At 68.8% G+C, this 228,646-nt stretch carries 209 protein-coding genes, 13 pseudogenes, 1 riboswitch and 1 other annotated feature (1 of these 224 running past the window's edge); of the genes and pseudogenes, 71 read left to right on the plus strand and 151 right to left on the minus strand.

Annotation, left to right across the window (positions count from 1 at the left end; genetic code table 11):
* Positions 1-142: 142 nt before the first annotated feature.
* Complete coding sequence (locus tag EJF31_RS15255) at positions 143-1,780, minus strand: hypothetical protein (RefSeq protein ID WP_125038002.1); 1,638 nt, start codon at positions 1,778-1,780, stop codon at positions 143-145.
* A 402-nt stretch (positions 1,781-2,182) separates the two neighbouring features.
* On the minus strand, positions 2,183-2,986 hold the full coding sequence (locus EJF31_RS15260; RefSeq protein ID WP_125038003.1) for a thioesterase family protein: 804 nt from the start codon (positions 2,984-2,986) through the stop codon (positions 2,183-2,185).
* A gap of 56 nt (positions 2,987-3,042) precedes the next feature.
* Here EJF31_RS15260 and EJF31_RS15265 point away from each other — a divergent pair, with 56 nt between their 5' ends.
* Positions 3,043-3,627 carry a hypothetical protein gene (locus tag EJF31_RS15265; protein ID WP_125038004.1) on the plus strand — a complete coding sequence of 195 codons (585 nt, stop codon included), beginning with the start codon at positions 3,043-3,045 and terminating at the stop codon, positions 3,625-3,627.
* Between the two features lie 22 nt (positions 3,628-3,649).
* On the plus strand, positions 3,650-4,015 hold the full coding sequence (locus EJF31_RS15270; protein WP_125038005.1) for a YidH family protein: 366 nt from the start codon (positions 3,650-3,652) through the stop codon (positions 4,013-4,015).
* Here the strand turns inward: EJF31_RS15270 and EJF31_RS15275 are convergent.
* The 3 genes from EJF31_RS15275 to EJF31_RS15285 form a co-directional block, all read right to left on the minus strand.
* Positions 4,002-5,000 carry an SGNH/GDSL hydrolase family protein gene (locus EJF31_RS15275; protein WP_125038006.1) on the minus strand — a complete coding sequence of 333 codons (999 nt, stop codon included), beginning with the start codon at positions 4,998-5,000 and terminating at the stop codon, positions 4,002-4,004. The genes EJF31_RS15270 and EJF31_RS15275 overlap by 14 nt on opposite strands.
* Before the next feature lie 223 nt (positions 5,001-5,223).
* On the minus strand, positions 5,224-6,894 hold the full coding sequence (locus EJF31_RS15280) for an FAD-binding dehydrogenase (RefSeq protein WP_307718982.1): 1,671 nt from the start codon (positions 6,892-6,894) through the stop codon (positions 5,224-5,226).
* Between the two features lie 21 nt (positions 6,895-6,915).
* Positions 6,916-9,489, minus strand: a complete 2,574-nt coding sequence (locus tag EJF31_RS15285) for a tetratricopeptide repeat protein (RefSeq protein ID WP_185736297.1) — start codon at positions 9,487-9,489, stop codon at positions 6,916-6,918.
* Between the two features lie 58 nt (positions 9,490-9,547).
* Between EJF31_RS15285 and EJF31_RS15290 the strand changes: the two genes are divergently transcribed.
* Entirely contained in the window at positions 9,548-12,079 is a 2,532-nt protein-coding gene (locus tag EJF31_RS15290; protein WP_125038009.1) for a response regulator, read from the plus strand.
* Between the two features lie 7 nt (positions 12,080-12,086).
* Here EJF31_RS15290 and EJF31_RS15295 read toward each other — a convergent pair whose 3' ends face one another.
* From EJF31_RS15295 to EJF31_RS15305, 3 genes are all read right to left on the minus strand, one after another.
* Positions 12,087-13,580, minus strand: coding sequence for a serine/threonine-protein kinase (locus EJF31_RS15295; protein WP_125038010.1), 1,494 nt, complete (start codon positions 13,578-13,580; stop codon positions 12,087-12,089).
* A 78-nt stretch (positions 13,581-13,658) separates the two neighbouring features.
* Entirely contained in the window at positions 13,659-14,705 is a 1,047-nt protein-coding gene (locus EJF31_RS15300) for an MBL fold metallo-hydrolase (protein WP_221767596.1), read from the minus strand.
* A 40-nt stretch (positions 14,706-14,745) separates the two neighbouring features.
* The gene (locus tag EJF31_RS15305; RefSeq protein ID WP_125038012.1) at positions 14,746-15,195 is read right to left on the minus strand and encodes an oxidoreductase; all 450 of its coding nucleotides are present in this window, start codon (positions 15,193-15,195) and stop codon (positions 14,746-14,748) included.
* 66 nt (positions 15,196-15,261) lie between these two features.
* Between EJF31_RS15305 and EJF31_RS15310 the strand changes: the two genes are divergently transcribed.
* Positions 15,262-15,522, plus strand: a complete 261-nt coding sequence (locus EJF31_RS15310; protein WP_125038013.1) for a GlsB/YeaQ/YmgE family stress response membrane protein — start codon at positions 15,262-15,264, stop codon at positions 15,520-15,522.
* 23 nt (positions 15,523-15,545) lie between these two features.
* Here the strand turns inward: EJF31_RS15310 and EJF31_RS15315 are convergent.
* A pseudogene (locus tag EJF31_RS15315) lies at positions 15,546-15,983 on the minus strand (DUF4240 domain-containing protein); the annotation flags it as partial.
* A gap of 266 nt (positions 15,984-16,249) precedes the next feature.
* On the opposite strand from EJF31_RS15315, the gene EJF31_RS15320 reads away from it, so the two are divergent.
* A complete protein-coding gene (locus tag EJF31_RS15320) occupies positions 16,250-16,636 on the plus strand; it encodes a VOC family protein (RefSeq protein ID WP_125038015.1) in 387 nt (128 codons plus the stop codon).
* A gap of 10 nt (positions 16,637-16,646) precedes the next feature.
* Here the strand turns inward: EJF31_RS15320 and EJF31_RS15325 are convergent, their stop codons facing one another.
* Positions 16,647-16,856, minus strand: coding sequence for a hypothetical protein (locus EJF31_RS15325; RefSeq protein ID WP_125038016.1), 210 nt, complete (start codon positions 16,854-16,856; stop codon positions 16,647-16,649).
* A gap of 159 nt (positions 16,857-17,015) precedes the next feature.
* On the opposite strand from EJF31_RS15325, the gene EJF31_RS15330 reads away from it, so the two are divergent.
* Positions 17,016-17,660 carry a dihydrofolate reductase family protein gene (locus EJF31_RS15330; RefSeq protein ID WP_125038017.1) on the plus strand — a complete coding sequence of 215 codons (645 nt, stop codon included), beginning with the start codon at positions 17,016-17,018 and terminating at the stop codon, positions 17,658-17,660.
* A gap of 19 nt (positions 17,661-17,679) precedes the next feature.
* On the opposite strand, the gene ptsP is transcribed toward EJF31_RS15330, so the two are convergent.
* The 5 genes and pseudogenes from ptsP to EJF31_RS15350 all read right to left on the minus strand — a co-directional run bounded on the left by ptsP (position 17,680) and on the right by EJF31_RS15350 (position 22,754).
* A complete protein-coding gene (gene ptsP / locus EJF31_RS15335) occupies positions 17,680-19,758 on the minus strand; it encodes a phosphoenolpyruvate--protein phosphotransferase (protein ID WP_260430932.1) in 2,079 nt (692 codons plus the stop codon).
* Positions 19,735-20,187 (minus strand): annotated as a pseudogene (dhaM, locus tag EJF31_RS22355) (dihydroxyacetone kinase phosphoryl donor subunit DhaM); the annotation flags it as partial. The gene ptsP and the pseudogene dhaM, both read right to left, overlap by 24 nt.
* 44 nt (positions 20,188-20,231) lie before the next feature.
* Positions 20,232-20,867, minus strand: a complete 636-nt coding sequence (gene dhaL, locus EJF31_RS15340) for a dihydroxyacetone kinase subunit DhaL (RefSeq protein WP_125038019.1) — start codon at positions 20,865-20,867, stop codon at positions 20,232-20,234.
* A 3-nt stretch (positions 20,868-20,870) separates the two neighbouring features.
* The gene (dhaK, locus tag EJF31_RS15345) at positions 20,871-21,872 is read right to left on the minus strand and encodes a dihydroxyacetone kinase subunit DhaK (protein ID WP_125038020.1); all 1,002 of its coding nucleotides are present in this window, start codon (positions 21,870-21,872) and stop codon (positions 20,871-20,873) included.
* Between the two features lie 48 nt (positions 21,873-21,920).
* Positions 21,921-22,754 (minus strand): MIP/aquaporin family protein, encoded by an 834-nt coding sequence (locus EJF31_RS15350; protein ID WP_260430895.1) that lies wholly within the window; start codon positions 22,752-22,754, stop codon positions 21,921-21,923.
* A 94-nt stretch (positions 22,755-22,848) separates the two neighbouring features.
* On the opposite strand from EJF31_RS15350, the gene EJF31_RS15355 reads away from it, so the two are divergent.
* Positions 22,849-23,619 carry an IclR family transcriptional regulator gene (locus tag EJF31_RS15355; protein WP_125038021.1) on the plus strand — a complete coding sequence of 257 codons (771 nt, stop codon included), beginning with the start codon at positions 22,849-22,851 and terminating at the stop codon, positions 23,617-23,619.
* A 398-nt stretch (positions 23,620-24,017) separates the two neighbouring features.
* On the opposite strand, the gene EJF31_RS21930 is transcribed toward EJF31_RS15355, so the two are convergent.
* The 10 genes from EJF31_RS21930 to mftA all read right to left on the minus strand — a co-directional run bounded on the left by EJF31_RS21930 (position 24,018) and on the right by mftA (position 33,231).
* Positions 24,018-24,461, minus strand: a complete 444-nt coding sequence (locus EJF31_RS21930; protein ID WP_185736299.1) for a hypothetical protein — start codon at positions 24,459-24,461, stop codon at positions 24,018-24,020.
* A 45-nt stretch (positions 24,462-24,506) separates the two neighbouring features.
* Positions 24,507-25,517, minus strand: coding sequence for a lipoyl synthase (gene lipA / locus EJF31_RS15365; protein WP_260430896.1), 1,011 nt, complete (start codon positions 25,515-25,517; stop codon positions 24,507-24,509).
* A 717-nt stretch (positions 25,518-26,234) separates the two neighbouring features.
* Positions 26,235-26,588 carry a hypothetical protein gene (locus EJF31_RS15375; RefSeq protein WP_125038022.1) on the minus strand — a complete coding sequence of 118 codons (354 nt, stop codon included), beginning with the start codon at positions 26,586-26,588 and terminating at the stop codon, positions 26,235-26,237.
* Between the two features lie 842 nt (positions 26,589-27,430).
* Positions 27,431-28,846 carry a mycofactocin biosynthesis glycosyltransferase MftF gene (mftF, locus tag EJF31_RS15380; protein ID WP_125038023.1) on the minus strand — a complete coding sequence of 472 codons (1,416 nt, stop codon included), beginning with the start codon at positions 28,844-28,846 and terminating at the stop codon, positions 27,431-27,433.
* Positions 28,843-29,619, minus strand: coding sequence for a mycofactocin-coupled SDR family oxidoreductase (locus EJF31_RS15385; protein WP_125038024.1), 777 nt, complete (start codon positions 29,617-29,619; stop codon positions 28,843-28,845). The genes mftF and EJF31_RS15385 overlap by 4 nt, the downstream gene beginning before the upstream one ends.
* A complete protein-coding gene (gene mftE / locus EJF31_RS15390) occupies positions 29,616-30,317 on the minus strand; it encodes a mycofactocin biosynthesis peptidyl-dipeptidase MftE (RefSeq protein ID WP_125038025.1) in 702 nt (233 codons plus the stop codon). The genes EJF31_RS15385 and mftE overlap by 4 nt, the downstream gene beginning before the upstream one ends.
* Positions 30,314-31,558 (minus strand): pre-mycofactocin synthase MftD, encoded by a 1,245-nt coding sequence (gene mftD / locus EJF31_RS15395; protein ID WP_125038026.1) that lies wholly within the window; start codon positions 31,556-31,558, stop codon positions 30,314-30,316. The genes mftE and mftD overlap by 4 nt, the downstream gene beginning before the upstream one ends.
* A gap of 65 nt (positions 31,559-31,623) precedes the next feature.
* Positions 31,624-32,826, minus strand: a complete 1,203-nt coding sequence (gene mftC / locus EJF31_RS15400) for a mycofactocin radical SAM maturase (RefSeq protein ID WP_125038027.1) — start codon at positions 32,824-32,826, stop codon at positions 31,624-31,626.
* Positions 32,823-33,125, minus strand: coding sequence for a mycofactocin biosynthesis chaperone MftB (mftB, locus tag EJF31_RS15405; RefSeq protein ID WP_125038028.1), 303 nt, complete (start codon positions 33,123-33,125; stop codon positions 32,823-32,825). The genes mftC and mftB overlap by 4 nt, the downstream gene beginning before the upstream one ends.
* Positions 33,126-33,129: 4 nt before the next feature.
* Positions 33,130-33,231: a mycofactocin precursor MftA gene (gene mftA / locus EJF31_RS15410; RefSeq protein ID WP_125038029.1), complete on the minus strand. Its 102-nt coding sequence runs from the start codon at positions 33,229-33,231 to the stop codon at positions 33,130-33,132.
* Positions 33,232-33,372: 141 nt separating this feature from the next.
* Here mftA and mftR point away from each other — a divergent pair, with 141 nt between their 5' ends.
* A complete protein-coding gene (gene mftR / locus EJF31_RS15415; protein ID WP_125038030.1) occupies positions 33,373-33,975 on the plus strand; it encodes a mycofactocin system transcriptional regulator in 603 nt (200 codons plus the stop codon).
* Positions 33,976-34,565: 590 nt separating this feature from the next.
* On the opposite strand, the gene pntB is transcribed toward mftR, so the two are convergent.
* From pntB to EJF31_RS15445, 6 genes are all read right to left on the minus strand, one after another.
* Entirely contained in the window at positions 34,566-36,035 is a 1,470-nt protein-coding gene (gene pntB / locus EJF31_RS15420) for a Re/Si-specific NAD(P)(+) transhydrogenase subunit beta (protein ID WP_125038031.1), read from the minus strand.
* 4 nt (positions 36,036-36,039) lie between these two features.
* Positions 36,040-37,563, minus strand: coding sequence for a Re/Si-specific NAD(P)(+) transhydrogenase subunit alpha (locus EJF31_RS15425; protein ID WP_125038032.1), 1,524 nt, complete (start codon positions 37,561-37,563; stop codon positions 36,040-36,042).
* Between the two features lie 726 nt (positions 37,564-38,289).
* Complete coding sequence (locus EJF31_RS22575) at positions 38,290-38,718, minus strand: Rieske 2Fe-2S domain-containing protein (RefSeq protein ID WP_125038033.1); 429 nt, start codon at positions 38,716-38,718, stop codon at positions 38,290-38,292.
* Positions 38,719-38,784: 66 nt separating this feature from the next.
* Positions 38,785-39,612 carry a fumarylacetoacetate hydrolase family protein gene (locus EJF31_RS15435; protein ID WP_185736300.1) on the minus strand — a complete coding sequence of 276 codons (828 nt, stop codon included), beginning with the start codon at positions 39,610-39,612 and terminating at the stop codon, positions 38,785-38,787.
* Between the two features lie 106 nt (positions 39,613-39,718).
* Entirely contained in the window at positions 39,719-40,753 is a 1,035-nt protein-coding gene (locus EJF31_RS15440) for a cupin domain-containing protein (RefSeq protein WP_125038035.1), read from the minus strand.
* A 524-nt stretch (positions 40,754-41,277) separates the two neighbouring features.
* Positions 41,278-42,111 (minus strand): mycofactocin-coupled SDR family oxidoreductase, encoded by an 834-nt coding sequence (locus EJF31_RS15445; protein ID WP_125038036.1) that lies wholly within the window; start codon positions 42,109-42,111, stop codon positions 41,278-41,280.
* A 227-nt stretch (positions 42,112-42,338) separates the two neighbouring features.
* Between EJF31_RS15445 and EJF31_RS15450 the strand changes: the two genes are divergently transcribed.
* On the plus strand, positions 42,339-43,814 hold the full coding sequence (locus EJF31_RS15450; protein WP_125038037.1) for an aldehyde dehydrogenase: 1,476 nt from the start codon (positions 42,339-42,341) through the stop codon (positions 43,812-43,814).
* Positions 43,815-44,536: 722 nt separating this feature from the next.
* Here EJF31_RS15450 and EJF31_RS15455 read toward each other — a convergent pair.
* The 10 genes from EJF31_RS15455 to EJF31_RS15500 all read right to left on the minus strand — a co-directional run bounded on the left by EJF31_RS15455 (position 44,537) and on the right by EJF31_RS15500 (position 57,296).
* Entirely contained in the window at positions 44,537-45,115 is a 579-nt protein-coding gene (locus EJF31_RS15455; RefSeq protein ID WP_125038038.1) for a nuclear transport factor 2 family protein, read from the minus strand.
* A 538-nt stretch (positions 45,116-45,653) separates the two neighbouring features.
* On the minus strand, positions 45,654-46,592 hold the full coding sequence (locus tag EJF31_RS15460) for an aldo/keto reductase (RefSeq protein WP_125038039.1): 939 nt from the start codon (positions 46,590-46,592) through the stop codon (positions 45,654-45,656).
* A 210-nt stretch (positions 46,593-46,802) separates the two neighbouring features.
* Complete coding sequence (locus EJF31_RS15465; RefSeq protein WP_185736301.1) at positions 46,803-48,329, minus strand: aldehyde dehydrogenase; 1,527 nt, start codon at positions 48,327-48,329, stop codon at positions 46,803-46,805.
* Positions 48,326-49,534, minus strand: a complete 1,209-nt coding sequence (locus EJF31_RS15470) for a CaiB/BaiF CoA-transferase family protein (protein ID WP_125038040.1) — start codon at positions 49,532-49,534, stop codon at positions 48,326-48,328. Before EJF31_RS15470 ends, EJF31_RS15465 begins: the two co-directional genes overlap by 4 nt.
* 18 nt (positions 49,535-49,552) lie before the next feature.
* Positions 49,553-51,346 (minus strand): thiamine pyrophosphate-binding protein, encoded by a 1,794-nt coding sequence (locus tag EJF31_RS15475; protein WP_125038041.1) that lies wholly within the window; start codon positions 51,344-51,346, stop codon positions 49,553-49,555.
* Between the two features lie 107 nt (positions 51,347-51,453).
* The gene (locus EJF31_RS15480; protein ID WP_125038042.1) at positions 51,454-52,227 is read right to left on the minus strand and encodes an enoyl-CoA hydratase/isomerase family protein; all 774 of its coding nucleotides are present in this window, start codon (positions 52,225-52,227) and stop codon (positions 51,454-51,456) included.
* Positions 52,228-52,249: 22 nt separating this feature from the next.
* Positions 52,250-53,149, minus strand: a complete 900-nt coding sequence (locus EJF31_RS15485) for a CoA ester lyase (protein ID WP_125038443.1) — start codon at positions 53,147-53,149, stop codon at positions 52,250-52,252.
* Between the two features lie 464 nt (positions 53,150-53,613).
* Complete coding sequence (locus tag EJF31_RS15490) at positions 53,614-54,402, minus strand: enoyl-CoA hydratase-related protein (protein ID WP_125038043.1); 789 nt, start codon at positions 54,400-54,402, stop codon at positions 53,614-53,616.
* Positions 54,402-55,688, minus strand: coding sequence for a crotonyl-CoA carboxylase/reductase (gene ccrA, locus EJF31_RS15495; protein WP_125038044.1), 1,287 nt, complete (start codon positions 55,686-55,688; stop codon positions 54,402-54,404). The genes EJF31_RS15490 and ccrA overlap by 1 nt, the downstream gene beginning before the upstream one ends.
* A 1,254-nt stretch (positions 55,689-56,942) precedes the next feature.
* The gene (locus EJF31_RS15500; protein WP_125038045.1) at positions 56,943-57,296 is read right to left on the minus strand and encodes a putative quinol monooxygenase; all 354 of its coding nucleotides are present in this window, start codon (positions 57,294-57,296) and stop codon (positions 56,943-56,945) included.
* 666 nt (positions 57,297-57,962) lie between these two features.
* Here EJF31_RS15500 and EJF31_RS15505 point away from each other — a divergent pair.
* The gene (locus EJF31_RS15505; RefSeq protein ID WP_260430934.1) at positions 57,963-59,153 is read left to right on the plus strand and encodes an NAD(P)/FAD-dependent oxidoreductase; all 1,191 of its coding nucleotides are present in this window, start codon (positions 57,963-57,965) and stop codon (positions 59,151-59,153) included.
* A gap of 253 nt (positions 59,154-59,406) precedes the next feature.
* Here EJF31_RS15505 and EJF31_RS15510 read toward each other — a convergent pair.
* From EJF31_RS15510 to EJF31_RS15540, 6 genes and pseudogenes are all read right to left on the minus strand, one after another.
* Positions 59,407-60,393 (minus strand): annotated as a pseudogene (locus tag EJF31_RS15510) (transposase).
* 260 nt (positions 60,394-60,653) lie between these two features.
* Positions 60,654-61,436 carry an SDR family NAD(P)-dependent oxidoreductase gene (locus EJF31_RS15515; protein WP_221767598.1) on the minus strand — a complete coding sequence of 261 codons (783 nt, stop codon included), beginning with the start codon at positions 61,434-61,436 and terminating at the stop codon, positions 60,654-60,656.
* Positions 61,437-61,489: 53 nt separating this feature from the next.
* Positions 61,490-61,715: pseudogene (locus EJF31_RS15520) on the minus strand (transposase); the annotation flags it as partial.
* 98 nt (positions 61,716-61,813) lie between these two features.
* Positions 61,814-62,755 (minus strand): aldo/keto reductase, encoded by a 942-nt coding sequence (locus EJF31_RS15525; RefSeq protein WP_185736303.1) that lies wholly within the window; start codon positions 62,753-62,755, stop codon positions 61,814-61,816.
* A gap of 479 nt (positions 62,756-63,234) precedes the next feature.
* Complete coding sequence (locus tag EJF31_RS22155) at positions 63,235-63,606, minus strand: hypothetical protein (RefSeq protein ID WP_221767599.1); 372 nt, start codon at positions 63,604-63,606, stop codon at positions 63,235-63,237.
* 509 nt (positions 63,607-64,115) lie between these two features.
* Entirely contained in the window at positions 64,116-64,718 is a 603-nt protein-coding gene (locus tag EJF31_RS15540; RefSeq protein ID WP_125038048.1) for a cupin domain-containing protein, read from the minus strand.
* 460 nt (positions 64,719-65,178) lie between these two features.
* Here EJF31_RS15540 and EJF31_RS21935 point away from each other — a divergent pair, with 460 nt between their 5' ends.
* The 3 genes and pseudogenes from EJF31_RS21935 to EJF31_RS15555 form a co-directional block, all read left to right on the plus strand.
* Positions 65,179-65,637 carry a nuclear transport factor 2 family protein gene (locus tag EJF31_RS21935; RefSeq protein ID WP_185736304.1) on the plus strand — a complete coding sequence of 153 codons (459 nt, stop codon included), beginning with the start codon at positions 65,179-65,181 and terminating at the stop codon, positions 65,635-65,637.
* Positions 65,638-65,742: 105 nt separating this feature from the next.
* A pseudogene (locus EJF31_RS15550) lies at positions 65,743-66,492 on the plus strand (helix-turn-helix domain-containing protein); the annotation flags it as partial.
* Positions 66,483-66,786, plus strand: a pseudogene (locus tag EJF31_RS15555) (IS3 family transposase); the annotation flags it as partial. The pseudogenes EJF31_RS15550 and EJF31_RS15555, both read left to right, overlap by 10 nt.
* 107 nt (positions 66,787-66,893) lie before the next feature.
* On the opposite strand, the gene EJF31_RS15560 reads toward EJF31_RS15555, so the two are convergent.
* From EJF31_RS15560 to EJF31_RS15585, 5 genes and pseudogenes are all read right to left on the minus strand, one after another.
* The gene (locus EJF31_RS15560) at positions 66,894-68,327 is read right to left on the minus strand and encodes an FAD-dependent oxidoreductase (protein WP_185736305.1); all 1,434 of its coding nucleotides are present in this window, start codon (positions 68,325-68,327) and stop codon (positions 66,894-66,896) included.
* A 307-nt stretch (positions 68,328-68,634) separates the two neighbouring features.
* Positions 68,635-69,828, minus strand: a complete 1,194-nt coding sequence (locus EJF31_RS15565) for a cytochrome P450 (protein ID WP_125038052.1) — start codon at positions 69,826-69,828, stop codon at positions 68,635-68,637.
* A gap of 312 nt (positions 69,829-70,140) precedes the next feature.
* Positions 70,141-70,576: pseudogene (locus EJF31_RS15570) on the minus strand (helix-turn-helix domain-containing protein); the annotation flags it as partial.
* Between the two features lie 353 nt (positions 70,577-70,929).
* Entirely contained in the window at positions 70,930-71,826 is an 897-nt protein-coding gene (locus tag EJF31_RS15580; protein ID WP_185736306.1) for a sugar phosphate isomerase/epimerase, read from the minus strand.
* Positions 71,827-72,145: 319 nt separating this feature from the next.
* Positions 72,146-72,493, minus strand: coding sequence for an ATP-binding protein (locus EJF31_RS15585; RefSeq protein ID WP_307718983.1), 348 nt, complete (start codon positions 72,491-72,493; stop codon positions 72,146-72,148).
* 57 nt (positions 72,494-72,550) lie between these two features.
* On the opposite strand from EJF31_RS15585, the gene EJF31_RS22580 reads away from it, so the two are divergent.
* Entirely contained in the window at positions 72,551-72,790 is a 240-nt protein-coding gene (locus EJF31_RS22580) for a leucine zipper domain-containing protein (RefSeq protein ID WP_373994731.1), read from the plus strand.
* 288 nt (positions 72,791-73,078) lie between these two features.
* Positions 73,079-73,330, plus strand: a complete 252-nt coding sequence (locus EJF31_RS15595; protein ID WP_125038055.1) for an integrase core domain-containing protein — start codon at positions 73,079-73,081, stop codon at positions 73,328-73,330.
* Here the strand turns inward: EJF31_RS15595 and EJF31_RS15600 are convergent.
* The 6 genes from EJF31_RS15600 to EJF31_RS22370 form a co-directional block, all read right to left on the minus strand.
* Positions 73,327-74,385, minus strand: coding sequence for a 3-isopropylmalate dehydrogenase (locus EJF31_RS15600; RefSeq protein ID WP_125038056.1), 1,059 nt, complete (start codon positions 74,383-74,385; stop codon positions 73,327-73,329). The genes EJF31_RS15595 and EJF31_RS15600 overlap by 4 nt on opposite strands.
* Before the next feature lie 452 nt (positions 74,386-74,837).
* Complete coding sequence (locus tag EJF31_RS15605; protein ID WP_125038057.1) at positions 74,838-75,164, minus strand: hypothetical protein; 327 nt, start codon at positions 75,162-75,164, stop codon at positions 74,838-74,840.
* 302 nt (positions 75,165-75,466) lie between these two features.
* Positions 75,467-76,507, minus strand: a complete 1,041-nt coding sequence (locus EJF31_RS15610; protein ID WP_185736308.1) for an ABC transporter permease — start codon at positions 76,505-76,507, stop codon at positions 75,467-75,469.
* Positions 76,497-78,032: a sugar ABC transporter ATP-binding protein gene (locus EJF31_RS15615; RefSeq protein WP_125038059.1), complete on the minus strand. Its 1,536-nt coding sequence runs from the start codon at positions 78,030-78,032 to the stop codon at positions 76,497-76,499. The genes EJF31_RS15610 and EJF31_RS15615 overlap by 11 nt, the downstream gene beginning before the upstream one ends.
* A gap of 46 nt (positions 78,033-78,078) precedes the next feature.
* Entirely contained in the window at positions 78,079-79,032 is a 954-nt protein-coding gene (locus EJF31_RS15620; protein ID WP_185736309.1) for a substrate-binding domain-containing protein, read from the minus strand.
* Positions 79,033-79,682: 650 nt separating this feature from the next.
* Positions 79,683-79,814, minus strand: coding sequence for a hypothetical protein (locus EJF31_RS22370; protein ID WP_260430898.1), 132 nt, complete (start codon positions 79,812-79,814; stop codon positions 79,683-79,685).
* A 618-nt stretch (positions 79,815-80,432) separates the two neighbouring features.
* Here EJF31_RS22370 and EJF31_RS22380 point away from each other — a divergent pair.
* Positions 80,433-80,815, plus strand: a pseudogene (locus tag EJF31_RS22380) (transposase); the annotation flags it as partial.
* A 309-nt stretch (positions 80,816-81,124) separates the two neighbouring features.
* On the opposite strand, the gene EJF31_RS15635 reads toward EJF31_RS22380, so the two are convergent.
* The 8 genes and pseudogenes from EJF31_RS15635 to EJF31_RS15670 all read right to left on the minus strand — a co-directional run bounded on the left by EJF31_RS15635 (position 81,125) and on the right by EJF31_RS15670 (position 88,267).
* The gene (locus tag EJF31_RS15635; RefSeq protein ID WP_125038062.1) at positions 81,125-81,934 is read right to left on the minus strand and encodes a mycofactocin-coupled SDR family oxidoreductase; all 810 of its coding nucleotides are present in this window, start codon (positions 81,932-81,934) and stop codon (positions 81,125-81,127) included.
* Between the two features lie 108 nt (positions 81,935-82,042).
* Positions 82,043-82,507 carry a nuclear transport factor 2 family protein gene (locus tag EJF31_RS15640; RefSeq protein ID WP_125038063.1) on the minus strand — a complete coding sequence of 155 codons (465 nt, stop codon included), beginning with the start codon at positions 82,505-82,507 and terminating at the stop codon, positions 82,043-82,045.
* 104 nt (positions 82,508-82,611) lie between these two features.
* Positions 82,612-83,472 carry an aldo/keto reductase gene (locus tag EJF31_RS15645; protein ID WP_125038064.1) on the minus strand — a complete coding sequence of 287 codons (861 nt, stop codon included), beginning with the start codon at positions 83,470-83,472 and terminating at the stop codon, positions 82,612-82,614.
* Complete coding sequence (locus tag EJF31_RS15650; RefSeq protein WP_125038065.1) at positions 83,463-83,810, minus strand: cytochrome P450; 348 nt, start codon at positions 83,808-83,810, stop codon at positions 83,463-83,465. Before EJF31_RS15650 ends, EJF31_RS15645 begins: the two co-directional genes overlap by 10 nt.
* Positions 83,811-83,877: 67 nt before the next feature.
* Positions 83,878-84,162 (minus strand): annotated as a pseudogene (locus tag EJF31_RS15655) (integrase core domain-containing protein); the annotation flags it as partial.
* A 327-nt stretch (positions 84,163-84,489) separates the two neighbouring features.
* Entirely contained in the window at positions 84,490-85,479 is a 990-nt protein-coding gene (locus EJF31_RS15660; protein ID WP_125038067.1) for an Ldh family oxidoreductase, read from the minus strand.
* Between the two features lie 42 nt (positions 85,480-85,521).
* Positions 85,522-86,997, minus strand: a complete 1,476-nt coding sequence (locus EJF31_RS15665; RefSeq protein WP_125038445.1) for an NAD-dependent succinate-semialdehyde dehydrogenase — start codon at positions 86,995-86,997, stop codon at positions 85,522-85,524.
* A 16-nt stretch (positions 86,998-87,013) separates the two neighbouring features.
* Entirely contained in the window at positions 87,014-88,267 is a 1,254-nt protein-coding gene (locus tag EJF31_RS15670) for an iron-containing alcohol dehydrogenase (RefSeq protein ID WP_307718979.1), read from the minus strand.
* Positions 88,268-88,975: 708 nt separating this feature from the next.
* Here EJF31_RS15670 and EJF31_RS15675 point away from each other — a divergent pair.
* The 3 genes and pseudogenes from EJF31_RS15675 to EJF31_RS22585 form a co-directional block, all read left to right on the plus strand.
* Positions 88,976-89,497 carry a MarR family winged helix-turn-helix transcriptional regulator gene (locus EJF31_RS15675; protein ID WP_125038069.1) on the plus strand — a complete coding sequence of 174 codons (522 nt, stop codon included), beginning with the start codon at positions 88,976-88,978 and terminating at the stop codon, positions 89,495-89,497.
* A 1,019-nt stretch (positions 89,498-90,516) separates the two neighbouring features.
* Entirely contained in the window at positions 90,517-90,846 is a 330-nt protein-coding gene (fdxA, locus tag EJF31_RS15680) for a ferredoxin (RefSeq protein WP_125038070.1), read from the plus strand.
* 71 nt (positions 90,847-90,917) lie between these two features.
* A pseudogene (locus EJF31_RS22585) lies at positions 90,918-91,964 on the plus strand (2-oxoacid:ferredoxin oxidoreductase subunit beta); the annotation flags it as partial.
* 16 nt (positions 91,965-91,980) lie between these two features.
* Here the strand turns inward: EJF31_RS22585 and EJF31_RS15690 are convergent.
* The 3 genes from EJF31_RS15690 to EJF31_RS15700 form a co-directional block, all read right to left on the minus strand.
* On the minus strand, positions 91,981-92,823 hold the full coding sequence (locus EJF31_RS15690) for an NADP-dependent oxidoreductase (protein WP_260430900.1): 843 nt from the start codon (positions 92,821-92,823) through the stop codon (positions 91,981-91,983).
* Between the two features lie 92 nt (positions 92,824-92,915).
* Positions 92,916-93,440, minus strand: a complete 525-nt coding sequence (locus EJF31_RS15695) for a DoxX family protein (protein WP_125038071.1) — start codon at positions 93,438-93,440, stop codon at positions 92,916-92,918.
* A 145-nt stretch (positions 93,441-93,585) separates the two neighbouring features.
* Positions 93,586-93,834, minus strand: coding sequence for a ferredoxin (locus EJF31_RS15700; RefSeq protein ID WP_260430901.1), 249 nt, complete (start codon positions 93,832-93,834; stop codon positions 93,586-93,588).
* A 1,383-nt stretch (positions 93,835-95,217) separates the two neighbouring features.
* Here EJF31_RS15700 and leuD point away from each other — a divergent pair.
* Positions 95,218-95,817 (plus strand): 3-isopropylmalate dehydratase small subunit, encoded by a 600-nt coding sequence (gene leuD, locus EJF31_RS15705; protein WP_125038072.1) that lies wholly within the window; start codon positions 95,218-95,220, stop codon positions 95,815-95,817.
* Between the two features lie 51 nt (positions 95,818-95,868).
* Here the strand turns inward: leuD and EJF31_RS15710 are convergent.
* From EJF31_RS15710 to EJF31_RS15730, 5 genes and pseudogenes are all read right to left on the minus strand, one after another.
* A pseudogene (locus EJF31_RS15710) lies at positions 95,869-96,247 on the minus strand (transposase); the annotation flags it as partial.
* 173 nt (positions 96,248-96,420) lie between these two features.
* A complete protein-coding gene (locus tag EJF31_RS15715; protein WP_125038073.1) occupies positions 96,421-97,362 on the minus strand; it encodes a hydroxymethylglutaryl-CoA lyase in 942 nt (313 codons plus the stop codon).
* On the minus strand, positions 97,359-98,663 hold the full coding sequence (locus EJF31_RS15720) for a CaiB/BaiF CoA-transferase family protein (protein WP_221767604.1): 1,305 nt from the start codon (positions 98,661-98,663) through the stop codon (positions 97,359-97,361). Before EJF31_RS15720 ends, EJF31_RS15715 begins: the two co-directional genes overlap by 4 nt.
* The gene (locus tag EJF31_RS15725) at positions 98,663-100,294 is read right to left on the minus strand and encodes a GMC family oxidoreductase (protein ID WP_185736312.1); all 1,632 of its coding nucleotides are present in this window, start codon (positions 100,292-100,294) and stop codon (positions 98,663-98,665) included. The genes EJF31_RS15720 and EJF31_RS15725 overlap by 1 nt, the downstream gene beginning before the upstream one ends.
* The gene (locus EJF31_RS15730) at positions 100,291-101,640 is read right to left on the minus strand and encodes an amidohydrolase family protein (protein WP_125038075.1); all 1,350 of its coding nucleotides are present in this window, start codon (positions 101,638-101,640) and stop codon (positions 100,291-100,293) included. The genes EJF31_RS15725 and EJF31_RS15730 overlap by 4 nt, the downstream gene beginning before the upstream one ends.
* A 144-nt stretch (positions 101,641-101,784) precedes the next feature.
* Here EJF31_RS15730 and EJF31_RS15735 point away from each other — a divergent pair, with 144 nt between their 5' ends.
* Genes EJF31_RS15735 through folE form a run of 4 tightly spaced genes read left to right on the plus strand, consistent with a single transcriptional unit; the run spans position 101,785 to position 105,892 of the window.
* Entirely contained in the window at positions 101,785-103,818 is a 2,034-nt protein-coding gene (locus EJF31_RS15735) for a 2-oxoacid:acceptor oxidoreductase subunit alpha (protein ID WP_125038076.1), read from the plus strand.
* The gene (locus EJF31_RS15740) at positions 103,818-104,114 is read left to right on the plus strand and encodes a ferredoxin family protein (RefSeq protein WP_125038077.1); all 297 of its coding nucleotides are present in this window, start codon (positions 103,818-103,820) and stop codon (positions 104,112-104,114) included. Before EJF31_RS15735 ends, EJF31_RS15740 begins: the two co-directional genes overlap by 1 nt.
* Positions 104,111-105,196: a 2-oxoacid:ferredoxin oxidoreductase subunit beta gene (locus EJF31_RS15745; protein WP_125038078.1), complete on the plus strand. Its 1,086-nt coding sequence runs from the start codon at positions 104,111-104,113 to the stop codon at positions 105,194-105,196. The genes EJF31_RS15740 and EJF31_RS15745 overlap by 4 nt, the downstream gene beginning before the upstream one ends.
* A gap of 18 nt (positions 105,197-105,214) precedes the next feature.
* The gene (folE, locus tag EJF31_RS15750; protein WP_125038079.1) at positions 105,215-105,892 is read left to right on the plus strand and encodes a GTP cyclohydrolase I FolE; all 678 of its coding nucleotides are present in this window, start codon (positions 105,215-105,217) and stop codon (positions 105,890-105,892) included.
* Positions 105,893-106,235: 343 nt separating this feature from the next.
* On the opposite strand, the pseudogene EJF31_RS15760 reads toward folE, so the two are convergent.
* A pseudogene (locus EJF31_RS15760) lies at positions 106,236-107,272 on the minus strand (IS3 family transposase); the annotation flags it as partial.
* Positions 107,106-107,237, minus strand: a sequence feature (AL1L pseudoknot). (Overlaps the previous pseudogene by 132 nt.)
* A 186-nt stretch (positions 107,273-107,458) precedes the next feature.
* On the opposite strand from EJF31_RS15760, the gene mobF (EJF31_RS22405) reads away from it, so the two are divergent.
* The 3 genes from mobF (EJF31_RS22405) (at position 107,459) to EJF31_RS15775 (ending at position 111,630) form a co-directional block, all read left to right on the plus strand.
* On the plus strand, positions 107,459-109,111 hold the full coding sequence (gene mobF, locus EJF31_RS22405; protein WP_260430936.1) for a MobF family relaxase: 1,653 nt from the start codon (positions 107,459-107,461) through the stop codon (positions 109,109-109,111).
* A gap of 582 nt (positions 109,112-109,693) precedes the next feature.
* The gene (locus EJF31_RS15770; RefSeq protein WP_221767605.1) at positions 109,694-110,149 is read left to right on the plus strand and encodes a carboxymuconolactone decarboxylase family protein; all 456 of its coding nucleotides are present in this window, start codon (positions 109,694-109,696) and stop codon (positions 110,147-110,149) included.
* Positions 110,146-111,630: an NAD-dependent succinate-semialdehyde dehydrogenase gene (locus tag EJF31_RS15775; RefSeq protein WP_260430902.1), complete on the plus strand. Its 1,485-nt coding sequence runs from the start codon at positions 110,146-110,148 to the stop codon at positions 111,628-111,630. The genes EJF31_RS15770 and EJF31_RS15775 overlap by 4 nt, the downstream gene beginning before the upstream one ends.
* Positions 111,631-111,656: 26 nt before the next feature.
* Here EJF31_RS15775 and EJF31_RS15780 read toward each other — a convergent pair whose 3' ends face one another.
* The 18 genes from EJF31_RS15780 to EJF31_RS15865 all read right to left on the minus strand — a co-directional run bounded on the left by EJF31_RS15780 (position 111,657) and on the right by EJF31_RS15865 (position 128,869).
* Positions 111,657-112,727, minus strand: a complete 1,071-nt coding sequence (locus EJF31_RS15780; RefSeq protein ID WP_125038082.1) for a LuxR C-terminal-related transcriptional regulator — start codon at positions 112,725-112,727, stop codon at positions 111,657-111,659.
* 16 nt (positions 112,728-112,743) lie between these two features.
* Positions 112,744-114,039, minus strand: coding sequence for an NAD(P)/FAD-dependent oxidoreductase (locus EJF31_RS15785; protein ID WP_185736315.1), 1,296 nt, complete (start codon positions 114,037-114,039; stop codon positions 112,744-112,746).
* Complete coding sequence (locus EJF31_RS15790) at positions 114,036-114,404, minus strand: cupin domain-containing protein (RefSeq protein ID WP_125038084.1); 369 nt, start codon at positions 114,402-114,404, stop codon at positions 114,036-114,038. Before EJF31_RS15790 ends, EJF31_RS15785 begins: the two co-directional genes overlap by 4 nt.
* A gap of 53 nt (positions 114,405-114,457) precedes the next feature.
* Complete coding sequence (locus EJF31_RS15795) at positions 114,458-115,909, minus strand: aldehyde dehydrogenase family protein (protein ID WP_260430903.1); 1,452 nt, start codon at positions 115,907-115,909, stop codon at positions 114,458-114,460.
* Between the two features lie 160 nt (positions 115,910-116,069).
* Positions 116,070-118,391 (minus strand): LuxR C-terminal-related transcriptional regulator, encoded by a 2,322-nt coding sequence (locus EJF31_RS15800; protein ID WP_185736316.1) that lies wholly within the window; start codon positions 118,389-118,391, stop codon positions 116,070-116,072.
* Positions 118,392-118,574: 183 nt separating this feature from the next.
* Positions 118,575-119,366: an SDR family NAD(P)-dependent oxidoreductase gene (locus tag EJF31_RS15805; protein ID WP_125038087.1), complete on the minus strand. Its 792-nt coding sequence runs from the start codon at positions 119,364-119,366 to the stop codon at positions 118,575-118,577.
* Entirely contained in the window at positions 119,363-119,683 is a 321-nt protein-coding gene (locus tag EJF31_RS22170) for a hypothetical protein (RefSeq protein ID WP_221767606.1), read from the minus strand. Before EJF31_RS22170 ends, EJF31_RS15805 begins: the two co-directional genes overlap by 4 nt.
* Positions 119,684-119,702: 19 nt before the next feature.
* Positions 119,703-120,215, minus strand: a complete 513-nt coding sequence (locus EJF31_RS15815) for a 3-phenylpropionate/cinnamic acid dioxygenase subunit beta (protein ID WP_221767607.1) — start codon at positions 120,213-120,215, stop codon at positions 119,703-119,705.
* 35 nt (positions 120,216-120,250) lie between these two features.
* The gene (locus EJF31_RS15820) at positions 120,251-121,630 is read right to left on the minus strand and encodes an aromatic ring-hydroxylating dioxygenase subunit alpha (protein WP_221767608.1); all 1,380 of its coding nucleotides are present in this window, start codon (positions 121,628-121,630) and stop codon (positions 120,251-120,253) included.
* Positions 121,572-122,618 (minus strand): dihydrodipicolinate synthase family protein, encoded by a 1,047-nt coding sequence (locus tag EJF31_RS15825; protein WP_125038090.1) that lies wholly within the window; start codon positions 122,616-122,618, stop codon positions 121,572-121,574. The genes EJF31_RS15820 and EJF31_RS15825 overlap by 59 nt, the downstream gene beginning before the upstream one ends.
* Positions 122,619-122,693: 75 nt before the next feature.
* Positions 122,694-123,536, minus strand: a complete 843-nt coding sequence (locus EJF31_RS15830; RefSeq protein WP_125038091.1) for a 2,3-dihydroxyphenylpropionate 1,2-dioxygenase — start codon at positions 123,534-123,536, stop codon at positions 122,694-122,696.
* On the minus strand, positions 123,533-123,784 hold the full coding sequence (locus tag EJF31_RS15835) for a hypothetical protein (RefSeq protein ID WP_125038092.1): 252 nt from the start codon (positions 123,782-123,784) through the stop codon (positions 123,533-123,535). The genes EJF31_RS15830 and EJF31_RS15835 overlap by 4 nt, the downstream gene beginning before the upstream one ends.
* A 57-nt stretch (positions 123,785-123,841) precedes the next feature.
* Positions 123,842-124,990, minus strand: coding sequence for a S9 family peptidase (locus tag EJF31_RS15840; protein WP_125038093.1), 1,149 nt, complete (start codon positions 124,988-124,990; stop codon positions 123,842-123,844).
* A 41-nt stretch (positions 124,991-125,031) separates the two neighbouring features.
* Complete coding sequence (locus EJF31_RS15845) at positions 125,032-126,252, minus strand: NAD(P)/FAD-dependent oxidoreductase (protein ID WP_125038094.1); 1,221 nt, start codon at positions 126,250-126,252, stop codon at positions 125,032-125,034.
* Complete coding sequence (locus tag EJF31_RS15850; RefSeq protein WP_125038095.1) at positions 126,249-126,455, minus strand: ferredoxin; 207 nt, start codon at positions 126,453-126,455, stop codon at positions 126,249-126,251. Before EJF31_RS15850 ends, EJF31_RS15845 begins: the two co-directional genes overlap by 4 nt.
* Positions 126,456-126,476: 21 nt before the next feature.
* A complete protein-coding gene (locus tag EJF31_RS15855; protein WP_221767609.1) occupies positions 126,477-127,535 on the minus strand; it encodes an amidohydrolase family protein in 1,059 nt (352 codons plus the stop codon).
* Positions 127,536-127,672: 137 nt separating this feature from the next.
* Entirely contained in the window at positions 127,673-128,257 is a 585-nt protein-coding gene (locus EJF31_RS15860) for an amino acid synthesis family protein (RefSeq protein WP_125038097.1), read from the minus strand.
* A 120-nt stretch (positions 128,258-128,377) separates the two neighbouring features.
* The gene (locus tag EJF31_RS15865; RefSeq protein ID WP_125038098.1) at positions 128,378-128,869 is read right to left on the minus strand and encodes a hypothetical protein; all 492 of its coding nucleotides are present in this window, start codon (positions 128,867-128,869) and stop codon (positions 128,378-128,380) included.
* A 337-nt stretch (positions 128,870-129,206) separates the two neighbouring features.
* Between EJF31_RS15865 and EJF31_RS15870 the strand changes: the two genes are divergently transcribed.
* The 3 genes from EJF31_RS15870 (at position 129,207) to mobF (EJF31_RS15880) (ending at position 134,782) form a co-directional block, all read left to right on the plus strand.
* Positions 129,207-130,667: an APC family permease gene (locus EJF31_RS15870; protein ID WP_125038099.1), complete on the plus strand. Its 1,461-nt coding sequence runs from the start codon at positions 129,207-129,209 to the stop codon at positions 130,665-130,667.
* A 72-nt stretch (positions 130,668-130,739) separates the two neighbouring features.
* On the plus strand, positions 130,740-130,982 hold the full coding sequence (locus EJF31_RS15875; RefSeq protein ID WP_125038100.1) for a hypothetical protein: 243 nt from the start codon (positions 130,740-130,742) through the stop codon (positions 130,980-130,982).
* A gap of 1,157 nt (positions 130,983-132,139) precedes the next feature.
* Positions 132,140-134,782, plus strand: a complete 2,643-nt coding sequence (mobF, locus tag EJF31_RS15880; RefSeq protein ID WP_260430904.1) for a MobF family relaxase — start codon at positions 132,140-132,142, stop codon at positions 134,780-134,782.
* 3 nt (positions 134,783-134,785) lie between these two features.
* Here mobF (EJF31_RS15880) and EJF31_RS15885 read toward each other — a convergent pair whose 3' ends face one another.
* Positions 134,786-135,400: a helix-turn-helix transcriptional regulator gene (locus tag EJF31_RS15885; RefSeq protein ID WP_185736317.1), complete on the minus strand. Its 615-nt coding sequence runs from the start codon at positions 135,398-135,400 to the stop codon at positions 134,786-134,788.
* A 110-nt stretch (positions 135,401-135,510) separates the two neighbouring features.
* Between EJF31_RS15885 and EJF31_RS15890 the strand changes: the two genes are divergently transcribed.
* Both EJF31_RS15890 and EJF31_RS15895 read left to right on the plus strand, forming a co-directional pair.
* Positions 135,511-135,753, plus strand: coding sequence for a helix-turn-helix domain-containing protein (locus EJF31_RS15890; protein ID WP_125038102.1), 243 nt, complete (start codon positions 135,511-135,513; stop codon positions 135,751-135,753).
* A gap of 60 nt (positions 135,754-135,813) precedes the next feature.
* Positions 135,814-137,031 carry a site-specific integrase gene (locus tag EJF31_RS15895; protein ID WP_260430905.1) on the plus strand — a complete coding sequence of 406 codons (1,218 nt, stop codon included), beginning with the start codon at positions 135,814-135,816 and terminating at the stop codon, positions 137,029-137,031.
* Here EJF31_RS15895 and EJF31_RS15900 read toward each other — a convergent pair.
* The 5 genes from EJF31_RS15900 to EJF31_RS15920 form a co-directional block, all read right to left on the minus strand.
* Positions 137,021-137,479 (minus strand): hypothetical protein, encoded by a 459-nt coding sequence (locus tag EJF31_RS15900; RefSeq protein ID WP_125038103.1) that lies wholly within the window; start codon positions 137,477-137,479, stop codon positions 137,021-137,023. The two genes, EJF31_RS15895 and EJF31_RS15900, sit on opposite strands and share 11 nt — an antisense overlap.
* Positions 137,479-138,144, minus strand: coding sequence for a hypothetical protein (locus EJF31_RS15905; protein ID WP_125038104.1), 666 nt, complete (start codon positions 138,142-138,144; stop codon positions 137,479-137,481). Before EJF31_RS15905 ends, EJF31_RS15900 begins: the two co-directional genes overlap by 1 nt.
* An 89-nt stretch (positions 138,145-138,233) precedes the next feature.
* Positions 138,234-138,908: a hypothetical protein gene (locus tag EJF31_RS15910; RefSeq protein ID WP_125038105.1), complete on the minus strand. Its 675-nt coding sequence runs from the start codon at positions 138,906-138,908 to the stop codon at positions 138,234-138,236.
* Between the two features lie 601 nt (positions 138,909-139,509).
* On the minus strand, positions 139,510-140,586 hold the full coding sequence (gene ychF / locus EJF31_RS15915; protein WP_125038106.1) for a redox-regulated ATPase YchF: 1,077 nt from the start codon (positions 140,584-140,586) through the stop codon (positions 139,510-139,512).
* Between the two features lie 45 nt (positions 140,587-140,631).
* Positions 140,632-140,958, minus strand: coding sequence for a TraR/DksA C4-type zinc finger protein (locus tag EJF31_RS15920; RefSeq protein WP_125038107.1), 327 nt, complete (start codon positions 140,956-140,958; stop codon positions 140,632-140,634).
* A 46-nt stretch (positions 140,959-141,004) separates the two neighbouring features.
* Between EJF31_RS15920 and EJF31_RS15925 the strand changes: the two genes are divergently transcribed.
* From EJF31_RS15925 to EJF31_RS15940, 4 genes are read left to right on the plus strand one after another with little or no spacing between them, the layout of a single operon-like run.
* Positions 141,005-142,216, plus strand: a complete 1,212-nt coding sequence (locus tag EJF31_RS15925) for a cysteine desulfurase-like protein (protein ID WP_125038108.1) — start codon at positions 141,005-141,007, stop codon at positions 142,214-142,216.
* A gap of 9 nt (positions 142,217-142,225) precedes the next feature.
* On the plus strand, positions 142,226-142,993 hold the full coding sequence (locus EJF31_RS15930) for an exodeoxyribonuclease III (RefSeq protein WP_125038109.1): 768 nt from the start codon (positions 142,226-142,228) through the stop codon (positions 142,991-142,993).
* 26 nt (positions 142,994-143,019) lie between these two features.
* The gene (locus tag EJF31_RS15935) at positions 143,020-144,159 is read left to right on the plus strand and encodes a DNA recombination protein RmuC (RefSeq protein WP_260430906.1); all 1,140 of its coding nucleotides are present in this window, start codon (positions 143,020-143,022) and stop codon (positions 144,157-144,159) included.
* A complete protein-coding gene (locus EJF31_RS15940) occupies positions 144,156-144,578 on the plus strand; it encodes a DUF6542 domain-containing protein (protein WP_125038111.1) in 423 nt (140 codons plus the stop codon). The genes EJF31_RS15935 and EJF31_RS15940 overlap by 4 nt, the downstream gene beginning before the upstream one ends.
* A gap of 3 nt (positions 144,579-144,581) precedes the next feature.
* Here EJF31_RS15940 and EJF31_RS15945 read toward each other — a convergent pair whose 3' ends face one another.
* On the minus strand, positions 144,582-145,202 hold the full coding sequence (locus EJF31_RS15945) for an L-threonylcarbamoyladenylate synthase (RefSeq protein WP_125038112.1): 621 nt from the start codon (positions 145,200-145,202) through the stop codon (positions 144,582-144,584).
* Between the two features lie 88 nt (positions 145,203-145,290).
* Here EJF31_RS15945 and EJF31_RS15950 point away from each other — a divergent pair, with 88 nt between their 5' ends.
* Positions 145,291-146,247, plus strand: a complete 957-nt coding sequence (locus EJF31_RS15950) for a glycosyltransferase family 2 protein (protein WP_125038113.1) — start codon at positions 145,291-145,293, stop codon at positions 146,245-146,247.
* A gap of 3 nt (positions 146,248-146,250) precedes the next feature.
* Here EJF31_RS15950 and EJF31_RS15955 read toward each other — a convergent pair whose 3' ends face one another.
* Positions 146,251-147,249 (minus strand): 4-hydroxy-3-methylbut-2-enyl diphosphate reductase, encoded by a 999-nt coding sequence (locus EJF31_RS15955; protein ID WP_125038114.1) that lies wholly within the window; start codon positions 147,247-147,249, stop codon positions 146,251-146,253.
* A 46-nt stretch (positions 147,250-147,295) separates the two neighbouring features.
* On the opposite strand from EJF31_RS15955, the gene xseA reads away from it, so the two are divergent.
* Complete coding sequence (xseA, locus tag EJF31_RS15960) at positions 147,296-148,522, plus strand: exodeoxyribonuclease VII large subunit (protein WP_125038115.1); 1,227 nt, start codon at positions 147,296-147,298, stop codon at positions 148,520-148,522.
* A complete protein-coding gene (locus tag EJF31_RS15965) occupies positions 148,522-148,743 on the plus strand; it encodes an exodeoxyribonuclease VII small subunit (protein WP_125038116.1) in 222 nt (73 codons plus the stop codon). Before xseA ends, EJF31_RS15965 begins: the two co-directional genes overlap by 1 nt.
* 1 nt (position 148,744) lies before the next feature.
* Here EJF31_RS15965 and EJF31_RS15970 read toward each other — a convergent pair whose 3' ends face one another.
* Entirely contained in the window at positions 148,745-149,311 is a 567-nt protein-coding gene (locus EJF31_RS15970; protein ID WP_125038117.1) for a DUF4245 family protein, read from the minus strand.
* Positions 149,312-149,345: 34 nt separating this feature from the next.
* Here EJF31_RS15970 and EJF31_RS15975 point away from each other — a divergent pair, with 34 nt between their 5' ends.
* Genes EJF31_RS15975 through glpX form a run of 6 tightly spaced genes read left to right on the plus strand, consistent with a single transcriptional unit; the run spans position 149,346 to position 154,603 of the window.
* On the plus strand, positions 149,346-150,596 hold the full coding sequence (locus tag EJF31_RS15975; RefSeq protein ID WP_125038118.1) for an SLC13 family permease: 1,251 nt from the start codon (positions 149,346-149,348) through the stop codon (positions 150,594-150,596).
* A 56-nt stretch (positions 150,597-150,652) separates the two neighbouring features.
* On the plus strand, positions 150,653-151,048 hold the full coding sequence (locus tag EJF31_RS15980; protein WP_125038119.1) for a molybdopterin-binding protein: 396 nt from the start codon (positions 150,653-150,655) through the stop codon (positions 151,046-151,048).
* Positions 151,045-151,791, plus strand: coding sequence for a molybdate ABC transporter substrate-binding protein (gene modA, locus EJF31_RS15985; protein WP_221767610.1), 747 nt, complete (start codon positions 151,045-151,047; stop codon positions 151,789-151,791). Before EJF31_RS15980 ends, modA begins: the two co-directional genes overlap by 4 nt.
* Positions 151,792-151,798: 7 nt before the next feature.
* Entirely contained in the window at positions 151,799-152,596 is a 798-nt protein-coding gene (locus tag EJF31_RS15990; protein WP_125038120.1) for an ABC transporter permease, read from the plus strand.
* Positions 152,578-153,570 (plus strand): ABC transporter ATP-binding protein, encoded by a 993-nt coding sequence (locus EJF31_RS15995; protein WP_260430907.1) that lies wholly within the window; start codon positions 152,578-152,580, stop codon positions 153,568-153,570. The genes EJF31_RS15990 and EJF31_RS15995 overlap by 19 nt, the downstream gene beginning before the upstream one ends.
* A 16-nt stretch (positions 153,571-153,586) precedes the next feature.
* Positions 153,587-154,603, plus strand: coding sequence for a class II fructose-bisphosphatase (gene glpX / locus EJF31_RS16000; RefSeq protein ID WP_125038121.1), 1,017 nt, complete (start codon positions 153,587-153,589; stop codon positions 154,601-154,603).
* Here the strand turns inward: glpX and EJF31_RS16005 are convergent.
* Positions 154,568-155,404: a triacylglycerol lipase gene (locus tag EJF31_RS16005; protein ID WP_125038122.1), complete on the minus strand. Its 837-nt coding sequence runs from the start codon at positions 155,402-155,404 to the stop codon at positions 154,568-154,570. The two genes, glpX and EJF31_RS16005, sit on opposite strands and share 36 nt — an antisense overlap.
* Positions 155,405-155,492: 88 nt before the next feature.
* Here EJF31_RS16005 and EJF31_RS16010 point away from each other — a divergent pair, with 88 nt between their 5' ends.
* Entirely contained in the window at positions 155,493-156,401 is a 909-nt protein-coding gene (locus tag EJF31_RS16010; protein ID WP_125038123.1) for an alpha/beta fold hydrolase, read from the plus strand.
* On the opposite strand, the gene EJF31_RS16015 is transcribed toward EJF31_RS16010, so the two are convergent.
* On the minus strand, positions 156,391-157,473 hold the full coding sequence (locus EJF31_RS16015) for an ABC transporter ATP-binding protein (RefSeq protein WP_125036853.1): 1,083 nt from the start codon (positions 157,471-157,473) through the stop codon (positions 156,391-156,393). The two genes, EJF31_RS16010 and EJF31_RS16015, sit on opposite strands and share 11 nt — an antisense overlap.
* Positions 157,474-157,603: 130 nt before the next feature.
* Positions 157,604-158,638 carry a LacI family DNA-binding transcriptional regulator gene (locus EJF31_RS16020; RefSeq protein ID WP_221767611.1) on the minus strand — a complete coding sequence of 345 codons (1,035 nt, stop codon included), beginning with the start codon at positions 158,636-158,638 and terminating at the stop codon, positions 157,604-157,606.
* Positions 158,639-158,805: 167 nt separating this feature from the next.
* On the opposite strand from EJF31_RS16020, the gene EJF31_RS16025 reads away from it, so the two are divergent.
* The 4 genes from EJF31_RS16025 to EJF31_RS16040 all read left to right on the plus strand — a co-directional run bounded on the left by EJF31_RS16025 (position 158,806) and on the right by EJF31_RS16040 (position 164,356).
* Positions 158,806-160,107: an ABC transporter substrate-binding protein gene (locus EJF31_RS16025; RefSeq protein WP_125038124.1), complete on the plus strand. Its 1,302-nt coding sequence runs from the start codon at positions 158,806-158,808 to the stop codon at positions 160,105-160,107.
* Between the two features lie 115 nt (positions 160,108-160,222).
* A complete protein-coding gene (locus EJF31_RS16030) occupies positions 160,223-161,206 on the plus strand; it encodes a carbohydrate ABC transporter permease (RefSeq protein ID WP_125038125.1) in 984 nt (327 codons plus the stop codon).
* The gene (locus EJF31_RS16035) at positions 161,203-162,120 is read left to right on the plus strand and encodes a carbohydrate ABC transporter permease (protein ID WP_125038126.1); all 918 of its coding nucleotides are present in this window, start codon (positions 161,203-161,205) and stop codon (positions 162,118-162,120) included. Before EJF31_RS16030 ends, EJF31_RS16035 begins: the two co-directional genes overlap by 4 nt.
* A gap of 103 nt (positions 162,121-162,223) precedes the next feature.
* Positions 162,224-164,356: an alpha-galactosidase gene (locus EJF31_RS16040; protein ID WP_125038127.1), complete on the plus strand. Its 2,133-nt coding sequence runs from the start codon at positions 162,224-162,226 to the stop codon at positions 164,354-164,356.
* On the opposite strand, the gene EJF31_RS16045 is transcribed toward EJF31_RS16040, so the two are convergent.
* From EJF31_RS16045 to thiE, 8 genes and pseudogenes are all read right to left on the minus strand, one after another.
* Complete coding sequence (locus EJF31_RS16045) at positions 164,350-164,985, minus strand: DUF1707 domain-containing protein (protein ID WP_125038128.1); 636 nt, start codon at positions 164,983-164,985, stop codon at positions 164,350-164,352. The two genes, EJF31_RS16040 and EJF31_RS16045, sit on opposite strands and share 7 nt — an antisense overlap.
* A 10-nt stretch (positions 164,986-164,995) precedes the next feature.
* A pseudogene (gene thiC / locus EJF31_RS16050) lies at positions 164,996-166,341 on the minus strand (phosphomethylpyrimidine synthase ThiC).
* Between the two features lie 317 nt (positions 166,342-166,658).
* The gene (thiD, locus tag EJF31_RS16055) at positions 166,659-167,450 is read right to left on the minus strand and encodes a bifunctional hydroxymethylpyrimidine kinase/phosphomethylpyrimidine kinase (protein ID WP_125038129.1); all 792 of its coding nucleotides are present in this window, start codon (positions 167,448-167,450) and stop codon (positions 166,659-166,661) included.
* Complete coding sequence (locus EJF31_RS16060; RefSeq protein ID WP_125038130.1) at positions 167,447-168,007, minus strand: thiamine phosphate synthase; 561 nt, start codon at positions 168,005-168,007, stop codon at positions 167,447-167,449. The genes thiD and EJF31_RS16060 overlap by 4 nt, the downstream gene beginning before the upstream one ends.
* Entirely contained in the window at positions 168,004-168,765 is a 762-nt protein-coding gene (locus EJF31_RS16065) for a thiazole synthase (protein ID WP_125038131.1), read from the minus strand. The genes EJF31_RS16060 and EJF31_RS16065 overlap by 4 nt, the downstream gene beginning before the upstream one ends.
* Positions 168,762-168,950, minus strand: coding sequence for a sulfur carrier protein ThiS (gene thiS, locus EJF31_RS16070; RefSeq protein ID WP_125038132.1), 189 nt, complete (start codon positions 168,948-168,950; stop codon positions 168,762-168,764). Before thiS ends, EJF31_RS16065 begins: the two co-directional genes overlap by 4 nt.
* Positions 168,947-169,966 (minus strand): FAD-dependent oxidoreductase, encoded by a 1,020-nt coding sequence (locus EJF31_RS16075; protein ID WP_125038133.1) that lies wholly within the window; start codon positions 169,964-169,966, stop codon positions 168,947-168,949. Before EJF31_RS16075 ends, thiS begins: the two co-directional genes overlap by 4 nt.
* Positions 169,966-170,559, minus strand: a complete 594-nt coding sequence (gene thiE / locus EJF31_RS16080) for a thiamine phosphate synthase (protein ID WP_125038134.1) — start codon at positions 170,557-170,559, stop codon at positions 169,966-169,968. The genes EJF31_RS16075 and thiE overlap by 1 nt, the downstream gene beginning before the upstream one ends.
* Positions 170,556-170,665, minus strand: a riboswitch (TPP riboswitch). Its footprint overlaps the gene before it by 4 nt.
* An 80-nt stretch (positions 170,666-170,745) precedes the next feature.
* On the opposite strand from thiE, the gene EJF31_RS16085 reads away from it, so the two are divergent.
* On the plus strand, positions 170,746-172,434 hold the full coding sequence (locus tag EJF31_RS16085) for a fumarate hydratase (protein ID WP_125038135.1): 1,689 nt from the start codon (positions 170,746-170,748) through the stop codon (positions 172,432-172,434).
* 53 nt (positions 172,435-172,487) lie between these two features.
* Entirely contained in the window at positions 172,488-173,159 is a 672-nt protein-coding gene (locus tag EJF31_RS16090) for a methyltransferase domain-containing protein (RefSeq protein ID WP_125038136.1), read from the plus strand.
* Between the two features lie 6 nt (positions 173,160-173,165).
* On the opposite strand, the gene EJF31_RS16095 is transcribed toward EJF31_RS16090, so the two are convergent.
* On the minus strand, positions 173,166-173,729 hold the full coding sequence (locus tag EJF31_RS16095) for a hypothetical protein (RefSeq protein WP_125038137.1): 564 nt from the start codon (positions 173,727-173,729) through the stop codon (positions 173,166-173,168).
* A 26-nt stretch (positions 173,730-173,755) separates the two neighbouring features.
* Between EJF31_RS16095 and EJF31_RS16100 the strand changes: the two genes are divergently transcribed.
* Entirely contained in the window at positions 173,756-175,138 is a 1,383-nt protein-coding gene (locus EJF31_RS16100) for an aspartate ammonia-lyase (protein WP_125038138.1), read from the plus strand.
* Positions 175,139-175,143: 5 nt separating this feature from the next.
* Positions 175,144-175,842 (plus strand): class I SAM-dependent methyltransferase, encoded by a 699-nt coding sequence (locus tag EJF31_RS16105; protein ID WP_125038456.1) that lies wholly within the window; start codon positions 175,144-175,146, stop codon positions 175,840-175,842.
* Between the two features lie 27 nt (positions 175,843-175,869).
* Here EJF31_RS16105 and EJF31_RS16110 read toward each other — a convergent pair whose 3' ends face one another.
* The 4 genes from EJF31_RS16110 to EJF31_RS16125 all read right to left on the minus strand — a co-directional run bounded on the left by EJF31_RS16110 (position 175,870) and on the right by EJF31_RS16125 (position 180,776).
* Entirely contained in the window at positions 175,870-177,195 is a 1,326-nt protein-coding gene (locus EJF31_RS16110; protein WP_125038139.1) for a hypothetical protein, read from the minus strand.
* Positions 177,196-177,415: 220 nt separating this feature from the next.
* Positions 177,416-178,087 (minus strand): lytic transglycosylase domain-containing protein, encoded by a 672-nt coding sequence (locus tag EJF31_RS16115; RefSeq protein WP_260430908.1) that lies wholly within the window; start codon positions 178,085-178,087, stop codon positions 177,416-177,418.
* Positions 178,088-178,367: 280 nt separating this feature from the next.
* Positions 178,368-179,711 (minus strand): PhoH family protein, encoded by a 1,344-nt coding sequence (locus tag EJF31_RS16120; protein ID WP_373994732.1) that lies wholly within the window; start codon positions 179,709-179,711, stop codon positions 178,368-178,370.
* 288 nt (positions 179,712-179,999) lie between these two features.
* Complete coding sequence (locus tag EJF31_RS16125) at positions 180,000-180,776, minus strand: isoprenyl transferase (RefSeq protein ID WP_125038142.1); 777 nt, start codon at positions 180,774-180,776, stop codon at positions 180,000-180,002.
* A gap of 105 nt (positions 180,777-180,881) precedes the next feature.
* Between EJF31_RS16125 and EJF31_RS16130 the strand changes: the two genes are divergently transcribed.
* Positions 180,882-181,604 carry a hemolysin III family protein gene (locus tag EJF31_RS16130; RefSeq protein WP_125038143.1) on the plus strand — a complete coding sequence of 241 codons (723 nt, stop codon included), beginning with the start codon at positions 180,882-180,884 and terminating at the stop codon, positions 181,602-181,604.
* Positions 181,605-181,625: 21 nt separating this feature from the next.
* On the opposite strand, the gene EJF31_RS16135 is transcribed toward EJF31_RS16130, so the two are convergent.
* Genes EJF31_RS16135 through EJF31_RS16165 form a run of 7 tightly spaced genes read right to left on the minus strand, consistent with a single transcriptional unit; the run spans position 181,626 to position 189,800 of the window.
* Positions 181,626-183,179, minus strand: a complete 1,554-nt coding sequence (locus EJF31_RS16135) for an aldehyde dehydrogenase family protein (RefSeq protein WP_125038144.1) — start codon at positions 183,177-183,179, stop codon at positions 181,626-181,628.
* Entirely contained in the window at positions 183,176-184,756 is a 1,581-nt protein-coding gene (locus EJF31_RS16140; RefSeq protein WP_125038145.1) for a GMC family oxidoreductase, read from the minus strand. The genes EJF31_RS16135 and EJF31_RS16140 overlap by 4 nt, the downstream gene beginning before the upstream one ends.
* Positions 184,757-184,765: 9 nt before the next feature.
* The gene (locus tag EJF31_RS16145; RefSeq protein ID WP_125038146.1) at positions 184,766-187,384 is read right to left on the minus strand and encodes an FtsX-like permease family protein; all 2,619 of its coding nucleotides are present in this window, start codon (positions 187,382-187,384) and stop codon (positions 184,766-184,768) included.
* Entirely contained in the window at positions 187,381-188,037 is a 657-nt protein-coding gene (locus EJF31_RS16150; protein ID WP_125038147.1) for an ABC transporter ATP-binding protein, read from the minus strand. Before EJF31_RS16150 ends, EJF31_RS16145 begins: the two co-directional genes overlap by 4 nt.
* The gene (locus EJF31_RS16155; protein WP_125038149.1) at positions 188,034-188,684 is read right to left on the minus strand and encodes an ABC transporter ATP-binding protein; all 651 of its coding nucleotides are present in this window, start codon (positions 188,682-188,684) and stop codon (positions 188,034-188,036) included. Before EJF31_RS16155 ends, EJF31_RS16150 begins: the two co-directional genes overlap by 4 nt.
* 4 nt (positions 188,685-188,688) lie before the next feature.
* A complete protein-coding gene (locus EJF31_RS16160) occupies positions 188,689-189,357 on the minus strand; it encodes a hypothetical protein (RefSeq protein ID WP_221767613.1) in 669 nt (222 codons plus the stop codon).
* Positions 189,354-189,800 (minus strand): hypothetical protein, encoded by a 447-nt coding sequence (locus EJF31_RS16165; RefSeq protein WP_125038151.1) that lies wholly within the window; start codon positions 189,798-189,800, stop codon positions 189,354-189,356. Before EJF31_RS16165 ends, EJF31_RS16160 begins: the two co-directional genes overlap by 4 nt.
* Positions 189,801-189,892: 92 nt before the next feature.
* On the opposite strand from EJF31_RS16165, the gene EJF31_RS16170 reads away from it, so the two are divergent.
* A complete protein-coding gene (locus EJF31_RS16170; protein ID WP_125038153.1) occupies positions 189,893-190,492 on the plus strand; it encodes a bifunctional 2-polyprenyl-6-hydroxyphenol methylase/3-demethylubiquinol 3-O-methyltransferase UbiG in 600 nt (199 codons plus the stop codon).
* Between the two features lie 3 nt (positions 190,493-190,495).
* On the opposite strand, the gene EJF31_RS16175 is transcribed toward EJF31_RS16170, so the two are convergent.
* The 6 genes from EJF31_RS16175 to mca form a co-directional block, all read right to left on the minus strand.
* Entirely contained in the window at positions 190,496-191,563 is a 1,068-nt protein-coding gene (locus EJF31_RS16175) for an endonuclease/exonuclease/phosphatase family protein (RefSeq protein ID WP_125038155.1), read from the minus strand.
* Between the two features lie 99 nt (positions 191,564-191,662).
* Entirely contained in the window at positions 191,663-192,574 is a 912-nt protein-coding gene (locus EJF31_RS16180) for an endonuclease/exonuclease/phosphatase family protein (protein WP_125038156.1), read from the minus strand.
* A 91-nt stretch (positions 192,575-192,665) separates the two neighbouring features.
* Positions 192,666-193,580 carry an endonuclease/exonuclease/phosphatase family protein gene (locus tag EJF31_RS16185; RefSeq protein WP_125038157.1) on the minus strand — a complete coding sequence of 305 codons (915 nt, stop codon included), beginning with the start codon at positions 193,578-193,580 and terminating at the stop codon, positions 192,666-192,668.
* An 86-nt stretch (positions 193,581-193,666) separates the two neighbouring features.
* Positions 193,667-193,897 carry a hypothetical protein gene (locus EJF31_RS16190; RefSeq protein ID WP_125038158.1) on the minus strand — a complete coding sequence of 77 codons (231 nt, stop codon included), beginning with the start codon at positions 193,895-193,897 and terminating at the stop codon, positions 193,667-193,669.
* Positions 193,898-193,938: 41 nt separating this feature from the next.
* A complete protein-coding gene (locus EJF31_RS16195; RefSeq protein WP_125038159.1) occupies positions 193,939-194,814 on the minus strand; it encodes an endonuclease/exonuclease/phosphatase family protein in 876 nt (291 codons plus the stop codon).
* 86 nt (positions 194,815-194,900) lie between these two features.
* Positions 194,901-195,794: a mycothiol conjugate amidase Mca gene (mca, locus tag EJF31_RS16200; RefSeq protein WP_125038161.1), complete on the minus strand. Its 894-nt coding sequence runs from the start codon at positions 195,792-195,794 to the stop codon at positions 194,901-194,903.
* A 29-nt stretch (positions 195,795-195,823) separates the two neighbouring features.
* On the opposite strand from mca, the gene EJF31_RS16205 reads away from it, so the two are divergent.
* Both EJF31_RS16205 and greA read left to right on the plus strand, forming a co-directional pair.
* Positions 195,824-196,225: a DUF4307 domain-containing protein gene (locus tag EJF31_RS16205; protein WP_125038162.1), complete on the plus strand. Its 402-nt coding sequence runs from the start codon at positions 195,824-195,826 to the stop codon at positions 196,223-196,225.
* Between the two features lie 192 nt (positions 196,226-196,417).
* Positions 196,418-196,927 carry a transcription elongation factor GreA gene (greA, locus tag EJF31_RS16210; RefSeq protein ID WP_125038164.1) on the plus strand — a complete coding sequence of 170 codons (510 nt, stop codon included), beginning with the start codon at positions 196,418-196,420 and terminating at the stop codon, positions 196,925-196,927.
* A gap of 3 nt (positions 196,928-196,930) precedes the next feature.
* On the opposite strand, the gene ilvA is transcribed toward greA, so the two are convergent.
* The 4 genes from ilvA to EJF31_RS16230 are packed head-to-tail and all read right to left on the minus strand — an operon-like array spanning position 196,931 to position 202,100.
* Complete coding sequence (gene ilvA, locus EJF31_RS16215) at positions 196,931-198,145, minus strand: threonine ammonia-lyase (RefSeq protein WP_125038165.1); 1,215 nt, start codon at positions 198,143-198,145, stop codon at positions 196,931-196,933.
* Entirely contained in the window at positions 198,138-199,511 is a 1,374-nt protein-coding gene (locus tag EJF31_RS16220; protein WP_260430909.1) for an AI-2E family transporter, read from the minus strand. The genes ilvA and EJF31_RS16220 overlap by 8 nt, the downstream gene beginning before the upstream one ends.
* Before the next feature lie 9 nt (positions 199,512-199,520).
* A complete protein-coding gene (locus tag EJF31_RS16225) occupies positions 199,521-200,933 on the minus strand; it encodes a glutamate mutase L (protein WP_125038167.1) in 1,413 nt (470 codons plus the stop codon).
* A gap of 3 nt (positions 200,934-200,936) precedes the next feature.
* A complete protein-coding gene (locus EJF31_RS16230; RefSeq protein ID WP_125038169.1) occupies positions 200,937-202,100 on the minus strand; it encodes a cystathionine gamma-synthase in 1,164 nt (387 codons plus the stop codon).
* A 121-nt stretch (positions 202,101-202,221) separates the two neighbouring features.
* On the opposite strand from EJF31_RS16230, the gene msrA reads away from it, so the two are divergent.
* The 3 genes from msrA (at position 202,222) to EJF31_RS16245 (ending at position 203,670) form a co-directional block, all read left to right on the plus strand.
* On the plus strand, positions 202,222-202,866 hold the full coding sequence (gene msrA, locus EJF31_RS16235) for a peptide-methionine (S)-S-oxide reductase MsrA (protein ID WP_125038460.1): 645 nt from the start codon (positions 202,222-202,224) through the stop codon (positions 202,864-202,866).
* 22 nt (positions 202,867-202,888) lie between these two features.
* Positions 202,889-203,206, plus strand: coding sequence for a hypothetical protein (locus EJF31_RS16240; protein ID WP_221767614.1), 318 nt, complete (start codon positions 202,889-202,891; stop codon positions 203,204-203,206).
* A 104-nt stretch (positions 203,207-203,310) separates the two neighbouring features.
* Complete coding sequence (locus EJF31_RS16245; RefSeq protein ID WP_125038171.1) at positions 203,311-203,670, plus strand: YciI family protein; 360 nt, start codon at positions 203,311-203,313, stop codon at positions 203,668-203,670.
* A 376-nt stretch (positions 203,671-204,046) separates the two neighbouring features.
* Here the strand turns inward: EJF31_RS16245 and EJF31_RS16250 are convergent, their stop codons facing one another.
* On the minus strand, positions 204,047-204,310 hold the full coding sequence (locus EJF31_RS16250; protein WP_125038173.1) for a hypothetical protein: 264 nt from the start codon (positions 204,308-204,310) through the stop codon (positions 204,047-204,049).
* Between the two features lie 291 nt (positions 204,311-204,601).
* Here EJF31_RS16250 and EJF31_RS16255 point away from each other — a divergent pair, with 291 nt between their 5' ends.
* Positions 204,602-205,234 (plus strand): RNA polymerase sigma factor, encoded by a 633-nt coding sequence (locus EJF31_RS16255; RefSeq protein WP_125038175.1) that lies wholly within the window; start codon positions 204,602-204,604, stop codon positions 205,232-205,234.
* Entirely contained in the window at positions 205,218-205,673 is a 456-nt protein-coding gene (locus EJF31_RS16260; protein ID WP_125038177.1) for a hypothetical protein, read from the plus strand. The genes EJF31_RS16255 and EJF31_RS16260 overlap by 17 nt, the downstream gene beginning before the upstream one ends.
* A gap of 13 nt (positions 205,674-205,686) precedes the next feature.
* On the opposite strand, the gene EJF31_RS16265 is transcribed toward EJF31_RS16260, so the two are convergent.
* The gene (locus EJF31_RS16265) at positions 205,687-206,991 is read right to left on the minus strand and encodes a S8/S53 family peptidase (protein ID WP_125038179.1); all 1,305 of its coding nucleotides are present in this window, start codon (positions 206,989-206,991) and stop codon (positions 205,687-205,689) included.
* An 86-nt stretch (positions 206,992-207,077) separates the two neighbouring features.
* Here EJF31_RS16265 and EJF31_RS16270 point away from each other — a divergent pair, with 86 nt between their 5' ends.
* On the plus strand, positions 207,078-209,663 hold the full coding sequence (locus EJF31_RS16270; protein WP_125038180.1) for a CHAT domain-containing protein: 2,586 nt from the start codon (positions 207,078-207,080) through the stop codon (positions 209,661-209,663).
* A gap of 73 nt (positions 209,664-209,736) precedes the next feature.
* Here the strand turns inward: EJF31_RS16270 and EJF31_RS16275 are convergent, their stop codons facing one another.
* Entirely contained in the window at positions 209,737-210,336 is a 600-nt protein-coding gene (locus tag EJF31_RS16275; protein ID WP_125038181.1) for a DUF664 domain-containing protein, read from the minus strand.
* 61 nt (positions 210,337-210,397) lie between these two features.
* On the opposite strand from EJF31_RS16275, the gene EJF31_RS16280 reads away from it, so the two are divergent.
* Together EJF31_RS16280 and EJF31_RS16285 are read left to right on the plus strand one after the other, a co-directional pair.
* Complete coding sequence (locus tag EJF31_RS16280; protein WP_125038182.1) at positions 210,398-211,357, plus strand: YafY family protein; 960 nt, start codon at positions 210,398-210,400, stop codon at positions 211,355-211,357.
* Positions 211,354-212,703 carry an AarF/ABC1/UbiB kinase family protein gene (locus tag EJF31_RS16285; protein ID WP_125038183.1) on the plus strand — a complete coding sequence of 450 codons (1,350 nt, stop codon included), beginning with the start codon at positions 211,354-211,356 and terminating at the stop codon, positions 212,701-212,703. Before EJF31_RS16280 ends, EJF31_RS16285 begins: the two co-directional genes overlap by 4 nt.
* 51 nt (positions 212,704-212,754) lie before the next feature.
* Here the strand turns inward: EJF31_RS16285 and EJF31_RS16290 are convergent, their stop codons facing one another.
* The 6 genes from EJF31_RS16290 to EJF31_RS16315 form a co-directional block, all read right to left on the minus strand.
* The gene (locus EJF31_RS16290) at positions 212,755-213,249 is read right to left on the minus strand and encodes a GNAT family N-acetyltransferase (RefSeq protein WP_125038184.1); all 495 of its coding nucleotides are present in this window, start codon (positions 213,247-213,249) and stop codon (positions 212,755-212,757) included.
* A complete protein-coding gene (locus EJF31_RS16295) occupies positions 213,246-213,776 on the minus strand; it encodes a DinB family protein (protein ID WP_260430910.1) in 531 nt (176 codons plus the stop codon). The genes EJF31_RS16290 and EJF31_RS16295 overlap by 4 nt, the downstream gene beginning before the upstream one ends.
* Before the next feature lie 24 nt (positions 213,777-213,800).
* Positions 213,801-214,538 (minus strand): VOC family protein, encoded by a 738-nt coding sequence (locus tag EJF31_RS16300; protein WP_125038185.1) that lies wholly within the window; start codon positions 214,536-214,538, stop codon positions 213,801-213,803.
* Positions 214,539-214,648: 110 nt separating this feature from the next.
* Positions 214,649-215,422 carry a TSUP family transporter gene (locus EJF31_RS16305; protein WP_125038186.1) on the minus strand — a complete coding sequence of 258 codons (774 nt, stop codon included), beginning with the start codon at positions 215,420-215,422 and terminating at the stop codon, positions 214,649-214,651.
* Positions 215,423-215,452: 30 nt separating this feature from the next.
* Positions 215,453-217,492: a VWA domain-containing protein gene (locus EJF31_RS16310; RefSeq protein ID WP_125038187.1), complete on the minus strand. Its 2,040-nt coding sequence runs from the start codon at positions 217,490-217,492 to the stop codon at positions 215,453-215,455.
* Positions 217,485-218,909 (minus strand): magnesium chelatase, encoded by a 1,425-nt coding sequence (locus EJF31_RS16315; protein WP_125038188.1) that lies wholly within the window; start codon positions 218,907-218,909, stop codon positions 217,485-217,487. Before EJF31_RS16315 ends, EJF31_RS16310 begins: the two co-directional genes overlap by 8 nt.
* 69 nt (positions 218,910-218,978) lie before the next feature.
* Between EJF31_RS16315 and EJF31_RS16320 the strand changes: the two genes are divergently transcribed.
* A complete protein-coding gene (locus tag EJF31_RS16320; protein WP_125038189.1) occupies positions 218,979-219,347 on the plus strand; it encodes a YchJ family protein in 369 nt (122 codons plus the stop codon).
* A 10-nt stretch (positions 219,348-219,357) separates the two neighbouring features.
* Here the strand turns inward: EJF31_RS16320 and EJF31_RS16325 are convergent, their stop codons facing one another.
* The gene (locus EJF31_RS16325; RefSeq protein WP_221767615.1) at positions 219,358-220,155 is read right to left on the minus strand and encodes a hypothetical protein; all 798 of its coding nucleotides are present in this window, start codon (positions 220,153-220,155) and stop codon (positions 219,358-219,360) included.
* Between the two features lie 94 nt (positions 220,156-220,249).
* Between EJF31_RS16325 and EJF31_RS16330 the strand changes: the two genes are divergently transcribed.
* Positions 220,250-220,696: an HPP family protein gene (locus EJF31_RS16330; RefSeq protein ID WP_125038190.1), complete on the plus strand. Its 447-nt coding sequence runs from the start codon at positions 220,250-220,252 to the stop codon at positions 220,694-220,696.
* Positions 220,697-220,720: 24 nt separating this feature from the next.
* On the opposite strand, the gene EJF31_RS16335 is transcribed toward EJF31_RS16330, so the two are convergent.
* A complete protein-coding gene (locus EJF31_RS16335; RefSeq protein WP_185736318.1) occupies positions 220,721-221,620 on the minus strand; it encodes a universal stress protein in 900 nt (299 codons plus the stop codon).
* 186 nt (positions 221,621-221,806) lie between these two features.
* Between EJF31_RS16335 and EJF31_RS16340 the strand changes: the two genes are divergently transcribed.
* Entirely contained in the window at positions 221,807-222,247 is a 441-nt protein-coding gene (locus tag EJF31_RS16340; RefSeq protein WP_125038192.1) for a pyridoxamine 5'-phosphate oxidase family protein, read from the plus strand.
* A 47-nt stretch (positions 222,248-222,294) separates the two neighbouring features.
* The gene (locus EJF31_RS16345) at positions 222,295-223,866 is read left to right on the plus strand and encodes a GAF domain-containing protein (RefSeq protein WP_185736319.1); all 1,572 of its coding nucleotides are present in this window, start codon (positions 222,295-222,297) and stop codon (positions 223,864-223,866) included.
* Positions 223,867-223,875: 9 nt separating this feature from the next.
* Here EJF31_RS16345 and EJF31_RS16350 read toward each other — a convergent pair whose 3' ends face one another.
* The 5 genes from EJF31_RS16350 to EJF31_RS16370 form a co-directional block, all read right to left on the minus strand.
* Positions 223,876-224,526, minus strand: a complete 651-nt coding sequence (locus EJF31_RS16350; protein WP_125038194.1) for a response regulator transcription factor — start codon at positions 224,524-224,526, stop codon at positions 223,876-223,878.
* A 33-nt stretch (positions 224,527-224,559) separates the two neighbouring features.
* Entirely contained in the window at positions 224,560-225,744 is a 1,185-nt protein-coding gene (locus EJF31_RS16355; RefSeq protein WP_125038195.1) for a lipid-transfer protein, read from the minus strand.
* Positions 225,741-226,178 carry a Zn-ribbon domain-containing OB-fold protein gene (locus tag EJF31_RS16360; RefSeq protein WP_125038196.1) on the minus strand — a complete coding sequence of 146 codons (438 nt, stop codon included), beginning with the start codon at positions 226,176-226,178 and terminating at the stop codon, positions 225,741-225,743. Before EJF31_RS16360 ends, EJF31_RS16355 begins: the two co-directional genes overlap by 4 nt.
* A gap of 63 nt (positions 226,179-226,241) precedes the next feature.
* The gene (locus EJF31_RS16365; RefSeq protein WP_125038197.1) at positions 226,242-226,598 is read right to left on the minus strand and encodes a hypothetical protein; all 357 of its coding nucleotides are present in this window, start codon (positions 226,596-226,598) and stop codon (positions 226,242-226,244) included.
* A 123-nt stretch (positions 226,599-226,721) separates the two neighbouring features.
* Positions 226,722-228,143 carry a cystathionine beta-synthase gene (locus EJF31_RS16370; protein ID WP_125038198.1) on the minus strand — a complete coding sequence of 474 codons (1,422 nt, stop codon included), beginning with the start codon at positions 228,141-228,143 and terminating at the stop codon, positions 226,722-226,724.
* A gap of 73 nt (positions 228,144-228,216) precedes the next feature.
* Here EJF31_RS16370 and EJF31_RS16375 point away from each other — a divergent pair, with 73 nt between their 5' ends.
* A protein-coding gene (locus tag EJF31_RS16375; protein WP_125038199.1) for an SGNH/GDSL hydrolase family protein crosses the window boundary here: on the plus strand, positions 228,217-228,646 show its beginning. It continues 617 nt past the right edge of the window; only the first 430 of its 1,047 coding nucleotides appear in the window; it begins with the start codon at positions 228,217-228,219; the stop codon falls past the right edge of the window.

Consider the following 228,646-nt stretch of genomic DNA (forward strand, 5'->3'; position numbering starts at 1 on the left):
CACGAGGGTCCTGCCAGACACAGGCGGTGCGGGCCATTCCCGCGCTGCGGCGAACAGAGAGCGGCCCGCACCGCGTCTGGGTGAGCCGGTCCCGGGACAGTCACTGCGACTGCCCCGGGACCCGCCGGTGAGTACTACGTGGTCACTTGACGGCGATGGTGGCCGTGCGACCCTTCAGGTTGGTGGCGGTCTCCGACACCTTGGCGAAGTAGTAGTTCTTCTTGCTGCCGTTCAGGTCGGCACGCTTGAAGATCACCTTGCCGTCGGCGCCGAGCACCTTCGACTTGACCTTCTTCGCCACGCCGTCCTTCACGCGGTAGAGCGACACCACGGCGTCCGCACCGGCGGAACCAGCGTTGACCGTGATCCGGTCGTAGCCGGCGATCGAGTCGCTCGCGGGCACGTGCACAGCCTTGATGGCCGGGTGGATGCCGACCGGCGGCGTCGGCGGGGTCGTCGCAGTCGGCTCGAGGTCGAACTCCTTGCCGGAGTCGACGGAGCCGGTGGCCGCGTCGACCTTGCTGATGGTGATGTCGTCGAGGAAGTACTCGCCGTTCATCTGGGTGGACGCGCCGGCACCGCCGACGATGAACGCAACGCCGCCGTCGACCTGGCTGGTGTCAGACGCGTCCTCGTTCTTGACGATGGTCGCGTCGGGGTGGGCCACGGCGTACTGGTCGAGCGTGATGCTCTGCTGCGCGTCGTCACCGTTGACGCCCCAGACGCCGGTGCCGGCGTGCCAGGTCTGCCAGGTGCTCTGCTCGACGGCCCCGTTGTTGGCCGGGTAGTAGAAGAGCGAGGCGTCCGTGGTGCCGTCGCCGTCGTTGTCGACGGAGAGGCGCAGGTAGGCCGGCTGCTGCGGGGTGTTGTTGCCGTTGTCGGCGCGCGAGTACGTCGAGTAGGTGATCGTGCGCAGGTCGCGGACCCGGGTGCCGTCGTACTGCTCGGTGCGGAACAGCTCGACGCGCCCAGCGTTGTCGGCAGTGCTCAGCGACATCTTCAGGCTGCCGTCGCCGACGGGCGGGGTGCCCGGCCCAGCGACGAACTGCTGGTCGGAGCTCAGGTAGTTCGCGTCGTCGTAGGCCTGACTCTGCCAGCCCTGCGCGTGGTCGGGGTCGACGGTGAGCTGCGTCGTGCCGCCGTCGGTCTCGGCGTTCGGGCCGAAGTCGAACAGCGTGTCCTGGCCGTTCTTGCCGACGATGACGCGGTCGACGAAGTACTCACCGCGGGTCATCGTGTTGGCGTCACCGGAGATCAGCGAGACCGCGCCGCCGTCGTGGCCGGCGTCGAACCGGTTGTTGGCGAGCACGGCGTTCGGGTGAGCCGCGGCGTAGGCCGCGAGGCTGATCTGACCGGCGCCGGAGTCACCGTCGACGTTCATCAGACCGTCGGTGACGTTCCAGTCCTGCCACACACCGTTGACGACGGTCCCGTTGTTGGCCGGGAAGAAGAAGAGGCTGGTGTCGGCGCCGCCGGTGCCGTCGCTGTCCACGGTGAGGCGCAGGTAGGTCGGCTGACGGTCGGCGCCGCCGGCCGTGCTGCGCGCGAACGTGGAGTACTCGAGCCGGGTGAGGTTGCCCAGGTTGACACCGTCGTAGAGGTCCGTGCGGTAGAGCTCGGTCTGCACCTCGAACTGGCCGACGGTCATCTGGTGGCTGCCGGTGCCGAACGGCGCGCGCTGCGGACCGGTGACGTCGGACTGCTCCGGGACGGTGTAGGCGCCGTTGGTGGTGTCCTCGTACGCCTGCGTGTACCAGTCGGCGCCGTGGCGGACGACCATGGAATCGGGGCTGGGAGTGCCGTCCGCGAAAGCGCCGGTCGCCCCGATCCCCACGATGAGCAATGAACCGACAGCAAGCATGCTGATGCGGGCCCCATGAGTGTTGAACATGTATTTCCCTCTGAGATGAGTGTGCGCACAGAAAAGACATCGGAGTCGCACCCGCACCCGATGACCCCGCGTTGAGAGTCCCCATCCCGCGGTCTAGACAAGACTAATGGGCTAGACCGCTGGCCCCGACCATATGCAGGCTATTTCCACGCGAAAGCCTCCCCCCACCGAAAAATCACCCCTTGGGGTGGAGGTTCGGCCAACGAAGTCCGAGGAATCCGGGGTCTCGGCAAGCTCGACCAGCGGATGTCCAAGCTCGACCAGCGGATGTCCAAGCTCGACCAGCGGATGTCAGCGGGGCTGGCGGGCCAGCTGCCTGCTCTGCGCGACGAGACGGCCGGCGGAGTCCCAGACCTCGCAGTCCTCCTCGAACATCCCACCGGCCATGTTGCGGGTGGCGTGGCGGACCTTGAGCCAGCCCGGGGCCGGCTTGGCACGGACGTGCGCGGTCAGCTCGAGGGTCGGGGCCCAGCCGGGCATGCCGAGGTCGAAGGTCACGGGCGGCAGGGCATCGACGATGGCGAGCAGCAGGATCGGGTCGGGGTCGCGGCCGTCGGCGAGGCGGAACCAGGCGCTCATCACGCCCTCGCCGCTGGGCTGGCCGACGGCCCAGCCGATGTTGGCGGGGTGGAAGCGGATGTCGAAGCGCTCCATGATCGGCGCCATCCGGCGTACGTCCTCGGGCGCGAGGGTGGTGGGGACGCAGTCGTCGGGGGCGGGCATGTCGGGCTCGACGGCGGTGGTGCGGACGTCGTCGGCGCCGAGGTCGAGGTCGCCGTACGTCGCGAGCGCGGTGATCCGCACGTCGTCGCCCTGGCGCAGGTCGGCGGCGGCGGTGGCGACGCTGCCGCCGTCACGACGTACGTCGATCGCCACCTGCGCGGGTCCGGGCCGCGACGCGGACAGGTAGTAGGCGCTGATCGACAGCGGGTCGGGCTTGCCGGGCAGCGCGGCGCGCAGGGCGTTGCCGAGGACGGCCAGCAGGTAGCCGCCGTTGACGCCGCCCCCGACCACCCAGCCAGAGCTGAGGTCGGCCGAGTACAACCCCTCGGACTCGCGGGTGACGTCGATGTGGCTGTCGAACTCGTGACCCATGACCGCGACCCTAGGGTGCTGGTTTGGGGACCGGAAGCGCTGGGGACATACGCCACATGCACTCGCGCCTCTCGGGCCTCGCGCTCGCCGTCACCCTTGCCGCCGCCACCCTGGCCGCGGGGTGTGAGTCCCACGACTCCAAGCCCGCACCGGCCGCGACGTCGACGTCGTCCGCCTCGTCCGACGCACGCGCCGCCCCCGCGGTCGAGCTCGCGGGCTCGGCCGGGGTCGGGACCTACTGCACGGCGCTGGGCAAGCGCGACGGCGACTACCTGTGGAGCGGCACCCAGTTCACCGCCCACGCCGACGCGACCCTCGAGAAGGCCGGTCCGGCCAACCTTGGCAACGTCCGGGTCGTCGGGACGTGGTTGGTGGAGGACTCGACCGACGACGGGGCGTTCGTGCCGTGGCCGCAGGGGCAGCGGTTCGTCGACAAGCACGGCCCTCGGATGCCGGACTCCGGTGCGTCGCTGGCGGCGGGAACGACGTACCGCCTGGTCGTGCGGCTGCGCCCGGACATCGGGCCGCTCCCCGGCGTGGTCAACGGCTTCGACGTCACCTGGTCGACCGAGGACGGCGGGGGCGCGACGCTCACCGACCCGTCCGTGCTGCAGTTCGAGCGGATCGACAAGGACTGCTGACCGCGGCCCCTACGCTGACTGCGTGACCGAACGCCATCCCCGCTGGGTCTACGACGCCGGGCAGGAGCCGGACCCGCGCTTCAGCCTCGCGAACGAGCGGACCTTTCTCGCCTGGATCCGTACGGCGCTCGCCGTGCTCGCCGGCGCGGTCGCCCTGCACTCGCTGGGCGTGCCGGAGTCCGACTGGCTGCGCACGACGGTGGTCGTGCTGCTGGTGCTGTTCGCCGGCGCGATGACCGCGTTGGCCTACCTGCGCTGGGCGCGGGTGGAGCGGGCGATGAGGACCCGGACGTCGCTGCCGTCGTTCGAGCTCGGGCTGGCGATGACCGGCGCGATCGTCCTCGTCTCGGTGCTGCTGGCGGTGGCGCTGGCCGTCAGTGGTTCCTGAGGTACTTCAGGATCACCGCGGCCTGCGCCCGGGCACCGGCCGCGTTGGGGTGCGCCGGGACGCCGACGGCCGGATCGTTGACGGAGGGGCCGTAGATCTCGCCGTAGCGCACCGTGGGCAGCTGGCAGAAGTCGTGGCCGAGCGTCGGCGTGAAGGTGTTGACGAACTCCGCGCCGCCCTCGGCCGCCGCCTGCTTGACCATCGCGTTGAGCTCGATGAACTTCGCGTGGATGTAGGCCATGTCCTCGTCGGTGGCCGGGACGGTCGGGTAGCAGCCGTGGTCGGGCACCAGCGAGAGGTAGTCGATCGCGAGGATCCGGGCCTTCGGCGAGATCCGGTGGATGGCCCGGAACGCCGCGACCAGCTTGGGCTCGCTCTCCTGGATCCGCTCGGAGAGCCGGTCGTGGCCGCCCGCGGTGTACTTCGCCTTGCAGCCGCCCAGCGGCGGCTCGGAGCCGATGATCGGCACCGGGTTGTCCGGCAGGCTCGGCACCGTGCCGTCGGGCAGCGGGTTGGCGACGGGGAGCGCGTTGAGGCAGTCCATGCCGGCGCCTGCGATGCCCGCGTCGTTGCCGCCGATGCCGACGGTGACCAGGTCGGTCTGCTTGGTCAGGCGGTTGAACTGGGGCGGGTTCTGGCCGCCGGCCGGGAGGTCCTGCGGCGCCGTGAAGTCGTCGGTCGTGGCCGAGCCGCAGGTCGCGTCCTTGATCGGCACACCCAGGGTCGCCGCGATGATCTTCGGGTAGTTGTGGTGCGACTGCGCGCAGTCGATCGGCGCGTAGGTGTCGTCGGGCGTGCCGTCGGAGTTGGCGAAGACGACGTCGGCGGACCAGGAGTCACCGAGGGCGACGTACTGCTTGTAGGCCGGGGCCCTGAGCGCCGTCGCGGCGCTGGTCGTGCGGGTCTGCGGCGCCGGCGCGGCGTGCGCGGGCACGAGCGGGAGTGACAGGGCGGCGACGGCGGCGACGGCCAGCAGCGACTTCATGGCGTGACAACGCTCGGGTGCGTGCGTTGGTTACGCGACAGCGCGCTCCACGGGAGCACGATGGTGGGCCCTGCAACCAGCCAGCAGCGCGACGAGCACGAGCAGCGCGACACCCGAGACCGGAAGCTCCAAGACCCACCACCCCCGTGCGCCAGATCGTGCTACTCCCGACGACCCGTTGTCAGCGGTCGTGATCGAGTCGTGACCTGGCGGGTCGCCCGGCTCACCCGCAGGCAGCCGCCGCAGCCCGACCGGCGGTCCGCCCGGAGAACAGGCAGCCACCGAGGAACGTGCCCTCGAGGGCGTTGTAGCCGTGCATGCCCCCGCCGCCGAAGCCGTTGACCTCGCCGGCGGCGTACAGGCCGGGGAGGGGCTCGCCGGAGGAGGTCAGGCAGCGCCCGGAGAGGTCGGTCTCGAGGCCGCCGAGGGTCTTGCGGGTCAGGATGTTGAGGCGTACGGCGATGAGCGGGCCGGCCTTGGGGTCCAGCATCTTGTGCGGCGTGGCCACCCGGATCAGCTTGTCGCCGCGGTAGTTGCGAGCGCCGTGCATGGCGGTGATCTGGGCGTCCTTGCCGTAGGGGTTGTCGATCTCGCGGTCGCGCTTCTCGATCAGCGAGCGCAGCGACTCCTCCGAGATCAGGCCCGGGTCCCCCACGCGGTTCATCCCGGCGACGAGCTCGGCGAGGGTGTCGGCGACGACGAAGTCCTCGCCGTGCTGCTTGAACGCCTCGATCGGCCCGGGCGCGCCGGGACGCACGCGGGAGAGCAGCAGCTTGATGTCCTTGCCGGTGATGTCGGGGTTCTGCTCGGAGCCCGACAGCGCGAACTCCTTCTCGATGATCTTCTGGGTCAGCACGAACCACGAGTAGTCGTGCCCCGTCGTGCGCAGGTGGGCGAGGGTGCCGAGGGTGTCGAAGCCCGGGAAGTAGGGCGCGGGCAGCCGCTTGCCGGTCGCGTCCAGCCACAGCGACGACGGCCCGGGCAGGATCCGGATGCCGTGGTTGTCCCAGATCGGGTCCCAGTTGCGCAGGCCCTCGACGTAGTGCCACATCCGGTCGGGGTTGATCACCCGGGCGCCGGCCGCCTCGGTGATGCCGATCATCCGGCCGTCGACGTGGGCGGGGACGCCCGCGACCATGGTCTTCGGCGGCGCGCCCAGCCGGGCCGGCCAGGACTTGCGGACCAGGTCGTGATTGCCGCCGATGCCGCCGCTGGTCACGATCACGGCCTGCCCGCGCAGCTCGAAGTCGTCGGTCTCGACCCGGCTGCTGGCCTTGCCGCGCTCGATGTCGGAGGGCTCCAGCACCCGACCGCGTACGCCGACCACCGCGCCCGACTCGACCACCAGCTCGTCGACGCGGTGCCGGAAGCAGAAGACGATCCGGCCGGCGTCGGCGTGCTCGCGGACCCGCCGCTCGAACGGCGCGACCACCCCGGGTCCGGTGCCCCAGGTCAGGTGGAACCGCGGGACGGAGTTGCCGTGGCCCTCGGCCCGGCCGTCGCCCCGCTCGGCCCAGCCCACGACGGGGAAGATCCGGTGCCCCATCTCGTGCAGCCAGGAGCGCTTCTCGCCGGCCGCGAAGTCGACGTACGCCTCGGCCCACTGGCGCGGCCAGTGGTCCTCGTCGCGGTCGAACTGCGCGCTGCCCATCCAGTCCTGGAGGGCGAGCTCGTGGGAGTCCTTGATGCCCATCCGGCGCTGCTCGGGGCTGTCGACGAGGAAGAGCCCGCCGAGGCTCCAGAAGGCCTGCCCACCGAGCGACTGCTCCGGCTCCTGGTCGAGCAGCAGCACGCTGCGACCCGCGTCGGCCGCCTCCGCGGCAGCGGTGAGGCCGGCGAGGCCGGCTCCGACGACGATGACATCGGCGCTCTTCATGGGAACAGGTTCTATCAGCGTTCGGGACCGCTCACGTCGTCACCCCGAGGTTGCCCGCATGGCGATCTCCAGCGCCGCGTCGATCGACTCGGACCGGCCGGCCCGGACGTAGAGGTCCCACATGCCGCCGAGCCGGTCGCGGCCCGCCGTCATCGGGCTGTGCGCCAGCCACCGGGCGAGCTCCTCGTCGGCGTCCCGCACGTCGTAGAGACGGGCGACGGCGGCCGTGTGCGCCCCCAGCACCAGCGCGGCGAGGTCGTCGATCGCGAGGGCCGCCAGCAGGCGGGCGTAACCGTCCAGCAGGTCGGCGGTCAGGATCTCCTCCCCCACCTGGCGGGCGAGCTCGACCAGCTCGCGGAGCAGGGTCCTGGCCTCCCCGACCCGACCGAGCTCGAGCAGCGGCTCGACCATGTCGAGCCGGGCCTCGAGCTCGGTGCGCTGGTCCCCGCGCTGCCGGGTCAGCGTCACGACCTCGGCGAGGCGCTCGAGGGCCTGCTCGGGCTCGCCGGCCCGCAGGTGCAGGTCCGCGCGACGGCCGAGCACCCACGAGAGCCGCAGCCGGTCGTCGGCGCGGCGGGCGAGCGCGATGCTCTCGTCCAGCAGTGCCCGACAGCGCTCGTGGTCGTCGGTGTGGAAGCGCTCCAAGAGGTGCAGCGCCTCGGCCGTCCCGCGGTCGTCGCCGAGGCGTCGGCTCATCTCCAGGGCGTGGGTCACCGTCCCTTCGTCGACGCCCATGCCCAGTGCACCGAGCACCGCGGCCAGGTCCGGGCTGTCCTCGTCGCCGGCCAGCTCGACGGCCCGGCGCAGCCACTCGTCCGGGTCCGGCTCGGGGTCGGGGAGCCGCCAGAGCTCGCGCAGCATCGCGGCCAGGTGGACGCCCAGCGCCGCCAGGTCCGGTGGCGGGGGCACCGCCGCGCCCGGCCGGAGCGTCCACGCGAGCGCCTCGCGGATGTTGGGGTAGTCGGTGCGGAGGTGGCAGCGGGCATCGACGTCGCCGGCGGTGTGCAGGCGGGCGGTGAGCCGCGCGACCAGCTCGGCGCAGTACGCCGCGTGCGCCCGGCGTACGTCGTCCTCCTCGCCCGAGTCGGCCAGCAGCTCGAGGGCCACGTCACGGACGGTGGCCAGCAGCACGACCCGGGGCTGGCGGTCGGTGTCCTCCCCGACCACGACGAGCGCCGCGTCGGCGAGCTCGGTGACCGCGTCGAGGGGGTCCTGCCCGTCGGCGGCGACGGCCTGCACCCCGTCGAAGCCGGTGCCCTCCACGAAGACCGCCAGCCTGCGGAACACCCGTTGCAAGTGGGGTTCGAGCAGGTCGTGGCTCCAGGCGATGGTGTCGCGGATCGTCCTGTGCCGGGCCGGCCGGTCTGCCGCGTGGTCGCCCAGCGCGGTCGAGCTGCGGAGCTGGGCCAGCAGCGCACCGGGGCTGAGCAGCCGGGTCCGGGCGGCGGCGAGCTCGACCGCCAGCGGCAACCCGTCGAGGCGCCGGCACAGCTCGACCACGTCGTCGACGTAGCGCTGGTCCAGGACCAGGTCGGGGCGGACCAGCCGCGCCTGCTGGAGGAACAGCTCGACCGCCTCCGGCCCGGGCAGCGGCTCGACCGAGCGGACCGACTCGCCGCGCAGGTGCAGCGGGCGCCGCGAGGTGACGACGACCACCAGGCCGCGGACGGCGTCGAGCAGGTCGGCCACGACCGCGTCGGCCGTCGCCAGGTGCTCGAGGTTGTCCAGGACCAGCACGAGGCGCTGGTCTCCGAGGTGGTCCAGGACGCTGCCGCGTCCGGCCGCGTCCGCGCCCAGGCCCAGCGCCTCGGCGACGGCGGTCCAGATCCGTGCCGGGTCGGTGACCGCGGCGCACGGCACGAAGTAGACCCCGCCGGGGAACGTGTCGCCGAGCGCGGCCGCGAGCGCGGTGGCGAGCCGGGTCTTCCCCGCACCCCCGAGGCCCGTCAGGGTGACCAGCCGCGCCCGTCCGGAGGACACGAGGTCGAGGAGATCGGCGAGCTCGCGGTCGCGGCCGACCAGCGGGGTCGTCTCGGCCGGGAGCCGGCTCACGGCACCGAGGCTCTTGAGCGGCGGGAAGGCGTCGTCGAGACCCGCCCCCGTGAGCTGGTGCAGGTGCTCGGGCGCCGCGAGGTCGCGGAAGCGGTGCCAGCCGAGGTCGGTGGTGCCGAGGCCGTCGGGCAGCGGACCGAGCAGCTGTCGGGTCACGTCGGTGAGGACGACCTGGCCGCCGTGGGCGGCCGCGGCCACGCGGGCGGCCCGGTGGACGTCGAGGCCGACGTAGGCGTCGGCGTGCCGCGCCGGGTCGCCGCTGTGGATGCCGATCCGGACCCGGACCACGGCCCCGCCCGGCCACTCGTGGGCCGCGAGCGCGCGCTGGCCCGCGGCCGCGGCGAGCACAGCGGAGCGGGCCGTCGCGAACACGACGTAGAAGCTGTCGCCCTCGGTGCCGAGCTCGGTGCCGCCGTAGGTCGCCCACGCCTCGCGGAGGATCCGGCGCTGGGCGTCCAGGACGTCGGCGTACGCCTCGCCGGCGCGGCTCAGCAGCGCGGTCGAGCCCTCGATGTCGGAGAACAGCAGCGACACCGTCCCGGAGGGCAGCTCGACGTCCATGCTGCATTGTGCGCGAGACATCCCCATCCGGGCCTCCCGCTGGGCCACAATGACCAGCATGGAGGTCGTGCAGCGGCGCTCACGGGCGTGGGTCGCCGCCCTGGCGCTGGCCTGCGTCGCGGTCCTCCTCGTCCACCTCGTCTCCCCGGTCGGACGGGTCGGCGACACGACGTACCTCGCCCTGATCTGCGGCGGGGCCGTCCTGGCCCTCGCGGGCTGGCGGCAGGCCACCGGGCCGCAGCGCCAGGTGGCCCTGCTCATCGCGGCCGGGCTCGCGTCGACGGCACTGGGTGACCTGATCTGGCTGAGCTACCAGTGGGCCGGGCTCGAGCCCAACGTGTCGCCGGCGGACCTGCCCTACCTCGCCAGCTACCTCGGGCTCGGCGGCGCGGTCTGCGTGGTGCTCGCCCGCAGCAACTGGCGCGGCCGCTTCGACGTCGACGCGGCCATCGACGCCCTGACCGTGGTGACGGTCAGCCTGCTCGTCTTCTGGAACTTCTCGATCGAGTCGATCGTCGCCGACGGCTCGGTGCCGGCGTACGTGCGCGTGGTGTGGGCGACCTACCCGGTCGCCGACGCCGTCGTGCTCGCGCTTGTGATCCGCGCGCTGCTCAACCGGCGCTCGCGCGAGCAGCTGGGTCTGTGGTTCGGGGTCGGCATCTACTGCTGGCTCGCCTCCGACCTCGGCTACCTCCTCCTCGACGCCACCCAGTGGCAGAACGCCCTGCTCGACGCGGGCTGGATGACCGGCTCGATGCTGATGGCACTGGGTGCCTGGCACCGGGCCGCTCCGCTCGAGCCGGTCCTGGACGACGACGAGCCGCTGGGTGCGACGCTCGGCCGGCTCGGCATCGCGATCCTGCCGCTGCTCGTCCCGCCCGGCCTGGAGCTGCTCGACCTCGCGCGGGGGCGGGACCCGAGCCCGGTCGAGACCTTCGTCGGGCTGGCCGTCCTGCTCGCCCTGGCCTTCGCCCGCACGGCGAGGCTGCTGCGGTCCGAGGCGCGGGCGCGGGCGGACGCGCGGGCGGGGCGCGACGCCGCGCTGGAGGGGTCGCGGGCCAAGTCGGCGTTCCTCGCCACGATGAGCCACGAGATCCGCACGCCCATGAACGGCGTGATCGGGCTGACCGGGCTGCTGCTCAACTCCGACCTCACGGCGCGCCAGCGGCAGTACGCCGAGGGCGTGCGCGGCGCCGGTGAGGCGCTGCTGATGATCATCAACGACATCCTCGACTTCTCGAAGGTCGAGTCCGGCCACCTCGACCTCGAGGAGATCGACTTCCCGCTCGTGAGCGTCGTCGAGGAAGCGGCCGAGCTGCTCGCCGAGACCGCCCAGCGCAAGGACCTCGAGCTGCTGGCGTGGTGCTCCCCCGAGCTCCCGCTGGCGCTGCGCGGCGACCCGGCCCGGCTGCGACAGGTGCTGCTCAACCTCACCTCCAACGCCGTGAAGTTCACCGAGTCCGGCGAGGTCGTGGTCCGTGCCCTGCTGGAGGACGAGTCCGACGAGGAGGTCGTGGTCCGCTTCGAGGTCAGCGACACCGGGGTCGGCATCGAGCCCGACCAGCAGGAGCGGCTGTTCGAGCCGTTCCTGCAGGCCGACTCCTCGACCACGCGCAAGTACGGCGGCACGGGGCTCGGGCTGGCCATCTCCCGCCAGCTCGTCGAGGCGATGGGGGGCCGGATCGGGGTCGACAGCGAGCCGGGCCGGGGCAGCACGTTCTGGGTGACCCTGCCGCTGCGCCGGGTGCTGGCGCCGTTGCCCGCGCCCCCGCACCACGCCGACGTGCTCTCCGGGATGCGGGTCCTGGTCGTCGACGACAACCAGACCAACCGGCTGATCCTCACCGAGCAGCTGACTGCGTGGGGCATGGCGCCCGACACCGCCCCCGACGGACCGACGGCACTCCGGCTGCTGCAGGGATCGACGTACGAGCTCGTGGTGCTGGACCTCTGCATGCCCGGCATGGACGGGCTCGAGCTGGCGCGCAGCGTCTCCGCCGACCCGGCGCTGGGCGGGCCGGCGATGGTGCTGCTGACGTCCGGGCCCGACGTGACGTCGGTGGAGGCGGGCGAGGTCGGGATCGCGGCCCGGCTCACCAAGCCGGTGCACCTCGCGCAGCTCCACGACGCGCTGCTCGAGGCGCTCAACGCCCCGCGCGCCGTGGCGGTGCCCGACACGCCCGTGGCGGCCGAGCCGGCGCCGGCCGCCTCGCTCGGGCGGGTGCTGGTCGTCGAGGACAGCGAGGTCAACCAGATGGTGGCGGAGGGGATCCTGCACCACCTCGGCTACGCCGTGACGCTCGCCGACGACGGACACTCCGCGCTGCGGCTGCTGGCGGACCAGACGTTCGACGTGGTGCTCATGGACTGCCAGATGCCCGGCATGGACGGCTACGAGGCGACCGGCGAGATCCGGCGGATCGAGGGCCCGGTCCGCCACACGCCGATCATCGCGATGACGGCCGGGGTGATCGACGGCGACCGCGAGCGGTGCCTGGCCGCGGGCATGGACGACTACGTGTCCAAGCCGGTCAGCCCGCGCGAGCTCGGCGACGCGCTCCAGCGTTGGGTGGCCGCGCCCCGGGCCTGAGGCCGGCTCACCCCACGACCTGGTCCCCGGAGATCAGGTAGCCGTCGCCGTCCCGCGCCAGCTCGATGCGGCGGGTCTCGGTCTGGGAGCTGCCATCCGTCGTGTAGGTGATCGTGGCGTCCACGGCGCCACCCGGGGCGGGGGCGACGTCGACCGAGACCTCGTCGATGGTGTCCCAGAAGCCCGCGTAGTCGCCGTACGACGTGCGGCTCTGGTAGTCGCGGGACAACATCGACCACCCGGCCTCCGTGTCGTCGGGCAGGACGCCGTAGTAGTCCTCGACGAAGCCGGTCCTGCTCCCCGAAGCCGGGGCCGGGGAAGGGGAAGAGGCGGAGGAGGTCTCGTGGCCCTGCGACAGGCTCGACGATGTTCCCGTGGACGTGCGCGTGGACGTGTCCGGGGACGTCGTGCCGGAGGATCCCGCCGTCGGCCCGCCAGCGGTGTCGCTGCCGTTGCCGTCGTTGAGCAGGAGGTAGCCGCCCCCGAGCGCCGCCACCAGCAGCAGGACGGCCAGGCCGACCAGCAGCGCACGGCGACTTCCCTGACTGTTCTGGCTGTCCTGGCCGGACGGCACGGGAGCCGGCGCGACGTACGCCTCCTGCGGTGTGGGGGTGGGATCGGGTGCGGGATCGGGAGCGGCCTCGGGCAGCACCGACGTCGCGGCGGCCACGGGGACCGAGGCACGGGTGCCACTGTCGTCGTGGTCGCGATGGATGCGGTGCAGCGCCTGGGCCACCTCGCTCATGGACCAGCGCGCGTCGGGGTCCGGGTCCAGCATCCGCTGGAGCGGGCCGGCGAGCGCCCCGGGGTCCTCGGCCGCTCGCACCTCGCCCGAGGTGATCTCGGTGAGCATGGCGAGGTGGTTGGCCTGCTCGGGGAAGGGTGGACGCCCCTCGACCGCGGCGTACAGCGTGGCGCCGAGCGCCCAGACGTCGTCGGCGGGCGTCGGCTCCAGCCCGCGGGCGAGCTGGGGCGAGAAGTACGCCGGGGTGCCGGACACCAGGCCCGAGTGGGTCAGGACCGCGTCGCCGGTCGTGCGGGAGATGCCGAAGTCGGAGATCTTCGCGTGGTCGTCATCGGTGACGAGGATGTTGCTGGGCTTCACGTCGCGGTGCACCGTGCCGCGGGCGTGCGCAGCGGCCAGACCGTCGGCCACCTGGGCGCCCAGGCCGGCGGCCCGTCCCGGCGCGAGGCGGCCGTCGGCCATGATCTGCGCGAGAGTGCGGCCGGGGACGTACTCCATCACCAGCCAGATGTGGTCCCCCTCCTCGATCACGTCGTACACCGACACGACGTTGGGGTGGTTGAGCGGCGCGGACGAGCGCGCCTCACGCATCGCCCGGGCCAGGTCGGGGGTGGCCTCCCCCGGCATCAGGCCGACCTGCTTGGCGGCCACCACGCGGCTCAGGACGACGTCACGGCACAGCCAGACGCTGCCCATCCCGCCACGGCCCACCTCACGCTCGACCTCATAGCGGCCGGCGATGGTCTCGGGTGACATGTCGCCCCTCTCGTCGGTTCTCCGGGTTTGTTACCCAAAGCGAGCGAGAGTACGCAGTGCGGCCGGGACCCGGCCAGCTCAGAGGCCGCTCCACCACTCCGTCGTCGGCAGGTCCCCGCCGACGTCGAAGCGCTCTCCGGGCCGCGGCTGCGCGAGGCGTACGCCGGCCTCGGCTGCCTCCCGGCGCGCCCAGTCGGCCGGCGCGGCCCAGGGGTGGAAGGCCAGGTCGAAGGTCGCCCAGTGGATCGGCAGCATCACCTCGCCGCGCAGCTCGACGTGGGTCCGGACCGCCTCGGCGGGGTCCATGTGGACGTCGGGCCAGCGGACGTCGTACGCCCCGATGGGCAGCACCGTCAGGTCGACCGGACCGCGCTGGCGGCCGAGCTCGGCGAAGGCCGGGGTGTAGCCGGTGTCGCCGCCGAAGAAGACGCGGCGGTCACCGGCCTCGACCAGCCAGGACGACCAGAGCGTGAGGTTGGAGCGGAACAGGCGGCCCGAGAAGTGCCGGGCCTCCGTGCAGGAGAGCACCAGCCCGTCGAGGTCGACCGACTCGTCCCAGTCGAGCTCGAGGATGCGGTCGTCCGGGACGCCCCAGGACCGCAGGTGTTCGCCGACGCCGAGCGGCACCACGAACGGCACCTCCTGCAGGCGGGTCAGCCGGTCGATGGTCGCGGTGTCGAGGTGGTCGTAGTGGTCGTGGGAGATCAGCACCGCGTCGAGGCGGGGCAGGTCGTCCAGGCTCGCCGGGACGGGGTGGCTGCGGCGCGGCCCGACCGTCGCGGACGGTGAGACGCGCTCGCTCCAGACCGGGTCGGTGAGCACCCAGCGCCCGCCCACCTCGAGCAGCACCGTCGAGTGGCCCAGCCAGGTGGCGGCGCAGTCGGCCGCCTGCTCGGCCCAGCGCGGGGCGACCAGCGGGACGGCGCCGGCGGGCTTGCCGACGTTGCCCTTCGTCGCGAACTCCCGCGCGATCGAGCCCCGGCCGCCGGACTCGACCACCCGCGCCGGCTCGCGGTTGTGGAAGACCCCGTCGTAGTGGTGCGGGGAGTCGTAGCTGTCCCGGCCGCCGGCGCCGAACGAGCGGCGCAGTCCGACCAGGGCGCGGGGTGTCAGCGTGGGCAGCACAGGACCATTCTGACCCGCGAACCCTGAGCCGGCACCCGACTCACGCGGGCCCGTCCCACGACCAGTGAGGCAGCGGCACATCGTCGGGGACGTCGTCGGGGGTGTCCGGGTGGGCCGCCATCAGGTCGGTGCCCCACCGGAAGTAGGCCAGGAGCGTGTCGTGCAGCGGTCCGTCGTCGCCGAATCCGGCGTCCTGGAGGGCCGCCGTGAAGCACCCCACCGCCCGCTCGTCGAGATCGTGGTGCTCGCCGTTGCCGGCGTGCAGGCGCAGCACGTGGCTGTGGTCGGCCATCGCGCCGGTGTAGGCCGCCGGCCCGCCGAGCGCCTCGGCCCAGTACGTCGCCAGCCGCTCGAGGTGGTCCGGGTGCTGTCCCGGGTGGCCGAACGGGTGGCTCGCGACCGGGTCGGCCAGGCACCTCTCGTGCCAGGCGTGCGCGAGCCGCAGCAGGCCGTCGTACCCGCCTGCGGCCTCGTAGATCGTCGGCTCCATGGACCGATGCTGGGGGACGTCGTGCGCGCCGGGCAAGGGCTGGGCGGAGGGGCGTAGGTTGACCGCATGATCGGTTTCCTCATCGCCGGCCTCATCATCGGGGCCCTCGCTCGACTCATCAAGCCGGGCAAGCAGAACCTCGGCATCCTCGCCACCCTCGGGCTCGGCCTCGTCGGCTCGCTCATCGGCGGACTGATCGCCTCGGCGCTCGGCACCGGCTCCATCTGGGAGCTCAACGTCCTCGGCTTCGTCCTCGCCGTGATCGCGGCGGTGCTGCTCATCGGCGTCGCCGAGGGAGTCGCGGGCAAGAACCGCACCCACGCCTGACCCTCTGCCGTCCCGGGTCCGTGTCAGGCCTTGGGCGGCCGACTCGGCTCGAGGACCGGCAGCCCGGACCGGGCCGCGGTGCGTCCGGTCTTGCGCAGGTAGACGTCGAGCGCCGCCTCGCCGAACGGCTCCCCCCGGCCGCACCCGCGCTCGATGTCGGGGAAGGCGGCCAGCAGCGACGGGTCGGCCCGCACCCCGTCGTACGCCGCCTGGCCGTGCGCGATGACCCAGCTCCGGAAGTCCGTGAAGAGGTCGTCGCCCAGCCCGAGGCCCGGCAGGCACAGCGCATCGGCCTCCCCCGCGATCTCGCGGGTGTAGAGGGTCCGGCTGACCCGGACCAGCGTGCGGTGGAAGTCGGCCACCTCGTCGGCGTCCAGTCCCGCCAGCGCCCGCTTCAACGCGTGCGCCTGGCGGCGGTCGCCGTCGGTCGCCCCGCCGGAGCAGGAGCGCTCCACCAGCCGCCAGAAGTCGGCGTCCTTGCCACCCGTCGTGGCGCAGTACGGCGGGAGGGCGGCCTTGCCCTGCTACGTCCCGCCCTCGGGCTGGACGGTCCCGCAGGCCGAGGCCGCGAGGAGGACGAGGGAGCCCAGGAGGGCCGCCGCGGCGCGAATCCGAGTGTTCACCGGCGCAGTATGGCTGCCACGGCGCCGTACTCGTAGCCGGGACACCGCGCCTCCCCGCGCTTACTCTGGGACCGACTCAGCGGGCGACACGGGGAGGAGTCGGGATGACGTCATCGCTCCAGGCCGTCGTGGTCGACTGCCGCAACCCGAAGGCACAGGCCGCCTTCTGGGCCAAGGTCCTGGGCCGCACGTCGGTCGAGCGCAACACCGACGAGTACCTCGTCAGCGATCCCGCCCGCCAGGCCACGCCGCTCTACTTCATGAAGGTGCCCGAACCCCGGGTCGGCAAGAACCGGCTCCACCTCGACCTGGTCACCGAGGGTGCCCTCGACGACGAGGTCAGCCGGCTCATGGCGCTCGGCGCTCACTTCGTGGAGGTGCGCCAGGACCCGGCGACCCTCGACAACCCCGACACCTGGGCCGTCCTCGAGGACCCCGAGGGCAACGTCTTCTGCGCGGCCAGCTCCTCGACCGTCACCGGGTGGGCCTGACCCGAGGGCGCTACGCCGCCGTGCGCGTCCGCAGCGGCAGCAGGTGAGCCTTGCCCTCGCGCTCGGCGACCATGCGGGTCGCCTCGAGGTCGTACTGCCGCGCCAGCTCGACGGCGCGGGCGAGGTCACCGTCACCGGCGGCGCGGTTGACGCCCTCGACGAAGGAGGCGTGCAGGACGTTGAGGTCGTCGATCAGGCGGGTGGGAGTCATCGTGCTCATGCCGTGCTCAACGAGCGAGGCGCCCGCAGGCTTCCCCGAAATCTGTGTTTGTGACCGGAATCAACACATCCGGGGGTCGTCCGCCCCTGGAGCCCGGCGCCGACCCGGACCCGTTCAGTAGGGTGCGATCCCATCCACAAGCACGCTGACGGGGCCCTGATGGCAGTTCGTGTCGACCTCAACATCTCGCTCGACGGCTTCGCGACCACGACGGACCAGACGCCGGAGAACCCCTTCGGCGACGACTGGCCGCGACTGGTCAGCGCCTACACCGCGACCAGGACCTTCCGCGAACGCGTCCTGCACGACACATCAGGCGAGGGAACCACGGGCGTGGACGACGCCTACGCGCAGGCGTACTTCGCCGAGCTCGGCGCGGAGATCATGGGCGCCGGGATGTTCGGCCTGCACAACTTCCCCGACGACCCGGACTGGCGCGGCTGGTGGGGCGAGGAGCCCCCGTTCGGGTTCCCGGTGTTCGTGCTCACGCACGGCGCGCCCCGGCCACCGATCGAGATGGCGGGCGGCACGACCTTCCACTTCCTGTCCGCGACCCCGCAGGAGGCGCTGGACCGCGCGCTCGCCGTCGCCGACGGCAAGGACGTGCGGGTGGGCGGTGGACCGACCGTCGTGCGCGACTTCCTGAAAGCCGGGCTCGTCGACCACCTCCACGTGGCGATCGCGCCGATCATCCTCGGCAGCGGCATCCGCCTGTGGGACGACCTGCGCGGCCTGGAGTCGGCGTACGACGTCACGGCTGAGACGGCCGAGAGTGGCACCGTCCACGTGACCTTCCGGCGCTAGGCAACACCTGGGCTGTTGCTCAGCTGCCGCCCTCCGACAGCATCGTGAGCACGAGCTTCCGCACGTCGTCAGCCTCGGCCAGCCCGAGGGCGCGCTGGGCAAGCGCGGAGCAGTGCTCGACGTCGAGCTGACGTATCGCTGCCTTGACCCTGGGTACTGCAGGCGGCGAGACGCTCAGCTCCCGCACGCCCAGGCCCACGAGCACAGGGATCGCCAGCTCGTCGGAGGCTGCCTCGCCGCAGACGGCGACGTCGATCAGGCCGCGTGCGGCCCGGCACACCCGGTCGATCAGCTGGAGAACACCGGGGTCGAGGGCGTCGGACAGCGCCGCAACGGCAGCGTTCCCTCGTTCCGCCGCGAGGGCGTACTGAGTCAGGTCGTTGGTGCCGATGCTGACGAAGTCGACGTGGGGCAGGAACGCCTCGATCTTGAGCGCCGCTGACGGAACTTCGATCATCGTTCCGACACGGAGACCCTCGGGGATGCCCGACTCCCCGGCCGCCTCCACGAGCACCTGACGGGCCTCGATCATCTCGGCGGGCGTCGACACCATCGGGATCATGATGCTGGTCGGGAAGCGACGGGCCGTGCGGCAGATCGCATCCATCTGACCGCGCAGGAGATCGCGGTGGTCGAGGCTGAGCCGGATGCCCCGCTGGCCGAGGAACGGGTTGGCCTCCTGCTGCATGGGCAGGTAGGACAACGGTTTGTCTCCTCCGACGTCGAGCGTGCGCAGGGTGATCCGTCGCCCGTCCATGGCCTCGGCGATGGCGCTGTACTCGGACTGCTGCTCCTCCACGTCGGGCGCCGCGCTCCGGTCGAGGAAGAGGAACTCGGTCCGGACGAGTCCGGCGCCGTCCGCGCCGGCAGCACGGGCAGCGCGGGCGTCCGCGACGGATCCGAGGTTGGCGACGACGACGACTTCGATTCCGTCGCTGGACACAGCCGGTTCCGTGGCCCGGGCGAGCTGCATGGAGCGTTGCTCCGCCGCCTCTGCTGCTCGTCGCTGAAACTTCTCGAGCAGCTCCGGCACGGGGTCGATGTGCACTTCTCCGGTGGCGCCGTCCAGGAGGACAGTGGTGCCTTCCGGGATGGAGAGCACCTCGCTTCCGGCCGCCACGATGACCGGGATGTCGCGAGCGCGGGCAAGGATGGCCGCGTGCGAGCTCGGGCTGCCCTGGGCGAGGAGCACTCCGCTCACCAGGACCAGGTCGAGTCCGGCCGTCTCCGCCGGCGTCAGGTCGTCCGCCACCAGCACCCCGGGTCCGGACATCCGCCGCCCGGGGTCCCCCGTGAGTGTCCGCAGCACCTGGTCGGCGACGGCGCGGACATCGGCGGCGCGTTCCCTGAGGTAGGGGTCGGGCATGCTCGCCCACGCGCGCTCGACATCGGCGAGGCACCGTGCCCATGCAGCAACCGCCCCGATCCCCGTCCTGGTTCGGGCCTTGACGTCGGCGAGCATCTCGGCGTCAGTGAGCAGGGCGAGGTGGGCGTCGAAGATGCCCGCCTGTTCCGACCCCACCTCGCGGGCCGTGACCACCTTGACGTGCTCGATGTCGCGTCGTACGGCGGCCACGGACTCCACGATTCGTCGCCACTCCGCACTCGGCTCCCCGGCCGGATCGCCGTCGAGGTCGATCGGGCCGGCGGTGAGCCGGCGGACCGGGCCGATCGCGATCCCGGGTGAGGCCGGGAGCGGGCCGCTCACCGATGCGGTCGCGGGCTGGGCGCGCAGGGCGGCGGTCTCCTCGACAGTCTCGTCGAACCGTCGCGCGGCGAGTCCGAGCAGGTGCTCGACCGCGTCCTGGGCCTGGGGTCCGGAAGCGCGGACCTCGATCTCGTGCCCTGGCAGTGCCGCCAGTGTCGCGACCCGGCTCAGGCTTCCGGCAGGGACAGGAGCACCACCAGTGGTGAGGTTGCGCAGCTGGATCGACGCATCGAGCGCACGGACCTCGCTGACGAGCCTGGCAGCCGGGCGAGCGTGCAGGCCGTGCGCGTTCTCGACGGAGAAGACGCCGACCACCTCCTCCGTGCTGAGCGCAGCGTCGTCCGACGCCGCCTCGTGCGGGGGTGTGGCCAGATGCCCGGCCTTGCCCATCAGCGCGTCGCGGGCCTCGGCCGCCACGTCCGCCCGGGTGGCTCCACCGGCCGCGGCCACGGCTGCGACGATGAGGCCCTCGACCAGGGGAGCGGGCGACAGCGTCACGCGATCGCGGATGGACGGGTCCTGGAGCAGGTCGAGCGCCAGCTCCGCGCTGAGCACGGCGCTCCCGAGATCCATGAGCACGACGACACCCGCTGGGCCGTCCACGCGCTCGATGGCCTCCATGATCGCGACTGCATCAGTGCCGAACGTGGTCTCGTCCAGCCCGGCGGCCACCTCGATCCTCAGCGGGCGGCCGTGCAGCATCTCGGCGGCTAGGGCCACGGCGGAACGGGCGAGCGATCGGCTGTGGGAGACGACGACCAGTCCGACACCATCGTCGAAGGTCTGGGTCGGGGAATGTCCCGAAGGGGTCTCTGACATGTCCACTGCACTCCGCTCGCTCGTCATCTCATCAGTCCGGAAAATCAGAAGTTCGTTTCAGCCGCCGCTTCGAGCAGGAGGGCCACCGTCGTCGCACCGGGGTCCTGGTGGCCGACGCTGCGCTCGCCGAGGTAGCTCGCCCGACCCTTGCGAGCCAGCATGGGGGTGGTCGCGTCGCGCCCGGCGGCGGCGGCGTCGCGGGCGTCCTTGAGACCGGTGGCCAGGTCGCCACCGTCGGCGACCGCTGCAGCCAGCGCTTCGACGGCGGGTGAGAGCGCGTCGTACATCGTCTTGTCCTGGGGTCCAGCCTTGCCTCGGTCCACGACGCCCCCGAGGCCGGCCCGCAGGGCGGCTGCGAGCTCCTGCGCAGAGGTCGTCTGCACGTCACCGAACGTGCTGCCCATGCGCAGGAAGAGGGTGCCGAACAGCGGCCCGCTGGCTCCTCCGACCGTCGAGACCAGCGTCATGCCCACCTTGGAGAAGAGGGCCCCCGCCGTTGCCGGCGTGCCGGCATCGAGCGCGGCCACGACGGCTCTCATCCCCCGATCCATGTTCAACCCGTGGTCGGCATCGCCGATCGCCGCATCGAGCTCGGTCAGGTGGTCGCGGTTCTCAGCGACCAGGTGGGCGAACCTGCGCACCCACTCCTCGAGGACCGCCGTGGTCACGTTCTCGTCCATCTCTCAGATGCCCCATCTCAGTGCCGCAGTGTTCACCGGAGCGTCCCAGAGGGACAGCAGCTCGTCATCTGCCTTGAGCAGGGTGACCGACGATCCGGCCATCTCGAGCGACGTGATGTAGGAGCCGACGAGAGAACGTGCGATCACCACGCCGTGGCGGCCCAGAATCCTGCTGACCTCGTTGAACATCACGTAGAGCTCGATCAGCGGCGTGCCGCCGAGCCCGTTGACGAAGGCGATGACGGGATCACCCTTGCTGAACGGGAGGTCCGCGAGGATCGGCTCGACCAGCAGCTCGGCGATCTCGCTCGCGCGCGCGAGCGGAAGCCGCTGCCGTCCCGGCTCGCCATGGATGCCGACGCCGAGCTCCATCTCGGTCTCGCCGAGCTCGAACGTCGGCTTGCCCGCAGCTGGAACGGTGCACGACGTCAGCGCGACACCCATGCTCCGCCCGTTCGCGTTCACCGTGCGCGCCACCTCCGCGACCTGGTCGAGGTCGCGGCCCTGCTCGGCTGCTGCCCCCGCGATCTTCTCGAGCAGCACGGTGACTCCGACCCCGCGACGTCCCGCCGTCCACGTGCTGTCTTGCACCGCGACATCGTCGTCGGTGACGACCGAAACGACGCGGGCGCCGGTCTCAGCTGCCGCCAGCTCGGCAGCCATCTCGAAGTTCATGACGTCGCCGGTGTAGTTCTTCACGACGTGAAGGACACCGGCACCCCCGTCGACGAGCTTCGTGGCCGCCTGCATCTGCTCGGGCACCGGCGACGTGAAGATCTCGCCGGCACACGCGGCGTCGAGCATCCCCAGGCCGACGAACCCACCGTGGAGCGGCTCGTGGCCCGAGCCACCGCCAGAGATGATCCCCACCTTTCCCCGCTTGGGGGCGTCACCGCGGTAGATGATCTTGTGCTGGTGGTCGATCCGCAGCTCGGGATGGGCCGCCTCGATTCCACGCAGCGCCTCGACGACCACGTCGTTCGGGTCGTTGATCAGCTTCTTCATGAGATTTCCTCCAGGATCTGGCGTCGGGACAGGTTGACCGGGACCCGGTCAGGCATGGCTGCGCTCCCGGGCGGCGGCCGGTTCGGGCTCGGGGGCGCCCAGGTCCACTCCTGTTGCGGCGAGCGCCCGGTCTGCAGGCGTCGCGGAGAGCAGGCCGTACAGGAGGGCAGCGGCGACACCTGCGAGAAGCTCCGCGCCCACGTAGACCGGCAGCTGGCCCCACGTCACCTGACCGCCCGCGAGCTGCTGGACGAGCATCGGGCCGAAGGTGCGGGCAGGGTTGATCGAGGCGCCCGTCGTGGGAGCGACGGGGATGATGGCCGCGAAGACCACCAGGCCGATCGCAACCCCGGCGAACCCGGCGGCGGCCTTGCGGTGGATCACGCCGAAGATCGTGAACACCAGGATGAATGTGCCCACGAACTCTGCGGTGAAGGCCTGCACCACACTCACAGTGTCGGGGTTGTAGGCCGCCACACCCAGGCCGACGTCGCTGGCCTTGTGGCCGAGGACCCCGAGGATGGCTGCAGCGCCCACGATCGCGCCGACCACCTGGGCTCCGAGATAGGCCGGCACCTGGCTCCACGGGAACTTGCCGGACGCGGCCAACCCGACGGTCACGGCCGGATTGATGTGGTTGCCCCCGATGTGGCCGAGGGCGTAGACGGTGGCGATCACGACCGTGCCGAACGCCAGGGAGATCATCCCCAGATCAGCCATCGTGAACGGCGCATCGCCGTTGACGATCAGGGTGGCCGGGACCGACCCCACCCCGATGAACACCAGAAACGCGGTGCCGATGGCCTCGGCACCCAAGCGCTGGAACAGATTGGTCTCGTCAAGCATGCCAGTTCCCCTTCCGTGGGAGACTTCGAATGTCATTCGATATTGTCGAATGTCATATGGACGCTACGCCTGTGGTTCACTAGTGCGCAAGAGATTTCGTGAATTTCATCACTCGGGAGAAAGGCCCCCCGTGATCCAGTCGATTGACCGCGCCATCCGCGTCCTGACAGCGCTCCAGGGCACCCGCCGGATGAGCCTCTCGGAGCTGGCGGCCCGCCTCGACCTCGCTCCGTCCACCATGCACGGGATTGTCCGGAGCCTCGTCGAGCACGGGATGGTCGTTCAGGACCGAGGGTCGAGCCGTTACCAGCTGGGGCCTGCCGTGCTCAGGCTCGGCAACGTCTACCTCGACACGCTCGAGCTGAGGTCACGCGCGATCCCGTGGGCCGAGGACCTCGCCCGGCGCACTGGACTGGCAGTCCGCACCGGCGTCCTCCTCATCGACGACGTCGTGATCATCCACCACGAGCCACGGCCCGACGGCAGTCGCCAGATGCCGGAGGTGGGCATCGTCATCCCGGCCCACGCCAGCGCTCTGGGCAAGGCCATGCTGGCCTTTCTCCACGAGGATGAGAAGCGGATCCTCACCTCGGCCGAGCTGCGGAGCATGACCGGGGCGACGATCACTGCGCCGGAGACCCTGAGGGACCAGCTGGACCAGGTCCGGGCCAGCGGTGTCGCGACCGAGCAGGATGAGGCCGTCATCGGCGAGAGTTCCGTGGCGAGCCCCGTCTTCGACTCGTACGGCGAAGCCGTCGGGGCCATCGGCGTCGTCCTCCCCTCCGGTGGCGACCTGGAGAGCCGCGACGTCAGCGACCTCGTGCGCGACGCGGCCCGGGCGGTCTCTCGCGAGCTTGGCGCACCCGCATGGCCATCACGACCGGCCGGTCCAGCTCGGTGAGTCGACGCAACGCTCGAGGACCGCGATGGCGGAACGACTGACGCGGTCACGCTTCGCGTCGGGACGTCATACGTTGTCGTGGCCGTGGCGGCCGCAGCGGATGACGTCCACGCACGAGCCGCACTGCGCACACGCGTCGACTCACACGTTGAAGCGGAACGATCAGGCGGGGTTTCGACTGTTGTTGATCATCACCGGTTGATGCGGGAAAAGGCAGCCTGACCTGCGGAAACGCGTTGGCTGGACAGTCGGGCGCCGTTGGCGAGCATCGGTCTCGGCCGGACTTTTTGCGGACTAATTGCGGACTGCTGCGCCTCAGTCATCGGCGTCCAGGCCGAGGATCTCGTTGGCGATCTAGGCCGGGAAGAGCATCGACCAGACCGTCGCCGGAGCACGGTTCATCTCCGCGTGGCGGGACGATTCAGGCTGCCAGCCTCGGCGGGACCTTGGCTGATCTCCTCCAGCAAGACGCCAGGCGCCCGGCTACTTCGGGAGGCCACAAGGTCGTCAAGCTCTTCGGCGCCGAGGCCGGTCAGGAGCGACGCAGCAGCGGCGGCGGTGCCGTTGAGCTGGCCTAGTGCAGCCTTGATGCCGGCGTTGATCTCCTCGCGGTGGGCGTCGATGTACTCGCGCAACGCAGCGTCGACGATCTTCTTCTTCGAGCGGGACATGAAGTGAGCTGCGTGCGACACGAGCTCGTCGGTGATGGCGTCGACCTTGATGGCGCAGTAGCGGTAGCGGGAGCGCTGCCCTCCTTCTCGGGTACCGAAGTACCAATATCTACCTTCCCGGCAAGCCGGACTTTGGAGCGATGGTTCAGCCGAGTGCCTGCGGCGATTCACGAGTCCTATCCAGAGTCTGACGACGCCTGGGACAGCGACGGCCCTCTAGCGTGGGGTGTCAGACCCACGGACGGGCGACGCGGCCACTCGCCGTTGGATGGTCTGGGAGTAGAGCCGGCCGGCGCGGTACGACGAGCGCACCAGCGGGCCCGACATGACGCCGGAGAACCCGATCTGGTCGGCCTCGTCCTTGAGCTCGACGAACTCCTCCGGCTTGACCCAGCGCTCGACGGGGTGGTGCCGGGCCGAGGGGCGGAGGTACTGGGTGATGGTGATCAGCTCGCAGCCGGCCTCGTGCAGGTCGCGCAGCGCCTGGCTGACCTCCTCGCGGGTCTCGCCCATGCCGAGGATGAGGTTGGACTTGGTCACGAGGCCGAAGTCGCGGGCCTGGGTGATCACGTCGAGGGAGCGCTCGTAGCGGAACGCGGGGCGGATCCGCTTGAAGATGCGCGGCACCGTCTCGACGTTGTGGGCGAGCACCTCGGGCCGCGACTCGAAGACCTCGCGCAGGAGGTCGGGCTTGCCGTTGAAGTCGGGGATGAGGTTCTCGACGCCGGTGTCGGGGTTGAGCTCGTGGATCTGCTTGACGGTCTCGGCGTACAGCCAGGCACCGCCGTCCTCGAGGTCGTCGCGGGCGACGCCGGTGATGGTCGCGTAGCGCAGCTCCATCTTCTGCACCGACTCGGCCACGCGGCGGGGCTCGTCGCGGTCGAGGGGCTGGGGCTTGCCGGTGTCGATCTGGCAGAAGTCGCAGCGCCGCGTGCACTGGTCGCCGCCGATGAGGAAGGTCGCCTCGCGGTCCTCCCAGCACTCGAAGATGTTGGGGCAGCCGGCTTCCTGGCACACGGTGTGGAGGCCCTCGGACTTCACCAGGCTCTGGAGGTGCTTGTACTCGGGGCCCATCTTGGCCCGGGTCTTGATCCACTCCGGCTTCCGCTCGATCGGGGTCTCGGCATTGCGGACCTCGAGGCGGAGGAGCTTGCGTGGCGGCGTCCGTGCATCTAAGTCGCCCTCAGTCCAGGCGTCGTGGACGCCCTCCACGTTGTGGTTTGCCATCCGGTGTGCACTGACCGGTTGAGTTCGCCCGGGGAGCGGATCCCTAAAACGGCCCCGGCGGTTGCGGTCGCGTCAGCAGTCGTCGGGCCAGTCTTGCCCAGTTCAGAGGCTGTGTGAAGGTGTCCCGCGTGCCGGGCGTACTCCGCCAGCACGTGGAAGCAGATCCTTTCGAGGTCTCGAGTCCGCTGACCTGCACAAACACCTCCTCAGGCGCTGGTCAGCGCGGACACGACCACACCGAACTACACGCAGCTACACCGCTCTCCGTGCACAACTCGGGAATATCTCGGGAGCAGCGGGAGCCTCTCGACATGTCAGTCCGAGGCGCAGATCATCGACATCGGATGGTCTCCGCTGCCCGAGAAAGAGGACGACGATCCGTGGACGATCGCGTTCTTGCACACCGACGGCTCGATCCGCACTCGAAGTCGACCTGGGATGTCGAGGACCCAACGGACCCTGACAACGACACTTACCCACCGGATGTGGCTGCGGACTTGAATGGACCCGACTCGTCCGGTGCGCCGCGAGTCATTGGCAACGCGTTCACCCGCGGATGCAGCGGTTCACCCAGACGGAGCTGGAAAACGTCTGCCTGCTCGCTGGCCTGGGGGCCGTGGAGAAAGCGTTGAAGGTGCTGGTGGAGGCCCGCCACGGTGCGTGTGGTTACCTACCGGAGCAGCACTCGAACTACCGGTGAACGCTGAGCGAGTCGGGCTATTCGGGGTTGAGCCACCGGACCACGGGCCGTCCGTCCGCACCGACAATCCACAACCGAAGGCCCCTGAGATCCTGCCCGTACTCGTCCTCGAGCCACTCGAGAACCGTTTTCGCATCGTGCAGGTACACCGCGAAGTCGCATCCCGGCCGTGCCAGATCCGCAGGGTCGTTGACATAACCAACGAAGTCGGCGGCCACCGCACCGTCCTCGGGACGCACCCACGCCGTCAGCCAACGCACCGCCACACCGTCTCCGGCGTCGTCGAGGTCAACGGTGCGCGCTTCCCACGCTGCCCATCGCAGTAATGACGCGGCGTAGGCATCCAGGTGAGCTCGCAGACGCGGGTCCACTACGCATCCGGCGGTCCCCGAACAGCGCGCGACTGAACAGGTGGTCCAAGACCGTCGCCACGTCCTCCGGCGGAAGCTGGCCTAGATGCGGCGCGAGCAGGCTGCACAAGCCAGGGACGTTCCGCAGCAGGAGGCGTCTAGTCGAGGCAGCCGGTGCGCCATGGCCGCCGCGATCGCCATCGAGGTCGCTGATCTCGATCGCCAAGACGTCACAGACGTCGTCAACGGCCGCCAACGCGAGGGAAAGGCCCGTCGGCTCCGGCTTGCCCTCGGGATGCGCGATAAGGCCATCCAGTCGGGCACCTGGTTCGGGAGCTGTCACGGGCGATCAACCTAGTCGGCCAGCCTCGGAACGCCGCTCTTGGGTGGGGCGTCCTGGCGCAGCAACGCCGCCGAGCGCTGGTTCTTGGGGGCACGGTCCCTCTGCCCTACTGCCTCTTGACCGTAGCCATCATCCGTCGCGACAACACAGCTCCTGGACATCGAGCCGACGCGGTCCTACGCAACCACCACTGCCGACGTCTTCCCGCCGAGCGCGTGACACGCAGACGACACAGCACCCGATCCGCATCAGTGCAGGTCAGGGGCCGAAAATGGAGCCGCCTGTCGGAATCGAACCGGCGACCTTCTCTAGGTATGTGGCTGACTGTGACATGAGCCTGATCCCGCCGACAAAGGGGCTCTGACCTGCGGAAACGCTGGTCGGACGAATCGCGATGAGTAACGCGGTCTCACGCTCAGTCACGCCGGATCACCGAATAATGGGTGACTAGAGGGCGATCCCGACCAGTCTGGCTGGGAGGCTCAAGGTCTCCTCCCGCACGGGGGCCGTGGTGCAGGTATCAAACTCGTGTGAGTCGCACGCTGACGCAGCCGAGGTCTCGGTGGCGGAGGGCGCCGATCCAGAGTCCTCCGCCGTAGGCGAGGTCGTCGATGCGTCGTCCGAGGAAGGTGGTGGCGGGGTCGAGGTCGCCGTGTTCCCAGCGTTCGACGGCGATGTCGACTAGGGCGGCGGTGACGAGGGCGCGCCGGACCGATGAGCTCACGAGGGCCAGGAGCGCGACGGGGGGCCACCAGTGGCGCAGCAGGAGGCCTGATTCTTGGCGGACGCCCCAGCCGAGTCCGCGCAGTGCGAGCCGGGTGGCGAGCTGTCCTCGGTCGTGGGTGTCGGGGAGGGTGCGGGCGAGTCGGTGCCGGCTGTAGAGGAGGGTCGCGAGGGCGACGGGCAGCGACCAGCGTCGGCGGAGGAGGAGGGCGGCGGCACCGATGGCCATGGTCGGGGGGAGCACGGCGGGGGCCGCGTAGCCCGGGTAGCGGACTGCGAGGGGGGCGCCGCCGGTGCCGTAGACGTACTTGCGGCCCAGCCACGTTCGGATGGTCGGGCGGGCGTCGTGGTCGGCGGTCTCGCCGGGGTCGTAGCGGACGACGTGTCCGGCGTCGGTGAGGCGCCAGACGAGGTCGACGTCCTCGCCGACGCGCATGGAGGCGGTGAATCCGTCTCCGAGGGCCGATACTCGGGCGACCAGGCACGCGCCGGGCAGCCAGCCGACCGCGGCGCCGGGGCGGACCGAGCAGGCGCGGGTGCCGAGGGCGAGGGAGGAGGCGTGTTCGTCGTAGCGTTCGAACCATCTCGGTCTGACCGAGCGTGACTTGCTGCGCACGAGCGGCCCGACGAGTGCGACGGCCGGGTCGCGGAAGTGGCGGGCGAGGCGGACGAGGGTCTCGGGGCTCACTTGGACGTCGGAGTCGACGAACGCCACGTACGCGGTGGCCACGTAGGGAAGGCCGGCGTTGCGGGCACCGCCCGGGCCGAGGTTCTCCGGTAGTGACACCAGGTGGGCTCCGTGGCGGGCGGCGACAGCCGCGACCGCGGCGCGGTCGTGGGAGGCATCGTCGACAACGATGCAGCGCAGGGGGGTGAGGGCGGCGAGACAGCGGTCGAGCTGCTCGGCGCGGTCGCGGAGCGGGATCACCACGGTGAGGTCCTCGGTCGGCGGGGCGACGTCGTCGAGGACCGGGTCGGCGATGTTCGCGTCGAGGAGCCTCGCGGCGAGGAGACGGCTCGCGTCGTCGCTGACGCGGACCTCGTCGCCATCGACGAGTGAGCGGGCGCGCTCGGAGAGGCGGATGGCGCGCAGCGGGGATCCGCCGACCAGGACCTGACCGTCTCCAGCGCGGGCGACGTCGGAGCGGATCCGGACGGTGTGCCCGTCCGGCAGCGCCCTACCCGCTTGGCTCACCGGGCGCGTCTTGCTCATCCGGTGAATCCGCCGTCGGCGTGCACGACGCTCCCGTTGAGGACCGCGCCGGCCGGTGAGCAGCAGAAGGCGATGCAGCGGGCGATCTCCTCAGGCTCGATCGTTCGCCGGATCATCTGGTGCGCGACGAGGTCGTCGACGGTGGCGTCGCCGTAGAGCGCAGCGGTCTCACGCAGCATGGGGGTGTCGGTCGCGCCCGGGGACACCGCGACCGAGGTGACCCCGGTGCCGACGAGGTCGGCGGCCAGACCTTTCGCGATCCCGACGACGGCGTGCTTGACCGCCGTGTAGGCGGCGAGGTGGAACAGGCCGTGGGACCCGGATGCGGAGGCGACGGCGATGAACCGGCATCCGGACGGGTCGGGGCCGGTGAGCATGATCGGGATGGTGGCCGCGGCGGTGTTCCACACGCCCTTGGCGTCGATGTCCCAGAGCAGGTCGAGCTGGTCGTCCGGTGTCTCCCAAAGGGCTTGCCCGCCCGAGACGACCGCGGCAGCGGCGACCACTGCGTCGAGGCGGCCCCACCGCTTGACGGCCTCGGCGACGGCCGCCTCGAGAGCGGCCCGGTCGCGGACGTCGGCCGCGTAGGCATGTGCCTGCTCGAACGGTGCGACGACGGCCTCGAGATCGTCCCTGGTGGGCATCTCGTACGGCGTGGCGTCGGGTCCCGCACACCAGTCGACTGCGAGGACGGCGTAGCCGTCCTCGGCGAGGCGGCGAACCGTGGCGGCGCCGATGCCGCGGGCGGCACCGGTGACGAGCGCGATCCTCATGACGGCTGGGTGGCGCGTGCCCGTGACATGCGGAGCACCTGATCGGCGATCTGGCAGGCCATCAGCCCGAGGACCCGCTCACCTTCCGCTGCGGAAGCGCCGGCGGGATTGCCGAGGACGCCGTTCGCCGACACGGCGCCGACCCCGGATGCCAGCAGCTCGGGGAGCAGGTCGGCCAGCGGTGCGGTGTTCCCGGCCCGCGCATGGTCCAGGCGGACGTCCCAGGGCCGCAGGTGGAGCATCAGCGAGGTCTCGGTGAAGCCGGCGTGCGCATCGACCTCCTCCGTCGCGCACGGCAGCCAGGCGACGTCGTGTCCCTCCTCGATGAGCTGCGCGACCGCACGTCGGAGCGCGGGCACGTTGCCGCCGTGGGCGTTGATGAACACCACACGACCGGCCCAGGTGCGCAGCGACCTGGTCAGTTCGATGATGACCGTCACCAGGGCCTCGGTGCCGATGGAGCTGGTGCCGGGGAACATCTGGTGCTCACCGCTCGCGCCGTACGCGATCGGCGGAGCGACCAGCACATGATCGCTGTCGAGGAGCGCCGAGACCTCATGAGCCACCGCCTCGGCGATGACGGTGTCGGTGTTGAGCGGGAGGTGCGGGCCGTGCTGCTCGATCGAGCCGACCGGCACCAGCACGACGGTCCCCGACGGCAGCGTCGGCCACGCCGACTCAGCCAGGTCGCGCCTCATGCCGTGGCCACCACCTGCGGAGCCGGGACGTCGAGGGATCGGTGGAAGTCGGGCGGGATCAGGAACAGGTCGGCGTGCAGCTCGTCGATCGACGACAGGCCCATCCCGAGCAGCGCGGAGTCGATGCCGCCGCGCATGATGTCCAGGACGTTCCCCACGCCGGCCTCGCCGTTGGCGGCCAGGCCCCACAGGTAGGCGCGGCCGATCATGACCGCGCGTGCGCCCAGGGCGAGCGCCTTCACGACGTCCGAGCCGCGTCTGATGCCGCCGTCCATGACGACCTCGAGCTGGGTGCCCACGGCGTCCGCGATCGGCTTCACCAGCCGGATCGAGGCCGGGGTTCCGTCGAGGTTGTTGCCGCCGTGGTTGGACACCGAGATCGCCGCTGCGCCGGCGTCGACGGCCCGACGCGCGTCATCGACACGGCTGACTCCCTTGAGCATGAACGGCATCCCGCTGATCTGCGTCCACTGCTCACGCATCCACGCGACGTCCTCCCACGACGGGGGCGGGGTGGTCATCCACTCGTAGTAGGCGGCGAAGAACGTCGGGGCACTCCCCGGACTTCCATCGGCGGTCTGCGGGGCGAGGTTGGGGGCGGTGAGGTCCGGGATGTGACGCGGGCCGAACTGCCACAGCCAACGCGGCTTCGTGGCCACCGCCGGCGCCATCCGGATCATGGTCTTCAGGTTGATCTTCTCGGGGATCTCGGGACTCCCCCAGTCACGGCCCATCGAGAACGACCAGTCCAACGTGGCGATCAGACCCTTCGCACCGGCTGCATGAGCCCGTTGCATCCGTTGGGTCATCACGTCACGGTCACCGGTCCAGTACATCTGGAAGAACGTGCTCGGGTTCGCCGCCACGACCTCCTCGACCGACTTCGACGCGAAGTTCGACAACCCCATCACCGTGCCCCGCGACGCCGCCGCACGAGCGACCGCGACCTCACCGTCCGGATGCACCGCCTGGACACCGGTCGGGCTGATCAGCACCGGCAGCGAGATCTCCTGCCCCATCACGGTCGTGGCCATCGACCGCTCCGCCCGTTGCCCGGCGACCAGTGGCAGGAACTGGATCTCGCGGAACGCCTCCTCGTTGTCCTCGACGGTCTGCCCCCGCTCGGATCCCGCGACCAAGGCTCCGTAGAGCGGGGCCGGCAGCCGTTTGCGGGCGCGCTGCTGCGCGACCGCGACCGACTCGAACCACGGGTTCTGCTTCCACGGGTTCTCGAACTTCATGCAAGGTCCTTCTCGAAGTGGTGACCGGGCCGCCGCTGTGCTCGGGCACAAGCGGCAGCCCGGTGTCAGGGGGTGAAGCCCGCGAGCGGGCTCTCAGCGCACGCCGAGACCGGCGGCCGGGTCATCAAGGTGAGCATCACCGGCTGGTTGCGCGTCGGCGCCGCCTTGGAGTGGTCCTGGCTCGCCGCCGGGATCACCCGCTCACCAGCCAGGGCCTGCTCGCCGTACCCCTGCACACACTCGGGGTCCGGTCCGTCCAGCGGCAGGCCGGTGAAGAACTTCGCCGCCATGCAGCCACCACGACAGGAGTCGAAGAACTCACACTTCGCGCACGCGCCACCGGTCTGCGGCGAACGGAGCTCGGCGAACAGCTCCGAGGTCTGCCACACCTGCTGGAACCCGCCATCGGTCAGCAGGTTGCCGGCCAGGAAGTTGTCATGGATCGCGAACGGGCACGCATAGACGTCACCGATCGGGTCGATCAGGCACACCACCCGACCCGCACCACACAGGTTCAGCCCCGGCAGGGACTCCCCGAACGCCGCGAGGTGGAAGAACGAGTCCCCCGTCAAGACGTCCTCGCCGTGAGCCATCAGCCAGTCATAGAGGGTGCGCTGCTGCTCCGGCAGCGGGTGTAGCTCGTCCCACACGTCCGCACCGCGGCCCGAGGGACGCAGCCGGGTCAGCCGCAGCGTGGCGCCGAAGCGGTCGGCCAGCGCCTTGAACTCGTCGAGCTGACCGATGTTCTGCCGCGTGCAGACCACGGAGATCTTCGCATCCTTGAAACCGACGTCCTGCAGGTTCGCCAGCGCGGTCAACGCCATGTCGTACGAACCGGGCCCGCGCACGTAGTCGTTGACCTCGGCGGTCGCGCCGTCCAGCGAGATCTGCACGTCGACGTAGTCAGTCGACGCCAGGAAGCGGGCGCGCTCAGGGGTGATCCGCACCCCGTTGGTCGAGAACTTCACCCCGACCTGGTGGTCGACCGCGTACTCGAGCAGGTGCCAGAAGTCCGGACGGATCGTCGGCTCGCCGCCACCGATGTTCACGTAGAACACCTGCATCCGCTGCAGCTCGTCGATCACCGCCTCACACTGCTCGGTCGACAGCTCGCGGGGATCCCGCTTGCCCGAAGAAGACAAGCAGTGCGCGCACTCCAGGTTGCACGCGTACGTCAGCTCCCACGTCAGGCAGATCGGCGCATCCAGGCCGTACTCGAACTGCTGGACAAGGCTGCCGGTCTGCGGCCGTTCGGGTGCGATGGTCATGCCACGGACTCCTTCGAGACGGCGTCGCGGAGGCGAATCATGTCGGTGGCGGCCAGAGCGGCCAGCGCATCGGCGTACGCCGCGTGCTGCTTCGGCGCGATGCCGACGGCAGTGAGCGCGGAACGGACGTCGGGAAGTTCGGCAAGCCTTTCGACCAACGCCACCAGCTCCGGGCGCTTGAGGAACGTCAGCTTCCGGGTCCCGAAGTGGTAGGCGAGCGCCCCGAACGGCTCCGGCCGCAGCGCCACTGACGGCGATAGTTCCCACGCCTCGTCGAGGATGCTGGTAGTGGTCTGCATCGGCTCAGTACACGCCGCACATGCCGTCGATGGAGACCTCTTCGATGAGGTCCTCCGCGACGATCTCGTCGGTCGTGGTGTCGGTGTCTCGCGGATCTGCGTTCATGTCGTAGCTCCTACGGAAGGGGATGGGGATGGGGAAGGCAACGCGAAGTTCTGGCACCAGGTGCCGATGTGGTTCGCGCCACAGTAACGACACCCAAGGCCAAAAAGGAAGAGTTGTTCAGATTTCTGTTAACTTCGCGCCGTGACAGCGAGCGCGCCGAGCAGGGCATTGGGCCGGCCACCGGCGACCAGTCATGCAGCGATCGAGGAGACGGCGTTCGCCCTCTTCGAGGCGAACGGCTTCGATGCCACCACCATGGACGACATCGCCACCGCCGTCGGCGTGGGTCGCCGGACGCTCTTTCGCTACTACCCCTCCAAGAACGACATCCTGTGGGGCCAGTTCGACGACGGCCTGCGCTCCTTCCGGGACTACTTCGCTCAGGTGCCGATCCAGACGCCGATCGCCACCGCGATCCGCGATGCCATCATGGAGTTCAACAGCCTGGACCCGGCAGCGACGGACCAGCACCGTCGGCGGATGCGCTTCCTGCTCCAGACACCCGCACTGCTCGCTCACTCCGAACTCCGGTACGCCGCCTGGCGACGCGTCGTCGCCGAGTTCGTCGCGGCCAGACTCGACTGCACCCCCGACGATCTCCTGCCCAGCCTCGCCGGCCGCGTGGCCCTCGCCATCGCACTATCGGCCTACGAGCACTGGCTCCAGGATGCGACGACCTCGCTCCCCATACTGATCGCACAGGCAAGCGACGGGCTCGGCGAGCTGCTCGATCCAATTCGCTAGCTGAGATGCCCTCGACAACGCCTCTAGGTGTTGCAGCCGATCGGGGCGTGTGGCCAGCAGACCGGGCGATCGGCCCGACGGGCGACACTGTCGTTCACGCCGACTTCGAGGTAGTCACAAAGGGCGACACGCTGTAGCTGACCATCGGGTGCCGCAGGTTAGGTCGCGATCGGAGCCACCTGTCGAACAGCGCCGACCTCGCCGGCGGGAGCAAGGGGCCCTTGTCGGATGAGCAAGGGGGCCGCCCCGGCCGGCGGACCCGATTCAAGCGTGAATATCGGTTGCTTCTGATCCGAATCCCGGTTCTCGAACTGCGTCTACGCAGGTCAGGGACTGAACTGGAGCCGCCTGTCGGAATCGAACCGACGACCTTCTCAGACGAAGTTGCCACTGGTCGCCCAGGCGGGAAAAGCGATGCTGCACCAGCCCCGACGTGCAGAAGCGCTGGCCTGTCCGTCGCTGCTAGATCCCGCTCAGTCACGGCCCGCATGCCGAATCATGGGGTGCCCGCTGAGTTGGGGCGGCTGCTGATCCGAGCCGAACAGTGACCATGATCGACTGGATCTCGACTTGTCCGGATAGAGGAACGCTCAGGTGGAGAGGTTGCGGATGATCTCCTCGACCTTGTCCTTGGCGTCGCCGAAGAGCATCTGGGTGTTGTCCTTGAAGAAGAGCGGGTTCTGGACACCGGCGTAGCCGGTAGCCATGGAGCGCTTGAAGACGATGACGTCGTGGGCCTTCCAGACCTCGATGACGGGCATGCCGGCGATCGGGCTGCCGGGCTCGTCGAGGGCGGCGGGGTTGACGGTGTCGTTGGCCCCGATGACCAGGACGACGTCGACGTCAGCGAGGTCGTCGTTGATCTCGTCCATCTCCAGGACGATGTCGTAGGGGACCTTCGCCTCGGCGAGCAGCACGTTCATGTGCCCGGGCAGGCGCCCGGCGACCGGGTGGATCCCGAACCGGACGTCGATCCCGCGGGCGCGGAGCTTGGCGGTCAGCTCGGCGACGGGGTACTGCGCCTGCGCGACGGCCATGCCGTAGCCGGGGGTGATGACGACCGAGGAGGCGTTCGCGAGGAGGTCGCCGGCGCCGTCGGCCTGGATCTCGCGGTGCTCGCCGTAGTCGCGTACCTCACCCGACACGGCACCGTCGGAGCCGAAGCCGCCGGCGATCACCGAGATGAACGAGCGGTTCATCGCCTTGCACATGATGTAGCTGAGGATCGCACCCGAGGAGCCGACCAGGGAGCCGGTGATGATCAGCAGGTCGTTGTCGAGCAGGAAGCCGGCGGCGGCCGCGGCCCAGCCGGAGTAGCTGTTGAGCATCGAGACCACGACCGGCATGTCGCCACCGCCGATGGCGGCGACCAGGTGGAAGCCGAGGAAGAGCGCCAGGGCGGTCATCCCCAGCAGCGGGATGAGCGCCGCGTGGTCGGCCGCGTAGCCGTCGAAGGAGGTGAACCAGAAGAGCAGGGCCACGGAGCCGAGGATCACGCACAGGTTCAGCAGGTGCCGGTGCGGGAGCACGACGGGCGAGGACTTCATCCTCCCGGAGAGCTTGAGGTTGGCCACGATCGAGCCGGTGAAGGTCACCGCGCCGATGAAGACCCCGATGAAAACCTCGACGTCGTGGATGGTGGCCTCGGCGCCGACAGTGGGGGCGTTGGGGTCGAGGAACGAGTTGTAGCCGACCAGCACCGCGGCCAGGCCGACGAAGCTGTGCAGCATCGCGACGAGCTCGGGCATCCCGGTCATCTCGACGGTGCGGGCCCGCCAGGCGCCGATCGAGCCGCCCACGCTCATCGTGAGCAGGACGATCAGCAGCGTGACTCCGACGCCCCGGAGGTCGTCGTAGGGGTCGAGCTCGGCGTTCTGCGAGGCCTTGAGCAGGGTGGCCACCAGGGCCAGGCCCATGCCGGCCATGCCGGCGATGTTGCCGCTCTTCGCGCTCTCGTGCTTGGACAGGCCGGCGAGCGCGGCGATGAACAGCACCCCGGCGACGATGTAGAGGCCGGCGATCAGGCCGTCGAGGTGGTCCCAGGTCAGGAAGTCGGACATGGTCTCAGTCCTTCCTGAACATCTGCAGCATGCGGAGCGTGACCAGGAACCCACCGAAGATGTTGATCGAGGCGACCAGCACCGCGAGGGTGGCCATGATCGCGATGGCAGGGTTGGTCGAGCCGACCTGTAGGATCCCGCCGACCAGGATGATCCCGGAGATCGCGTTGGTCTCGCTCATCAGCGGGGTGTGCAGGGCGTGGGCGACGTTCGAGATAACGTAGTAGCCCACGAAGACCGCGAGCACGAAGACCGTGAAGTGGCCCAGGAACTCCGGCGGCGAGAACGTCGCGACCAGGATGAACAGCACCGCCGCGATCCCGGCGGCGTACACCGTGCGTCGTGGGTCCGGCGGTGGCTTGGGTACGACGGGCTCCGCCGCGGCCACCGGCGCCGGCGCCGCGGAGACCTTCACTGCCGGCGGCGGCCACATCGAGGCGCCCTCGTGGGCGACCGTGATGCCGCGGACCACGACGTCGTCGAGGTCCAGCGCCAGCACGCCGTCCTTCTCGGGGGTCATCAACTTCAGCAGGTTGACGATGTTCGTGCCGTAGAGCTGCGAGGTCTGCGCCGGCAGCCGGCCCGCCAGGTCGGTGTAGCCGATGATCGTGACGCCGTTGTCGGTCACCACGACCTCATCGGTGCGGGTCAGCTCGGTGTTGCCGCCGTTGGCCGCCGCCATGTCGATGATCACCGAGCCGGTCCGCATCGCCGCGATCGTCCCGGCGGTGATCAGCTTGGGAGCCGGGCGACCCGGGATCAGCGCCGTGGTGATGACGATGTCGGCCCCGCGGGCCTCCTCGTCGTACATCGCCGCCGTCGCGGCCACCTGCTCGGCGGTCATCTCCTTGGCGTAGCCGTCGGAGGAGACCTCCGACTCCATGTCGACCGTGACGAACTGGGCCCCCATCGACTCGACCTGCTCGGCCACCTCCGGACGCACGTCGAAAGCCCGCACGATCGCGCCCATGCTGCCCGCAGCACCCAACGCCGCCAGACCCGCGACACCGGCGCCCACCACGAAGACCCGCGCCGGCGGGACCTTGCCCGCCGCGGTCACCTGACCGGTGAACTGCCGCCCGAACGCATACGCACCCTCGACCACCGCCCGGTAGCCCGCGACGTTCGCCATCGAGGACAACACATCCATCGACTGCGCCCGCGAGATCCGCGGCACCGCATCCATCGCCAACGCCGTCACACCCGCAGCCACCAACGCCTCGACCAGCTCCGGACTGCGCGCCGGCGCCATCATCGAGACCACCACCGCACCCCGCCGCAACCGTCCGATCTCCTCCGGCGTGGGCGCGTTGACCTTCACCACCACGTCGCTGGACCACACCTCCTCGGCACCACCGACCCTCGCCTCAGCGGCGGCGTACACCTCATCGGGCTGGTCCGAAGCAGCACCCGCACCCGCCTCGACCACCACCTCGTACCCCAGCTTGCGCAGCAGACCCACGGTGGCGCCTGTGGCAGCCACCAACATCTCGCCGGCCTTCGACTCCTGGGGGATTCCGATTCGCACAGCGACTCCTAGGTGATGGGGGTCATCAGACCCCGCGGAAGCGATTGATGGCGTCGAGGTGCTGGGCGCTCGCGATTGCCGATGAGACCAGCGGGGTGAGGACATCTTCCGGCGAAAGCATGTGCCTAGGCTAGAAGCGAAGATGGACACGTCCGAAGGCGCATCCCGGACGCTCCCCGGTCAGACGAGAACCCGAGTTGAGTCGTCGAATGTAGGCAGTTGCACGGCGCTGCAGTGAACTCCCGTTGACTGAGTCTTGGTTGCGAGCTCATCTGGTCCCGCCCGAATCCCCGAGATTCATGCCGGCTGCGCGCGGACGATCGTAGTCACGTGCTCTCGGTCGGTAGGAGCCCCCAACAGATCCTCGAGCGCGCCCACGGCGACGCCACCGGGCAGCAGTCAGTTCATCGACTCCGCGCCCCGGCACGATCAGCGACGGCGTATCTACGGACACTGCGTCGCGGTCTCCTCGGCTCCAGGAGGGACGCCCCGGCCGTCCAAGCAGGAACGCAAGGCGTGACGACTCTTCAAGCCGGAACACGATTTGATCGCCGCTCGCTGTCGACCGGCTGAGAATACGGTATGCCCCGACAACGTATCCGTCTCGGATCGCAAGCAACCCGTCGAACTCCGAGGGCACCGACTCCACAAGCTTCCAAGGTCCGCAGGCAGCTCGACGCATTCCGATCGAACCGGGGGGCACGCTCGTCGTGACGTTGACGATAATCATCGACTGTCACGATCCGGGCGGACTGACCCCTTGCGGATCCCGCCATCCTGCTTCCCCGCTGGAGGTCTCGCCGCACCAGTCATCGGCTGATTTGGCGTGGAGAGCCACAGCCGACCATCCTCGATCTCTGCCACAAAGACACGCAACTGCGATTGCGGACCACGTCCATTTCCGACCCTGTTCCCCGAAACCAGATCAAATCGCTGACCATGTCGGTGGCAAACAACACACTTGCCCGTGACGAGGGCCTGGGTCATAGGACGACCCAAGTGCGGACACCGGTCTTCGAAAGCGAACAGTGCTTTGCCAGTGCGGACGACCACCACGTCAATGTCGCCGTAACGCACGACTGCACGCCCCTCGGCTAACAGCGCTTCTACCGACCCGCAATCGACACGATTGAATCCCCTGGCCCGATGTCCCATATCGGGGTTCCGATGTCTGCGCAACCCTGTGACGATCCGACTACAGGAAAGCAAATCAGGCGCTTTTCACAGCCCGCTGCCGGACGCGCCGCCAGTGGTCGGACAAAGCACGGCATGCCGCGAAGTCACCTTGACGGTGAGCGCCGCCTCGACACCCTGCACGTCGAGCTTTATGACGTCACCGTCGACCACCGGACCAACCCCTGCAGGCGTCCCCGAGGTGATGATGTCGCCTGGGTTGAGGGTTGTTATCGACGAGGCATAGGCCACGAGCTCCGCGAAACCCCAAATGAGATCTGACGTGTTCGCATCCTGCCTGACCTGGTCATTGACGCGGCAAGTGAAGTCGAGGTTCCCGATCTGATCGACCTCATCAAGCGTGACGATCCATGGGCCCATCGGGGTGAATGTCTCGAACGACTTACGCGTGGAACGATCCTCACTGCCGCGCATCGTCATGTCCATGAGGGGCGTGAAGCCGAAGACATGCTCGAGGGCGTCAGCAGCGCTCACCTTTCGGGCGCGACGCCCGATGACGACCGCGACCTCCCCCTCGAAGTCGAATCGACGATCCGTATAGGGGAGCTCGACCTCACCCCCGTGGCCGACAATCGAAGATGGGGACTTGAGGAACAAGCCCAGGCCCGAGACCTGCACGTCCTCGTTCATCTCGATCTGGTGATCGATGTAGTTGACCGGCGCGGCGAGGATCTTGCCGGGGTCGGGGACCGGAGGGAGGAAGGACACCTGATCGAGGGAGAGAGGATCGCTCTTCGGACCCGTGAAGCCCCACTCCCCCGCATCCATCACTTCGATGAGTCGCCGCATTGCACTGATCTGCCCAGCCTTCGAACCTTCGAAGCCGGGAAGAGGATAGACCTTGCTGCCCTCCACGACCCCGACGCGACCGTCGCCCAATGTAGCCACACGCATTAGAGTTCTCCTTAGTCCGTAGTGCAGGTTGTCAATGTGCTGGGGCGAACCCCCGACGCCTGAGAAATCAAACTGCCTCCTCGCGATAGAGGTTCAGGGCCTTCATCACAGGCTCGTTCGAACTGGTGAACAGCACAGCGTCCTCATCCCGAGAGCCATTCCTGTGCTGGTAGGCCAGCCAACCCGGAATGACGAAGACATCCTTTTCTTGCCACTCGAGCGTCTTCCCACCAACCTCAGTCGAGCCGCTGCCACGAACGACATGGCAGATCACACTAGAGGTCTGGCGGCGGGGACGCCCGACAAAGCCTGGCCTGAGCCGCTGGACCCGGCACCCGATAGTCGGAAGGACCGATCCCCCATCGAGAGGGTTGGTGTACTCGAGCGACACGCCGTCGTGCTCGCAGCCGTCTGCGTCATCACCGATAGCGGCAAGCGCGCGCTCGGTCTCGACCCAGGGATAGCTACCGAGGGGGGAGTGACGCTCCTGAGAGTTGAGCCAAACCGGGTTGAGGCGGCCGTGGATGAACTGACGCGTCGAGATCCCGTCGGGAACGACGGACTTCTGAAACCTGTCTGCGCCTTGCTCGTAGAAGCCGGCTTCGAGGAGGTTGACCAGCGGGTAGTCGAGACCGTCGAGCCACAACATGGGATTATCGCCGGGATGAAAGTGGTCATGCCACTTCCAGCCGGCGGTGAGCAGCAGGTCTCCGGGATTCATGTACAGGCGTTCACCGTCGACCGTCGTGTAGACACCGCTACCTTCGATCACGAAGCGGAATGCGTTAGCCGTGTGGCGATGCGCAGGCGCTTGCTCCCCCGGCAGCAGGATCTGAATGCCTGAAAACAGGGTATTCACGGTCGCCGGCGGATCCTGGAGTCCCGGGTTCACCAGCATCAGAACTCTGCGTGCAGCGTCTTCGATCGAAAGACTCTCGGCGAAGTGCATCGCCACCTCCCGGAGCGCCTTGTAGTGCCAGACGATCGGAACGGCGGTCGGCTTCGGCTCGGGGAGGAAGAGGCTTCCGTAATATCGCCACAACGGTGCCGCACCCTCAGCGGCGAGCCTGGTGTAGGCCTCTTCATCACTAGCATTAGTCATGCTCTAAGCTCCCGTTGGATCAGTGTTGTCTCGTCGGCGTTCGGCGAATTGAGCCAGTCGATCGGTTCGCCGTCTGAGGGGTCTCGGCGCACGATGCCGTCGCTCATTTACTCTGTATACTGAGGACCGTACCGCAGGCCATTCCTCTCGTCAAACGGGGTGAGACCTCCACGGGGCTGGAACCCAGCCCGGTCACCGACGGCTCGCCCCCGGCGCCTGCCGATAGCTTGATACTCCTGACCCGAGGACGGTCGGTCCACCGGCCGCAGCACCTCACCAATGGTCAATTCACCCGAGTTGAGTCCAACGCATCGCCGACCGCTTGCCCGTGCGATCGGCTCCGACCCACTTGATCGCGCCTGGCGCTACTCCGAGCTCGTTTGGGCACCGACCGCATGAACGCGGTCGCTGTCGCAGCATGGTCCGCCACCGGCCACACCCGCCCAGTCCGGCCGTCGAGTTCCACTTCCCGTCCGCGCAGGCGTACCCGCGCGGACCGAAACCGGTGATGACGAGATTCACGCCTAATTTCGGACCACAGTGCCGAGGTCAACCGAGAAGACCGACCCAGTGATTGATCGGGCCTCGTCGGAGCAGAGGAACGCCACCATGGAGGCGATGTCATCCGGCTCGAGCCAAGGCACCGGCAGCAGGTTGCGCTCTTGGAAACGCTCCATCACCGCCTCGGCCGACGGCTCCGCCAGATCCGGAGCAAGCAGCCCGGTCGTCGCATCGTTGTGGATGAGCGGCGAGTTCACGGTGCCCGGGTTGACGGTGTTGACACGGACCCAGTGCTGTCCCAGCTCGTTCGCCATCGACCTCATCAGGCCGATCAACCCGTGCTTGGCAGCCACGTAGTGAGAGCCGTTCGGGAAGCCGACCAGCCCGGCAGCCGAGCTGGTGATGATGATGCTCCCGCCTTCGCCCTGCTCAATCAAGTGAGGCACAGCCGCTTTACAGGTGTGCCAAACACCGGTGAGGCACACATCGATAACTTCCCGCCACTGCTGCTCACTGAGCTCGTGCATCAAGCCGAAGCTCCACACCCCCGCGTTCGCGCACACGATGTCGAGCCGCCCAAGCTGAGCGATCCCGGCCTCGAGGGCCGAAGAGAGACCGTCGTACGACCGTACGTCCGCCTGGGCAGCGTAGACACGCCGCCCATGCTTCTCGACGAGACGAGCCGTCTCCTCCAGGTCCTCAGGCGTGGCCGCAGTCGCTACGTTAGTGGGGACGGCGTCGCAAATATCGATAGCAATGATGTCCGCGCCCTCGCTCGCAAGCCGGACCGCGATTGCGCGGCCTTGGCCGCGCGCCGCCCCAGTAACGAAAGCCACCTTGCCGTCGAACCTTGCCATAGTGACTCCTAGACACGCCTGCGTGAAATTGTTCAGGGTACGGATGATTCTTGGCCTCAACCTAAGGGCGCGGATTGACAGTGTCAACCGTCTCGACGGGCCTGGTCGGCGCGACGGAGATCACCCTCGTTGACACCCATTTACCGCTCCCTGTACTGTCATGCACACGCTTCTTCCGTGTACAGATCTTTTTGGTGACGCACCTCCGTGAGTAGAGGAAGGACTGAATGAAGTTGAACATTGAGCACGACAGCCTCTTCTATGGCGGCGAGTGGAAGTCTCCCCACGCCGGCGGCAGGATCACGGTGGTGTCGGCCAGCACGGAGGAGACGATCGGCTCGGTGCCCCTGGCGTCCGAGCGCGATGTGGATGCAGCCGTGAGGGCTGCACGTAGCGCATTCGACGACCCGGCAGGATGGGCCTCCTGGGAGGTCGCCCGTCGAGCCGACGCCATGGAGCGCCTTGCAGACGTCATGGAGACGCGTGGTGCCGAGCTCGCCAAGCTGGTCACCGCACAGAACGGGATGCCGATCAGCCTCAGCATGCAGGCCGAGGCCAACACCGGGCCGCTCCTGCTGCGTTACTACGCGGCACTCATCCGTGAGCTCGGAGAGGATGAGACAAGAGTGACCGCGGGCCGAAGGACCCTGATTCGACATGAACCCGGTGGCGTGGTCGCCGCCATCGTTCCGTGGAACTTCCCCATGGGGAGCGCTCTGCTCAAACTCGCACCTGCGCTGGCAGCCGGGTGCAGCGTCGTCCTCAAACCTGCCACGGAAACCGTGCTGGATTCGTTCCTGCTCGCACAGTGCATCGAATCCGCTGGGATACCGGCCGGCGTGGTCAACATCCTGCCTGCAGACCGCGATACCGGCGCCTACCTGGTCGGCCATCCGGGGGTTGATCGCGTCGCATTCACCGGGTCAACCATCGGGGGACGAAAGGTTGCAGCGCGGTGCGCCGAGCTCTTGCGTCCTGCGATCCTCGAGCTTGGCGGGAAGTCTGCCGCTATCGTTCTTGACGACGCCGACCTGGTCACGCTCCGGGACCAGTTCCTCTACAACACCATGCTGAACAGCGGACAGACCTGCTGGATCAGCACTCGCATCTTCGTGCCACGGAGTCGCTACGCGGCCTACGTCGATGACATCACGGAACTGGTCTCGTCACAGATCGTCGGTGATCCGTTCGAGGCGAAGACAGAGGTCGGGCCAATGGTGAGCTCGACCCACCGCGACCGGGTTGAGCGATACATCAACGCGGGGATCGCAGAAGGTGCACGTGTGACGACCGGCGGCGGACGCCCCGTAGGGCTCGACCGTGGTTGGTACGTCGAGCCGACGATCTTGGCCGATGTCGACAACGGGTCGATCGTGGCGCGGGAGGAGATCTTCGGCCCCGTGTTGTGTGTGATTCCTTATGGCGACATCGACGAAGCGGTCGAACTAGCCAATGACTCCGAGTACGGCCTCGGGGGTTCGGTGTGGTCCGCTGATCCGGACCGTGCCGTCAACATCGCCCGACAGTTCCAGACCGGGTCGGTGAGCATCAACGGGACACCGGCCGACCTTGCCGCTCCGCTCGGCGGAGTAAAGGCCAGTGGCCTCGGACGCGCACTCGGACCAGAAGGACTCGAAGAATATCGATCGATCAAGTCCGTCTATCTGCCCACCGGGTCACCAACGCCGGCTCCGGTCCTCTGAGTCGGCCAACCCATCGGCCACGTCCGGCAGCTCGACTCGCAAGTCGCTGTTCCTGATCGCGCTGGCCGCACGCACCCGACTGCTCGGGCTGACCGCCGCCTGGACCGATCCGGACATGGGCGATCGTGGGCATGCGTTGCTCATATCAACGACACCATTATCGAGGTCCAGGGTCATCCCTACCGAGATCCCGCGTTCGGCTACTCCGGCATCCGCGGACTCAACGCGCTGCTCGCTGCCGTGACCACGACGAGCAGCACCCCGGTGATCACAGCCGAACGCCCTCCAGAAGACCTCGAGCGAATCACCGCGCGGTGCGCAGCTTCTAGACGGTAGGACTGACCCCGTCGTCGTGAGGGGGTTGCGGGCCGGGGCCTCACTCACAAAACGGGCCAAGCTGACCCCTTCACATGAGCACGTGCGGTTCCGACTATGACGCGGTGCTCACGGTGAAAGCCCGCCGCGACCGGGCAAGTCCTTCGGATCGGCAACGGATGTCCTGGTCGAGGGAGCTGACCTCCCTCACGACCTACGGCCGGGTGACACCAACTCATGAGCCGCAACGCCTAGGAGTCGCGGAAGGGCCCCTTCGGCAGGGTCATTATCCCCATCGGCGGCCTTCACGTGGTCACCCAGGCCGGGGGATCATCGTGGGCGCTTCGGCCGTACTTGCGGATGTCAACCGGATCACCGGCCCCACACCGAACCGGTGTGAGGACTCCTCAAATACCGGCCAGAAGTTCTCGGCCCCCATCGCTGCCCATCACCTTGCGGATGTTCTCAGAGATGCGCCACCGACCGTCGACACGGCGGAACACCCACCTGTTCAGGCTGTGATTCTGATAGGCAACCTCGGGGGCGTAGTTGCCCACGGCCCGGGAGTAGATGATCGCGTCACTGATGATGAGCGCAGTTTCATCGTCCAACAACCGGAACACCGAAGGCTGGCCGCCGGTCTGGTGTTGGCATCGGCCGACCAGTCTCTTGTGGCGTGGCTCGGTAGCGGCCTCGTAAAGCTCCTCGTGGCCCACGAAGCGGCCGAACTTCTCCGGCCAACCAACGGTCGTTGGGTCATCGACTAGAGGATTAAGCTTCTCGTCGAGGTACGCGGAGTCGTCGAAGTAGTTGAACTCCATGACTGCGTCCTCTGTAAAGATGCCCACCCACTCGTCTGCCAAACCGAAGTCGGCGTAGAGCCCGTAAAGGGTTAGCAACTCGTGGCAATCGCGCTCCGCCTCCAGGGCGAAGATTCGCCACTCAAGGTCTTGGGCGGCGGACTTTCCAACTGGTGTCTTTGACATTGGCACTCATTTCCGCTGGAGCTAGCTTGGCAAAGAATCTATCAGCAAACTGAGCAGTTTCCGATGGAGATTGTGCAGCCTCAGGACGATCCACCGATGGGAAACTTCGGCCCTGCCTGCCGTAACGCGAAGATGCCCCGCCGGGCTGGGTGTCTGGGACTTGCGACGGTTCCAAACCACCCACCAAGGAGGGCACCTTCGGCATAGCAGTGGATGCCCACACCAAAAATCACGAGCTGGCCACGCGTCCGGTCAATGCGAAACTCATGCGAGGAGGCGAATGTCTCAGAATCCCTGTCGGCCGACCCGAGCATTGTCATGATCTTCTCGACTTTAGGGAATTGTCGCATAATCGATCGAGATCTCTTCAACGGCAGTACGCGTCTGTCCCCGCGGTGGCGCTTTCAGACGGGGCGCCCTCATCAATCGATTGCTCAATCAACGACGGTTCCAGGAGGAGCTGATCGCTCCTCCTGGTTGCTTCCGACACGATGAACCATGTCGCCGATTCCGGCCACAGTGGTCTCATGCGCAGCGATCAAGCTAAGGAGTTCCAAGGCAAGTTGAGGGGCGCGGGGAGCTGATCCCACAACTCCGCCGGGATTTCGGCCGCTGCGTCATCTAGGAGCGCTCGGACACGCTCTGGTCGCGACAAGCCGACAACCGTGGAGGTGATGCGCGGGTCGCGCATCGAAAACTGAAGCGCGACGGAGCGAAGACTGACGTCGAACGACTCGCACAACTCATGCAGTTGGTCCACGGCCTGCAAAGCATCCGCATTCGGCGGCGCGTATTGGTACCAAGCGCTGCCTCCACGGGGAGCCGCAAGAAGCCCGCTCGCGTATGGGCCAGCGTTTAGGAAGGCCATGCCTGCATCTGAAGCCTTGTCAATCAACGAGTCCGCCGACCGGTCGAGAAGCGTGTAGCGGCCGTAGTTGAGCAAGATGTCAAGATTGCCCGTATCCACATACCGCGCCATTTCGACCACGTCGCCGCCGGCAACGCCGACGAGACCGACCAAGCCTTCATCCTTGAGTCGGAGCAGTTCCTCCATTGCACCACCGCGTGCCATCACATGCTCAAACGGAAACTTCTCTGGGTCATGCAGGAAATAGACGTCGATATGCGTGAGTCCTAACCGTTCCAAGCTCAGTTCAAAGGAGGCGCGAACCTGCTTGGCCGAGAAGTCACCGCGGCGTGCTGTGCCATCACCCTCGGCATCTGCCTTAGTGGCAATTACGAATCCCTTGGGCATGCGGCCCTCGCGGATAACCTTGCCGATGCGGACTTCGCTGTCCCCGTACTCGCTAGACGTGTCCATGAAGTTGATAGGCGAATCGAACACAGCCTGTACGGTCGCAATGCCTCGCTCTTCGCTGACATCGTAACCGAATGCGGTCGGCATCCCCCCAAGGGGTCCGGCCCCGATGCAAAGGTTCGATACCTTCAGACCCTGCGAAATTTCCGTAGTTCTCATGCCATTCGCCTTCGTCTCATTAGTGTTTTCTCACACATGGTCATCAGCGTACTGATGATTCTAGGAACCCGACCTGCGCAGTGTCAAGCACATCGAGCCAGCGGGCGGCGATCTTGGGTTAGTCCCAATTTCGGTCCTCAATTCGCGGATGGCGGCGTGGCCACAGTGGGAGGCACACCAATATTCAGCCGACTCCGAGAACCTGACGAGTCAGGCCAATCGGAACGGGTCCCTCGCGTCCGCGTTGGTGTCGATCCAGACGGTCTTCGTCTCTGTGTACTCGCGCATGACCTCGATGCCGTTTTCGTGGCCGAGCCCGCTCGTCTTGACGCCGCCAAAAGGCGCGGCATAGGAGACGCGCCTATAGCAGTTGACCCACACCGTGCCAGCGCGCACTGCTTTGACCATGCGCTGCGTCCTTCCGAGGTTCGTTGTCCACACAGCCGCGGCCAAGCCGTAGGGGGTGTCGTTTGCGATGGAGATGGCCTCAGCTTCCGTCTTGAATGGGACGATCCCGACCACCGGCCCGAAGATCTCCTCCCTGGCGAGCTCCATCGTGGGCCGAACGTCCACCAGAACGGTAGGAGCCACATAGAAGCCCCGAGGAGTTGGCGCTGGATCGGGCCGCCCGCCACCCGTGACGAGCCGAGCTCCCTGCTCCTGAGCCGTCTCGATCCTTCGAAGCACACTGGCGTACTGGTCGGCCCAGGTCAGGGCGCCCATCTCGGAGCCCCAATCGAACGGGTCCCCGATCTTGATCGCCCGGACACGCGCAACCAGCCGGTCGATGACCTCGTCGTACACGGATTCATCGAGCAGCACCCTCGATCCGGCCGTGCACATCTGGCCACCGGCCGCAAAGCCCCCCGACAGGATGCCGTTGACCGCCAGGTCCAGATCGGCATCTCCAAAGACGATGTTCGGTGACTTGCCTCCAAGCTCGAGAGAGACACGCGTAAGATTGTCGGCAGCTGCGTGCATGACGCTCCGCCCCGTGGCGGTCGAACCCGTGAAGGCAACCTTGTCGACATCGGGATGCGAGGCTAGGGCGGCACCGGCGTCCCGGCCGCCGGAGACGACGTTGACAACGCCGGGCGGGAATCCGACTTCTTCCAGGACGCGAGCGAACTCAAGCGTGGAGACCGGCGCAACCTCGGACGGCTTGATCACGATCGTGTTCCCTGCCGCCAGGGCCGGGCAGAGCTTCCAGAGCATGAGGAAAATCGGAGAGTTCCAAGGGGTGATGGCCCCCACGACACCCAGTGGCCCGGGAACCGTGTAGGTGAAGGTCTCATCCATGGGCACTGTGTTGGTACTGCCCCCAAAGCTCTCCGCCAGGCCGGCGTAGTAGTAGCACCATCCGCTGAACGCTCGTGCTAGCCCGATGGTCTCTCGGATCACCTTCCCTGTGTCCAGCAGCTCGTGGACCGCCAATCGCTGAACAACGTCCTCCCTGGACAGCACGTCCGCAAGCCGACGCAGCAGGGCTGCCCGCTGCGCGGCGCTCGTCTCGCGCCAGCCGTTCTCGAAGGCAGCGCGCGCAGCCTTGACCGCTGCATCGATGTCGTCGGCTCCGCCTTCAGCGACCTCAGCCCAGGGCAACCCTGTGGTCGGGTTCGTCGAAGTGAACGACTTCCCCGATCGGGCATCGACCCACGCGCCGCCGATGTACAACTGGTAGCTCGCCAAGCCGCTATACGGGTTCGTCAGCCGCGGTTCTTCGAGCACGCTGGTCATGTGAGCTCCTTGTCCATTGCGCCGAGCCCATGCTGCTCGACGACGAAAGCGTTCATCAGGTGGCTCAGTTCGTCCCCTTCGATCCCGAACTCGCTCAGAATCGCTACGGTGTGCTCGCCCGCATACGGCACATCGCCGACCGGCAGGTCAGGGTCAGCGGCCGGGGTCCGTGGCAACACGGTCCCAGTTGAGGTGGTCCCCCACATGCCCATGGCATCTAGCTGAGGGTCGTCGATGAGCGCACCGATCGGCCGGACCACCGCGGCGGGGACACCGGCAGCAGCCAAACGGTCGACCACCCTCTCCGCCGGAACCATCTCGAGCGCCCGCTCGATCTCAGCGATCAGCTCAACCCGGTTGGCGTTACGGATCACGTTGTCACGAAAACGATCGTCGTCTGCGAGTTCAGGCACACCGAGGGCCAGTGCGGCTCGTTTCCACATCGCATCGCTATTGACGCCCACCATGACCAGTCGGTCAGAGGTTCGGATGGCTTGATACGGCGCGAAGTTGTGCTGGGCCGAACCCAGCCGCGTCGGCTCTACGCCGAGACGCGTGGAGACCAGATGGTGCAGCATGTAGCTGATTGCTGTCCCCAGCATGGTCGACTGGACTCGGGCCCCCTTTCCGTCCTGCTGCCGCTGCAGGAGCGCCGCGAGAATCTCGAGCGCCGCCCACGTTCCAGCCCCGACGTCAACAACGGCGCCCCCCACCCGGGCGGGGTCGCCCCCCGGGTGGCCAGTGAGATCCATCAGGCCCGAGTAGGCCTGGACCACCGCATCGAAGCCTGCGACGCCGGCAAGGGGACCCACGTTGCCGAAGGCGTTCACGCTGCAGTAGATCAGACGTTCGTTGATCTCCCTCAGAGCGTCCCAGCCCAAGCCGAGGGCATCAGCCTTTCCTGGGCGCATGCTCTCGATGAAGACATCGGCGTGCTTCACCAACTCATGCAGGAGCCGCTGGCCCTCCACGCTCTTGGCGTCGAGGACGATCGACTCCTTACCTCGGTTGAACGCCGAGAAGACACTTGAAAACCCGTCAGTGTCCTGAGGCGACCACGTCCGCGAGACGTCGCCACCCGGTGGCTCGACCTTGAGCACTCGGGCGCCGAGGTCTGCGAGGATCAGGGTCGCCGACGGTCCCGCAATGTTCACGGTGAGGTCGACGACCGTAACCCCAGCGAGCGGGCGATCTAGGCCTTGCATGATCAATCCTCCTGAGCCTCAGGCCCTGTCGTCCGCAAAGCGGCCAGGCACGCGGGTGCCGATCACGTCGCCGGGCCATTGGCGCGGCGGCCACTTGACCTTGCCGCCAGGACCGGTTGCCGGGTATTCGAACTCCTCGCCGATCGGAACGTCGATGACGTACAACGTGCCGGACCCAACGCCGCGCTTGAGCGCGGCATCCAGATCGCCGGCATCTTCGACCCGCTCACCATCCGCGCCGTACGCCCGCGCGAGAGCGACGAAGTCGGGGTTATTGAGGTCAGTCCAAGACGGCTTGCCGTAGAGATACTCCATGAATCCCTTATTGGCTCCGAGAGCCCCGTCGTTGAACACCACGACCGTGACCGGGATGTTCTCGCGCAGCGCCAAGGCGATCTCATTGTGGGAGTAGCCGAAGCCGCCGTCGCCAACGCCGACCACGACGTTCGAGTCCGGACGCGCCAGCTTGACTCCGAGGGCCATCGGAAGCCCCGGACCGAGCACGCCGGCTCCGAAGCTCGCCGTCAGCCGCCTCGAGCGGTTGGCCGTGGTGCCCTGGAACATCCAGCCGGTGTTGTTCCCCGAGTCCGAGACGAGATAGTCGTCAGGCCCCAGAGCCGACTCGATCGCGGAAACAACCCGCCACGGGCTGGTCGGAGAGTCGGTGACCGCCGCGCGTTCGCGGCGCTCAGTGGCCCACTTCTCCTTCGACTCAGCTAGCCGCTGGTAGTTCGGCCGCTCGTTGTAGGGCGAGGGGACGAAGCTCGCGTCCTGGCGTACCGCCTCAATCAGTTGTCGGAGTACGGTCCGAGCGTCACCGACGATCCCGAGTTCCGGGAAGTAGAAGGCGCCGATCTGGTTGGCGTCGGTGTCGATGTGCACCAGCCTGCCCGGCAAAGCTGCGGTGTAGGAGCGTCCGTAGCCCCACTCCGACATGCGCGTGCCGATCGCGATCACCACATCGGCCTCGGCGATAGCGTCGTTCGCACACGGCCAACCAATGGGACCGCTTGAGCCGAGCGAGAGAGGATGGGTCTCGGGCACGATGCCCTGCGAAGTGAATGTCGTCGTTACCGCGACCCCTGCGAGCTCAGCCAGCTCCAGCACCTCGGCGTCAGCCTGCGAGGTGACAGCGCCGCCACCCACGATGAGTACAGGACGCTCGGCACTGAGGAGCAGGCTCGCTGCAGCCCGGACGAGCTCGGGGTCTGCGCCGGCGCGATTGACTGTCGCGGGCCATCCGGTCGGGATCTCCATCTCGGCCACATCGACCGTCAGATCGAACGGGATGTCGACAAAGGTGGGACCTGCGGGGGTGCCGTGCGCACGCTGGATGGCGCGGTTGATCGCTTCCGGTAGCTTCTCCGGACGCTCCACGCGAGCGGCGTGCCTGGTCAGCGGCTTCAGCGCGTCGACGTTGGGCATCTCCTGCATGGAGTCACGGCCCTGGAACCCACCGTCCACATTGAAGCCCAGGTGCACCGATGGGATGCGTGAGTACAACCCCTCGTACAGCCCGGACGTGATCATCAGAGTCCCGCAGGTGTGCCAAAGACCCGCTGCTGAGGCGCGGCCGGTGATGTAGTTGTAGCCGTTGATGAGGTGTGCTCCGCCCAACTCGGTGGCCGGGTTGATCGTGCGCATTCCCTTGCGTTCACTCGCCGCATCGGCCAGCTCCTGCGTGGTGTGGCCGATGTAGCCGACAAGCAGCTCAGTGCCGCCCGCTTCGAGGGTGTCCAAGATCGCGTCAGCGCCTCGCATTAGACCCATAAGAGTTCTCCTCAACGTTTGTGGCCAAAGGGTGGCCTGCATTGGTCTCGAGCCCTTGGGTCGAGCCTTTGCGATTTCGATACCGGCTTATGAAGTTGTGTGGCACGTGAGCGGTCAGTGCCGTGGGGCGCACTTGGTGACCAAGAGCCCTAGCGCCCCTGCCAGACAGGGTCGCGTCGCTCGGCGAAGGCCGCGATGCCTTCAGCCGCATCGTCAGTGAACTTGAGCATGCGGAGCATCGTCTCCTCCAAGCGCAGGCCCGAGGGCCGATCCATGTCTCGCGCGCGGATCGCAAGCTCCTTGCACGCTTGCACAGCGAGCGGGGGTAAGGAGGCGAGACGCCTCGCGTAGCTCAACGCCTCTTCCATCAACTTGTCAGCGGGTACAACCTTGTTGATCAGTCCCCACCGCTGTGCAGTCTCCGCATCGACCGGTTCACCGAGCAGCAGCATCTCCATCGCGATAGGATGAGGCAGTTGCTCCAGGACACGTTGAGTTCCACCGTTGGCGGGAAGTAGCCCCCTCTTGACCTCGCTCAGGGCGAAGGTCGCATGCGACGACGCCACCCGAAGGTCGGTGGCCAAGAGCAACGTCACCCCACCGCCAAAGCAGTAACCGTTGACGGCCGCAACGACCGGCTTGTGGACCTCCAGGCCGCGATTGAGCAGTGGGTCCTTCTGCGTGTTCCAGAACTCGGAGAGATCCCCCGCGGATCCGACGAAGGACTTAAGGTCTGCGCCGGCGGTAAACGACTTCTCGCCAGCGCCGGTGACAACCGCGGCGCGTATCTCGACGTCGTCGCGGATCCGGATCCACGCATGCGACAACGCTTCGTAAGTGGCCCCATCCATCGCGTTCATGCGTTCAGGACGATTGATCGTCACCGTCGCGACGCCGTTGTCGACCTCAAAAAGCACTGACATTGTCGATATCCTTCATGCGTTGTTAGCTGGTGAGAGACTGATGCGGCTGGGACGCCACAATCGCGCGAGCCATGGCTACGACCGGCCCATCGACCATCTGGCCCTCGAAGCTCACGACCCCGAACTCCGACTTCTCCAGGGCGGCCAACAGCTTCCTCGCCCAGGCCAGCTGGGCTGGAGTCGGGCGATAGGCCTGACGAATGACGTCTGCATGCGTCGGATGAATCGCCACTTTCGCTGCGAAACCCATCGCGACCGCCTCGTCGCACTCAGCGCGAAGCCCGACGAGGTCAGGAATGTCCAGGTAGACACCGTCCCAGGCCGAGATCCCCGCAGCGGCTGCGGCTATCAGGACCCTGCTGCGGGCGTACTCGACGTGGGGCAGGTAGCTTCCATCGCTACGCCGGCTGCGCCGTCCACCGATGTCGGCCGTCAAGTCCTCTCCCCCCCACATCATGCCGACACAATCGTCGAGTCGGGCGATATCAGGGGCGGCCTCGACACCTCGGGCGGTCTCACACAGTGCGATCACCGACAGCGGTGCGAGGGACGAAATATCTTCTGGGCATTCGACCTTGGGAACCATCACGAAGCGGAGGTTCGACTTGCAGAGAAGGTCAATGTCGGCTCGACCATCCGCGGTCCGCGGAGAGTTGATCCGGACGACCGTCCGCTCCACAGGAAGGTGAGGGAGTGCCGTTGCCAGCGCCTCGCGTGCCATGCCCTTCCTGTCGACGGCGACGGCGTCCTCAAGATCGATGATCACCGTGTCCGCGCTTGCCAGCGCCTTGTGATAGCGGTCAGGACGATCCGCAGGACAAAAGAGGATCGCCGGCCCGACAGGCAATCTCAACTCCAGCCTGTCTTCCACCCGTGTCACACCCCGTCGGTTACCGCCCTCACTCGAGAGCGTCGAGAACATCATTCGGTCACCTCCACACCGGCGCTCGTCCAAAGGTCTGCAGGACACCGCCACGCCAGATCATTCAGTGTACAGATGAACTTGGCCGAGGCTATAGCCGTTCTCTCAGACTGTCAATGACGCGGCGATGCGTCGCCCCGGTCGCGCGACCGCCGACGGCGCTCCGTGTGCGCCCTCCACAACGGCCGACACAGGGCACTCCAACTTCCGCCAGATCGCGCTCTGCTTCTCAGTCGTTGAAGGGGATGTCCGGTGCTCACTTGTCACCTACCGTGGTGGCATCGGCTTCAACGACGTGCTCGAACCCGCGTCACCACGATGGCGGCTCATACTTCCAACTCCCGAGGGCCAGTCGGTCGTACCTCTTCGTCCACATCGATGGCACGTACTTCGAGCCAAAGGAACTGGTGGGCAGGCGGGCCGACCGGCATGCGCGTGCTCGACGCGCAGCCGGCCACTTTGTCTCAGCGATGGACGAAGTTGGCCGGCCGCTTCTCGATGAAGGCCGCCATTCCTTCCTTCTGGTCCTGAGTGGCGAACGCCGCATAGAAGGCTCGCCGCTCGAAGAGGACTCCCTCGGACAGGCTCGTTTCGTAGTTCCTGTTGATGCAGTCCTTGATCGACGCCACGGCGAGGCTCGACTTCGACGCGATCTCTCGCGCCAGCTCATGAGCCGCTTCCTGAAGCTCGTCAGCCGGGACCACACGGGAGACGAGACCGCTCCGCTCCGCTTCCTCCGCGCCCATCATCCGGCCGGTGAGACACATCTCCATTGCCTTCGACTTGCCGATCGCGCGAGCCAGGCGTTGCGATCCGCCGATGCCCGGCGGGATACCGAGCTTAACCTCGGGCTGACCGAACTTGGCAGTGTCTGCGGCGACGATGATGTCGCACAGCATGGCAAGCTCGCAGCCGCCGCCGAGGGCGAAGCCGGGCACGGCAGCGATCGTCGGGGTGCGAAGAGCGGTCAACCTGTCCCATGCCGCAAACCACTGCGAGTTGTAGAGGTCACTGAAGCTGCGGCCTTGCATCTCCTTGATGTCGCCACCCGCAGCGAAGACGCCGTTGGCGCCAGTGATGACGATTGCGCCGACGGACGGGTCAGCATCGAAGTACACCGCCGCGTCAGTCAGCTCGCGCATCACGGCTTCGCTCAGCGCGTTGAGGGCGTCGGGTCGATCGATCGTGACCGTGGCGACCCGTTCGTTCACCGACGTTCTGACCGAGGACTGCGCACCGGTGTCGACACCCATCACAGGTCCGCCCCGGCGCCAGGATGCGGGGCTCCAACAAGCGCCGAGACGTTGCCGAACACCTCTTCGCCCCGACCCATGGCCGCGTGCGCGCCGGGGATATCCTCAAACCGAATCGTCCGGCCAAGAGCCGGGTCGATCGCGCCCGCGAGGACGAGATCGTTGTAGGCACGCGCTTCCGCGTCGTTGGTGCCGTGGGAGCCTTGAAGCCGCTTCTGTCGCGTCCAGTGGTATCGCAGGTCGACCATCGCGTCGTATCCAGTGGTCCCCGCGCAGATTACTACCATGCCTCCCGTCTCGCAGACGAAAATGCTGGTCGGAATGGTGGCAGCGCCTGGGTGCTCGAAGACGATAGCCGGGTCCTGCCTGCTACCCACGATGTCCCAGATCCTCTTCCCGAAGGTGCGTGCCTCCGCCGTCCAGGCCTTCTGGCCAGCCGCGTCGTCGACTAGGGGCGGAACCCCCCAGTGGTTGAAGTCTCGCCGGTTGATCCAACCGGCGGCGCCGAGCTTCTCCGCGTAGGCACCCCGCTCGGGCTCGGATACGACCGCGACCGGAATAGCGCCCGCAAGCCGAGCGAGCTGGATCGCTTGACTGCCAAGTCCACCTGACCCGCCCCACACCAGGACGACATCGCCTTCGCTGACGACGTTCCCCTGCCAGCCGTGGAGCATGCGGTACGCCGTGGTGCCCACCAACGTAGGCGCAGCAGCCTCCTCCCACGTCAGATGGGCCGCCTTGGGCAGCACTTGATGAGCCTGGACACGGGTGAACTGCCCGAAGGACCCATAGTTGGTGTCATAGCCGTAGATCCTGGCCGTCGGCGCCGTCATCTGGTCCTTGCCACGGGCGATCCAGGCGTCGTCGGCGTCCCAGACGCCAGGATGGGTGACGACGTGGTCACCCACCTCGATCCCGTTCACCTCGCCGCCAACCGCGTAGACGATTCCGGAGGCGTCAGAGCCGCCGATGTGGAAGTCCTCAGTCTCACCCCGCCGCTGACGTGTGGCGATCTGGTCCACGGGGTAGCCACGCGCGGCCCATACGTTGTTGTAGTTGATGCCGGCGGCCATCACGCCGATCAACACCTCGTCGGGCCTGATGTCCGGGGTTGGAACGACCTCCGCCACGAAGGCGGTCGCCGGATCTCCGAAACGATCCTGGCGCACCAGTTGGGCATGCATATGGCTCGGGACCTGGCCGACGGGCGGCAACTGTCCGACGGGCGTCGGCTCGACGCCTGGAGTAACCACACTGTTGCGTTCCGCCTGATGCGAGCTGGCCATCCTTGGCTCCTCCTAGTTACGACGTACACTGCGTAACCAGAGCGTGACGGCCTCCGACAAGAAGGTCAAGTCCTCAGTATGCGGAGTAAATCACGTCGCCCGCGTCACCGAGCAGGCATGCGCGGCCGCCCATACGGGGAAGTCCTTCGAGCACGCCTTCCCGGGATCCGCAACTCCGGTCGCTGCACAGAAGCCTCCGCCAGCTCCAAGCGCGCACGGTGCTGGCCGGCGCCCACTGATGCGACCCGAAGCCGAGTGCGACGTGGTGGGAGATGCCAGGGCGGTACACATCGAGTTCGCCCAACGTCCGCGGGCACTTTCCGTACACCTCGGGATCGCGATTGGCCGCCACCAGGGAGGCCATCACGCCCCACACGCCCGAATCAGCTGACCGCCGATCTCGTCGTCGTCCACGGCGATCCGACTCGACTCGACCTTGTCGACCGTTTGCGAGCGAGGCAGTTCTTCACCTTGTGTGCTGCGACGCCCGCAGGGTCCTCCATGAGGATCTTGAGCTGTTCGGGATTACGCAGCGGCGCAATGACGCTCATGCCGATCATGTTCGCGATGGCCTCGTGACCTCTCGCAGATGACCTACGTCGCGATGTGCAGCGCGGAGTCTGCCTGATGCCGGGGGGACCGCCGTGCGCCTCGTATCTTGCCCAGAACGCACTCAATGATCTCGATGATCCGCGAGCAGCACCTCGATCCCGCTTGAGCGTGAGCTCCGGGGCCGACGGCCCTCCGCCGCTGTGCGGGTTCCGCGCCGTCCATCCGAATGGAGAACTCCGACTCGATGGTGGCCTGCTCCGCACTGTTCGTCGGGTAGCCGTGCGTGCGGATGTTGGTGCTGAACCTTGGATCCCCCAGCGCCGCCCTCTTACGACTCCTGATCCGCATGAGGCACGGCGCGGCTGCCAATTTGGGTTCCTTCGTGCTCGGCGTCGGTGCCGGGTTCGCCCGCAGCCGAAGAGTTCGACGGGCCTGACCGGCGCGACGAGTCACGCTCGTCGATGTCCAGCTAACGCTTCAAGCACGACGCCGAGACACCCAAGTCCTCGGCAACTTGAGCGATCGAGGAGCCAGAGTGCCGGTACACCCGGGTCACGTCCTCGCGGAACTCCCTGGGAAACGCCGTCGGCACGGTGCACATCCTTCGAGCGCCGACACACATCGAGGCAGATCAGATGTCACCTATCCCTGTAACAGACCCTTCGACTCCCCTGTGCCTGTGCCGTTGACCGCGCGCAGGCGCTATGTCTCAGTCGGGTTGTCATCCGGATCCTCAACGCAGAGCCCGAATCCGCCGTGGTACAGACCTTTGGTGACGGCGATGGGCTCCTCCACAAGCTCGGGAAGACCCGCGCGCAGAACCGCAACCGCGTGACCATCCGAGTGACGCCTGTGCGCTTGCGCGTCCTCGTAAAGCTCGTAGAGGTAGACGGCGTCCGATTCGTCATCCACCGCGTGTACCGCATAGATGAGCGTACCCGGCTCCCGTTGCGCATGCTCCGACGCCTTGTCGAAGAGAGCCAGTAACCGGGCGCGTTGCCCGGGCTTCGCTATCACCTTGGCGAAGAAGGCCACCCTGGGCATCGCCACCTCCATTCTGAGAGTTGAACCAATCGACACTTGCTGCGACGCCAGCCTCGACGGGGCGCACTACCCCCGGTGATGTACCGGCATCTTCCGATACCAGCCGTGCGACTGCGTCGGAGATGTCCTTCGGCTCGTGTTTGACGACCGGCAGCGCATCGCTCAGCCCGCCGGCAACCGACGGGCTGCTCGCACTCCGGACCCTAGTCAGACATCACGTTCAGTGTGCGGATCATAGCATCGATCTGCGCTTCTCCAGGCGTCGACGACACGAGGACTATGAGCGCCCGTCGCTTCGCTTCACGCGCGACGGGCGCTGAACGCGGCACACCCACATGTCGCCACGAACTCGACCGAAAACAGTCCCCGCGATGCGGGCCACGACTCCCCCGTGCGCGTGCACAGAGTTCATCGAATCCCCTCCGAAGGAGTAGCGGCGGCACCCGGGTTCCGCAGTCCTGATCCGCGCGCTCCACCTCCACGGTCCACGAAGGCGCGCGTGCGGGCCGGGTTGACCGGCCCAGCGCATCCCAGAGTAGACTTTCCTTTGTACACCGATTAATTCCTTGGTCCGTGGCCGCCACCGCCGCACCGAGATGCGCCGCGGGGCGCATTGCGCGGCAATGGAGCAGGGCAGCGGCTCACGCAGACCCGAACAACGGAGCCCCGTCAATGACCATGCAAACCAGACTTCCGGGACGCGTGGTCATCGTAGGTGCGTCGCAAGCAGGGCTTGCGGCCGCTGAGACCTTGCGTAAGGAAGGGTTCAACGGTGGCTTGACGATCGTTGGGTCGGAGACTCACCTGCCGTACCAACGACCGCCACTGTCAAAGCACGTTCTTGCCGGTGCCTGGAGTCACGAGCGGACCTTCCTTCGCCACGAACACGAACTCGAAGCGCTCGGCGCGTCCTGGCGGCTTGGTGTGTCTGCAGTTGCTCTCGACCGAGCGAACCGACGTGTCGAACTCTCGGATGGATCGAATGTCGAGTTCGACGGCTTGGTGATCGCCACCGGCGCCTCCCCGCGCCGTATGGGCGTCGGGCATGAGCTGCACGGCGTGCACGTGCTCCGGACCCTGGATGATGCCGCGGCGATCGGGGCTGAGCTGACAGCCGGGCGTCGGCTGACCATCATCGGGGCTGGGTTTCTCGGCTGTGAGGTCGCCGCTGTTGCGCGCAAGGCCGGTATGCATGTCGACATCATCGATCCGCTCCCCGGGCCGATGATTCGTCAACTGGGCCAGGATGTGGCGGCGCGCATGGCCGCCGTACACCTCAGCAACGGAACGAAGATGCACTTGGGTGCCGGCGTGGCAGACTTCAAGAAACGGCTTGGCCACGTCACAGGCGTGGAACTCACGGACGGGTCGACGCTCGACTCGGACCTCGTCCTGGTGGCGGTCGGGGCCGTACCAAACACGCAATGGTTGGCTGGGAATGGGCTCTCGCTGACCAAGGGGATCGACTGCGACGAGTTCTGTCGGGCCGCGCCAGGCATCGTCGCAGCAGGGGATGTGGCTAGTTGGATCCACCCGATCTACCGGCGACGCGTGCGAATCGAGCACCAGACGAACGCTATCGAACAGGGCGTGGCGGCGGCTCGTGCCCTCCTGGACAAGGCCGTCGAGCCCTTCGCTCCGATCCCCTACTTTTGGACCGATCAGTACGACGTGAAGGTACAGGTCTACGGGATTCCTCACGCTGAGGCGGCAACGACGATCGTGCGCGGCGATCCGGAGGACGGCAGGTTCGCGGTCGCCTACCACCACGACAGGCGAAAGGTTGCCATCCTTACGTGGAACCTCCCTCGAGAGGCGGTCAAGCTGCGAGGGGAGCTCGTCGACGAACTCCAAGCGAGTACGTCCTAGATGCCTCAAGATGCGCGGCGAGCACGTCGTCCTAGGCTCGCCGACCTGTCGTCGATGACCTAACGACGACGACGAGCCAAGACGCATGGCGCGTGCCCGTGTGGCTCTGACCTTGAGTGTCCTTGCCATGTTCGCCGCCGAGTTGATGGTCGTCGGTCTCATTACGATGGGAATCGTCCTTGGTGGGACCCGATCATGACCCCCCTCGACAGAGTCCCGCGGGGTGGTGGGCTATGAGGTGGTCCTCGGTGCCCTACTCGCCCCTCTCGATGGCGGCGTGATCTCCAGTATCCATGGTGGTGTTGAGCAGCGCCATGGACTCCTCGGATAGGTAGCGGCGGTCGCCGGCGATCCATTCGTCGTGCATGTCGATCAGGACCGCGCCGACGAGCCTGATCACGGCCGCGCGTTGGGGAAGATCCCGACCACACGGCTGCGGCGCTTGATCTCCTTATTGACCCGCTCGAGGGGGTTGGTCGACCAGATCTCGCGCCAGTGGGCCTTAGGAAAGCCGGTGAACGCGATGAGCTCGGCCTCCGCGTCGTCCATCAGCGGCCCGACCTTCGGGAACGAGGCGGTGAGCTGGTCGCGGACCTGGTCCCACGCTGCGTTGACTGCTTTCGGGTCGGGTTGGGCGAAGACGGTGCGGAACACCGCGGCGACCATGTTGGCGTGGGACTTCGGGGCGTGGGCGAGCAGGTTGCGAGCGAAGTGGACCCGACAGCGTTGGCAGAGGTGCGCGGAGCCCTGGCAGGACCGCTTGAGCGCCTGTGGTCCAACGGCCGGATCCCGAACGCGCCGACGACCTCATCGAGCTGCTCGCAGATCCGGGATACCTCGGACTTGCTGCTCCCGCTGTCAGCGCCCAGCGCGGCCACCAGGTCGTCCACGCTCCTGGACGAGATGCCGTGGACATAGGCCTCCATCACCACCGCGTACAACCCTGGTCGATACGGCGCCGGGGCTCCAGGATGGACGGGAAGTAGGAGCCCTTGCGGAGCTTGAGAATCCTCACTTCGATGTCGCCGGCCTTGGTGACCAACAGCTTGGGTCGGGTGCCGTTGCGTTCGGTGACGCGGTCCTCGGTGCGTTCGTAGCGCTCGGCACCGATCACCCCGGCGGCTTCGAACTCGACGAGCTCTTAGAGCACGGTGCGGACCGACTCGCGGATCATGTCGACGCCATCGCCGGTGCGGAACGCCTCGAGGAGCTCGGACAGGGCAGACTGGGACAAGGCCATCGGTGGTTCTCCTTCAGTGCGTGACTCGGTCGTTTCACACCGAAGCTCCCCCCGATGGCCGCCTACGCCACGCCACCACACCGGTCCTCAATCCCCACCACTCCACGGGACTCTCCTTTCCTCGAAGTTCATGTCGCCCCTCCATGGCTAGTGGGTGTGTGGGTGAGAGCTCTTGCGGAGGGGCGACGGTGGCCGGATATACCAGGCGTGGATCGGCGGCTTGGAATCGACGGCGAGGCGCCTTTCGGCTCCGCCCGCGTTCACATGACGGTCCAGCCGCCATCGCTTGGCAAGATCGCGCCGGTCACATTCGCTGAATCGTCGCTTCCCAGCCAGGCGATGCAGGAAGCGATCCGGCTGGCCGGCACGGACGGTGGCATGACCACAGGCCAGACCGACTCGAATCGATCCTTCGCCAACTTCGACTGCCATGTGAATTCGATGCTGGAGTCGACAGGCCCTGGGCAGACCGCGTTGGCTCGGATCCCGAGCGGCGAGTAAACGAAAGCAAGATTGCGTGTGAGCCCAATGAGGGCGTGCTTTGAAGCCGTATATGCCGCTCCGGCCGCGGAGCCACGTAGCCCCGCTACCGAGGAGACCATGACAATTGCGCCGGTCCCTGCTTCAAGCATCATTGGAAGAGCCGCCCGGGTGAGCCTGAACGGCGCGGTCAGGTTGACGTCGATTACTCGATCCCAGAGCAGGTCATCGGTCTCGGCCACCGGTTGGCAGTTATCCGCGACGCCGGCCACGTTGGCGAGTAGATCGATCCGCCCATGTGCGTGCGCCACTACCGCAGCAACCACTTCGCTGTCACAGGCGTCGCCGGCAACCGTGACTAGAGAGTCGTCGGCCCACTCGTTGGCGAGCGACTCGAGCCTCGCGTCGACAATGTCGGTTGCGATGACTCGCGCTCCTTCACTTCCAAGGCGCAGGGCGGTTGCCCGGCCGATTCCAGCGCCGGCACCAGTCACGATCGCGGTCTTGCCGGCGAAGCGCTTAGCTCCATTCATCGTTCCAATTCCTCCTGTGTAGTCATTCACGTGGTCGTCACCCCGGGGTCGGGGATCGTCGTGGGCACCTCTGCCGCACTTGCGGCTCCGACGAGCCTGATCACCGCGGCGGGGTTGGGGAAGATCCCGACCACGCGCGAGCGGCCGCTTGATCTCCTTGTTGACTCGCTCGAGCGGGTTGGTCGACCAGATCTTCTGCCGGTGCGCCTTGGGGAACGCGGTGAACGCGAGGACCTAGGCCTTGGCGTCGTCCATCAGCGGCCCGACCTTCGGGAACGACTTGGCCAGCTGGACGCGGACCTCGTCCCAGAAATTGCTGACCGACTCGGCGTCTGGCCACGGGTCGGACGTCGTCGCAGATGTTCCCGGCGCCAGCATCGTGGCGGCACCCGCTCCGCCGTCCCGGACTACCAGAATCGCACTCTCGGTGGACTCTTCCGCGACACCTGCTCGAGCCGTCCTACCTCTTCGGCAGTCAGTTCCACGGTGCGGGACTCGATCATCGGAGCGAGCTGTTCGACCTTGCGCGCACTCGACATCGCCGCGGCGACCGTCGGCTGTTGGCGCACCCATGCGATCGCAGCCGCAGCCGGAGAGACCGCGTGTGCGGCGGCCACTTCCCGCACGACCTCGAGTACAGCGCAGGCTTGGAGATCGTTCAAGTAGTGCGCGCCCGAGTTGTCACCTCGGCCGGTGCTGGCTTCGACCCCGGCCTGATACTTGCCCGTCAGGAAGCCGTGGGCCAGGACCGAGTAGCCGATCACGGCCAACTCCCCGGCGCTCACCGCGTTCCGGATGTCGAACTCGAAGTCGCGCGACAGCAGCGAGTACCGGGTCTGGATCGCGGCCGGTCGGGGCAGTCCTTCGCGGTTGCAGATCTCGACCGCCTCGCGGATCCGTGCGGCAGAGAAATTCGACAAGCCATAGGAGCGAATCTTCCCAGATTTGATCAGTTCGCTGAAGGCCGTCAACGTGTCGTGCAGGTCTCCGCCGTCGTCGCGGTGGGCGTAGTAGATATCGACGTAATCCGTCTGGAGCCGGCGCAGGGACTTGTCGATCTGGCTGTGAATCACGTTCGACCCGATGCCGCCGACGATCGGCATCGCGTAGTAGCCGACCTTGGTCCCGATCGTCACCTGGGCACGGACTCCACGACTGGACACCCAACGGCCGATGATCTCCTCGGAGACCCCCATCCGACCCTCGTGGGCCCAGGCCGGATAGACGTCCGAGGTGTCGATCGCCAGGATCCCGCCCTCGTACGCCGCATCCATCACCTGCAGGGCCTCGTGCGCGTCGGCCGACCAGCCGAACACGTCTCCGCCGAGCCAGACCTGGGCCAGATTCACGGACATTCAGGAACGCCACCTTCCGAAGGGTGATCCGATCTGCCGATCACGGCAGAGCATAAGGTCGATCGATAACATGTGTACTGATTGATTGCACTGCCTGCGGCCTCGGGAACGGTCGACCAGTAAGTGGTGTCCACGCGCTTCGGACGGTTCAGGCCGTCGGCCCGTCGAGCAAGGCCATCGTCGTCTCCTAGACCCGCCCCAGGGCGTCGTCCACCAGCATGGCTCGAAGTTCCTTGCAAGCTGGGATACAACTGTGAAGCGTCGCCGGCACTCGTCCAGCTCGGGCACGGCAGCTTCACGTCGTCGGTCGTCGTCACACCCAGGTCCTCCGAAGACTCTCACCGCTCCGGCCGGGACATCCACCTTCGGCAGGGCTGGGCCGGACGCCGTCGCCAACGCATATTTACTCTGTATGCTGATGGTAGTCAATGATGAGCAGCGTAGTTCGTCCATCCCTCGACGCCATGGCTCCGTCATCCGCTGTGACTCATGCCTCCGTCGACCCCGCGCCGACGACCGGTGGCGCACAGAGTGAACGCATGAGATGAGGACCCGTTGGACGCGGCGCTGACAGGGCACACCTCCGGCAGAGACCCACGTCTGATCGTCGCCGTACTCACCATCGCCTGCATCGGCGTCTCCTTCAGGCAGACGATCGTCATACCGATCCAGTCGCGCCTACCGGAGTACCCCAGCTCCACTCCCGCCGGGACGGGGTCGATGATCACGGTGTCGGCGCGCTCGAGCGCCTCCCCGTAGCGGTCCGGCCGATCGGCCGGGCAGAAGAGGATCGCCGGACCCACCGGCAGCTCGACGCCCGCTTCAGACGTTGCTGATGCGGTCACGACCCACCCGGCACACTCACCCGAGCCAGCACCGGCAGACTGGATCGCCGTGGCCGGATGACCACCTCACCGAACGCACCCCATTCCTGCATCCAGTGCGGAAGTGAACCGACCCGTCAGAGCCACCGCGGCCCGTCTGGCTCGCACCTGCAAGCCGCCGGCTGATATGGCCAGCCTAGATTCGTTTGCACACTGAACGAGTGCTGGTGGTCCGCGACCAGGGCAGAGACTGGTGACAGTGAAGCTCACTGCTGACCCAGAGGTGTGTGTCGGGGCCGGACACTGCGTTCTGAGAGCCTCTGCCTGTTTTCAAGCAGTCGGTCGAGGATCGCACGATGCTGCTTCTCGACCCGTCTCCGCCGGAGTTCAGGGGCGCTCGGGTCGAGGAAGCCGTGGAGATGTGCCCCTCGGGCGCCATCCGCGTGTCGTCGGTCTGAAGCGTTTCGCCGCCAGGTGACCATTGGGCGAAATGCCCCGCCCGGCTGTCGCCCACAGGTGATCCAGGACGGTCACTGCCTGGAGCGGCAGGCGTGGCTTCTCGCCCACTCCGGCAGAGTGCGAGAGCGGCTATCCTGCTGATCCGTACTCCAGAGTGAGCCGCAGATCACGCAACAGGCCTCCTGGGGCACCATGCTGACCGGGTCGCACGCCAGTACCCGGATCTGCGGCCGGAACTCGTCGGGCAGGGTGTCGTACAGAGCGGCAGGGCGGTCTGTGCGAAAAGCATGCGGCACCACAGCGATGATCCGAACCGGCCGATCGCCCAGGACGCGGAGCGCGTGCCCTGTCCCTGGGTAGGTCGTCACCAGGTCTCCGGGGCCCAGGCGGACCTCCTCGCCGGTGGTGAAGGACATCACGCACTCGCCCTCCACCACGATGTACCACTCCTCCACATCGCCACCCGTAGGGACGTCACGATGGATGTGGAGCCCGATCGCGTCGCCGGTGTGACGGGCAGGGATCTCCACGAAGCTGACGTGCAGATCTCCTGGACCGCGGTTGAAGGCCGCCCCTGCGCGGATCTCGACATCGGCGCCGTGGGCATGCGCGGGGTTGACCGCGACCTCGTCGAACGTGTAGCGGCGCCACCCGCGCTCATAGCCCTGGTTCACTCGAGCCTCCGCACGATTCTTGAAGGGAATGTCGATCTCGCAGGTTGGCCGGCCCGTCGGGCTCGTTGACGGCGTCAACCGCCTGACACTATCATTTCCGTACACTGAGCAATTCGGGCCGCGCCGGATCGAGCGGGTGACGATCAAGGGCGACGTCTCGATCCGCGGGTGCGGTGCACTCGCGCCCGGAACAGTGACCGCCGCACCGAGCGCGGACCTCGCCCATTCTCCATTCCTCGAGGCCAGCGGAGCGCCGACGCATGCTCCGAATCGAAACTGTGACACCCAAGTCGATCTGACCTCGGTGGCGGTCCGCCGCCACGAAGATCCGCTCACCGTTGACGCACGGAGGGCTTGTGCTACCGTCAGTCCTCAGTACACTGAGGGTCATCTCTTACGGCGATGCTGTTCTTGCGTCGCCAAGACTTGTTGCTGTGGCCCCGTCCATGAAGGGAAGAAGATGACAGCGGAGCAGGACCTTGTGGAACGCATCCAGCGAATTGAGGACTATATCTCGATCACTGAGTTGAAAGCGCGCTACCTGCGCGCGGTGGACTCACGGGATTGGGACCTCCTCGAATCCGTCTTCCTTGCTGACGCGACCTTCGTCTCCCTGACCGGAGTGACGAGCCAAGGCACTGCTGGGTGGCTGGAACGAGCCAAGGGGGCCCTGGAGGGCTCGTGGTCCGTACATCACGCACACATGCCTGAGATCTCCATTGAGGGCGACACCGCGACCGGGATCTGGGCCCTAGAGGACTACGTCGGCTTTGCCTCCGGAAAGACCGTCCACGGCTATGGGCACTACCAGGAGACCTATCAGCGAACCCCCGATGGCTGGCGCATCTCGCGGTACGCGATCTCGCGTTTGCGGGAGGAGTGGACGGAGACGGTGGTACGGCCCGCCTTCGGCACCTAGGTGTACCCGGCCAGGACGTGGGTAGCAGCGGGAATGTCTTGACATGAGGAGAACCCCCAGTTGGGGTGTGGCTTGTCTAAGGCCCACATCCGACCGGAGGTTCTCATGTCCTACGGTAGTGCTCGCACCCCGTTGTATGGACGGCTGCTGATCGTTCAGCGTCATCGGGCCGGGTGGCCCCAGGCTCATATAGCGACTGCGATGGGTGTCTCGCGTAAGTGTGTGAAGACCTGGATCGACCGCTTCGCCGCCGAAGGTGAGGCAGGGTTGGTGACCAGGTCGTCGCGGCCGCACACGACCCCGACACGGACCAGTGCCGCGGCCGAGCAGCGGGTGCTGGCGATCCGCGGTGAGCGGCGTTGTGGCCGCGAGGAGATCAGTGAGCAGAGCGGGGTGCCGGCGCGGACGGTCTCGCGGATCTTGGCCCGACACCGGGTGCCGCCCTTGGCTGCGTTGGACCCGATCACCGGAGAGGTGATCCGGTCGAGCAAGGTCACTGCGGTCCGCTGCGAGCGCAGCCGGCCGGGCGAGCTGGTCCACATGGACGTCAAGAAGCTCGGCAAGATCCCACCAGGTGGGGGCTGGCGGACCCACGGACGTGGGAGCGGCTCGATCATGCGTGACCGGTCCACCCGGGTCGGCTTCGACTATGTCCACTCGCTCGTCGATGACCACACCCGGCTCGCCTACTGCGAAGCCCTGGGCGACGAGCGGGGTGCGACCTGCGCGGCGTTCGTCGCCCGGGCTGCGGCGTACTTCGCGGCTCACGGCATCGATCGGATCGAGGAGCTGATGACCGACACCGCGTGGGCCTGCAAGTGGGCGTTGCGCGGAATCAGCGCCGAGTTGGCCGCTGGTTGCGAGGTACCCAGCTAACGGGTTGCGATGTTACTCGGACGTGGGGGCGCAGTTCACCTCGACCTCGCTACGGCGAACCACTCGCTGAGATTGGCGCAATCCCCTCGATAGAACCGTCGCTAGACGGCCGGCCGGCGCAAAGCGTCGAAGACGTCGAGCTCGCGACTCTGTCGTGGGTCCACTGGCACAACAAGCAACGCCTGCACGGCTACCTAACGACGTCCCACCAGAGTTCGAGGAGTCGATATGCGTCGTGCAAGGAACGACCAACCCTTGGTCGGAATCCAATAGTTCGTGTCTCTGTAGAACCAGGGCGCTTCACACCACGGATTCTTCACCCACACGTCACTCAGCCTGAGGGCGCAGGTCGATATGCGAGCCCCGGCGCTAAGCTCAACTCACGCTGTACGTCCGCCGGAATCTAGACTGTGGGTAATGTGGTCCGCGGCTGCCATGCCGAAAACAAGCCCGATCGAGAGGTTGCCGGCGTAATGGCGGTTGTTGAGGTTGCCGATGTCGACCCCGCACGCGTAGAGACCACCGATGGTTTTGCCGACGGCATCCAGCACCTGAGCGTTCTGATTCACTTTCAGCCCGCCCATAGATGACGTAATGCCTGGCTGGACCAGGACGCCGTAGAATGGCGGCGTCATGACCGGGTAAACGTAGCGAGACTTTGGTACGTCCAGCAAGTGCGTTGTCCCATTGTTGGCTGCGCCGTTGAAGACGTCGATGGTCTCTCGCAGTTGAACCGGCGCCACGCCGAGCGTACCGGCCTGTCTAACTAGCTCTTCCATATCGTGCGTGAATAACACCGGAGCCCCGGCGTCCCTAGCGATGCCAAATTTGTCTGACCCCGCCTGACTGAAGCTCGAGCGAGGATCTCGATACATCTTCCACATCACGTCGTCAAAGACCAGCAAAGCTGTTGCATCGGGTTGCCGCGCAGTGTCCTGTGCCAGGGTCTCCTCAAGCCGTGTCTCGCCCTCGTCGGTGTACCGCTCGCCTCTGAGGTTGACCGCGATTGCCGCTGGACCGTAAAACTGCGAAACCTCGATCAGTTGCGACTTATCGAACTTTGCTGGACGAGCAGGCAGATTGTGTCCGTAAAATGCATTGAAACCCCCATCAGATGGAGCCGCGCCGATCTGAGTCGCTAGCCGCAGCCCATCACCCGTGACTGAATCCACACACCGTGGCCACAACTTGGCCGCATAAGGGGTGATGTGTTCTGCGATCAAACTTGGGCAGGCAGCGAAACCGCCGGTAGCCAATACGACAGCACGGGTTTTAACCGAGAGCCGAGTACCTTGCGCGTCGAGAACGACGCCGACTACGCTCTCACCTTTCCGAACCAATTCCTCTAGCGACGTGTCGAGGAACAACGGCACAGCGAGGCGAGTAAGCTCCTCGACCATCATGTCCACAAACTGGGACGGATTCATGACCCGCCCTATCGTGTTGTATCCCTCGATGATATCGCCGTCGATCAGGCGATTCGGTAGAGCAGCGTCCATGCCAGACAATGTCGTGCCTGGTTTCGCCTCGGCGGGTATCCCGAGCTCGTCCAGCCACGCGTGTCCGGCGGGAATGCCCTCAACCCACCGACGTTGCAGATCGGCATCGCCATGCGGAACGAATGATCGAATATCTTCGAATCTCCTCATTCCCCAGACTCCGCCCCCGGAAAGCCGCGTCGTTCCTCCAGCCTCGCTCGCCTTCTCGACAACGATGACTCGTGCCCCGGCCCGTGCGGCACGCACGGCAGCCGTAAGGCCGCCGATGCCTGAACCAACTACGACGATGTCGACTTGGGAGTCCGACGCGGCCATCAGCTCGCGAATCCGTGTTCCAGTCACAAAGATTGACTCTCTCGGGTGTGCACCGTTGACATCGACTTCGACCGTACAATTGGGACGTAGACGCCGCTCAATATCGAACTCTTGGAGTTGGAGTTCCTGACCGGAACATCCCATGCTCTTATGGCCGCGGTGTGGCATCTCCGACTACGGCTAACGACTCTCGCGAGTTCCTCGATCGTTGGGGGGCCAGAGGCATTGGACGAGCTTAGCGAACGCCCGGACCTCGTTTAATGCATAGGCTCGATCCTCGACGTGCAGCCGATGGCGATCGTCCCAATTATGCGGAGCCGCCCGGAGCAAGATCCCAGGCTGCCGGAAGAGACGTAAAGGTGCATACGGCCACATTGTATTCGACCGACACAGCGTCCTCGTCATCGATTCGGAGGTTTGGCAGTCGACGCAATACTTCCTCCAGCACAACCTGCATTTCAAGTTTTGCAAGTGGGGCGCCGACACACCGATGAATCCCTGCCCCGAAACTCACATGCTGGTTGCGGGGGCGGTCGAGTCGGAACTCATCCGGCGACGGGAACCTACTCGGATCTCTGTTTGCGGACCCGAGAAGTAGCATTACCTGGTCGCCCTTCGGGACCTCGACTCCCTCTAGCGACAGGTCTTCCGTTGCAGTTCGTCCCTGCCCGAGAATCGGGGTGGCAATTCTTAATGCTTCGTCGACGGCGGATTCGACTAGGGACTGATCAGCCGTAACTTGGTCTTGAACGTTCTGATTGCGAGCCAAGTGATAAAGAAGTCCTCCAATGCCCGCTACCGTTGTGTCGTGGGCAGCGTTCAGAGTGAGGAGCGCCATCGCGACCGCATCGTCGTCGGTGATCGGCATTCCGTCGATTTCAAGCGCTGCAATTTCTGAAAGTAGATCATCGGTCGGCTGCTTGCGCCGCTCATTTAGACGCTCGCGCACATACTCGTGCAGGTCAGCAATAGCTGCCGCCGCACCAGTATTGTCCCCCTCCCTGGTAAGGCGTAGGGCTGTGACGTCTCTTTCGCGGAACCACGGCCAGTCCGCCTCTGGCAGGCCAAGTAGGCGGGCGACGACCAGGGGAGGGACGGGCTGTGCCAGCGACAGGGCAAGATCACCTCGACCCTCGGCGGCAAATTGGTCAAGGCAATTCGTGACAATCTCACGAACTTGCGGTTCAAACTTCCTCATGCGGGCGACCGTAAACCAAGCCTGCATGGGCTTGCGAAATTTTCGGTGCTCCGGCTCGTCTTGCTCGAGGCAGATCACTGGCGGCTGCGGGATTTTTGGAATACTAATCCCATTCAAGCTACTACTATATGTGACTGGGTCCAGCAAAGCTTCATAGACATCTTGATATCGCGACATCAGCCAGAAGCCGCCGAAAGTATCGGTATGACTTACCGGACATCCTGAGCGGAGCTTGTTATAGTATTCGGTGGGCTCTTTCGCTACTTCCGGCTTAATCAGTTCGAAGTCTGCCAGGCGCTCCATAGCCGTCACCCCTATCCAGTAGGCCACCTAAGCGAGGAACTTTGCCTCCGATGTGTGTCAACCTAGTTGCTCTGTATACTGATGGATGGAGATTATCCCCCACCCTCGTAGTTGTCAAGATTCAAGCCGACTTCTGAGCCGGGCCACCGCCTTCGTCCCCACACGCCTTTGGGTAGCACCGGAGCGGGTTCACGCCTGGATCAGCGGCCCGTTGGTGGCCGGGGGGCGCCGCACCCACCGCTCGGGCGAGGATGTAGGCAATCAAGGCGTGGTCCGTTGGGTGAGCTCGCCCTCCCAGTGGCCCGGGACGGCCCGGGTGTACTCACGCAACTGCTCGTTGGTCACGGGCCGCGCGATCTTGGGACGCTTAGCCGCCTGCTGCGCCTTCCACTGCGCCACGCCAGCGCGGTACTCCTGTTTGCCGCCACGAGTCGCGGCATTGCGACCCAGTTCGCGTGAGACGGTCCCAGGGTCACGCCTGATCGCACGGGCAATCTCGCGCACGGCCCTTGTCCTGCGCGCGGAGGATCGCGATCTCCTCGCGTTTCCCGCAGGTCAGGTTCCGGACAGTGGGGTCGGCCAGCGAGATTGGCGGCACGCCGCCAGCGTGACGAAACCAGCGAGCACCGACCGGCCACCACACACCCACGGCGATCGACGCCTCCACCGTCGTGTCACCGGTGGCGGTCTGTGGCCAGAACTGCCGCTGCACCACCCGCGAGGGATCCGGTCGCCTGAGCGAGCGCATCGCCTGTTCTTCCGCATGACCGCGATCTGCTCGACAACCGTCGCCGGGGTCCGCGTCGAGCGACGACAAGGCGCACTCGAATCACCGTGGAGGCCGGCTTCGCCGTGCTCGCGTTAACGGCCACCCACTTGCCCAGGCACTGGCGTCAGACGCCTGCTTCGGCAGCGATGTGGGCAACAGGACCGTGGCGGCAGCACAGCACCAGTCGCAGACGGCCCTCAGGGGTCAACGGCGCATTACGAAGGCTCATAGGGCAGGTACTTCGGATCGGCGACGGATGTCTTGGTCGACTTCCATCTTTGCCACCAGGGACCCGCCCGTCCGTCACGACCTACGGCCGGGTGACACCAACCTCATGAGCCGCAACAGCTGGCGCGCGCGAACGACTCCATCGTGGTGTCGCGGACGCGTTTCAGGGCGGCCTCGACCGACGTCGCCCGATGCTCGCTCGACAGCATTTCAATACCCCAGAAACCGCCGAAACCTGCACTCATCATCGCCGCAATGAACGTTGGGATATCCGCGTCCCCCTCACCGCAGTACTGACGATGGTTGACCGTGTCCTCGAGGAGAGTCCCCTGGGGCTCCCGTCGGGCGTCGGCCAGCTCGACGGCGATGACGTGCGCCCCGCTCTGGCCCTCGAACACCGACAGATCCCAGCCACCGCGATAGGCCTGCCAGCTGTCGATCATCAGACCACCGGAGCCGCTCGGCGCAGCCCGCACAACGCCGAGGCCCAGTTCGGGTGTGCAGGCGTGAGCCCACGGATGCAACTCCAAGGCCATCTTGGTGCCCACGCGTTGCGCGGCTTCGCAGATACGCGCGAACTCAGCGGCGATCTGGTCGTAGTCCGGCGGGTGAGTCTGGAGCGCAGCGATGCTGGTTCCGACCTTGATGTGCCGAGCACCCAGCTCGGCGGCGCAGCTCAGCAGGAACTCGAGCTTTTCCTCCGACGCCTTCCGCTCGACAGGATCAGTCGAGTACCACCCGGTGAGGTACTCGAGCTCGACCATCTCCATCCCAGCACGGGATACCGCTTCTCGCACCTTGCGCATGGCGCCGGCACCATGGCGCTCCAACGCCACCCGAAGGTCGACATCGAGAAACCCTATGCCCTGGAAGCCGGCTCGTCCTACGCACTCCACCCGATCGAAGATGTCGAGGGGGCTCGCTGGGCTCTCGTACAGCGGTGATGCGTCACCGGCGCTCGTCCAAGCCGCGCTTACAAGCTTCACGTCCGTCACTGGCATGTCAGGCCCCTTCACCTTGGTCCAACTCCGGAGATTCCCCATGCAGCTGCGTACCCGGCGCCCCTTGCCGACAGGTCACGCCTAACCATTCATCAGCATACTGACTAAATCACCAGTCGTCACCCCGAGGTATGGCAGCCAGCCTTCGGCGCCGCGCCGGGGCAACAAGATCTGTCCCGCTGCCATTGTCAATCGTCAAGGACGTCAGGATCTGCCCCGTGACGGACGTGAGACCTGCCCGTCGACGGTCACGTTAACTGCGCGGTGGTGGCCACGGGATCTGCCCACGGGGCTCCGGCCGCCACCGGCCCGGAAGGGGTCAGCTCAAGGGGCTCACCCTTCGTCCGGCGGGTGCCTGGGTCAGCCGCACGCTGTCGCCGCTGGTATGGCAGACGTGAGCGCGGTGAAGCAGCCGGTCCGCGGTGGCGCTGGCCAACACCTTCGGCATCAGCTCGCCAAATCCAGACGGGTGCCGGTTCGAGCTGATCGCTATCGACCGCTTCTGATACGCCGCATCCGCAGGTCCGTAGAGACCCTCGGCGGCATCGACAGCCACCGGCAACAGCCCGATGTCATCAACACATGACGATATCGGCAGATGTTGATCTATGCCGACCTCGGAACTATGCCGATCACTCTGCCCGGCACCTCGGGTGCGGTGGGTGATGTCTAAGTCGCCTACCGTCCGGAGGTCCTCGTGTCACACCGTAATGCCCGCTTGAACGTGCGCGGCCGGCAACTGCTGATCGAACGTGTCTATGAACAGGGCTGGGCTGTCGCCCACGCCGCGAAGGCCCAGGGCGTCTCCCGGCAGTGCGCGCACCGCTGGGTCCGGCGCTTCCGCGACGAGGGCGAGGCTGGTCTGCAGGACCGGTCTTCGCGCCCGCACCGATCTCCCAGGCAGACTCCGATCGAGGTCGAGGAGCAGATCGTCCTCACCCGGCGCGAGGAGCGTCGAGGTTAGGACTGGATCGGACCCGAGCTTGGCATCGCAGCCCGGACGGTGTCGCGGGTGCTGCGACGCCATGCGCCGGATTCCTACTCCGCGCCGCTGCCTACTTCGCCACCTTCGGGATCGCCCGGATCGAGGAGGTGATCACCGACAACCACCTGTCCTACCGCCGATCCGCCGACATGCGTGCCGCTGTCGAGGCCCTCGGCGCCAAGCACATCTTGATCAAGCCCCACTGCACCTGGCAGAACGGGAAGGTCGGCGGCTGCTTGTCGCCGGCAAGATTGCTCAGTATGCAGAGTGGCGCTCGTTCGCCTCGCGGCATCAGCGGATCCTCCCTACCTGCCCGGTCACAACGGCAAGGTGGAGAGATACCAGCGGATCCTGGCCAACGAGCTGCTCTACGCCCGCCCCTGGCGCAACGAAGCCCACCGCTGCGACGCGATCGCTACCAGGAACCTGCACTACAACCACCATCGGCCCCACAGCGCCGCCGCCGACAAGCCCCCGGCCTCACGCCTTCGCACCGGCGTCATCAGCAACTACACCTAGCCGGCCACTCGTGCGGCGATGGCATCGCCGATCTCGGATGTACTTCGCGGTAGGCCACCTCCGCCGGCCCTCTCCGCCAAGTCGCTGAGCACCGCCTCCTCGATTCGCCGAGCCGCGGGGCCCAAACCGACGTGGGCGAGCATGAGCGAAGCGGACAAAATCGCTGCTGTGGGGTCCGCCTTCTGTTGTCCGGCGATGTCCGGGGCAGATCCGTGCACCGGCTCGAACATCGATGGAGAAGTCCCATCCGAGTTGATGTTCCCGCTCGCGGCCAGACCAATTCCGCCAGTAATTGCAGCCGCCAAGTCGGTGATGATATCGCCGAATAGATTGTCTGTAACGATAACGTCAAAACGGCTGGGATCCGTCACCATAAAGATAGTGGCCGCGTCAATATGGAGATAATCAACAGTAACGTCCGGAAACTCCTCGCCCACCTCAGCCATCAGCCGCGACCAAACCGCACCCGCGTTCACGAGCACATTCGTCTTGTGGATGAGTGTCAGCTTCTTGCGTGGGCGTTGCATAGCTCGGCCAAAGGCGTGGCGCACGACTCGCTCAATGCCGAAAGCGGTATTCACCGAAACCTCGGTTGCGATCTCGGCTGGCGTACCGACGCGGAGCCCTCCGCCGTTCCCGATATACGACCCTTCGGTACCCTCCCGAACGACTACGAAATCGACATCACCCGGGTCCGCGAGCGGGGACCTGACCCCAGGCAGAATCCGCGACGGCCGAAGGTTCACGTAGTGGTCCAGTTCGAAGCGAAGCCGGAGCAGCAGACCTCGCTCGATGAGCCCGGCGGGAAGTTTCGGATCCCCAGGCCTCCCTCCAACAGCTCCCAGGAGGATCGCGTCATGCCCGCGAATTTCGTCGAGGACCGCCCCGGGCAAAACATCACCAGTGGCGAGATAATGTTCCGCGCCCAGGTCGTACCGTGTGACTTCCAGCTTCTTTGTCAGCGGAGCGGCCCCCAGTACCTTGAGTGCCTCCGCGGTCACCTCCGGTCCGATCCCGTCGCCGGCGATCACAGCAAGATGCAGAGTAGGCGTCATGAGTTTCTCCTATGTCGAGCAGTGGGGGCGAGTCCCGTCGCTAACGGTGCCTGATCAATGTCGAGGTGGGTGAACACGATCCAGAAGCGTCGTCGCTTGAGGCATTCAAGGCCCCGAGGTGGACATGCCTTCGGCCCGCCACCTGTCGGAGTCAGCCTGAGTCCATGGAGCTGGGTCTGCCACGCTCCTGTCCAGCCAGGCACCACGTTGCGCCCAGCCCTGGCATTCACCAGAATCTGGCCGTCGATTGCTCAGAAGACATAGCGATCCTCACATCGTCCGCATGCTGAACATACCGTTCGCAGTCAGTGCTTCCGCTGGACTCTTGATTCCATCTATTCGGCGAGCCGAACCGAACCACAGAGGCCCGCTGGCATTGATCCTGATCGCCTGTTGACGAAGCTCTCTCGGGTCGGGTGCAGCGCTGCCATCTCCGATGACAGCTAGATGAACTACCGGCTCCAGAAGACCGTATGAACACCGGCGTTTGCCAGGTAAAGCGCCTGCGTTAGCTCGATCGTGATGCGTCGTGGGCCGCGCCGCGAGGTTCCCAGTACGCTGCACTCCAGCAATTCACCGCTCGTCCGCACGCTCACGGCCAGGGCACGGTCAATTTCAGCCGGCAGTTCATAGACCCTCGTGTTTCTGCATGCGAATTCCACGACGTTCGCCTCGCCGTACGGCCCGGTCAAGGTGGCGCGCATCCCTGTCTTGGAACTCACGATAGCGTCGACATATGCGGCACCGGGTGCGCGCCGGCGCCACTCGTCGAAGGACATCAACCTCATTCCTCACCTCTCCCATTCTCACAGACGCCAACCCCTCGGCTTTGCTCAGATGCAGCGGTAGACGTCCCCGACGTAGGCGGACTACCTCTTTCGGTACGGAACCCAGCGAAACCGCGCACTCTGCTGTCAGCGCTTTCCCGCTACCGAGCTCGGAAGTGATCGGGGCCTGGCGACGGTCACCGGCTGACGTATCCGCCCCCAACAGGCTCGAGTTGAGTGCTGGCTCAACCAGGGCACCCGCCGGCCAGGGATCGCAGTGGGCCAGGGGTGACCCGGTCGACCTCACATCAAAGTCACTTACTACCGCGGCGCACCACAATGGTGAACGCAACAGCAAGAATGAGACAGGCACCGTTGAACACGTCGGACACCCAACTATCGAATCCAAGAAGCACGAGGCCCGTGATTCCCACAGTCAATAGATAGAGCGCGACCAAAGTACCTGCCACGTTGAAGCGACCCACCTTGATTGCGGACGTGCCGAGAAAGGCTGCCGTGATAGGCGGCAACAAGTAGGCAGAATTGGACGAAGTGTCGACCGCGCCAAGACTCCCCGCAAACAGCATACCGGCGAGAGACGCCAAGGCACCCGACACAATGAAGCTACCCACGCGTAGTGATGTCACGCGAAGACCGGCCAACTCCGCCGAGGCGCGGTTTCCGCCGACGAACAATAGGAAGCGTCCAACGGGGGTCAATTCGAAAACATACCAAATGATCCCGGCAACGATCCAACCGATCCAAACAAACGTGGTCAGCCCCAGGAAACGGTGACTTGCGAAGTCACTCAACTCCGGTGGAATTGTCGTGACTAGGGTTCCACCGCTTAGAAAAATCGAAAGGCCACCCAGAATAGTCAAAGTTCCCAGGGTCGCAATAAAGCTGTCGATCCCGACCTTTACCACGAGGAGCCCGTTCACTACGCCGACCACGGGCCCAATGAGGAGCGGAAGAAGGTAAACCATCCAGGCGGACTCATTGTTAAGCGTAAGAATCCCAACTGCAGCGCCCGTGAGGACCATCACTGCCGACACGGACAGATCGAAGTCACCTGCACGTAGAGGAATAAGAAGTGCCATTGCCAACAGCAAGACAGTAGCTTGACCCTCGACCATCACTCGAACGTTGGCAACAGACGCAAAAGTGTCTGGAAGGAGGAAGCAGAAGGTGATGAACATCAACGCCAGCAGAACAACCATTGCCCATGGAACGAATGCACCCAGTGGACCTGCATATCGCGTGCGACCCTTCGACGCATCCAGATGCTGAAATCCAGCCGCTTCCGTCGCCAAGTCGTCGCCATCGAGCGGACTCGTTTCGCCCTTAAGCTGCATTACTGCCCCCTTGACCATCGGAGAGCCCTCGTTGCGAGAGCGAAAGAATGCGTTCTTCGGAAAGTTCGCCGGGCGACAGCATCGCGGAGCTCGACCCGTACTGCATGATCAGAACGCGATGACAGACCTGGGCGACTTCCTCGGTGTCAGACGAGAAGATGACGACGGCTGCGCCGGCATCGGCAGCTGCCCGGACAATATTCAAGATTTCCTTCTTTGCGCCGGCATCGACGCCCTGCGAGGGCTCATGAAGGAGAAGTACGCCTGGCTCGAGGCGCAGTATCCGAGACATCACGATCTTCTGCTGGTTTCCGCCACTGAAATGAGAAATCTCGAGTGACGGGAGAGTCGGGCTCACTGAAAATCCTTTGAACTCGCGCTCAACGAACTCGCGCTCCCGCGCAGGATGAATCCGAAATTTTCGCCAGAACTTACCGAGATGGGGCAGGGTCAGGTTCTCCGAAGCGGAACCGAGCAGCCAGAGTGCGTCTCGCTGGCGATTCCCCGGAACGAGCCCCATGCCTGCCAGCCTCGCGGATCTTGGCGAGCCGTCCACCGGCCGCCCATCAACGACAACCTCTCCCGCCAATCGTGCCCGACCGCCGGCAAGTAGGTACGGAATCTCATCCTGACCCATACCGGCCAAGCCGGTCACACCGACGATCTCGCCTGCGTGGGCCTCGAAAGACAGGTCGGTGATGCCGCCGTGCGTCAGACTGCGTACTTGAAGTCGGACATCCTGATTTGTATGCACGTGCTTCTCCGGATAGAATTCACCGATTGGGTAGCCGAGCATTAAATCCACAATCTGTGACGCGGTAGCCGCGGCGGCGTCAACCGTAGCCACCAATTGGCCACTCCTAAGAACACTGATCCGATCGCAAACGCTCAGCACTTCATTCATTCTGTGGCTGATATAGATCACAGCAGTCCCGTTACGCGCCATCGTGCGCAGGAGTTCAAGAAGGCGGATCGACTCCGCGTGTGGCAGTGCGGCCGTGGGCTCGTCCAGCACGATCACCTTGTTCTGGCCGTCGTCACCCAGTTGGCGCAGACCTCGCAGGATCGCGACGACCGACCGTTCCGCGGGCGAAAGGTCACCCACCAGTTGGTTCGGGTCCAAGTCGAGACCAAACCTCTTGGCAAGGTCACGGATGATTGCGCGCTCATGCCTGCTACTGATGGGTGAGCCAATCCAGCGCTCGTAGCCGGTCGATATGCCGACATTGTCGGCCACCGACATACCTTCAACCAGAGCTAGGTCCTGATGAATGATGGCCACGCCGTGCTGTCGAACGTCTTTGATCGGGAATGTGACCTCCTCCCCTTGGAGAGTGATCCTCGAGCCATGATCAGGGACATGGATCCCACCGAGAATCTTGACCAAGGTAGACTTCCCCGAGCCGTTCTCCCCGACAAGGCCATGAACTTCGCCGGGAAAGACAGACAGATTCACGTCTCTGAGAACGGTGACGCCTGTGAAACTTTTGGCGACATTTCTCATTGAAATGGCCGGCTCGGTCATCGCCGCGACATCCAGCCGCGTTTGGGAATGAGGTTCAAGAGAATTGTCACGATACCCCCCAAGCCTGCCTGTACTCGTCTTCAAAGCCAACCAACTTCGGAAACTGCGTGCTAAACTCCCACGCCTCGCCCCAGTTCGATTCGTCGAAAATCTGCTGTGGCAGGTACATGTTCTCTGGCGAGCCGGAAATGACGCGCATGACGCTGTCCGCCGCAATCCATCCCACGACCTCGTGCGGCATCCACGACAGGTCAGCGACCTGTCCGCTTCCTTCGATAGACGGTTGCAACTGACCGCCATCCCATCCGATGACTGGGACGTCGATACCCACCGTCTTCTCACTCTGGAGGACCATCGGAACCGCCGGGTCGGGCGTCATGAGGAAGTTCATGTTGGGATTCCGACGAAGCATATTCGCCGAAATCGTCGGCACTGACGTTGCGAAGGTCGGAATCGGGAAATCAGTCGATTCAAGCTTGCACTGGTCGCCGCAGAGAGCCTTTACCTCTGCAACGATAGCATCGTTATAGGCGGTGTTGTACTCGTCACCTGCAGCGTAAAGGACAGCGCCGTCCAATTTACACTCGGTCTTGGCGAGAGCATAGTCGGCCGACAGGGTCCCAGTGTCCTCGGCCTTCATGGCCACCACGGCCGCAACGGTGTCGGGTTGCGCCTCCTGCACGAGATCGAGTACCGGAATTCCAGCCGCCTTGGCGTCCTCCAGAGGGTTAGCCACAAGGCTGGGTGAGACGCCGAACATGATGATCGCGTCCACATCCTGTGCAATTGCTGAATTGACCCCCTGCGCAGCGAGGTCTGGCCGGGCCTTGGCGTCGAACAACGTGCTGCTAATCCCAACCTCCTCAAGCGCCTTTTGCAAAGCCTTGTTAGCAACCGCGTTCAACGTCGAGGCTTGGATCCAGGAGACGATAGCAACCGTCTTACCGCTCATCGAAGACGTGTCTAGCGGCTGCGGCTTCTCGATCTCCATCGGCTGCATAGCCGCCTCAACCTTCGCCTCAGCCTGAGCGACGCAATCGGCACTTCCAGCACCGCCAGCAGAATCCGCACTCGTGTCCGAACACGCGCCAAGCGCGGTAACGAGAACAGCGGCAGCGAACGAGCCTGCGAACATTCGGCGTCGCGCTGAACCCGCGGACCTCACGCCGAACACCAATCAATGGAAAGTAGACCAGCTTTGATCGACACTTGAGTAGGTCCTTCCTGGAATGTTGAAAAGGATAGAAACGTGCCCCCGGGGGCATTGGGCCAGCTATGACATCTGCGTTCTTCTGGTCCGCCGCCCGAGTGCGTGGCCACGAGTCATCGCGAGAATGCTCAGTGTGCTGAGTAGATGACGCAATGTAACCGGGCTCACAAGCGATGTCAATCCCCTCTGCGTCAGGCGGAGGTGAGACCCCGCTACTGCGTCCCTCCCCTCCGCACGGGGCGAGAAGCGAGGTAGTTGATGACCATGACGTTGGCCGATGCTGCCCGGATCGATGATGGGGTGGTGGGCCCGAGGGCAGACCAACCGACGCCAACGCCGGTTCACTGGTGGGTACAAGGCCGCGATCCTCGCCGCGTACGAGGCCGCGGAGTGAGGACCAAGAAGGCCTGCGAGCTCCTCGAGCCTCTGCGGGGCAGCCACTACGGCGCCAAGCAGCCGGTGGCCCACGGGCCGGCCCGTAGGCCGTCGCGGCCGACCCCGCCGAACGCGCTGACCGCAGTCGAGCAGGAGCAGGAGTTGGCGGTGTTGACCTCGGAGCGGTTCTGCGACAAGTCGATAGTGCAGAACTGGCCACCCCAGTGGACGACCGGTTGGACGCCGCGATCGCCGAGATGGCCGCCGACAGCGAGTTCACCCCGCTCGTGCAGCGGCTGGGGCAACCGCATCGGCTCCCTCATCGGCCTGGTACCCAGCGAGTTCTCCTGAGGCCAGTCCAGGGTGCAGGGATCGATTACCAAGACCGCCAACAGCCACGTCCGCAGGCTCCTGATCGAAGCCGCCTGGCACCACCGCGCCAACCATGTCGTCGGCAAGACCATGCGCGACCGCTGGGAACTCGCGTCACCGGCCGCCCGCGCCGCGGCGACGAGGGCAACCCGCGGCTGGACCACCGCTGGAACACATTCCCAGCCCGGCGCAAGCGCCACGTCGTGGCCGACGTCGCCACGCCCGCGAGCTGGCCGGCTGGTGCTGGTCCCTGGCCGTCCTCGAGGAGTAGCCAGCCCCGCCACAGTCTGCTTCGTCGACCAGAACAGTGGCTGCAGCGCGAGGAGCGACCCGCTCAGCCACCACCGAAGACGACGGATCACGAGGCGCCCGCCCCGAGTGGTCGGGACGGGCGCCTCACCCTGCCTCGTGACACGAATGGCCTACATATCAGCTGATGGCCACCGGGGCAGGTGTGGTCGTGGGCATCACCAAGCTCCGCGGACCTGGACGCGGGACGTGGTTCCAGCTCGACGTCGCGCTCGACATCTTCTCCCGCTACGTGGTGGCCTGGACCGTCCAGGCGGCCGAGGACTCGCAGATCGCCAAGACCATGCTCGAAGAGGCGATGGGCGTACACGGCATTCCCGAAGCCATCCACGCCGACCGGGGCACGTCGATGACCTCCAAACCCGTCGCCCAGCTCCTGCTCGACCTGGGCGTGGACCGCAGTCACTCCAGACCACGGGTCTCAAACGACAACCCCTACAGCGAAGCCGCGTTCAAGACCCTGAAGTACGCACCGGTCTTCCCCGAAGCATTCGGGTCGCTGGCCGACACCAGGGCGAGCTGGTGCCAAACGGCCCGGGAAAGTCAGACCCCCAGGCCCGTTACAGCCCTCGGTACGCGCCGAGCTACTTGCCAGGAGCGCTGCTTCGATCGACCAATATCTGGCCTCGGCTCGGTCCAAGGAACAGCTGTGGAGCGCACACCGTGGCGCACTGCGGCCGGTCGTCGAAGGGCGAGTTCGCCCGGCCGGTCAACCTCACCGACGTCCACACCGGCTGGGTCTTGACCCGTTTGGGTGCGCAAAACCGCCCCCCGCGCACATTGGATCCACCGGTTCAGCCCGTCGATCCTGCACAGGTCGGTGTACTCACTTGTTGTTGGTAAACCCCGCGTCGACGGGAAGTGCGACACCTGTCACGTAGCGCGCAGCGTCCGATACGAGCCACGCAACACTGTCGGAAATGTCCTCGGGCTCGAGCCTGCCGATAGGAAGAGCGTTGCCCATCCCATGCATCGAGGGGCTGCTCTGAACGAAAGTCTGCACGGCCTCATTTTCGATCATGCCGGTGGACACCGCGGTCGGGTGGACCGTGTTGACGCGGATCCAGTGCGGCGCGAGGTAGTTGGCGTAGGCACGCATCAGACCGACGACTCCGTGCTTGCTAGCTGTGTAGCCCAATCCGCCTGGTGAGTTGCCCGCGACACCGCTCAAACCGGCAGTGGAGCTCACAATAACGATGGATCCACCTTGCCCGAGCCCAATCATCGCGGGCACCGCGACCTGGACTGTGTTGTAGACACCGGTGAGATTTATGTCGATCGTTGTCGACCACTCATCAGGGTGCGTGTCGAGGGACAGAACTGCGACACCAGCGTTGGCGATGACAATCGTGGGTACCCCGAGTTCAGCAACACCTTCGGCATAGGCCCTGCGGAGCGCGATCTCGTCACGAACGTCGGCGACAGCGGTGTGGATGCGGCCGCCCGCGGCTCTTACGGCTTCCGCCGTATCGTCGAGGTCCTGTGACGTGCCCAACTTATAAGGGACGGCGTCGATGTCGGCGCATACGTCCACCGCAATGATGGCTGCGCCATCCTGGGCTAGCCGGACCGCATGACTCCTTCCCTGACCGCGAGCGGCACCCGTGATAAATGCGACCTTGCCCGCTAACGTCATGCTGCCACCTCTGGCCATGCATGGCACTGAGGGTGGACAGTCAGGATCACAATCACGTCGTACGTTTCCTTCCCTGAAGTCATGTTTGCGCGCCCAGGACGTGTCGACCTAGGGAGCGATTGAGCTCAGATCATGTTCTTCGCGCTGGTGACGCACCGCCAGGCTCGAGATGCGCCAGCCATCCGAGGTGCGCTGGTAGGTCTCCGCGTAGTGCCCATACTGGGCGTAGCCGCTGCCACTATGGCGGAGGAGGTAACCCACCATGGGCCAGATAGCAGAAGCGACATCCCCGTCCAGCGAGATCTCCGGCGTGTGCCCGTGATGCGCCGACCAGGTGTCCCCCATGAATTTGCTCACGTGCTCGGTCCACCGCGCAGCCCCAGAGTGCGGAGCGCCGCCCGTGGAGAACGTTGCATCCGGTACAAAGAGTGACTCAAGCAGTGACCAGTCGTGGCTATCCACAGCTCGGAAGTAGCGCGTCTTGAGTTCGCAAATCGCGAACCGGTCCTCAAGGTCTCGCACCCTTTCATCAGGCCCTCGCGACGGCGCGTCTTCTACGTTCTCAGCGAACATGTCTACCTTTCCAGCGTGTAACCACGTCCCCAAAGGACCTGCTACGCCACGCCTTTCCTCAGTATACAGATAATTACCCAATGTGCCTTCACGGACATGGGCGGTCAAACCGCGGCACGGAGCTCCACAAAGTCCTCGTCGGTGAGCTCGATCTGGGCAGCGGCGAGGTTCTCCTCGAGGTGAGCGCAGGACGAGGTACCCGGGATGGGCAGCATCGCCGAAGATCGCCGCAACAGCCAGGCGATAGCGATCTGTGAAGGTGTGTGACCAGTACGATTCGAGACCGACGTCAGCGGTCCATTCGGCGCGCACAGAGCGCCCGTCGCCAGGGGGAACCAGGGGATGAACGCAAGACCAACTTTGGAGCAGTACTCCAGAACGTCCTCGGCGCTGCGGTTGGCCAGGTTGTAGAGGTTCTGCACCGAGACAATGTCAGCAATCAGGCGCGCTTGCTCGATCTGGGTAACGCTTACCTCACTCAGACCTAGGTGTCGGATCTTCCCCTCGACCTGCAGGTTCTTCAACTCCCCGACCTGGTCCTCGAACGGAACCAATGGGTCGACCCGGTGTAGTTGCAGCAGATCGAGTCGCTCCACCGCTAGGTGACGCAGGCTGAGTTCCACCTGCTGGCGAAGGTACTCGGGCCGTCCGCAGGCGACAGCCAGTTCGGGCCCTTGTCGTGTGAAGCCCACCTTTGTGCCGACCACGAGATCGGGAGGGTAAGGATGAAGCGCCTTCCTGATCAGCTGCTCCACGACAAACGGACCGTAGGCGTCGGCGGTGTCGAAAAACGTGACTCCCAGATCCACGGCGCGGCGAAGGACGCGAACGGCCTCGTCCGGGTCCTTTGGGTCGCCCCAACCGCCAGGCCCGCTGAGCTGCACGGTCCCAAAGCCGAGCCGGTGAACCGGCATATCACCGCCCAACAGGAACTCGCCTGAGCGAGCCGCCATGCTCAGGCCCATGTCGCTGGCACCGACGTGAGCGTGGAATGGGTGGTCGCGAACTTGAGACGCATCGCCTCTAGGTACTCGACGCGGATCTTGGGCGTGCGACGCAGGACCTCCTCGAGGGTCGCGCGCATCTCCAGCCGCGCCAAGGGGACGCCAACACATCGTTGAATCTTGGCACCAAAGGTCAGGTGCTGGTTCCGCGCGCGGTCGATGCGAAACTCCTCCGGTGCCCCGAACTCTGCCGGGTCCCGGTTGACCGCAGCCAGCAAGCGCATAGCTCGGTCTCCCCGCGCGAGTGCCACGCCATCGACTTCTGCCTTGTTCACCATCATGCGCCCTTCAGCGATCACATCGACGCCTCCTGTTGAAATTTCATCCGCGTACAGAGTTATTGAGAGACTAGGTGTGATGGCGATCTCAGGTCAAGAGCGCGACGAGACTCACGAGAACTGCCCGCTGACGGTGGTTGCTGATGACGCTGGTGCGAAGGCGTGAGGCCGAGGGCTTGTCGCCGGCGGCGCTGTGGGGCCGATCATGGTTGGAGTGCAGGTTCCAGGTAGCGATCGAGTCGCAGCGATGGGCTTCGTTGCGCCAGGGGCGGGCGTAGACCAGCTCGTTGGCAAGGATCCGCGGGTATCGCTCCACCTTGCCGTTGTGCCGGGGCGTGTAGGGATCGTGCCGGGCCTGCGGAGCGTTCACCGACGCGAAGGCGTACGCGGGGGCTCGAAGACGGAGAAGGGCCGCGTCCTGGACGAGGTCGTGGCAGTCGCGGGATGGCCGCGCGACGGCGGCTGGTCGCGGCCGCGCAGGGGCCACCGAGGGCGCCGGCCGGGCAGTCGCCCAACAGCGCCCCCGGCAGCGGGCGCCGAAGTACTCCGCCGAGGCGGTCAAGGTGCTGCAGAAGGTGGGCGCGGACTCGATCGACCGCTACGTTCAGCCGGCCAAGAGCAGGGACGCGGTCCAAGAGGAACTTGGCAGCGGAAGGCGGCACGAGTATCCCGCGGACCGCCCTTTGACGTCGAGGAGCAGTCAGCCGTCCAGAGCGCAGATCTCGCGCCACACCCCGTCTGGGAGGTCCAGACCATGCTGGCTCATCTCGTGGTGTCGCCGGGAACGGTCGCCGGGCACCCTCACCGGTGCGGCCGGATCTGTCGGCGGAGTTGCACGAATTGCGTCCAGGTATTCAGAAACCACTCGCGGGGAAGTGGTGGGTTGGGCCACGATGAAGACATCACCCTTGTTGCACACTTGCGTTGAATCTAGGGTGCCCACCACGGCTCGTCCGGTCGCGCTGTCGGTGAGGCTCGCGACGAGCGCTTCGAAGGCGAGGCCGAGGGCATATCCCTTCGCACCGCCGAAAGGTGCGATTGCACCCTCCCGCGCAGCATCTGCATCATTCGTTGGGTTTCCCTGCGCATCGACTGCCCATCCATCCGGCAGCGGCTGACCGCGATGGGCGTAGTCGTGGATCTTCCCCATAGCTACTAGGCTTGTGGCCATATCCAGCACGAATGGCTGTGGCTCGGCTGGAACTCCAATAGTGATGGGATTGGTTCCCACCATTGCGAGCCGTCCACCCCATGGGTGCACGAGCGCCTCGCTGGTGGTGAGCCCGATGAGAACTTGGCCAGCGTGAGCGATCTCCTCTGCGTACAGCGCGAGCATGCCAATATGGTTGCTGTTGGAGATAGTCGCAATTGCGACTCCCGTGACTTTGGCGCGCGCAGAGATCGCAGACAGAGCATGCTCTGCGACGACCGGACCGATCCCCCGCTCCCCGTCAACAGCCAGGTGAGCAGATCTGTCCCACGTGTGCTTACCTTTTGTGCGGCCATCGAGGACTCCGTTTCGCAGCCGTTCGACTACCCGTGGAAGACGCAGCAAGCCGTGTGACGGAAAGCCACGCAGCTCGGCCTCTAGCAGGAACCGAACCAAGCTGTGAGCGTTCTGATGAGAAACACCGGCGCGGACCAGCACGTCGGTTGCTTTCGACCTGACGGTCTCAACCGGAATGAGCACGCAGTCTCCTGGGAGTTCGATTCTGCCTTCTGCAGTGCGCCTTCACCAGTCGACCGCGATGTACTTCGTCTCCGTGAACTCCAGCATCCCTTCGTGGGCGCCTTCCCGGCCAAGCCCACTCTGCTTGACGCCACCGAACGGCGCAGCCGGATCAGAGACGAGCCCTCGATTGACCGCAACCATTCCACTTTCGATGCGGCCAGCCACTCGCAGTCCGCGTCGCAAGTCTTCGGTGAAGACGTACGCGGCAAGTCCGTACTCGGTGGAGTTCGCCGCAGCGATCGCCTCTTCGTCAGTATCGAACGGGATGATCGATGCAACCGGACCAAAGATCTCCTCAGTGACCATACGCGCGTCCGAGGGCACTTCAGTCACGACCGTTGGAGCGTAGAAGTGCCCTGGCGAGTCGATTCTCGAGCCGCCGACCGTAACGGTCGCACCACGCCCAACGGCGTCCCGGACCAGGTCTTCAATCTTGACGACGCTCGCTTCGTCCACGAGCGGGCCGAGTTGCGTGTCAGCGTCTACGGCGGCGCCGACACGCAGGGCACTCATGCGTCGGGTCAGACGCTCGGCGAACAGATCGTGTACATCGCGGTGAACGTAGATGCGGTTGGCTGCCGTGCAGGCCTGTCCACCGTTGCGCATCTTGGCGACCATGGCGCCATCGACTGCGAGGTCGAGATCTGCATCCTCAAAGACCACGAAGGGTGCATTGCCACCAAGCTCCATGGAGCAGCTGAGAACTTGGTCGGCTGCTCGTCTGAGAAGGTGCCGCCCGACCTCAGTCGAACCCGTGAAGGAGAGCTTTCGCACCCGAGGGTCGGCCAGGACAACGTCCATCACCTCACCGGTACGGCTCGTCGTGAGGACATTGACCACGCCCGGCGGAACCCCGGCTTGCGTCATGATGTCGGCAATGACCAAGGAAGTGAGCGGTGTCAAAGTTGCTGGCTTGAGGATAGCGGTGCATCCGGCCGCGAGTGCAGGTGCGAGTTTGCGCGTAGCCATCGCGGCCGGGAAGTTCCACGGTGTAATGAGCGCACACACACCAATCGGTTGACGCTCGACGACAATTCTGTTCGCGCCCGAGGGTGCAGTCGAGATCTGGCCGATCAAGCGCACTGCTTCCTCAGCGTACCAACGGAAAAATTCGGCGGCATACGCGACCTCGGAACGCGCGTCGTGAATCGCCTTGCCGTTCTCGAGGGAGATGAGCCGGGCGAGCTGCTCACCGCGTTGGGTCATGAGTTCGAAGCATCGGCGAAGAATCTCGGAGCGAGTCCGAGGTGCAGTTGCGGCCCAGGCTGGGAGAGCTTCTGAAGCCGCACCTACCGCGCGCGCTCCGTCGGCAGGGGTCGCGTCCGCGACCTCGGTGAGGAGGGAGCCATCCGACGGGTTAAACACTCCGACTGTTCCGAAGTCGCTGCCATTCACCCAGCGACCGCCGATGAATAGGCCGCTTGGCACTGCTAGCTCGTCGATCGTCAACACGGTGCGGTCAACGGCAGTCTCCATTTTTCCTCGCTTCAAGTTAGCCACGGAATGAGTAATCGCCGACAAACGCGGCACGAACAATTTCGTAGAGCCCGTCGATATCCAGCTTGACGGGATTGTTGTCAATCAGGCGTTTTGAGTTTAGTGACAGTTCCGCGATTCTTGGCAAGTCATCCTCTTGCACACCAATGTCTGCAAGGGTGGGCGGGATGTCAATGTCCGCGAGAATCTGGTCTATGGCCAAGACAGCTTCTCGCGCTGCGTCCGGAACGTCAGCGCCAACCGTGTCGCAGCCGAGGGTCTCGGCGATCCGGGCCAGTTGAGGTTGAATCGCTGGGAAGTTGTAACGCATGACGTAAGGAAGGAGTAGGCCGACCCCAAGACCGTGCGACGTGTGGGTGAGAGCCCCGATCGGATACTGGAGGGCGTGTGCAGCCGCAGTGCCGGCATTACTTAGGGAGATCCCACCGTAAAGTGCCGCGAGCATCATGTCTCCCCGAGCGGCGAGGTTTCCCGGTTCGCGATAGGCGGCAACCAAACTTCGGCCGACCAGACGAACGCCTTCGAGCGCGATAGAACCGGTAAGTGGACTTGCTCCAATGAAGACGCGCTCATGCGGCAGCTGAGTTGTGCGTTCACGCACGACTGCCGTGTATGACTCGACGAGGTGGACGAGTGCGTCCGCTCCCGTCGCAGACGTTAGCGAGGAAGGGCAGCTCAGCGTGAGGGTTGGGTCGCAGACTGCGGCAACTGGGATCATGTAGGGACTAGAGATACCCATCTTCATGCCTCGCTCGAGGTCTCCGACGACCGCGATCGCCGTCGCCTCGGAGCCTGTGCCCGAAGTCGTTGGCACGGCGATGATTGGCATGACCGGCCCAGGAACCGCGAATTCTCCGAAGTAGTCGCGTGGGGAGCCGCCGTGAGTCAGCATCAACGCGACGACTTTCGCCATGTCAATACAACTGCCGCCACCAACGCCTATTACGACATCGAAGTGACGCCCACGTAGGCGGTCGACACATGAGCTGATCCCCGATAGCGGCAGTTCGGGTTCGGTGTCACTGAAGACCTCAGTGGAAAGCCCCTCGGACTGTAGGTCGCTCACGATCTCTGCGATCACGTCGGACTTTGCCAACCGGGAGTCGGTGCAGATGAGGGCTGCCTTGCCGAAGTCCCGCGCCAACATACCCACACTTCGACGTTGCCCGGCCCCGACAAGGATCGTCCGCGGTAACCGAAGCACTCCAAATGCAGACTCAGCACTGACGAGTGCGCTCGTGCACGTCACGTCCAGGCCTTCCTCTCAGGCAAGACATCCAAGGTTGTGCGGCACAGGATACTACGTGTACTGAACAATGCAACCTCTGCCCGCCGCTGCTTTCAGTCGGTCGCGGGGGTTCCACACCACCGTCGGGCACCGCCATCACTCTGTCGCTTGCGAGCCGACGCTCCGTCCGGCCCGGTTGATCGTCGAGGACGGCTGGTCGCCCGCCGAGCAGCTGAGTTTTCAACGTCTCTTGGCGCACTGCCAGCAATTGGGCTCGGCACTACCGGGCCGAAGGGCCGGTCGGGATGCTGGATCGGTCCTGGCCCGACACAGCCAGCACACGAAGACCCGACTCAACCGGCCGACCTGCATGGACCGGGTCACTGGCGAGCCGGCCAAGCACTACGAACGCGAGCGCCCCAGGGACCTGATCCACGTCGACGTGACCAAGCTCGGCAACGTCCCCGACGGGGGCGGCTGGCGGTTCGTCGGGATCGATCAGGGCAACGCCTACCGCGGCGCCACTCGCGTCCGGACTGGGAAGAGGACAGAGATACGGGGTGGCGATGGGCACCTGCTTGCTCGGCATCACTCCGAAGCGACCTCGCCGCCCGTAGACCAAGGGCAAGATCTGCATTGCCCCCCCGGCGAGTCACCTCGACGCTGGGTAGATCCTCAGTCTGCTGCGTTTATGCTTGTCGCAAGGACCAACCCAGCTGATGAGGCGAAATGGCAAACGAAACGCAGAACAACAGCGGCGAGTTCGACTTCGAGTTGGTCGACCAGGTGGGATACCTAATCAGGGTGTCGCAACAGGTCCACTTTGCGTTGTGGAACTCGTCTGACGACGTGGGAGGCCTCACGTCACCGCAGTTCGCCGTGCTTCACAATCTTGCCCACAACGAACCGCTCGACCAGACCGAGCTCGGAGGACTTGCCTCCCTCGACCGATCCACCCTGGCGAACATCGTGACGCGGCTGGCCGAGCGAGGGTTGGTGAGGCGCACGCGTGACACCGTCGACGGACGTCGGAACTTGGTGTCGCTGACTCCGGAGGGCAAGGCTGTGCATGCAGGCGCAGTACTTGGCGCGTACAAGATCAACGAGACCTTGCTCACCTCGATGCCGGAGAGCGATCGGAAGTCGCTCCTGCGCATCCTCGGGACACTCATTTCGAAGCATCGAGAGGCATCGACATCTAACAACGTTCGCAATGCCCTGGGCGTCTCCTCTGGGCGTAATGGCGGGTAGGGGCCGAGTTCAACTTCCGCGCTTGGCCGCACGAGACCGATGTCAGCTCCGCAGGCCGCTCGTGTCGACAAGGACGCGCCTTCCACGGCGATGATCTCCGCTGACCCGCACGCTCTTGACTCATCCGCAAACTCGTCACGGCCCGCCTAGAGGCTCCTCAGGCAGTTCGGCTCCGAACAGGCAGATTTGGAGTTCGTTTCATCACGACGACGGCGTCGTCCACCACGCCGACGTCCTGACCCTTGAAGGCCGCCTTGCCCCTGCCGAAGACCAACGCGGGCTCGTGGCGCCGTCACGGAAGGACGAAGGCTCCCGACTCCATGGGCGATCGCCAGGTCGTCGCGCGGTCGAGATTCGGAACCACCACCTCCCAACCGCACACGTGAGACCATCCGCGGCGCGTTCGCTCTCGTGCTCGGCGATCGCGGGCGCGCCTCGGCCGTCCACGGGAAACGCGGTCGCGGCTCCAGGCACCCTTCCTGCGATCGTGAATTGCACACATGGCAAGGACTGCACCGGCGCCCTCGTGGCACTCATAGTCGGCGATCGGCCGAACCGACGAGGTCGCGACGACCGAGCACGCAGCCAGGGCGCCTTTCCCTACGCCGACGTTCCGAGGTGCTGGCCCCCGCCCTCCGTCAACTTGGGTCATTGAGGATTCCGATGTGATGGACGCCAATTGACGTCGTACCTCCGTAGCGTTGCCGACGCTCCCCGCTGGCGGAGCAAGAGAGACCTGAGGGCTGGGTGGCTGTCGATACGAGAGGAATATGGAGACCAGCGCGCCGACACTTGGTCGAACCTGGATTCAGGTGCCGCCAGCAACTCGTACGCCCCGCGACGCGATGGCGGGCAACTTGACTGTGGCTGACCTAACACCTATTTTCTTCCGTATGCTGAGGATTTCCAGACGGGCATGGCAGGCGCGCTCAGTCGAACCGGTCATCGATACCGCCATCATCGTCAGCACCTGCCGAAACCAGTGAAGAACCAGTGAAGGATCCGATGAGGACTGCGCTATGACTTACGTGATCGCCTCGGGCTGCCTCGACGTCCAGGACCGCGCCTGCGTGGACGAGTGCCCGGTCGACTGCATCTATGCCGGTGCTCGGATGCTCTACATCCAGCCCGAGGAGTGCGTGGACTGTGGTGCGTGCGAGCCGGTGTGCCCCGAGGAGGCGATCTTCTACGAGGACGACGTCCCGGCCGAGGACGCAGACTTCACGCGGTTCAACGCGGAGTTCTTCGCCGAGATCGGGTCGCCCGGAGGCGCCGCGGCCGTGGACCTGACCGACCGCGACCACCGCGAGATCACCCCCCTCCCGGTCCGCCGCGCGGGGCAGGCATGACCGCCACCGTCGACCTTCCCCGTCCCGACGCTCGACCCGGGCCGCACCTGCCCTGACCTGGTGCGCCGTCACGACCCTGCGGACGGGCCGCACGCCGGCAAGGAGTCACCTCCGACCAGGAGGTGCGCTGGTGCCCGGGATGTGATGACTATGCGGTGCTCACGGCCGTGCAGCCGTTCTTGCCCACCCTAGGACTGCGCCGGAAGATCATCGTGTTCGTGTCCGGGAACCGGCTGCTCCAGCCGGTTCCCCTACTACCTGGACACCTACGGGATGCGCTCCAACCACGGCGCCCCCTCGATCGCGACCGGGATCGCCACTGCGCGGGAGGACCTCTCGATGTCGGTGGTCACCGGCGACGGCGACGCGCTCTCGATCGGCGGCAACCACCTGATCCACGCGCGGCGCCGCAACGTCAACATGACCATCATGCTGTTCAACAACCGCATCTACGGCCTCACCAGGGGCCGGTACTCCCCCACCAGCGAGACCGGCAAGATCACCGAGTCCCCCCATGGGCTCCCTAGGCCACCCCTTCAACCCGGTGTCCCTCGCGCTCGGTGCCGAGGGCACTGTCGTGTCCCGCACCATCGACAGCGACCGCAAGCACTTCACGCCGGTCCTGTCCGCGGCCGCCGCCCACCGCGGCACCTCGTTCGTCGAGATCTACCAGAACTGCCCGATCAACGACGGCGCCTTCGACGCCATCAAGAACAACGACAGCAAGGCTGACGCGATCATCCCGCTGACCCACGGCGAGCCGATCCGCTTCGGCGGCACCGACAGTTCGGGCGTGGGTCCAAGGGCGTGATCCGTGGTCTCGGCCCCGGGGGCCCGGTGGCGTGAAGATCGCTGCGGTCGCCGAAGTCGGAGAGGACGCGACCCTCGTCCATGACGCCCCCAACCCCGACGCGACCACGGCGTTCGCGATCTCCCGTCTCACCGCGGCCGACTACCTGCACCAGGCGACGATCGGCATCCTCCGCCAGGTGGCGCGGCCGTCGTACGACGACCAGGCCCGGGCGCAAATCACGACCGCCCAGTACCCCGCCCCCAGCGAGCCCTCCGATCGTCTCGCGGCGCTCATCGGCGGCGGCGACCCATGGACGGTCACCTGAGCCGGCCGCACGCTAGTCAGGTCACCAGCGCGAGCTTGCCCCCGGGGTGCAGTCCCAGGAGCACCCGGAGCGCATCCGGGGCGGCCTCGAGCGGGAAGGTCCGCGCGACCGGCACCTCGATCTCACCGGCTGCCGCCGCCTCGATGAGCCGGGAGCGCACACCATTGCGATAGGTCGCGCTCACCGGGTTCGATCCCGCGAGGGCATGGAACCCTTCCGTCGTTGCCCGATGAGCCGAGGCGATCGTAACGATGCGACCGCGATCAGCGACCACCGCCGTCGATGCGCTCACCGCTTCGTCCGTGCCTACGCAGTCGAGCGACGCGGCGATACCTTCCGGAGCAGCTGCCTGGAGGCGCGCGACCAAGCCATCGCCGTACCGGACCGGCTCGGCACCGAAGCCACGAACGCGCTCGAAGCTGTGCTGACCGCATGTGGCCACGACCCGTACACCCATGCGCCGCGCTAGCTGGAGCACGGCGACACCCACAGCTCCCGAACCGCCGTGCACGACGATCGTCTCTCCGCTCGAGACGCCGGTGACGTGCAACATCTCGGACGCCGTCGTCCCGGCAAGAAGCAGGTTGGCGGCCTCGGCGAAGGACAGGTTGTCGGGCTTGGCGAAGACGTCAGATGCCCGCACGGTCACATGCGATGACCACCCGCCGGCGACTCTGAAGGCGAGCACCTCCTGCCCGACCGTACCGCCACCGGAGGCGATCTGGGTTCGGGAGGGAATCGCGGCAAGCACGCCAGCGACCTCGTAGCCGATCGGCTTGGGGAATTCAGAGGCGTTGCCACCTGCCGCGTGCTTGTGGTCGGCCGGGTTGACACCGGCCGCTCGTACCTCGATGGTCACCTCGCCAACCTCGGGGACGGGGACGTCGTACTGCTCGAGCGAGAAGTGCTCGAGTCCGCCAGGGCGGGTGGCCACCCAGCGTCGGGCAGCGATCAAGGTGCTGTCACCGGAATGCGTGCGGGCCGCCAGCACAGCGCGAGCAGGACGGCGGCGCCCCCGCCACCACAAATAACGGCGACCAGGAGTCCCGTCCAGCCCGAGAAGTCGATGTCCAGTGCGGCGTCCAGCGACCAGCTCCCTGCCCCGAGGCCTCCGAGCGCAACGGCTACCAGGATGAGGGTGAGGACGTACTCGTATCCCTCGCCCGGACGGAAGATGAAGAACCCGTTGCGCAGATGGTTGGTGACGAGCGCCACCACCATGACCCCCACCACGCCGGCCGCGGCCAGCGGTATCAGCAGCCCGGCGAGAAGGAGGGCTCCCACCCCGAGCTCGGTCATGCTCGCCACCCAGGCGTGCACCAGCCCCGGCCGCATGCCCAGGCTGTCGAACCATCGAGCCGTGCCCGCGATCTTGCCACCTCCCCATACGTGGTTGTAGCCATGGGCGAGGAACACCACACCCACAATCCCCCTGAGCACCAGGAGAGAGAAGTCGATCGTGGCAGGGTCGGACATTCGAGTTCTCCGATCGTTTGGGGCGACACCAGCGCCGAGATCGCGTCCGCGGTGTCGTGGCGGGCACTCGTAGGAGCACATGGCTCCACCAGCGCCGGATGCTCCGGATACGGATGTTGCCCGGCGCGGGACCCTGTTTCTCGGGTCAGTCGGTCATCCGGATCGCCCGTGACGGGCAGCGGCTGACCGCTTCCTCGACGTTCTCTCGTTCCGACTTCGGAGGGTCCTCTACGAGGATCGCGATCCCGTCCTCTTCTCGCTGATCGAAGACCAACGGGGCCGTCAGGACGCACTGACCGGCACCGACGCACATCTCCTCGTCGATCTCGACATTCATCTTCAACCTCACAATCAGAGCTCCAACCGACACCTCGAGCCGCTGCAACGCGACCACCGGCCCTGCATGCTCACCGCGGGCGGTATGGGCCCGCGGCGAACCGCTTTCGCGACGTCAGAATTAATCAGTACACGGACAGTGTATCACCCGGTTGTAGCCCAGTTCAAGGGTTGCCAGGTATCGCCCCTTCGCAGCGCTGGCGAGCCGGGCATCGTGGTCGGCTCGCACATCTGCCCGCGCTACCGATTCCTTCCGCCCTTGTGCTCGGTCGGCGCCAGCTTGAGGCCCGGGCACCGCGTGAACACCTCGCCGAAGATCGGCCTAGCCACGCTTCGGCGATGCACCAGCCGCCGCACTCGATCTCCATAGGGGCGTTCGCGCGCGGCTGCGCCCTGGCGCTCGAGACACCGTGCGTCGGCGACAACTGACGAGATGCACGCGAACGCTCGATGGGACACGGAGGCATGTCCACTTTCCGGACGCTACCCAGATTTTCCTCCGCCCACTGAGTAATGTGAGCGAACACGAGGCACGCCGCGCACATCGGCTCTGGGCGCTTTCCGACCTCCACGGAGGTGCGAGACGGAGGAGAACTTGATGCACCGAGGATGCGACGCCGTCGGCCCAACGATACGGCTCGAGATCTGCGGCGACGACCGCCTTCCCCAACCGTTGACCCCTACCGAATGGCGCGAGGCGATGCTGAGCACCGTGCCAGAGCCTGACCGCTCATCAGACCCATAGATTCCCAACTGCCAGAGCCGCACGCAACGTCACGCGCGTCGCGCACGCCACTTCGCGGGCTCGCACAACGTACAACTGAAGATGGGGCGCGCCGATGGACAATTGAACGGCGTGTACCGCGATGCCTGAGGCAAGCCCGCACGAGGCCGCAAGCGACGGCGTCGAGCGGAGAAACTACGCTCTGGAGGCTTGGCGTGACTGCCGAGAACTACTCGCTCTTACGGCTTCTACGCCAACTTCGGTCTCGCCCGCGGATGCGTGGAGCTGTTCACCGAGGACGGGCTCATGGAATTCAACTTCTACAACGACTCCGCCTGCCTCGAGGACACACTGAGTCCGATGGCAGGCCACCCGACCAAGGTCGACTGGCCGGTGGAGTCCGGCCGAGTCACCAGCCACGACGAGCTGCACCTGGCCGCCACCGCGCCTAGGCACGAGCGACTCATGGGCAGGTGCCAGCACCGACGGGCAGCCGTCGGTCTTCAGGCTGAACGACCACGAGACGGCGCTCATCATCAGCAACTCCATCATCTACGCGTGCCATCACGGCAACTTCGCACCCGAGGTCGGATATCAGAGCCACGCCCTGAACCGCTGGGTGTTCCGCCGCGCGAACCGTCGGTGGCGCATCTCCAAGAACGTTCGAAGGGTGATGGGCCACCCCAGTCATCTCTTTAAAATTGGAAGGAGAACCAGATGGACAGGTTCACGCACCACGTCGGAACCGGGCTCGCCCTCCGTCGCAGCAACGTCGATACGGACCAGATCATCCCAGCTTCTTACATGAAGCGAGTTACCCGGACCGGCTACGAGGATGGTCTGTTCGCGGCCTGGCGCGACGACCCGGACTTCGTCGCAAACAGACCAGAGTTTCGAGGCGCCAGCATCCTCGTCGCGGGCCAGGACTTCGGCACGGGATCGTCGCGAGAGCATGCGGTGTGGGCTCTGATGGACTCCGGATACAGGGTGGTCCTGTCCAGTAGATTCGCCGACATCTTCAAGAGCAATGCGGGCAAGTCAGGCCTGCTGGCAGCGCAGGTGTCTGAGAGCGTGGTGGAGCTTCTCTGGGGCGCCATCGAGAGTGCGCCTACGACACAGATCAGCGTCGACCTGCAGAACCGGACCGTCGCCATTGACGGGCTGACCGCGCCGTTCGAGGTCGACGACCACACGCGCCATCGACTGCTGGAGGGGGTGGACGACATTGCAGCGACACTCGCGAACGAGGCCGACATCGCTGCCTTTGAATCACTGAGGCCGTCCTGGCTGCCGCGCACCTCTACATCGGCGACCTGAGGGACCCAGCGTCCGTTTCGAGAATGCGAGAGACCCCCTCGAGCTACCCGACAGCCGACACGGTTCGCGGCCCTCGGACCCGGTGTCGGCACCCAGCGCCTTGACCGAGTGGTCGACCTTCCTCGTGGAGGCCCCGTGCCGGTAGACGTCCATGATCACCGCGAACAGCGCCCGGTCGACCCGGCCGCCAGCTTCGGGATCCGCAGCTCCAAGTCGCCCGTGGACGTCGTGAGCGTCCGCGGACGGCTGCCGTTGCCCTGCGCAGTGCGGTCCACGGTGCGTTCCCAGTGGCCGGCGCCGATCACCGCAGTGAGCTCGGCAGCGATCAACGCCTGGTAGATCGTCTGGGCCGCCGTGCGGACCCGGTCCTCGACGCCCCAGCCTGCATGGCTTCCAGCACCTCGAGTTGGGCAGGATTGTGCAGGGCCATCGTGCTTCAGGTCCTTCCGTGAGTGCTATCGCTAGGTCTCACTGAACGCGGCACGGTGTCCGCGTACGTCATCGTCAACACGACGAACACCACCTCATGGGACGTCACCCCGGTGGCGATGCCTAGTCGTCCCACCATTACTTCTTGGCGACCATCCGTGGCTCGGCCCTGGACTACCGCTGGCTATCCGCCAGCACCCAAGGAAAGGCACAGGCGGTACTTCGAGAACCGTCGACCGCCCGTGAGCGGTTGGGTTCACCCAGCTCCGCCAGGAGGCGCTGGGACAGCCGGACCATGGTGGCGAACGAAGCCGGGTCCAACCACTCCGGTTCCAAGGCGTATGACACGTCCTCGGTCGCTGCGTTTCCACTCGCGCCGGGTGCGAAGGGGCATCCGCCGAGTCCCCCCAGCGCGCTGTCGACCATGGTCGCTCCCGCGGCGACGGCAGCCAGGGTATTCGCTACGCCCATGCCCCAGGTGTCATGTCCGTGGTAGCCGATCCGCCGTACCGGACTCAGCTCACGGACCTTGCGCACAAGGCTAGACACCTCTGACGGTCGTGCTTGGCCGAGCGTGTCGCAGAGGACGACCTCGTCGAGGCCTTCGGTGCGCGGATCGTTGATGATCTCGAGCACACGGTCGGGGTCAATCACACCTTCGAACGGGCAGGTGAAAGCAGTCGCCAGTCCGAGTTGCATGACGCCACCTACGGACTTCGCAACCTCGATTGCCTCAGGCAGGCCATCCATGCTCACGTCGGTTGTGCGCGCGACGTTTGCCTGATTGTGACTGCCCGACACCGAGACCACGTACTGGAAGTTGACGACTCCCACGGCCGCTGCTTTCCGTACGTGCTGTGGAGTAGCGACCCACATCCAACTGCTGGCCAACTCCGCCGGAGTGAGCGCTGCGGCTACTTCGAGACTATCGGCGAGCTGCGGAATCAGATCAGGTCGGGCCATGGAGCCGATCTCGATCTCGGTGACGCCGAGCGCAAACAGTGATCGGATGACTTCGACCTTGCGCTCTGTCGTGAGCGACTTTCCAGTGAGCTGGAGGCCGTCGCGCACGGTAACGTCTCGGATCGCGGCGCTCTGTACCGGTTCCTGGGTCACGCGTGAACACCTTCCTCGAACACCCGCTCAATCTGCGCAGTCGTCTTTCCCAGGACGCTGCGCAACACAGACTCAGTGTGCTCCCCGAGGTCCGGCCCCACCGATCGGACCTGCAACGAACGACATCCCAGAAGGGGGACGATGCCGGGGAAGTCAACAGCCTCGATGCCGCTGCCGGTATCCACGGGAAGGGTTTGGATCATTCCGCGTGCACGATAATGAGGATCGTCGATGATATCTGCAGCTTCGAGGATCGGGCCCGCGGGGACGCCGGCTCGGTCGAGCTCGGCTAGAGCTTCGGCTCGAGTGCAACTCTCTGTCCACGCGCCGATCGCGGAGTCGAGGAGGTCTCGGTGCTTCCACCGCTCAGTATTCGTCTGCAGCCCAGGATTCTCCCCCAGGTCCGTTCGCCCGATGACCTGCATGCAGCGGCGGAAGATCGAGTCACCGTTGGCCGCGATGACCACGCTTGATCCGTCAGCGCACGCGTACGCGTTGGTCGGTGCGATCCCTTCCATGCGACCACCGACTCGTTCGCGATTGACTCCGTAGGCGGACCGATCGGGGATCAGCGACTCCATCATGGAAAAGACGGCCTCGTGCAAGGCGACGTCGACATGCTGCTCGCAGGGGCCCAGACGTGGCTCTCCGGCCGCGCGTCGTGAGTCACGCTGGAACAGCGCCATCACCACGCCGAAAGCTGCGTAGAGTCCTGCGATCGAGTCTCCGATCGAGACGCCTGTCCTCGAAGGTGGCCGGTCGGCCTCACCGACGAGCGCACGCAGGCCGCCGTACGCCTCGGCAACGGCTGCAAATCCTGGGCGGCTCGACAAGGGACCGGTCTGACCGAACGCGGAGACCCGGGCCACGACTAGCTCCGGATTGACGGCCTGCAACCGCGCTGCACCCAGGCCCCAACCGTCCAGCGTCCCGGGACGAAAGTTCTCGAGCAGAACGTCCGATCGCTCGACGAGTTCGAGCACGGTGTCACGCCCGGCCTCGGTCCGCAGGTCGAGCGCGATCGACTTCTTCCCCCGGTTGATCGTGCGGTAAAGGAGCGACGTGTGGCCGGCGTACAGGCGCCAGTTGCGCAGCTCATCACCGGTTCGGGGCCGTTCCACCTTGATCACCTCGGCACCGAAGTCCGCCAACAGGCGACCTGCTGTCGGTGCGGCGATGTAGTTCCCTAGCTCGATCACGCGAATGCCTTCGAGCGGGCGACCGAGCTCTGCGTCCATGAAGTCTGCGGGTCTGTCGGAGTCGACCACCTGAGTGGGCGGCCGATCGTGCGAGTGCGTCATCAGCGATGGTCTTCCATGATGATGTCCGCCGCGATCCAAGCCATCGCTTGGGTCGGCGCGTTGTTGTTCCCGCCCGGCTGGGTGGGAAATACCGAGGCATCGACAACGCGGAGCTTGGTGGTGCCCCGGACGCGCAACCGATCGTCGACGACGCTGTCCTCGGTACCACCGATCGCGCAACCCCCGATCGAGTGGTAGCCGACCGCCTTGGTAAGGCAGTACTGAAAGATCTCCTCGCAACCAAGCGGATGTCCCGGCACGACCTCTGCCTCGACGAGTCCAGCGAAGGGTTCAGTTGCCAGCAGTTCGCGCGCCTTCTCGTAGACCTTGGGCAAGAGAGCCCTGTCGTGCTCGGTCGTGAGGTGGTTGGGAATCAAGCGCGGCTTATCCTTGATGCCCGAGCCGGTGATGTGGATCGACCCCCTGCTTGTCGGATACATCATGTACGCGTTGAGCATCGCGCCAGGGAATTCGTCCACGATCATCCTGCCGGTCCTCGGATGAACGGCAGTGGCCGACAGAGGCGTGAAGAACGCCTGCGTGTCGGGGTGCGGCGAGTTCGCGTCCGACTTGTACATCGCTGCCACGTTGTATGCCCCGTAGGAGACCAAACCCTCCCGAGTAAAGAGGTACTTGAACCCGGTCCAACCTTTCCCGAACATGCTAGAGACCGTGGCGTTCAGACCGGACTCACCCTTCAGCTTAACCTGGAAGATCAGGCCACAACCGTGATCATTGAGGTTCTCGCCGACGCTCGGCGAGGGAACGACGACCGGGACACCCGCCGCCTTCAGGATGTCTGGATCACCTACGCCACTGCGCTCAAGGAGCAGCGGGCTGTCCAGTCCACCGGCACAGACCAGGACCTCTCGATGAGCCCTGAAACGGAGTTTCTTCCCGCGACGTGTCACCTCCACACCGGTAGCCGCCGACCCGTCGAAGGTGACGCGATCCACCTCGGCCCGGGTCAGAACCGTGACGTTCGGTCGGCGTCGAGCGGGCCGGAGAAACGCTTGGGATGCGCTGACACGGAGACCGCTTCCGACGTTTGCGCTCGCGTAGGCAACGCGCTCCTCGTCAGAGTCGTTCATGTCATCGGTCATGGCAATGCCGTGCTTGCCGAGCGCCGCGATGAAGGTATCGCTCACCGGATCCGGCGGCCGAGCGACGCTCACGGGGACAGGCCCCCCGCTGCCTCGAGCGGGGCTTTCGCCGAGCTCATGATCCTCCAGCGCCTTGAAGGCTACGAGGAACCGATCCCAGCTCCAGCCCTGGATACCGCTGCGCTGCCAGGCTTCGTAGGCCGACGCCCACCCTCGGTTCCAAAACATCCCATTAATGGTCGTCGAACCGCCGAGGACGCGGCCGCGAGGCAGGGACGCGACGTAGCCGGAGGCATCCGGCTCCGCCTCGAACACCTTGGTGTAACGCTTGCTACCCATGGTGTAGAAAAAGCCCTTGGGCACCCGGTGCAACGGGCTACGATCCGATCCTCCCGCCTCCAGGACAAGGACACTCGCGCTGGAGTCTCGGCTCAGACGATCGGCGAGGATCGAGCCCGCTGCCCCGCTGCCGACGATGATGTAATCGAAGGCAGCGGAGCTTGCCCGCCTGCTGGCTGGGTTGGTCACGTAAGGACGTTGGGTCGGACCCAGGCGCCGGCGGGACGAAACGCGAACGTGAAGTCGTGCTCGGGGTCTTTGAACTGCTCGGCCCACTTCTTCTCGTCATCGGAGAGGGGAGTCATCAGCTCGGTGATGGTGGGCGCCTTGATCCGGTTCGCGACCGCCTGCAGGACGTCCAGGTCGAGGTCGAAGGCACGCACGCCGTTGCCGTACATCATCTTGCGGACGGACTCCTCGGGGATTCCGGTCATCGCGTCACGGATTGCGAGCTGGGACCGGATCGGCTCGTTCTCGATCTCTGGGTCCGGGAAGGCCCACGTGCCCTCGCGGTGCGGGTAGTCACTGCCCCAGATCAGCATCTTGTCGAACCCCTGCTCCACGGCCGTCTGCGCCTCGAAGTTTGCCATGAAGCTCACACCGAAGAACACGTTGGACTGCACGTACTGGTTCGGCAGCTTCGGCACCAGGGCCTGCAGCTCCGGCGTGGCGTCCTCCCATGCCTGGTCCAACTCACGCACCGCGTTCTCCCACCACACGCCGCGCCCCTCGGTCAGCAGCAGCTTCAGGTCCGGGTAGCGCTCGAACACCTCACCGAAGATCATCCGACCCATCCCGCGACGGTACGGCCAGCTGTCCATCTCCAACTGCTGGATCGCACCGGCCCGGGGCAGGTTCATCTTCTCCGGGTCGCCGTAGATCCCCGGCGCGCCCACCCCACCGGAGTGGGTGTTCAGGTGCATCTTGTTGGCCTGGGCGCACGCCCAAAACGGGGCCCACGCCGGGTCGTCGTACTCGGTCAGCCACTGCCTCGGCGAGGGAAAGTTCACCCCACGCAGACCATGGTCTGCACCCCACTGCAACTGCTTGACCGACTCCTCGATGTCCCACATCGGCAGATGCACCAGACCAATGTGACGCTCCGGCTCTACCGAGCAGAAGTCCGCGAGCCATCGGTTGAAGGCACGCATCCCCGCCGCAGCGTTCTCCAACTCGTTAGCAGGGATGACCGTACGAACATCTGATGTACCCCGGTGACCCAGAGGGAACGGTTGATCGTTCTGGCTGCCGTGGAAGATCACCTGCACCGCGATTCCATCGCGATCCATGTCGCGGATCCGAGCATGCGGATCGTAGTGCCCCTCGGTCCGACTGTTCAGATCCTGCCGCCGCATACGACCCTCCGTCGGGGAGAAGACCGTGTAGGCGTTTTCGGCCTTCTGCTGCTCCGCGATGAACTCATCAAACGCCGGCAGGAACTTCGCCTCGAAGTACGGTCGCAGATCCTCCGCCCGCGGCCCGCAGTGACTATCACCGGACACAATTACTACCGACTCAGAATCCGAACCGGACATCACACACTCCTCCGTCTCGCGCTAGTCAGCGCCGCCGCCTCGACAACAACAAAACCTTCCGTATACTGACTGTATGACCGAGTGCACCACCAGTCAACCCGCATTTGCGAGGTGAGCCGCATATGATGCGAACGGGAGCGCAACATGCCTAACCAAGTCAAGCAGCTGGATCGGGTGATCATCCGGTTCGCCGGTGACTCCGGTGATGGCATGCAGCTGACCGGTGACCGGTTCACGCAGGAGTCGGCCGTGTTCGGCAACGACTTGGTGACCCTGCCGAACTTTCCCGCCGAGATCCGCGCTCCTCACGGCACCCTGCCCGGCGTCTCGTCGTTCCAGGTACACTTCGCCGACCACGACATCCTGACGGCCGGCGACCGGCCGGACGTACTGGTGGCGATGAACCCGGCCGCACTGAAGGCCAACGTGGGCGACATGCCTAAAGGCGCGGCGATCATCGTCGACAGCCACGACTTCACCAAGCGCAACCTGGACAAGGCCGGCTACGACTCCAACCCGTTGGACTTCCTGGGTGACGCGAACGACCCGCTCAGCGACTTCCAGGTCCACACCGTCGACCTGACCGGCATGACGGTCGCAGCCGTGGCGGAGTTCGGGCTGTCCCGCAAGGACGCGGCGCGGGCGAAGAACATGTTCGCGCTCGGCCTGCTGTCGTGGATGTACGGCCGCCCGACCGAACCGACCACGAAGTTCTTGGAGAACAAGTTCAAGAAGTCACCCGACATCCTCGGCGCGAACCTGACGGCCTTCAAGGCAGGCTGGAACTTCGGCGAGACCACCGAGACGTTCGTCGTCCGCTACGAGGTCAAGCCTGCCCAGCTGCCGGCGGGCGCCTACCGCAACATCACCGGCAACCTGGCGCTGTCCTACGGCCTGATCGCTGCCGGCGTACGGTCCGGGCTGCCGGTGTTCTTGGGGTCCTACCCGATAACCCCGGCCTCCGACATCCTGCACGAGCTCAGCAAGCACAAGTCGTTCGGCGTGACCACGCTCCAGGCCGAGGACGAGATCGCCGGCATCGGCGCGGCGATCGGCGCGGCCTTCGCCGGATCCCTCGGCGTGACGACGACATCTGGCCCGGGCATCTGCCTGAAGTCCGAGGCGATCGGCCTGGCCGTGATGACCGAACTGCCGCTGCTGGTGATCGACGTGCAGCGCGGCGGGCCCTCGACCGGTCTGCCGACCAAGACCGAGCAGGCCGACCTGCTCCAGGCCATGTACGGCCGCAACGGCGAGGCACCCGTGCCGATCGTCGCACCACAGTCGCCCGGCGACTGCTTCGCGGCGGCGGTGGAGGCAGCCAGGATCGCGATCACCTACCGCACGCCGGTGATGCTGCTCTCCGACGGCTACCTCGCCAACGGCTCCGAGCCCTGGCTAATTCCCTCCGTCGACGACCTCCCGGTCATCGACCCCGCGTTCGAGCCGGCCCCTGCGCTCGACGCCTCTCAGACACCCCCGGCCGGCGCGGACCCTCCCGAAGACAGCGGCTCGCTGGCTTCACACCGCCCTCATCCCGCCAGCCGGGGGAGCCAGCCGTTCCAGCCATATGCTCGGGATCCCGAGACGCTGGCCCGCCCGTGGGCGATCCCCGGGACCCCGGGGCTGGAACACCGCATCGGCGGCCTAGAGAAGCAGGACGGCACCGGCAACATCTCCTACGACCCGGCCAACCACGACTTCATGGTCCGGATCCGCCAGGCGAAGATCGAGGCGATCGCCAAGTCGCTGCCGCCGCTCGAGGTCGACGATCCGAGCGGCGAGGCAAGGGTGCTGGTGATCGGCTGGGGCTCGACGTACGGACCCATCGGCGCGGCCTGCCGCCGCGTCCGCCGCGCCGGCTTCCACGTCGCGCAGACCCACCTGCGCCACCTCAACCCATTCCCGAGCAACCTCGGCGCCATCCTCAAGCGCTACGACAAGGTCCTCGTCCCCGAGATGAACCTCGGCCAGCTCTCCAAGATGCTGCGCGCCGAGTACCTCGTCGACGCGATCGGCTACAACCATGTGTACGGCCTCCCACTGAAGGCTGCCGAGCTCGCCGACGCCGTCGGCCAGCTCGTCGGTCAGGCCGAGGGCATCGACGTTGACCTCGGCGAACACGGACTAAACCCTCCGGCCGACCACGAGGCCAGCCCCGCGGAGGGGTGGCTCTGATGACCTACGTGATCGCCTCAGCCTGCGTGGACGTCAAGGACCGCGCCTGCATCGACGAGTGCCCCACCGACTGCATTTACGAGGGCAAGCGCATGCTCTACATCCATCCCGACGAATGCGTCGACTGCGGAGCCTGCGAACCCGCCTGCCCCGCCGAAGACGTGGAATTCACCCGCATCAACGCCGACCTCTTCACCAGCAGAGGCTCCCCCGGGCGAGCCTCTGGGACCCACGTCGCCGACCATGACCACCCCGACGTCACCAGCCGACCGGTCCCCGAAGGAGTCCAGGCATGAGCGCCATCGATCTGAGCACGCCGTCGCTGCGAACCGGCACCGAGTCGGTGCCGGCAACCGACGGACCGCAGACCGCCAAAGAGTTCACCTCCGACCAGGAGGTCCGCTGGTGCCCCGGCTGCGGCGACTACGCCGTGCTCAAGGCGGTCCAGGGCTTCCTGCCCCAGCTGGGCCTGCGCCGGGAGAACATCGTCTTCGTCTCCGGGATCGGCTGCTCGAGCCGCTTCCCCTACTACCTCGACACCTACGGGATGCACTCGATCCACGGGCGTGCGCCGTCGATCGCGACCGGCATCGCCACCTCCCGCGAGGACCTCTCGGTCTGGGTCGTCACCGGTGACGGCGACGCGCTCTCGATCGGCGGCAACCACCTGATCCACGCGCTGCGCCGCAACGTGAACATGACGATCCTGCTGTTCAACAACCGGATCTACGGCCTCACCAAGGGCCAGTACTCCCCCACCTCCGAGACCGGCAAGGTCACCAAGTCCACCCCCATGGGCTCACTCGACCACCCCTTCAACCCGGTCTCGCTCGCCCTGGGCGCCGAAGGGTCGTTCGTGGCCCGCACCATCGACTCCGACCGCAAGCACCTCACCTCGGTGCTCTCCGCGGCCGCCGCCCACCGCGGCACCTCGTTCGTCGAGATCTACCAGAACTGCCCGATCTTCAACGACGGCGCGTTCGACGCGATCAAGAACAACGACACCAAGGCCGACGCGATCATCCCGCTGGTGCAGGGCGAACCGATCCGGTTCGGAGTGGAGGGCTCCAAGGGCCTGGTCCGCGACCCCGAGACCGGTGGGGTGAGGATCGTCGCGACCAGCGACGTCGGTGAGGGCGAGCTGCTGGTCCACGACGCCCACAACCCCGACCCGTCCACGGCCTTCGCGATCAGCCGGCTCACCGACTCGGGCTACCTCAACCAGTCGCCCATCGGGATCTTCCGCCAGGTCGAGCGACCGACCTACGACGACCTCGCCCGGGCGCAGGTCGACGACGCTAAGGCCAAGGTCGACGGCACGTCGACCGACCGGCTCACGAAGCTGCTCAACGCCGGCGACACCTGGAACGTGAACTGACGATCGAAGGACACTGACATGACCAGGCTCGCAGCACCCCAGACCGGGTCGCCCACCCAGATCACATCGACGGATGCGCCGGTCGAAATCAATCACGCACCCGAACGGGACCCGGCGGCGGTCCCTGCGTTCGACCAGGAGCGTGCCGAGGCTGCCGTCCGCGAGTTGCTCATCGCGATCGGCGAGGACCCCGAGCGCGAGGGCCTGCTCGAGACCCCGGCTCGCGTCGCCCGCGCGTACGCCGAGCTGACCGCGGGCCTCCGCAGCCGGCCCGAGGACGTACACACCACGACCTTCGACCTCGGCCACGACGAGATGGTCCTGGTGCGCGACATCGAGCTCTGGTCGATGTGCGAGCACCACCTGGTGCCGTTCACCGGCGTCGCGCACGTCGGCTACATCCCGGCCGAGAGCGGCAAGATCACCGGCCTCTCCAAGCTCGCCCGCCTGGTCGACGTCTACGCCAAGCGCCCGCAGGTCCAGGAGCGGCTGACGACGCAGATCGCCGACGCACTGATGCGGATCCTCGAGGCCCGCGGCGTGATCGTGGTGATCGAGGCCGAGCATTTCTGCATGACGATGCGCGGCGTGAAGAAGGCCGGTGCGCGCACCATCACCTCGGCGATCCGCGGCAGCATGCACAACGCCGCGACCCGCAACGAGGCGATGAGCCTGATCATGCACGGCACCCGCTGACGCCGATTGGTCCGCCCGTGACGCCGTCACTGACGTCACGCGGGACCTGTTCTCTGCCCGGCCTGCCCTCGACCCAGACGGCGACATCTTTCCCCTCGACGATGGGGCGACCCGGGAGTGACCCGTCTCCGCTCGACGAGGGATGGGGCCGCTCGTACTCCAGGAGCACTCGCCGGCGAAGGTGCGACCGTCGCGCGGTCCGACACCGAGCCAGGACCTCCCACGTGCGCGACCGTTTCGGAGGTCTGAGACGTGGAAGCTGGTCGGATGACACAGCGACCTGCTGAAGATTCAGGCCGAGGAGGGATGCGGCTGATGCGATGAAGACTGAACCGCCCTGGATTCATCGGAGTGTCGGTTGTTTGGCGATCCCCGGGTCGGGGGTCGTCGCATTAGCCTGCCGGTGAAGTGTTTCGAACTTGATCGGTGGCAGGTAGCCGATCGAGGAGTGCAGCCGGGTGGTGTTGTACCAGTGGACCCATCGGGCGACTTGCCACTCCACGGCGGAGCGGTCCTTTCAGGTCGGTCCGCCGTCGTTGATGGCCTCGGTCTTGAACAGTCCGATCGCCGACTCGCACAGGGCGTTGTCCAGTGCGTCGCCGACGGTGCCGATCGACCCGGCGATGGCGGCCTCGATCAGCTCGGCGGTGAACGCCACGGACGTGTATTGACTCCCGGCATCGGAGTGGTGCACCAACCCGGTCGCGGTCCACTCGGTGTGGCCGATGTGGTGGCGCTGCCGCACGTCGAGGGCCTGGCGGAACGCGTCGAGGACCAGCCGGGTCTCCTTTGAGCCGCTGACCCGCCAGCCGAGTACGCGGCGGGAGAACACGTCGACGATGAAGGCGACGTAGCAGAACCCGGTCAGGGTCCACACATAGGAGAAGTCGGCCACCCACAGCTGGTCGGTCCCGGCCGGGACGTCCCAGCCGCGTTGGACCAGGTCGGGATGCCGCGCGGCGGTCGTGTCGCGCCGCGTGGTGGTGGTGCGGTGCCGGCCACGGACCGCGCCGCTGATCCCTGCGATGCCCATCAGCCGGGCGACCTGGTCCCGACCGACATCGGTCCCGGCATGGCGGGCGGCCTTGTGGAGCTTGCGGGCGCCGTAGACGCCCCAGTTCTCGGCATGCAGGGTGACCAACGCGTTGACCAGGTAAGCCTCCTCGAGCTCGGCGACGGTGACCGACCGGCGACGGCGCTCGTAGTAGGTGGAAGGGGCGATCGAGACACCGTGCTCGGACAACACGGCACAGATCGGCTCGACGCCGAATCGAGACCTGTAGGCCTCGATGTAGTCGACGATCACTTGAGTCGGCGGTCGAGCTCCGCCTGAGCGAAAAACGCCGCAGAGGTCTTGAGGATCTCGTTGGCCCGTTCCAGCTACGGCCACGGAGAGGTCACGCAATACCGACATATGTGATACGCCGATGACCGGCTCGATGGCACGCGTCGAGAGACCGGCCTCACCAGAGTGCTCACTAGCCATCACACCTCATGCACTGTCGGAACTGGTGATGGCTAAAGCGTCCGGATCTTGCACTGCTCGAGTTGCTAGTCCCGGTCGTGATGGGGGTACACAAGCTGACGGCGGGCGACGGATACACGTACTTGACGCGTCAGGTGGCGGCGCACGATGCGACGGACCGCGGGCACAGCGGCCTGGGCGACTACTACTCGGAGAAGGGCGAATCCCCGGGGCGTTGGTGGGGCGCGGGACTCGCCACTCTGGGGACCGGCGTCGGCGAGGAGGTCGGCGAGCGACAGATGCGGAATCTGTTCGGCGAGGGCCGCCACCCGAATGCCGAAAGGATTGAGAGCACCGCGCTGGACGCGGGTCAAAGCGTTGTATCGGCGGCGCGATCTGCTCGTCTGGGGAGGACCTTCGCGGTCTACCGGGGCAACGCTCCGGAGTTCATGCAGGAGGTGGCGCGAAGGTTCAGCAGCTACAACGCACAGCATGGCCAGCGCTGGTCAGCTGCTCTTCCCGTCGCGGTTCGGGCGGAGATCCGGACTCGAGTCGCTGACGAGATGTTCGTTCGCGACTACCGTCGCCGACCACTCGATGATCGTGAGCGTGCTGGCTTCCTCGCCCAGGCATCTCGTCAGCAAACGAAGGCAGTCGCGGGCTACGACCTGACCTTCACTCCCGTGAAGTCGGTGTCGACGCTGTGGGCACTCGCGGATAGGGAGATAGCGAAGCAGATCGAAGACGCCCACCATTCCGCGGTCGAGCGCACCCTCGCCTACCTCGAGAAGGAAGTCCTGTTCACGCGCCGTGGTCGCGGTGGGATCGAACAGGTCAACGCGACGGGGGCCCTTGCCACCGTATTCACACACCGCGACAGCCGCGCCGGCAACCCGAACATCCATTCCCACGTGGCACTGAGCAACAAGGTTCAGGCCGAGGACGACGGCAAGTGGTTGGCTGTCGACGGTCGGGTTCTGTTCAAGGCGAACGTCACGCTGTCGGAGATGTACAACACACTCCTTGAGGCCGAGTTGGTCGCCCGCCTGGGTCTTCGTTTCGCCCGGCGGGACGCGCCTAATCCGGGTGGGGACAGCAAGCGGGCGGTGCGCGAGGTTGTCGGGGTCGACGAACGAATCGCCGTTGCCTGGTCACGTCGAGCCGCGGCGATCGAGGGGCGGCGGCGGGAGCTTGCGGTCGAGTTCCAGACCGCGCATGGTCGCCCGCCGACCGCTGTGGAGTCCATTGCTCTGGCACAGCAGGCGAACCTCGAGACCCGCCAAGGTAAGCACGCGCCTCGGTCCGAAGCCGACCAACGTGCGATCTGGCGGGCCGAGGCTGCCTCTGTGTTTGGATCCGAGCGGGCGATCGCCGAGATGGTGGGCACCGTGCTCGGCGTAGCGGCCGGGACTCAGGACGTCACCATGGCGGAGGGCAAGGATCGGGGCGAACTGCTCTTCACGACCACCGGCGGCGCCCAGCTCCACCGGACGGCGACAGTGCGCGCGGTCCACTGGCACCGGACCAGTCACGGTCGCCGCATCCACGACCTGCGTCACACCGCAGCCTGCCTCTGGCTGTCCCGCGGTGTCGATCCAGGAACGGTCCAGGCGTGGATGGGGCACGAGTCCATCGCGACCACAAACCTCTACCTGCACTTCCTCGGCACCGGCGCCCATCGAGTGGGTCTGGAGCTGCTGAATCTGACTCGGGGGGCCGCCGGGGGGCCATCTCGCGATGCCACTGGCGAATGACATCGCCGGGTTCGTCGCCTTCGAGCGCTGTTTGCGCTGGTCAGGGTGGGATTCCAAGTGGAGCCGCCTGTCAGAATCGAACTGACGACCTTCTCATTACGAGCGGCTGGCACCAGCGACTTGTACCCGTTGGTGAGCGGCGATCACGGTTGAGAACGCTGACCTCGGGTTTCCAAATTTAAATCTGGGGGGCCGCCGGGGGGACACGATTTCGGGTGAAACATCGAAGCAGTACCCGTCGGTGTCGTTGGCTGGAGCCAGACTAGTTCGAGCTTGCCGCGGACTTTCTGCGGACCATAAAGGAGCCACTGTGCCGTCGCACCTCCGGCTGCTGAGCAGGCCAAGCCATTCCGACTTCCCGCTTGCTCGCTAGGCCGGTGACCGACGCGGGCCGGCCTCGCCCATGGACCCCCCTGCGGTTCCGGCCTCGGAATCAGCAGACCTCGCGCCGACGGCGAGATCGTCACGGGAGACGACTCCCTGCGTGCGCTATTCAAGAACAAGTCGCGTTCGCCGAATGCATTCGCCGAATGACCTCGATCGGGTGACACGGGCGGCGGCCAAGCACGCGAGCCTGAGTTGGTGCACGACGGACGTTTGGACCTTAGCAACCCGACTCGCGACGGCGGGACCCAGGACGAGTCCCCTGATGACGTGGTCTATGTCGAAGACATGGTCCGCCGCCGTGGCTATGCGCTGATGTATCACCGCGTCCTGGCCAAGCAAGACCTTCCAGTCCTTAAAGCGGCGGACAACCTGGTTTCTGCTGCCTATCTAGAGACGCGGACCCTGGATCGAATGACGAAAGAGCTACTCTTTGTCCTGAGTTTGACGGTGCTTCGCGCGGACCCGGCTCACATTGCAGTTCACATCCGCGTCGCGCTCGAAGTTGGAGCGACCCCGACTGAGGTGCTCGAGGCCATTGAGATCGCGCTTCCCGAGGCCGGAGTGGTTGCGTTTCAGCATGGATTCGAGGTCTGGCGCGACGTGGTCGACGCCGACGGAGTTGTCCTTGAATCCGATGAGTCAGCACCGTGACCCACCTGATCCAAGACCTCATGGGCTCAGTCGGTGAGTTGGTGGAGACCAGTTCGGTTCGAGCCTTCATCAACGGGCAGTGGGTGAACGCCGCCAACTCGTTCGAGGTCGACGACCCCTCTTCCGGGGCGACCATCGCCTCCGTCGCGAACTGCGGCCTCAACGAAGCAGACGCCGCCGTGGACGCAGCGTCGGGGGCGGGCCGCGCCTGGGCCCCATTGAGTCCGTTGCAGCGAGCAGACCTTCTCCACCGAACCTATGCACTGATGATGCGTGACGAGGATCGGCTGGCTGACCTCATCGCGCTAGAGAACGGCAAGAGCCGCTCAGACGCTGCAGCCGAAGTGCGGTATGCGGCTCAGTTCTTCCGCTGGAATGCAGAGGAAGCCGTCCGGATCGAGGGGCACTACGCGATCGCGCCCAACGGTCTGTCTCGTACCGTTGTCAGCCGCACACCGGTTGGCGTCGCTGCCCTCGTCACGCCTTGGAACTTCCCCGCGGCGATGCCCGCACGCAAGGTCGCGCCAGCGTTGGCGGCTGGCTGCACGGTCGTACTCAAGCCGGCTGCTGAGACTCCGCTGACGGCGATCGCCATGGTAGAGCTGCTCGTCGAGGCCGGCGTGCCGGCTGGTGTCGTGAACGTCGTGACCACAGTTGACGCAGCCGACGTCGTGGATCGGTGGCTGAGTGACTCCCGCGTGAGGAAGTTGTCGTTCACCGGCTCGACGCCCGTCGGAAGGAGCCTGCTTCGCACGGCGGCGGGGAGGGTGCTCAACTGCTCCATGGAACTTGGCGGGGCCGCCCCGTTCGTGGTGCTTCCTGACGCCGATCTCGGACACGCGGTCCGAGACGCGGTGATCGCCAAGTTCCGGGGTGGCGGGCAGGCGTGCACGGCCGCGAACAGCTTCCACGTTCACGCCTCCGTCGCGGAGGAGTTCGTCGACCGCTTGGCGTCCGAGGTCGGACGGCTGACCGTGGGCCCGAGTCGCAGCGGGGCCGCCGTAGGTCCGCTGATCTCGGCTCGGGCGGTGACTCGATTGACGAAGACGGTCGACGACGCCGTGACGCATGGTGCGCAGATCGTGGCTCGTGGCGACCTGCCTGGCGATTGCTCCGGCTACTTCTTCCCACCGACCGTGCTCACCGACGTCGCGCCTAGCTCGTCGCTCGCGACCGAGGAACTGTTCGGACCTGTGGCTCCGGTCCTGATCTGGGACGACACTGACGAACTGGTGGCAAGGCTCAACCGGTCGGAATACGGGCTGGCCGCCTACGTCCAGTCCAGGGACATCGCCGCGGGGATGAAGTTCGCGGACCGGATCGACGCCGGGATGGTCGCGGTGAATCGCGGCGTGCTGTCCGACCCGGCGGCCCCGTTCGGCGGGATGAAGCAGAGCGGGCTCGGGCGCGAGGGCGCTCAGCACGGGCTGCACGAGTTCACCGAGATCAAGTACCTCAGCGTCGATTGGAGTCAGGACTAGCGGGCAGCAAGCGCCACCCAGGCGCGTCAGTCGAGGACGGGCCCTGAGTCGTGGCTCTGGCCGGCAGACGAGGCCCAGGTGAGCTGGATCAGCTCAGCACGGTTGGAGACATCGGTCTTGGCGTAGATGCGCTTGAGATGCTGCTTGACCGTGTTCTCGGAGATGAACGCACGCTCGGCGATCTCCCGGGTGGTAAGCCCTTCACTGACCAGCTCCACGATCTGCTGCTCTCGTCGGGTCAGCACGTCCCACGTCGGGAGCGTCCGGGGGGAGGTCTGGGCAGCGCGCTCGTAGAGCAGAGTCGCGCTCGCGCGGGTCGCGTCTGCGAGGCGGTAGGTCTTCACGACCAACTGCCTACCGCCACCAGTGCTGATCGTCTGGGTCTGAACACGCTTGCCCTCGGTGGTGAAGGCGCGGGTGGCGTCGAGAATCGCTCTCGACAGGCCGTCGGCGATGTTGAGCCGCCCGTCCAGGTCCTTGGAGAGGCGGCAGGAGTCGGCTGCTGCGCGGTTCTGGAAGACGACGCGGCCGTCCCAGTCGGTAATGATCACCGGCTGGGACAGCCGCTCGATGGTGAACTCGAGCGCTCGGCTGCGCTGTGCCGACATCTCGTAGCGGACGGTTCGCTCGATGGCTCTGCCCAGGTGCTTGGCGACCCTCTCAGCGGCGGCCGTGTCGGCGAGGGTGAACGGCTGGTGCGCCAGATCACGAGCGAAGTTGATCGTGCCGAACAGGTAGCCGGATGTGACGACAGGTGCCTCGAGGGAGTGGCCGTAGCCGGCGACCCCTAGGGCATGCCTGGCCCCGCAGTCATGCCATCGATCCCCAGGGAGCCGGGACGAGTCGATTGCAGTGCCGCTCATCAGAACGTGTTCGAGGACCGGGTCGTCGACGCGGCCGTAGCGCTCGTACTCGTCCAGGAAGTCGCCAGTGGAGTGCACACGGACGTCGAGAACCTGCTGTGACGTCCGGTCCAGCTGGTAGAGCCCGACGGCGTTCGCGTCGATGACACCTTGGACGCTGTCCAGGTAGGCGTCGGCCACCTCGGCCCGGGTGAGGGCCGATTGGAGTTCGAGGGCGAAGGTCTCTGCACTCACTGGCGCTCCCTTGTGGTCAGCGCTCGCCGGCGAGCGCCGCGGCGTCCCGCCCGGCCCGGATGCCGGTGTTGATGGCTCCGTCGATGAGCGCGTAGGACCCGCTGGCCAGGTCTGCCCCGGCGAGCAGGACGCGTCCGTCGCGCGACGTCACGGCGTCGAGCTGGGAGCGGAGCTGACCGGGGGCCGGGACTGCCCAGGTGCCGAGAAACATGTCATCGGCCGTCCAGTTGTGGTTCGCGACCTCGACGACCTCGGCGTCCGGCAGCCAGCTGCGCAGCACCTTCTGCACTTCTTCGGTCGAGGTTGTGTCTAGTGCGGACGCGTCGGGTCCGAACCCCACCGCGATGTGGTCACCATCAATCGGTCGGTCGTACTGCACGAGAACCAACGGGCTCCCCTCGGGCGCGAACGCCATGTACGGGGTGCGGTTCCCGCGGATGCGGCAGATGACCTTCAGCCCACGCGAGATGACGCCGGCCCTGGCGATCTGATCGAACTCGGGCCGGGCGGGCTCGAACTTGATCCTGGACAGCACGTTGATCGGGACGGCGACCACGACTGCGCCGGCCCGCGCGACCGAGCCGTCGCTGAGGGTGATCTCAACGTGGTCGTCCCGCTCGACGACCGAGGTGGCCGAGATGCCGGTGCGGATGTCTCCGCGGATGTCGGAGACCATGCCGTCGACCAGACCACGAGTACCGCCGATGATCTTGTAGCGGGAGATGACGTCGAGCATCAATTGCCAGTCCCAACCCGCCAGGGCCAGCCATCGCAGCGCGATGGTGAGACCCGCTTCGTCGAGGGGCGCCTGGCAGGCAGCCGCCCAGAAGGAGGAGGTCATGTCCCTCTCCTGATTGCTCATCTCGACGTCGGCCAGGAACTCGCCGAGCGACAACTTGTCGTAATCGAAAGCACTGGACGAGAAGGCGGGGTCTTGCGGCCGGGGGTAGGCATCCCTGGCGACGGCGGCGAGCGCGCTCATCCCCTTGTCCATGAGACCGAAGACCTCGTCCTCGTTGCCCTCCCTGACCTCGGTTTCGTCGAGGTAAAGCAGTTGCTCCGGCGGTGTGAACTCCTCGATCTGGAGGCCATACCGGGCCACCTCGGCCCACACGTTGGGCTGCAGCCAGTGCACGTCGGTACCGCCCATCTCGATGCGGGTCCCGAGCGCGTCGGTGGTCCAGGTACGGCCGCCGAGGCGATCGAGGGCCTCGACCAGCAGGACGCTCTTGCCGAGGTTGCCGGCCTCGCGGGCAGCGGACAGCCCGGCGAAGCCGCCGCCGATCACGACGACGTCGTAGTGGGTGCTCACGCGCCTGCCTCCTCGGTCTCGATCTCGACGGAGAACTTGCGGAACGGTGCATGGAAGGTCCAAGTGGACTCACTGCCCTGGCGGAAGTAGGCGGAGTCGCCAGCTCGCAGGACGGTGCGCTGCCCGGTCTTGGACTCGATGTGAACCTCGCCCTCGATGACCCAGATGTACTCGTCGGTCTCGAAGAGGTAGGGAACGGGGGTCCGGTCTGGGTACTCGCGGGGCTGGACGCGGAAGACCCCGGCCCGGACGCCGGCGCGGCCGATGAGCTCGGAGAGCTCGCCGGTCTCCGCGCCCTCGACGAGGAAGGGCTTGTAGCCTGCGTCGAGGGCTTCGGCGTCGAGGACAGTCTGTTCGGTGCTCATTGCTGGATGGTCCCTTTGGGAGTCGTGGGGTGGGTTGCGCCGACGGCGGGCCGTCACTGGTAGGGGTAGATGCGGCGGCCGTGGTTGACCGAGATCCACTGGGTGGTGGTCAGCTCGTCGATGCTCGACTGGCCGTTGAGCCGGCCGATGCCGGAGTGCTTCTCGCCGCCGAAGGGGACGATCGGCTCGTCGGCGATGGTCGTGTCGTTGACGTGGACCATGCCGGTGTGGATGCGCTTGGCGATGCGCACTCCGCGGGCCAGGTCCTTCGTGTGGACTGCGCCGCTCAGGCCGTACTCGGTGTCGTTGGCCATCGCGATGGCTTCGTCGTCGCTGTCGAACTCCATGACCAGGACGACAGGCCCGAACAGCTCGCCACGAGCGATGTCGTCGCTGACGCTGACACCTTCGAGCACGACCGGGGGTACCACGTTGCCCTGGGTCGTCCCGCGGAGGAGCGCCTCAGCGCCAGCGCTGAGGGCGGCGTCGACCTGCTGCTCGAGGGCGACGACCTGGCGGTTGTTGATGAGCGGACCGACGATGGTGGTCGGGTCCGACGGGTCCCCGCTGGACAGGGCAGCGACCTTGGCGACGAACTTCTCCTTGAACTGGGCCGCGACGCTGGAGTGGACCATGATCCGGTTGGCCGACATGCAGATCTGGCCCTGATGGGTGAAACGGCTGAAGACGGCCGCGTCGACGGCGTAGTCCAGGTCCGCGTCGTCGCAGACGATGAACGCGCTGTTGCCACCGAGCTCGAGGATGGCCTTCTTGAAATGCTTGGCGGCAACCTCGCCGACGTGGCGCCCGACGGCGCTCGAGCCGGTGAAGGCGAGAACCCGCGGGACGGGGTGCTCGAGGAAGTAGTCGCCGATGACCGGGATCTCGGTGACGGTCACGTTGAGCAGGCCTGCGGGGAGACCCGCCTCCTCGAAGATCTCCGCCAGCAGCGTGCCGCCGGTCATGGGGGTGTCCTCGTGGGGCTTGACGACGACCCCGTTGCCGGTGGCGAGGGCAGGCGCTACGCACTTCATGGTGAGGAAGAACGGGAAATTGAACGGGCTGATGACGCCGACCACGCCAACCGGCTTGCGGTAAACGAAGTTCTCGGTGTCGTCGACCGGCGAGGGCAGGATCATGCCCTCGATGCGCAGAGGGAGGGTGGCGGCCTCCTTGAGTGCATCGATCACGAGGCCGATCTCGAAACCAGCCTTGAGGGCGGTGCCGCCGACCTCGGCGATGATGAGCTGGGTGATCTCCCCAAAGCGCTCGCCCACGATTCGGGCAGCGTTCTCGAACACGGTCCGCTTGGCGTAGGCGTTGGTGGCCGCCCACGCCAACTGGGCCTCTTCGGAGGCGCGGTACGCCTGGTCGACGTCGGAGGTCGTGGCGACGGTGAACTCGCCCAGGACCTCGCCGTTGAAGGGGTTGCGGTCGACCAGGGTCTTCTCGCCAGTTCCGCTACGCCACTGTCCAGCGATGTGCTGCTGTGCGAGCTTTGCCATGTCCATCTGGGGCCACCTCTCGACGTTGGGCGCCAGACTCTTCGAGTCGGCGCGATTGGTCACCGACGCTGCCACTGGACGGGACGACGTACGTCCGTAGATCTACTGAATTCGGCTACGGAAGTGTGCCCGGTGTCACATCAGTAGTTGGCGCGGTCGGTCAGCGCTCACGGCTGAGCATCCAAGCGACGACCTGGGTCCGGTTGGGCAGGTTCAGTTTGGTGAGAATGTGGTCGACGTGGCTCTCGGCTGTGCGCGGTGAGATGGTCAGCGCTTCGGCGATCTCGCGGTTGCTCAGTCCGCGTGCAACCAGCACGGCGACCTCGTGTTCTCGCGTCGTCAGCGGCGACGGAGCTGCTGATGAATGCTTTTCGCTGGAGCGGTCGAGCGCCTGTTGCTTGACTGTGTCGCTGGCAATGGCGTCCACCGTTAGCGCTATGCCGGACGCATACGCCGTAGCGAAGGCCTCGGATGTCTGGCCGTGGCGTGTTGCGCTCAGGCAATGGTCGCGATGCTCAGACAGCCCGCTGAAGCCGGAGAAGCCTCCTCCGAGTTGGCGCCAACGTCGATCGGCTGCGCCGAAGAGTCTAGCTGCCTGCGCGAAGTCGTCCTGGCTCGACGCGCACCAGGCGAGGAGCTCGATGCAGTGGGTGACCAGGAGCTGGTCCGGAGATGCCTCAAGGGCGGCGAGGGCCGCTGCTCTGGCGCGAGCGAACGACTTCTGGACCCAAGCGTCGACACCTAGGGCGTACTCGATGTAGCCGCGCCACATGACGTCCTCGGTCTCGTCACTCACTGCGAGGCCTCGGACCCCGAGCTCGTTGGCGCGGACGGAGTCACCGTGGAGCGCGGACAGCAGGACCGACACGCCGATGGCGTCCATGAACATCACCCGGGCACGCGCGTCGCTGCCTTGCTCGAAGATAGCGAGCGCCTGGTCGAGGCTGTCCGAGGGATCGCCGTTGTGGCCGAGGCCCATCCGGATCATCGCATCCAGCTGCAGGTTGAGCCCGCGGCACAACAGATCGTTGTCGTTCTCGGGTTGACTGGCGGCGGCGATGTCGTGAAGTTTGCGCGCTGACCGCACCTCACCCTGGAGGACGCTGAGATACGAGTTGAAGTAGAGGGCTCGGACTCGCTCGACGGGTGCCGCATCGAGCAGTGGGGCCGCCGCGACGCGACCGAGCACGGCGCGTCCCTCGGTGAGCCGTCCGGTTGCGAACCAGAAGCACCACAGATCGATGGCCATGCGCGCACTCGACTTGACGGTCTCGGGTCGGTTCAGCCCCCAGCCGATGGCTGCAGAGATGTTCGCATAGTCGGACCGGACTTGGCTGAGCAGCCGGATCTGACCTGGGCCTGGCCACCGTTGCGCGTATTCGGCCATCAGGTTGTCGAAGTGGTCGCGGTGTCGGGCGTGCACGTCGTCTGCGTCGTCGAGCTTGGTCGCCCCGTACTCGCGGGTGATCCGGAGAAGCCGGTAACGGCTGTGCCCGGAGATATCGTCGACGACGACGACGGACTGGTCGACGAGCCCGGCGATGGTGTCCAAGAGGTCGGTCTCGTTGAGCGGCGCGCCTCCGCAGACGGCTTCCACGGCTGTCAGGTCGAACGATTCGCGGAAGACGGTCATGCGGGCCCAGAGCGTCTGCTCTTCCGGGGCGCAGAGGTCGAAGGTTCCGGCGACGAGGGAACTCAAGGCCCTGTGACGCGGAGCGATGTTGCGCGTCCCCGCGCGCGGGAAGTCGGTCGAGGTCTCCATGCGGTGGAGGATCTGGGCAACCGATAGCGCTCGCACCCAGGATGCGGCGAGCTCGATAGCCAGTGGCAGGCCGTCCAGTCGCCGGCAGAGTGTGGCAACCGAGAGGGCGTTCTCAGTGGTGAGGTCGAAGTCGGGCCTGACCAAGCGTGCGCGCTCGACGAAGAGCTCGACGGCTTCGTACGGCGCTACTTCCTCGGGGCTCATGCCGGCTTCGGGGAGTTCGAACTCAGTGGGGGGCACTGTGAGGGGCGGGAGGGCAACGACGAGGCCGCCGTCGACGTGGAGGGCGCGCCTGCTGGTTGCCAAGACTGCGAATGTGTCCGAGTGTTCGAGCAGGTCCTGGACGGTGAGGAGACAATCACTGTCGAGAAGTTCACAGCCGTCGAGCACCAACAAGGTGTGCTGGCCTTGGAGGGCCTCCGCCAGCGCCTCGAACGTCGCGGAGCCGGCATCCCGGATACCGATGGCGTCGGCGACCCGCGTCCGGAAGTCAGCAGGCGTGACACAGCCGATGAGGTCGACGGCGACGATGCCATCCTCAAAGTGACCGCGCAGTTGAGGCACGACGTGCGCGGCCAGCCGGGTCTTCCCGACACCGCCGGCTCCGACGAGCCCGACGAAGCGATTGTGGGCGATCAAGTTCAGCGTGTCGATCGTCTCGCGCTGGCGGCCGACGAAGGATGTTGAGTAGCGCGCGAACGAGACGGTGCCGGCGTCCATTCCCACCCCCTGTCCCGCTGCGGGAGTCAACACGTCGGCTCCAATCGGCAGAGAGTCGATGTCTGGCTCGAGCATATGCCCGGCGGCCGGTGTAGCCGTGGAATGGTGCTTGAGCGCTGGCACGTGAGACTTTGCTTCCCCCGTCCGCGGACAGTCGCCCGAGATCGTCCGGACCGGCACACCTCAGGTGAGCGCTCGGCCGCCGTCGGTGTTGATGACTTGCCCCGTGATGACGTCGGCAGCGTCGCGGTCCGCCAGGAACACGTAGGCGCCGGCGTGTGACGCGGGGCTTGGCGTCTTCTTCAGCAGAGTTCCGGACGCGATTCGGGCGTCGCGGTCTACGCTCTCAGCGACCGTCTGTTGGGCGGTCCCGAGGCTTTGGAGGCCTGAGAACTTGGTCGCGGAGGTCCCGCCGGGTGCCACGGCATTGACCCTGATCTCCGGGGCCAGTTGCGTCGAGAGGTGATGGACGGCGCCGCGCAGTGCCCACTTCGAGGTGCCATAGAGGACGCCGCCGCCGACGGGGTGGAAGGCCGACTCGGACAAGGTGAGCGTGATCGACCCGCGCGAAGCTCGCAGGTCGGGGACGGCGGCGCGGACTGCGTGGAGGGTCCCGAGGACATTCACGCGCCAAACCTCGTCTGCTGCCTTGTCCAGTTGGTCCGCGTTGAGCGTCGTCAGGTCCGCATAATGGTCGAAGACGCCGACGCAGCAGGTGAGGTGGTCCAGTCGCCCGGTGGCTTCGACGGCGACCGAGACCGCGCGCTCCAACTCGGTCGAAGCCGTGCCGTCGCCGGTGAGCACGATGAGGCGCTCGTGCCCAAAGTCCTCGGTCAAGGCCCTGGCGTGGTCGGCGGACCGCTCCAGAACGACGAGGGAGGCTCCCTCTCGGTGCATCGCGGTGGTTGCTGCTCGCCCGATGCCGGACCCACCGCCCACCACGAGGACGCTCTGCCCCTCAAGTCGTCCGGTCATGGCGCCGGGCGTCGCGCGAGGAGCTGGGTGATCAGCTCGGGTTCCTGGTAGCTCAAACAGTCGAGCGCGAGGGCGTCGAGCATGATACGACTACCCCGCCGTGGCGACCAGATGTCGAGCCGCATGCCGTTGCGGGTCTCGATCTTGCGTACTACGACGTCCGCGAACTCGTTCGCGATGAGGATTGGGCCGTCGGTGGTTTCGGTTGGATAGTCGGAGCGATCGCCGATCTCGGGGTTCTCGAACACCGGTACCGCGGCGTCCGCGTCGGCCTCGCTGGTGTCGCTGTGCTGCCTGGTCTCGTTGTGGTCGGTCATCGGTCCTCGCCCTCGGCCGTCAGATGAAGATGGAAAGGTTGTGCGCGTTGATCAGGGACTGGTCGAAGGCCGCCCATCGTCGAGCCAGTCGCCAGCCGTCGGCTGTGTGCCGCACGGTGTCCTTACGGAACAGCGAGTAGAAGCTCGGCTCGGGGCTGTCGCCGCGGCTTCGGTAGATGAAGCAGTTGGAGTTGACCAGGTACTCCCCAGGCTCATCGGTGGCGTTGACGATGACGTTCGTGACGTAGTGTCGGGTCCGCGACGGTGGCTGCTCGGCCCATGAGAAGTCGGTTTCGAGTCGCTGGATTCTGACCCCGAGGGTCTGCCGGTCGTCGTCGAAGATGCGCGATGTGGGTGCGAGCTCCCAGTCGGCGAGCCCCTCGCGGGTCACGCGTACGGGAACCTCGTACCGGATGTCATCAGCGAGCATCGCCAGCCAGTCGCGGTAGCGACGTTCGTCGAGGGCGAGTGCCTCCCGGTACATGAACTCCTGCACCGACCAAGCGGTCGCCATGTCGACCGAGCCGTGCACGGACTTGTTCGGCTTGCTGTGAGTTGGCGTCGACATCAAGCCTCCCCAGCCAAGTAGTCGCCCCACCGGCTCCACAGGTTGCGGAAGTTCGTGTCGTTGACGTACGGGCGAACAGCGTGGCCGGGTCCGGGGAAGTCGGGGTCGCGCTCGCTCTCCATGCCCATGATGTACGGAAACTCGAGGTCGCGGACCATCGTCGACCCGGCCGACTTGGTGACCTTCGTCCAGTTCTCGAAGTCGTCCTGCTCGAACGTTCCGGCCTGTCCGAACGCGAGGGTGTAGGCCCGGTAGGCCTCGTCTTTGTACTCCTGGGAGGCGGTCTTGGGGACCAGGCACCAGGAGTACATCTCCATCCGGCCAGGGCCGGCCGGGTGGTAGAGGCGCATCGTGACGAACCTGACGCCGGGTTCGCCCGGCACAAGGCTGAACGGCTGCATCAGGAAGGACAGGTTCGGGAAGACCGTCCCAACCGCCGTACGGGTCTTGGCGAAGACCTCCACCTGCTCAGGTGTGAGGGATTGGCGCATCTCCTCGACCAGTTCATCCGGGAATCCCCCGAATGGCGGGAAGTTGGGGCTGTGCCCTAGCCCGATTCCGTGCCCCCGCTCCGGGATGCTCACCGCCCAGCCCTGGCTGTGGGTGGACCCGGAGGACGGGAAATACCCCAGGCTGAAGCCCCACTGATGGGCGACGGGGGTGTGGTAGCCGTCCCCGGCGAAGTTCTCGGCGCAGATCTTCCAGTCCGTGTCGGCTACCCAGTGGTCGGGCGGACCGTGCACCTCGACCCCACCGAGTCCGTGCTTGAGGTAGAGGTCGAGGTAGAACTGGAATCCGCCGAGGTACTCCTCCAGCGTCGGCGCGTCCGGGTCGAGGGTGCCGAATACAAGGCCCTCGTAGCTGTCGACCCGTACGCGGACCAGGCCCCAGTCCTTGCGCTTGAGCCGGCCCTCGTATCCCTCCTTCATGTAGGGGACCCCGATGAGCTCGCCCGAGTTCTTGTAGGTCCACCCGTGGTAGGAGCAGCGGAAATGCGAGGCGTTCCCGATTTCGGACTTGCACATCACGTTGCCGCGATGACGGCACATGTTGAGGTTGGCGTGGACGACGCCCTCCTCGTCGCGCGCGACGATGATGTTGTTGTTTCCGATGTAGCGAACGACGTAGTCGCCGGGGGAGCTGATCTCGCTCTCGTGTGCGAGGAAGCACCAGGCCTTCGAGAACAGGCGGTCCTGTTCCAGGTCGTAGACGTCGGGGTCGTTGAAGGCGCGGACAGGGAAGCGCCCTTCAGCGATCCCTGTCCGCGTCTTTGCGACCCACGGCTCCAAGGAGGGGTTCGGTACCGTGGAAGTCATCAGTTCAGACCTTGGCGAGCGAGTCCTTGGAGGCGCGCACGCCGAAGCGCTGCTCGACCTCACCACGGATCTGCTTGTACCGGTTGACGTGCTCGGCCGTAGTCATGACGTGCTCCTCGGGCACCAGGTCTTCGGTGTACGGCGGTCGGCACTTGCCGACGTTGATGTAGCCCGCGCCGTTCACCCGGATCTTCTCCAGCGGGATGTTGTACTTGGCGAACTCCATGAAGTCTTGGCCGACCAGGAAGGGCTCGTGGGCCCACCGCAGCCGCTCTGTCAGCCAGCGAGCGTCCTCTGTTCGGCCCTGCTGGAGGGCGTCGCGGAGCTCGAGCACCGGGCCCGGGCCCATGGCGGTGGTCGAGGACCATGCCATTCCGACGAGTTCCTCGCCGTACATCTCCCAGGCGGGGAACCAGTCTGTCTCGATCGACATCAGCGGGAAGCGGGTGCCGGTGTGGGCCATGTCGTTGTGGTAGCGGAAGCCCACCGAAGCGCCTCCGGCGTACTTGACCGCGACCACCTGGGGCAGGTCCACGAGCGTCTTGTAGACGCGCCGCGGAATGATGCCGCCGAACGCCGCAGTGTTGTCGTAGACGACGATGGCCTGGTCCGGGACCGCTTCGGCGACGTCGCGGTAGAAGCGCTCCATAACCGGAGCGACCATGTCGCCCCACATTGGGCGGCCGAGCAGCGTTCCGGTGGTGCCGAGGTCGGAGAGGAATTTCATCCGGCTGACAGTGTCGCGAGTGTTGAGCGTGGTGGTGCCGATGAAGACCGGGAAGTCCTCGTTGACCGCTCGAACGGTCTCGGCCACACAGCCTGCGAAGGCCTTCCACTCGTCGAGCGTGAGCGTGGCACACTCACCGAGGGTGCCGTTGAGGGCGATGGCGTCGACGCCGTCGTTGATGAGCGCACGGATCATCCGCTCGGTCTCGGCCAGGTCGACGGTGTCTACCGCGTCGACGCGCTCGGCGCCGGGCAGGGCAGGGGTGGGCGGGTAGGCCATGACGCCACGCATGTCGCGTCCGGTCACCTTGGGCAGCTTGGACATTGGGTGGTGCTCCTATTTCTGTGGGTTGCTGTTCTCGACGGGGGTGTCGCAGCGGGTGGGTGAGGTTGCGACTGCTCAGAGACGGGCCGCGGCGACCGCCGTGCCGGTGAGCCACTCGGGCACGGCGGCGTAGGCGAGTACGTCGAACCCGGTCTGGGCGGCGCCGGCAGCGACGAGCCAGGTCCGGATCTCGTGGGCTCCGTTGCCCGCGGCGTCGATCTCTTCGCGGGTGTAGTCGGTGAGGCGACCGGCGTCCCCGTCGGTGAGCCGATCGATGAAATCGTGGTCGAACTCCTCGTTGACCTGACCCGACTCCGGCAGCCCGACCCAGTGGGAGAGCCCCCCGGTGGCCAGGACCACAACCCGCGAGTACTCGCTTTGCGCGGCCACACCGTCTCGGATCATCCGGCCGAAGTCGTAGCAGCGTTTGGGGGTCGGCCACGGCGGGTTGACGCCGTTGACGATCACCGGGACCAGCGGGTACCTCGCGTCGGGGTCGAGATGTTTGAGGGGGACGCTGAAGTTTTCGTCGAAGTCCAGTCCACCCTCGACTAGGGATGGGTCGAACTCGGCGTCGAGGGCAAACTCGTACAGGTGCCTACCCAAGGGCGCAGCGCCGGGGTGGCGACGCTGGGAAACGTTGACGAACCGCGCCATCTCCTCGGTTACTGGGCCTAGGTAGGAATCGCCCGTGGCGATCGCGAACGCAGGCAGGTTGCCGAGGTTGAAGTTGGTGAAGTGCTCGACCGAGACGACCACGAGGGCGTCAGGCTCGAGCGCCTCGATGCGCCGCGCCACCTCGCGGTAAGCGCTGTCCACCTCCTGGCGGACCTCCGCCGTGGCCCGCTCGGGCCAGCCGGTGATGCCGGGAGAGTGCGAGGCCGCGAAGGCTCCGACGACTTGTCCGGGTGTTCTCATGGGGTCTCCCCTCGAATCTGGGCGTAGTAGGCGGCTCGGTCGACCTGCAGCTGGATGGCGCAGAAGTAGAGGAGGTACGGGTTGATGCCGTGCTTGTACATGGACCTGAAGTCCAACGCGCTCATCCACCCGCGGAAGTCGCCGTGGATTCCGTACTCGTCGAGCACGTCGTCAGCGTCGGCCAGGTAGCGCTTCTTGACCTCCGGGTGTCGGCGGATGTCCCAGAGGAGTTGGTGCAGCTCGTACATCCCGTCACCTCCCTCTAGTGGTCGTATCGGTTGGGGTAGCCGTGGCCATGAATTCGGTCAGCCGAGCCGGTGGACGAACCAGTCGGACAGGCGAGCGGTGGCTACGGAGAAGTAGTCGTAGCTGCAGTGAAGTGAGCCGGCGCCGTCATAGATGTCGACGGTCACGTCGTCCGTGGTGAGGGCATCTACGAACCGGTGGGCGCCCTTGATGTCCATGATGATGTCGTCGGTGCCGTGCATCACGTAGACGGGAATCGCCAGCTTCTCTGCGACGCCGTCCAGGGTGAACTCGGCGAGCTTGGTGCGTGCTTCCGCGTCGTCCTTCGAGCCCGTCAGCCACTGGAGCTGCTGCTGGAGCGGGGGGTAGAACTCGTAGAAGTCCGTGAGGATGCTCCACGTGCCACACCAGGCCGCGACCGCCTTGACGCGCGGCTCGAATGCCGCGGCCCGGGGTGCGTAGTAGCCGCCGAAGCTGACGCCGGCCAGGCCGATCCGGTCGGGGTCGACGTCGTCGCGCGCGGTCAGGAAGTCGAGGATGGCCGCGACCGGCACCTCGTAGTCGGGGCGGCTGTAGAGCTCCTTGAAGCGCAGCGAGCTGCCGCGACCAGGCGTGTCGACCATGATCACGTTGAGTCCGCGGTCGGGGAACTCGGTGCCGCCCATGAAGTAGAGCTCCTCGGCCCAGGAGTCGGCGCCGCCGAGGAACAGCACTGTCGGGCGCGCCTGCACAGGGCCTTCGGGGCGGACGAGGTAGCCGTCCATGGTGATGCCCTCGAACGGAACCTTGATCCGCTCGATGCGGCCTCCGAAGAGCTCGACGGCCTTCTGGAAGTTGGCGGTTCCGGTCGTGTACGCGAGCTCGCGGCGCGGGTCCTTGGACGCCAGGAAGAACTCGGAGTGGCGCCAGTAGCTGCATGAGCGCATGAGAGCGCGACGCGCGGTCACGACGTCGCCGCGCTCGAGCGCGGCCTCACCGGCAACAGCTACCTCCTGCGCGGTGCGGCTCCACTCGCGCTGCCAGACCTCTCCGTCAGTGGTCTCGGTCCCGATGCGGGCGGCGGTCCGGGCGCATTCGAACAGGTCGGCCCCGCCGACCGCGACCTGGGCGAGCAGCCGCATTGTCTGCAGCGACCAGTCCTCGTCCTGGGGGAACAGCTCGATGATGGACAGCGCGTCCCGGTTCTGCTCGATGGCGGTTGCGGTCATTGGTTTCGCTCCTGGTCGTGGTGAGTCGGTGTGGGTTGTGGTCAGGCTGTGGCGGCGGCAGCCGCGGTCGGGGTGGCGGGCGTGCAATCGCGGGTCAGATCGGAAACCCGTGTCCGCTCGGCGATGGCGCGCCGAAGCTGGGCCATCTCGCGGGGGGCGTTGACGCAGACGGCCCCGCGGATGCGCCCCCCGCGTGAGAAGGCGGCGACAAGCCGGGCGTCTTCGTCGCGGAGGATGTCGACGTCGTCGGCGATGCTGGGTCGCCCGACGCACCTGAGCTTGGCGTCGAACTGGTCGGTCCAGAAGAAGGGAACCGACGTGAACGGGTCGCGTGAACCGAGCAACCGGCCCGCCGCATGGACTCCCTGCTCGACGGCGTTGGTCCAGTGCTCGACACGCATCGACTCGCCGAACTGTTCGTTGTCCCAGCGGGCGATGTCGCCCGCTGCGACGACGTCGGGAACGTTGGTGGCGAGGGTCGGATCACAAAGGACGCCGTCACCGAGGTCGATTCCCGAGCCGCGGAGCCAGTCGGTGGTGGGCATGCTGCCGGTCCCGACCAGGCAGCAGTCCGCACGCAACCGCTCCCCGGAGTCGAGGGCGATCGTCGTGGTGCCGTCGGGCTCGTCGTCGGCCCTGATGATGCTCGCCGAGAGCAGCAGCCGGACGCCGGCCAGCTCGTGACGCCGCGCGAACCAGATTCCGATTTCAGGGCCGAACGCCTTGCTCATCGGCTGGGCGGCGACGTCCAGGACGGTCACGTCCAGGCCCAGCAGCCGGGCGGTGGCGGCGGTCTCGAGGCCGACGAAACCGGCACCGACGACGACTAGGTGTCGGGCACCGGCCAGCGCCGCGGACAGCCGCTCGGCTTCGTCGAGTGTTCGCAGCTGGTGGGCATGACGCAGGCGCAACGCAGGCGGCAGTGGTCGATGTGCGAGGCCGGTGGTGAGGACAAGCCCGTCGTAGTCGAGGGTGGCCTCGTCGGCCAGCCTGAGCTGACGGTGTGTGGTATCCAGCCCGACGGCCTTCTCTCCGAGACGCAGCTCGATGCCACGTTCCGCGTACCAATGCTCGTCTCGCAGCTGCAGTGCGGTCTGGTCGATGCCTTCGAGCAGCGCGTCCTTCGAGAGCGGCGGGCGGGTGTACGGCAGGTGGGGCTCGGCGCCGACCAGTACGAGCTCGCCCTCGTAGCCCTGGGCCCGGAGCTCCTCGGCAGCGCTGACCCCAGCGAGGGAGGCGCCGACCACCAGGATGCGTCTCATGACGTCTCCGCGATGCGTATGGCCTGCGCCGGGCAGCAGCGGGCTGAGGCTTCGGCCTTCTGCCGCAGTGCCGGGTCCGGGTCCTCGATCTTGAGCAGGGCCTGGTCGTTGTCGTCGTCGAAATCCCAGATCTCCGGGGCCTCGATGAGGCAGTTTGCGTAGCCCTGACACTTGCCGGGCTCAAACAGGACCTTGAACGACATTGGAACTCCCTAGTGCCCGGCTCAGTGGCCGGCTTCGGCGAGGTGGGGGGCGGGCGGCGTGACGGTCACCAGCCGGGCCGCGCGCGGGGTGTTTCGGCTGGTGAGGGTGCGGAGCTGGCCGTCGGTGATGACCGCAGTGATGCCGGGGATGTCTCCGACGGCGAGCGCACCGAGCGCGTCGTCGGCGGTGGATCCCCACGGCGCGTCGAGGACGACGAGGTCGGCGACCTCGCCCTCACGCAGGAACCCTCCAGGGATGTCCCAGGTTCGGGCGTTGTTGCCGGTGGCGGCGGCCCAGACGACAGCAGGGTCGGCGGACGTGAGGGATGAGAGCTCGGCGACTGTCTTGAGGACTCCCAGCGGCATCACACCGGTGCCGGTAGGGGTATCGGAGCCGATGACAACGCGGTCGAACCGGTCCTCAGCCAGGCACTTCTCGAGGATGCGCACCGAGGACCGCAGATTGCCTGCCTGCACGAGCTGGAGTGCCATGTCTGTCTGCTCGATGATCCGGTCCACACCGGCGACATCGAGCGAGGTCGGACCGCCGTTGAGATGCCCGCACACGTTCGGCGCTAGGTGCATCAGGTGGTCGGGCGTGATGGGTTTGCTGCCGGGGATGCTCGCGCCGCCGGAGTGGCACATCACCGTGATGCCGTGGGCTTGGGCGGAGCGGACCTGGTCGTAGCCGTCGGCTGGGTCCTCGTAGAGCCCGAACCCGAACTTGGCCAGATGCACCCCGGCCGCCTGCAGCTCGGCGAAGTCGTCGTCGGTGAGGGTCGGTTCGAGTACGACGGCCCCGGCGTGCACCGTCATGCCGTTGGGGTGGAAGTTGCGGAAGCAGGACATCGCAGCGATGGCGAGCGCCTTGACACCGGTCGCGTCGTGAGGTCGGCCCTGGGCGTGGATCTCGCCCGGCGAGACGACACGCGTGATTCCGCCGTGTACGTAGCTGGCGAGGAAGTCGACTGTCTTCTGTCGTGGAGTGTAGTCACCCAGGACCACGTGACAGTGAGAGTCGATCAGACCGGGCGCCACGGTCGCGCCACCGGCGTCGATGAGTGTCGTGGCGGCGTCCACCTCCGCCTGGAGGTCCTCGCGCCGCCCAACTCGGGAGATGACCCCGTCGGCGACAAGGACGGTGTCGGCCGCGGTGTTGACCGGTGCGCGGTGGTCTCCGGTGAGGATGGTGCCGGCGCCGACGACGGCCAGGGTGGTCATGCCGTGGCCTCGGTCGCCGCCTCGGCCACCGTTAGGCCGCCGACTCGCGCGTTGAGTCGCCCCCGATTGGCGACGGCGGCGATCACGACCATCTCGTCGGGGTGAGGCGCGTCGGGCAGGTGCACGGTCATGGCGTCGTAGTGGCTGCGCACCCAGATCTCGTCCTTATAGGCCAAAGGCACGTCGATGAAGGCTCCCGCGGCCGACGGCTTGGTGACCGACGTGATCCATGCCTTGCCCCCCCCGATGGCGTCTCGGAAAGCGTTGCCGAAGATGGAGGTGAGTGCCGCGTTGATGTGCTCCTGCTCCCCGTTGGTGCCGACCAAGCCAGCCTTGCCGTAGCTCTGCGGGGTTTCACCGAGCAGGCGTACAGCCTCGGCGCCGAGGCTGGTGCCGATGTCGAAGGACGTCTCGACGATGTGGCTGAGGTCGGCAACGTAGCCCTGACCCGCACAGGGGTTGGCGACGACCGCGCAGACCGCGACCTTCTTCAGGGGCCCCCCATCGTCGCCCCGGCCCGCGGCCGAGTGGGTCTCCTCGATGAAGGAGAGGGTCTTTCGGACGACCAACTGCCGGTTCACGGTGCCTCCACGTGTGACGTCCTGGAGCGCGGTTGCTCAGGTTCGCCTCGACAGTAGGTTCGTGACCGCCGCGCCTGCCGTCCCCGATCGGGTGTATTCGGCCCCCGGCGCAGCCGCCGGCTACGAGGCGGCGACCGAGCGTCGTGCCCAAGTAGTCAGGTGGGCGGAAACCGCGGCTGCCGCCTGCTCGGTTTGGCCGGCGAGGCGAGCCATGGAGTAGCCGAGGACGGCCTCCTCGTGCTCGACGGTCTCTTGCAACGCGTCGGCGTCGTCGTCGGGACCGAGGTCGCGCATCTTCTCGAACTGCGGAAGTGCCGAGGTCGCGATCTCAAGGGTCTCGCGCATGAAGGCGTCCCAGTCCTGGTTTCTCCCCAGGGTTGAGACGTACTCCTCGGCTTCCTTGTGCGACGGCCCAGGATCGAGGTCGAGGCCGTGGGCGATCACCACCCGCTCCAGGGTCCGCCGAGTCCGGGACTCCAGGGCCAGGAGCAAGCGGAGGTGATCGCGCTCCTCAGCAAAGACATCTTCGGTGAGGAGACGTTCAAGCATGCGCTCGCCCCACACCTCGCCCAGGTATGCCCAGGTCACTAGCTCCTCGTACGTCTGGTCCATCGCAACCCTCTTTCCGGTTTGGCTCGTAGCCGAGCCAGGCTTGCCCGATGACGCGTTCACCGGTGAGCGCTCTCGCTCCTGGCCACTTTCACGCCGCGGCGATGGGAGAACATCCGTAGAAGTACGGACGACCGAATGCGAGGGGGCAGGCGACCATGGCGAAGATCACACGAAAATCCAAATACACCCACTTGGGTGACACCCGGGAGGCAGCGCAGTGCGAGCGTTCAAGACCATCGGGCTTCCGAGCCCACACCAAGTCCAGGTGACCGCGTAGGGAGCAACGTCGCTCCGCGCGCAGAATCACGGTATCCAGTCTCGCAAGGAGGGCTCCCCGATGGTGGACGCCGACCAGAACAACTCAGACACGACACAGAGATCCCTGCGCGCCGGTTCCCTCGGGGTGGTCGGGATCGCCTTTTTCGTCATCGCGAGCATCGGGCCGATGTCCGCGGTTGTCGGTGGCGTGCCGCTCGCCTTCGCCGTCGGCCCGGGCGCCGGTGTCCCGGCGCTGTTCGTCCTGACCGGTCTACTGCTGCTCTTGTTCGCGGTCGGGTTTGTCACCATGTCCCACCGGATCGTCAGCGCCGGGGGCTTCTACGAGTACGTCGGCGCGGCCTTCGGAGTTCGCGCCAAGCGCGCTGCCGGCTACCTAGCGCTCCTCAGCTACTACGCAGTCGTGATTGCGCTCTGGGCGCTGTTGGCGGTCACGCTGTCCGGTTTCGTGGTCGAGTTCGGTGGTCCTGAGGTCTCGTGGGTGTACTACATGCTCGCCGGGCTTCTGATTGTCGGGTTCCTCGGCTACCGCGACGTCAACGTCAGCGCGCGCGTTCTGGGCGTCCTGACGATCGCCGAGGTCGTCATCATTCTGGTCCTCAATGCCGCCGTGATCTTCCAAGGCGGAGCTGAAGGCCTCTCGGCCACGCCGTTCGAGCCCTCGCGGGCCTTGGACGGCAACGTCGGCGCTGGCCTGCTGTTCTGTGTCGCCGTCTTCCTCGGGTTCGAGGGAACCGCGATCTACAGCGAGGAAGCTCGCGACCCCAAGCGCACGATTCCGATCGCGACGTACGTCTGTGTCGGGCTCATCAGCGCCTTCTACATCCTGACCACCTGGACGCTCGTCATGGCCTTCGGGATCGACAATGTCCAGGGCGCCGCACAGCAGGACCCCGCCGGCTTCGTCTTCAGCGCGGGCGCCCAGTACATCGGGAACAGTTTCGTCGATGCCATGAAGGTGCTCTTCGTCACCAGCACCTTCGCCGCGTGCCTTGGCATGCACAACGCCATCGCGCGCTACCAGTTCTCGCTCGCCCGTGAACGGATGCTCCCGGAAGCCCTGTCCGAGACCCACCCCGTATGGAAGTCCCCGACCAAGTCCTCGGTCGTCCAGACGATCATCGGACTCGGGGTGACCGTGCTCGCATGGGCGACCGGCCAGGACCCGATTCACATCGTCTTCGCGCTGCTCCTCGCCGTGGGGACTCTCGGCGTCATCGTGATCTGGGTGTTCACCTCGGCGGCGATCGTCAAGTACTTCCAGGTCGAAGAGCACGACGAGCACGTCTTCAAGACCCTGATCGCACCCGCGATCAGCGGGGTTGGCCTCGCCTGGGTCGTCGTGCTGCTCATCAAGAACTGGGACCTTCAGACCGGGATGCCTGACAGCTGGGCGAGCTACCTGCCGCTGACGATCGTGGCCGTCCTGGCTCTCGGATTCCTGCTTCCTGTGCCTGCAGGTGCCTCAGTCAGGACCCGACCGATGTCAGACGCGTCCGATTCAACTCGGGAACCAGTGTGACGACTGAAGACGAGCTTCGCGGCTCGGCTCCCGCTCAACTGGGAGCCGAGCCGCCCGGCTAGACCCTCCACCATGAGCGACTACGTCTCCCCGGCTGCACTCGACGAGATGCGTCGCCTATTCGCCGACACGTGGCACTACGCCGCAACGCTCGCCAAGCTGCAAGGCCCCAGCCACCACGGGGTGGCGACTCTTGGAAGCAAGTCCGTTGTAATCACGCGCCCGATCGACGGCTCGCTCAAGGGCATGGTCAAATTTGGCTGGTACACGCCCAGTTGCCGCCGATCGGCGAGGTCATGTGCTCGCGATCCGTGAATCGTCAGGCTCTATCGATCATCTGGTCGGCGAAGAGCCGAACAGTGGCTCAGCAACCGACCAGGCGACACCCGCACCGGACGTGGACCCGGCCTGCTGCTGACGCTTGACCGCTCCTCGACGTACATGCCAGCCACGACCTCACGTTGTGGGCCCGGTAGGCACCACGCTGACCGCGAACACCGGGACGTCGATCGCAACCATCGCGTTCGGCGGAAGGAACAGGAACTGGAACCCAGGCGATGCAAGAAGACGCCGCCGCGAAGCCGGTGGACGCTACCCCCGCGCGCTCATCCACGCCACGACCTTCGCGAAGGCGTTCAAGGTGGGCACCGGGGGGTACGACAGCCAGTTCGATCCCCACGCAAACACCCAGTGCGGCGCTGCCAAGCTCGTGCCCGTGGAACTGCCGGACGGACGGACTCGAGGGCGAGACCCCAATCGACTTCTCCGAGGCGTGGATCCGGTCTCGGACGTACCTCTGACTAGTGCCCGGGATCTGGCCGCGAGAAGTCGACGGGAGTAAGCAATCGTCTGGACCCCGGAGACTGTCAGGATCTCAGCAACTGTTGTTCGCGGGGAAGCCGTTGCGCAGGAAACGCGAACTTGGTTCTCGCCACGGTGACGAAACCTGGAACGCGCCAAGCACCACGAGAGCGACTGCAGCGGCCACCAAGTTCGGGAGCAGTGGCGCAGCCGCCCCAGGCTCGCCAATGAGCAGGGCCCATCCTGCTCCCTTCCGTCGTGGGACATCAGCCGGCGTCCGTAGTGGCTCGCTCACTTGTCGGGCCGCATGGGCGAGGACTGCGAGACAAGACCGGGCCTCGCCGAGCGTCGGCAGGGAGGCGAGACCGCAGGTCCCGTGACGACGCTAATGGACCGTCAGGTCGTACGGGCACTTTCGGCCAGCGCTTACTGACGGCGGCTGCCATGCCCCTCTTCAGACCATCCAGCGTCCCAGGCCCCTTCCACGCCGCCCCCCTTCCGCTCCTCATCATTGGAACCCGTTGACACTCGCCAGTTACCCGAATCTCCTGCGTATTGCCCCTTCTTCTCGCCTTTCAGCGCTTCTTGGAAGGCGGCACGGATGCTACGAAGGACGTAGATGGGTCGCCCGTGATCGGGCGGCCCATGCGGCATTTCTAGGGGTCCGTTGGTTGTCGACGGGCGTCGTGGAGGCGATGGTCCGGGTGCACGGCGGCGTGAAGTTCTACAACGGCGCGGCCAGGGCCGCGCGCGCCTACGTCGAGCGCGACCGTTCGCGGGCCGACGACTACTACCTCGCCGAGGGCGCCGGTGTCGCCCAGCGGGTCACCGCGACCCCGGATGGTGTCGCGAGAGCCGGGTCGATGGACGGCGACGCGTACGAGCAGTGGGTCGCCGGGGTCGACGTTGACACCGGTCGCAAGAAGGGTCGGGTTCGCGAGGACGCGAATGCGCTGCGGTTCGTCGAGGTCACCGTCAACGGCCCGAAGACGTGGTCGCTGGCCGCAGCGCTACATCCAGAGGTTTCGGAGGCGCTCGACGCGGCTCAGGACAGGGCCGCCAGCGAGATCGTCGGCTGGGTTGCCCAGCATGCGACTACCCGGATCGGGCCGAGGGGGCGGCAAGTCCAGGTGCCGGTGGAGCAGATCGAGGCCGCCGTGATCCGGCACTACACGTCACGGGCCGGCGACCCACATCGGCACCTGCACCTCCAGGTCAACGCCCGCGTCTACGCCGCCGGCGCCTGGCGGGGCCTGCATTCGGTGGGTGTGCGCGACATGATCGAAGCGATCAACGGCATCGGCCACGCAGCGGTCACCACCGACCCGGAGTTCCGGGCGGCCCTCGCCGAACGCGGTTTCACCCTTGACGCCGTAACTGGGGAGATCGAGCAGCTCACGCCGTACGTCGGGGCGTTCAGCGCTCGGACCAATCAGATCCACCGCAACATCGACCGATACGAAGCGGAATGGCGACGCGAGCATCCCGGCCAGGAGCCTGGGCCGCGGCTCCGTGAGGCGTGGGATCGGCGGGCGTGGGCCGATGCGCGCCCGGACAAGGTCATCCCCACGGACGGCGCTGACCTGGTTGCGCGGTGGAACGCCGAACTACGCGCCCTGGGCTACCGCGACCCGGACGCCCCTGCCGCGCTCGAGGCAACTCAGGTCGCCTGGATCGACCGGGACGGGACGGCGGACTGGGTCATCTCCCAGCTCGGGGCCAAGCGGTCGGCTTGGAACACCGCCGACATCCGGGGCAAGGTCGAGGTCCTGCTGGCACAGGCCAACCTGGTCGCCGAGCCCGCCGCACGGATCGAGCTCGCCGAGGACATCACCGCCCGCGCCGCCGCCTGCTGTGTTCGGCTGCTCGCCTCACCCGACGTGCCCGAGCACGTTCGGTCACTGACCTCCCGGCAAGTGGTGAAGGTGGAGGCGGACCTCGTCCACCTCCTCGCCCGCCGCGCCGAGAAGCCCGCCAGTCGGATCCGGCTGCACGGGCGCGGGCTGGTGCGGGTCGACCCGACCCAGGCCGCCGTCGCCGGCGCCTTGGCGGGTGGCGGCCAGCTCGTCGTCGTGGAGGGCGCGGCCGGAGCCGGTAAGACCACCATGCTGAAGTCGGCGCAAACCGTGCTGGCGCGGCAGGGACAACGGCTGCTGGTGGTGACGCCGACGTTGAAGGCGGCCGAGGTCGCCGCCGCGGAGACCGGCGCCGACGGGCACTCGGCCGCTTGGCTGATCCACCAGCACGGCTGGCGGTGGGACGACGACGGGCACTGGGCACGGCACCCCGACGCCGCGCCCGACCCGGTCGCCCGACTGCGACCAGGGGACCTGCTGCTGGTCGACGAGGCGGGGATGCTGGACCAGGACACCGCCCGCGCCCTCCTGACGATTGCCGACGAGACCGGCGCGCGGGTAGCGCTCGTCGGTGACCGGCACCAACTCCCGGCCGTCGGACGCGGCGGCCTCCTGGACCACGCCCTCGCGTGGGCTCACCCGACCGCCGTGGTGACCTTGGCGAAGGTGCACCGGTTCACCGACCCCGACTACGCCGCGCTCAGCCTGCGCATGCGCACCGGAGAGGACCCTGCCGCCGTCTTCGACGCGTTGCATCGCCGCGGGTCGATCGTCGTCCACCCCACCGACAGCGAACGCACCGTCTCCCTCGCCGAGGCGGGCGCGGCCGGCGACCTCGTCGTCGCCGACACCCGCGAGCGGGTCGCCAGCCTCAACGCCGCGATCCGCGACCAGCGCCGCGCCGACCCCGCCACGGGTGACTCGGCCGGTTCGATGGTGACCGCTCGAGGCGAACGGATCGGGCTCGGGGACCGCGTCGCCACCCGCCGCAACGACCCCGACCTCGGGGTCGCGAACCGCCAGACCTGGACCGTGACCGGCATCGGCGAGGACGGCAACCTGACCCTTCACGGGCGCCGGCGCAATCGGGAGATCCCAGCGGAGTACGCCACCCGGTTCATCGAGCTCGCCTACGCCACCACGGTCCACGGCGCCCAGGGCGAGACAGTCGACCACGCGCATGTCGCACTCGCCGACACCACCGGCGCGGCGGCGGCGTACGTCGCGATGACCCGCGGTAGGCACAGCAACGTCGCCCACCTCGTCGCCGAGTCCGTCGAGGACGCACGCAAGCAGTGGGTCGCGGCTTTCGGTCGCGACCGCGCCGACCTCGGGCCCGCGCGTGCACGTCGCCAGGCGATCGACGCCATCGACCGCTACGGCCCGCTGGCGCCACGCGGGCCGATGCCCGAACCTCTCCCGCTCTCGCCCGCTCGCAACGACAGCCTCAGCACCTGATGATTAACGGCGGCGGCGACTGCTCTTGGTGGGTGGGGGCCACTCGATCCCGATCTCCCCTGCAATCCGGGCGCTGAAACCGCCCGGGTCGCGCGGCGGCCCGGCCTGCGAGGCGGTGGCCGCGTCGATGACGGGCTGCCAGGCAGCCCGGATCACCTCGGGCAGATTCATGTGTGGCCACGCCTCAATCAGCAGGAGTCCGTCGACGGAGTCCAAGAGCATCTCTGGAAGCCCACGCACGAGGACCAGCTCGTAGTAGGTGATGCGGGCGGCCGGGTCCGAGAGATCCCAGACCTGGTGGTCGTCGGTGTGGAAGATGTACTTCAGAACCTGAACCCGTGAGAAGCAGTCAGGTATTGGGACCGACCACAAACGGTCCGGGACGACGAACGAGCCGACCTCGGGGTCCTCGATGAGGTCGAAGAAGACCATCGGCTTCACCGCGAGCTCAGCATCCGCGGCGGCGAGCAATCTCTCGACAACCTCCAACGTTGGCGACTTCCGGCGCGACTCATACTCCGACACCGATGACTGTTGGGTCCGGGCCATCTCCGCCAACCGGCGTTGCGACAGGCCCGCCGCGCGACGGGCGGCCTCGATCACCGTCTTCGGCTCCATCCGTCGATGATCGCCGATCATCGATTGGAATGCCATGAACACCTATTGGACGAGGCCGGAAACCCCGACCTACGACCGACCCCGGTCGAATCTCATCAAGGAGCAGTCTCATGACCGCGTCACCCATCACCCACTACGAGGACGGCCGCCCCGCCAGGAACCCCGGCGACGAGATGCTCACCCTCCAGGAGGCCTGTCGCTTCCTCCGCGTGCCCGAAGGCACCCTGCGCTACTGGCGCCACCTCGGAGCGGGACCCCGCAGCTTCAAGGTCGGCCGCCACGTCCGCTACTGGCGCGCCGACCTCATCCTCTGGCTCACCGAGCAGACCGGCCGTCCCCAGAACCATCGCTGACACGGGGCGCTGTCGGATCCCAGAGAGACGATGGGAGCGATCCTGGAAGGGAGCATCACCATGGCGGGAAGCATCGCCAAGCGAGTCAACGGCAAGTGGCGGGCGCGGTACCGCGACGAGTCCGGCAAGGAGCACTCGCGGCACTTTGACCGCAAGATCGACGCCCAGCAGTGGCTGGACCAGGTCACCTCGACCGTGGTCACCGGCACGTACGCCGATCCCAAGGCCGGACGAATCACGTTCGCGGCTTTCTTCGGCGAGTGGTCGGCCCGCCAGGTCTGGGCACCCGGCACCGTGCTCGCGATGTCGCTCGCGGCCAGATCCGTGCCTTTCGCGGCGAAGCCGATGAAGCAGGTCCGGCACTCGGACGTCGAGAACTGGATCAAGCAGATGGACGGTGCCGGGCTCGCCCCCGGCACGATCAAGACGCGGTACGTCAACGTCAGGTCGGTGTTCCGCGCCGCGGTGAAGGACAGGGTGGTCGGCTCCGACCCGACCGACGGCGTACGCCTCCCGCGTGGCCGTCGCGCGGACGTCGCCATGTCAATCCCCACGCCCGAGGAGGTCGGGCAGCTCATGGCCGTGGCCGACGAACGGTTCCAGCCGTTCATCGGCCTCTGCGCCTTCGCCGGTCTGCGACTAGGCGAGGCCGCCGGGGTCCAGCTCGGGGACGTCGACTTCCTCCGCAAGTCGCTCAAGGTGTCCCGCCAGGTGCAGCGCGTCAAGGGCGGAGAGATCGACGTACGGGCGCCGAAGTACGGCTCAGAGCGCGTCATCTACCTCGCTGACAGCCTCGTTCACGTGCTCGCCGAGCACGTAGCCGCTCACGGCACATCCGGCACGAATCGGTGGATCTTCGCCGGAGAGGGCGACGACCCACCGCACCAGAACACCGTCGGCTACTGGTGGCGCAAGGCGCTGCGCGACGCTGGCCTGACGAACATCAAGCTCCACGACCTGCGGCATTTCTACGCCTCCGGCCTCATCGCCGCCGGGTGCGACGTGGTGACCGTCCAGCGATCGCTTGGCCACACGAAGGCGAGTACGACCCTCAACACCTACGCCCACCTGTGGCCGACCGCCGAGGACCGCACTCGCAAGGCTGCGGAGTCGATCATGTCCGCCTCGCTCGGCCAGCCTGCCGCGACGCTCGCCAACTTGGCGCCCACCAAGGGCGAGCGAGCCGCGATCTCGGATCGCAACTGTGCTCCTCAGGGCGCCGCTTCGTCCTCCTGCGGTGCGCGTCACAGCGGCGAAGCGCCGAACCTCAGAGTTTGAGCATCGGGAGCGTGACTCCTGTGAACCCGATGCGCTGAGCAGCCGTGGCGATGGTCTCCCGCAAGTACGGGTGAGCTATCAATGCGGCGGTCGTGCCGCCAAACCGTGCAAGAACCTCGGGGCTCGGCGAGACAGCGGCATCTTCATACGTCGCTGTGACGACGATGGCGACCTCGATTGTGCCCAGCGCTGTCCCCTCGGAGTCGACGATGGTCACCGATGCGTCATAGCGCCAGTGCGCGGAACTCTCACCGGTCATAAACCCGACTCGGGTCTCGAAGGACGCTTCCTCGGACTCGCCGGGGCCGACCCGCTCGGCGAGCACCCTGTGTGTCTCAACGGAGCCGAGGCTGAGCGCCTCGACAAACGCGTTGTACTCCTCCGGCGTCGGATCCTCGAAGCTCGGCAGTTCAATCTGGTCGTCTGCGACCAGCTGCTCACCAGCCATCAGAGTGCGTTCGCGAGCTTCGGCCTGGTCCGACGGGTCGGGGATGTTACGTCCTCGAGCCCACCGGACAGCAGGAGGAACTGCGCAGACGCGGCCGAGTAGCTCGACGACGGCTGTGTCTTGATGGAGACACGGCCGCCAACCAGCACGGACTGGCTCGGCGACGTCACCTTCGACAGGCATGCATTGATCTCGTGGATCTGAACGTCGCTGAGGAAGCAAACACCGTGCTCGGGGTCGACCTTGATGATCTGACGAATCCATGACACAACCTCGCGCCATGCGTACAGCTTCATCGAACGACCGCGCTCGGCCGCGACAATCTGACGCGGACCCGGGAACGGAGTGCCGCCCGCGCGACGCTTGCCGGCCGCCCATAGACGCACGGCCTCGTGCTTCATGCCGGTGCGGACAGCTATGTCACCAAGAGCGACAAGCTCATCGTGAACTTCAACGACCTCGACGCCCGGCAGGTAGCGCTCAATGCGGCGGGCAACGCGCACCGCCTCGATCGGCGCTAGGTGATCCTCGCAGTAGATGACTACCGAGCTGATCTCCTCGCAGGCCTCGAAGTCCAGGTCGTCGAGCTCTTCAGGGATCGCAGCGCGCGCATCAGCGTCACGCAGATCAATACCGCGCAGAAGCAGGACAAAGCGGACAAGCATCGTGGTAGCTCATTTCGGACTTGGGGAAGGCCTCGTTAGGCCCAGCATAGGGAGAGTGTTGGAATCTTCCAACACTCTTCGAGGATTTGTTACTCATCCGGTAAATAGTCCGACAGACGGACCCGCAAGGCCGCGATCCGCTCGCGCGCTGCGCCCGCGCGCTGGTGGATCTCCTTCACGGGACCGCGCTTGTTGACCCGCTTGATCTCGGCGACCGCTGTCTCGACCTTGGCCGACGCAGTGGTGATCGCGGCCTCGACCGCGGCCGGGAGCGGGGCGTCGGCGGTGGCCTCCGCGAACGCCTCATCCTGGAGCTCTTCTAGCTCCGCGAGCGTGAGGGCAGCGGTGTCGATGCGCAACTCGAGGTCGCACAGGTCATTGAACCGCTGCTCGGCGTCCTCCTTGGCCTCGATCTGGGACAGGTCGTCCTCCGCGGAGCTGATCATGAGCTCCGCCTCGCCGAGCAGTTTCTGCGCGGACTCCAGCCGCACCTGGCTCTTGTCGCCGGGGGGTCGCGCAGCGCTATCGGGGCACCGGATGACCAAGTTGAGGGCGTCGATCGCGACGGTCTCGGTGTTCTCACCAGTCTTGAAGATCTTCTTAACGTGCTGCCCGGTCGGGCACACGATCTCGCCGAACACGTGCGCCGAGTCGATGTGGTTAAACGTCCAGCCGGCTGCGCGGGCAGCGCGCATGGTCTCGCGCCAACTCGGTTTCTGATGACGCGGCCACTCCTCTCCGGGGCCGTACGCGGTGGCGCTCACAAGCACACCGTCACGGTGGAGGGGCAGCCGTACGAGGGCGTGGCTGCACCGTCGCGCATGGAGCGGCGCTGGTCGACCATCTGGGTTCCTTCGGCTACTGGAGGAGTCTCCGAGCCGGACAAGGACTGGGCGCCGGAGCGCACGGCGGACGGAAACTACAATGCTGGAAGTATCAGGGTACGCGAAGGGCTGGGCATTTCTGAGGTGACGACTTCGCTCCCCTACGTCGTTGCCTTCACGGTGGCGTCCGGCCATGACGGCCTGGCCGACGTCGGTGGTGACGCCCGCGGTCACACCGACCTCTCCCTGGCGGCTTTCGACTGCGACGCGGACTCGTTTCACGGCCGGGCGCCGAGACAGAGTGGAAGATCGTGAGCTCACGCACGGCCGAGCCCGAGCGCTCCGTCGCGGCTCTGCTAAAGCAAGACACCCTTTGCTTGATGCGTCATTCCGTCGACACGGGGTCCCGTCACAGACGTGCCAACTCGCAACCCGCGACCGGGCCCCCAAACAGCAGCGAGCCGATCCTGCTGAACTTCTTGCGGACTCTGTGCGGACTGGGAACCCTCACACTGGCTCTGACCTGCACAAACGCCTCGATCTAGACGTTGAAGCGGAACTCCACGACGTCGCCGTCGGCCATGACGTAGTCCTTGCCCTCCATGCGCACCTTGCCGGCCTCCTTGGCCTTCTGCATGGTGCCGGCGGCCATGAGGTCGTCGAAGGAGACGATCTCGGCCTTGATGAAGCCGCGCTGGAAGTCGGTGTGGATCACGCCGGCGGCCTCGGGAGCGGTCGCGCCCTGGGGGATCGTCCAGGCGCGGGTCTCCTTGGGACCGGCGGTCAGGTAGGTCTGCAGGCCGAGGGTGTCGAAGCCGACGCGGGCCAGGACGTCGAGGCCCGGCTCGGTGACGCCCATCTCGGCGAGCATCTCGCGGGCCTCGTCCTCGTCACCGAGCTCGACGAGCTCGGACTCGAACTTCGCGTCGAGGAAGATCGCCTCGGACGGCGCGACCATCTCGCGCATCCGGTCCTTGAGGGCCTCGTCGGCGAGCTCGTCGGCGTCGCAGTTGAAGACGTATATGAAGGGCTTGGCGGTCAGCAGCGACAGCTCGCGGACCAGCGCGCGGTCGACCTTGGTCGCGATGATCGGGGTGCCGGCCTCGAGGTGACCGAGCGCCTCCTTGGCAGCCTCGAGGTTGGCGACGACGGCCTTGTTGCCGCGCGCCTCCTTCTCCAGGCGCGGGATGGCCTTCTCGACCGTCTGCAGGTCCGCGAGGATCAGCTCGGTCTGGATCGTGGAGATGTCGTTGGCGGGGTTGACCTCGCCGTCGACGTGGGTGACGTCCTCGTCGCGGAAGACGCGGGTCACCTGGCAGATCGCCGAGGACTCACGGATGTGGGAGAGGAATTTGTTGCCCAGGCCCTCGCCCTGCGAGGCGCCCGCGACGATGCCGGCGATGTCGACGAACTCGACGGTGGCGGGCAGGACCTTCGCGGACCCGAACACCTCAGCGAGCTGCGGGAGCCGCTCGTCCGGCACACCCACGACGCCGACGTTCGGCTCGATGGTGGCGAACGGGTAGTTCGCCGCGAGGACGTCGTTCTTGGTCAGGGCGTTGAAGAGGGTCGACTTGCCCGCGTTCGGAAGTCCGACGATGCCGATGGTGAGTGCCACGGGCGGCGAGTCTACGAGTGCGTACGCCGCCCCGACGAATCACACTCAGCGTCTGGCGGCGTCCTCGACGCAGAGCGTCGCCCAGGGGAGCGCCTCGAGGCGCTCCTCGCCGATCGGCCCACCACAGATGTCGCAGGTGCCGCGGCTCCCGTCCTCGATCTTGACCAGGGCTCGCTCGACGTCGACCATCGTCAGCTGCAGCTGGTCGTGGACGGCGACCTGTGAGAGCCGGTCGACGGCCATCGAGGTCCCCTCGCCGACGCGCTTGCCGAAGGAGATCTCACCCCGGTCGCCCGGCAGGGCCGTGAGCTGGGCCATCTCCCGCTCGAGATCGGCCTTCTTATCGAGCAGGGTCGTGCGGGCGGTGTCCATCCCACCAGTCTCCTTCCTGCCACCAAAGGTCTGACACGCTGGCCGGGTGCCCGCCGCAACGTTGGACCTCGCCCGCGTCCGCTCCGCCTTCCCCTCCCTGGACCTCGGGGTCGCGCACTTCGACGGCCCGGGCGGATCGCAGGTGCCCGCTCCGGTCGCCGAGGCCGTCGCCGCCGCGATGACGGCGGGCCTGTGCCAACGCGGCTCCGCCAGCGAGACCGAACGACGCACCGACGCGGTCGTCACCGAGGCCCGGTCGGCCGTCGCCGACCTGCTGGGCGCCGAAGCCGGTGGGGTCGTGTTCGGCCGCTCGATGACCCAGCTGACCTTCGACCTCGCCCGCACCCTGTCCCGGGCCTGGGGCCCGGGCGACGAGGTCGTGGTGACCCGGCTCGACCACGACGCCAACATCCGGCCCTGGGTGCTCGCCGCCGAGCGTGCCGGCGCCACCGTGCGGTGGCTCGACTTCGACCCCGGGACCGCCGAGCTCGACGACATCGAGTCCGCGCTCTCCACGCGCACCCGCCTCGTCGCGGTGACCGCCGCGTCCAACCTGTTCGGCACCCGTCCCGACGTCCGCGCGATCGCGGACGCCGCCCACGAGGTCGACGCGCTCGTCCACGTCGACGGCGTCCACCTGGCGCCGCACGCCCCCGTCGACCTGGCGGGCCTGGGTGCGGACTTCCTGGCCTGCTCCCCCTACAAGTTCTTCGGACCCCACCTCGGCGCGCTGACGGCCTCGCCGCGGCTGCTCGAGACGCTCCACCCCGACAAGCTCCTCCCCTCCAGCGACGCCGTGCCGGAGCGCTTCGAGCTCGGCACGCTCCCCTACGAGCTGCTCGCCGGCGTCACGGCCGCCGTGGACTTCATCGCCGGGCTCGTCCCGGGCGAGGGCCCGCGCCGCGACCGCGTCCTCGTGTCGATGCACGCGGTGGAGGCGTCCGAGGCCGCGCTGCTGACCCGCCTGCTCGACGGGCTGACCTCCCTCGACGGGGTGACCGTCCACGGCCGCCCCGCACGGCGTACGCCGACCGCGCTGTTCTCCGTCGACGGGCTCGCCGGCGCGGAGGTGCACGCCAAGCTCGCCGCGACCGGCGTCAACGCGCCCGCGAGCAGCTTCTACGCGATCGAGGCCTCCCGTCGGGCCGGCCTGGGCGACGAGGGCGCGGTCCGCGCCGGGATCGCGCCCTACACCTCCCCCGACGACGTCGACCGGCTGCTCGAGGGCGTGGCCGGGCTGGTCGGTGGCGCCCGTTAGCGTGGCGCCGTGCGCATCGCGACCTGGAACGTCAACTCCCTCCGCTCCCGCATCGACCGGGTCGAGGCGTTCCTGGAGCGCCACGACGTCGACGTCCTGGCCCTGCAGGAGACCAAGGCCCGCGAGGACCAGCTGCCGCTGATGGGCCTCCAGGCGCGGGGCTACGACGTCGCCGCGGCCGGCACCAACCAGTGGAACGGCGTGGCGATCATCAGTCGCGTCGGCCTCGAGGACGTGCAGGTCGGCTTCGACGGCATGCCCGGCTTCGGCGACCCCGTGGCCGCGGAGGCGCGGGCGATCGGGGCGGTGTGCGGCGGCGTACGCCTCTGGAGCCTCTACGTCCCCAACGGCCGCAAGGTCGAGGACCCCCACTACGTCTACAAGCTCGACTGGCTGGCGCGGCTGCGCGAGGCCGCCGGGACATGGCTCGGCGAGGACTGCGCGCTGGTCGGCGACTGGAACATCGCGCCCACCGACGAGGACGTCTTCGACATCAAGCAGTTCGAGAAGTCCACGCACGTGACGCCGCCGGAGCGGGCGGCCTTCCAGGCGTTCCTCGACGACGGCTACGCCGAGGTCACCCGGGCGCACGCCCCGGGCTACACCTACTGGGACTACTACCGCCAGCGCTTCGAGCGCGACCGCGGCCTCAAGATCGACTTCGTGCTGGGCTCGCCGTCGCTGGCCGCCCGGGTGACCGGGGCGTTCATCGACCGCGAGGAGCGGGCCGGCGCGGGCGCCTCGGACCACGCCCCGGTGGTCGTCGACCTCTCCTGACAAGCACTGCCTGACGAGTTCTGTCGGTGGTCTCGTCCATGCTCGTGGGCATGGAGATGCTGATGTTGTTCCTGGTGCTGCTCGTCGGGCTCGCGCTCGGCGCCGTCCTCGGCGTGCTGTGGGTGCGCTCGCGCGAGGCCCACGTCCAGGGCATCGGGCAGGGCATGGTCGACCAGGCCGAGGTGATGCAGGGCCTCGACCGGCTCCAGGACACCATGCGCGACCTCGAGCACAACCGGGTCGCCTGGCAGGGCCAGTTCAGCCAGCAGGTCAACGACATCCGGCACTCCACCGACACGCTCCGCCGCGAGACCCAGTCGCTGTCGACGGCGCTCCGCAAGCCGCAGGTCCGCGGCCGCTGGGGCGAGCTCCACCTCCGTCGCGCCGTGGAGCTGGCCGGGCTCGTCGACCGCTGCGACTTCTCCGAGCAGGTCCGCCTCGACGACGGCGCCCGCCGCCCCGACCTGGTGGTCCGGCTGGTCGGCGACCGGCAGGTCGTGGTCGACGCCAAGGTGCCGCTCGATGCCTACCTCGACGCCACCTCGACCGACGACGAGGACGAGAAGGCCGCCCACCTCCGTCGCCACGCCCAGCAGCTCCGCACCCACATCGACGGGCTCTCCTCCAAGCAGTACTGGCGCTCGCTGCGCGAGACCCCCGAGTTCGTGGTCCTCTTCGTGCCGGCCGAGTCGTTCCTCGCCGCCGCGCTCGAGACCGACGCCTCCCTGATCGAGTACGCCGCCGAGCGGCAGGTCGTGCTCGCCACCCCCACCACACTGATCGCGCTGCTGCGCACCGTCGCCCACGGCTGGACCCACGAGGCGCTGGCCGAGCAGGCCGCCGAGATCCACCAGCTCGGCCGCGAGCTGCACGAGCGGCTGGCCGGCTTCGGCAGCCACCTCGACAACGTCGGCCGCTCGCTCAACGCAGCCGTCGGGCACTACAACCACGCCGTCGGCTCCCTCGAGGCGCGGGTGCTGGTGTCCGCACGCCGGTTCAACGACCTCTCGGTGACCGACGAGCCGCTGGCCTCGCCGCGCCAGGTCGAGTCCACGACCCGCTCCCTGGGCCGCCTGACGCCCACCGAGGGGCCCGTCGAACTTCACGCAGTGGACCGGCGCGCCGCCCCGGACGAGGACGACGACAGTCCTACCTTGGCCCTGTGAGCCAGAGTCGAACTCTCTGGGAAGAGGGACGTGAGCCCGGCCGTGCGGTCGTCGCGCTCGGGCTGGCGGTCGCCCTGACCGTGGTCGTCGTCGACGTCGGCATGGTCGGACGGGTCAGCCTGTTCTTCGACCTGTGCTTCGTCGCCCTGTGCATCGGGCTGGCCCTCGCCGTCCGTCCGACCGACTTCTTCACGGTCGGCGTGCTGCCGCCGATGCTCATGGTCGCGATCTTCACGCTGCTGGCCTTCACCCGGCCCGACGCGATCGCCCACCCCGACGACGGCGTCGTCCAGGCCGTCGTGTCCGGTCTCTCGCGGCACAGCGCGGCCCTGCTCGTCGGCTATGCCCTGTGCCTGGGCGTGCTCGCCGTGCGTCAGCGGATCAGCCGCCAGGTCGGTCGTCCGGCCGGCCGTCCCTGAGGATCACTCGAAGCGCGACGGGTCCCCGGCCCCGACGCGGAGCACCTCCGGGGCGCCCTCGGACCAGTCCACGACGGTGGTCGGCTCGGCCGGGGTCTCCCCCGCCTCGATGACGAGGTCGACCACGTGGTCGAGCTCCTCCTTGATCTCCCAGCCCAGCGTCCTCGGCTCGGTCTCGCCGGGCAGGATCAGGGTGCTGGTCAGCATCGGCTCGCCGAGCTCCTCGAGCAGCGCCTGGTCCAGGACGTGGTCGGGGATCCGGACGCCCACCGTGCGCTTCTTCGGGTGCATCAGCCGGCGCGGCACCTCGCCCGTGGCCGGGAGGATGAACGTGTAGGGGCCCGGCGTCGCGGCCTTGATCGCCCGGAAGGCCGAGTTGTCGACGTGCACGAACTGACCGAGCTGGGCGAAGTCGCGGCACATCAGCGTGAAGTGGTGCTTGTCGTCGAGTCCCCGGATCCGCAGGATCCGGTCGCGGCCGTCGCGGTTGCCGAGCTGGCAGCCGAGCGCGTAGCCGGAGTCCGTCGGGTAGGCGATCAGCGCGTCGTCCCGCAGCGCCTCGACGACCTGGGTCAGGAGCCGGGGCTGGGGGTTGTCCGGATGGAGGTCCACGAAGCGCGCCACCCGGCGGAGTCTAGGCGGGTGGGAGCCTCTGACGGGACTGACACGGGATTCACAGGCGGGTCGCAGGCCCGGCTCCTATCCATGGACCATGACGCACGACCCGGACCGCAAGGTCACCTACGTCCTCCCGGTCCACAACGAGGACGGCAACCTCCCGCTCTTCCACCAGCGGCTGGTGGCGGCCACCGAGGAGCGTCCGGACCTGCGGTGGGAGTTCGTGTACGTCGACGACGGCAGCACCGACGACTCCCTGGAGCACCTCCTCGAGCTGCGGCACGCGGACCCACGGGTGACGGTGCTGTCGCTCTCGCGCAACTTCGGTCACCAGGTGGCGGTCACCGCGGGGCTGGACGCCGCCACCGATGCCGACGCGGTGATCGTGATGGACACCGACCTGCAGGACCCGCCGGCGGTCAGCGTCGAGATGGTGCGGATCTGGGAGAAGGGCGTCGACGTCGTCTACGCCCAGCGCCGCAGCCGCCGGGACACGCCCTTCAAGCGGGCCACCGCCTGGGCGTTCTACTGGCTGCTGGACCGGCTCGCATCGACCCGGATCCCGCGCAACACCGGCGACTTCCGGCTCATGGGCCGGGCGGTGGTGGCCGAGGTGGTCCGCTACCGCGAGCGCGACCGCTTCCTGCGCGGGATCGTCGCCCACGTCGGCTTCCGCCAGGAGGCACTGCTCTTCGACCGCGACGAGCGGCACGCGGGCACCAGCGGCTACCCGCTCCGCCGGATGATCGCCTTCGCGAGCGCCGGCATCCTGGGCTTCTCCACCGTGCCCCTGCGGATGATCTCCCGGCTCGGCTACGCCCTGTCCGCGCTGAGCGCGGCGGGTGCGGCGTACGTGCTGTGGGTGCGCCTGTTCGTGCCCGAGTCGACGGTGCCGGGCTGGGCGTTCCTCGGCGTCGCGCTGTTCCTGCTGAGCGGGCTGCAGCTGATCATGATGGGCGTCATCGGCAGCTACGTCGGCCGGACCTACGTCGAGACGCAGAACCGGCCGCTCTACTCGCTGGCCCTCACCGCGCGGGGCGAGTCGCCGTGAGCCTCAGGACCGCCCGGCGGCCTTGAGGTCGCGGCGCAGCTCCTTGGGGAGCGCGAAGATCAGCGACTCCTCAGCGCTGTGCACGGCCTGCGCCTCGGGGTAGCCGCGCTCGGAGAGGAACGCGAGCACGCCCTCGACGAGGTCCTCCGGCACGCTCGCACCCGACGTGACGCTGACGGTCCGGACGCCCTCGAGCCAGGCCTCGTCGATCTCGGAGGCGTCGTCGACGCGGTAGGACGCCTTCGCGCCGGCCTCGAGCGCGACCTCGACGAGCCGCACCGAGTTGGAGGAGTTGCCGGAGCCGACCACGATCACCAGGTCGGTGTCCGGGGAGATCTCCTTGACCGCGAGCTGGCGGTTCTGGGTGGCGTAGCAGATGTCGTCGCTCGGCGGGTCGAGCAGCAGCGGGAAGCGCTCGCGGATCGCGTCGACGGTCGCCATCGTCTCGTCGACCGACAGCGTGGTCTGGGAGAGCCAGGCGACCTTGGCCGGGTCACGGACGACGATGCCGGCCACGTCATCGGGGCTCTGCACGAGCTGGATGTGCTCGGGCGCCTCACCGGCGGTGCCCTCGACCTCCTCGTGGCCCTCGTGACCGATGAGCAGGATGTCGTAGTCGTCGGCGGCGAACCGCTTGGCCTCGTGGTGGACCTTGGTCACCAGCGGGCAGGTCGCGTCGATCGTCTTGAGCTCGCGCTCGGCGGCCTGGGCGTGCACCAGCGGCGAGACGCCGTGGGCGGAGAACACCACGGTCTGACCCTCGGGCACCTCGTCGAGCTCCTCGACGAAGATCGCGCCGCGGGACTCGAGGTTCTGCACGACGTGCTTGTTGTGCACGATCTGCTTGCGGACGTAGACGGGGGCGCCGTAGAGGTCCAGCGCCTTCTCGACGGTCACGACGGCGCGGTCGACGCCGGCGCAGTAGCCGCGCGGCGCCGCCAGCAGGACGGCCTTGGCCTCGTCCGGGGACAGGATCGGCGGGGTGCCCAGGTCGGTGCTCATGCGGGCCAGTCTAGGTCTGTCCCCCCTGTGCCCTAATCTCGCGGCCATGGCCCTCGAGACCTCTCCCCAGGCTCCCGCCCCGGTGCGGCAGGTCGCCAACGCGATCGCCGGCTGGGTCGACCGCCTCGGGCCGATCTGGGTCGAGGGGCAGATCGCACAGGTCAGCCGCCGGCCGGGGATGCAGACGGTCTTCATGACGCTGCGCGACGCGGTCGCCGACATCTCGATCCCGGTCACGTGCTCGCGGATGCTCTTCGACGGCCTCAACCCGCCGCTGGTGGAGGGCGCGAGCGTGGTCGTGCACGCCAAGCCGTCCTACTACGCCAACCGCGGCACGCTCTCCCTGCAGGCCCGCGAGATCCGGATGGTCGGCCTCGGCGAGCTGCTCGCCCGTCTCGAGCGGCGCCGCCAGCTGCTGGCCGCCGAGGGCCTCTTCGCCGCGGAGCTCAAGCGGAGCCTCCCCTTCCTGCCCGGCTGCGTCGGCCTCGTCACCGCGCCCAACTCCGCCGCCGAGCGCGACGTCCAGGAGATCGCCCGCCGCCGCTGGCCCGCGGTCGGCTTCGACGTGGCGTACGCCGCGATGCAGGGCCCCCGCGCCGCGGCCGAGGTGATCGAGGCGCTCCAGCGGCTCGACCGCAAGCCCGAGGTCGAGGTGATCGTGATCGCCCGCGGCGGCGGCTCCGTCGAGGACCTGCTGCCCTTCTCCGACGAGGCGCTGATCCGGGCCGTCCACGCGGTCCGCACGCCCGTCGTGTCGGCCATCGGCCACGAGCCGGACACCCCGCTGCTCGACCTGGTCGCCGACGTCCGGGCGGCCACCCCCACCGACGCCGCCAAGATGGTCGTGCCCGACGTCGCCGAGGAGGTCCGCAACGTCCGGGCCGCCCGCGACCGGATCCGCGCCTCCGTCACCGGCTGGCTGGCGCGGGAGCAGGCCGGCCTCGACGCGCTCCGCTCGCGCCCCGCGCTGGCCGACCCGCGCAACCTGCTCACCGCCCGCGAGGACGAGGTCGACGCGCTGCTCGCCCGCGCCCGCCGGACCCTCCGGCACGCCCTGGACCGGGCCGGCGACGACATCCACCACCAGCGCGCCCGGGCCCGGGCGCTCTCACCGCTGGCCACCCTCCAGCGCGGCTACGCCGTCCTCCAGGACGCCGACGGCCACGTCGTCACCTCGGTCGACTCGGTCGCCGCGAAGGCGAAGGTCACCGTCCGCGTGGCCGACGGCCGCATCCACGCCACCACCACCGCCATCGAGCGCGAGGAGTCCTGATGAGCCCGAAGACCACGCCGTCCGAGACGGAGCCCGAGCTGTCCTACGAGGCGGCCCGCGAGGAGCTCATCGACGTCGTACGCCGGCTCGAGGCGGGCGGCACGACGCTGGAGGAGTCCCTGGCGCTCTGGGAGCGCGGCGAGAAGCTGGCCACGGTGTGCCAGGACTGGCTCGACGGCGCGCGCAAGCGCCTCGACGCCGCGGCCGGCGACGAGGACTGAGTCAGTTCTTCACCGGCTTGGTCGTCAGGGAGGCGACGACGGTCCTGAGCTCCTCCGGCGACGCCGAGCCGTAGACCAGCACCGAGATCCGGCCGACTTCGGCGGCGTACGCGTGGTCGCCACCGCTGTCGGTGAACGACTCCCACGTCGACCCGACGTCGCTGGTGATCGAGACGTCCTTGCCCTGCGTGGGGTTGGCGTCGACGTAGCGCTGGACGAGCTCCTGGATCGAGGCATCCTCCTGGTGGAGGCCGACGAACAGCCCGTCGGACGTGCTCATCGCCAGGTCCAGGACCGGACGGTCGCCGGGCAGGAATGTGCGGTCCTTGACGTACCAGCCGGAGGGCAGGCTCGCCGGGTAGACCGGCTTGACCCCGGACTGCTGGATCTCGCCGACCAGCGCGAGGTAGTCGATGTGCTCGGGCTCGTAGCTCGGCGTCGTGCGGAACGCGCCGCGGAAGACGACGACACCGCCCACGACCAGGAGCAGCACGAGGATGGCCCCGATCAGGCCGCCGGTGGACCGCTGGTAGCGACCGGGCCGACCGGTGCCTGACGCTTCGCTCACGACCCCATTTCAACAGGTGCCCTAGATTGCGCCCGTGCCGCCCCTCGCCGACCTCGTCCCGATCGTGGCGCTCCTGGTCCTGCTGGCCACGGCCTACCGGCACCCCTCGGGACGCGTCGAGGCGCTGACCGCGGTGGCCATGTCCGCGGCCACGCTGGCGAGCGGGACGCTGTCGCTCGACGAGGCGTGGGCGACCGTGCGCTACCTCGGACCGGTGGTGGCGTTCCTGGCCACGATCCTCGTCGTGGCCGACGTCTGTGCCCGAGCCGGGCTCTTCCGCGCCGCCGCCCAGGTCGTCCGCGACGGCAGCCGCGGGCGCAGCGTGCGCCTGCTCGGCGGCGTCTTCGTGCTGGCCGCCGCGGTCACGGCCGTGCTGAGCCTCGATGCGACCGTCGTGCTGCTCACCCCGGTCGTGGTCGGCGCTGCGGCGGGCCTGGGCACCTCGACCCGGCCGGGTGCCTATGCATGCCTGCGGATGGCCAACTCGGCCTCGCTGCTGCTGCCGGTCTCCAACCTGACCAACCTGCTGGCGATGCCGCACCTCGACCTCACCTTCGGCGGCTTCGCCCTGGTCATGGCGCCGGTGCTGGCGGTCGTCCTGGTCGTGGAGTACGCCGTCCTCCGCATCGCCTTCCGCCGGGACCTGGCAGCCCGCCCGGCCCCGCAGGAGGGCTCCGCGCCGAGCCACGACGTGGCGCTGCCGCGGGTCCCGCTCGTCGTGGTCGCCCTGATGCTGGTCGGCTTCGCGGCACTCTCGCCCCTGGGCGTCGAGCCGTTCTGGGTGTCCGGCGTCGCTGCCGTCGTGCTGGCGCTGTGGGCCCGCCGGTCCGGCCTGCAGACCGTCCGGGACGCGGTGCACGCCGCACACCCGTCGTTCGCGCTCTTCGTGCTCGGCCTCGGGGTCGTGGTCGCGGCGCTCTCGACCGGGTTCCTCGGCGACCGGGTGGCCGACCTGCTGCCCGACTACTCCACGTCGTACGGCGCCCTCCTGGTGATCGCCGTGGTCGCCACGGTGCTCGCCAACCTGCTCACCAACCTGTCGGCCACGCTGCTGGTCGTGCCGCTGCTGGCACCGCTGGGCGCGCCGGCCGTGCTGGCCGCGCTGCTCGGCCTGAACATCGGCTCCGGCCTGACCTACACCGGCTCGCTGGCCAACCTGCTGTGGCGCCGGGCGCTGGTGCGGCTCGGGGAGCCGCCGAGCATGGGCGAGTTCCACCGGCTCTCGCTGGTCGCCACGCCGCTGACCCTGGTGGCCGCCGTGAGCATGCTGGCCCTGGTCACCTGACACGCAGTTGCGGACCACAGGGTCCAATCAGGCCGCAGATGCGGCATGATTCCTGCATGACCACCTACCGGGTTGCGGAAGCGGCCGAGCTGCTCGGTGTCAGCGACGACACCGTCCGTCGCTGGGTCGAGGCCGGCCGGCTGCCGACCGACACCGTCGAGGGCAGGACGGTGATCCCGGGGGTCGACCTGGCCGCGCTGGCCGAGTCGCTGGCCGACCACCCCGACCGCGAGCGCACCCGCGCCTCGGCCGTCAGCGCCCGCAACCGGCTGTCCGGGATCGTCACCCGCGTCGTGAAGGACACCGTCATGGCCCAGGTCGAGATGATCTGCGGCCCCTACCGGATGGTCTCGCTGATGAGCACCGAGGCCGCCGACGAGCTCGGCCTCGAGCCCGGGGTGCGAGCCATCGCCTCCGTCAAGTCAACCAACGTCGTCGTGGAGCGCCCGTGAAGAAGCACCTCGCCACCCTGTCCCTCCTCACCCTCCTCGCACCGCTCGGGGCGTGCGGGGGCAGCGACAGCGGGGACACCACGATCACCGTGCTGGCCGCGTCCTCGCTGACCGAGACCTTCACCCAGCTGGCCGACCAGTTCGAGAAGGACCACCCCGGCGTGACGGTCAAGCTCAGCTTCGACTCCAGCGCCACGCTGGCCCAGCAGGCCGTCGACGGCGCGCCCGGCGACGTCCTGGCGACCGCCGACACCAGCACCATGGACACCGCCCAGGACGCGCTCGCGAGCGACCCGAAGGTCTTCGCCACCAACACGATGGTGCTGGTGACCCCCGCCGACAACCCGGCCGGCATCACCGGCTTCCAGGACATCGAGCAGGGCGGCGTCACCTACGTCGTGTGCGTGCCGACCGCCCCCTGCGGCAAGGTCGCGGCCGCCCTCCTCGACGACAACGGCGTGCAGGCGAAGCCCGCGAGCCAGGAGGTCGACGTCAAGTCGGTGCTGGCCAAGGTCACCAGCGACGAAGCCGACGCCGGCTTCGTCTACACGACCGACGCCCGGGCGGCCGGCGACGCCGTGGAGACCTTCGAGATCCCCCAGTCGGCCGACGAGCCCACGTCCTACCCGATCGCCACGCTCGACCAGTCGAAGGAGTCCGACCTCGCGCAGGAGTTCGTCGACCTGGTGACGTCCTCCGACGGCCAGGCGGTCTTCACCGCGGCCGGCTTCGGAACCCCGTGACGACCCCGTGACGAGGTCCGCCCGCCCGCTCGGGCGCCCGCCGCTCGTGCTGGTCGTCCCGGGCACGCTGGCGGCCGCCCTGCTGGTGCTGCCGCTGGTCACCCTCGTCCTGGACACCCCGTGGGGCAGCTTCTGGGACGAGGTCCGGACCCAGGCCGTCCGCGACGCCCTGCGGATCACCGCGCTCGCCTCGGCGGTCACGGTCGTCGCGTGCCTGGTCCTCGGCACACCGCTGGCCTGGCTGCTGGCCCGCGTCGACTTCCCCGGGCGGAGCGTGCTGCGGGCGGCGGTCGCCGTACCCCTCGTGCTGCCGCCGGTCGTGGCCGGCGTGGCGCTGGTGACCGCGCTGGGCCGCCACGGCGTGGTCGGCGGGCTGCTCCGCGACGCCGGGCTGACCATCCCCTACACGACGACGGCGGTCGTCATAGCGCACACCTTCGTCTCGATGCCCTTCTACGTGCTCAGCGTCGAGGGCGCGCTCCGCGCGGGCGGCGAGCAGTACGACGTCGTCGCGGCGACCCTGGGCGCCGACCGGTGGACGACCTTCCGCCGGGTCACGCTGCCGCTCGCGATGCCCGGCGTGATGGCCGGCGCGATGCTGGCCTGGGCGCGGTCGCTGGGCGAGTTCGGCGCCACCATCACCTTCGCCGGCAACTACCCCGGCACCACCCAGACCATGCCGTCGCTGATCTACGGCGCCCTCCAGGCCGACCCGCCGGGCGCGCGCACGCTCAGCATGGTGCTGCTCGTCGTGTCGCTGGCGATCCTCGCCGCCCTCCGCAACCGATGGCTGACGACACCATGACCGCCGGACTCTCGGCCAGCATCCGCGTCGACGGCCGCCTCGACGCGACCGTCACCGCCGACGCCGGTGACGTGGTCGCCGTGATCGGGCCCAACGGCGCCGGCAAGACCACGCTCCTGCGCGCCCTCGCCGGCCTGATCCCCGCCGCCGGCCAGGTCTCCGTCGGCGGCCGGTCGTGGACGTCGCCCCCGGTGCTCGTGCGGGACCGCAACCTCGGCTTCGTCTTCCAGGACCAGTCCCTCTTCCCCCACCTGAGCGCGCTCGACAACGTCGCGTTCGGCCTTCGGTCCCGGGGCACCTCGCGGGCCGAGGCGGACGCGACCGCGCGCGCCTGGCTGGAGCGGTTCGGCGTGGGCGACCTCGCGGCCCGCAAGCCGCGGGAGCTGTCGGGAGGCCAGGCCCAGCGCGTCGCGATCGCCCGCGCGCTGGCCCCCGCACCCGACCTGCTGCTGCTCGACGAGCCGTTCGCCGGGCTCGACGTCGGCGTCGCGACGGCGCTGCGCATCGAGCTGGCCCGCCACCTCGCGTCGTACGACGGGGTCGCGCTCCTCGTCACCCACGACGCGATCGACGCCCTCACGCTCGCCGACCGGGTGCTGGTCCTCGACGAGGGCGTGGTCGCGCAGACCGGCGCCCCCCGCGACGTGGCCGCCCGTCCGGTCACCGACCACGTGGCGCGGCTGGTCGGCCTCAACGTGATCCGCGAGGGCGAGACGTTCCGCTCGTTCAGCCCGAGCGCGGTCACGGTCTCCCTCGGCCAGCCCGAGGGCTCGGCGCGTCACCGCTGGCACGGCGCGGTGCTCGGCCTGGCTCCGCACGGCGACGCCGTACGGGTGCTGGTCGCGGCCGACCGCGAGCTCATCGCCGACGTGACACCCGCGGCCGCGACGGAGCTCGGGCTCGCACCGGGGCGCGAGGTCTGGCTGTCGGTCAAGCAGACGGCCGTGGAGACGTGGTCGCGCGATCCGGCGTGACCGTTACCATCACGCCATGACCGAGAGCCGCAGTCCTTCCTCCTCCGCTCCCGACCGCAACCTGGCCCTCGAGCTGGTCCGCGTCACCGAGGCCGCCGCCATGGCCGCCGGCCGCTGGGTCGGACGGGGCGACAAGAACGGCGCCGACGCCGTGGCCGTCAACGCCATGCGCGTGATGATCTCCTCCATCGGCATGGACGGCGTGGTCGTGATCGGCGAGGGCGAGAAGGACAACGCCCCGATGCTCTACAACGGCGAGCGGGTCGGCGACGGCACCGGTCCCGAGTGCGACGTCGCGGTCGACCCGATCGACGGCACCACGCTGACCGCCAAGGGCATGAGCAACGCCGTGGCCGTCCTCGCCGTCGCGCCGCGCGGCTCGATGTACGACCCCTCCGCCGTGTTCTACATGGAGAAGCTGGTGACCGGCCCCGAGGCGGCCGACGTGGTCGACATCCGCAACTCGGTCGCCGAGAACATCCACCAGGTCGCGAAGGCCAAGGGCTCCAGCCCCTCCGACGTGACCGTCGTGCTGCTCGACCGGCCCCGCCACCAGCACCTGGCCGAGGAGATCCGCGCCACCGGTGCCCGGATCAAGTTCATCGTCGACGGCGACGTGGCCGGCGCCATCTCCGCGGCCCGCCCCGACAGCGGCGTCGACCTGCTGCTCGGCATCGGCGGCACCCCCGAGGGCATCATCGCCGCCTGCGCCATGAAGAGCCTCGGCGGCGTGATCCAGGGCCGCCTGTGGCCGCAGGACGACACCGAGCGGCAGAAGGCCCTCGACGCCGGGCACAACCTCGACCCCGACTTCGTGCTCTCGACCGACGACCTGGTCACCGGCGACGACTGCTTCTTCGTGGCCACCGGCATCACCGACGGCGACCTGATGCGCGGCGTGCGCTACCGCGCCGGCGGCTGCACCACCGAGTCGCTGGTGATGCGCTCGCGCAGCGGCACGATCCGCAAGATCAGCTCCGAGCACCAGCTCTCGAAGCTACGCAGTTTCGCTGCGATCGACTTCGAGGGCTGAGCCCAGCGCCTGCCGCCGCAGCGCGGTGGTGACGTGGTCGATGACCCGCGGGTCGACCGCCATCCCGACGTGGGAGGCGGTGACCTCGACGGGCACGGCGAGCGGGTCGACGCAGGCCCGCCAGTCGACGATGCCGTCGCGGCGGCTGTAGATCGCGGTGAAGCCGACCCCCAACGGGACCGGTGACCGGCTCTCGTCGAAGCTCTGGCGCGCGCACGACCCGGCGACGCACTCCTCCGACATGAGCCCGGGCACCCCGGCCCGGCTGAGCCGGACGAGGACGTCGAGGCTCGCGGTCAGCGAGATGTGGTGGGCAGCCGGGGCCAGCATGGGGCTGCCGAGGGTGACGATCCCGGACACGAGGTCGGGACGGCGTACGGCGAGACCGCGCGCGAGCATCCCGCCCAGGCTGTGCCCGACGATCTGGACGCGGGTCCCCCGGCGGATCACGATCGACTCCAGCCGCGACTCGAGCTGGGCCGCGGCGTTGAGCGTGCAGCCGATGTTGGCGTGGATGTGGGAGCGGTAGGTCCGGAAGCCCTGGGCCCGCAGCGCCCGGTGCATCAGGCTCAGCGTGCCGTCACCGGCCATGAAGCCCGGCACCAGGATCACCGGATCGCTGACGCGGGAGCTCGCGCGGGCGGCGTAGGGGGTGGACCGACGGGTCCGGGCGTCCCCCACGGCGCGCAGTGCGAAGCGGCCCGCCTCGGTCACGAGGCTGCCCTCGCGGAGGACCGCAGCCGGGTGTGGCCTCTCGAACCCCTCGGGGCGGAGGAAGCTGGCCAGTGTGGAGGACCTCACATGCCCACGGTACGGCCGGGAACCGCCGAATCCTCGTCAATGACGGACAGATCACGTCCGTTTCCTCACTATTTGATTGACTTGAGGTATGCCTCCGCGTGTGTCCGACGAGCTGCTCGCCCCACTGCCGTCCGGGATCGAGCTCTGCTACCAGACCTTCGGTGATCCGTCGGGTCGTCCGCTGCTGCTCGTGATGGGGCTCGGCGGGCCGATGAACTGGTGGGACTCCGACCTGTGCCGGATGCTCGCCGAGGCGGGGTTCTACGTCATCCGCTACGACAACCGCGACACCGGCCGGTCCAGCCGGATCGGCGTGCGGGTCAAGCGGTCCACGATCGTCCGGGCCTTCACGGGCGGTCGCGTGCGGGCGCCGTACAGCATCCCGGACCTGGCCGACGACGCCTTCGGGCTGCTTGACCACCTCGGCCTCGAGGCCGCCCACGTGGTGGGCGTGTCGATGGGCGGGATGATCGCCCAGACGATGGCGATCACCCAGCAGCGGCGCGTGCTGAGCCTGACGAGCATCATGTCCACCACCGGCAAGCGCAGCGTCGGGTGGCAGCACCCCTCGCTCCTGCCGACCCTCATCGGGTCCCGCGGACCGGGGCTGGAGAACTACGTCTGGTCCAGCCGCCGGGTGTGGCGACTGATCGGCTCACCGGGCTACCCGCAGAGCGACGCCGAGCTCCGGGCCAAGGCCGAGGAGACGTTCGCACGGGGCGTCTCGGCCAGCGGCGTGATGCGCCAGATGCTGGCCGTGCTGACCCAGCCCAACCGGTCGCTGCGGCTGCGTGCACTGCGCGTGCCGACCCTGGTGATCCACGGGCTGGACGACAAGATGGTGCACGTCTCCGGTGGCCGCGCGACTGCCGCGGCCATCCCGGGGGCCGAGCTGCTGCTCATCCCCGGCATGGGCCACGACATGCCGCCGGCGCTCTTCGAGAGCTACGTCCAGGCGATCTCCCGCACGGCCGACCGGGCGCGGGTCACTCGCTGAGGCGTGCTCCGGTGTCGGTGTCGAAGACGTGCACGTGGTGCGGGTCGGTGGTCACGTAGAGGGTGTCGCCCTTGTGCACCGTGTCGCGGGCGCTGACCCGCACGATGATGTTGTTGGGCGTGCCCTCCACACCACTGGTGCCGTAGACGAACGCGTCCGCGCCGAGCTCCTCCACGACCGTCACCCGGACCGGCAGGCCACCCTCGTCGCTGCCGACCTGGCGCCACGCCTCGGGGCGCACCCCGACGGTGATGTTCTTGGTCAGCCGCTGCGCCGCAGCCGGGTCGACCGGGACCGTGAACTCCCCGATCCGCGCCTTGCCACCGTCGTTGTGGGCCTCCAGCAGGTTCATCTGCGGCGAGCCGATGAACCCGGCCACGAACAGGTTGGCCGGCCGGTCGTAGAGACCCAGCGGGGTGTCGACCTGCATCAGCTCACCCAGCTTCATCACCGCCACCCGGTCCCCCATCGTCATCGCCTCGACCTGGTCGTGGGTGACATAGACCGTGGTCACCCCCAGGTCGGCCTGCAGCTTGGCGATGTCGGTGCGGGTCTGGACCCGCATCTTCGCGTCCAGGTTGGACAGCGGCTCGTCCATGCAGAACACCTGCGGGTTGCGCACGATCGCACGGCCCATCGCGACCCGCTGGCGCTGGCCACCCGAGAGCGCCTTCGGCTTGCGCTCGAGGTACTCCTCCAGACCCAGGATCTTGGCCGCCTCGGCCACCCGCTTGTTGCGCTCCTCGGTCGGGACCTTGGCCATCTTCAACGCGAACGCCATGTTGTCGGCCACGCTCATGTGCGGGTACAGCGCGTAGTTCTGGAACACCATCGCGATGTCCCGGTCCTTCGGCGGGGTCTTGGTGACGTCGCGGTCACCGATGAAGATCTTGCCCGCGTTGACCTCCTCCAGCCCCGCCAGCATCCGCAGCGAGGTGGACTTGCCACACCCCGACGGGCCGACGAGCACCATGAACTCGCCGTCCTTGATCTCCAGGTCCAGGCCCGGCACCGCGGGCTTGTCCGCCCCGGGATACCAGCGCTGCGCCTTCTCGAAAGTCACTGTTGCCATGTTGGTTCTTCTCCTTCACCGGCAGGTACGTGCCGGACGATCCGTAGTGAAGTGACGCGCCTCACACTAGGGGTTGGCGCGGGGTGGGCCTAGGCCCGTCTCGCAGGCGGCCACCTCCCGTCCTGACGGGTCATCCGCGCGATCCGACAGCGGGACTGCGCACCGAGCCGCCCGGCGCGAGCGGCATCGGCAGCCGGACGGTCCCGACGTCGGCCCAGCCGGGGTCGACCAGCGCCTGCACGGCCCGGGCCCCGAGCTCGCTGAAGGGCAGCGCCACCGACACCACCCGCGGACGCAGCCAGGTGGCCAGCTCGCTGCCGTCGAAGGAGACGATCGAGACGTCGCGGGGGACGTGGAGGCCGTTGCCGGCCAGCGCCTGGTAGACGCCCATGGCGATCCGGTCGTTGAGGCACAGCAGCCCGGCGGGGCGGGCGCCACGGCGCAGCCAGGCGTCGACGGCCTCGTAGGCGTCCTCCACGCCCCAGTGGCACGGGACGACGCTGGTCACGCTGCGGCCGGCCTCGGCCAGCCGCGTCCGGATGCCCTCCAGCCGGCCCGGACCGGCCAGGGCGTTGGGCGTCGGGTCCTCGCCGATCACGTGGATCTCGCCCGTGACACCGGCGTCGAGGAGCACCCCGGCGGCGGTCCGGCCGCCGGCGTACTCGTCGGGGAGCACCGCGGGAATGCTGGTCGTCGGATCGATGCAGTTGAGCAGGACGGTGCGCAGTCGCTTGAGCTCGGCCGGCACCCGCACCTCGAGGCTCGTCAGCGTCGCGTAGACGATGCCGTCGACCTGCCGGTCGAGCATCTCCTCGATCAGCAGGTGCTCCAGCGCGGGGTCCCCCTGGGTCTCGCCGATGACGAGCAGGTGCTCGCTCGCGCGGGCCGCGGCGCTCGCACCGGCGAGCATCTGGCTGGCGAAGTGACCGCTCGCGACGAAGTCGGAGATCACCCCGAAGGTGCTGGTGGTGCGGGTCCGGAGACTGCGGGCGTTGCGGTTTGGTCGGTAGCCGAGGTGGGCCACGGCTTCGCGGACCCGGCGCTCGGCATCGGCGGAGATCCGCATCTCCGCCGACCTCCCGTTGAGGATGTACGACGCGGTCGTGGTCGAGACACCGGCCCGCTCGGCGACGTCGGTCAGCGTCACCTTCTTCGTCGTCACCATCCCGCCCCCCTCTCCCGTCCGCGTTTCAAATCGTTGCTTGACAGTGACGTGCGCCACAGAACATGATCCTGCTGATTCGATTCAGCATGTGTCGGGGGTCACAGTAGCCCCGCTGGCACCCTCCGAGTCAACCAAGTGCCACTCGCCGTCAAACCTGAGGAGAAACGATGCGAGTACGAGGTCGTACCGCCCTGATGGCGGCCGTTGCCGCCGCGTCCATGTCCCTCACCGTCACCGCGTGCGGTGGCGGTGGGAGCTCGTCCGACAGCAACACCGTCACCATCTGGAGCAGCATCGACCAGCCCGTCCAGGACGGCCTGCTCAAGGCTCTGGAGGCCAAGATCAAGGCCGGCGGGGACAACATCACGATCAAGTGGCAGAAGGTTGAGAACATCAACCAGCTGATCATCACGAAGATCCAGTCGGGCGACACCCCCGACATCGCACTCGTGCCGCAGCCGGGCGTGGTCTCCCAGATGAACCAGCTCGGGGCGATCAAGTCCCTCGACGACGCGGTGGACATGAGCTCGCTGCAGTCGAGCATGATGCCCGGCACGCTCGAGTCCGGCACGATCGACGGCAAGCTCTACGGCCTGCTGGTCAGCGCCAACGTCAAGGGCCTGGTCTTCTACAACAAGAAGGACTGGGCCAAGAAGGGCTACGACGCGTCGTCGGTCAAGGACTTCGCCAGCCTCGAGTCGCTGGCCAGCAAGATGCAGGCCAACGGCGACACCCCGTGGTGCTTCGGCATCGAGTCCGACACCGCGACCGGCTGGCCGGCCACCGACTGGCTCGAGACGCTGGTCATGAAGCAGTCCGGTGCCGACGCCTACAACTCCTGGGTCGCCCACGACATCCCGTTCGACGACACCGTGGTCAAGGACGCCGGCGCCGAGATGGAGAAGCTCCTCTTCGGCGACGGCAGCGTGCTCGGCGGCATCAAGTCGGCCACCAGCACCAACTTCGGTGAAGCCGGCACGCCCATGTTCGACAGCCCGTCCAAGTGCGAGATGCTCGTCCAGGGCTCGTTCATCACCGGCTTCTTCCCGAAGCCCGTGGTCGCCGACCTCGACGCCAACGTCGGCGTCTTCGGCTTCCCGCCCGCCACCGCCGGTGGCGAGAACCCCGTCGAGGGTGGTGGCGACCTGCTCACCATGCTCAACGACAGCGCCAACGTGAAGAAGGTCGTGGGCTACCTGTCGGAGACCGACATCGGCAACGACGCGGCCCCGAGCAGCTCGTTCTTCTCGCCGCACAAGGACTTCGACACCAGCCTCTACCCCAACCAGGTCACCAAGGACGAGGCCGACTACGCCTACACCGCCTCGACGTTCCTCTTCGACGGGTCGGACTCCATGCCCGCCGAGGTCGGCACGGGCTCCTTCTGGAAGGAGATGACCGCGTGGATCAGCGGTGACGAGGACCTCAACACGGCCCTGAAGAACATCCAGGACAGCTGGCCCAGCTAGCCGTTCGGGCCCGAGCAGCACCCGGGGGCGCGGGCAACCACCGCCCGCGCCCCCGGTGCACTCGGGTTCTCCGTCGTCCCTCAACCCCGTCACGACCCAAGGAGGTCGGCACACCATGGGCGGTAAAGCGGTCATTGCCCTGTTGACGGTCATCGCCGGTATCGGCGGCGCGATCATCGTCTTCTGGTTGCTCAACAAGCTTGCGGAGATCCTGCCGGGCAGGTGGGAGGACCGAATCAAGCCCTACCTCTACATCCTCCCGGCCTTCGGCGCGATCGTGCTCTACCTCGTCTATCCGGCGGTCCTGACGGTCATCAACAGCTTCAAGGACAACTTCAGCCGCGAGTACGTCGGCTTCAAGAACTACAGCGCCCTCTTCCAGGACCACAACTTCCGGGACACGCTGTTCAACACCGTCCTGTGGATCCTGATCGTCCCGGCGATCACCGTCATCCTCGGCCTGCTGGTCGCGGTCCTCGCCGACCGGCTCAAGCCGACCGGCGAGAAGGTCACCAAGACCGTGATCTTCCTGCCGATGGCGATCAGCATGATCGGCGCGGCGACCATCTGGCGCTTCGTCTACGTCTCCAACCCCAAGGGCACCGCCCAGACCGGACTGCTCAACGCCTTCGTCGGCACCCTGGGCTCCGACCCGGTCCAGTGGCTGCAGAAGCAGAACTTCCACCTCAACAGCCTGCTGCTGATGGTGATCCTGGTCTGGCTCCAGGTCGGGTTCTCCATGGTGCTGCTCTCCGCGGCGGTCAAGGGCGTCCCGGTCGACACCCTGGAGGCGGCCCGCATCGACGGCGCCAACGAGCGCCAGATCTTCTCGCGGGTCGTGCTCCCGCAGATCAAGGGCACGGTCATCACGGTGTTCATCACCGTGACCATCGGCGTGATGAAGATCTTCGACATCGTCTACGTCAACACCAACGGCAACTTCAACACCAACGTGCTGGGCAACGAGTTCTACAACCAGATCAGCACCTTCATCAACTACGGCAAGGCGTCGGCGATCGTGGTCATCCTGATGGTCGCGGTCGTCCCGATCATGTGGTACCAGGTGCGCAACTTCCGGGCCGAGGAGGCGAACGGATGACCGACACAGCCGCAACTCCCGCCACGGCGACGCCCACGAGGCAGCCGCGCCGGGCCGCCACGCACGTCGACGCCAACCCGGCCAAGGCCGGGTGGTTCGCCAAGATCATCCTGACCGTCCTGTGCGTGCTCTGGATGGTCCCGATCCTGGGCACCTTCGTCACGTCGTTCCGGACCATCGACGACGTGAACAAGTCCGGGTGGTGGCACTTCTTCACCCCGACCGGGTTCACCGACGCGACGATCGACAACTACCACCACGCCCTGTCCGGCAAGGGCATGGGCGACGCGTTCATCAACAGCCTCGCGATCACCCTGCCGGCGACGTTCATCCCGATCCTGGTGGCCGCGGTCGCGGCGTACGCCTTCACGTTCATGGAGTTCAAGGGGCGCGACTTCCTGTTCCTGATGATCGTGAGCCTGCTCGTGGTGCCCAACTACGTCGCGTTCATCCCGATCACCAAGATCTACCGGGACGTCGGCATCAACGGCACGTTCGCGGCCGTGTGGCTGGCCCACATCGGGTTCGGCATGTCGCTGGCGATCTACATCCTGCGCAACTACATGGCGACCCTGCCCAAGACCGTCATCGAGTCGGCGAAGATCGACGGCGCCAGCCACTTCCAGACGTTCTACAAGCTGGTGCTGCCGATGTCGGTGCCCGCGCTCGCGTCGTTCGCGATCTTCCAGTTCCTCTGGGTCTGGAACGACCTGCTCGTGGCCCTGGTGTTCCTCGGCCCCGGCGACAAGGAGCCGGTCACGGTCAACCTGACCCACTTCAAGACCCAGCTCGGACAGGGCTGGGAGCTCACGACCGCCGGCGGCTTCCTCACGATGCTGCTGCCGATCATCGTGTTCCTGGCGCTGCAGCGGTTCTTCGTCCGCGGCCTGACCGCCGGCGCGGTCAAGGGCTGAGCCCAGGACCGTCGAGACACACCTCGAACGCCCGGGCAGCCCACTGCCCGGGCGTTCGTGCTTCCCCGCCCCATCCCCCACCCTCCTCAAGGAGTGCGCCCGCATGCTCTTCCCGCTCGGGAACCCCACCAGCCCCGGACCTCGGACCTGCGTCGAGATCGACACGACCGCCGGCGGGATGCCCCACGTGCTGTGGACCGGCCCGGCCCGCGACGGCGTCGCCCGTGCCGGCGGCTTCCCCGTCGTACCCAACGGTCCGGGGATGCCCCTGCTCGGCGAGCAGTCCCACGGCCGCCTGACCCGTCCGCACCTGCGCGGCCACCGTCTCGACCCGGCCACCTCCTCGGCGGGCCGCTCGTGGACCACCCACTTCGAGCCGGACGCGGTCCAGGCCGTGGGCGACGTCCTCGCGGTCCACGCCGCCGACAAGGACGCCGGCCTGGAGGTGCTGCTGGAGCTCGAGTCGGTCGCCGGCGGCTCCCTGCGCGGCCGCTGCACCGTGACCAACACGGCCTCCGACGCCTACGTCGTGGACGGCCTGGAGGTCGTCCTGCCCGTCGAGGACCACCTCGTGGAGGCGCTCGACTTCACCGGCCGCCACGAGCGCGAGCGCAGCCCCCAGCGGCACGTCGTGACCGACGGGCTCTGGTTGCGTGAGGGTCGCGGCGGACGGCCCGGCCTGGACGCCGCGACCATGGTGGTGCTCGGCACCCCCGGCTTCTCCGGCCCGGAGGGTTCCGTGCTCGGCTGCCACGTCGCCTGGAGCGGCAACTACGTGCTCCGCGTGGAGCGCGACGCCGCCACCGGCACCACGATCGGCGGCGGGGAGCTGCTGCTGCCCGGCGAGGTCGTGCTGGCCGAGGGCCAGGGCTACACCACGCCGTGGGTGTTCTTCGGCGCCGCCGACGACGGCCTGGACGGGCTGGCCGCCAGCTGGCATGCCTGGCAGCGGTCGCTGGCCGCCCACCCGGCCCGCCAGCCCGTGGTGCTCAACGTGTGGGAGGCGGTCTTCTTCGACCACGACCTGCACCGGCTGAGCGGCATCGCCGACCGGGCCGCACGGGTCGGGGTCGAGCGCTTCGTCCTCGACGACGGCTGGTTCCGCCACCGCCGCGACGACACCGCCGGGCTCGGCGACTGGTGGGTCGACGACGGGGTCTGGCCCGACGGCCTCGACCCGCTGATCGACCACGTGCGCGAGCTGGGCATGGAGTTCGGCCTGTGGTTCGAGCCGGAGATGGTCAACCCCGACTCCGACCTGTTCCGCGAGCACCCCGACTGGATCCTGTCCGCCGGGCCGCACCGGGCCCCGCGCGAGCACCGCTACCAGCAGGTGCTCGACCTGACGCGCCCCGAGGTCTTCGACTTCCTCTTCGAGCGGGTGTCCGCGATCCTCTCGGCCCACCCGATCGACTACGTGAAGTGGGACCACAACCGCGACCTCCTGGAGGCCGGCACGGGTCAGCGGGGCGGGGCACCCGCCGCCCACGAGCAGGCCCTGGCCTTCCACCGACTCCTCGACGCGCTCGCCGAGGCCCACCCCGAGGTGGCCTGGGAGTCCTGCGCGTCCGGCGGCGGCCGGATCGACCTGAGCGTGCTCGAGCGGGTCCAACGGGTGTGGACGTCCGACATGACCGACGCCCTGGCCCGGCAGCAGATCCAGCGCTGGTCGACCCAGCTGGTCGCCCCCGAGTACCTCGGCGCCCACGTCTCCTCCCCCGTCTCGCACACCACCGGCCGCACCCTCGACCTCGACTTCCGGTGCGCCACCGGGCTGTTCGGCGCCTTCGGCATCGAGTGGGACCTCACGCAGGCCTCCGAGGAGGACCTCGACCGGCTGGCCGACTGGATCGCCCTGCACCAGCGCCTGCGGCCCCTGCTGCACACCGGCAGGGTCGTGCGTCCGGAGTCCTCCGACCCGGCCGTGCTGCTGCACGGCGTGGTTGCTGCGGACCGCTCCGCCGCGCTGGTGGCCCACGTGCAGCTCGACGAGTCGACCCACAACCGCGGCGTCGCGGTGCGCGTGCCCGGGCTGGACCCGGAGGCGTCGTACCGGCTGGCGTGGGAGGGCCCGGTGGCGCTGCCCCACGTCAGCATGTCGGCGGCGCTCCCCGAGGAGGGGCCGACGGCGGGGGTCGAGGTCAGCGGTCAGGTGCTGGCGGCGCGCGGGTTCTGGATGCCTCGGCGGATGCCGGAGACGGTCACGCTGGTGACGGTGGAGCGCACCGGTCAGTGACCGGGGCGCAGGGCCTTCCGGGAGCCGCCCGGGAGGTGCTTGCGCTCGACCGAGACGCCACCCCAGACCGCGATCCCGCGGATCCGGACGGTCGGCGAGGTCTCGTCGAGGTCGGGCGCGACGAGTCCGGACGGACCGGTGTAGCCGCCCATGATGCCGGTGCCCTCCACGATCACGTGGGTGTGCGGGTTGACCAGGATCGAGGCACCGCCCATGAAGGCGTTGACGGTCACGACGACCTCGGACGCCGCGAACTTCGCCTGCCGCATGTCGAGGTTGGCGCCGCCCATCAGGGCGATGACCGTGAAGTGCTGGGGCACCACCCAGACGCCCTTGCGGTCCACGCCGCTCATGATCGCGAGGTGGCGCTCCTGGACCGGCCCGACCACCACCGGTGAGGGAACCGTCGACCGCGGCGCGACCTGCGGGCCGTCCTGGTGGGCGGGCAGGTCGAACGTGATCGGCACGAGGTCGGCGTAGGTCTTCGCGGCGTACGTCGCCTCCAGGCGCTGGTCGAGCTCGTCGAGGTCGATCCGCCCGTCACCGGCCGCCTGCCGCAGCACCTCCGCGACCTGGTGTCGCTCCGCGTCGGAGATCCGCATGCGCGCCGGATCGAGCTCTCCTGCCATGCCGGCCAGCCTAGTTCGCGGGCAGAGGCTCCTCCACGTAGACGGTGCCGCCGAGCTGGAGGAACTCCGCCGACTTCTCCGCGAACCGTTCCCGCACGTCCTGGCTGATCCGCATCGAACAGAACTTCGGGCCGCACATCGAGCAGAAGTGCGCGGTCTTGGCGCCTTCCGCGGGCAGGGTCTCGTCGTGGAAGGACTGTGCGGTCTGGGGGTCGAGGGACAGCGCGAACTGGTCGTGCCAGCGGAACTCGAAGCGTGCCTTGGACAGCGCGTCGTCCCAGTCGCGGGCACCCGGGTGTCCCTTGGCGACGTCGGCGGCGTGCGCGGCGAGCTTGTAGGTGATGACGCCGGTCTTGACGTCGTCGCGGTCGGGGAGGCCGAGGTGCTCCTTGGGGGTGACGTAGCAGAGCATCGCGGTGCCGTGCATCGCGATCGTGGCCGCGCCGATGGCGCTGGTGATGTGGTCGTAGCCGGGCGCGATGTCGGTGGCGAGCGGGCCGAGGGTGTAGAACGGCGCGCCGTGGCACCAGTCCTGCTGGAGGCGGACGTTCTCCTCGACCAGGTGCAGCGGCACGTGTCCGGGGCCCTCGACCATGACCTGGACGTCGTGGGCCCAGGCCCGCTCGGTCAGCTCGGCCAGCGTGCGGAGCTCGGCGAGCTGGGCGGCGTCGTTGGCGTCGGCCACGTGCCGGGCCGGAGGCCGTCGCCGAGGCTGAAGGAGACGTCGTAGGCCGCGAAGATCTCGCAGAGCTCGTCGAAGTGGGTGTAGAGGAAGTTCTCCTCGTGGTGGGCCAGGCACCAGCCGGCCATGATCGAGCCGCCGCGCGAGACGATGCCGGTGACCCGCTCGGCGGTGAGCGGCACGTGGCGCAGCAGCACGCCGGCGTGGATCGTCATGTAGTCGACGCCCTGCTCGCACTGCTCGATGACGGTGTCGCGGAAGACCTCCCAAGTGAGCTTGTCGGCCTCGCCGTCGACCTTCTCCAGGGCCTGGTAGATCGGGACGGTGCCGATCGGGACCGGGCTGTTGCGCAGGATCCACTCGCGGGTGGTGTGGATGTCGTCGCCGGTGGAGAGGTCCATGACGGTGTCGGCTCCCCAGGTCACCGCCCAGGTCAGCTTGTCGACCTCCTCGGCGATGGAGCTGGTGACGGCGGAGTTGCCGATGTTGGCGTTGATCTTCACCAGGAACGCCTTGCCGATGACCATCGGCTCGGCCTCGGGGTGGTTGACGTTGGCGGGGATGATCGCGCGGCCGGCGGCCACCTCGGAGCGGACCAGCTCGACGTCGCAGCCCTCGCGGCGGGCGACGTACTGCATCTCGGCGGTGGTGATCCCGGCGCGGGCGTAGTGCATCTGGGTGACGGTGGCGCCGTCGACGGCCCGGCGCGGTGGGGTGCGGGTGCCGCGCCACTCCTCGCGGGCTGCGCCGCGGCGTACGGCGGAGCGGCCGTTGTCGTGCAGCTGGGCCTCGCGGCCGGTGTAGGTGGTGGTGTCGCCGCGGGCCTCGATCCAGGCCGCGCGCAGCGGCGGGAGGCCGACCTCGGGGTCGCTGCCGGGGCCGGCGGTGCAGTAGCGGTCGAAGGTCTCGCCGTTGGTCAACGCGACCCGGGTGACCGGGACCTGGATGTGGCCGTGGTCGACGAGGACACGGGTGTGGGCGGGGTGGACGGTCATGTCGGCTCTCCTGCTGGGTTGTGGGTGGTGGTGTGGGCGACGGGTCCGCGGCCGCGGCCGAGGGTCCAGCGCCTGCTGGTGTCGAGCTGCCGGACGGTGAACAGCCCGGCGTGGTGGACGGCGGCGTCGAGGTCGGCGCCGCGCGCGAGGTGGGCGGCGAGGGCGGCGCTGAAGGTGCAGCCGGTGCCGTGGTCGTTGGTGGTGGGGACGGATCGGTGGGTGCGGGCGACCGGGCGCTGGCCGGGCAGGGCGAGCCAGTCGGTGCAGGTGTCGCGGGTGCCGCCGCCGGTGAGGACGACGGCCGGGCCGGTGTCGGCGAGGGCGGCCGCGGCGGTCGCGGGGTCGGTGGCCCGGCCGAGCAGGATCGCGGCCTCGTGGGCGTTGGGGGTGATGACGGTGGCGGCGGGGAGGAGGTGGGCCCGGTAGGCGGCCACGACGTGCTCGTCGCCGAGCACGACGCCGCTGGTGGCGACCAGCACGGGATCGACGACGAGGGGGCGTCCGGCGAGCCGGCGGGCCAGGAGCTCGACGACCTCGGGCGTGCCGAGCATGCCGGTCTTGACGGCCGCCACAGGGAGGTCGTCGAGGACGGCGTCGAGCTGGGACTCGACGCTGGCCAGCGGCACCGGGTGCACGTCACGGATGCCGGTGGTGTCCTGGGCGGTGACGGCGGTGACCACGCAGGCGCCGTGCACCCCGAGGGCCGCGAACGTCGCAAGGTCGGCCGCGATCCCGGCCGCTCCCCCGGAGTCGGTGCCGGCAACGGTCAGCGCGACGGCGGGCGTCATCGGAGCTCCGCGAGCAGGCGTGCCACGACGTGCGCGGGCTCAGCGGCGCGCATGACGGCGCCCATGACCGCGACCCCGTGGGCGCCGGCCTCGACGGCCGCCCGGGCGTTGCCGGGATCGATGCCGCCGAGGGCGAAGACGGGGATGCCGGCGTCCCGCGCGAAGGCGTCGTGAGGGAGCGGTGGTCCGTGGCCGGGCTTGCTGGCGGTGGCGGCGTACGGCGACAGGGTCGCCCAGGACGCGCCGTCAGCGACGGCACGTCGTACGTCGTCGGCGGAATGGCAGGACCGGCCGTGCCAGCCGTCCACGCGTTCCTGGTGCGCCGCGAGATGGAGCCCGTGGGCGGCAGGGTCGGCGATCCGCGAGGAGATGACGGTGAGGCCGGCGAGCTCGGCGAGCCGGTCGAGGAGGGCCCGCCGGTCGCGGGGGGCGAGGTCGTGCTCGCGGACGACCACGGCCTCGAGCCCGGCGTCGACGCACTCCGCGACCGTGCGCGACAGGGACCGGCCCTTGCTGAGCTGGGCGCGATCGGTGAGCAGGAGGAGGCGCGTCCTCATGCGGTCTCCCGGGCGGGGCTGGAGGCCCGGGCAGTGGGCCGCTTCGGGATCCGGCCGGCTGCGCGGGCGGCGTGCCCGGCCTCGACGGCCAGGGCGAGGGCGCGGCCCATGGCGACCGGGTCGTCGGCGCGGGTGATCGCGCTGGCGGCGAGCACCGCGGCGCAGCCGAGCTCCATGGCCAGGGCGGCGTCGCTGGCGGTGCCGACCCCGGCATCCAGCACGACGGGGACGCCGACGGCTGCGGCCACCGCCTCGATCGCGTGCGGGTTGAGGATGCCGAGCCCCGAACCGATCGGGGCACCGAGCGGCATCACCGCGGCACAGCCCGCGTCCTCGAGACGGCGGGCGAGCACCGGGTCGTCGGTCGTGTAGGGCAGCACCGTGAACCCGTCGCGGACCAGCGTGGCCGCCGCGTCGAGCAGCTCGACCGCGTCGGGCAGCAGGCTGCGCTCGTCGCCGATCACCTCGAGCTTGACCCAGTCCGTGCCGAGCGCCTCACGGGCCAGGCGGGCGGTCAGCACGGCCTCGCGGGCGCTGAGGCAGCCGGCGGTGTTGGGCAGCAACCGCACCCCCGCCCGAGTGAGGGTGTCGAGCAGGCCGCCGTCGCGGGTCGCCGACGTACGGCGGACCGAGACGGTGACCAGGCCGGGCCGCGCGGCGGCCAGGAGCGGCTCCAGCAGCGCCGGGCGGGGCAGGCCGCCGGTGCCGAGGAAGAGGCGCGAGGTGAGCGGGACGCCGGCGATGGTGAGGGTGTTCATCCGCCCTGCACCGCCGTGACGACCTCGACGACGTCGCCCTCGTGGAGAGCGGTCGCGGGGTGCCGGTCGCGTGGCACCACCTCGCCGTTGAGGGCGACGGCGATACCGCGCCGCCCCCGGACGAGGTCGGCGACGGTGCTCCCGTCGGCGACGACGGCCGGCTGGCCGTTGCGGATGATGTTCACGCGGGTGCTCCTTCGGAGGGGACGGGCAGGACGCGGCGCGGGTCGAGCGTGGGGTGGACGGCGCCGCAGTCGAGGTGGTCGGCGACGAGTCGGGCGGTCAGGGGCGCGAGCAGCACGCCGTGCCGGAAGTGGCCGGCCGCGAGCACGACGGCGGGGTCGTGGGTGGGGCCGACGAGGGGCAGGTGGTCGGCGGTGGCCGGCCGGTCCCGGGCCAGGACCTCGATCAGCTCGGCCCGGTCCAGGCCCGGCACCAGCTCGCGGGCCGCCTCGAGCAGCCGGGCGACCCCGCCCAGGGTCGCGACCGGGGGCGCGTCGTGCTCCTCCGACGTCGCCCCGATCACGACCTCGCCGTCGGGGCGTGGCACGACGTAGACCGGGACACCGTGCACCCAGCCGCGCACCGTCCGCTGGGGCGGGTCGTCGGTGCGGGCCCGCACGATCTCGCCGCGGACGCCGTGCACGAGGTGAGTCCAGGGTGCGGGCAGCCGGGCGCCGGTGGCCACCACCGTGACGTCGGGGGTCGTGGCGTCGACCTCCGGACGGACGGGCACCCGGGCCAGCAGCGCCGCGACCACGGCCCGCGGGTCGACGCTGTGGTCACCGGGCAGCAGCGCTCCGCCGGCGACGCGGGCGGACAGGGTCGGCTCGAGGCGGCGTACGTCGGCCGCGGACAGCGGCTCGCCGCGCACACCGTGCGACGCCAGCAACGCCACCTGCCGCTCGACGTCCTGGAGGTCACCGGCGTCGCGTCCCACCAGCAACGTGCCCGTCGTCGTGAGCGGTACGCCGAGGCGTCCGGCCCAGCCCGGCCACAGCGCGAGGCTTGCCATCCCGAGGCGGAGGATCTCCTCCTCGCCGTGCCACACCTCGCTCGAGGGGCTGAGCATCCCCGCCGCGGCATGGCTGGCACCCCGCCCCGGCGCGGGGTCGACCACCTCGACCTCGTGGCCCCGGACGAGCAGCTCCTCGGCGCAGGCCAGGCCGACGATCCCGGCCCCGAGGACCCGGACGCGCATCAGGCGACCGCTGTCAGGAGCTCCTTCGCGGCTGCGACCGGGTCGGGCGGCCGCCAGATCGAACCGATCACGGCGACCCCGTGCGCCCCGGCCGCACGCACCAGCGCGGCCCCGGCCGCGTCGATGCCCCCGATCGCGACCAGCGGCAGCACGCCCGCGGCCGCGGCGACCGCGGCCACGCCCAGGGGGTCCGGCAGGCCCACCTTCGAGGTGGTCGCGAAGACGGGACCGAAGCCGGCATAGTCCGCCCCCTGCTCGCGGGCGGCCACGACCTCCGCGCGGGACCTGCAGGTGGCGCCGACGACCAGTCCCGGTGCGATCCGGCGCGCGTCGGCCACCGGCAGGTCCGTCGCACCGAGGTGCACCCCCGCGGCCCCCGCGGCCAGAGCCACGTCGACCCGGTCGTCCACGACGACGAGGGCGCCGTACTCCTCGACCGCGGAGCGGACCGCACGGGTCAGGGCCAGCAGGGCACGGTCGTCGACCGCCTTGGCACGGACCTGGAATCCCCCGACGCCGGCCGATGCGAGGGCCGGCAGCAGGGACAGGTCGTCGGTGGCGTCGACGAGACAGAAAAGGCGTGGCAACAGCACGGAACGCTCCTCGCTTCCTTCGCCGGCATGACCCGGATCAGGTTCGACGGTCGGAGCGGAACAGCTCCCTCTCAGCTCGCTGCCGCGAGCTCCCGTGGTGGACGGCGCCGAACCTAGCAGCCCGCGGGGACCGCCCGGCAAGACCGCAGGCGGAGCCGTCCGCAGGCTGGACTAACCTGACGTTCCGTGAGCACTGAGCCCGAGTTCCGCTACTCCGACCTCCTCCCGACCGGCAAGGACGACACGCCCTACCGGCTCGTGACCACCGAAGGGGTCTCCACGTTCGAGGCCAACGGGCAGACCTTCCTCCAGGTCTCGCCCGAGGCGATCCAGCGGCTGACCGCCGAGGCGATGCACGACATCAGCCACTACCTGCGGCCGGCCCACCTCGCCCAGCTGCGCAAGATCATCGACGACCCCGAGGCCTCGGGCAACGACCGGTTCGTCGCGCTCGACCTGCTGAAGAACGTCAACATCTCCGCCGGCGGCGTGCTGCCGATGTGCCAGGACACGGGCACCGCGATCGTGATGGGCAAGAAGTCCGAGGGCGTGCTCACCGGCGCCGACGACGGCGAGGCGATCAGCCGCGGCGTCTACGACGCCTACACGAAGCTCAACCTGCGCTACTCCCAGCTCGCCCCGCTCACGACGTACGAGGAGAAGAACACCGGCACCAACCTGCCGGCGCAGATCGAGCTCTACTCGACCCCGTCCAAGGACGGGAAGCCCGAGTACAAGTTCCTGTTCATGGCGAAGGGCGGCGGCTCGGCCAACAAGTCGTTCCTCTACCAGGAGACCAAGGCCGTCCTGAACCCCGAGCGGATGCTGACGTTCCTCGACGAGAAGATCCGCTCGCTCGGCACGGCGGCCTGCCCGCCGTACCACCTCGCGGTCGTCATCGGCGGCACGTCGGCGGAGTTCGCGCTCAAGACCGCGAAGTACGCCTCGGCGCACTACCTCGACAACCTGCCGACCGAGGGGTCGATGTCGGCCCACGGCTTCCGCGACCTCGAGCTGGAGGAGAAGGTCTTCGAGCTCACGCAGTCCTTCGGGATCGGCGCTCAGTTCGGCGGGAAGTACTTCTGCCACGACGTCCGCGTCGTCCGGCTGCCCCGCCACGGCGCCTCGTGCCCGGTCGCGATCGCGGTGTCGTGCTCGGCCGACCGCCAGGCGCTGGGCAAGATCACCGCCGAGGGCGTCTTCCTCGAGCAGCTCGAGACCGACCCGGCGCACTACATGCCCGACGCCGGCGTCTCCGACGAGATCGCGGCCGGGGAGGTCGTGAAGATCGACCTCACCCAGCCGATGTCGGAGATCCTGGCGACGCTCTCGCAGCACCCCGTGAAGACCCGGCTCTCGCTGACCGGCCCGCTCGTCGTGGCCCGCGACATCGCCCACGCCAAGATCAAGGAGCGCCTCGACGCCGGCGAGGACATGCCGCAGTACCTCAAGGACCACCCGGTCTACTACGCCGGCCCGGCCAAGACACCCGAGGGCCACGCGTCCGGCTCGTTCGGCCCGACCACCGCCGGCCGGATGGACTCCTACGTCGAGCAGTTCCAGGCCGCGGGCGGCTCGATGGTGATGCTGGCCAAGGGCAACCGCTCCAAGCAGGTCACCGAGGCGTGCCACACGCACGGCGGCTTCTACCTCGGGTCGATCGGCGGCCCGGCGGCCCGCCTGGCCCAGGACTGCATCAAGTCCGTGTCGGTCCTCGAGTACGAGGAGCTCGGCATGGAGGCCGTCTGGAAGATCGAGGTCGAGGACTTCCCCGCCTTCATCGTCGTCGACGACAAGGGCAACGACTTCTTCACCGACCCCTCCGGCGCCGTCAACATCCCCATCTCGGGGATAAGGGTCCGCTCGGCCGAGTAGGCGCGAGAGGGCCCCTGACTGCCCGGGAGTGCCCTCTCGGCGAGGATGGGGGCATGGAGTACGTCGAGATCGCCCGTGCCGAGTCCGAGCGTGGCGAGCTGGTGCTCCGCGAGCGCCGCGAGGAGGGCGCCCCGACCTCGCTGGAGCTGCGCGCCAACGGCATCTTCGTGATGGACACCGTCGAGACGAGCAGCGAGCGGGCGCTGGCGACGGCGGCGCTGGCGCTGGTCGAGGACCCGCGGGCCGTCGTGGTGGGCGGGCTGGGGCTCGGCTACACGATGCACGAGGTGCTGGCCGACTCCCGCGTGGAGAAGTGCGCGGTCGTGGAGATCGAGCAGTCGCTCGTCGACTGGATGCGTGACGGCACGGTCCCCCACGGCCCCACGCTGCTGGCCGACCAGCGGGTCGTGCTGGTGGTCGCGGACGTGGCGGCGGCGATCGCGGAGGCTCCCGACGACAGCTACGACCTGGTGCTGCTCGACGTCGACAACGGTCCGGGCTACCTGGTCCACGACAGCAACGCGGCGGTCTACCGCGCCCCGTTCCTGGAGCACGTGCGCCGCGTGCTGCGGCCGGGTGGCGTGCTGGTCATCTGGTCGGCGGACCGGTCGGACGAGCTCGAGGCCGCGCTGCGTGAGGTCTTCGGCAACGCCGACACCACGTCGTACGACGTCCTGCTGCAGGAGCGCGACGAGCAGTACTGGCTGCACACCGCGAAGGGCTGACGCGCCTCAGTCGGAGCCCGGGGCGCTCGCCGGGATCGGGTCGGGCGGCGCCGGAGGGCCGACCTCCTCGTGCGCGCGCTCGCGCACGGCCCGCCGGATCTGCTCGAGGTTGTTGCGCAGCGCGTCGGAGACGAGCTCGTCCATGCGCGGGTCCGCGAGCATCTCGATGAGCACGCGCATCACGGTGTCGGTGACCTCCGAGACCAGCGCCTCGTAGCCCGGGAGCTTGCTGACGAGCCGGGCGTTGGGGTCGTCGCGGAGCTTCTCGGCGACGAGGTCCTTGAGCTCGTCGTGGTTCTCGCGGATCGCGTCGGAGATGTTCTTCGTGTAGTGCCCGGTCTGGATGACCGCCGCCACCTCGTCGAGCACCACGATCGTGAGCGGCCGCTTGAGGACCGTGAGCAGCCGCAGCGAGTGGCTGCCGGCCCACTCGACGAACGACGGCCGCTGCATGCCCATCCGGAGCAGGAGGGCGCCCACCAGTGCGGCGAGCACCGAGCCGCCCAGCAGCACGCCGAGGACGAGCAGGACGGCACCGATCGGGCTGAGGTCCGTGAACCACTGAGTCACGGGGCCACGCTAGTAGCGTCGTGCCCATGAGCGACTACCGCACCGAGCACGACAGCATGGGCGAGGTCCGGGTCCCGGCCGACGCCCTGTGGCGGGCCCAGACCCAGCGGGCGGTGGAGAACTTCCCGATCAGCGGGACTCCCATCGAGCCGGCCCTCATCCACGCGCTCGCGCGGGTGAAGCACGCTGCCGCGCTGGCCAACAAGGAGCTCGGGGTGCTGCCGGCGGAGGTCGCGGACCCGATCGCCGCGGCGGCCGAGCTGGTGGCCCAGGGGCGCGAGGACGACCAGTTCCCCATCGACGTGTTCCAGACCGGCTCCGGCACCAGCTCCAACATGAACGCCAACGAGGTGATCGCGAGCCTCGCGAAGCGGGAGGGCCACGACGTCCACCCCAACGACCACGTCAACGCGAGCCAGTCGAGCAACGACACCTTCCCGACGTCGGTCCACGTGGCGGCGACGCTCGCGGTGGTGGAGGAGCTCCTCCCGGCGCTGGCGACGCTGGAGCGCAGCCTCGCGGCCAAGGCGACGGAGTTCGCCGACGTCGTGAAGTCCGGCCGCACACACCTGATGGACGCCACCCCGGTGATGCTGGGCCAGGAGCTCGGCGGCTACGCCGCCACGATGCGGTACGCCGGGGAGCGGCTCGAGTCGGTCCTCCCCCGCGTCCGCGAGCTGCCGCTGGGCGGCACCGCGGTCGGCACCGGCATCAACACGCCACCCGGCTTCGCGCAGCGCGTCATCGCCGTACTCGCCGAGACGACCGGGCAGCCCTTCACCGAGGCCCGCGACCACTTCGAGGCCCAGGGCACCCGCGACTCGCTGGTCGAGCTCAGCGGGGTGCTGCGCACCATCGCGGTCGGCCTGACCAAGATCTGCAACGACCTGCGCTGGATGTCGAGCGGCCCGACCACCGGCCTGGCCGAGATCCACCTGCCCGACCTCCAGCCCGGGTCGAGCATCATGCCCGGCAAGGTCAACCCCGTCCTGCCCGAGGCGACGCTGATGGTCTGCGCCCAGGTGATCGGCAACGACACGACGGTCACCGTGGCGGGCGCGAGCGGCAACTTCGAGCTCAACGTGATGATGCCGGTGATGGCGCGCAACGTGCTCGAGTCGATCCGGCTGCTCACGACCTCCACGACGCTGCTGGCGACACGCTGCGTCGACGGCATCACCGCCGACGTCGAGCGGATGCGGCAGTATGCCGAGTCCTCGCCGTCGGTCGTCACCCCGTTGAACAGGCACATCGGCTACGAGAACGCCGCCCGGGTCGCCAAGCGGGCGATGGCCGACGGCACCACCATCCGCGAGACCGTCCTCGCGATGGGCTTCGTCGAGCGCGGCGAGCTCACCGAGGACGAGCTCGACCAGGCACTCGACGTGAAGGACATGACCCACCCGTGACCCACATGAACACCCAGGAGTCCGTCCGCGCGCAGTACGCCCGCGAGGGCAACCTGACGACGCGGCGCTCCGTGTGGCAGCCCACCGTGGACGGCCGTGACCCGGCCACCGAGGCGGCCCGCACGATCGCCGAGGCCCGGCCCCGCCGTGTCCTCGAGGTCGGGTGCGGCACCGGCGCCTTCGCCGAGCGGCTGGCCGCGGAGAACCCGGACGCCGAGATCGTCGCCACCGACCAGTCCGAGCGTTTCGTGGAGCTCACGTCGGCCCGCGGCGTCGAGGCCCGGGTGGCCGACCTGCAGGACCTGCCCTTCCCCGACGACAGCTTCGACGTGGTCGCGGCCATGTGGATGCTCTACCACGTGCCCGACCTCGACCGGGGCCTCGCGGAGGTCCGCCGCGTGCTGCGGCCGGGCGGCCTCTTCGTCGCGGTCACCAACGGCGACGAGCACACCGCCGGCCTGCGCCGCGAGGCCGGCGGCGAGGCGATGGTCACGCAGTTCAGCAGCGAGAACGGCGAGCAGTCGCTCCGCCGTCACTTCGACCGGGTCACGCGCGAGGAGTTCGCGACCCGCGCCGTCTTCCCCGACCACGCGGCCGCGGAGGCCTACCTCGCCTCGATGCAGGACGGGTTCGCCTGGCGGCTGCCGCACTTCGAGGGGAGCAAGGAGTACGCCGGGCACGTCACGCTGTTTGCGGTCAGTTGATCGTGCCGTGCCCGGCGGCTGCTCCCCTCAGCGGCGCGTGAGCCGCGCCCGGTGGGTCAGGGGCCGGGACACGTTGTCGACGTTGTCCCGCCCGGTGACGCGGTGCAGCAGGACGCCCCGTGTCAGGTGCTTCAGCGTCACGTGCCAGGCGCCGGCGGTCGTGGTGAGCCGCATGCCGCCGGCCGTGCGCCAGGCCGCGGCCCGGGTGGCGCAGCGGGTCCAGGTGCCCGTGACGGGCCGGTAGGCGTACCAGCGGAGGCCGCGCTTCTCCACGGCCCGGACCCGCACCCACTTCACGCCGGTGCCGGCGTCGGTGGCGCGGCCCCGCAGGGTGCGCCAGCTCGTCGCGGAGCTCCGGCTGTACTTCGGCAGGCCCAGGGTGACCTTCGGTGCGGTCGTGTCCCGGGTGACCGTGACGGCCGATGCCGCGGCGACGACGGCGCTGTTGCCGGCCTCGTCGACCAGGGTGACGCTCGGCGTGTAGGTGCCCGCGGCGGCGTACACGTGCTGGAGCGCGGCGTCGCCGGTCCAGACGGTGTCGGCGGTGCCGTCACCCCACGAGACCGTGCGGGCGACGTTCGCCGCGTCGCTGAAGTCGTCGTGCAGCGCCGTCTGGGTCAGGCTCACCTTCGACCAGGACGCCCAGGCCGCGGACGGACCGGCCGCGAAGGCCCCCGTCGGCGCCGTGGTGTCCCCGACCACGACGGCGGCGAGCTGCACGACCGCGACGTTGCCGTGCTCGTCGGTCAGGGTGACGGTCGGGCGCCACAGGCCCGTGCCGGAGTAGGTGTGGTTCGTCGTCAGGCCCGACGCCCAGGCCTGCGGCCCGGAGCCGTCGGCCCAGTTGACGACCCGGGAGATCTTCGCGGCCGGCGACACGTCGTCGGCGAGCGCGGTCTGGGTGACGGTGGCGACCGCCCCGGACCTGCTGACGTCGAAGGACCCGGTGGGCGCCGTCAGGTCGGGCAGCACCGTGGTCATCGACGCCGAGGAGCCCTTGCGCTTGAGGTTGTACGCCGTGACGGTCAGCCGGACCGTCGCGTTGGACGGCGCCGTCACCGTCGCCACCCAGGCGGGCGAGGAGACGGTGTCGCGGTCGAGCACGACGCCCGACGTGTTGGTCACCGAGACCCGGTAGGACGTGGCGTTCTTCGCCGCGTTCCAGGCCGTGGTGAGCCGGTAGGCCGAGGTCGGCTTGGTCACCGACATCGTGAGTCCCGAGACCTTGCCGGGCCGGCCCGGCGGCTTGGCGGCAACGGGCTGGTCGAGCAGCCCCGAGCCCACCACCAGCAGCACAGCGGCCGCCAGCACGGCGACCGGGCGCGTCCAGGCGCGCATGCGAAGGTCGGACATGGTTCCCCCCTTGGACCAGACGGGGGTCGAGACCGACCCGCGTCACCCACGACGATGATCCGGAGGCGAGGGGGAAGGAAGGCCTTCGGGGACCGAGCGGCCCGTTCGGCACATGAGGTCGGGGTGGTCGTCTCGGCGACCAGCACCCGGAGGGACTACGCGGAGTGGCCCGTTCGGGCTACGGGGAGGACGGAGCGCCCTCACTGGTCAGGACCAGTGGTCAGTACCAGCCGTGGCCGGACTTGAAGCTCAGCGCGCCACAGGGCGAGCCGTAGCGGTCCTGGATGTAGCCCAGGCCCCAGCGGATCTGCGTCTCGGGGTTGGTCGCCCAGTCGGCACCGGCCGAGGCCATCTTGGAGCCCGGCAGTGCCTGCGGGATGCCGTAGGCCGAGGAGGTCGGGTTGTCGGCGTCCACGCGCCAGCCGCTCTCGCCGGTGTAGAGCGAGTCGAGGCAGGGGAACTGGTCCTGGCCGAAGCCGAACTCCGAGAGCAGCGCCTTGGCGATCTCGCGCGGGTCGCCGGAGACGTCCTCGGTGCGGGTGATCGCCTTGCTGTCGGACCCGTCGGCCTGCGCGAGCGCGGCCTCCTTGGCCGGGTCGGCGGCGTCGCGACGGTCCTCGGACCGGGAGGTGACCGCCGAGCGGTCGGCGACGTGCTTGTCGCCGAGCGGGGAGGTGACGCTCGAGCCGAACGACGCCGCGGCGGTCGACACGCTCGCCGGGGCGCTGAGCATCCCGCCCGAGACGGTGACGCCCGTCGCCGCAACGGCCACCGAGGAGAGCATCACGGTGTTGCGGACGACCATCTTCTGGGCGTTCTTCGCGACGTTGCTCGAGGGCGTGTTGCGGTGCTTAGGGACGTACTTGACGTGCTTCGACACAGAGGAACTCACGGGGGGTAGACAACTCGGGCTTGATCACTGCAACCGGGCTGGACACCCATGAGGTCACGAAACGATCACGGGCCACCTTGCATGAGCCCAGGGGGCCATGCAAACCGAACCGCACAGAAAGTGGCGGGCATTACGTCACATCAGCACCATTGGTCACACCTGTCACAGGACGCACACCGGCCCCGCTGACGTACTCCCGGGATGTCGAGTGGACTCCCGGGAGTGTCGCGGGGCCGGCGCGGGGTGAACGCTGGGTTCGACGCTGGCTGAGCCGGGTGGGCTACATGTTGACGCTCTCCAGCATCTCGGTGACCAGGGCCGCGATCGGGGAGCGCTCGGAGCGGGTCAGGGTGACGTGGGCGAAGAGCGGGTGGCCCTTGAGCTTCTCGATCACCGCGACCACGCCGTCGTGGCGGCCCACCCGCAGGTTGTCGCGCTGGGCGACGTCATGGGTGAGCACCACCTTGGAGTTGGCGCCGATCCGCGAGAGCACCGTGAGCAGCACGTTGCGCTCCAGGGACTGCGCCTCGTCGACGATCACGAAGGCGTCGTGCAGCGACCGGCCCCGGATGTGGGTCAGCGGCAGCACCTCGAGCATCCCGCGGTCCAGGATCTCGTCGATGACCTCCTTGGACGTCATCGCGCCGAGGGTGTCGAAGACCGCCTGGCCCCAGGGCGACATCTTCTCCGACTCCGAGCCGGGCAGGTAGCCGAGCTCCTGGCCGCCGACGGCGAAGAGCGGGCGGAAGACGACGACCTTCTTGTGCTGGCGGCGCTCCATCACGGCCTCGAGGCCCGCACACAGGGCCATCGCCGACTTGCCGGTGCCGGCCCGGCCGCCGAGCGAGACGATGCCGACCTCCGGGTCGAGCAGCATCTCCAGCGCGATCCGCTGCTCGGCCGAGCGGCCGTGGATGCCGAAGGCCTCCCGGTCGCCGCGGACCAGGTGGACCTGCTTGTCGGCACCCACCCGGGCCAGGGCGGTGCCGCGGTCCGAGAGCAGCACGAGCCCCTGGTGGCAGGGCATCGAGCGTGCCTCCTCCAGGTCGATCACGCCGTCGTCGTACAGCTCGTCGAGCTCGGCGGCGCCGACCTCCACCTCCGCCATGCCGGAGTAGCCGGTGTCGGAGTCGCTGACCGCCTCGGCGCGGTACTCCTCGGCGTCGAGGCCGACGGCCGAGGCCTTGATCCGCAGGGGGAGGTCCTTGGAGACCAGGGTGACGTCGAAGCCCTCGTTGGCGAGGTTGCGGGCCACGGCGAGGATCCGCGTGTCGTTGTCGCCCAGCCGGAAGCCGGACGGCAGCGACTCGGGGTCGGTGTGGTTGAGCTCGACGCGGAGCGTGCCACCCTCCTCCCCCACCGGCACGGGCTCGTCGAGACGTCCGTGGAGGATCCGCAGCTCGTCGAGGCTGCGCAGGGCGGTGCGGGCGAAGAACCCCAGCTCCGGGTGGTGCCGCTTGCCCTCGAGCTCGGTGATGACCACCACCGGGAGGACCACCTCGTGCTCGGCGAACCGACGCAGGGCGCCGGGATCGGCCAGCAGCACGCTCGTGTCGAGGACGTAGGTGCGGACGGAGGTGGGAGCGGAACGCTTCTGGTTCTTCTTGGCCGGAGTCGGCACGATGGTCACCCCTCAGCAGGCCGCGCGCGCACTCTCGCCCGGCCCTAGTTCACGCAGGTGGACCGGGACGGGACCCGAAAGCCGGAGCGCCGGCCTCCGAACGCTCGGCAGGGATCTTCCTGCCGAGCTGTGCAGTCGTGAATGCTCACGAGCGGGCCTCCCGATACGGTCAGCTTCCCCACTGGCCGTTACCGAAAAAGTACGCCGCCATCGGCCGTTGCGTGCACGACACGCCAGAACGCGGGGTGAACGTCGTGTGGCGGGCCGCTCACGCGCCGCCCTGCGACAAGCTCAGGAACCATACCGGCGCTCGCGCTGGGCGTAGGCCCGGATGGCGCGGAGGAAGTCGACGCGCCGGAAGTCGGGCCAGTAGGCCTCGCAGAAGTAGAACTCGCTGTGCGTGGACTGCCACAGCAGGAAGCCCCCGAGCCGCTGCTCGCCGGAGGTCCGGATCACGAGGTCGGGGTCGGGCTGGCCCTTGGTGTAGAGGTGCTGGGCGATGTGGTCGACGTCGATGACCTCGGCCAGCTCCTCCAGCGTCATGCCCTTGTCGGCCTGCTCCTGCAGCAGCGAGCGCACGGCGTCGGCGATCTCGCGGCGCCCGCCGTACCCGACGGCGATGTTGACCAGGATGCCGTCGACGTCGCGGGTCGCCTCCTCGGCGGCCTTGAGCCGCTCGGCGGTGCGGGCCGGCAGCAGGTCGAGGGCGCCCACGGGGTGCAGCCGCCAGCGCTTCTCGTCGGCCAAGGAGTCGACGGCCTCCTCGATGATCTGGAGGAGAGGGTGCAGCTCGGCGGGCGGCCGGTTGAGGTTGTCGGTCGAGAGCAGCCACAGCGTGACGTGCTCGATCCCGACCTCCTCGCACCAACCGAGGAGCGGCTCGATGTTGGCGGCGCCGGCGCGGTGGCCGTGCGCGGTGTCGGCGCCGACGGCCCGGGCCCAGCGGCGGTTGCCGTCGAGCATCACCCCGACGTGCTTGGGCAGCTGGTCGGTCGGCATCCGTCGCAGCATCCGTGCCTCGTACGCCGGGTAGAGCACCCGCCTGAGCCCGCGCTTCCAGTCCGCCACGCTCCCGATGCTACCGGCGGCCGCGGGTCGCGCATCGTCCACGTGAGGGGTGACGTGGGCCGCTTTCGATTCCGATCGTTCTCGCGGCCCCGGTACGGTCGAGTCATGAGTGACCTCGTTCGACACCGCCTCGACGACCTCGCCGACAGCGTCGAGAGGCACGTCGCCGAGGTGAAGCCGAAGCTCCGCGGCTGGATCCACGCCGCGACCGCGCCGCTGACCCTGGCGGCCGGCATCGTGCTGATCGCCCTGTCCCCCGACTCGCAGACCCGGTGGGGCTCGACGATCTTCAGCGCCAGCGCGCTGGTGCTCTTCACCGTCTCGGCGGTCTACCACCGCGGCACGTGGTCACCGCGCGTCTGGGCGTTCCTGCGGCGCTTCGACCACGCCAACATCTTCCTGCTGATCGCGGGCTCCTACACGCCCTTCAGCCTGATGCTGCTCGAGGGCGGCCAGCGGGTGCTGCTGCTGTCGACCGTGTGGACCTGCGCGGTCCTGGGCGTGCTGTTCCGGGTCTTCTGGACCGATGCGCCGCGCTGGCTCTACGTGCCGATCTACATCTCGATGGGCTGGGCCGCGGTGTTCTTCCTGCCCGGCTTCGCCCACGGCGCGACCGAGCGGCTCGGCACCGGCATGGCCACCGCCGTGCTCGTCCTGATCGCCGCCGGCGGCGCGCTCTACACGCTGGGCGGCGTGGTCTACGGCTTCAAGCGGCCCAACCCGTGGCCGCGCTGGTTCGGCTTCCACGAGGTCTTCCACAGCTTCACGATCGTCGCCTTCGTGACGCACTACGTCGGCGTCTCGCTGGCGACGTACTCCCTGCGCTGAGGCCCCGGGCGCCAGCCCACCTCACCGCGTACGTCGCCGCCGGTTGACGCCGCCGGTCGTGGCACGCGGCGCCTTGGGGATCGTGGTCCCCCGGCCGTGGAGCATGGTGACGAGCTGGGCCAGCTGCTGCTCGGCCTTGTCGGTGCGGGTGAAGGTCGTCAGGGCCAGCACCGGCTTGAACCGCTGCCGCGCGATCGCCTTGGGGTAGGTGAACTCCTTCAGGCCGTCCTCCCCGTGGATGCGCCCGAAGCCGGAGTCGCCGACGCCGCCGAAGGGCAGGCTCGGGATCGCCGCGAACGTGATCACGCCGTTGATCGCGGTCATCCCGGAGCGGATCCGGGAGGCAAGCTCCATGCCGCGGGCCTTGGAGAAGACCGTCGAGCCGAGGCCGTAGCGGGTGGCGTTGGTGCGCTCGATCGCCTCCTCCATGTCGCGGACCTTCGCGACCGTGAGGGTCGGGCCGAACGTCTCCTCCTGCACGGCCAGGGAGTCCTCGGGCACGTCGACGAGGATCGTGGGCTGGACGAACCGCTCCCCGACCGCGTCGACGCCACCGAGCACGGCGCGGCCGCCCCGGTCGAGGGCGTCCTGGATGTGGCTGCGGATGACGTCGAGCTGCTTGGGCATCGTGATCGGGCCGAGCTGCGACCCGGGCTGGGCGTCCGCGCGCAGGCCCTTCGCCTGGTCGAGGAGCCGGGCCAGGAAGTCGTCGTACACCTGCTCGTGGACGTAGACCCGCTCCACGCCGGTGCAGGTCTGGCCGGCGTTGGAGCAGGCGCCCCACAGGGCCGCGTCGGCGGCGGCGTCGAGGTCGGCGTCGGCGTCCACGATGAGCGCGTCCTTGCCGCCCGCCTCGATCACGACGGGGGTCAGGGTCTCGGCGCAGGCGGCCATCACCCGCTTGCCGGTGGCCGTCGAGCCCGTGAAGGCGACCTTGTCGACGCCCGCGCGGCACAGCGCCGCGCCGGTGTCCCCGAAGCCGGTGACGACCTGGAGCACGGGGTGGCCGACGGACTCGAGGAACGTCTGGGCGAGCCACTCGCCGACGCCGGGGGTGTACTCGCTGGGCTTGAAGACCACGGCGTTGCCGGCGGCCAGGGCGTAGGCGATGGAGCCCATCGGGGTGAAGAGCGGATAGTTCCACGGCCCGATCACGCCGATCACGCCGAGCGGCTTGTACTCCACGGTGGCGGCCTGGTTGGCCATCACGAGACCCGCGGAGACCTTGCGGCGCTTGAGGACCTTCCCGGCATGCGTGGCCGCCCAGCCCAGGTGGTCGATGCCCAGGGCCGCCTCGAGCGTCGCGTCGCCGTGGGGCTTGCCCGTCTCACGGTGCATGAGGTCGGCGAGCTGCGCGATCCGGCGGGTCACCACGCCCTTCCACGCGGTCAGGTGCTTCTCGCGGTCGTCGAAGGAGAGCGCGGACCACCAGGCGGCGGCCTCGCGCGCCCGGGCGACGGCCGCCCGCACCTCGGCCTCGGTGTGGACCGGGTGGGTGGCGACGACGTCGCCGGTGGTGGGGTCCAGCGACTCGAACGTGGTGGCGCCCTCGGGACGCGCCTGGACTGTCGTCATCGGTTGCTCCGGATCTCGTCGGCCGCCTTCTCGGCGACCATGATGGTGGGTGCGTTGGTGTTGCCGCGGGGCACGGCGGGCATGACCGAGGCGTCGACGACGCGCAGGCCCTCCACGCCGCGGACCTTGAGCCGGTGGTCCACGACCGCGTCCTCGCCCGAGCCCATCGCGCAGGTGGAGACCGGGTGGTAGAGCGTCTGCGTCCAGGTGCGGATGTGGTCGAGGAGGTCCTCGTCGGTCGGGACGTCGGGGAGGTTCCAGGCGCGCTCGAGGTGGGCGGCCATCGCGCCCTGCGTGGTGATCTCCCACGTACGACGGGTGCCGGCCAGCAGCGCGTCGAGGTCGGTCTGGTCCTCGAGGTAGGCGGCGTCGATCGCGGGGTGCCAGGCCGGGTCGGTGGAGCGCAGCCGGATCGAGCCGCGGCTGGCCACCGAGACCAGGGTCGCGGCGGCGGTGAACATCCGGCTGGTCGGCTCGTGGAAGCCGTTGTCGTAGAAGCCGGACGGTGCGATGTGCACCTGGATGTCCGGTGCGGGCAGCCCGTCGCGGCTGGTGAAGAACCCGCCCCCCTCACCGACGTTGGACGCGAGCGGGCCGGTGCCCCGGGCCTTCCAGCGCACGAAGTTGCGGACGTTGTTGAGCTGGGCCAGGTCGGTGATGCCGCGGGTGTACCAGAGCAGCGGCACGACCGGATGGTCCTGGAGGTTGGACCCGACGCCCCCGAGGTCGACCTTGGTGTCGATCCCGACCTCGGCGAGGTGGCTGCCCGGACCGATGCCGGAGAGCATCAGGAGCTGGGGGCTGTTGATCGCGCCGCCGCAGAGCAGCACCTCACGCGTGGCCCGCACGGTGTGCTCCCCGCCGGCCTGGCGGAACCGGACCCCCGTGGCCCGGTCGCCCTCGAGCTCGATGCGGGTCGCGAGCGCGTCGGTGGTGACGGTCAGGTTGGCCCGGTCGCGGGCCGGGCGGAGGTAGCCCTCGTTGGTGGACCAGCGGCGGCCGCCCTTGCAGGTCACCTGGTAGAGCCCGGCGCCCTCCTGCGAGGAGCCGTTGAAGTCGTCGGTGGGCTTGAGGCCCGCGCTGGCGGCGCTGTCGACCCACAGGTGGCTCAGCTCGTGGGTGTAGCGGCGGTCCTCGACGTGCAGCGGACCGCCCTGGCCGTGGAACGGGCCGCCGAGGCGGGCGTTGTCCTCGGCCTTGGTGAAGAAGGGCAGGCAGTCGTCGTAGCCCCAGCCGGCGGCGCCGTAGTGGTCGCGCCACGAGTCGTAGTCGGCGCGGTTGCCGCGGATGTAGATCATCGCGTTCATCGACGAGCAGCCACCGAGCGCCTTCATCCGCGGCCAGTAGGCCCGGCGGTTGTTGAGCTGCTTCTGCTCGGTCGTGGAGTAGTTCCAGTCCCAGCGGGTCTTGAACATGGTCGGGAAGGCCGCCGGGATCATCACCTCGTCGGCGTCGGCCTCCCCACCGGCCTCGAGCAGCAGCACGCTGACCTGCGGGTCCTCGCTGAGCCGGGCCGCGAGCACGGCGCCGGCGCTGCCCGCGCCGACGATGACGTAGTCGAACGTGTCCTGGGTCACGCCGCGAACCTACCCCCCGGTACGTGATGCCGACAGGGCCTGCCCGCGGGCGCGCTCGACGACGAGGAGGGCGGCCAGGACCACGGCAGCGACGGTGGCCGCCACCAGGCCGCCGAGGTAGCCCCAGGGCGCGGCCAGTGCGGCCGGCGGGGGGTCGAAGACGCCGGTCAGCACCTTCACGAGGAGGTAGGACAGCCCCGCGCCCGAGGCGAGCCCGCAGGCGGTGCCGACGACGAGGACGTACGCCGGCTCGGCGGCCCCGAGGCGGCGTACCTGCCGTCCGGTCGCGCCGAGGAGCGTGGCCACGGCGACGCTCCGTCGCCGCTCCGCCATGCCGAGCCCGATCACCAGCCCACCCGAAGCGGCAGCGATGAGCAGCGCGAAGGCCAGCTCGAGCCGGGTCAGGCGGGACAGGTCCACGGAGGTGAGGCTGGAGCCGACCAGGCCCCGCGCGTCGTCGATGGTCCCGACCGACGCCGTCGTGCCGACGACCGCCCGGACCCGGTCGGCCACGGCGGGGACGTCCTGCCCGCCGGTGTCGACGAGGAAGGTGCCGACGGCGTCACTGCCCGTCTGCCGCGCGACGTACGACGCGTTGGCGACGAGGAAACTGTCCTTGGGCGCCGTGGGGAACTCGTTCACGATGCCGACGTAGTGGAAGGCGACCGAGGTGTACGCGTGGGTCCGGGCGTCCTGGAGCCGCAGCCGCAGCAGGTCGCCGGGGTTGAGCTGGTAGTCGTTGACGGTCTCGGCACTGACCAGCACCGCATCGGGGCGCGACGCCAGCCGGGCCAGCGCCCCGGCCGCGCTCACGCCCTGGAAGTAGGCGTCCTGCAGGGTGGTGGCCCGCGACAGGGTGGCCGGGTCGATGCCGTAGAGGTCCTGCAGGTCGTTGCCGACGTAGGCGAACCGGTGCTGCAGGGGCTCGACGGCCCGCACCCCGGGCACCGCGGCGAGCGGGGTCGCCGCGCCGGGACCGACCGAGGCGCCGGGCGACTCGGTGACGGTGACGTCGGCCCCGTTGGTCAGCTGGGCGTCCACCTCGGCCTGCTGGCGGTAGGTCGCGTTGAAGGTGGCCGTCGAGACCGCGAAGGCGAGGGCCAGGGCGACCAGCACGGCCGAACGAGCCGCGGGTCCCCGCTGGCGGGCCAGCACCGCGGCTGTGGTGGGCGCGAGCGGGCCGAGGAACGGCCGAGCTGCCAGCGCGACCAGCGGCCGGGCCCGCACCAGCACGGAGTCGGCGATCCGCCACACCAGCAGGCCGCACCCGAGCCAGGCCAGGCCGGGGGCGAGGAAGGCCCAGTAGCTGACCGAGATCGTCGGCACCCCCTCGGGCGCCAGGACCAGGGCGTAGGTGTTGCGGCCCGACGCCCAGAAGACCGCGAGCCCCGCGGCGACGAGCACGACGTCGAGACCCAGCCGCAGCCACAGCGGCCGGGAGACCGGAGCGTCGGTCACCCGCTCGACCCGCCGGAGGTCGCGCACGGCCGGCACCGCCACCACCACGCCCGCCAACGCCAGGCCACCGAGGGCGGCGGCCAGGTCCCACGGCCACGACGAGGCGGCGCCGATCGCCGCGGCCAGCGCCACGCCCCCGAGCCCGCCGAGCACGCCGACGACGACGGCCTCCACGAGCACCAGTCGCACCAGCTGGGCCGGGGTGCTCCCCCGGGCCCGAAGCAGGGCCTGCTCGGCGCGACGTCGGTCCGCCCCGGCCTGGGTGACGGCGGCCGTCAGCGCGAGGGCGAGCAGCGCGCCCGGGGCGCCGAGGAAGAGGAAGAGGATCCGGGCGTAGGCGGCGTCCTCGCGGGCGGCGTCCAGCGAGGCACCGAGGTTGTCGCCGACCACCCCGGCACCGCTGGTCCGCGCCGCGAGGTTGTTCGCCGCCCCGGTCTCCGCGACGAACGCGGCCGCCGGGTCGGACGCCAGGACGACGTGGTCGCGACGCGCGTGGACCTGCGTCGAGACGAGGTCGGGCCGCATGCGCGCCAGGCCGGCGTACGCCGCGTGGAACCTGCCGGCGGGCAGCAGGACCACGTTGTCGGGCGGCGCCACCGGCTGGACCTGGCTGGGCGCCCCGACCTGCTGGAACAGCGAGTCGGCCTGCGGGAGCTCGACGACGCCCGCGACCCGCACCCGGTAGGGCGGCAGGCCGGTGCGGGCGACCCGGACCACGTCGCCGGGCGCGACGTGGAGGTTGGCGGCGGTCTGCTGGGCGACGAGGGGACCGTCGAGGCTGCCGGTGAGCAGGCGCATCGCCGCGGGGAACGTGTCGGCGTAGCCGCCGGGCAGTCCGAGCACGCGGGCCGCACCGGTGTCCTGGGTGGTGCCGCCCGCGGACGCGCGCAGGCCGGGCGAGTCGGCGAACCCGACGGGCAGCGCGGCGATCGTGCCGGGGGCGCTGCGCACCGCGCGGAGGACGGCGACGGCGGAGCGGTGCGGGGCGACCTGGACCTGCCAGTCGACCGCGACCTGGGCCGCGGCCCGGTGGGTCATGGTGGCCTCCGAGGTGGCCAGGAAGCTGCCGAGGCCCGCCACCAGGGCGACCGCGACGACCAGGCCCCCCGACGCGGCCAGCAGCCGGAGGGGGCTGTGGCGAAGGAGCCCGCGCAGCCAGATCCAGGTCATGGCCTCAACTCCCCCTCACCCATCCGCCAGACCTGCTCCACGCGCCGCGCGGACAGCTCGTCGTGCGTGGCGAGCACGAGCCCGGCACCCAGGTGCTCGGCTGCGTCGAGCAGGACGTCGACCACCCGGTCGCCGGCGGCGCGGTCGAGCCGGCCGGTCGGCTCGTCGGCCACGATCAGCTGGGGGCGGCTGGCGACCACCCGGGCCACCGCGACGCGCTGCGCCTGACCGCCGGAGAGCTGGTCGGGGACCTTGCCGGCCAGGCCCGTGAGTCCGAGCAGGTCGAGCGACTCCTCGGCCCGCGCCATGGCCTCCTCGTGCGACGTGCCCTCGAGCAGCAGCGGGAAGGCGACGTTCTCGAGGGCGGTCATGGCCGGGACGAGACTCGGGCCCTGGAACACCATGCCCACGCGCGACGGGTGCCCGAACGGGCCCTCATCCCACTGGGGCCAGCCCACCGACCCGGACGTGGGACGGTCGAGCCCGGCCATCAGGTGCAGCAGCGTGGACTTGCCCGAGCCGGACGGACCCATCAGCGCGACCCGGCTGCGCGGACCCACCGTGCACGTGACCCCCCGGACCGCGACCACCGCCAACTGGCCGTGACCGAACGTCCGACCGGCGTCGACACAGCTGACCAGCACGTCGCTCATGCCACCAGCCGCCCGTCGTCGAGCCGGAGCACCCGGTCGCCCGCGGCCCGGACCGCAGGGCTGTGGCTCGCGACGAGGATCGCGCACCCCCGGTCGGCCCGGGCCCGCAGGAGCTCGAGCAGGTGAGCCTCGGAGACGGCGTCGAGCTCGCCGGTCGGCTCGTCGGCCAGGAGCACGGCGGGCTCGTTGACCAGCGCGACCGCGAGCGCTGCGCGGGCCAGCTCGCCCCCGGACAGCTCGTGTGGCCACGCCGCCGCGCGGCCGGAGATCCCGAGGTCGGCCAGGATCGGTCCGGTGCCACCGCGGTGCCCACCGATGCGTCGGACGAGGCGCAGGTTGTCGGCCACGCTCAGGTGTGGCAGCAGGTTGCCGGACTGGGCCATGGTGCCGATGTGGCGGGCGCGCAGCGCGGCCCGGGCCGCCTCGGTCCGGCCACTCATCCGGCCTCCCTCCACCCAGACCGTGCCGCCGGACGGCTCGTCGGTGCCGGCCAGGCAGGCGAGCAGGGTCGACTTCCCCGACCCGGAGGGGCCGGAGAGCACGACGAGCTCGCCCGGTGCGATCTCCAGCGAGACCCCGCGGACGGCCAACGTCTCCTCGTCCCCCGAGCGGAAGAAGCGGTAGACGCTGTCGGCCCGCAGGGTCACGGGGTCACGCCCAGTGCAGGGAGTCGCTGACGACCTGCCAGGGGTCGACGTTGTCGGCGTGCTCGGGACCCGTGAGGGTGAGGACGGCCTCCTGGCCGGCGTGCCAGAACTCGAACCGCTCGGCCACGTCGCGCACGACCTTGTCGGTCACGGGGTTGGGCGCGGAGTCGAGCAAGTAGACGAGGTGGACGGCCGAGCCGTGCGCCCGGGTCACCGTGGTGACGCCACGAGCCACGAAGCTCGGGACCGAGCGGCGCAGCTCGGGGACGTCCTGGCGTCGCGAACTGGCCACGGTGGGCGGATGGGCGCGTGGCCGCACCTCGATGCTGATGCTGTTGTACTTGTCGGTGAAGGTCGTGACCCCGTGGGAGGTCGACCGCGCCCAGCCCTCCGGCACCGAGAAGTGCACCCGACTGCCGGGGGCGACGTGGTCGACGAAGACCGCGTTGTCGGGGATGTCGCCGGGCGGGTTGAACTCGGTGGCGTGCGGCGCCGACGGCGTCGCGGTCGGCGAGTGGCCGTGGCCGGACGGTGACCCGGATGCGGGGCCGGACGTCGGGGCGCTCGAGGACGGTGCCGGGGCACCCGTGGTCGTCGACGCCGAGCAGCCGAGCGCCGACGACACGACCGCGCAAGTGGCCGTGGCGAGCAGGGCGCCCGGGCCGCGCCTCACCCCGCCGACCCCCGCTGGGCGTGCTCGAGGTGGAGGATCGGCAGGCCGTGGTGACGGAGCCGGTGGGCGAGGTCCTGGTGGAGCCGGGTCGCGAGCCGGTGGTCGGTCACCGACACGATGATCTCGTCGACCGGCTCGCCGTACAGGATCTCCTCGACGGCGTCCATGGGGTCGTGGCGCACGGACACGGTGCCGATGACCGGACCGCCGGCGGCCCGCTCGACCATCGGCAGTGCATAGCGGAGCACACCCTCGGCGGCGGCGGCCTTGGCGTGCCGCTCGGGGTGGAGAAGGTGAATCTCCGAGGGTGCCGGGTTGGGCACCACGAGACGGAACTGCGTGGGTCCCTGTGCGGCGCGCTCCTCGATGGCGTGGAGCAGCGTCGCGTCGGGCTCGGGGTGGTCGGTGACGACCAGGATGCGGGCGGGGATCGGCTCGGTCATGGGCACCTCCTGGAGAGGGAACTGCGCCGAGTGTGATCCGGGCCACCTGCCGACCACCTGAACGTCGCTGCCGCGGCAGTAGCGTGAGCGTCATGGACGCAGAGGCCTGGGACGAGCGGTACGCCGCGGCGGAGCTGGTGTGGTCGGTGACGCCCAACCAGTTCGTGGCGGCCGAGCTGGCCGACCTGCCGCCGGGCCGCGCCGTCGACCTGGCCGCGGGCGAGGGCCGCAACGCGATCTGGCTGGCCCGCCGCGGCTGGTCGGTGACGGCGGTGGACTTCGCGCAGGTCGGCCTCGACAAGGGCCGCCGGCTCGCCGAGGAGGCCGACGTCACGTGGGTCTGCGCCGACGCGACGACGTGGCGCGGCGAGGGCTACGACCTCGCGGTCGTCGCCTACCTGCAGCTGCCGGCCGCCGAGCGCCGCGAGGCGGTGCGGCGGGCCTTCGAGGCGCTGCGCCCCGGCGGCACGTTCCTGCTCGTCGCGCACGACTCCACCAACCTCGCCGAGGGCACCGGCGGCCCGCAGGACCCGGCCGTGCTGATGACCTCCGCCGACGTGCTCGACGACCTGGGCGAGGCGTCGTACGAGCTGCTCCACGCGGACCGCGTGGCCCGGCAGGTGCCGGACGGTCACGGCGAGGCGGACCGCACCGCCTGGGACTGCCTGGTCCGGCTGGTCCGCCGGGCCTGAGCCCTACTGGCCGGCCGTCTCCATCGGGGTGACCGTGGTCGTGCCGTGCACGAACGCGTGGTCGGTGCCGGACGGGATCGGGGCGCCGTAGTCGACGACGGGGCTGGAGAACGTGATGCCGTTGCCGCCCATGATCCAGTCGATCTTGATCTGGCCGGTACCGGCGTAGCAGCCGCCGGCGTAGTGGGCGCCGTTGTAGCCCACAAAGCCGGTGGCGGCCGCGACCTTGCACATGAACTCGGTGTGCTCGTTGGTGTCACCCACGACGAAGACCGGCTTGCCGGTGGCGCGGAGGGTGTTGAGGAGCGAGATCTCGGCACCCGTGGCGGAGTCGCGCTCGGCCTCGAGGCCCTGCGGGCTGTTGTGGATGTCCACGACGTAGAACTCGCCGCCGGTCGCGCGGTTGCGCAGCAGGACGTAAGGGATCGGGCGCATCTGGTGGTCGAAGACCGTGGTGATGGAGCCGGTGTCGACCAGCTCGAACATCGCGTAGCTGTAGGCGATCTGCAGGCGCACGCCGTTGTTGCCGAGCGCGGTGCCGGGCCAGATGCCGTAGCCGGGGAGCTGGTTGCGGAAGACCGCGAGCTGGTCGTCCTGCATCTCCTGCATGCCGACCAGGTCGACGCCTCGGTTGACGATCGCACCGGCCAGCATGCCCGCGCGCGAGGTGCCGGGGCCGTAGCCGCCGGGGCCGGCGGTGTGCTGGCTGCCGAGGACGTTGAGGGTGCCCACCTGGAAGGTGAACGGCGTGCCGGGAGTCGGCGGGGGCGGCGGAGGCGGCAGCTTGACCAGCGGCGCGGTGGCCTTCTGCACCTTGTACGGCGGCAGCGTGGCCAGGCTCGTGCCGGTGCGGGCCAGGACGAGGTGCCGGTCGGCGCCGCGCGAGGTGCCCGACGGGCGGGCCTTCACCGGCACCGGCCCGACGATGGTCGAGGCCGTCGGCGAGGCCTCGAGCCGCATCTGTCCCGGCACCATCAGCGTGCCCACGACGACGGCCACCACGGTCAGGAGGGTGGCCGTCACCAGGAGCTCGAGACGGTGCTCGATACGGGGGGCTGAGCGGCGACGCACCGGAGCAGGTTAGCCGCCCGGGCCGTCCTTTGCGGCATCTCCGTGAGGACCGTCACCCGCCCCGAACAGCGGGTGGGGTCGGCCCGGGTCTCCTGCGGGTCAGCGCGGCGAGCGGACGTGCACGCGCGTGTGCAGGAACTCGTGGTCGCTGGCCTGGCGCACCTGGCCGCCGTCGTCCTCGCGGTAGTGGGAGAAGTCGATGCGGCGCCCACCCATCAGCCAGTCGATGCGCAGTCGGCGCTGCGGCGGCGAGCAGCGGTCGGGCGAGGCGTGGCCGCCGTTGGCGGAGCGGACGTCGGTGTGGCCGGCGACCTTGCAGAACCACTCGGCCTTCTCGTTCATGTCGCCGACGACGAAGACCGGCTTGTGGTCCTGGCGCAGCCGGTTGATCAGCCGGATCTCGGCGCGGGTGGCGGAGTCGCGCTCGGCCTCCTCGCCCTGCGGGCTGTTGTGGATGTCGACGACGTACATCCTGCGGCCGGTGGACCGGTTCTTGAGCTTCACCCACGGGATGGGGCGCGACTGGTGGTCGAACCGGGTGGTGATGGTGCCGGTGCGCAGCAGCTTGAACTGGTGCTCGCGCCAGGCGATCTGGAGGCGGATGCCCTGGTTGCCCAGGCGGGTGCCCGGCCAGATGCGGTAGTGGTCGAGGCGGTTGTGCAGGACGCGGTACTGGTCGGTCTGCACCTCCTGCATCCCGATCACGTCGACGTTCTTGTGCTTGATCATCCGTGCCGTGATGCGGGCGCGGTGGGTGCCCGGGCCGTAGCCGCCGGGGCCCGCGGTGTGCTGGCTGCCGAGGATGTTGAAGGTCGCCAGCTTGAAGTTGAAGGCCGTCGGCCGCCGGGCCGCCTGCTGCGGCTCGCTGCCCTGCGAGGGCGTCGTACCGCCGGGGATCGGGAGCCGCGGGTCAGCGGCGTCCGCGGTCGTCGGGAGGAGGACGCCGGCGGCCAGGACGGTCGCCGTGGCGGCGGCAGCGAGCATGCGGGAAGGGCGGTAGAACGGGGGCATTCAACTCACGTTAGCCAAGCCCAGGGGGCCCGTCGCAACTCCAGGAGAGGCATCGTGACCAGCCCCACAGGGCCTTGTCACGGGGGGGCGATCAGTGCCGGTGGTGGTGCGGGCGGCGCAGCACCCGCATCGTGACCCGGGCCCGGACCAGGTCGTGGTCGCTGGAGAAGCGCACCCCGAACCCCTTGTCGTGGCGGTAGCGGCTGAACCGGATCGGGCCGCTGCCCAGGATCCAGTCGATCCGCGGGTGGGCCGGCGCGTGGCACCGCCCGTGCCGGATGCCGCCGCCGTTGGCGGCCCACAGGTCGGTCTTGCGGACCATCCGGCAGAAGAAGCCGCGCTTCTCGTTCATGTCCCCGACGACGAACACCGGACGGTGGTGGCTGCGCAGGTGCCGGACCAGGCGGACCTGCTTGCCGGTGGCGGCGAACCGGGAGCGCTGCTGGCGCGGGCCGGGCGAGTTGTGGACGTCGACGACGTAGACCATCCGGCCGGTGCGCAGGTTGCGCAGCTTCACCCACGGGGTGGGCCGGTGCTGGTGGTCGAAGGGGGTGCGCACCCAGCCGGACTGCACCCGCCGGAACTTCCAGGTCCGCCAGCCGATCTGGAGCGGGATTCCGGGGTAGCCCAGGCGGGTGCCGGGCCAGAAGCGGTAGCCGTGCATGTGGCGACGCAGCACCCGGAGCTGGTCGAGCTGGACCTCCTGCAGGCCGATCACGTCGATCCGGCGGCGCTTGATCGCGCGGCCGGTCACCTTGGCGCGGACGAAGCCCGGCCCCCAGCCGCCGCGGCGGACGGTGTGCTGGCTGCCGAGGATGTTGAACGTCGCGATCTTGAAGCTGGTCGTGGCGTGCCGGTGCGTCCGGTGGTGGTGCCTCGTCGAGGCGCCGGACGAGGCCGCGAGCGCCTGGCCCGGGGAGGCCGGAACGAGGGTGATCAGGGAGGCGAGGAGGGTGGTCACGAGGGCCCCGAGAAGGACCGCCAGCCCGTGTCTGGACAGCTGCACCGCAGGAGGTTAAGCAACACCGTCGACGGAATCCGGCATTCGGGTCGCGTCGTGACGAATCCGAGATGAACTTCCGGGTCCGAGGGTCAGGACCGCTTCTCGTCGGCCCGGTCGTAGACGCCGGCGTCCTGCGCGGCCTGGGCCTTGCGGAGCTGCTTGACCAGGCTGAACCCGAGGAACGCGACCGCCGCGGCGAGCATCAGGAAGATCGCGAACGCGGTCCACCCGGCCTTGACGTCCTCGGGCTTCGGGGACTCGTCGACGAGGCTGATGATCTGGCTGGCGACCAGGTTGGCGATCAGGAACAGGTGCGGCATGCCGCCATTGTCCCACTCGCCCGCGGAGCGGGGTACGCCGGTCAGGCGCCGTCGCCCCGGGCGGGCAGCGTGACGGTCGCGTGGACGAGGTCGTGGTCGCTGGCGGCGCGCACCGACGCGCCGTCCTCCCAGCCGTAGTCGCTGAACGTCAGCGGGCCGCCGCCGAAGATCCAGTCGATGTGGAGCCAACCGGTCGGCGGCTGGCAGTCGTCGGCGGAGGTCGCCGTACCGCCGTTGGCCGCGACCAGGTCGGTCCTGCCGACGACGGAGCAGAAGACCTCGTCGTGCTCGTTCATGTCGCCGATCAGGAAGACGGCCTTGTGGGTGGCGCGGAGCTCGTCGACGAGCCGGATCTCGTGGCGGGTGGCCTTGTCGCGGTCGTGCTCCTGGCCGCGCGGCGAGTTGTGCACGTCGACGACGTAGAGCTGGCGCTGGCTCTTGCGGTTGAGCAGCCGGACCCACGGGATCGGGCGCATCTGGTGGTCGAAGGTCGTGGTGATCGTGCCGGTCTCGAGCAGCTCGAACTTCGAGGTCCGCCAGGCGATCTGGAGTCGCAGGCCCGAGGGGCCGAGCCGGTCGCCGGGCCAGATGTCGAAGCCGTCGAGGTCGGTGCGCAGCACCTCGAGCTGGTCGGCCTGGACCTCCTGCATCCCGACGAGGTCGAGGCCCTTGCGCTCGATGAGCCGGGAGGTGATCGCGGCGCGGAGCGCGCCGGGACCGTAGCCGCCGGGGCCGAGCGTGTGCTGGCTGCCGAGGATGTTGAACGTCGCGATCTGGAACGCGGCGTCCTGCGGCACCTTGCCCGCAGAAGTGCGTGCCTGCACGGGCGAGGTCAGGCCGGTCAGGGCGAGGGCCGCGACGAGGGTGAGAAGCGTGAGGACGACGCCGGATCGGCGCCCGAGGAAGCGTCTGGTCACCCGGAGAAACCTAGGTGCGACCGGGCCGGCGGTCGGGGGTTACCGGCCAGGAACGGCCGTCCGGCAGACCGGATGACCCGTTCGGGTCATCCGGCGGTGGTCGGGTCGATCCCGGCGAAGAGGTCGTCCTCGGGCCCGATCTCGCCGACGTGGCTGGTGACCAGCTCGAAGTCCTCGGTCGGCCAGACCTTCTCCTGCAGCTCGCGCGGGATGGCGAACCAGAAGCCGTCGGGGTCGATCTGCGTCGCGTGGGCCAGCAGGGCCTGGTCGCGCACGCCGAAGAAGTCGGCGCACGGCACCTTGGTCGTCACCCGGGCGTCCCACTCGGGCTCGGGCTTCCACTCCTTGAGCCGCTCGGCCCACGGCGACTCGAGGCCGTGCTCGAGCATCGCGTCGTGGATCGCCTGCATCCGGCCGCGGTTGAAGGAGTGGTGGTAGTAGAGCTTGAGCGGCTGCCACGGCTCCCCGTGCTCCGGGTAGCGCTCGGGGTCACCGGCCGCCGCGAACGCCTCCACGGCAACCTTGTGGCACATGATGTGGTCGGGGTGGGGGTAGCCGCCGCGTTCGTCGTACGTCGTGACGACGTGCGGCCGGAACTCGCGGATCAGCCGGACGAGGGGCGCGGCCGCCTCCTCGAGCGGGACGAGCGCGAAGCAGCCCTCGGGCAGCGGCGGCTTCGGGTCGCCCTCGGGCCAGCCGGAGTCGACGAAGCCGAGCCAGTCCTGGCGCACGCCGAGGATGTCGCGGGCCCGCTCCATCTCCTGGCGGCGGATCTCGGTGATGTTCGCGAGCACGTCGGGACGGTCCATCTTGGGGTTCAGGATCGAGCCCCGCTCACCACCCGTGCAGGTGGCGACGTGGACGTCGACGCCCTCGGCGACGTACTTCGCGGTCGACGCGGCGCCCTTGCTGGACTCGTCGTCCGGGTGGGCGTGCACGTGCATGAGGCGGAGTCCGGCGCGGGAGGGGTGCTGCGGCATGGGGCGATCCTAGATGGGACCCTTGAGGGGTGAGCTCCACCCTCGCCGACCGGTACGGCGCCCCCGCGCCCTGGCGCCGCCGCGCCGTCATCGCGACCAGCGTCGTCGTGGCCGCGGCGTTCCTCGGGTGGCTGGGCTGGACGACGTGGGAGCACGCCAACCCCCCGGTGGAGTCCTCCCTGGTCTCCTTCCACGTCGAGGGGGAGCACGCCGTGACCGCCGAGGTCGAGGTGCGGCTGCGCGACGACTCGGTGAAGGCGCAGTGCCTGCTCCGGGCCTACGCGGAGGACCACACGGTCGTCGGCGAGCTGTCCTTCGCCCCCGACCCGGGGGCCGACCAGCCGCTGCAGGAGACCATCCGCACCGAGCGGGTGGCGACCTCGGTGCAGATGGTCGGATGCACCACACCGGGCGCTCCGCGGCCCAACTGAGCCGCGACGAACCTGCGACTCGCGTCACCAGTTGTTAAACTGACCCTTCTGACCGTCCCGCTGGGCCGTCCAGGATGGGCCCGCGACCTACCGGCGCACGCCCGATCGGCCGCCGACGAGGGACGCACCACCCAGACGACCATGGGCGAGAACGCATCGCCGTACACGCACGAAGAACCGCAGGAGACACCCATGACGCAGTCGACCGAGCAGGGCACGATCTGGCTGACCCAGGAGGCCTACGACAAGCTCCAGGCGGAGCTCGCCAACCTCAAGGGCCCGGTCCGCCAGGAGGTCATCGCCCGCATCAGCGCTGCCCGCGACGAGGGTGACCTCAAGGAGAACGGCGGCTACCACGCCGCGCGCGACGAGCAGGGCAAGGTCGAGGGCCGGATCCGCCAGCTCGAGGACATGCTGCTGCGCGCCAAGGTCGGCGAGACGCCCGAGGACGACGGCACCGTCTCCCCCGGCATGAAGGTCACCTACAAGTTCGTCGGCGATGACGACGACGAGGCCGAGACGTTCCTCCTCGGCGCCCGCGAGATCGAGGACTCGATCGAGGGCCTCAAGGTCTACTCCCCGCAGTCCCCGCTGGGCTCGGCCATCATCGGCGCGAAGGTCGGCGACACCGTGTCCTACGACGCCCCCAACGGCAAGACCCTCGAGGTCGTCGTGGTCGCGGCGGTCCCCTTCACCGGCTGAGGTCTATTCGTAGACGCGGTAGCCACGCTCGCGCAGCCGGCCCATCACCTGGGCGGCGTGCTGCTCGCCGCGGGTCTCGAGCTGCAGCGAGACCTCCACCTCGTCGAGGTGCAGCGAGGGCGAGATGCGCTCGTGGACGACCTCGAGCACGTTGGCACCGACGGCGCTGACCTCGCCGAGCAGCTGGGCGAGGCCGCCGGGGGTGTCGGGGATGCAGACCTGGAGGTTGAGGTAGCGGCCGGCCGCGGCCATGCCGTGGCGGATCACCTTGCCGAGCAGCAGCGGGTCGATGTTGCCGCCGGACAGCAGCGCCACGGTGGGCGTCGTGAACTCGGTCGGGCGGTCCAGCAGCGCCGCGACGGCGGCGGCGCCGGCCGGCTCGACGACCATCTTGGCCCGCTCGAGCAGCGCCAGCAGGGCGCGCGCGAGCGAGTCCTCCGAGACCGTGATGATCTCGTCGACGTGGTCGCGGACCGCGGCGAAGGTGATGGCGCCGGGCAGCCCGACGGCGATGCCGTCGGCCATCGTCTTCATGTGCTCCAGCGGGGTCGGGGCGCCCTTGGCCAGCGAGCCGGGATAGGCCGCCGCGCCCTCGGCCTGCACGCCGATCACCTTCACGTCGGGGCGCTTGGCCTTGACCGCGATCGCGACGCCCGCCAGCAGGCCACCGCCGCCGGTGGGGACGAGGATGGTCTTGACGTCGGGTGACTGCTCGAGGATCTCGAGCCCGACGGTGCCCTGCCCGGCCACGATGTCGACGTGGTCGAAGGGGTGGATCAGCACCGCACCGGTCTCGGCCGCGAACGTCCGGGCCGCGTCGAGGCAGTGCTCGAGGTAGGTGCCGTGGAAGACCACGTCGGCGCCGTACGCGCGGGTCGCCCGCTCCTTGGGGATCGGCGCGCCCTCCGGCATGAAGACCGTCGACTTGATGCCGAGCAGCTGCGCGGCGAGCGCGACGCCCTGGGCGTGGTTGCCGGCCGAGGCCGCGACCACGCCGTGCGCGCGCTCCTCGGGCGTGAGCCGCGAGATCCGGACGTAGGCGCCGCGGGCCTTGAACGAGCCGGTGCGCTGGAGGTTCTCGCACTTGAGGCTGACCGGTCCCCCGGCCAGGGCGGAGAGCCAGCGCGACTCCTCCATCGGCGTCGTGATGGCGACACCGCGCAGCACCTCGCGGGCGGCTTCGATGTCGGCCAGGGTGACGGTGCCGGGGTCAGTCATTCCTCACGCTTTCGTTGGTCGGCGGACTCTCGCCGAGCTCCTGGTAGTCCTCGGCCAGCTGTTCCTCCGCGTCGTCCCCGACGCGGGTGTTGCTGGCCAGATGTTGCACGACGGAGTTGACGGCCGCCGCGAGGGGTACGGCGACCAGGGCGCCGGCGACGCCCGCGACGAGCACGCCGCACCCGATCGCCACGATGACACCGAGGGGGTGCACGGAGACCCAGCGCCCCATCAGGAACGGCTGCAGGACGTGGCCCTCGATCTGCTGGATCAGGATGACGCCGCCCATCATCAGCAGCGCGGTCAACGGGCCCTGGTCGACCAGCGCGACGAGGATCGCGACGGTGCCGGCGATGGTGGCGCCGACCATCGGGATGAACGCGCCGAGGAAGACCAGCACGCCGATGGCGAGCACGAACGGCACGCCCAGGATCGCGGCCACGATCATGATGCCGATGGCGTCGGTGAGCGCCACGATCACGGTGGCCCGGACGAACTGGGTGAGCGAGATCCAGGCGACCCGGCCGGAGGAGTCGACGTGCTCGCGGGCCGCGCGCGGGGCCAGCCGGACGAACCACGCCCAGATCCGGTCGCCGTCGGCGAGGAAGAAGTAGGTGGAGAACAGGATCACGAAGAAGCCGGCCAGCACGTGGGTCAGGACCGTGCCGACCTCGGTCACGCTGCTGAGCTTGACGCCGTCCTTGGTGCGGTCGCTGATGCCCTTCTGGATCTTGTCGATGTAGTCGTTGATCTGCGAGTCGCTGGCGTGCAGCGGCCCGGTCTTGAGCCAGCTCTTGATCTCGCCCAGGCCGGCGACGACCTGGTCGGCCAGGTCGTTGGCGCCGTTGGCGACCTGCTGCCCGGCGAAGGTGAGCAGGCTGGCGACGAACGCCAGGCCGGCCAGCACGACGAGGATCGCGGCGAGCCCGCGCGGGAAGCCGACCCGCTGGAGCAGGTCGACCACCGGGACGGCCAGCGCGGAGAGGAGCAGGGCGATGACCAGCGGCACCGTGATGACGGCGAAGTAGCCGATCACCCGCGCGATGACGTAGCCCGCGATCGCGATGATCAGGAACCGCCAGGCCCAGGCGGCGGCGAGGTCCAGGCCCCAGGGCACCTGCGCCCGGCTGAAGTTGGAGGGCCCGGTGGCGATCGGCTCGGGCTCGGGCCGGCGTACGTCGCGCAGCTGCGCCCACTGGTGCGCGATCCGCTGCGCGATGCCCTCCTCCTCGTCGCGGGAGCGCATCCCGATGATCGGGAGCCGGCGCCGGGGCTCGTGGTGCCCGTCGGCGGCCGGTGTCTCAGGGCTCGGGTCCGTGGGGTCGGCGACGCCGTTGGCGCCCGGACCGTCAGCCTCGTTGCTCACGTCGACAGGCTACCGAGCGGCCGGGGCCACGAGCCGCAGCACCAGCCGGTAGGCCGCCTCGGGGTGCGGCCCGGCCAGCAGCCCGGCCGCCGCCAGGACGTAGTCGGTGTCGACGACGACCCGGGCGTGCTCGGGCAGCTGCCAGCCGCCGTCGAGGTCGCGGCCGGTGCTGGTGGCGAAGACCCGCGCGGCGACGCCGTCCCGTCCGTGGCGCAACACGCCGCCGGAGCCGACGAGCAGGTCGACCTCGCGCAGGTCCTTGCCGGTGCGCTCGACGACGCGGCCCTCGGGGCTGACCACGACCTTGCTGCGACCGGCGTGACGGCGCAGCGCGAGGCCCACGGCCGCGCGGGCGATCGCCTCGTCGTCGTCGCGGCCGGCGTCGTCGGTGGGGAGGTACGACGCATCGTGCTGGCGGATCGCCGCGGCCTCGGCCAGGGCCGGCTCGTCGGCCGCCTCGACGGTCGCGACCGCCGACCAGCGCATGCCGAGGTCGCCCTCGACGGTGCGGGTGACCGGCGTGGTCGCCACGACCTCGCGCGAGAGCTGGGCGTCCTCGGGGTCGACCTCGACGACGGAGTGCACGTCGGTGGTGGCGCCGCCGACGTCGACGACCACGACGTCGCCGACCCCCGGGTGGGCATCGTCGAGGCCGCGGGCCAGCAGCTCCACCCCGGTCAGCACCACGTCGGGGGTCGCGCCGCGCACCATGGCGGTGAAGTCAGCACGGCTGCTGAGGTGCTTGCCGCCGATCACGTGGGCCAGGAACATCTCGCGGATCGCGGCGCGGGCCGACTCCGGCGCCAGCACGCCGATCTTGGGGACGACGTTGTCGGCGAGCACGTGCGGGACGTCGCCGAGGATGGCGGCCACCTCGGCCTGCGCCTCCACGTTGCCGGCCACCACGACGGGGCCGGTCCAGCCGGAGGCGACCAGCGCACGGGCCGCGTCGAGCAGCACCTCGCTGTTGCCGCCGTCGGTGCCGCCGGTCAGCAGCACCACGTCCGCGAGCGCCGACTCCGGCGGCGTGTGCCCCAGGACGCGGTAGGGCGCGTCGTCAGGCACACGGGACCCGTGCGCGATGACCGCCACGACCTTGCCGCCGCTGCTCAGGGCCACGCGACGACCCGCTTCGGCCGTCACCAGCTCCTCGTTGCCGACGACCGCGATCCGCAGTCCCCCGCCCGCGCTCGAGCAGGCCAGCACCTCGGCGGTCGCCGCCCGCGGGTCGGCGGCCGTCAGGTCGGCCAGGCACGCGTCGTACGCGTCGAGGACGTCGGTCTCGATGGTGGTGCGGTGGCTCGCCGACGCCACGATCCGGCCCTCGGCCAGGTCGACGAGCGCGGCCTTGGTGAAGGTGGAGCCGAAGTCGACGCAGACCGCGGTCTCGGCAGGCTCGACGGTCTCGGCAGGCTCGACCACCGGTTACCCGAGGCAGCGGTCGAGGTCGGCGACCAGGTCGTCGGCGGTCTCGATGCCGACGCTGAGCCGGATCAGGTCCGCGGGCACCTCGAGGTCGGTGCCGGCGACGCTGGCGTGGGTCATCCGCCCCGGGTGCTCGATGAGCGACTCGACGCCACCGAGGGACTCGCCGAGGGTGAAGACCTCGGCCTTCGCGCACGCGTCGAGCGCGGCCTGCTCGCCGGCCTTGACGCGGAACGACACGATGCCGCCGAAGCGCTTCATCTGCTTCGCTGCGACCGCGTGGCCCGGGTGCGACTCGAGGCCGGGGTAGATGACCTCGGCGACGCCCGGGTGGGAGGTCAGGAACTCCACGACCTTTTCGGCGTTGTCGCAGTGCCGGTCTATCCGGACGCCCAGCGTCTTGAGGCCGCGGTGGGTCAGGAACGAGTCGAACGGGCCGGCGACGGCGCCGATGGCGTTCTGGTGGAAGGTGATCGACTCGGCCAGGTCCAGGTCGCGTACGACCACGGCGCCGCCGACGACGTCGGAGTGGCCGCCGACGTACTTGGTCGTCGAGTGCACGACGATGTCGGCGCCGAGGGTGAGGGGCTGCTGGAGGTACGGCGAGGCGAAGGTGTTGTCGACGACGAGGAGGGCGCCCGCTTCGTGGGCCACGGCGGCCAGCGCCTCGATGTCGCCGATGTTGAGCATCGGGTTGGTGGGGGTCTCGACCCAGACGAACTTCGTCTGGCCCGGACGGATCGCGGCGCGCACGGCGTCGACGTCGGAGACGGCCGCCGGCGAGTGCTCCAGGCCCCAGACCTTCTCGACCTTGTCGAAGAGGCGGTAGGTGCCGCCGTAGGCGTCGTCGGGGATGACCACGTGGTCGCCGGGGCGGCACACGGAGCGGACGACGGTGTCCTCGGCGGCCAGGCCGGAGGCGAACGCGAACCCGCGCTCCCCCTCCTCCACGGCGGCTAGGGCACCTTCGAGGGCGGTGCGCGTCGGGTTGGCCGAGCGGCTGTACTCGTAGCCGCCGCGCAGCCCGCCGACGCCGTCCTGCTTGTAGGTCGAGGTCGCGTAGATGGGCGGGATCACCGCGCCGGTCATCGGGTCGGGCTCGTAGCCGGCGTGGATCGCACGCGTCTCGAAACCGGACTTGCTCCTGTGCTGCTGCTCGCTCATGGGCCCACGCTATCCAGTCCTTACGGAGCGGTGACGTCGCCCCGGCCGGGAACGACGCGGCCGGGTCCGGTGTTGTTCACTGGTGAAAGCCTCTTCCCTGCAAGGAGTCACCACCGTGTCGCTGTTCTCCCGCCACAAGTCCGAGCTCGTCGCCGACGACCAGGCCCTCGCCGGTCGCAGCGAACGCCAGTTCCCCCTCGCCGCGACCCACAAGGTCCTCGGGACTCCCCTCGTCACCGACGAGGTCCCCGACGGCTACGAGGTCGCGTTCTTCGGCCTGGGCTGCTTCTGGGGCGCCGAGGAGATCTACTGGCAGAAGCCGGGCGTCTGGTCGACGTCGGTCGGGTACGCCGGCGGCACGACCCCGCACCCGTCGTACGAGGAGGTCTGCTCGGGCCGCACCAACCACACCGAGGCCGTGCGGATCGTCTTCGACCCCGCCAAGGTGTCCTACGCCGACCTCGTCAAGACGTTCTTCGAGGTGCACGACCCCACCCAGGGCATGCGCCAGGGCAACGACATTGGCACGCAGTACCGCTCGGCGATCTACTACACGACGCCCGAGCAGGAGCAGACGGCCCGCGAGCTGACCGCGATCTACGGCGCCGAGCTCGAGCGCCGCCGGCTCGGCAGCATCACCACCGAGATCCGGACCGCGCCGACGTACTACTACGCCGAGGACCTGCACCAGCAGTACCTCGCGAAGAACCCGCACGGCTACCGCTGCCACTCCAACACCGGGGTGAAGTTCCCCGGGACCGCCTGATCGGGGTTGTTAGCCTCCCCCGGTGCCTGCTGAGTTCACCGTCATCGCGCTCTGCGGGTCGATGCGGTTCGGAGCAGAGTTCGCGCGGCTCGACGTCGAGCTGACGCTGGCCGGCCACGTGGTGCTGACGCCGACCGCCCTGGATCCGTCCACGGAGCTGAGCGCCGAGGACCGCGAACGGCTCGGCCGGGTCCACCTCCAGAAGGTCGCGATGGCGGACGAGGTCCTCATCGTCAACGTGGGCGACTACCTCGGGGAGAGCACCCGTCGGGAGCTCGAGCACGCGCGATCGCTCGGGCTGGCGGTGCGCTTCCTGGAGCCCCACGCCGAACGCGGATGAAGTTCCCCGGCTGACGATGTCGTATCCCCTGCTGCCCGTTCGTGGATAGGTTGACGCGGGCACCTGGCTCGCTGCACACATCGACGGGAAACGAGGAGCAGGGGATGACCGAGTACCTCATCTACTTCAACCAGCAGTGGGTCGGCGACCACACCGAGGAGTGGTTCCGCGGACGCGGGCCGCTCGCCCGGGCGGTCATCGACGACCTGCAGGCGGCCGGCCAGTACGTCTTCGCGGGCGGGCTCGTGGAGGAGGTCGAGGAGGCCTTCAGCGCCGACGCCACCAGCGGCACGCTGACCTTCACCGACGGCCCCTTCACCGAGAGCAAGGAGTGGCTGGGCGGCTTCACCGTGGTCGACGTCCCCGACGAGAGCACCGCCCGGATGTGGGCCGGCCGGATCGCCGAGGCGTGCGGGTGGCCCCAGGAGGTACGCCGCTTCAAGCCGCGCGGCCCCAGCGTCTGACCCGCTCCACACCGGCACGCAGCAGCGCCCGGACCCCCCTGGTGTCCGGGCGCTGCCTGGTGTGGCGGTGTGGCGGTGTGCTCAGTCGGGGACCCGCATCCCGGCCGGGGGCGGGCTGAACTTCTTCCCCTGCAGGAGGTGCTCGGCCAGGTTGGCCGAGGTGGCGTCCTGCGGGGCGACTGCGCGACCGCGCCGTGCCGGGGCACCGACAGGGACGAGCCCGTGTCCTTGATGTCGGTGCCCTGCTGGGTGCCGCAGGCGGCGGTCGTGGCGGCGAGGGCGAGGCCCGCGAAGGCCAGGGCAAGGCCGCGACGGCTGGTGGTGCTGGTGGTGTGGGACATGACGGTTAGTTCCTTCTCATGGTGTGGGTGGTGGATCAGGGCCGGTAGTCCGGGACCCGCTTGCCGGCGGGCGCCGGGGACGGGGCCGGGAGCCGGCCGTGGGCGGCCCGACGGGCGTCGGCGTCGAGCGCGCGCTCGGACCGGTCCTGCTGGGTCTGCTGGCCGGTCGCGCCGGACAGGTTGCTGCCGAGGTCCTTGACGGTGTCCGTCCGGGCGCCGCAGGCGGCACCCGTGGCGAGCAGGCCGAGGAGCGAGGCGGCCGCGATCACGCGTCGGCCACCGGTGGTGAGGTGAGACATCACGGTTGTTCCTTTCCAGGGCCCGCGGCGGCGGTCGCCGGCGGGATGCAGGGACAGACCGGTGGATCGGCGCGGTGATACATGGCCCGGCGGATTGCCCGACGGATGACCCGGAAATGGCATGTCCTTCACCCCCGGCGCGTGCCACGGTGGAGGCACGATCGGCCGGCTGCGTCTGGGCCCCGGACGTATCAGGTGGGCCGCGCGCCCCTCTGTAGGTCCGAGGAGGCAAGGCTGATGGACACCGTGACGCTGGCAGGGCAGACGAGCAGGCCCACGAGGAGGCCGACGATGGACGAGCCGCCGACCGTGCTCTCGCTCGTCGCCGCCGCCCGCGACGGGGACGCCGGCGCCTGGGACGCCCTCGTCGAGGAGTTCCTGCCGCTCGTGCACGGCGTCGTACGCCGCTTCCGGCTCAGCCCGGCCGACGCCGCCGACGTGAACCAGACCGTCTGGCTCCGGCTCGTCGAACACCTCGACGACCTGCGCGACCCGCGGGCCCTGCCCGGCTGGCTCGCGACCACCGCCCGGCGCGAGGCGCTGCGCGCCGTCGAGTCGGGCCGCCGCACGACCAGCATCGACCCCCAGGGCCCGGCCCTGGACGGGGTGCCCGGCGACCTTCCCGGTGAGGCGGACGTCGCCGAGGCGCTGCTGCGCGACGAGCTGCGTCGTGCGGTCCGCGCCGGGCTGGCCGAGCTGCCCGCCCAGCGGCGCCGGCTGCTGGAGATGCTGATGGACGACCCACCGGTGCCCTACGACGAGATCAGCAGCACCCTGAAGATCCCGGTCGGCAGCATCGGGCCCACCCGGGCCCGGGCGCTGCGCCAGCTGCGCGACACGCGCGCGATGCGCGCCTACACAGCCTCGCCGGACCCGGCCGGCGCCTCGGGAGGAGAAGGTGGTCACCATGTGCCCGTCCAGTGACAGCCAGTTCGGCGACGACGAGCTCGAGGGGCTCGTCCAGGAGACGCTCGCGGCCGACCGGGAGGTGCCCGACGGGTGGCGGGAGGCCGCACGCGCGGCGTACGCCTGGCGCACCGTCGACGAGGAGCTGCTGGCGCTGACCTACGACTCCGAGCAGGAGCCCGCAGCGGCCGTGCGCGGGGACGAGGGGACCCGGACGCTGGAGTTCTCCGGCGACGGGCTCGCCCTGGAGGTCGAGCTGACCGGCGGACGGGTGCTCGGCCAGGTGACCGGCGCCGGCGAGGTCGTCCTCGAGTGGGCCGACGGCCGCACCGCCTCGGCCACCGCCGACGGGTCCGGTTTCTTCAGCCTGGACGCAGCCCTCGCGGACGGCGGTCCGGTGCGCTTCTGCGTCCGTCGCGGCGGTGCCCGTCTGGTGACGGAGTGGGTCGTCCCCTGATCGCGAGATCGCCTCAGCTGTAGGGCGGGAACAGCGCCGGCACGGGGCTGCCGAGCGGGTCGATCGCCGTCCCGGCCCGGGCCAGCACGGCGTCCCGCGCGGCGAACACGTCGGCGTCCGCGCCCGGCTCCGCGGCGATCAGGCCGACCACGACGGGCGCGGCGAACGACGTGCCGCTCCACCGGGCCATCCCCCGGTCGAAGACCCGGACGTCGCCGGTGTCCGGGGTCTCGTGGCAGACGTAGGTGCCGTCGGGGTAGGCGTTGACCAGGTTGCGGCCGAGCGCGTAGACGTCCGCCGACGGGCCGTGGTTGGAGAACCGGGAGACATGGCCGTCCCGGTCGAGCGAGCCGACCCCGAGCGCCCAGTCGAAGGCGGCGGGCCACAACGGCGCCGCCGTGGCGTCGTTGCCCGCCGCGGCCACGAGGAGGCAGTTGGGCGTCTGGCTCAGGTCCTGCTCCCAGAACGCCTCGAAGCTCAGCAGCGGATGGTTGCGCCGGGTGACGGCGCCGGCCGAGAGGTTGATGAGGTGCGGCTCGCGCGCGAGGGCCTGGCGGAGCTGGGCGACCATGTCGGTCTCGAGCATCGCGCCGGTCCCGGTGAGGAAGCGTTCGACGTACACCGTCGTGCCGGGCGCCAGGCACCGCACGACCCCGGCGATGAAGGTGCCGTGCCCCGCGTAGGGGCGCAGCAGCGCGACGTTCTGCTCGTCGTCGCCGTCGACGTCCTCGAGCCAGGGCGTGGGACCGAGCGGCTGCCCGGCCGGGGCGTGCCAGCCGCTGTCGACCACGGAGACCCGGACGCCGCCGCCGAGGCCGGGGTCGGACGCCACGCCGGGCCAGGGCTTGTCGAGCCCGGTCTCCGACGGCTCGCTGGCCGGGCACAGCCGGGTGTTGCCGGGACCGCAGAGGTGCACCCAGTGGTTGGGGGTGGCCACGACCTGGGTGTCGTTCACCCCTCGAGCGTCCAGCGCGTCGAGGGCGAGCGGGACCCGGCGCGGGTTGCCGTCGACACGCCCGGGCAGCAGCACCCGCACGATCGGGAGCGGGTCGCGGCCGCTGTCGTCGAGCGGCAGGTCGGCGTCGGTGACCGTGCCGTCGAACTCGCCGGTCCCGTTGAGCACGTCGAGCACCTCGTCGACGCGGGCGCGGTCGGTCGAACGCACGAGCAGCACGTCCGGGTCGTAGAGGTAGTGGAAGTCCTCGGGCAGCTCGGAGTCCCAGGCGACGCGCTCGGCGCCGTGGTCCTCGCGGACCAGCTCCACCTGCTCGACGACGCGGCGGCGGTCGTCCCCGCTGGCGAGGTCGTTGATGGGCACGGGCGGCTCCTTCCCGAGAGGGACGTTCCCCCGGACGCTAGACCTGCGGGACGATCGGGGAATCGCCTGATTTGGGAAGGCCCCGGATGCCGACCGATCGCTCCCCGACCAGCGCCGCCGAGCTCCTCGACCTGGCGTTCGAGGACCACGCCCTGGCGACGACGCGGGCGCGGGCGCTGCTGGCCGGCACGCCGGACCCGTGGTGGGAGTCGGTGGGCCGGCACGCGCTCGGGCTGGTGCTGCGCGACACCGGGGCGATGCAGCCGGCGCTGCGGGAGCTGCGGACGGCGCTGCGGCTCGCGGTGCGGTCCGGGGACGACGACCGGGCCGCCGACGTCCGGGCCACCCTCGGCCTCACCCTCGTCACGCAGGGCCGGACACGGGAGGGCCTGGCCCAGCTCGGCCGGGCGGTGGCCGGCGCGGACGACGCCGACCTGGCGGCGAAGGTGCTGATGCGGCGCGGGCTGTCCCTCTCGTGGGTGCTCGGCCGCCACGACGACGGGCTCGCCGACCTCCACGACGCGCTGGCCGGGTTCCGCGCCACGGGGAACGCGGCGTGGGAGGCGAGCACCCGCAACGTCCTGGGCCTGCTCCTCCTGACGGTCGGGGACGTGGTGGCTGCCGAGGAGCAGGTGCGGGCCGCCCGCGACATGTTCGTCGACCTCGGGCACGACGTGGAGGCCGTGCTCGCCCAGCACAACCTCGGCGTGGTCGCGCAGACCCGCGGCGACCTGCCGGCGGCGCTCGCCGCCTACGACCGCGCCGGCGAGCGGTACGCCGACCTCCACCTCGACACGACCCCGCTCGCCATGGACCGCTCGACCGCACTCCTCGCCGCCGGCCTGCCCCGCGAGGCCGTGGCCGTCGTGGACGCCGAGCTGGAGCGGCGACACGGGCTCCCGGTCCAGCGGGCCGAGCTGCAGCTGCGCCGGGCCACGGCCCTGCTCGCGGCCGGGGAGGCCGCGGCCGCGCTCGACCAGGCGCGGGTGGCGCTGGCGGCCTTCCGCAGGACGGGCCGGGAGTGGGACGCGCTGCACGCCCATCTGGTCGTGGTGCGCGCACGGGAGATGGCGGGACGGGTGGACCGGCGCCTGCTGCCGACCGCGCGTCGGGTGGCGGAGGAGCTGGAGTCCGCGCGGTCGGAGGAGGCCACCGTCGCGTGGCTGGTGGCCGGGAGACTCGCCGCCCGGCTCGACCCAGCGGCCGCCGCCGGGCTGCTGGCACACGCCGCGGCCCACCGCACCGACCGCACCGCACTGGTCCGCGCCGGCGGCTGGCTGGCGCTGGGACTCGAGCGGGAGCTGGCCGGCGACCACCGCGGGGTCGCGCACGCCTGCCGACGCGGCCTCGCCGCCCTGGACACCCACCGGGCGACGCTGGGCAGCTCCGAGCTGCGCGCCCTGGCCACCGGCCACGGCGAGGACCTGGCCCGGCTCGCCCTGGCCCAGGCCGTCGACGGCGGGCCCCGCAGCCTGCTGTGGTGGAGCGAGCGATGGCGCGCCACGGCGCTGACCCAGCCGCCGGTCCGACCGGCCGGGCCCGACGACGTCACCGCGCCGCTGGCCGCCCTGCGCGACAACGCCCGGCGCCTGCAGACCGCACGCCGCGACGGTGGCGACGTGGCCCGGCTCGAGGCGGAACGGGCCCGCGCGGAGGACGACGTACGCCGGCGCCTGCGACGTGCCGCCGGCACCTCGCCCACCGCGTCGGCCGACCTGGACGTGGCCGGGCTGGTGGCCGCGGTCGGCGGGTGTGCCCTGGTCGAGCACATGGAGGTCGGGGGGCGGCTCCACGCGGTCGTCGTCCACGACGGGCGGGTCCGGAAGGTCGCGCTCGGCGACGCGGACGAGGCCGTCCGCAGCGTCGACTTCGCCCTGCACGCGCTGCGGCGCGCCGCGGCCGGCCGGCCGGCACCGCTCGCCGAGGCGGGCTCGCGCCTGCAGGAGACCCTGCTCGGCGCTGCGGCCGACCTACTCCGCGACGCACCCGCCGTCGTCGTGTCGCCGACCAGCCGGTTGCACGGGGTGCCCTGGGGGCTGCTTCCCGTCCTCGCGGACCGGCCGCACAGCGTCGTCCCGTCCGCGGCGCTGTGGCTGCGCGCCCGGGAGCGCCGGCCGGCGAGCACGCGGGCGGTCTTCGTGTCCGGACCACTGCTGACGACGGGCGGCGCGGAGATCGACGTCGTGGCGCCGCAGCACCACGACGCGGTGGTGCTGCGCGGCCGCGACGCCACAGTCGAGCGGAGCCTGGCCGCCATCGACGGGGCGGGCCTGGCCCACGTCGCGGCACACGGGCGCTTCCGGAGCGACAGCCCGCTCTTCTCCGCGCTCGACCTCGAGGACGGCCCGCTCACGGTCCACGACCTCGAGCGGATGGCGCGGCCGCCGCACCGCGTCGTGCTGTCGGCCTGCGAGTCGGGCGTGATGGCCCCGGTGGGGGCCGGCGAGCTCCTCGGTCTGGTGGCCACGCTGCTCCAGGTGGGCACGGCCGGGGTCGTGGCCAGCGTGGCGGTCGTCGACGACCGGGCCACGGTCGAGGTGATGGTCGACCTCCACGCCGGCCTGCGCGACGGCGCCGACCTCGCCACCGCGCTGCTCGGTGCGCGGCGGGCCGCGCGCGGCGACCCGGTGCGCGAGGCGACCGCCGCAAGCTTCCTCGCCCTCGGGGTCTGACCCTGCTGCTCGAGGGCTTGCCCACCCGACGGCAAGGTGGTGCGCTGCACGCCCTGACCGACCAGGTGCTCGATCAGGGCGTCCAGCGGGCCGGCGGGTCCTCCCCGACCAGTCCGTCGACGGCCTCGCGGAGCAGGTCGGCGTGGCCGGTGTGCCGGCCGTACTCCTCGATGAGGTCGCAGACGAGGCGGCACAGGTTGGCATGGCGGCCGTCCGGCCAGGAGACGTACGCCGGCTGCTGGAGCCCGCCGTCCGCGATCGCGGCGGCGAGGACCTCCTGCGACCGGGCCACGGCTGCGTCGTACAGCGCGTAGAGCTCCTCGGGGCTGTCGGCGGCGGCCGAGTGGAAGTCCCAGTCCTCGTCGTCCCCTGGGGCGCTGTCCCAGGGCTCGCCCAGCGGCAGCCCGCGGAACTTGCTGTTGAAGATGCCCGCCTCGCAGTGGGCGAGGTGCTTCAGCAGCCCGCCGAGGGTCAGGGTCGAGGCCCCGATCGAGGTGGCGAGGCCGGCGGCGTCCAGGCCGCCCGCCTTCCAGCGGAACGTGGTGCGCAGCCGGTCGAGGGCGCCCACGATGTGCTCGGTCTCGGTGCCGGCGACGGGCGGCTCCCAGGGGTGGTCGGCGGGGTCGTAGGTCCAGGTCTCGGTGCTGGTCTCGGTGTCGGTGTCGGTGCTCATGCCGGCACCGTAGGACGCATTCCGGTCGGATCGTTGCCGGATCATCTGGCACGCTGGTCCGATGGACGAGTCGAACCCCACCGCACGGGCCCTGGTGTGCCTGCAGGTGCTGCAGGACCACCCGGGGATCACCGCCGCGCGGCTGGCCGAACGGCTGCACGTCTCGGACCGCGCGGCCCGGCGCTACGTGAGCGTGCTGCGCGAGGCCGGCATCCCCGTGGAGTCGGTCCGCGGCCCCTACGGCGGCTACCGGCTCGGCCGTGGCCTGCGGCTCCCGCCCCTCGTCTTCAACGCCACCGAGGCGCTCGGCCTGGTGATGGCCGTCCTCGACGGGCACCACGACGCCAGCGATCCCACCGGGCTGGTCGGCGGGGCGCTCGGCAAGATCATCCGGGCCCTCCCCGAGCAGGTCGCCGCGCAGGCCGAGGCCGTGCGCCGGGCCACCGCCGCGGCCCCCGACCGGGCCGCCGCCCGGCCCGACCCGGCCACGACCGCCACGCTCGTCCAGGCCTGCTCGGACCGTCGCCGGCTGCGGCTCGGCTACCGCACCGAGTCCGGGTCCGAGTGGGAGGTCGAGGTCGACCCGTGGGCGGTCGTCGTACGCCACGGCCGGTGGTACCTCGTGTGCCGCTCGCTGCGCGCCGACGCCGTGCGCACCTACCGGGTCGACCGGGTGCACGACGTCACGGCCGTCGAGGGCGACTTCGAGCCGCCGGCCGACCTCGACCCCGTCGCGCTGCTCGAGGAGAACCTCGCCGTGGGCTGGGAGTTCGACACCGAGGTGGTCATCTCGGCGCCGCTCGAGTCGGTCGCGTGGCGGCTGCCCCGCGTGCTCGGCCGCCTCGAGGCCGTCGACGCGGACACGACCCGGCTCGTGGGCAGCACCAACAACCCGTGGTGGTACGCCGAGCAGCTGGCCGGCCTGCGGGCGCCGTACCGCATCGTCGGCGGCCCCGAGCTGCAGGAGTCGGCGCGGGCGATCGGGCAGGGCCTGTTGGCGGCTGTCACAATGACGTCATGACCGAGCTGCCACGCAAGGCCGCTGCGCGGACGGCGAGGCTGGCCGCGCTGCCACTGGGCTACGCCGGTCGCAACGCGATCGGGCTCGGCAAGCGGCTCGGCGGCAAGCCCGCCGAGGCCGTGATGAACGAGATCCAGCAGCGCACCGCCGAGCAGCTGTTCCGCACCCTGGGCGACCTCAAGGGCGGGGCGATGAAGTTCGGCCAGGCCCTGTCGGTGCTGGAGGCCGCGCTCCCCGAGGAGATGGCCGCGCCCTACCGGGAGCAGCTGGTGAAGCTGCAGGACTCCGCTCCCCCGATGCCCACTCAGGTGGTGCGCGACGCGCTGGCCCGCGAGCTCGGCCCGGACTGGAAGGACCAGCTGGTCTGGCTCGACGGCGGCCCGACCGCGGCCGCCTCGATCGGCCAGGTGCACAAGGGCCGCTGGCACGACGGGCGCGAGGTGGCCGTCAAGGTGCAGTACCCCGGCGCCGGTGACGCGCTGCGCTCCGACCTGCGCCAGCTGGCCCGGCTGGCCCGGACCATCGGTCCGCTGGTGCCGGGTGTCGACATCAAGCCGCTCGTGGCCGAGCTGCAGGCGCGGGCGACCGAGGAGCTCGACTACGCGCTCGAGGCCGAGGCGCAACGGACCTTCGCCGCGGCGTTCCGCGGGGACCCCGAGATCGTGGTCCCCGACGTCGTCGCCGTCGGGGAGACCGTGCTGGTCACCGAGTGGCTCGAGAGCCCCGCGTCCCTGGCCTCGGTGATCACCGAGGGCAGCCAGGAGGAGCGCGACCACTTCGCCGACCTCTTCGTGCGGTTCCTCTTCGCGGGGCCGGCGCGCACCGGGATGCTGCACGCCGATCCGCACCCCGGCAACTTCCGCGTCGTGCCCGACCCCGACGGCGGACCCGCCCGGATGGGCGTGCTCGACTTCGGCGCCGTCGCGCGGCTGCCCGAGGGGGCGTTGCCCGCCGCGATGGGCTCGCTGATCCGGATCGCCGGCATCGAGGACGACGAGTCGCTGCTCGAGGGCCTGCGGAGCGAGGGCTTCGTCAAGGACCGCGTCCGCATCGACCCGGCCCAGCTGCTCGACTACCTGTCGCCGTTCGTGGAGCCGACTCAGGTCGAGCGGTTCCGGTTCTCCCGGGCCTGGATGCAGCGGCAGTTCCAGCGCATCAACGACCCGCGCTCGCCGTCGTACACGATCGCGATGAAGCTGAACCTGCCGCCGTCGTACCTCCTGATCCACCGCACCTGGCTCGGCGGGATCGGCGTGCTCAGCCAGCTCGAGGCCGAGGCGCCGTTCCGGCAGATCCTGACGGAGTCGCTGCCGGGCTTCGCGGAGCCTGACCCCGACCCGAGCTGAGCACCGCCACCGCAGACGAGCCGCGGGACCTCGCGGAGGTTCACGACGCCCTCACAGCGGCAGGTACATCACGTGCAGGCCGACGCGACCGTGCGTGGCCGAGCGGAACGCACCCGGCACCGTGCCGACGACCTCGAAGCCGAGCGAGCGCCACAGCGCGACGGCGGCGGTGTTGGTCTCGACGACGGCGTTGAACTGGATGCCGGCGAATCCCTGGTCGCGGTGCCACTGGACGACGTGCTCCCCCAGCCGGCGACCCACGCCGCGGCCGCGCGCGTCGGGGCTGACCATGAAGGAGGCGGTGCCGACATGGTCGCCGTGGCCGGGGCGGTTGGGGCCCATCTTGGCGCTGCCCAGGACCCTCCCCTCCTCCTCGAGCACGACGGTCAGGCCGGGCGGCCGCTCCATCCACCAGCCGCGGCCGGTCTCCTCGGTCAGGTCGAGCGGGAAGGCGTAGGTCTCGCCCTCCTGCACCGTGGCGTGGAAGAACGGCCAGATCCGCGGCCAGTCGTCGTCGGTGGCGGGCCGGATCCAGGGGTCGGTCACTCGCCCGTGGACCCGTCGATCGACTCCCGCAGGAGGTCGGCGTGGCCGTTGTGCCGGGAGTACTCCTCGATCATGTGCACCAGGATCCAGCGCAGGCTGAACGTCTCGCCGGTGCGGCTCTTCCGCGTCGAGAGGGTGCCGAGGTCGGAGACCTGGTCGACGATCGCGTCGGACGTGGCGACCTCGCGGTCGAGCAGTGCGCGCAGCTCCTCGGGGCTGTCCTCCGACGCGGAGTGCCAGTCCCAGTCGGCGTCGTCCTCCCAATCGATGGAGGCCCACGGCTCGGCGTACTCCTGGCCGAGGAAGATGCACGCGAACCACCAGTGCTCGACCAGCGCGAGGTGCTTGAGCATCCCGCCGAGGGTCATCTCGGAGGGGGCCAGGGTCTGGTTGAGCTGCTCGCCGGTCAGGCCCTCGGTCTTCATCCGGAGGGTGTCGCGCTGGAAGTCGAGGAACGCCCGCAGCGTCGTGGCCTCGTCGGCGGCGAGAGGCGGGTCGGTGCGGATGATGCTCGAGGTCTCGGTCACGGCGGCCACGCTAGTCGGCGCGCGTCACGCGAGCACCCCGGTTTCGGGGTCGCGGTCGGTGATGCAGTACGCCGATCCGGCGGGGTCGGTCAGGACGGTCCAGCGGTCGTTGCGCTGGACGACCGTCGCGCCGAGCCGCTGGTGGCGGGCGGTCTCGGCGGCGCGGTCGTCGCTGGCCAGGTCGAGGTGGGCCCGGACCGGCCCGTCGGGCTCGTCCAGGCGCTGGAGCAGGATCCGGAAGGGCATGCCGGCGGGACGCTCGAGGCGTCGGAATCCCCGGCTCACCGGTGATTCCGACAGCTGCCAGCCGGTGAGGGCGTGCCAGAACTCGGTCTCGGCGTCCGCCACGCTCGCGGGCAGGTCGAGGCAGATCTGGTCGACGAGGCTGCGGTGCCCGCCGGGCCAGGTGGCGGGCCGGGGACGGGTCGACGAGCGGTGCCGGACGAAGCAGAACGTCATGCCGCCGGGGCTGCGCATCACGACGTAGCCGTGGTCGGCGACCTCCGTCGCACCCAGCGCGATCGCGCGGGCGGACTCGGCGCGCGGGTCGTCGACGTGCAGGTCGAGGTGGATCCGGCTCGGCCCCTCGCCCAGGCGCTGGACCCGCAGGAAGTCGTCGCCGTCGGGCGGGACCAGCGTCGCGAACTCCTCGCGCTCGCCCCGCGGCGCCGAGACCCGGTAGCCGGTGACCTGCGCCCAGAACAGCACCCCGTGCTCGAAGTCCTTCGATGCGAGGTCGAGGAAGGCGCTCATCCAGAACATGGAGCCGAGGCTAGTCGCGACCGCCGTCCCAGGGGGCAAACGCAGGCGCGATCAGCTGCTGACGGCTGATCCGGCCACGTTTGCCCCCCGGCGCGTTGGCGACGTCGCGCTCACCACACGCCCAGGACGTCGCCGCCGAGCCGCACGATGAACGCGGACACGACGAGGATGAAGAAGATCCGCACGAAGCGGGTGCCGCGGTTGACCGCCGTCCGCGCGCCGACGTAGCCGCCGACGATGTTGCACAGCCCCATCACGACCGCGACCCGCCAGAGCACCGCGCCCTGCGGCAGGAAGATCACGATGGCGGCCAGGTTGGTCGCCCAGTTGGCCAGCCGGGCCTTGGCGGAGGCCTCGAGGAAGCTGTAGCCGAGCAGCCCGACGAGGGTGAAGACGAAGAAGCTGCCGGTGCCGGGGCCGAGCGCGCCGTCGTAGAAGCCGACGAGCAGGCCGGTGCCCATCGCGGCGGCCGTGTGCCGGTGGCCGGCGAAGCGGAGCGCGGTCGCGTCGCCGAGGGCGGGCTTGAACAGCACGTAGCCGCCGACGAGCACCAGCGCGACCAGCACGATCGGGTCGAACGCCTCGCGCGGGACCTGCGTCGCCACGAGCGCGCCGCCCATCGAGCCGGCGAAGGCGAGCGCCATGAGCGGCAGGAAGGTGCGCGGGTCGGGGCGCACCCGGCGGTAGTACGTCGCCGCGCTGACCGTCGTGCCGCTGATCGCGGCGACCTTGTTGCTGGCCAGGACCTGGATGGTCGAGGCGTTGGGGAGGCCGATCAGGATCGCCGGCAGCTGGATCAGCCCGCCGCCACCCACGACCGCGTCGACGAACCCGGCCGCGAGCCCGGCCAACCCGAGCAGCAGGAGAGTCGTCGGGTCGGCCACGCCGGTGATCGTAGGCGGCCGCTCCCGGCGTCAGTCGCCGACCCAGAACCCCCGGTTGCCGAACCAGTCGCCGTAGCCGCCGTAGCCGCCGCCGGCGCGCGGGTCCCGCGAGCCGAGGTAGGAGCCGACGACGGCGGCGCCGAGGTCGTCGAGCTCGGGCGCCACGACCCGGCCGTCGACGCGCTTGGCCATCGAGTCGATGAAGCGGGCCAGGCCCGGATCCTCGCCGAGGCGGAAGAACGTCGTCTGCGCCCCGAGCCGCCCGGCGTTGTCGAGCTCGCGGACGGCGTACGCCACGGTCAGCGGGTGCGGCGGGTAGCTGAACCACACCTCCCCGTCGGGCTCGAGGTGGGACGTGGGCTCGCCGTCGGTGACGATCAGGAGCACCGGCTGGGCGTTGGGGTGCTTGCGGAAGTGCCGGTTGGCCAGCAGCAGCGCGTGGTGGAGGTTGGTGCCCTTGTCCCACATGGCGTCCAGCCCGGTGAGCTGCTCGATGTCCATCACCTCGGCGTGCCGCCCGAAGCCGATCAGCTGCAGCGCGTCGCCGCGGAAGCGCGACCGGATCAGCGTGTGCAGCGCGAGCGCGGTGCGCTTCATCGGCACCCACCGACCGTCCATCGCCATCGAGAACGACGTGTCGACGAGCAGTGCGACGCAGGCCTGGGTGCGCGCCTCGGTCTCGGTGACCTCGACGTCGCCGATCTCGAGGCGTACGCCGTCGCGCGCCGAGCGGCCCTCCGAGACCGTGCGGACCACGGCGTTGGTGACCGTGCGGGTGACGTCCCAGGGCTCGGTGTCGCCGAAGGCCCACTCGCGGGTCGCGCCGGAGCGCTCCCCGGCCGCGCCGGCCTGCCGCAGGTCGCGCTGGCCCTGCCGTCCCGACATCTTGTCGGCGACGTCCCGGAGCAGCGCCTTGCCGAGCTGGCGCATCGCCTTCGGGGTCAGCTTGAGCTGGCCGGTCGAGTCGCGGCGCAGGGTGCCGCTGTCGCGCAGCGCCTGCTCGAGCCGCTGGAGCGTGCGGGCGTCGACGGCCGCCTCGTCGCCGAGCTGGCGGGCCAGCTTGTCGAGGTCGACGTCGTCGAGACGGGCGCCGCCGTAGGACTGGGAGAGCTGGTCGGAGAGCTGGTCGAGGTCGGCGAGGTCCTGGAGCACGCCGGTGCCGTCGCCGAGGCCGAGCCCCTCCTCGCCGTCGAAGCGCTCCGAGCCGCCCCAGTCCTCGCCGGGCCGCAGCGCCTGGAGGTTGGCGTCGAGCTGCGAGAGCGACTGCATGAGCTCGGGCGAGCCGAACGCCTGCGAGGCCAGGGCGTCGAGCTCGTCGCGCTGCTCCTGGGTCATCGAGTTGCGCATGCGCTGGGCCGCGGCGGCCCGCTGGGCGAGCGAGTCGAGCAGTTCCTCGACGTCGCGGGGCCGCTCGGGGAAGAAGTCGCCGTGCTTGTCCATGAACGCCTCGAAGTCGTCCTGGGTGTCGACCCCGCGGCGGTGCTTGTCGAGCAGCTCGTTGAGGTCGCCGAGCATCTCGTTGATGGCCGCCCGGTCCTCGTCGGTGGCGTTCTCGAGGGCGTCCTTCATGCCGGCGAAGCGCTGGTCGAGCATCTCGCGGCCGAGCAGGTCCTTGATCTTCTCGTAGTCCTCGCGGGCCTGTCGCGAGGACCAGTCGTACGACGACAGCTCGCTCACCGCGGCCGCGGTGGAGGCCGGGAGGTTCTCCAGCTGCATCTCCCGGAACGCCCGGTCGGCGTCGTCCATCGTCACGTCGCGGGCCAGCTGCTTGCGCTCCTCGAGCAGGGCGTGGTCCAGCAGCTCGCGGACCTCCTGCAGGGTGCCGTCGAGGTTGTGTCGCTGGAGCAGGTCACGGCGCCGCTCGGCGACCCGGCGGGCCAGGTCGTCGAGGCCGCGCTGGTCGCGACCGCCGCGGCGCAGGAACTCCCGCATCGCCCGCTCCGGGCTGTAGCCCGCCATCACGTCCTCGCCGATGGCGTCGAGCGCCTCGGCGATGTCGACCGGCGGCGCGAGCGGGTCGGGCCCGCCGTCGTAGCGGCCGTAGCGGGTGTCGCGGACGTGTCTAGCCATAGACAGTCTCGCCGCCTCCGGACTCCTTGCTGACCCGGCGGGCGAGGTAGAGCCCCTCCAGCGCCAGCTCGATCGCGCCGGCCCGCTCGCCGTCGTTGGTGGCGTTGAGGCGGTCGCACACGTCGTCGTACAGCTCGGACTCCCCCAGCACCGGCAGCCCGGTCAGGAAGTCGCGGGCGGTGACCTGCTCGCCCGTGGTCACCATCGAGCCGGCCTCGATCGCGTCGACGAGCAACGCGAAGTCCAGGCCGCGGAAGTGCTGGCGGACCGTCTCGGCGGTGGCGGTGCGCAGCAGGTGGCCCAGGATCTCCAGCTCGCGGCCCTCCTCGCCGGACTCGAACTCGATCTTGCCGCCGAGCACGTCGACGGCGGTCTCCAGGTCGACCACGCGGGCGACGGCGTGGTCCTCGCCCTGGGACGTGGCGCGGTGCAGGGCCGCGGCCGCGATCGTCTCGGCGCCGGCGATCGCGAAGCGGGCCGAGACGCCCGAGCGCTGGTCGACGGCACTGGACTCGCGCAGCGCCCGGGTGAAGCGGGCCAGGATCTCGACGAGGTGGTCGGGCACCTCCGCGACCAGGCTGGCCTCCTGCCGGATGACGGCGACCTCGTCCTCGAGCTCGGAGGGGTAGTGGGTGCGGATCTCGGCGCCGAAGCGGTCCTTGAGCGGGGTGATGATCCGGCCGCGGTTGGTGTAGTCCTCGGGGTTGGCGCTGGCGACGACGAGCACGTCGAGGGGCAGCCGCAGGACGTAGCCGCGGATCTGGATGTCGCGCTCCTCCATCACGTTGAGCATCGCCACCTGGATGCGCTCGGCGAGGTCGGGCAGCTCGTTGATCGCGACGATCCCGCGGTGCGAGCGCGGGATCAGGCCGAAGTGGATGGTCTCCGGGTCGCCCAGCGAGCGGCCCTCGGCCACCTTCATCGGGTCGACGTCCCCGATCAGGTCGGCCACGCTCGTGTCCGGCGTGGCCAGCTTCTCGGCGTAGCGCTCGTCGCGGTGCCGCCACGCCACCGGCAGGTCGTCGCCGAGCTCGGCCGCGCGGCGCCGCGACGCGTGCGTGATCGGGTCGTAGGGGTGCTCGCCCAGCTCGGAGCCGTCGATGACCGGCGTCCACTCGTCGAGCAGCCCGACGAGCGTGCGCAGCAGCCGGGTCTTGCCCTGGCCGCGCTCGCCGAGGAGCACCACGTCGTGGCCGGCGAGCAGCGCGCGCTCGAGCTGCGGGATGACGGTGTCCTCGAAGCCGTGCAGGCCCGGCCACGGGTCGCGGCCCTCGCGGAGCGCCGCCAGCAGGTTGTCGCGGATCTCCTGCCGCAGCGTCCGCTCCACGTGGCCGGAGGCCCGGAGCGCGCCGACGGTGGAGATCGCGGGCGGGGTGCTGGTCGGGGTGCTGGCCTGGTTGCTGGGTGCAGACGTCACGTTTTCCACGCTACTCAGCGACCCAACCCGTGGGGTTTCGTCCACGTTGCGGGACCGTAGGCTGCCCGGATGGCCAGCCTCCAGCAGACCTGCCCGTGCGGATCGGGTGCGACCTACGACGCGTGCTGCGGACGGTTCCACCGGGGCGCGGCGCTGCCGGTGTCGCCGGAGGAGCTGATGCGGGCGCGCTACGCGGCGTATGCCGTGGGCGAGACCGACTACGTGTTCCGCACCTGGCACCCCCGCACCCGTCCCGACGACCTCTCCCCCGACCCCGACCTGGAGTGGACCGGGCTGGAGATCCTCGACTCGGGAGAGGACTGGGTGGAGTTCGTGGCGTCCTGGTCGCGGTCCGGGACCCCCGGCTCGATGCACGAGCGGAGCCGCTTCGAGCAGCGCGGCAAGCGCTGGGTCTACGTCGACGGCGAGGTCTCCTAGGCCAGGTCTCCTAGGGGATCCGCTGGGCGCGCTCGGCGACGGCGGCGTACGCCGTCACGTCGGCCGGGTCGTCGGAAAGCACCCGGAACACGACGGCCCGCAGGAGGTCCTCGCGGGGCGGGTCGTCGAGCGTGGCCGGGTCGGCACCGCGCCACAGCACCGAGTCCAGCACGCAGACGGCGTCCGCCCAGGAGGCCGGGCGCCAGGCCGGCGAGACGTCGATGACCACCGGTGCGCCGGCGAGGTCGAGCAGGACGTTGCCCGCGAGGTCGGCGTGCACGAGCCCGGCGGGGGCGGTGGCCGGTGCGAGCCCGGCCAGCAGGGAGCGGGCCAGGTCGGCCGCGAGGTCGTCGCGGTCCAGCGGCGCCTCGCCGAAGGCCACCCGCTCCGCGACCGCCCACCGGTCGACGCGGCCGTCCAGCGCGGCCGGGCGCCGCGGCACGGCGACGGCGAGCTGGGCGTGCAGGAGGTCGCCGGTGCGTCGGAGGACCTCGAGGTCGTGGCACGCCTCGGTCCCCGGCTCGTAGCGGCTGGCCGCCCAGCCGTCGACGACCCAGGTCCCGTCGCGGGCCGGGACCGGCATCGCGACCCGGAGGTCGCGCGCGGTCCGGTGCGGGTCCTCGTCGAGGCGGACCGCCAGCCGGGCCAGCACCGGGCTGAGCCAGGCCTGGGTCTCCTGGTCGCGGCCCGGGCTGAGCACGAGGTCGCCCGCCAGCACGCTGGCGCCCTGCCCTCCGGGCAGCGGCCGGGGGTCGTCGGGCACGGCGAAGAGGTCGAGCACGCGGGGCGACGGCAGCGACGGCAGCACGGCCGCGAGGCTACCGATCGGCCTGCTGATCGACTCGGTCGGGACGGGACCTTGGCCCCTGTCCGGGCGGGCGGCGTGGCCGCACCGTGGAGGCATGGACGAGACCGACGCGGCCGGCACCTCGGTCAGCGAGATCATGTCGCGACAGATCGTGGCGATCCGCTCCGACTGCGAGCTCCGTCTCGCCCTGGACGCGTTCGTCCGCACCGCGCTGCGCCACCTCGTGGTGGTCGACCCGGACCGGACCTGCCACGGCCTCCTGTCCGCCGAGCAGGCGCTGCTCGCGCTCGGCTCCACTCCCAGCGGCCCGGGTCAGGCGCCGCGGCTGGTCGCCGACACCCTGACGAGGACCCCGGTCGCCGAGCGGCCGCGGGTGCACCGGGACGCGTCGGTGCGCGACGCCGCGTCGGTGATGCTGGACGCCCTCGTCGACGCCCTCCCCGTCGTCGACGACTCGGGTCGGGTGGTGGGCGTGGTCACCTGGTCGGACATCGTCGCGCTGGTGGCCGGCCGGCACCTGCTCGGCACCGACCGGCCCTGAGCCCTGCGGGCGATCAGCCCAGGATCAGCCCAGCGGGACGACCGCGACCGGGCTGTGGGCGTGCTCCACGACGCCGGCCGCCACCGAGCCACCGGTGGCCTCGGCGAGGTTGCTGCCGTGGTGGGCGCCGACCACGACGAGGTCCATCCGGTCCGACCACCGGGCCAGGATCTCGTCCGCGAAGCCGCGGGCGATGCGGATGGTGACGTGCACGTCGGGATACTTCTCAGCCAGGCCGGCCGTCGACTCCGCCACGGCCAGGTGCTGGGGCGCGAGGTCGTCGTCGCGCGGCTCGTCGTCGAGGAGGTACGCCGTCACCGGCGCTGCCAGCTGGTCCCACACGCAATGCACGACGGTCAGCGGGAGCCCGCGGGCCGAGGCCATCGCGTAGGCGAAGTCCAGGGGCGCCGTGGACCGCTCGGTCCCGTCGACCCCGACGAGCACGCCGTGCCGGACGGTGCCCTCGTGGGTGGGGCGCATGACCACGACCGGGCACTTGGCGTGCCGGGTCACCGCGACCCCGACGGAGCCGAGCATCAGGCTGGCCATCGTGCCGCGGCCGCGCGACCCGACCACGACCAGGGCGGCGTCCTGCGACAGCTCGAGCAGCACCTCGCGGGGGTCGGAGACCCGGACCACCCGGTCGACGGCGATGTCGGGAGCCGTCTCGGCGACCTGGCAGGCCGCGTCGTGGACGATCGCGTCGGCGTCCTCGCGCAGCGCATCGACGAGCACGCGACGGTCCAGGCCGGGCGCCGACATCCACGACAGGCTGGTGGGGCTGAAGCCGTGGACGAGCGTGATGCCGCGGTTCTCGCGGCGGGCCTGCTCGATCGCCCAGGAGAGCGCCCGTGAGGCAGAGGGCGAGCCGTCCACACCGACGACGATCGTGCCGGGTCGGGTGGCGCTGGGGGTGGTGGTCATGGGGTCCTCCCTGGTCTGGTCCGGGCTCTGGTCCGGCGTACGCCGGACGTGTCCCACCTCGACTCTCGCGGCCGCCCGCACGCGCGGGCAGGGCGCAACGGACCCCGGGATCGGGACCATCGACCCTGATCCGCGACCGGGTCCAGGGGCGAGGCTCGGAAGGACCGTCAGACCAGGAGGTGCGCGATGCAGGACTCGTTCGAGCTCAGTCCGTCGGAGTGCGAGGCGTTGCTGCGCGCGGGGGTCGTGGGGCGCATCGCCCTCGCCACCCCGACCGGGCCGCACATCGTGCCCGTCAACTACTCGGTGGTCGAGGAGTCGGTCGTCGTGCTGACCTCGCCCTACAGCCTGCTCGGGACGCACGGACGGGACAGCATGCTCGCCTTCGAGATCGACCAGTTCGACTACGAGTACCACCGTGGCTGGAGCGTCGTAGCCCGGGGCCGGGCCGAGGTCGTCACCGACCCCGCGGAGGTCGAGCGCATCCGCACGACGTGGCCGCCCCGTCCCTGGGCGAGCGGGATCCGCACGCTGTGCCTGCGGATCCGGTGGAGCGAGCTGTCGGGACGCCGCCTCGGGACCGGCTGGGTGCCGATGGAGGACCTCCCGGTCCATCGCGTGGTCTGACCGCGCGTCCGGTGGAGCAGCCGCCCCCCCTGCCCCACACTGGGCCCGTGAGCACCCAGTCCCGACTCGAGCTCGCCGGGTCCGCCCGGGCCCTCCTCGACGCCGTCGTCGCCATCTCCACCGACCTCGACCTGCACCGCGTCCTGACCAGGATCGTGGAGTCGGCCACGCAGCTGACCGGTGCCCGCTACGCCGCCCTCGGCGTGATCGGCGGGCAGGACGAGCTGGTCGAGTTCGTGACGACCGGGATGACCGACCAGCAACGGGCCCTGATCGGCGACCTGCCGCGCGGGCGCGGGATCCTGGGCCTGCTCATCCGCCACCCGGAGGCGATCCGCCTCGACGACCTGGCCCAGCACCCGGCGTCCTTCGGCTTCCCGCCCAACCACCCGCCCATGGGCACGTTCCTGGGCGTGCCGGTGCGGGTGCGGGGCACCGTCTTCGGCAACCTCTACCTGACCGAGAAGGCGGGCGGCGGGTCGTTCACCGAGCAGGACGAGCTCCTGGTCGAGGCGCTGGCCAGCGCCGCCGGCTTCGTGATCGAGAACGCCCGGGCCTACGGGCTCAGCGAGCGGCGACGCCAGTGGCTGGAGGCCTCGGCCGAGCTGACCGCCGCCCTGCAGCCCCCGATCGCGGTGGGGCACGCCCTGCAGCTGATCGCCCAGACCGCGCGGTCCGCCTCGGGCGCGCCGGCCACGGCGCTCGTCGGCCTGGCCGACGGCGGCCCGACCCGGACCGTCGCGTGCGACCGCGAGGACGCCGAGGGCGTGGACGCGGCGCTCGACGAGCTGGCGGGGCGGCTCCTGCCCGCGGCCGAGTCGCTGCCCGGCGAGGTCAGCCTCACGGCGTACGACGCCGTCGTGATGCCGCTGCGCGCCCACCTCACCGACGGTGGCGTGCTCGTGGCCCTCTACGCGTCCGGTGCGGCGCCGCGGGACCCGGACGAGCGCGAGCTGCTGGCGTCGTTCGCCGACCAGGCCGGACTGGCCGTCGACCGGGCCCAGGCCGTCGCCGACCGCCAGGAGCTCGCCGTCATCTCCGACCGCGAGCGGATCGCGCGCGACCTCCACGACGTGGTGATCCAGCGGCTCTTCGCGACCGGGCTGCAGCTGCAGGGGGTCGCGATGCTCGCGAACAACCCCGACGCGACCGCCCGGATCGACAAGGCCGTCGAGGACCTCGACCTCACGATCCGCGACATCCGCGGCACCATCTTCGAGCTCTCCAACCGGCGGGCGGACTCGCTGCGCGACGAGCTCCGCTCGCTGGTGCGGGAGTACGTCCCCGTGCTCGGGTTCACGCCGTCGGTGCGCACGAGCGGTCCGGTCGACACGGGGGTGCCGCCCGCGGTGCGCGAGCAGCTGATCCCCGTCCTGCGCGAGGCCCTGTCCAACGTGGCCCGGCACGCGCTGGCCGACCACGCCGACGTCGAGCTGCACGTGGGCGACCGGGAGCTGCGGCTGCACGTGACCGACGACGGGACCGGCCTGGTCGCCGGCATCCACGAGAGCGGCCTGCGCAACGCCCGGCGCCGGGCGGTCGGGCTCGGCGGCAGCATGGAGCTGACCGACCGCGAGCCGCGCGGCACGTCGTTCGTCTGGCGGGTCCCGCTGGGCTGACGCCCTGGGTCAGCCCTGGGCGTCGGTCGGGCCGAGGAGCTTGGCGGCGAGCACCGCGGCCTGCGTGCGGCGCTCGAGACCCAGCTTGGCCAGGATGCTCGAGACGTAGTTCTTGACCGTCTTCTCCGCCAGGAACATCCGCTCCCCGATCTGCCGGTTGGTCAGGCCCTCGGCGATGAGGGCGAGCAGCTTCATCTCCTGCTCGGTCAGGCGGGCGAGCTCCGGGGCGGTCGAGGGCCCGTTGCGCACGCGCTCGAGCACGCGGGCCGTGAGCGAGGGGTCGATGAGGGAGTTGCCCGCGGCGACCTGGCGGATCGCCCCGACGAGGTCGGAGCCCTTGATCTCCTTGAGCACGTAGCCGGCGGCGCCGGCCATGATCGCGGCGAAGAGCGCCTCGTCGTCGTCGTACGACGTGAGGATCAGTGCGCCGATCGACGGGTCGACCGCCCGGATCTGCCGGCAGACCTCGATGCCGGACCCGTCCGGGAGCCGGCCGTCGAGGACCGCGACGTGGGGGTGCAGGGCGGGGATGCGGGCCGCGGCCTCCTCGGCCGAGCCGGACTCACCGACGACCTCGATGTCGCCGGCCGCCTCGAGGAGCGTCCGGAGGCCCTGGCGGACGACCTCGTGGTCATCGAGGAGGAAGACACGGATCGTCATGCCCGTTGTTCTACACCACCCGGGCAGGCGGGGTCAGACACTCAGCACCACCGACGAGCCGTGGCCGAAGAGTCCCTGGTTGGCGGTGACGCCCACGCGGGCACCCTCCACCTGACGACCCTCGGCCTGCCCGCGCAGCTGCCAGGTCACCTCGCAGACCTGCGCGAGCGCCTGCGCCGGGACCGCCTCGCCGAAGCAGGCCAGCCCGCCCGAGGGGTTGACCGGGACCCGGCCGCCGATGGTGGTCTCACCGGCCCGCAGCAGCGCCTCGGCCTCGCCCGGCTTGCACAGGCCGAGGTCCTCCATCCAGTCCAGCTCGAGGGCCGTGGACAGGTCGTAGACCTCGGCCAGGCCGACGTCCTCGGGGCCGATCCCGGCCTCCTCGTACGCCGCGTGCGCGATCGACTCCTTGAACGTCCGCTCCGGGGCGCCGACCACGCCCGCCGAGTCGGTCGAGAGCATCGGCATGTCGAGCACGGTGTTGGGGAAGGACGGCGTCACCGTCGAGACGGCGTCGACACGGACCGGACTCGCGATCCCGTGGCGCCGCGCGTACTCGAGGCTGGTCAGCACGACCGCGGCCGCACCGTCGGAGGTGGCGCAGATGTCGAGCAGGTGCAGCGGGTCGGAGACCACGGCGCTGGCGAGGACGTCCTCGACGGCGACCTCCTTGCGGTAGCGGGCGTTCGGGTTGGCCAGGCCGTGCCGGGCGTTCTTCACCTTCACCCGCGCGAAGTCCTCGGGGGTGGCGCCGTGGAGGTCCATCCGGCGGCGGGCGTACATCGCGAAGTAGGCCGGGTTGGTCATCCCCAGCAGCCGGAACCGCAGCCAGTCGGGGTCGTCCCAACGCTCGCCGGCGTTGGGGGCTAGGAAGCCCTTCGGCGTGGTGTCCGCGCCGACCACCAGCGCCACCTCGCACAGCCCGGCCAGGATCCGGGCCCGGGCGGTGTCGAGGGCTTGCGCACCGGTGGCGCACGCGGCGTACGACGTCGCGACGCGGGCGCCGTTCCAGCCCAGGGCCTGGGCGAAGGTCGCGCCGGCGACGTAGCCGGCGTAGCCGTTGCGGACCGTCTCGCCGCCGACGACGAGGTCGACGTCGGTCCAGGGGATGCCCGCGTCGGCGAGGGCGGCGCGGGCGGCGTGCACGCCGTAGGAGACGAAGCTGCGGCCCCACTTGCCCCAGGGGTGCATGCCGACGCCGAGGACCGCGACGCTCACTGGTCCGCCTCCTCGCCGAGCTCGACAACGGGCTTCCAGCGCCAGATGGAGTGGCCGGGATCGAGGTCCTCGACCACCAGCTCGACCTCGGCGCCGACGTGGAGGTGCTGCACGCCGTAGCCCTCGGCGACCTGGCCGAGCACGACCAGCCCCTCGGGCAGCTCGACCGCGGCGAGCGCGAACGGCTCGAACGGGTCGGCGGCGACGTAGGGAGGCGGGGGCTGGTACTGCGCGTCGGTGTAGGACCAGACGGTGCCGTGACGGGACAGCCTCACGTCCTCGAACGACTCGCCGTCGCAGGCGGGGTTGCGGCAGAAGCCCTGCGGCCCGGTCGGCGGGAAGGCCACGTTGCCGCAGGTCGTGCACTGCGACCCGACCAGCGCGGGGTCGGGTCCGGTCTTGAACCAGCCCTCGATCGCGGGCGTCGCGGCCATGTCGCCTCCAAACTAGAACGTGTTCTCATCCTAGCCGACCGAACGACACCACGAAGTCCTCGATCAGGCAGCCGAACGGCGTCGTCGGGCGACTTCGGTGTGTTGCTGGGCAAGGGCGACCGCCGCCACCAGCACCTCGCCCACGAAATTGGGGTCGTGCATCACGTCCTCCCGGCGCGGCACCGACCTCACCGCCCAGCCGTGGTGGAGCGCCGCGCTGGTCACGGACAGCACGCCACCCAGGGCGGCGGCCGCGCGCACACCCGCGTCAGCATCGGGCAGTGCGTAGCGACCTCGGGCGAGCCGGAGCACGTCACCTGCCGCCACCACACGGTCCAGCTCGGACCGGGTGACGAGTCGCAGGAGGGTGCCGCGCGTCGCGACACCACCCAGCTCCTGCAGCCACTCCACCACCGTCATGCCCGCCAGCGTTCCCGCTCGGGACTCACCGAATCCGGTCGTCCACAGGCCCCCGGACACACCGAACCCCCTGATCGGAAGCCGTGAGGCCGCCCGATCCGGGGGTTCGGTGTGTCGACAGGTCTAGCCGCGGGCGAGGTAGGCCAGCAGGTCCTGGCGGGTCAGGACGCCGACGGGCTTGCCGTCCTCGTGGACGAGCACGGCGTCGGCCGACTCGAGCATCTTCACGGCCGCCGAGGCGGGCTCGGTGGAGCCGATCGTCGGCAAGGCCGGCGACATGTGCTCCTCGACCGGGTCGGTCAGGCGCGCGGTGCCGGCGAAGAGCGCGTCGAGCAGGGTGCGCTCGGAGACCGAGCCGGCCACCTCGGCTGCCACGATCGGCGGCTCGGCGCGGACGACCGGCATCTGCGAGACGCCGTACTCCTGCAGGATGTGCACGGCCTCGGCGATGGTCTCCGACGGGTGCGTGTGGACGAGGTCGGGCAGCCGCCCGTCCTTGCCGCGCAGCACGTCGCCGACGCTGCGCGGGTCCTGCTCGGCGCCCTCGACCGGGAAGCCGTACTGCGCCAGCCACTCGTCGTTGAAGACCTTGGTGAGGTAGCCGCGGCCGGAGTCGGGCAGCAGGACGACGATGACGGCGTCCTTGCCCTCCGGGGTGCCGGCGAGCTCGAGGGCCAGCTGCTTCGCGGCGTACGCCGCCATGCCGGACGAGCCGCCGACGAGCAGCGCCTCCTCGCGGGCCAGGCGCCGGGTGAAGGCGAAGGAGTCGGCGTCCGAGACCTCGATGATCCGGTCGGCGACGGTCTTGTCGTAGGTGGTGGGCCAGAAGTCCTCGCCCACGCCCTCGACGAGGTAGGGGCGGCCGGTGCCGCCGGAGTAGACCGAGCCGGCCGGGTCGGCGCCGATCACCTGGATCGCGGGGTTCTGCTCCTTGAGGTAGCGGCCGATGCCGCTGATGGTGCCGCCGGTGCCGACTCCGCAGACGAAGTGGGTGATCTTGCCCTCGGTCTGCGCCCAGATCTCCGGACCGGTGGTCTCGTAGTGGGAGCGCGGGTTGTGCGGGTTGGAGTACTGGTCGGGCTTCCACGCGCCGGGCTGCCTGGAGAGCCGGTCGGACACGTTGTAGTAGGAGTCCGGGTGCTCGGGCGCGACGGCGGTCGGGCAGACCACGACCTCGGCGCCGTAGGCCTTGAGGACGTTGCGCTTGTCCTCGGAGACCTTGTCGGGGCACACGAAGATGCACTTGTAGCCCTTGGCCTGGGCGACCATCGCGAGCCCGACACCGGTGTTGCCGGAGGTCGGCTCGACGATCGTGCCGCCTGGCTGGAGCTCACCCGAGGCCTCGGCGGCCTCGATCATGCGCTCGGCGATGCGGTCCTTCACGGAGCCGCCGGGGTTGAGGTACTCGACCTTGGCCAGCAGCAGCGGCCCGTGGCCCTCGGCCGAGTCGTCGAAGGAGGGTCCGTCGGGGGTGGAGAGGGACCGGGACAGCCTCAGCAGCGGGGTGTTGCCGATGAGGTCGAGGAGTGAGTTCACGTACTGCACCCCGCCAATCTATGACTCCCGACCACCAACCCCGCAAACCTCGCGGCGCGCCCCGCATCCGTAGAGTGAGCCCGTGGGGAAAGCCGGAGCAGCCCGCAAGCTCGCGTCCGCTGCCGCCTATGGCGGCGGCGGACTCTCACTGCTGGGCGGAAGCCTGTACGCCGTCCTGACCGCCGAGGCCAGGCTCGCCCGCAAGACCATCGGCGAGCTGCGCGCGGACCCGCCGCCGGACGCGACCGGGTGGTACGGCCGCGGCCGCCCCGGCCCGGCCATCAAGGTGGCGCTGCTGGGCGACTCCAGCGCGGCCGGCTACGGCGTCGACCGGGTCGAGGACACGCCGGGCTCGCTGCTGGCGAGCTCGATCGCGGAGCGCGCCGACCGGCGGGTCTACCTGCGCGAGTTCGCCGTCGTCGGCGCCCGCTCGGCAGACCTCGCCGCCCAGATCGACCGCACCCTGCCGATCGAGCCGGACCTCGCGGTGATCCTCATCGGCGCCAACGACG

The sequence above is a fragment of the Nocardioides sp. LS1 genome (assembly GCF_003865225.1).
Lineage (GTDB): Bacteria > Actinomycetota > Actinomycetes > Propionibacteriales > Nocardioidaceae > Nocardioides > Nocardioides ginsengisegetis.

Bases quoted from the DNA above. Each gene is read 5' to 3' on its own strand.
- EJF31_RS16270 (WP_125038180.1), top strand. From the start codon at position 207,078: ATGCCGACCGATCGCTCCCCGACCAGCGCCGCCGAGCTCCTCGACCTG.
- EJF31_RS15615 (WP_125038059.1), bottom strand. From the start codon at position 78,032: ATGACCGAGCCGGCCATTTCAATGAGAAATGTCGCCAAAAGTTTCACA.
- EJF31_RS15385 (WP_125038024.1), bottom strand. From the start codon at position 29,619: ATGAGGATCGCGCTCGTCACCGGTGCCGCCCGCGGCATCGGCGCCGCC.
- EJF31_RS15965 (WP_125038116.1), top strand. From the start codon at position 148,522: ATGAGCCCGAAGACCACGCCGTCCGAGACGGAGCCCGAGCTGTCCTAC.
- EJF31_RS15740 (WP_125038077.1), top strand. From the start codon at position 103,818: ATGACCTACGTGATCGCCTCAGCCTGCGTGGACGTCAAGGACCGCGCC.
- EJF31_RS16230 (WP_125038169.1), bottom strand. From the start codon at position 202,100: ATGAGCGAGCAGCAGCACAGGAGCAAGTCCGGTTTCGAGACGCGTGCG.
- EJF31_RS15320 (WP_125038015.1), top strand. From the start codon at position 16,250: ATGACGTCATCGCTCCAGGCCGTCGTGGTCGACTGCCGCAACCCGAAG.
- EJF31_RS16255 (WP_125038175.1), top strand. From the start codon at position 204,602: ATGGACGAGCCGCCGACCGTGCTCTCGCTCGTCGCCGCCGCCCGCGAC.
- EJF31_RS15665 (WP_125038445.1), bottom strand. From the start codon at position 86,997: ATGGAGACTGCCGTTGACCGCACCGTGTTGACGATCGACGAGCTAGCA.
- EJF31_RS16060 (WP_125038130.1), bottom strand. From the start codon at position 168,007: ATGAGGACGCGCCTCCTCCTGCTCACCGATCGCGCCCAGCTCAGCAAG.
- EJF31_RS15950 (WP_125038113.1), top strand. From the start codon at position 145,291: ATGACGCACGACCCGGACCGCAAGGTCACCTACGTCCTCCCGGTCCAC.
- EJF31_RS15920 (WP_125038107.1), bottom strand. From the start codon at position 140,958: ATGGACACCGCCCGCACGACCCTGCTCGATAAGAAGGCCGATCTCGAG.
- EJF31_RS16360 (WP_125038196.1), bottom strand. From the start codon at position 226,178: ATGGCCGCGACGCCCGCGATCGAGGGCTGGTTCAAGACCGGACCCGAC.
- EJF31_RS16165 (WP_125038151.1), bottom strand. From the start codon at position 189,800: ATGACCGAGCCGATCCCCGCCCGCATCCTGGTCGTCACCGACCACCCC.
- EJF31_RS16110 (WP_125038139.1), bottom strand. From the start codon at position 177,195: ATGTCCGACCTTCGCATGCGCGCCTGGACGCGCCCGGTCGCCGTGCTG.
- EJF31_RS15695 (WP_125038071.1), bottom strand. From the start codon at position 93,440: ATGTCCGACCCTGCCACGATCGACTTCTCTCTCCTGGTGCTCAGGGGG.
- EJF31_RS15565 (WP_125038052.1), bottom strand. From the start codon at position 69,828: ATGGAGCGCCTGGCAGACTTCGAACTGATTAAGCCGGAAGTAGCGAAA.
- EJF31_RS15610 (WP_185736308.1), bottom strand. From the start codon at position 76,507: ATGCAGCTTAAGGGCGAAACGAGTCCGCTCGATGGCGACGACTTGGCG.
- EJF31_RS15845 (WP_125038094.1), bottom strand. From the start codon at position 126,252: ATGAGACGCATCCTGGTGGTCGGCGCCTCCCTCGCTGGGGTCAGCGCT.
- EJF31_RS15890 (WP_125038102.1), top strand. From the start codon at position 135,511: ATGACCGCGTCACCCATCACCCACTACGAGGACGGCCGCCCCGCCAGG.
- EJF31_RS16035 (WP_125038126.1), top strand. From the start codon at position 161,203: ATGACCGACACAGCCGCAACTCCCGCCACGGCGACGCCCACGAGGCAG.
- EJF31_RS16025 (WP_125038124.1), top strand. From the start codon at position 158,806: ATGCGAGTACGAGGTCGTACCGCCCTGATGGCGGCCGTTGCCGCCGCG.
- EJF31_RS15255 (WP_125038002.1), bottom strand. From the start codon at position 1,780: ATGGTCGTCCGCCACGGCGCCGACTGGTACACGCAGGCGTACGAGGAC.
- EJF31_RS15635 (WP_125038062.1), bottom strand. From the start codon at position 81,934: ATGACGTTAGCGGGCAAGGTCGCATTTATCACGGGTGCCGCTCGCGGT.
- EJF31_RS15560 (WP_185736305.1), bottom strand. From the start codon at position 68,327: ATGGCCGCGTCGGACTCCCAAGTCGACATCGTCGTAGTTGGTTCAGGC.
- EJF31_RS16150 (WP_125038147.1), bottom strand. From the start codon at position 188,037: ATGAGCGACGTGCTGGTCAGCTGTGTCGACGCCGGTCGGACGTTCGGT.
- EJF31_RS16105 (WP_125038456.1), top strand. From the start codon at position 175,144: ATGAACACCCAGGAGTCCGTCCGCGCGCAGTACGCCCGCGAGGGCAAC.
- thiD (WP_125038129.1), bottom strand. From the start codon at position 167,450: ATGACGCCCGCCGTCGCGCTGACCGTTGCCGGCACCGACTCCGGGGGA.
- mobF (WP_260430936.1), top strand. From the start codon at position 107,459: ATGGGGGTACACAAGCTGACGGCGGGCGACGGATACACGTACTTGACG.
- EJF31_RS15995 (WP_260430907.1), top strand. From the start codon at position 152,578: ATGGCTGACGACACCATGACCGCCGGACTCTCGGCCAGCATCCGCGTC.
- EJF31_RS16130 (WP_125038143.1), top strand. From the start codon at position 180,882: ATGAGTGACCTCGTTCGACACCGCCTCGACGACCTCGCCGACAGCGTC.
- EJF31_RS15470 (WP_125038040.1), bottom strand. From the start codon at position 49,534: ATGCAAGGCCTAGATCGCCCGCTCGCTGGGGTTACGGTCGTCGACCTC.
- EJF31_RS15870 (WP_125038099.1), top strand. From the start codon at position 129,207: ATGGTGGACGCCGACCAGAACAACTCAGACACGACACAGAGATCCCTG.
- EJF31_RS16145 (WP_125038146.1), bottom strand. From the start codon at position 187,384: ATGACCTGGATCTGGCTGCGCGGGCTCCTTCGCCACAGCCCCCTCCGG.
- EJF31_RS15290 (WP_125038009.1), top strand. From the start codon at position 9,548: ATGGAGGTCGTGCAGCGGCGCTCACGGGCGTGGGTCGCCGCCCTGGCG.
- mftA (WP_125038029.1), bottom strand. From the start codon at position 33,231: ATGAACGCAGATCCGCGAGACACCGACACCACGACCGACGAGATCGTC.
- leuD (WP_125038072.1), top strand. From the start codon at position 95,218: ATGGACAGGTTCACGCACCACGTCGGAACCGGGCTCGCCCTCCGTCGC.
- EJF31_RS16335 (WP_185736318.1), bottom strand. From the start codon at position 221,620: ATGACCACCACCCCCAGCGCCACCCGACCCGGCACGATCGTCGTCGGT.
- EJF31_RS15480 (WP_125038042.1), bottom strand. From the start codon at position 52,227: ATGTCAGTGCTTTTTGAGGTCGACAACGGCGTCGCGACGGTGACGATC.
- EJF31_RS15505 (WP_260430934.1), top strand. From the start codon at position 57,963: ATGCAAACCAGACTTCCGGGACGCGTGGTCATCGTAGGTGCGTCGCAA.
- EJF31_RS16040 (WP_125038127.1), top strand. From the start codon at position 162,224: ATGCTCTTCCCGCTCGGGAACCCCACCAGCCCCGGACCTCGGACCTGC.
- EJF31_RS15475 (WP_125038041.1), bottom strand. From the start codon at position 51,346: ATGCAGGCCACCCTTTGGCCACAAACGTTGAGGAGAACTCTTATGGGT.
- EJF31_RS15955 (WP_125038114.1), bottom strand. From the start codon at position 147,249: ATGAGCACCGACCTGGGCACCCCGCCGATCCTGTCCCCGGACGAGGCC.
- greA (WP_125038164.1), top strand. From the start codon at position 196,418: ATGACGCAGTCGACCGAGCAGGGCACGATCTGGCTGACCCAGGAGGCC.
- EJF31_RS15675 (WP_125038069.1), top strand. From the start codon at position 88,976: ATGGCAAACGAAACGCAGAACAACAGCGGCGAGTTCGACTTCGAGTTG.
- EJF31_RS16245 (WP_125038171.1), top strand. From the start codon at position 203,311: ATGACCGAGTACCTCATCTACTTCAACCAGCAGTGGGTCGGCGACCAC.
- EJF31_RS16090 (WP_125038136.1), top strand. From the start codon at position 172,488: ATGGAGTACGTCGAGATCGCCCGTGCCGAGTCCGAGCGTGGCGAGCTG.
- dhaK (WP_125038020.1), bottom strand. From the start codon at position 21,872: ATGAAGAAGCTGATCAACGACCCGAACGACGTGGTCGTCGAGGCGCTG.
- EJF31_RS16190 (WP_125038158.1), bottom strand. From the start codon at position 193,897: ATGCCGCACCTGTTCCTGATCGCCAACCTGGTCGCCAGCCAGATCATC.
- folE (WP_125038079.1), top strand. From the start codon at position 105,215: ATGACCAGGCTCGCAGCACCCCAGACCGGGTCGCCCACCCAGATCACA.
- EJF31_RS16350 (WP_125038194.1), bottom strand. From the start codon at position 224,526: ATGACGATCCGTGTCTTCCTCCTCGATGACCACGAGGTCGTCCGCCAG.
- EJF31_RS16170 (WP_125038153.1), top strand. From the start codon at position 189,893: ATGGACGCAGAGGCCTGGGACGAGCGGTACGCCGCGGCGGAGCTGGTG.
- ptsP (WP_260430932.1), bottom strand. From the start codon at position 19,758: ATGGGCAAGGCCGGGCATCTGGCCACACCCCCGCACGAGGCGGCGTCG.
- EJF31_RS16100 (WP_125038138.1), top strand. From the start codon at position 173,756: ATGAGCGACTACCGCACCGAGCACGACAGCATGGGCGAGGTCCGGGTC.
- EJF31_RS15865 (WP_125038098.1), bottom strand. From the start codon at position 128,869: ATGGACCAGACGTACGAGGAGCTAGTGACCTGGGCATACCTGGGCGAG.
- EJF31_RS15730 (WP_125038075.1), bottom strand. From the start codon at position 101,640: ATGTCCGGTTCGGATTCTGAGTCGGTAGTAATTGTGTCCGGTGATAGT.
- EJF31_RS15330 (WP_125038017.1), top strand. From the start codon at position 17,016: ATGGCAGTTCGTGTCGACCTCAACATCTCGCTCGACGGCTTCGCGACC.
- EJF31_RS15350 (WP_260430895.1), bottom strand. From the start codon at position 22,754: ATGACATTCGAAGTCTCCCACGGAAGGGGAACTGGCATGCTTGACGAG.
- EJF31_RS15840 (WP_125038093.1), bottom strand. From the start codon at position 124,990: ATGACCGCAACCGCCATCGAGCAGAACCGGGACGCGCTGTCCATCATC.
- EJF31_RS15830 (WP_125038091.1), bottom strand. From the start codon at position 123,536: ATGAGAACACCCGGACAAGTCGTCGGAGCCTTCGCGGCCTCGCACTCT.
- EJF31_RS15790 (WP_125038084.1), bottom strand. From the start codon at position 114,404: ATGAGCACCGAACAGACTGTCCTCGACGCCGAAGCCCTCGACGCAGGC.
- EJF31_RS15305 (WP_125038012.1), bottom strand. From the start codon at position 15,195: ATGGAGCCGACGATCTACGAGGCCGCAGGCGGGTACGACGGCCTGCTG.
- EJF31_RS16030 (WP_125038125.1), top strand. From the start codon at position 160,223: ATGGGCGGTAAAGCGGTCATTGCCCTGTTGACGGTCATCGCCGGTATC.
- EJF31_RS22575 (WP_125038033.1), bottom strand. From the start codon at position 38,718: ATGGGACATCGGGCCAGGGGATTCAATCGTGTCGATTGCGGGTCGGTA.
- EJF31_RS15445 (WP_125038036.1), bottom strand. From the start codon at position 42,111: ATGGCAAGGTTCGACGGCAAGGTGGCTTTCGTTACTGGGGCGGCGCGC.
- EJF31_RS15745 (WP_125038078.1), top strand. From the start codon at position 104,111: ATGAGCGCCATCGATCTGAGCACGCCGTCGCTGCGAACCGGCACCGAG.
- EJF31_RS15450 (WP_125038037.1), top strand. From the start codon at position 42,339: ATGAAGTTGAACATTGAGCACGACAGCCTCTTCTATGGCGGCGAGTGG.
- mftE (WP_125038025.1), bottom strand. From the start codon at position 30,317: ATGAGGCGCGACCTGGCTGAGTCGGCGTGGCCGACGCTGCCGTCGGGG.
- EJF31_RS16010 (WP_125038123.1), top strand. From the start codon at position 155,493: ATGCCTCCGCGTGTGTCCGACGAGCTGCTCGCCCCACTGCCGTCCGGG.
- EJF31_RS15460 (WP_125038039.1), bottom strand. From the start codon at position 46,592: ATGAGAACTACGGAAATTTCGCAGGGTCTGAAGGTATCGAACCTTTGC.
- EJF31_RS16135 (WP_125038144.1), bottom strand. From the start codon at position 183,179: ATGACGACAGTCCAGGCGCGTCCCGAGGGCGCCACCACGTTCGAGTCG.
- EJF31_RS15485 (WP_125038443.1), bottom strand. From the start codon at position 53,149: ATGTTCTCGACGCTCTCGAGTGAGGGCGGTAACCGACGGGGTGTGACA.
- EJF31_RS16065 (WP_125038131.1), bottom strand. From the start codon at position 168,765: ATGAACACCCTCACCATCGCCGGCGTCCCGCTCACCTCGCGCCTCTTC.
- EJF31_RS15455 (WP_125038038.1), bottom strand. From the start codon at position 45,115: ATGTCAAAGACACCAGTTGGAAAGTCCGCCGCCCAAGACCTTGAGTGG.
- EJF31_RS15835 (WP_125038092.1), bottom strand. From the start codon at position 123,784: ATGTACGAGCTGCACCAACTCCTCTGGGACATCCGCCGACACCCGGAG.
- ilvA (WP_125038165.1), bottom strand. From the start codon at position 198,145: ATGACTGACCCCGGCACCGTCACCCTGGCCGACATCGAAGCCGCCCGC.
- EJF31_RS15795 (WP_260430903.1), bottom strand. From the start codon at position 115,909: ATGGCAAAGCTCGCACAGCAGCACATCGCTGGACAGTGGCGTAGCGGA.
- EJF31_RS15440 (WP_125038035.1), bottom strand. From the start codon at position 40,753: ATGACTAATGCTAGTGATGAAGAGGCCTACACCAGGCTCGCCGCTGAG.
- EJF31_RS15895 (WP_260430905.1), top strand. From the start codon at position 135,814: ATGGCGGGAAGCATCGCCAAGCGAGTCAACGGCAAGTGGCGGGCGCGG.
- EJF31_RS16310 (WP_125038187.1), bottom strand. From the start codon at position 217,492: ATGGCTAGACACGTCCGCGACACCCGCTACGGCCGCTACGACGGCGGG.
- pntB (WP_125038031.1), bottom strand. From the start codon at position 36,035: ATGTCCGACTTCCTGACCTGGGACCACCTCGACGGCCTGATCGCCGGC.
- EJF31_RS16365 (WP_125038197.1), bottom strand. From the start codon at position 226,598: ATGACGGTGGTGGAGTGGCTGCAGGAGCTGGGTGGTGTCGCGACGCGC.
- EJF31_RS16330 (WP_125038190.1), top strand. From the start codon at position 220,250: ATGGACGAGACCGACGCGGCCGGCACCTCGGTCAGCGAGATCATGTCG.
- EJF31_RS15310 (WP_125038013.1), top strand. From the start codon at position 15,262: ATGATCGGTTTCCTCATCGCCGGCCTCATCATCGGGGCCCTCGCTCGA.
- EJF31_RS15885 (WP_185736317.1), bottom strand. From the start codon at position 135,400: ATGGAGCCGAAGACGGTGATCGAGGCCGCCCGTCGCGCGGCGGGCCTG.
- mftF (WP_125038023.1), bottom strand. From the start codon at position 28,846: ATGAGCAAGACGCGCCCGGTGAGCCAAGCGGGTAGGGCGCTGCCGGAC.
- fdxA (WP_125038070.1), top strand. From the start codon at position 90,517: ATGACTTACGTGATCGCCTCGGGCTGCCTCGACGTCCAGGACCGCGCC.
- EJF31_RS16285 (WP_125038183.1), top strand. From the start codon at position 211,354: ATGACCGAGCTGCCACGCAAGGCCGCTGCGCGGACGGCGAGGCTGGCC.
- EJF31_RS15490 (WP_125038043.1), bottom strand. From the start codon at position 54,402: ATGGGTGTCGACACCGGTGCGCAGTCCTCGGTCAGAACGTCGGTGAAC.
- EJF31_RS15640 (WP_125038063.1), bottom strand. From the start codon at position 82,507: ATGTTCGCTGAGAACGTAGAAGACGCGCCGTCGCGAGGGCCTGATGAA.
- EJF31_RS16300 (WP_125038185.1), bottom strand. From the start codon at position 214,538: ATGTTCTGGATGAGCGCCTTCCTCGACCTCGCATCGAAGGACTTCGAG.
- EJF31_RS15875 (WP_125038100.1), top strand. From the start codon at position 130,740: ATGAGCGACTACGTCTCCCCGGCTGCACTCGACGAGATGCGTCGCCTA.
- EJF31_RS15720 (WP_221767604.1), bottom strand. From the start codon at position 98,663: ATGACGCACTCGCACGATCGGCCGCCCACTCAGGTGGTCGACTCCGAC.
- EJF31_RS15980 (WP_125038119.1), top strand. From the start codon at position 150,653: ATGACCACCTACCGGGTTGCGGAAGCGGCCGAGCTGCTCGGTGTCAGC.
- EJF31_RS15605 (WP_125038057.1), bottom strand. From the start codon at position 75,164: ATGTCCTTCGACGAGTGGCGCCGGCGCGCACCCGGTGCCGCATATGTC.
- EJF31_RS15645 (WP_125038064.1), bottom strand. From the start codon at position 83,472: ATGGGCCTGAGCATGGCGGCTCGCTCAGGCGAGTTCCTGTTGGGCGGT.
- xseA (WP_125038115.1), top strand. From the start codon at position 147,296: ATGGCCCTCGAGACCTCTCCCCAGGCTCCCGCCCCGGTGCGGCAGGTC.
- EJF31_RS16045 (WP_125038128.1), bottom strand. From the start codon at position 164,985: ATGGCAGGAGAGCTCGATCCGGCGCGCATGCGGATCTCCGACGCGGAG.
- EJF31_RS15800 (WP_185736316.1), bottom strand. From the start codon at position 118,391: ATGGACGCCGGCACCGTCTCGTTCGCGCGCTACTCAACATCCTTCGTC.
- EJF31_RS15825 (WP_125038090.1), bottom strand. From the start codon at position 122,618: ATGTCCAAGCTGCCCAAGGTGACCGGACGCGACATGCGTGGCGTCATG.
- EJF31_RS15600 (WP_125038056.1), bottom strand. From the start codon at position 74,385: ATGACGCCTACTCTGCATCTTGCTGTGATCGCCGGCGACGGGATCGGA.
- mftB (WP_125038028.1), bottom strand. From the start codon at position 33,125: ATGCAGACCACTACCAGCATCCTCGACGAGGCGTGGGAACTATCGCCG.
- EJF31_RS16020 (WP_221767611.1), bottom strand. From the start codon at position 158,638: ATGGTGACGACGAAGAAGGTGACGCTGACCGACGTCGCCGAGCGGGCC.
- EJF31_RS15905 (WP_125038104.1), bottom strand. From the start codon at position 138,144: ATGCTTGTCCGCTTTGTCCTGCTTCTGCGCGGTATTGATCTGCGTGAC.
- EJF31_RS16280 (WP_125038182.1), top strand. From the start codon at position 210,398: ATGGACGAGTCGAACCCCACCGCACGGGCCCTGGTGTGCCTGCAGGTG.
- mftD (WP_125038026.1), bottom strand. From the start codon at position 31,558: ATGAAGTTCGAGAACCCGTGGAAGCAGAACCCGTGGTTCGAGTCGGTC.
- lipA (WP_260430896.1), bottom strand. From the start codon at position 25,517: ATGGCAAACCACAACGTGGAGGGCGTCCACGACGCCTGGACTGAGGGC.
- EJF31_RS16015 (WP_125036853.1), bottom strand. From the start codon at position 157,473: ATGGCAACAGTGACTTTCGAGAAGGCGCAGCGCTGGTATCCCGGGGCG.
- ccrA (WP_125038044.1), bottom strand. From the start codon at position 55,688: ATGGCCAGCTCGCATCAGGCGGAACGCAACAGTGTGGTTACTCCAGGC.
- EJF31_RS15285 (WP_185736297.1), bottom strand. From the start codon at position 9,489: ATGGACGTCGAGCTGCCCTCCGGGACGGTGTCGCTGCTGTTCTCCGAC.
- EJF31_RS15850 (WP_125038095.1), bottom strand. From the start codon at position 126,455: ATGTCGTTCAAGGTCCTGTTTGAGCCCGGCAAGTGTCAGGGCTACGCA.
- mftC (WP_125038027.1), bottom strand. From the start codon at position 32,826: ATGACCATCGCACCCGAACGGCCGCAGACCGGCAGCCTTGTCCAGCAG.
- EJF31_RS16075 (WP_125038133.1), bottom strand. From the start codon at position 169,966: ATGCGCGTCCGGGTCCTCGGGGCCGGGATCGTCGGCCTGGCCTGCGCC.
- EJF31_RS15275 (WP_125038006.1), bottom strand. From the start codon at position 5,000: ATGAAGTCGCTGCTGGCCGTCGCCGCCGTCGCCGCCCTGTCACTCCCG.
- glpX (WP_125038121.1), top strand. From the start codon at position 153,587: ATGACCGAGAGCCGCAGTCCTTCCTCCTCCGCTCCCGACCGCAACCTG.
- EJF31_RS15295 (WP_125038010.1), bottom strand. From the start codon at position 13,580: ATGTCACCCGAGACCATCGCCGGCCGCTATGAGGTCGAGCGTGAGGTG.
- EJF31_RS15735 (WP_125038076.1), top strand. From the start codon at position 101,785: ATGCCTAACCAAGTCAAGCAGCTGGATCGGGTGATCATCCGGTTCGCC.
- EJF31_RS16260 (WP_125038177.1), top strand. From the start codon at position 205,218: ATGTGCCCGTCCAGTGACAGCCAGTTCGGCGACGACGAGCTCGAGGGG.
- EJF31_RS16340 (WP_125038192.1), top strand. From the start codon at position 221,807: ATGCAGGACTCGTTCGAGCTCAGTCCGTCGGAGTGCGAGGCGTTGCTG.
- EJF31_RS15900 (WP_125038103.1), bottom strand. From the start codon at position 137,479: ATGGCTGGTGAGCAGCTGGTCGCAGACGACCAGATTGAACTGCCGAGC.
- EJF31_RS15265 (WP_125038004.1), top strand. From the start codon at position 3,043: ATGCACTCGCGCCTCTCGGGCCTCGCGCTCGCCGTCACCCTTGCCGCC.
- EJF31_RS15465 (WP_185736301.1), bottom strand. From the start codon at position 48,329: ATGACCAGCGTGCTCGAAGAACCGCGGCTGACGAACCCGTATAGCGGC.
- EJF31_RS16275 (WP_125038181.1), bottom strand. From the start codon at position 210,336: ATGAGCACCGACACCGACACCGAGACCAGCACCGAGACCTGGACCTAC.
- EJF31_RS15805 (WP_125038087.1), bottom strand. From the start codon at position 119,366: ATGACCGGACGACTTGAGGGGCAGAGCGTCCTCGTGGTGGGCGGTGGG.
- mca (WP_125038161.1), bottom strand. From the start codon at position 195,794: ATGCCGCAGCACCCCTCCCGCGCCGGACTCCGCCTCATGCACGTGCAC.
- EJF31_RS15580 (WP_185736306.1), bottom strand. From the start codon at position 71,826: ATGCCAGTGACGGACGTGAAGCTTGTAAGCGCGGCTTGGACGAGCGCC.
- EJF31_RS15325 (WP_125038016.1), bottom strand. From the start codon at position 16,856: ATGAGCACGATGACTCCCACCCGCCTGATCGACGACCTCAACGTCCTG.
- EJF31_RS15620 (WP_185736309.1), bottom strand. From the start codon at position 79,032: ATGCAGCCGATGGAGATCGAGAAGCCGCAGCCGCTAGACACGTCTTCG.
- EJF31_RS22170 (WP_221767606.1), bottom strand. From the start codon at position 119,683: ATGACCGACCACAACGAGACCAGGCAGCACAGCGACACCAGCGAGGCC.
- EJF31_RS16180 (WP_125038156.1), bottom strand. From the start codon at position 192,574: ATGCCCCCGTTCTACCGCCCTTCCCGCATGCTCGCTGCCGCCGCCACG.
- EJF31_RS15260 (WP_125038003.1), bottom strand. From the start codon at position 2,986: ATGGGTCACGAGTTCGACAGCCACATCGACGTCACCCGCGAGTCCGAG.
- EJF31_RS15500 (WP_125038045.1), bottom strand. From the start codon at position 57,296: ATGGAGGTGGCGATGCCCAGGGTGGCCTTCTTCGCCAAGGTGATAGCG.
- EJF31_RS16250 (WP_125038173.1), bottom strand. From the start codon at position 204,310: ATGTCTCACCTCACCACCGGTGGCCGACGCGTGATCGCGGCCGCCTCG.
- EJF31_RS16320 (WP_125038189.1), top strand. From the start codon at position 218,979: ATGGCCAGCCTCCAGCAGACCTGCCCGTGCGGATCGGGTGCGACCTAC.
- EJF31_RS21935 (WP_185736304.1), top strand. From the start codon at position 65,179: ATGACAGCGGAGCAGGACCTTGTGGAACGCATCCAGCGAATTGAGGAC.
- dhaL (WP_125038019.1), bottom strand. From the start codon at position 20,867: ATGGACGAGAACGTGACCACGGCGGTCCTCGAGGAGTGGGTGCGCAGG.